At 60.8% G+C, this 224068-nt stretch carries 222 protein-coding genes, 3 tRNA genes, 1 pseudogene and 1 riboswitch (1 of these 227 cut by a window edge); of the genes and pseudogenes, 108 read left to right on the forward strand and 118 right to left on the reverse strand.

The window, feature by feature from the left end; all coding sequences use genetic code 11:
• Together gcvT and ACR0C9_RS07355 are read right to left on the reverse strand one after the other, a co-directional pair.
• Positions 1–125: pseudogene (gcvT, locus tag ACR0C9_RS07350) on the reverse strand (glycine cleavage system aminomethyltransferase GcvT); the annotation flags it as partial.
• Between the two features lie 290 nt (positions 126–415).
• Positions 416–1609: a Zn-dependent hydrolase gene (locus tag ACR0C9_RS07355; protein WP_480780698.1), complete on the reverse strand. Its 1194-nt coding sequence runs from the start codon at positions 1607–1609 to the stop codon at positions 416–418.
• Positions 1610–1744: 135 nt separating this feature from the next.
• Here ACR0C9_RS07355 and ACR0C9_RS07360 point away from each other — a divergent pair, with 135 nt between their 5' ends.
• Genes ACR0C9_RS07360 through ACR0C9_RS07375 form a run of 4 tightly spaced genes read left to right on the forward strand, consistent with a single transcriptional unit; the run spans position 1745 to position 5236 of the window.
• Positions 1745–2395: a histidine phosphatase family protein gene (locus tag ACR0C9_RS07360; RefSeq protein WP_480780699.1), complete on the forward strand. Its 651-nt coding sequence runs from the start codon at positions 1745–1747 to the stop codon at positions 2393–2395.
• Positions 2396–2405: 10 nt separating this feature from the next.
• Positions 2406–3020 carry a glutathione S-transferase family protein gene (locus ACR0C9_RS07365; RefSeq protein WP_170521363.1) on the forward strand — a complete coding sequence of 205 codons (615 nt, stop codon included), beginning with the start codon at positions 2406–2408 and terminating at the stop codon, positions 3018–3020.
• Between the two features lie 14 nt (positions 3021–3034).
• Entirely contained in the window at positions 3035–4090 is a 1056-nt protein-coding gene (locus ACR0C9_RS07370) for a saccharopine dehydrogenase (RefSeq protein WP_480780700.1), read from the forward strand.
• A gap of 3 nt (positions 4091–4093) precedes the next feature.
• Positions 4094–5236 carry a saccharopine dehydrogenase family protein gene (locus tag ACR0C9_RS07375; RefSeq protein WP_480780701.1) on the forward strand — a complete coding sequence of 381 codons (1143 nt, stop codon included), beginning with the start codon at positions 4094–4096 and terminating at the stop codon, positions 5234–5236.
• Between the two features lie 121 nt (positions 5237–5357).
• Here ACR0C9_RS07375 and ACR0C9_RS07380 read toward each other — a convergent pair whose 3' ends face one another.
• The 4 genes from ACR0C9_RS07380 to ACR0C9_RS07395 all read right to left on the reverse strand — a co-directional run bounded on the left by ACR0C9_RS07380 (position 5358) and on the right by ACR0C9_RS07395 (position 7159).
• Positions 5358–5558, reverse strand: a complete 201-nt coding sequence (locus tag ACR0C9_RS07380; RefSeq protein WP_170453662.1) for a YjiS-like domain-containing protein — start codon at positions 5556–5558, stop codon at positions 5358–5360.
• Positions 5559–5607: 49 nt separating this feature from the next.
• The gene (locus ACR0C9_RS07385; protein WP_170521357.1) at positions 5608–5835 is read right to left on the reverse strand and encodes a YjiS-like domain-containing protein; all 228 of its coding nucleotides are present in this window, start codon (positions 5833–5835) and stop codon (positions 5608–5610) included.
• A 148-nt stretch (positions 5836–5983) separates the two neighbouring features.
• Positions 5984–6301: a DUF3775 domain-containing protein gene (locus tag ACR0C9_RS07390; RefSeq protein ID WP_170521355.1), complete on the reverse strand. Its 318-nt coding sequence runs from the start codon at positions 6299–6301 to the stop codon at positions 5984–5986.
• Between the two features lie 87 nt (positions 6302–6388).
• Entirely contained in the window at positions 6389–7159 is a 771-nt protein-coding gene (locus tag ACR0C9_RS07395) for a DUF1365 domain-containing protein (RefSeq protein WP_480780702.1), read from the reverse strand.
• A 148-nt stretch (positions 7160–7307) separates the two neighbouring features.
• Here ACR0C9_RS07395 and ACR0C9_RS07400 point away from each other — a divergent pair, with 148 nt between their 5' ends.
• Genes ACR0C9_RS07400 through ACR0C9_RS07410 form a run of 3 tightly spaced genes read left to right on the forward strand, consistent with a single transcriptional unit; the run spans position 7308 to position 9078 of the window.
• Positions 7308–7964: a sigma-70 family RNA polymerase sigma factor gene (locus ACR0C9_RS07400; RefSeq protein ID WP_170521351.1), complete on the forward strand. Its 657-nt coding sequence runs from the start codon at positions 7308–7310 to the stop codon at positions 7962–7964.
• 10 nt (positions 7965–7974) lie between these two features.
• Complete coding sequence (locus tag ACR0C9_RS07405) at positions 7975–8625, forward strand: ChrR family anti-sigma-E factor (protein WP_480583924.1); 651 nt, start codon at positions 7975–7977, stop codon at positions 8623–8625.
• Positions 8626–8673: 48 nt separating this feature from the next.
• On the forward strand, positions 8674–9078 hold the full coding sequence (locus tag ACR0C9_RS07410; protein WP_480780703.1) for a hypothetical protein: 405 nt from the start codon (positions 8674–8676) through the stop codon (positions 9076–9078).
• Between the two features lie 3 nt (positions 9079–9081).
• Here ACR0C9_RS07410 and ACR0C9_RS07415 read toward each other — a convergent pair whose 3' ends face one another.
• From ACR0C9_RS07415 to ACR0C9_RS07440, 6 genes are all read right to left on the reverse strand, one after another.
• Positions 9082–10311, reverse strand: coding sequence for a DNA recombination protein RmuC (locus ACR0C9_RS07415; RefSeq protein ID WP_480780704.1), 1230 nt, complete (start codon positions 10309–10311; stop codon positions 9082–9084).
• A 57-nt stretch (positions 10312–10368) separates the two neighbouring features.
• The gene (gene mutL, locus ACR0C9_RS07420) at positions 10369–12225 is read right to left on the reverse strand and encodes a DNA mismatch repair endonuclease MutL (protein ID WP_480780705.1); all 1857 of its coding nucleotides are present in this window, start codon (positions 12223–12225) and stop codon (positions 10369–10371) included.
• A gap of 288 nt (positions 12226–12513) precedes the next feature.
• Positions 12514–13443 (reverse strand): metal ABC transporter permease, encoded by a 930-nt coding sequence (locus ACR0C9_RS07425; RefSeq protein WP_170623185.1) that lies wholly within the window; start codon positions 13441–13443, stop codon positions 12514–12516.
• Positions 13440–14645: a metal ABC transporter permease gene (locus ACR0C9_RS07430; protein WP_480780706.1), complete on the reverse strand. Its 1206-nt coding sequence runs from the start codon at positions 14643–14645 to the stop codon at positions 13440–13442. Before ACR0C9_RS07430 ends, ACR0C9_RS07425 begins: the two co-directional genes overlap by 4 nt.
• Before the next feature lie 3 nt (positions 14646–14648).
• The gene (locus ACR0C9_RS07435; protein WP_170631050.1) at positions 14649–15452 is read right to left on the reverse strand and encodes a metal ABC transporter ATP-binding protein; all 804 of its coding nucleotides are present in this window, start codon (positions 15450–15452) and stop codon (positions 14649–14651) included.
• Between the two features lie 3 nt (positions 15453–15455).
• On the reverse strand, positions 15456–16409 hold the full coding sequence (locus ACR0C9_RS07440) for a metal ABC transporter solute-binding protein, Zn/Mn family (protein ID WP_480780707.1): 954 nt from the start codon (positions 16407–16409) through the stop codon (positions 15456–15458).
• A gap of 203 nt (positions 16410–16612) precedes the next feature.
• Here ACR0C9_RS07440 and deoC point away from each other — a divergent pair, with 203 nt between their 5' ends.
• Genes deoC through ACR0C9_RS07455 form a run of 3 tightly spaced genes read left to right on the forward strand, consistent with a single transcriptional unit; the run spans position 16613 to position 20827 of the window.
• Positions 16613–17611, forward strand: a complete 999-nt coding sequence (gene deoC, locus ACR0C9_RS07445; protein WP_480626596.1) for a deoxyribose-phosphate aldolase — start codon at positions 16613–16615, stop codon at positions 17609–17611.
• Between the two features lie 47 nt (positions 17612–17658).
• Positions 17659–19992, forward strand: a complete 2334-nt coding sequence (locus ACR0C9_RS07450) for an aldehyde dehydrogenase family protein (protein ID WP_480780708.1) — start codon at positions 17659–17661, stop codon at positions 19990–19992.
• A 25-nt stretch (positions 19993–20017) separates the two neighbouring features.
• Positions 20018–20827: an SDR family oxidoreductase gene (locus ACR0C9_RS07455; RefSeq protein WP_170623197.1), complete on the forward strand. Its 810-nt coding sequence runs from the start codon at positions 20018–20020 to the stop codon at positions 20825–20827.
• A 105-nt stretch (positions 20828–20932) separates the two neighbouring features.
• Here ACR0C9_RS07455 and ACR0C9_RS07460 read toward each other — a convergent pair whose 3' ends face one another.
• The 8 genes from ACR0C9_RS07460 to ACR0C9_RS07495 all read right to left on the reverse strand — a co-directional run bounded on the left by ACR0C9_RS07460 (position 20933) and on the right by ACR0C9_RS07495 (position 30719).
• Complete coding sequence (locus ACR0C9_RS07460; RefSeq protein WP_480780709.1) at positions 20933–22108, reverse strand: S41 family peptidase; 1176 nt, start codon at positions 22106–22108, stop codon at positions 20933–20935.
• Positions 22109–22254: 146 nt separating this feature from the next.
• Complete coding sequence (locus ACR0C9_RS07465; protein ID WP_170631068.1) at positions 22255–23565, reverse strand: M16 family metallopeptidase; 1311 nt, start codon at positions 23563–23565, stop codon at positions 22255–22257.
• Positions 23562–24899, reverse strand: coding sequence for a M16 family metallopeptidase (locus tag ACR0C9_RS07470; RefSeq protein ID WP_480780710.1), 1338 nt, complete (start codon positions 24897–24899; stop codon positions 23562–23564). The genes ACR0C9_RS07465 and ACR0C9_RS07470 overlap by 4 nt, the downstream gene beginning before the upstream one ends.
• 80 nt (positions 24900–24979) lie before the next feature.
• Positions 24980–25495: a DUF3035 domain-containing protein gene (locus ACR0C9_RS07475; RefSeq protein WP_170453645.1), complete on the reverse strand. Its 516-nt coding sequence runs from the start codon at positions 25493–25495 to the stop codon at positions 24980–24982.
• A 49-nt stretch (positions 25496–25544) separates the two neighbouring features.
• Positions 25545–26021: a signal peptidase II gene (gene lspA, locus ACR0C9_RS07480; RefSeq protein ID WP_170453644.1), complete on the reverse strand. Its 477-nt coding sequence runs from the start codon at positions 26019–26021 to the stop codon at positions 25545–25547.
• On the reverse strand, positions 26021–27610 hold the full coding sequence (gene purH / locus ACR0C9_RS07485; RefSeq protein WP_480780711.1) for a bifunctional phosphoribosylaminoimidazolecarboxamide formyltransferase/IMP cyclohydrolase: 1590 nt from the start codon (positions 27608–27610) through the stop codon (positions 26021–26023). Before purH ends, lspA begins: the two co-directional genes overlap by 1 nt.
• Before the next feature lie 22 nt (positions 27611–27632).
• Positions 27633–29372 carry a heparinase II/III domain-containing protein gene (locus tag ACR0C9_RS07490; protein ID WP_170623209.1) on the reverse strand — a complete coding sequence of 580 codons (1740 nt, stop codon included), beginning with the start codon at positions 29370–29372 and terminating at the stop codon, positions 27633–27635.
• Positions 29373–29462: 90 nt separating this feature from the next.
• Positions 29463–30719: an RsmB/NOP family class I SAM-dependent RNA methyltransferase gene (locus ACR0C9_RS07495; protein ID WP_480780712.1), complete on the reverse strand. Its 1257-nt coding sequence runs from the start codon at positions 30717–30719 to the stop codon at positions 29463–29465.
• Positions 30720–30808: 89 nt separating this feature from the next.
• On the opposite strand from ACR0C9_RS07495, the gene ACR0C9_RS07500 reads away from it, so the two are divergent.
• The gene (locus ACR0C9_RS07500; protein ID WP_170453640.1) at positions 30809–30985 is read left to right on the forward strand and encodes a DUF1674 domain-containing protein; all 177 of its coding nucleotides are present in this window, start codon (positions 30809–30811) and stop codon (positions 30983–30985) included.
• Positions 30986–31003: 18 nt separating this feature from the next.
• Here ACR0C9_RS07500 and ACR0C9_RS07505 read toward each other — a convergent pair whose 3' ends face one another.
• Entirely contained in the window at positions 31004–31858 is an 855-nt protein-coding gene (locus ACR0C9_RS07505; protein ID WP_480780713.1) for a LysR family transcriptional regulator, read from the reverse strand.
• A gap of 97 nt (positions 31859–31955) precedes the next feature.
• On the opposite strand from ACR0C9_RS07505, the gene tmpA reads away from it, so the two are divergent.
• The 3 genes from tmpA to ACR0C9_RS07520 are packed head-to-tail and all read left to right on the forward strand — an operon-like array spanning position 31956 to position 34344.
• Positions 31956–33092: a 2-trimethylaminoethylphosphonate dioxygenase gene (tmpA, locus tag ACR0C9_RS07510; protein WP_480780714.1), complete on the forward strand. Its 1137-nt coding sequence runs from the start codon at positions 31956–31958 to the stop codon at positions 33090–33092.
• A complete protein-coding gene (gene tmpB, locus ACR0C9_RS07515) occupies positions 33089–33679 on the forward strand; it encodes a (R)-1-hydroxy-2-trimethylaminoethylphosphonate oxygenase (protein ID WP_480780715.1) in 591 nt (196 codons plus the stop codon). The genes tmpA and tmpB overlap by 4 nt, the downstream gene beginning before the upstream one ends.
• Positions 33676–34344 (forward strand): ureidoglycolate lyase, encoded by a 669-nt coding sequence (locus ACR0C9_RS07520; RefSeq protein ID WP_480780716.1) that lies wholly within the window; start codon positions 33676–33678, stop codon positions 34342–34344. Before tmpB ends, ACR0C9_RS07520 begins: the two co-directional genes overlap by 4 nt.
• Here the strand turns inward: ACR0C9_RS07520 and ACR0C9_RS07525 are convergent.
• Both ACR0C9_RS07525 and dapB read right to left on the reverse strand, forming a co-directional pair.
• Positions 34331–35014 carry a DUF2306 domain-containing protein gene (locus ACR0C9_RS07525; protein WP_170453635.1) on the reverse strand — a complete coding sequence of 228 codons (684 nt, stop codon included), beginning with the start codon at positions 35012–35014 and terminating at the stop codon, positions 34331–34333. The two genes, ACR0C9_RS07520 and ACR0C9_RS07525, sit on opposite strands and share 14 nt — an antisense overlap.
• 39 nt (positions 35015–35053) lie before the next feature.
• The gene (gene dapB, locus ACR0C9_RS07530) at positions 35054–35863 is read right to left on the reverse strand and encodes a 4-hydroxy-tetrahydrodipicolinate reductase (protein ID WP_170453634.1); all 810 of its coding nucleotides are present in this window, start codon (positions 35861–35863) and stop codon (positions 35054–35056) included.
• A 91-nt stretch (positions 35864–35954) separates the two neighbouring features.
• On the opposite strand from dapB, the gene rbfA reads away from it, so the two are divergent.
• From rbfA to ACR0C9_RS07565, 7 genes are all read left to right on the forward strand, one after another.
• Positions 35955–36350, forward strand: a complete 396-nt coding sequence (gene rbfA, locus ACR0C9_RS07535; protein ID WP_170453633.1) for a 30S ribosome-binding factor RbfA — start codon at positions 35955–35957, stop codon at positions 36348–36350.
• On the forward strand, positions 36347–37090 hold the full coding sequence (locus tag ACR0C9_RS07540; protein WP_480780717.1) for a phosphodiester glycosidase family protein: 744 nt from the start codon (positions 36347–36349) through the stop codon (positions 37088–37090). Before rbfA ends, ACR0C9_RS07540 begins: the two co-directional genes overlap by 4 nt.
• 54 nt (positions 37091–37144) lie before the next feature.
• Positions 37145–38050, forward strand: a complete 906-nt coding sequence (gene truB / locus ACR0C9_RS07545; protein WP_480780718.1) for a tRNA pseudouridine(55) synthase TruB — start codon at positions 37145–37147, stop codon at positions 38048–38050.
• A 21-nt stretch (positions 38051–38071) separates the two neighbouring features.
• Positions 38072–38575: a DUF1643 domain-containing protein gene (locus ACR0C9_RS07550; protein ID WP_170623226.1), complete on the forward strand. Its 504-nt coding sequence runs from the start codon at positions 38072–38074 to the stop codon at positions 38573–38575.
• Positions 38576–38670: 95 nt separating this feature from the next.
• Positions 38671–39693, forward strand: a complete 1023-nt coding sequence (locus ACR0C9_RS07555; protein ID WP_170631117.1) for a calcium-binding protein — start codon at positions 38671–38673, stop codon at positions 39691–39693.
• A 143-nt stretch (positions 39694–39836) separates the two neighbouring features.
• Entirely contained in the window at positions 39837–40106 is a 270-nt protein-coding gene (gene rpsO, locus ACR0C9_RS07560; protein WP_170453629.1) for a 30S ribosomal protein S15, read from the forward strand.
• Positions 40107–40348: 242 nt separating this feature from the next.
• The gene (locus ACR0C9_RS07565) at positions 40349–41440 is read left to right on the forward strand and encodes a Hint domain-containing protein (protein WP_480583815.1); all 1092 of its coding nucleotides are present in this window, start codon (positions 40349–40351) and stop codon (positions 41438–41440) included.
• A gap of 65 nt (positions 41441–41505) precedes the next feature.
• On the opposite strand, the gene ACR0C9_RS07570 is transcribed toward ACR0C9_RS07565, so the two are convergent.
• Together ACR0C9_RS07570 and ACR0C9_RS07575 are read right to left on the reverse strand one after the other, a co-directional pair.
• A complete protein-coding gene (locus ACR0C9_RS07570; protein ID WP_170453627.1) occupies positions 41506–43107 on the reverse strand; it encodes a BCCT family transporter in 1602 nt (533 codons plus the stop codon).
• 202 nt (positions 43108–43309) lie between these two features.
• Positions 43310–44068, reverse strand: a complete 759-nt coding sequence (locus ACR0C9_RS07575) for a DUF3299 domain-containing protein (RefSeq protein ID WP_480780719.1) — start codon at positions 44066–44068, stop codon at positions 43310–43312.
• A 283-nt stretch (positions 44069–44351) separates the two neighbouring features.
• On the opposite strand from ACR0C9_RS07575, the gene pnp reads away from it, so the two are divergent.
• The 6 genes from pnp to ACR0C9_RS07605 all read left to right on the forward strand — a co-directional run bounded on the left by pnp (position 44352) and on the right by ACR0C9_RS07605 (position 50488).
• Positions 44352–46502, forward strand: a complete 2151-nt coding sequence (gene pnp / locus ACR0C9_RS07580; RefSeq protein ID WP_170453626.1) for a polyribonucleotide nucleotidyltransferase — start codon at positions 44352–44354, stop codon at positions 46500–46502.
• Between the two features lie 208 nt (positions 46503–46710).
• Positions 46711–46983 (forward strand): PepSY domain-containing protein, encoded by a 273-nt coding sequence (locus ACR0C9_RS07585; protein ID WP_170453625.1) that lies wholly within the window; start codon positions 46711–46713, stop codon positions 46981–46983.
• Between the two features lie 23 nt (positions 46984–47006).
• Positions 47007–47516: a helix-turn-helix domain-containing protein gene (locus ACR0C9_RS07590; protein ID WP_170453624.1), complete on the forward strand. Its 510-nt coding sequence runs from the start codon at positions 47007–47009 to the stop codon at positions 47514–47516.
• A 153-nt stretch (positions 47517–47669) separates the two neighbouring features.
• Positions 47670–48359, forward strand: a complete 690-nt coding sequence (locus ACR0C9_RS07595; RefSeq protein ID WP_170453623.1) for an outer membrane beta-barrel protein — start codon at positions 47670–47672, stop codon at positions 48357–48359.
• 240 nt (positions 48360–48599) lie between these two features.
• Positions 48600–49613 carry a Hint domain-containing protein gene (locus tag ACR0C9_RS07600; RefSeq protein ID WP_170623236.1) on the forward strand — a complete coding sequence of 338 codons (1014 nt, stop codon included), beginning with the start codon at positions 48600–48602 and terminating at the stop codon, positions 49611–49613.
• 101 nt (positions 49614–49714) lie between these two features.
• Entirely contained in the window at positions 49715–50488 is a 774-nt protein-coding gene (locus ACR0C9_RS07605) for a glycosyltransferase family 25 protein (RefSeq protein WP_480780720.1), read from the forward strand.
• Positions 50489–50528: 40 nt separating this feature from the next.
• On the opposite strand, the gene ACR0C9_RS07610 is transcribed toward ACR0C9_RS07605, so the two are convergent.
• On the reverse strand, positions 50529–51179 hold the full coding sequence (locus ACR0C9_RS07610; RefSeq protein ID WP_480583794.1) for a peroxiredoxin: 651 nt from the start codon (positions 51177–51179) through the stop codon (positions 50529–50531).
• Positions 51180–51390: 211 nt separating this feature from the next.
• Between ACR0C9_RS07610 and ACR0C9_RS07615 the strand changes: the two genes are divergently transcribed.
• The gene (locus ACR0C9_RS07615; protein ID WP_480780721.1) at positions 51391–52830 is read left to right on the forward strand and encodes an aldehyde dehydrogenase family protein; all 1440 of its coding nucleotides are present in this window, start codon (positions 51391–51393) and stop codon (positions 52828–52830) included.
• A gap of 54 nt (positions 52831–52884) precedes the next feature.
• Here ACR0C9_RS07615 and ACR0C9_RS07620 read toward each other — a convergent pair whose 3' ends face one another.
• Positions 52885–53319 (reverse strand): glyoxalase superfamily protein, encoded by a 435-nt coding sequence (locus ACR0C9_RS07620; RefSeq protein ID WP_170631145.1) that lies wholly within the window; start codon positions 53317–53319, stop codon positions 52885–52887.
• Positions 53320–53496: 177 nt separating this feature from the next.
• The gene (locus ACR0C9_RS07625) at positions 53497–54348 is read right to left on the reverse strand and encodes a bifunctional helix-turn-helix domain-containing protein/methylated-DNA--[protein]-cysteine S-methyltransferase (protein ID WP_170453618.1); all 852 of its coding nucleotides are present in this window, start codon (positions 54346–54348) and stop codon (positions 53497–53499) included.
• Positions 54349–54478: 130 nt separating this feature from the next.
• Here ACR0C9_RS07625 and nth point away from each other — a divergent pair, with 130 nt between their 5' ends.
• Together nth and ACR0C9_RS07635 are read left to right on the forward strand one after the other, a co-directional pair.
• On the forward strand, positions 54479–55123 hold the full coding sequence (gene nth / locus ACR0C9_RS07630; protein WP_170453702.1) for an endonuclease III: 645 nt from the start codon (positions 54479–54481) through the stop codon (positions 55121–55123).
• Positions 55120–56109 (forward strand): adenosine kinase, encoded by a 990-nt coding sequence (locus ACR0C9_RS07635; RefSeq protein WP_170453617.1) that lies wholly within the window; start codon positions 55120–55122, stop codon positions 56107–56109. Before nth ends, ACR0C9_RS07635 begins: the two co-directional genes overlap by 4 nt.
• 165 nt (positions 56110–56274) lie before the next feature.
• Here the strand turns inward: ACR0C9_RS07635 and ACR0C9_RS07640 are convergent, their stop codons facing one another.
• The 3 genes from ACR0C9_RS07640 to ACR0C9_RS07650 form a co-directional block, all read right to left on the reverse strand.
• Complete coding sequence (locus tag ACR0C9_RS07640; protein WP_480780722.1) at positions 56275–57114, reverse strand: DUF547 domain-containing protein; 840 nt, start codon at positions 57112–57114, stop codon at positions 56275–56277.
• On the reverse strand, positions 57111–58484 hold the full coding sequence (locus ACR0C9_RS07645; protein WP_170453615.1) for a radical SAM protein: 1374 nt from the start codon (positions 58482–58484) through the stop codon (positions 57111–57113). The genes ACR0C9_RS07640 and ACR0C9_RS07645 overlap by 4 nt, the downstream gene beginning before the upstream one ends.
• Positions 58485–58551: 67 nt before the next feature.
• A complete protein-coding gene (locus tag ACR0C9_RS07650) occupies positions 58552–59037 on the reverse strand; it encodes an RNA pyrophosphohydrolase (protein ID WP_170453614.1) in 486 nt (161 codons plus the stop codon).
• 137 nt (positions 59038–59174) lie between these two features.
• Between ACR0C9_RS07650 and ACR0C9_RS07655 the strand changes: the two genes are divergently transcribed.
• The gene (locus tag ACR0C9_RS07655) at positions 59175–61202 is read left to right on the forward strand and encodes an FAD-dependent oxidoreductase (RefSeq protein ID WP_480780723.1); all 2028 of its coding nucleotides are present in this window, start codon (positions 59175–59177) and stop codon (positions 61200–61202) included.
• A gap of 6 nt (positions 61203–61208) precedes the next feature.
• On the opposite strand, the gene ACR0C9_RS07660 is transcribed toward ACR0C9_RS07655, so the two are convergent.
• Together ACR0C9_RS07660 and ACR0C9_RS07665 are read right to left on the reverse strand one after the other, a co-directional pair.
• Complete coding sequence (locus ACR0C9_RS07660) at positions 61209–61817, reverse strand: LysE family translocator (RefSeq protein ID WP_480780724.1); 609 nt, start codon at positions 61815–61817, stop codon at positions 61209–61211.
• A gap of 69 nt (positions 61818–61886) precedes the next feature.
• Positions 61887–62327, reverse strand: coding sequence for a DUF4399 domain-containing protein (locus ACR0C9_RS07665; protein WP_480780725.1), 441 nt, complete (start codon positions 62325–62327; stop codon positions 61887–61889).
• Positions 62328–62553: 226 nt separating this feature from the next.
• Between ACR0C9_RS07665 and ACR0C9_RS07670 the strand changes: the two genes are divergently transcribed.
• Positions 62554–63459 carry a LysR family transcriptional regulator gene (locus ACR0C9_RS07670; RefSeq protein WP_170453610.1) on the forward strand — a complete coding sequence of 302 codons (906 nt, stop codon included), beginning with the start codon at positions 62554–62556 and terminating at the stop codon, positions 63457–63459.
• A gap of 57 nt (positions 63460–63516) precedes the next feature.
• Here the strand turns inward: ACR0C9_RS07670 and ACR0C9_RS07675 are convergent, their stop codons facing one another.
• The 4 genes from ACR0C9_RS07675 to ACR0C9_RS07690 are packed head-to-tail and all read right to left on the reverse strand — an operon-like array spanning position 63517 to position 66431.
• The gene (locus tag ACR0C9_RS07675; protein WP_170623253.1) at positions 63517–64419 is read right to left on the reverse strand and encodes an OmpA family protein; all 903 of its coding nucleotides are present in this window, start codon (positions 64417–64419) and stop codon (positions 63517–63519) included.
• On the reverse strand, positions 64416–64973 hold the full coding sequence (locus ACR0C9_RS07680) for a peroxidase-related enzyme (RefSeq protein ID WP_480583912.1): 558 nt from the start codon (positions 64971–64973) through the stop codon (positions 64416–64418). The genes ACR0C9_RS07675 and ACR0C9_RS07680 overlap by 4 nt, the downstream gene beginning before the upstream one ends.
• 28 nt (positions 64974–65001) lie before the next feature.
• Positions 65002–65712 (reverse strand): GNAT family N-acetyltransferase, encoded by a 711-nt coding sequence (locus ACR0C9_RS07685; protein WP_480780726.1) that lies wholly within the window; start codon positions 65710–65712, stop codon positions 65002–65004.
• Entirely contained in the window at positions 65709–66431 is a 723-nt protein-coding gene (locus tag ACR0C9_RS07690) for a competence/damage-inducible protein A (RefSeq protein ID WP_480780727.1), read from the reverse strand. The genes ACR0C9_RS07685 and ACR0C9_RS07690 overlap by 4 nt, the downstream gene beginning before the upstream one ends.
• Before the next feature lie 49 nt (positions 66432–66480).
• On the opposite strand from ACR0C9_RS07690, the gene sfsA reads away from it, so the two are divergent.
• The 3 genes from sfsA (at position 66481) to map (ending at position 68946) form a co-directional block, all read left to right on the forward strand.
• The gene (gene sfsA, locus ACR0C9_RS07695; protein WP_480780728.1) at positions 66481–67194 is read left to right on the forward strand and encodes a DNA/RNA nuclease SfsA; all 714 of its coding nucleotides are present in this window, start codon (positions 66481–66483) and stop codon (positions 67192–67194) included.
• Positions 67195–67227: 33 nt separating this feature from the next.
• Entirely contained in the window at positions 67228–68025 is a 798-nt protein-coding gene (locus ACR0C9_RS07700) for a hypothetical protein (RefSeq protein WP_480708408.1), read from the forward strand.
• Between the two features lie 108 nt (positions 68026–68133).
• Complete coding sequence (gene map / locus ACR0C9_RS07705) at positions 68134–68946, forward strand: type I methionyl aminopeptidase (RefSeq protein WP_170521256.1); 813 nt, start codon at positions 68134–68136, stop codon at positions 68944–68946.
• Here the strand turns inward: map and ACR0C9_RS07710 are convergent.
• The 5 genes from ACR0C9_RS07710 to ACR0C9_RS07730 all read right to left on the reverse strand — a co-directional run bounded on the left by ACR0C9_RS07710 (position 68934) and on the right by ACR0C9_RS07730 (position 72191).
• Complete coding sequence (locus tag ACR0C9_RS07710) at positions 68934–69113, reverse strand: hypothetical protein (RefSeq protein ID WP_480780729.1); 180 nt, start codon at positions 69111–69113, stop codon at positions 68934–68936. The genes map and ACR0C9_RS07710 overlap by 13 nt on opposite strands.
• 24 nt (positions 69114–69137) lie before the next feature.
• The gene (locus ACR0C9_RS07715) at positions 69138–69773 is read right to left on the reverse strand and encodes an HAD family hydrolase (protein WP_480780730.1); all 636 of its coding nucleotides are present in this window, start codon (positions 69771–69773) and stop codon (positions 69138–69140) included.
• A gap of 151 nt (positions 69774–69924) precedes the next feature.
• Positions 69925–70272 carry a hypothetical protein gene (locus ACR0C9_RS07720; protein ID WP_480780731.1) on the reverse strand — a complete coding sequence of 116 codons (348 nt, stop codon included), beginning with the start codon at positions 70270–70272 and terminating at the stop codon, positions 69925–69927.
• 150 nt (positions 70273–70422) lie between these two features.
• Entirely contained in the window at positions 70423–70983 is a 561-nt protein-coding gene (gene rsmD / locus ACR0C9_RS07725; protein ID WP_480780732.1) for a 16S rRNA (guanine(966)-N(2))-methyltransferase RsmD, read from the reverse strand.
• The gene (locus ACR0C9_RS07730; protein WP_170453599.1) at positions 70980–72191 is read right to left on the reverse strand and encodes an FAD-dependent oxidoreductase; all 1212 of its coding nucleotides are present in this window, start codon (positions 72189–72191) and stop codon (positions 70980–70982) included. The genes rsmD and ACR0C9_RS07730 overlap by 4 nt, the downstream gene beginning before the upstream one ends.
• Before the next feature lie 100 nt (positions 72192–72291).
• On the opposite strand from ACR0C9_RS07730, the gene ACR0C9_RS07735 reads away from it, so the two are divergent.
• From ACR0C9_RS07735 to ACR0C9_RS07750, 4 genes are all read left to right on the forward strand, one after another.
• On the forward strand, positions 72292–72777 hold the full coding sequence (locus tag ACR0C9_RS07735) for a peroxiredoxin family protein (RefSeq protein ID WP_170623267.1): 486 nt from the start codon (positions 72292–72294) through the stop codon (positions 72775–72777).
• 103 nt (positions 72778–72880) lie between these two features.
• A complete protein-coding gene (locus ACR0C9_RS07740; RefSeq protein ID WP_170735775.1) occupies positions 72881–73126 on the forward strand; it encodes a glycine zipper 2TM domain-containing protein in 246 nt (81 codons plus the stop codon).
• 11 nt (positions 73127–73137) lie between these two features.
• Entirely contained in the window at positions 73138–73482 is a 345-nt protein-coding gene (locus ACR0C9_RS07745) for an EF-hand domain-containing protein (RefSeq protein ID WP_480583755.1), read from the forward strand.
• Between the two features lie 24 nt (positions 73483–73506).
• Complete coding sequence (locus ACR0C9_RS07750) at positions 73507–73818, forward strand: hypothetical protein (RefSeq protein ID WP_170453595.1); 312 nt, start codon at positions 73507–73509, stop codon at positions 73816–73818.
• On the opposite strand, the gene ACR0C9_RS07755 is transcribed toward ACR0C9_RS07750, so the two are convergent.
• From ACR0C9_RS07755 to ACR0C9_RS07770, 4 genes are read right to left on the reverse strand one after another with little or no spacing between them, the layout of a single operon-like run.
• Positions 73815–74108, reverse strand: coding sequence for a 4a-hydroxytetrahydrobiopterin dehydratase (locus ACR0C9_RS07755; protein WP_170453594.1), 294 nt, complete (start codon positions 74106–74108; stop codon positions 73815–73817). The two genes, ACR0C9_RS07750 and ACR0C9_RS07755, sit on opposite strands and share 4 nt — an antisense overlap.
• Positions 74105–75292 carry a GNAT family N-acetyltransferase gene (locus ACR0C9_RS07760; RefSeq protein ID WP_480583750.1) on the reverse strand — a complete coding sequence of 396 codons (1188 nt, stop codon included), beginning with the start codon at positions 75290–75292 and terminating at the stop codon, positions 74105–74107. Before ACR0C9_RS07760 ends, ACR0C9_RS07755 begins: the two co-directional genes overlap by 4 nt.
• Positions 75293–75337: 45 nt before the next feature.
• A complete protein-coding gene (locus ACR0C9_RS07765) occupies positions 75338–76105 on the reverse strand; it encodes a glycerophosphodiester phosphodiesterase family protein (protein WP_170521243.1) in 768 nt (255 codons plus the stop codon).
• Positions 76102–76557, reverse strand: a complete 456-nt coding sequence (locus ACR0C9_RS07770; RefSeq protein ID WP_170521241.1) for a RidA family protein — start codon at positions 76555–76557, stop codon at positions 76102–76104. The genes ACR0C9_RS07765 and ACR0C9_RS07770 overlap by 4 nt, the downstream gene beginning before the upstream one ends.
• A 290-nt stretch (positions 76558–76847) precedes the next feature.
• Here ACR0C9_RS07770 and ACR0C9_RS07775 point away from each other — a divergent pair, with 290 nt between their 5' ends.
• Entirely contained in the window at positions 76848–77663 is an 816-nt protein-coding gene (locus ACR0C9_RS07775) for an MlaA family lipoprotein (RefSeq protein ID WP_480780733.1), read from the forward strand.
• Positions 77653–78261 (forward strand): ABC transporter substrate-binding protein, encoded by a 609-nt coding sequence (locus ACR0C9_RS07780; protein WP_170453589.1) that lies wholly within the window; start codon positions 77653–77655, stop codon positions 78259–78261. Before ACR0C9_RS07775 ends, ACR0C9_RS07780 begins: the two co-directional genes overlap by 11 nt.
• Before the next feature lie 106 nt (positions 78262–78367).
• Here the strand turns inward: ACR0C9_RS07780 and fliP are convergent, their stop codons facing one another.
• The 4 genes from fliP to fliF are packed head-to-tail and all read right to left on the reverse strand — an operon-like array spanning position 78368 to position 81558.
• Entirely contained in the window at positions 78368–79096 is a 729-nt protein-coding gene (fliP, locus tag ACR0C9_RS07785) for a flagellar type III secretion system pore protein FliP (protein ID WP_480780734.1), read from the reverse strand.
• A complete protein-coding gene (locus ACR0C9_RS07790) occupies positions 79096–79383 on the reverse strand; it encodes a FliM/FliN family flagellar motor C-terminal domain-containing protein (RefSeq protein ID WP_170453587.1) in 288 nt (95 codons plus the stop codon). The genes fliP and ACR0C9_RS07790 overlap by 1 nt, the downstream gene beginning before the upstream one ends.
• Entirely contained in the window at positions 79376–79972 is a 597-nt protein-coding gene (locus tag ACR0C9_RS07795) for an ABC transporter ATP-binding protein (RefSeq protein ID WP_170453586.1), read from the reverse strand. The genes ACR0C9_RS07790 and ACR0C9_RS07795 overlap by 8 nt, the downstream gene beginning before the upstream one ends.
• Positions 79972–81558 carry a flagellar basal-body MS-ring/collar protein FliF gene (gene fliF / locus ACR0C9_RS07800; protein ID WP_170623276.1) on the reverse strand — a complete coding sequence of 529 codons (1587 nt, stop codon included), beginning with the start codon at positions 81556–81558 and terminating at the stop codon, positions 79972–79974. The genes ACR0C9_RS07795 and fliF overlap by 1 nt, the downstream gene beginning before the upstream one ends.
• Before the next feature lie 86 nt (positions 81559–81644).
• Between fliF and ACR0C9_RS07805 the strand changes: the two genes are divergently transcribed.
• From ACR0C9_RS07805 to ACR0C9_RS07825, 5 genes are read left to right on the forward strand one after another with little or no spacing between them, the layout of a single operon-like run.
• Positions 81645–82175 carry a flagellar basal body-associated FliL family protein gene (locus ACR0C9_RS07805; protein ID WP_480780735.1) on the forward strand — a complete coding sequence of 177 codons (531 nt, stop codon included), beginning with the start codon at positions 81645–81647 and terminating at the stop codon, positions 82173–82175.
• A gap of 9 nt (positions 82176–82184) precedes the next feature.
• Complete coding sequence (locus ACR0C9_RS07810; RefSeq protein ID WP_170623278.1) at positions 82185–82670, forward strand: DUF6468 domain-containing protein; 486 nt, start codon at positions 82185–82187, stop codon at positions 82668–82670.
• The gene (locus ACR0C9_RS07815) at positions 82670–83254 is read left to right on the forward strand and encodes a MotE family protein (protein ID WP_480626560.1); all 585 of its coding nucleotides are present in this window, start codon (positions 82670–82672) and stop codon (positions 83252–83254) included. The genes ACR0C9_RS07810 and ACR0C9_RS07815 overlap by 1 nt, the downstream gene beginning before the upstream one ends.
• A gap of 47 nt (positions 83255–83301) precedes the next feature.
• Positions 83302–84171 carry a flagellar motor stator protein MotA gene (gene motA / locus ACR0C9_RS07820; RefSeq protein WP_170453583.1) on the forward strand — a complete coding sequence of 290 codons (870 nt, stop codon included), beginning with the start codon at positions 83302–83304 and terminating at the stop codon, positions 84169–84171.
• Entirely contained in the window at positions 84168–86300 is a 2133-nt protein-coding gene (locus ACR0C9_RS07825; RefSeq protein ID WP_480626559.1) for a hypothetical protein, read from the forward strand. The genes motA and ACR0C9_RS07825 overlap by 4 nt, the downstream gene beginning before the upstream one ends.
• A 144-nt stretch (positions 86301–86444) precedes the next feature.
• On the opposite strand, the gene ACR0C9_RS07830 is transcribed toward ACR0C9_RS07825, so the two are convergent.
• The 3 genes from ACR0C9_RS07830 to betB all read right to left on the reverse strand — a co-directional run bounded on the left by ACR0C9_RS07830 (position 86445) and on the right by betB (position 91840).
• Positions 86445–87800: an MmgE/PrpD family protein gene (locus tag ACR0C9_RS07830; RefSeq protein WP_480780736.1), complete on the reverse strand. Its 1356-nt coding sequence runs from the start codon at positions 87798–87800 to the stop codon at positions 86445–86447.
• Positions 87797–90238, reverse strand: coding sequence for a GcvT family protein (locus ACR0C9_RS07835; RefSeq protein WP_480780737.1), 2442 nt, complete (start codon positions 90236–90238; stop codon positions 87797–87799). The genes ACR0C9_RS07830 and ACR0C9_RS07835 overlap by 4 nt, the downstream gene beginning before the upstream one ends.
• Before the next feature lie 147 nt (positions 90239–90385).
• A complete protein-coding gene (gene betB / locus ACR0C9_RS07840; protein WP_170623284.1) occupies positions 90386–91840 on the reverse strand; it encodes a betaine-aldehyde dehydrogenase in 1455 nt (484 codons plus the stop codon).
• A gap of 188 nt (positions 91841–92028) precedes the next feature.
• Between betB and ACR0C9_RS07845 the strand changes: the two genes are divergently transcribed.
• A complete protein-coding gene (locus ACR0C9_RS07845; RefSeq protein WP_170623286.1) occupies positions 92029–92358 on the forward strand; it encodes a hypothetical protein in 330 nt (109 codons plus the stop codon).
• A 3-nt stretch (positions 92359–92361) separates the two neighbouring features.
• Here ACR0C9_RS07845 and ACR0C9_RS07850 read toward each other — a convergent pair whose 3' ends face one another.
• The gene (locus ACR0C9_RS07850) at positions 92362–92874 is read right to left on the reverse strand and encodes a potassium channel family protein (RefSeq protein WP_170623288.1); all 513 of its coding nucleotides are present in this window, start codon (positions 92872–92874) and stop codon (positions 92362–92364) included.
• Positions 92875–92939: 65 nt separating this feature from the next.
• Positions 92940–93845, reverse strand: coding sequence for an oxygen-dependent tRNA uridine(34) hydroxylase TrhO (gene trhO / locus ACR0C9_RS07855; RefSeq protein ID WP_170453576.1), 906 nt, complete (start codon positions 93843–93845; stop codon positions 92940–92942).
• A gap of 92 nt (positions 93846–93937) precedes the next feature.
• Between trhO and pncA the strand changes: the two genes are divergently transcribed.
• On the forward strand, positions 93938–94531 hold the full coding sequence (gene pncA, locus ACR0C9_RS07860) for a bifunctional nicotinamidase/pyrazinamidase (protein WP_170453575.1): 594 nt from the start codon (positions 93938–93940) through the stop codon (positions 94529–94531).
• On the opposite strand, the gene ACR0C9_RS07865 is transcribed toward pncA, so the two are convergent.
• Entirely contained in the window at positions 94528–95058 is a 531-nt protein-coding gene (locus tag ACR0C9_RS07865) for a hypothetical protein (RefSeq protein ID WP_170453574.1), read from the reverse strand. The two genes, pncA and ACR0C9_RS07865, sit on opposite strands and share 4 nt — an antisense overlap.
• 165 nt (positions 95059–95223) lie before the next feature.
• On the opposite strand from ACR0C9_RS07865, the gene pncB reads away from it, so the two are divergent.
• Positions 95224–96516: a nicotinate phosphoribosyltransferase gene (gene pncB / locus ACR0C9_RS07870; RefSeq protein WP_170623290.1), complete on the forward strand. Its 1293-nt coding sequence runs from the start codon at positions 95224–95226 to the stop codon at positions 96514–96516.
• Here pncB and ACR0C9_RS07875 read toward each other — a convergent pair.
• From ACR0C9_RS07875 to ACR0C9_RS07895, 5 genes are all read right to left on the reverse strand, one after another.
• Positions 96513–97964 (reverse strand): aldehyde dehydrogenase family protein, encoded by a 1452-nt coding sequence (locus ACR0C9_RS07875; RefSeq protein ID WP_170623292.1) that lies wholly within the window; start codon positions 97962–97964, stop codon positions 96513–96515. The genes pncB and ACR0C9_RS07875 overlap by 4 nt on opposite strands.
• A 35-nt stretch (positions 97965–97999) precedes the next feature.
• The gene (locus ACR0C9_RS07880; protein ID WP_170453571.1) at positions 98000–99598 is read right to left on the reverse strand and encodes a dipeptide ABC transporter ATP-binding protein; all 1599 of its coding nucleotides are present in this window, start codon (positions 99596–99598) and stop codon (positions 98000–98002) included.
• The gene (locus ACR0C9_RS07885; protein WP_480780738.1) at positions 99595–100410 is read right to left on the reverse strand and encodes an ABC transporter permease; all 816 of its coding nucleotides are present in this window, start codon (positions 100408–100410) and stop codon (positions 99595–99597) included. The genes ACR0C9_RS07880 and ACR0C9_RS07885 overlap by 4 nt, the downstream gene beginning before the upstream one ends.
• Positions 100407–101354 carry an ABC transporter permease gene (locus tag ACR0C9_RS07890; RefSeq protein ID WP_480780739.1) on the reverse strand — a complete coding sequence of 316 codons (948 nt, stop codon included), beginning with the start codon at positions 101352–101354 and terminating at the stop codon, positions 100407–100409. The genes ACR0C9_RS07885 and ACR0C9_RS07890 overlap by 4 nt, the downstream gene beginning before the upstream one ends.
• A 69-nt stretch (positions 101355–101423) precedes the next feature.
• Positions 101424–102911, reverse strand: coding sequence for an ABC transporter substrate-binding protein (locus tag ACR0C9_RS07895; protein WP_480780740.1), 1488 nt, complete (start codon positions 102909–102911; stop codon positions 101424–101426).
• Between the two features lie 171 nt (positions 102912–103082).
• On the opposite strand from ACR0C9_RS07895, the gene panB reads away from it, so the two are divergent.
• The 4 genes from panB to ACR0C9_RS07915 all read left to right on the forward strand — a co-directional run bounded on the left by panB (position 103083) and on the right by ACR0C9_RS07915 (position 107183).
• On the forward strand, positions 103083–103922 hold the full coding sequence (panB, locus tag ACR0C9_RS07900) for a 3-methyl-2-oxobutanoate hydroxymethyltransferase (protein WP_480780741.1): 840 nt from the start codon (positions 103083–103085) through the stop codon (positions 103920–103922).
• Entirely contained in the window at positions 103919–104761 is an 843-nt protein-coding gene (gene panC / locus ACR0C9_RS07905) for a pantoate--beta-alanine ligase (RefSeq protein ID WP_480780742.1), read from the forward strand. The genes panB and panC overlap by 4 nt, the downstream gene beginning before the upstream one ends.
• A gap of 68 nt (positions 104762–104829) precedes the next feature.
• Complete coding sequence (glpK, locus tag ACR0C9_RS07910; protein WP_480780743.1) at positions 104830–106308, forward strand: glycerol kinase GlpK; 1479 nt, start codon at positions 104830–104832, stop codon at positions 106306–106308.
• 110 nt (positions 106309–106418) lie between these two features.
• Positions 106419–107183: a caspase family protein gene (locus ACR0C9_RS07915; protein WP_480780744.1), complete on the forward strand. Its 765-nt coding sequence runs from the start codon at positions 106419–106421 to the stop codon at positions 107181–107183.
• A 48-nt stretch (positions 107184–107231) separates the two neighbouring features.
• Here the strand turns inward: ACR0C9_RS07915 and smpB are convergent, their stop codons facing one another.
• The 10 genes from smpB to ACR0C9_RS07965 form a co-directional block, all read right to left on the reverse strand.
• Complete coding sequence (gene smpB, locus ACR0C9_RS07920; protein ID WP_170453563.1) at positions 107232–107708, reverse strand: SsrA-binding protein SmpB; 477 nt, start codon at positions 107706–107708, stop codon at positions 107232–107234.
• 58 nt (positions 107709–107766) lie between these two features.
• Positions 107767–108309: an isopentenyl-diphosphate Delta-isomerase gene (idi, locus tag ACR0C9_RS07925; RefSeq protein WP_170453562.1), complete on the reverse strand. Its 543-nt coding sequence runs from the start codon at positions 108307–108309 to the stop codon at positions 107767–107769.
• A gap of 202 nt (positions 108310–108511) precedes the next feature.
• The gene (locus ACR0C9_RS07930) at positions 108512–108925 is read right to left on the reverse strand and encodes a c-type cytochrome (protein WP_480583674.1); all 414 of its coding nucleotides are present in this window, start codon (positions 108923–108925) and stop codon (positions 108512–108514) included.
• 114 nt (positions 108926–109039) lie between these two features.
• A complete protein-coding gene (locus tag ACR0C9_RS07935) occupies positions 109040–110053 on the reverse strand; it encodes a P1 family peptidase (RefSeq protein ID WP_170453560.1) in 1014 nt (337 codons plus the stop codon).
• An 81-nt stretch (positions 110054–110134) separates the two neighbouring features.
• Positions 110135–110881, reverse strand: a complete 747-nt coding sequence (locus tag ACR0C9_RS07940) for an SDR family oxidoreductase (RefSeq protein ID WP_170453559.1) — start codon at positions 110879–110881, stop codon at positions 110135–110137.
• 57 nt (positions 110882–110938) lie between these two features.
• Complete coding sequence (gene arfB / locus ACR0C9_RS07945; protein WP_170453558.1) at positions 110939–111358, reverse strand: alternative ribosome rescue aminoacyl-tRNA hydrolase ArfB; 420 nt, start codon at positions 111356–111358, stop codon at positions 110939–110941.
• A gap of 262 nt (positions 111359–111620) precedes the next feature.
• Positions 111621–112265: a queuosine precursor transporter gene (locus tag ACR0C9_RS07950; protein WP_170453557.1), complete on the reverse strand. Its 645-nt coding sequence runs from the start codon at positions 112263–112265 to the stop codon at positions 111621–111623.
• 91 nt (positions 112266–112356) lie between these two features.
• Entirely contained in the window at positions 112357–113241 is an 885-nt protein-coding gene (locus ACR0C9_RS07955; protein WP_170453556.1) for an esterase-like activity of phytase family protein, read from the reverse strand.
• The gene (mepA, locus tag ACR0C9_RS07960) at positions 113214–114077 is read right to left on the reverse strand and encodes a penicillin-insensitive murein endopeptidase (protein ID WP_170453555.1); all 864 of its coding nucleotides are present in this window, start codon (positions 114075–114077) and stop codon (positions 113214–113216) included. Before mepA ends, ACR0C9_RS07955 begins: the two co-directional genes overlap by 28 nt.
• Positions 114074–115441 carry an MFS transporter gene (locus tag ACR0C9_RS07965; RefSeq protein WP_480780745.1) on the reverse strand — a complete coding sequence of 456 codons (1368 nt, stop codon included), beginning with the start codon at positions 115439–115441 and terminating at the stop codon, positions 114074–114076. The genes mepA and ACR0C9_RS07965 overlap by 4 nt, the downstream gene beginning before the upstream one ends.
• A gap of 130 nt (positions 115442–115571) precedes the next feature.
• Between ACR0C9_RS07965 and ACR0C9_RS07970 the strand changes: the two genes are divergently transcribed.
• The 3 genes from ACR0C9_RS07970 (at position 115572) to yaaA (ending at position 118781) form a co-directional block, all read left to right on the forward strand.
• Positions 115572–115859, forward strand: coding sequence for a YggT family protein (locus ACR0C9_RS07970; protein ID WP_170521175.1), 288 nt, complete (start codon positions 115572–115574; stop codon positions 115857–115859).
• 78 nt (positions 115860–115937) lie between these two features.
• Positions 115938–117977 carry a DNA helicase RecQ gene (gene recQ / locus ACR0C9_RS07975; protein ID WP_480780746.1) on the forward strand — a complete coding sequence of 680 codons (2040 nt, stop codon included), beginning with the start codon at positions 115938–115940 and terminating at the stop codon, positions 117975–117977.
• A 33-nt stretch (positions 117978–118010) separates the two neighbouring features.
• A complete protein-coding gene (yaaA, locus tag ACR0C9_RS07980; RefSeq protein ID WP_170623318.1) occupies positions 118011–118781 on the forward strand; it encodes a peroxide stress protein YaaA in 771 nt (256 codons plus the stop codon).
• Positions 118782–118927: 146 nt separating this feature from the next.
• Here the strand turns inward: yaaA and ACR0C9_RS07985 are convergent, their stop codons facing one another.
• The gene (locus tag ACR0C9_RS07985) at positions 118928–121132 is read right to left on the reverse strand and encodes a response regulator (RefSeq protein WP_170623320.1); all 2205 of its coding nucleotides are present in this window, start codon (positions 121130–121132) and stop codon (positions 118928–118930) included.
• Positions 121133–121248: 116 nt separating this feature from the next.
• Here ACR0C9_RS07985 and ACR0C9_RS07990 point away from each other — a divergent pair, with 116 nt between their 5' ends.
• From ACR0C9_RS07990 to ACR0C9_RS08000, 3 genes are read left to right on the forward strand one after another with little or no spacing between them, the layout of a single operon-like run.
• Positions 121249–126672 carry an alpha-2-macroglobulin family protein gene (locus ACR0C9_RS07990; protein WP_480780747.1) on the forward strand — a complete coding sequence of 1808 codons (5424 nt, stop codon included), beginning with the start codon at positions 121249–121251 and terminating at the stop codon, positions 126670–126672.
• Between the two features lie 36 nt (positions 126673–126708).
• Positions 126709–128745 carry a penicillin-binding protein 1C gene (pbpC, locus tag ACR0C9_RS07995; RefSeq protein WP_480780748.1) on the forward strand — a complete coding sequence of 679 codons (2037 nt, stop codon included), beginning with the start codon at positions 126709–126711 and terminating at the stop codon, positions 128743–128745.
• A 12-nt stretch (positions 128746–128757) separates the two neighbouring features.
• Positions 128758–129603, forward strand: a complete 846-nt coding sequence (locus tag ACR0C9_RS08000) for a fumarylacetoacetate hydrolase family protein (protein ID WP_170623326.1) — start codon at positions 128758–128760, stop codon at positions 129601–129603.
• Here the strand turns inward: ACR0C9_RS08000 and ACR0C9_RS08005 are convergent.
• The 4 genes from ACR0C9_RS08005 to ACR0C9_RS08020 are packed head-to-tail and all read right to left on the reverse strand — an operon-like array spanning position 129600 to position 136277.
• On the reverse strand, positions 129600–131642 hold the full coding sequence (locus ACR0C9_RS08005) for a hypothetical protein (RefSeq protein WP_480780749.1): 2043 nt from the start codon (positions 131640–131642) through the stop codon (positions 129600–129602). The two genes, ACR0C9_RS08000 and ACR0C9_RS08005, sit on opposite strands and share 4 nt — an antisense overlap.
• Positions 131639–134401, reverse strand: a complete 2763-nt coding sequence (locus tag ACR0C9_RS08010) for a DUF4159 domain-containing protein (protein ID WP_480780750.1) — start codon at positions 134399–134401, stop codon at positions 131639–131641. The genes ACR0C9_RS08005 and ACR0C9_RS08010 overlap by 4 nt, the downstream gene beginning before the upstream one ends.
• On the reverse strand, positions 134398–135273 hold the full coding sequence (locus ACR0C9_RS08015; RefSeq protein WP_170623331.1) for a DUF58 domain-containing protein: 876 nt from the start codon (positions 135271–135273) through the stop codon (positions 134398–134400). The genes ACR0C9_RS08010 and ACR0C9_RS08015 overlap by 4 nt, the downstream gene beginning before the upstream one ends.
• Positions 135270–136277: an AAA family ATPase gene (locus ACR0C9_RS08020; RefSeq protein WP_170521152.1), complete on the reverse strand. Its 1008-nt coding sequence runs from the start codon at positions 136275–136277 to the stop codon at positions 135270–135272. Before ACR0C9_RS08020 ends, ACR0C9_RS08015 begins: the two co-directional genes overlap by 4 nt.
• A 64-nt stretch (positions 136278–136341) precedes the next feature.
• On the opposite strand from ACR0C9_RS08020, the gene ACR0C9_RS08025 reads away from it, so the two are divergent.
• The gene (locus tag ACR0C9_RS08025; RefSeq protein WP_480780751.1) at positions 136342–136923 is read left to right on the forward strand and encodes a DUF1285 domain-containing protein; all 582 of its coding nucleotides are present in this window, start codon (positions 136342–136344) and stop codon (positions 136921–136923) included.
• Here ACR0C9_RS08025 and ACR0C9_RS08030 read toward each other — a convergent pair.
• The gene (locus tag ACR0C9_RS08030) at positions 136920–137864 is read right to left on the reverse strand and encodes a DMT family transporter (RefSeq protein ID WP_480780752.1); all 945 of its coding nucleotides are present in this window, start codon (positions 137862–137864) and stop codon (positions 136920–136922) included. The genes ACR0C9_RS08025 and ACR0C9_RS08030 overlap by 4 nt on opposite strands.
• 175 nt (positions 137865–138039) lie before the next feature.
• On the opposite strand from ACR0C9_RS08030, the gene ACR0C9_RS08035 reads away from it, so the two are divergent.
• Both ACR0C9_RS08035 and ACR0C9_RS08040 read left to right on the forward strand, forming a co-directional pair.
• Positions 138040–138792 carry a hydroxypyruvate isomerase family protein gene (locus ACR0C9_RS08035; RefSeq protein ID WP_480780753.1) on the forward strand — a complete coding sequence of 251 codons (753 nt, stop codon included), beginning with the start codon at positions 138040–138042 and terminating at the stop codon, positions 138790–138792.
• Between the two features lie 73 nt (positions 138793–138865).
• The gene (locus ACR0C9_RS08040) at positions 138866–139096 is read left to right on the forward strand and encodes a DUF2798 domain-containing protein (protein WP_170453539.1); all 231 of its coding nucleotides are present in this window, start codon (positions 138866–138868) and stop codon (positions 139094–139096) included.
• Between the two features lie 45 nt (positions 139097–139141).
• Here the strand turns inward: ACR0C9_RS08040 and polA are convergent, their stop codons facing one another.
• The 3 genes from polA to ACR0C9_RS08055 form a co-directional block, all read right to left on the reverse strand.
• The gene (gene polA, locus ACR0C9_RS08045; protein ID WP_480780754.1) at positions 139142–141937 is read right to left on the reverse strand and encodes a DNA polymerase I; all 2796 of its coding nucleotides are present in this window, start codon (positions 141935–141937) and stop codon (positions 139142–139144) included.
• A gap of 70 nt (positions 141938–142007) precedes the next feature.
• Positions 142008–142469, reverse strand: coding sequence for a hypothetical protein (locus tag ACR0C9_RS08050; RefSeq protein WP_480780755.1), 462 nt, complete (start codon positions 142467–142469; stop codon positions 142008–142010).
• Positions 142470–142560: 91 nt separating this feature from the next.
• Complete coding sequence (locus tag ACR0C9_RS08055; RefSeq protein ID WP_480583615.1) at positions 142561–142737, reverse strand: zinc-finger domain-containing protein; 177 nt, start codon at positions 142735–142737, stop codon at positions 142561–142563.
• An 87-nt stretch (positions 142738–142824) separates the two neighbouring features.
• Here ACR0C9_RS08055 and ACR0C9_RS08060 point away from each other — a divergent pair, with 87 nt between their 5' ends.
• Positions 142825–143814 carry an ABC transporter ATP-binding protein gene (locus ACR0C9_RS08060; RefSeq protein WP_480780862.1) on the forward strand — a complete coding sequence of 330 codons (990 nt, stop codon included), beginning with the start codon at positions 142825–142827 and terminating at the stop codon, positions 143812–143814.
• A gap of 10 nt (positions 143815–143824) precedes the next feature.
• Here the strand turns inward: ACR0C9_RS08060 and ACR0C9_RS08065 are convergent, their stop codons facing one another.
• Entirely contained in the window at positions 143825–144289 is a 465-nt protein-coding gene (locus ACR0C9_RS08065; RefSeq protein WP_480780756.1) for a DUF1203 domain-containing protein, read from the reverse strand.
• A gap of 109 nt (positions 144290–144398) precedes the next feature.
• Between ACR0C9_RS08065 and ACR0C9_RS08070 the strand changes: the two genes are divergently transcribed.
• The 3 genes from ACR0C9_RS08070 to ACR0C9_RS08080 all read left to right on the forward strand — a co-directional run bounded on the left by ACR0C9_RS08070 (position 144399) and on the right by ACR0C9_RS08080 (position 148862).
• Positions 144399–147317 (forward strand): error-prone DNA polymerase, encoded by a 2919-nt coding sequence (locus ACR0C9_RS08070; protein WP_480780757.1) that lies wholly within the window; start codon positions 144399–144401, stop codon positions 147315–147317.
• 48 nt (positions 147318–147365) lie between these two features.
• A complete protein-coding gene (locus ACR0C9_RS08075; protein WP_170453533.1) occupies positions 147366–147779 on the forward strand; it encodes a group III truncated hemoglobin in 414 nt (137 codons plus the stop codon).
• A gap of 144 nt (positions 147780–147923) precedes the next feature.
• The gene (locus ACR0C9_RS08080; RefSeq protein WP_170453532.1) at positions 147924–148862 is read left to right on the forward strand and encodes a DMT family transporter; all 939 of its coding nucleotides are present in this window, start codon (positions 147924–147926) and stop codon (positions 148860–148862) included.
• A 9-nt stretch (positions 148863–148871) separates the two neighbouring features.
• On the opposite strand, the gene ACR0C9_RS08085 is transcribed toward ACR0C9_RS08080, so the two are convergent.
• Entirely contained in the window at positions 148872–149597 is a 726-nt protein-coding gene (locus ACR0C9_RS08085; protein ID WP_170623347.1) for an NYN domain-containing protein, read from the reverse strand.
• Between the two features lie 93 nt (positions 149598–149690).
• Complete coding sequence (locus ACR0C9_RS08090; protein WP_170453530.1) at positions 149691–150803, reverse strand: S-(hydroxymethyl)glutathione dehydrogenase/class III alcohol dehydrogenase; 1113 nt, start codon at positions 150801–150803, stop codon at positions 149691–149693.
• A gap of 130 nt (positions 150804–150933) precedes the next feature.
• On the opposite strand from ACR0C9_RS08090, the gene ACR0C9_RS08095 reads away from it, so the two are divergent.
• Together ACR0C9_RS08095 and ACR0C9_RS08100 are read left to right on the forward strand one after the other, a co-directional pair.
• Positions 150934–151221 (forward strand): I78 family peptidase inhibitor, encoded by a 288-nt coding sequence (locus tag ACR0C9_RS08095; RefSeq protein ID WP_170453529.1) that lies wholly within the window; start codon positions 150934–150936, stop codon positions 151219–151221.
• A 61-nt stretch (positions 151222–151282) separates the two neighbouring features.
• A complete protein-coding gene (locus ACR0C9_RS08100) occupies positions 151283–152935 on the forward strand; it encodes a Y-family DNA polymerase (protein WP_170453528.1) in 1653 nt (550 codons plus the stop codon).
• Between the two features lie 3 nt (positions 152936–152938).
• Here ACR0C9_RS08100 and ACR0C9_RS08105 read toward each other — a convergent pair whose 3' ends face one another.
• Positions 152939–153664: an SDR family NAD(P)-dependent oxidoreductase gene (locus ACR0C9_RS08105; protein WP_170453527.1), complete on the reverse strand. Its 726-nt coding sequence runs from the start codon at positions 153662–153664 to the stop codon at positions 152939–152941.
• A gap of 185 nt (positions 153665–153849) precedes the next feature.
• Between ACR0C9_RS08105 and ACR0C9_RS08110 the strand changes: the two genes are divergently transcribed.
• The 5 genes from ACR0C9_RS08110 to ACR0C9_RS08130 are packed head-to-tail and all read left to right on the forward strand — an operon-like array spanning position 153850 to position 158059.
• Entirely contained in the window at positions 153850–155184 is a 1335-nt protein-coding gene (locus tag ACR0C9_RS08110) for an FAD-dependent oxidoreductase (protein WP_170453526.1), read from the forward strand.
• Complete coding sequence (locus tag ACR0C9_RS08115) at positions 155135–155683, forward strand: hypothetical protein (protein WP_480626529.1); 549 nt, start codon at positions 155135–155137, stop codon at positions 155681–155683. The genes ACR0C9_RS08110 and ACR0C9_RS08115 overlap by 50 nt, the downstream gene beginning before the upstream one ends.
• Entirely contained in the window at positions 155683–156906 is a 1224-nt protein-coding gene (locus ACR0C9_RS08120) for an MFS transporter (RefSeq protein WP_170453525.1), read from the forward strand. The genes ACR0C9_RS08115 and ACR0C9_RS08120 overlap by 1 nt, the downstream gene beginning before the upstream one ends.
• Complete coding sequence (locus ACR0C9_RS08125) at positions 156903–157520, forward strand: DUF3833 domain-containing protein (protein WP_170453524.1); 618 nt, start codon at positions 156903–156905, stop codon at positions 157518–157520. The genes ACR0C9_RS08120 and ACR0C9_RS08125 overlap by 4 nt, the downstream gene beginning before the upstream one ends.
• Positions 157517–158059: a DUF3833 domain-containing protein gene (locus tag ACR0C9_RS08130; RefSeq protein ID WP_170453523.1), complete on the forward strand. Its 543-nt coding sequence runs from the start codon at positions 157517–157519 to the stop codon at positions 158057–158059. The genes ACR0C9_RS08125 and ACR0C9_RS08130 overlap by 4 nt, the downstream gene beginning before the upstream one ends.
• 128 nt (positions 158060–158187) lie before the next feature.
• Here ACR0C9_RS08130 and ACR0C9_RS08135 read toward each other — a convergent pair.
• Positions 158188–158263 (reverse strand) — tRNA-Lys (locus tag ACR0C9_RS08135).
• A 211-nt stretch (positions 158264–158474) separates the two neighbouring features.
• Between ACR0C9_RS08135 and dapF the strand changes: the two genes are divergently transcribed.
• Positions 158475–159317 (forward strand): diaminopimelate epimerase, encoded by an 843-nt coding sequence (dapF, locus tag ACR0C9_RS08140; RefSeq protein WP_170453479.1) that lies wholly within the window; start codon positions 158475–158477, stop codon positions 159315–159317.
• Positions 159314–160570, forward strand: coding sequence for a tRNA (N(6)-L-threonylcarbamoyladenosine(37)-C(2))-methylthiotransferase MtaB (mtaB, locus tag ACR0C9_RS08145; protein WP_170453478.1), 1257 nt, complete (start codon positions 159314–159316; stop codon positions 160568–160570). The genes dapF and mtaB overlap by 4 nt, the downstream gene beginning before the upstream one ends.
• Positions 160571–160709: 139 nt before the next feature.
• Here mtaB and ACR0C9_RS08150 read toward each other — a convergent pair whose 3' ends face one another.
• From ACR0C9_RS08150 to petA, 3 genes are read right to left on the reverse strand one after another with little or no spacing between them, the layout of a single operon-like run.
• Complete coding sequence (locus tag ACR0C9_RS08150; protein ID WP_170453477.1) at positions 160710–161501, reverse strand: cytochrome c1; 792 nt, start codon at positions 161499–161501, stop codon at positions 160710–160712.
• Between the two features lie 17 nt (positions 161502–161518).
• Positions 161519–162850, reverse strand: a complete 1332-nt coding sequence (gene petB, locus ACR0C9_RS08155) for a cytochrome b (protein ID WP_170453476.1) — start codon at positions 162848–162850, stop codon at positions 161519–161521.
• A 14-nt stretch (positions 162851–162864) separates the two neighbouring features.
• The gene (gene petA / locus ACR0C9_RS08160; RefSeq protein ID WP_170453475.1) at positions 162865–163449 is read right to left on the reverse strand and encodes a ubiquinol-cytochrome c reductase iron-sulfur subunit; all 585 of its coding nucleotides are present in this window, start codon (positions 163447–163449) and stop codon (positions 162865–162867) included.
• Positions 163450–163911: 462 nt separating this feature from the next.
• Here petA and ACR0C9_RS08165 point away from each other — a divergent pair, with 462 nt between their 5' ends.
• Positions 163912–164355 (forward strand): c-type cytochrome, encoded by a 444-nt coding sequence (locus ACR0C9_RS08165; RefSeq protein ID WP_170453474.1) that lies wholly within the window; start codon positions 163912–163914, stop codon positions 164353–164355.
• Between the two features lie 15 nt (positions 164356–164370).
• Here the strand turns inward: ACR0C9_RS08165 and ACR0C9_RS08170 are convergent, their stop codons facing one another.
• Together ACR0C9_RS08170 and ACR0C9_RS08175 are read right to left on the reverse strand one after the other, a co-directional pair.
• Entirely contained in the window at positions 164371–164979 is a 609-nt protein-coding gene (locus tag ACR0C9_RS08170; RefSeq protein WP_170453473.1) for a glutathione S-transferase, read from the reverse strand.
• A 55-nt stretch (positions 164980–165034) separates the two neighbouring features.
• Positions 165035–165661 (reverse strand): FMN-binding negative transcriptional regulator, encoded by a 627-nt coding sequence (locus ACR0C9_RS08175; RefSeq protein ID WP_480780758.1) that lies wholly within the window; start codon positions 165659–165661, stop codon positions 165035–165037.
• 54 nt (positions 165662–165715) lie between these two features.
• Positions 165716–165866, forward strand: a riboswitch (FMN riboswitch).
• A gap of 70 nt (positions 165867–165936) precedes the next feature.
• On the opposite strand from ACR0C9_RS08175, the gene ACR0C9_RS08180 reads away from it, so the two are divergent.
• The 5 genes from ACR0C9_RS08180 to cobO all read left to right on the forward strand — a co-directional run bounded on the left by ACR0C9_RS08180 (position 165937) and on the right by cobO (position 169909).
• Complete coding sequence (locus tag ACR0C9_RS08180; RefSeq protein WP_170453471.1) at positions 165937–166377, forward strand: 6,7-dimethyl-8-ribityllumazine synthase; 441 nt, start codon at positions 165937–165939, stop codon at positions 166375–166377.
• 139 nt (positions 166378–166516) lie between these two features.
• Positions 166517–167617: a chorismate synthase gene (gene aroC / locus ACR0C9_RS08185; RefSeq protein WP_170453470.1), complete on the forward strand. Its 1101-nt coding sequence runs from the start codon at positions 166517–166519 to the stop codon at positions 167615–167617.
• Positions 167601–168263: an HD domain-containing protein gene (locus ACR0C9_RS08190; protein ID WP_480780759.1), complete on the forward strand. Its 663-nt coding sequence runs from the start codon at positions 167601–167603 to the stop codon at positions 168261–168263. The genes aroC and ACR0C9_RS08190 overlap by 17 nt, the downstream gene beginning before the upstream one ends.
• 54 nt (positions 168264–168317) lie before the next feature.
• Positions 168318–169253, forward strand: a complete 936-nt coding sequence (locus tag ACR0C9_RS08195; protein ID WP_480780760.1) for a DMT family transporter — start codon at positions 168318–168320, stop codon at positions 169251–169253.
• A gap of 56 nt (positions 169254–169309) precedes the next feature.
• The gene (cobO, locus tag ACR0C9_RS08200) at positions 169310–169909 is read left to right on the forward strand and encodes a cob(I)yrinic acid a,c-diamide adenosyltransferase (protein WP_480780761.1); all 600 of its coding nucleotides are present in this window, start codon (positions 169310–169312) and stop codon (positions 169907–169909) included.
• A gap of 32 nt (positions 169910–169941) precedes the next feature.
• Here cobO and ACR0C9_RS08205 read toward each other — a convergent pair whose 3' ends face one another.
• The 5 genes from ACR0C9_RS08205 to ACR0C9_RS08225 all read right to left on the reverse strand — a co-directional run bounded on the left by ACR0C9_RS08205 (position 169942) and on the right by ACR0C9_RS08225 (position 174492).
• Positions 169942–170151 carry a hypothetical protein gene (locus tag ACR0C9_RS08205; protein WP_480780762.1) on the reverse strand — a complete coding sequence of 70 codons (210 nt, stop codon included), beginning with the start codon at positions 170149–170151 and terminating at the stop codon, positions 169942–169944.
• Positions 170152–170369: 218 nt separating this feature from the next.
• Positions 170370–171938: an alkaline phosphatase D family protein gene (locus tag ACR0C9_RS08210; RefSeq protein ID WP_480780763.1), complete on the reverse strand. Its 1569-nt coding sequence runs from the start codon at positions 171936–171938 to the stop codon at positions 170370–170372.
• A 135-nt stretch (positions 171939–172073) separates the two neighbouring features.
• Positions 172074–172439: an SPW repeat domain-containing protein gene (locus ACR0C9_RS08215; RefSeq protein ID WP_480780764.1), complete on the reverse strand. Its 366-nt coding sequence runs from the start codon at positions 172437–172439 to the stop codon at positions 172074–172076.
• 110 nt (positions 172440–172549) lie between these two features.
• The gene (locus ACR0C9_RS08220; protein ID WP_170623617.1) at positions 172550–173500 is read right to left on the reverse strand and encodes an AraC family transcriptional regulator; all 951 of its coding nucleotides are present in this window, start codon (positions 173498–173500) and stop codon (positions 172550–172552) included.
• 125 nt (positions 173501–173625) lie between these two features.
• Positions 173626–174492: a branched-chain amino acid aminotransferase gene (locus ACR0C9_RS08225; RefSeq protein WP_480780765.1), complete on the reverse strand. Its 867-nt coding sequence runs from the start codon at positions 174490–174492 to the stop codon at positions 173626–173628.
• 159 nt (positions 174493–174651) lie between these two features.
• On the opposite strand from ACR0C9_RS08225, the gene ACR0C9_RS08230 reads away from it, so the two are divergent.
• The 7 genes from ACR0C9_RS08230 to ACR0C9_RS08260 all read left to right on the forward strand — a co-directional run bounded on the left by ACR0C9_RS08230 (position 174652) and on the right by ACR0C9_RS08260 (position 181630).
• Positions 174652–175164, forward strand: a complete 513-nt coding sequence (locus ACR0C9_RS08230; RefSeq protein ID WP_170623372.1) for a MarR family transcriptional regulator — start codon at positions 174652–174654, stop codon at positions 175162–175164.
• Positions 175161–175862, forward strand: a complete 702-nt coding sequence (locus ACR0C9_RS08235) for a response regulator (RefSeq protein WP_170453461.1) — start codon at positions 175161–175163, stop codon at positions 175860–175862. Before ACR0C9_RS08230 ends, ACR0C9_RS08235 begins: the two co-directional genes overlap by 4 nt.
• Positions 175863–175931: 69 nt before the next feature.
• Positions 175932–176858, forward strand: coding sequence for a histone deacetylase family protein (locus ACR0C9_RS08240; RefSeq protein ID WP_480780766.1), 927 nt, complete (start codon positions 175932–175934; stop codon positions 176856–176858).
• Entirely contained in the window at positions 176855–177097 is a 243-nt protein-coding gene (locus tag ACR0C9_RS08245; protein WP_170521075.1) for an exodeoxyribonuclease VII small subunit, read from the forward strand. The genes ACR0C9_RS08240 and ACR0C9_RS08245 overlap by 4 nt, the downstream gene beginning before the upstream one ends.
• A complete protein-coding gene (locus ACR0C9_RS08250; protein WP_480780767.1) occupies positions 177098–177964 on the forward strand; it encodes a polyprenyl synthetase family protein in 867 nt (288 codons plus the stop codon).
• A gap of 16 nt (positions 177965–177980) precedes the next feature.
• Positions 177981–179909: a 1-deoxy-D-xylulose-5-phosphate synthase gene (gene dxs / locus ACR0C9_RS08255; protein ID WP_480780768.1), complete on the forward strand. Its 1929-nt coding sequence runs from the start codon at positions 177981–177983 to the stop codon at positions 179907–179909.
• 179 nt (positions 179910–180088) lie between these two features.
• Positions 180089–181630 (forward strand): ankyrin repeat domain-containing protein, encoded by a 1542-nt coding sequence (locus ACR0C9_RS08260; protein ID WP_480780769.1) that lies wholly within the window; start codon positions 180089–180091, stop codon positions 181628–181630.
• A 66-nt stretch (positions 181631–181696) separates the two neighbouring features.
• Here ACR0C9_RS08260 and ACR0C9_RS08265 read toward each other — a convergent pair whose 3' ends face one another.
• Positions 181697–183856 carry a hypothetical protein gene (locus ACR0C9_RS08265; RefSeq protein ID WP_170623379.1) on the reverse strand — a complete coding sequence of 720 codons (2160 nt, stop codon included), beginning with the start codon at positions 183854–183856 and terminating at the stop codon, positions 181697–181699.
• Between the two features lie 252 nt (positions 183857–184108).
• Between ACR0C9_RS08265 and ACR0C9_RS08270 the strand changes: the two genes are divergently transcribed.
• The gene (locus ACR0C9_RS08270) at positions 184109–185599 is read left to right on the forward strand and encodes a chymotrypsin family serine protease (RefSeq protein WP_480780770.1); all 1491 of its coding nucleotides are present in this window, start codon (positions 184109–184111) and stop codon (positions 185597–185599) included.
• Between the two features lie 21 nt (positions 185600–185620).
• Here ACR0C9_RS08270 and ACR0C9_RS08275 read toward each other — a convergent pair whose 3' ends face one another.
• The gene (locus ACR0C9_RS08275) at positions 185621–186049 is read right to left on the reverse strand and encodes a hypothetical protein (RefSeq protein ID WP_170623383.1); all 429 of its coding nucleotides are present in this window, start codon (positions 186047–186049) and stop codon (positions 185621–185623) included.
• Between the two features lie 106 nt (positions 186050–186155).
• Here ACR0C9_RS08275 and ACR0C9_RS08280 point away from each other — a divergent pair, with 106 nt between their 5' ends.
• Positions 186156–186920: a helix-turn-helix domain-containing protein gene (locus ACR0C9_RS08280; protein ID WP_480780771.1), complete on the forward strand. Its 765-nt coding sequence runs from the start codon at positions 186156–186158 to the stop codon at positions 186918–186920.
• Between the two features lie 31 nt (positions 186921–186951).
• Here the strand turns inward: ACR0C9_RS08280 and ACR0C9_RS08285 are convergent, their stop codons facing one another.
• Genes ACR0C9_RS08285 through ACR0C9_RS08305 form a run of 5 tightly spaced genes read right to left on the reverse strand, consistent with a single transcriptional unit; the run spans position 186952 to position 193701 of the window.
• A complete protein-coding gene (locus tag ACR0C9_RS08285; protein ID WP_480780772.1) occupies positions 186952–188640 on the reverse strand; it encodes an ABC transporter ATP-binding protein in 1689 nt (562 codons plus the stop codon).
• Positions 188637–189551 (reverse strand): ABC transporter permease, encoded by a 915-nt coding sequence (locus ACR0C9_RS08290; protein WP_170453450.1) that lies wholly within the window; start codon positions 189549–189551, stop codon positions 188637–188639. Before ACR0C9_RS08290 ends, ACR0C9_RS08285 begins: the two co-directional genes overlap by 4 nt.
• The gene (locus ACR0C9_RS08295; protein ID WP_170623388.1) at positions 189548–190516 is read right to left on the reverse strand and encodes an ABC transporter permease; all 969 of its coding nucleotides are present in this window, start codon (positions 190514–190516) and stop codon (positions 189548–189550) included. The genes ACR0C9_RS08290 and ACR0C9_RS08295 overlap by 4 nt, the downstream gene beginning before the upstream one ends.
• A complete protein-coding gene (locus ACR0C9_RS08300) occupies positions 190517–192070 on the reverse strand; it encodes an ABC transporter substrate-binding protein (RefSeq protein ID WP_480780773.1) in 1554 nt (517 codons plus the stop codon).
• Positions 192071–192126: 56 nt separating this feature from the next.
• Positions 192127–193701 (reverse strand): ABC transporter substrate-binding protein, encoded by a 1575-nt coding sequence (locus tag ACR0C9_RS08305; protein WP_480780774.1) that lies wholly within the window; start codon positions 193699–193701, stop codon positions 192127–192129.
• Between the two features lie 278 nt (positions 193702–193979).
• On the opposite strand from ACR0C9_RS08305, the gene ACR0C9_RS08310 reads away from it, so the two are divergent.
• The 3 genes from ACR0C9_RS08310 to ACR0C9_RS08320 all read left to right on the forward strand — a co-directional run bounded on the left by ACR0C9_RS08310 (position 193980) and on the right by ACR0C9_RS08320 (position 195121).
• Positions 193980–194378, forward strand: a complete 399-nt coding sequence (locus ACR0C9_RS08310) for a hypothetical protein (protein ID WP_480780775.1) — start codon at positions 193980–193982, stop codon at positions 194376–194378.
• Between the two features lie 45 nt (positions 194379–194423).
• Positions 194424–194828, forward strand: a complete 405-nt coding sequence (locus tag ACR0C9_RS08315; protein ID WP_480780776.1) for a PaaI family thioesterase — start codon at positions 194424–194426, stop codon at positions 194826–194828.
• Between the two features lie 77 nt (positions 194829–194905).
• Positions 194906–195121, forward strand: a complete 216-nt coding sequence (locus tag ACR0C9_RS08320; protein ID WP_480708436.1) for a hypothetical protein — start codon at positions 194906–194908, stop codon at positions 195119–195121.
• A 306-nt stretch (positions 195122–195427) separates the two neighbouring features.
• Here the strand turns inward: ACR0C9_RS08320 and ACR0C9_RS08325 are convergent.
• A tRNA-Thr gene (locus tag ACR0C9_RS08325) sits at positions 195428–195503 on the reverse strand.
• 187 nt (positions 195504–195690) lie between these two features.
• Between ACR0C9_RS08325 and ACR0C9_RS08330 the strand changes: the two genes are divergently transcribed.
• From ACR0C9_RS08330 to arsB, 4 genes are read left to right on the forward strand one after another with little or no spacing between them, the layout of a single operon-like run.
• Positions 195691–196518 (forward strand): arsenate reductase/protein-tyrosine-phosphatase family protein, encoded by an 828-nt coding sequence (locus ACR0C9_RS08330; protein WP_170735616.1) that lies wholly within the window; start codon positions 195691–195693, stop codon positions 196516–196518.
• A 1-nt stretch (position 196519) separates the two neighbouring features.
• On the forward strand, positions 196520–197518 hold the full coding sequence (locus ACR0C9_RS08335) for an ArsJ-associated glyceraldehyde-3-phosphate dehydrogenase (RefSeq protein WP_480780777.1): 999 nt from the start codon (positions 196520–196522) through the stop codon (positions 197516–197518).
• Positions 197515–198780 carry an organoarsenical effux MFS transporter ArsJ gene (gene arsJ, locus ACR0C9_RS08340; protein ID WP_480780778.1) on the forward strand — a complete coding sequence of 422 codons (1266 nt, stop codon included), beginning with the start codon at positions 197515–197517 and terminating at the stop codon, positions 198778–198780. Before ACR0C9_RS08335 ends, arsJ begins: the two co-directional genes overlap by 4 nt.
• Positions 198777–199799: an ACR3 family arsenite efflux transporter gene (gene arsB / locus ACR0C9_RS08345; protein ID WP_480780779.1), complete on the forward strand. Its 1023-nt coding sequence runs from the start codon at positions 198777–198779 to the stop codon at positions 199797–199799. Before arsJ ends, arsB begins: the two co-directional genes overlap by 4 nt.
• Positions 199800–199801: 2 nt before the next feature.
• On the opposite strand, the gene ACR0C9_RS08350 is transcribed toward arsB, so the two are convergent.
• Positions 199802–199878, reverse strand: a tRNA-Arg gene (locus ACR0C9_RS08350).
• Between the two features lie 138 nt (positions 199879–200016).
• On the opposite strand from ACR0C9_RS08350, the gene ACR0C9_RS08355 reads away from it, so the two are divergent.
• Entirely contained in the window at positions 200017–201042 is a 1026-nt protein-coding gene (locus ACR0C9_RS08355; RefSeq protein ID WP_170453439.1) for a LacI family DNA-binding transcriptional regulator, read from the forward strand.
• A 4-nt stretch (positions 201043–201046) separates the two neighbouring features.
• The gene (locus ACR0C9_RS08360; RefSeq protein ID WP_170453438.1) at positions 201047–202261 is read left to right on the forward strand and encodes a DNA glycosylase AlkZ-like family protein; all 1215 of its coding nucleotides are present in this window, start codon (positions 201047–201049) and stop codon (positions 202259–202261) included.
• 3 nt (positions 202262–202264) lie between these two features.
• On the opposite strand, the gene ACR0C9_RS08365 is transcribed toward ACR0C9_RS08360, so the two are convergent.
• Together ACR0C9_RS08365 and hpaR are read right to left on the reverse strand one after the other, a co-directional pair.
• A complete protein-coding gene (locus ACR0C9_RS08365; protein WP_480780780.1) occupies positions 202265–202963 on the reverse strand; it encodes a fumarylacetoacetate hydrolase family protein in 699 nt (232 codons plus the stop codon).
• A 640-nt stretch (positions 202964–203603) separates the two neighbouring features.
• Entirely contained in the window at positions 203604–204038 is a 435-nt protein-coding gene (hpaR, locus tag ACR0C9_RS08370; protein ID WP_170453436.1) for a homoprotocatechuate degradation operon regulator HpaR, read from the reverse strand.
• A 190-nt stretch (positions 204039–204228) separates the two neighbouring features.
• On the opposite strand from hpaR, the gene ACR0C9_RS08375 reads away from it, so the two are divergent.
• A complete protein-coding gene (locus ACR0C9_RS08375; protein ID WP_480780781.1) occupies positions 204229–204999 on the forward strand; it encodes an aldolase/citrate lyase family protein in 771 nt (256 codons plus the stop codon).
• A gap of 4 nt (positions 205000–205003) precedes the next feature.
• Here ACR0C9_RS08375 and ACR0C9_RS08380 read toward each other — a convergent pair whose 3' ends face one another.
• Complete coding sequence (locus tag ACR0C9_RS08380) at positions 205004–206146, reverse strand: DUF3095 domain-containing protein (protein WP_480780782.1); 1143 nt, start codon at positions 206144–206146, stop codon at positions 205004–205006.
• 137 nt (positions 206147–206283) lie between these two features.
• Here ACR0C9_RS08380 and ACR0C9_RS08385 point away from each other — a divergent pair, with 137 nt between their 5' ends.
• From ACR0C9_RS08385 to ACR0C9_RS08400, 4 genes are all read left to right on the forward strand, one after another.
• Positions 206284–207456, forward strand: coding sequence for an MFS transporter (locus ACR0C9_RS08385; RefSeq protein WP_480780783.1), 1173 nt, complete (start codon positions 206284–206286; stop codon positions 207454–207456).
• A gap of 22 nt (positions 207457–207478) precedes the next feature.
• Complete coding sequence (locus tag ACR0C9_RS08390; RefSeq protein ID WP_480780784.1) at positions 207479–208516, forward strand: glycosyltransferase family 4 protein; 1038 nt, start codon at positions 207479–207481, stop codon at positions 208514–208516.
• Positions 208517–208628: 112 nt separating this feature from the next.
• Positions 208629–209651: an aspartate-semialdehyde dehydrogenase gene (locus ACR0C9_RS08395; RefSeq protein ID WP_170623424.1), complete on the forward strand. Its 1023-nt coding sequence runs from the start codon at positions 208629–208631 to the stop codon at positions 209649–209651.
• Between the two features lie 160 nt (positions 209652–209811).
• A complete protein-coding gene (locus ACR0C9_RS08400) occupies positions 209812–211647 on the forward strand; it encodes an amidohydrolase (RefSeq protein ID WP_480780785.1) in 1836 nt (611 codons plus the stop codon).
• Between the two features lie 25 nt (positions 211648–211672).
• On the opposite strand, the gene ACR0C9_RS08405 is transcribed toward ACR0C9_RS08400, so the two are convergent.
• Together ACR0C9_RS08405 and ACR0C9_RS08410 are read right to left on the reverse strand one after the other, a co-directional pair.
• Positions 211673–212209 carry an SRPBCC family protein gene (locus tag ACR0C9_RS08405; protein WP_480780786.1) on the reverse strand — a complete coding sequence of 179 codons (537 nt, stop codon included), beginning with the start codon at positions 212207–212209 and terminating at the stop codon, positions 211673–211675.
• A gap of 103 nt (positions 212210–212312) precedes the next feature.
• Positions 212313–212963, reverse strand: coding sequence for a carbonic anhydrase (locus tag ACR0C9_RS08410; protein ID WP_170453429.1), 651 nt, complete (start codon positions 212961–212963; stop codon positions 212313–212315).
• Positions 212964–213107: 144 nt separating this feature from the next.
• Here ACR0C9_RS08410 and ACR0C9_RS08415 point away from each other — a divergent pair, with 144 nt between their 5' ends.
• The 3 genes from ACR0C9_RS08415 (at position 213108) to ACR0C9_RS08425 (ending at position 215677) form a co-directional block, all read left to right on the forward strand.
• Positions 213108–213497 carry a hypothetical protein gene (locus ACR0C9_RS08415; RefSeq protein WP_480780787.1) on the forward strand — a complete coding sequence of 130 codons (390 nt, stop codon included), beginning with the start codon at positions 213108–213110 and terminating at the stop codon, positions 213495–213497.
• 63 nt (positions 213498–213560) lie between these two features.
• The gene (locus ACR0C9_RS08420; protein WP_480780788.1) at positions 213561–214943 is read left to right on the forward strand and encodes a leucyl aminopeptidase family protein; all 1383 of its coding nucleotides are present in this window, start codon (positions 213561–213563) and stop codon (positions 214941–214943) included.
• Positions 214940–215677, forward strand: coding sequence for a C40 family peptidase (locus ACR0C9_RS08425; protein WP_480780789.1), 738 nt, complete (start codon positions 214940–214942; stop codon positions 215675–215677). Before ACR0C9_RS08420 ends, ACR0C9_RS08425 begins: the two co-directional genes overlap by 4 nt.
• Here ACR0C9_RS08425 and ACR0C9_RS08430 read toward each other — a convergent pair.
• Both ACR0C9_RS08430 and ACR0C9_RS08435 read right to left on the reverse strand, forming a co-directional pair.
• Positions 215674–216024 (reverse strand): DUF2794 domain-containing protein, encoded by a 351-nt coding sequence (locus ACR0C9_RS08430; RefSeq protein ID WP_170521016.1) that lies wholly within the window; start codon positions 216022–216024, stop codon positions 215674–215676. The two genes, ACR0C9_RS08425 and ACR0C9_RS08430, sit on opposite strands and share 4 nt — an antisense overlap.
• Positions 216025–216097: 73 nt before the next feature.
• Entirely contained in the window at positions 216098–217762 is a 1665-nt protein-coding gene (locus ACR0C9_RS08435; RefSeq protein ID WP_480780790.1) for an ABC transporter permease, read from the reverse strand.
• A gap of 136 nt (positions 217763–217898) precedes the next feature.
• Between ACR0C9_RS08435 and ACR0C9_RS08440 the strand changes: the two genes are divergently transcribed.
• Positions 217899–218423 (forward strand): hypothetical protein, encoded by a 525-nt coding sequence (locus ACR0C9_RS08440; RefSeq protein WP_480780791.1) that lies wholly within the window; start codon positions 217899–217901, stop codon positions 218421–218423.
• Positions 218424–218467: 44 nt separating this feature from the next.
• Here the strand turns inward: ACR0C9_RS08440 and ACR0C9_RS08445 are convergent, their stop codons facing one another.
• The 7 genes from ACR0C9_RS08445 to ACR0C9_RS08475 all read right to left on the reverse strand — a co-directional run.
• Entirely contained in the window at positions 218468–219685 is a 1218-nt protein-coding gene (locus tag ACR0C9_RS08445; protein ID WP_480780792.1) for a phenylacetate--CoA ligase family protein, read from the reverse strand.
• 19 nt (positions 219686–219704) lie between these two features.
• On the reverse strand, positions 219705–220538 hold the full coding sequence (locus ACR0C9_RS08450) for an ABC transporter ATP-binding protein (RefSeq protein ID WP_170453422.1): 834 nt from the start codon (positions 220536–220538) through the stop codon (positions 219705–219707).
• Between the two features lie 110 nt (positions 220539–220648).
• Positions 220649–221932: an ABC transporter substrate-binding protein gene (locus ACR0C9_RS08455; RefSeq protein ID WP_170453421.1), complete on the reverse strand. Its 1284-nt coding sequence runs from the start codon at positions 221930–221932 to the stop codon at positions 220649–220651.
• 74 nt (positions 221933–222006) lie between these two features.
• A complete protein-coding gene (locus ACR0C9_RS08460; protein ID WP_480780793.1) occupies positions 222007–223083 on the reverse strand; it encodes a branched-chain amino acid ABC transporter permease in 1077 nt (358 codons plus the stop codon).
• Between the two features lie 3 nt (positions 223084–223086).
• Positions 223087–223344 (reverse strand): hypothetical protein, encoded by a 258-nt coding sequence (locus ACR0C9_RS08465; protein WP_480514451.1) that lies wholly within the window; start codon positions 223342–223344, stop codon positions 223087–223089.
• Positions 223341–223595, reverse strand: a complete 255-nt coding sequence (locus ACR0C9_RS08470; RefSeq protein ID WP_480780794.1) for a hypothetical protein — start codon at positions 223593–223595, stop codon at positions 223341–223343. The genes ACR0C9_RS08465 and ACR0C9_RS08470 overlap by 4 nt, the downstream gene beginning before the upstream one ends.
• A protein-coding gene (locus ACR0C9_RS08475) for a branched-chain amino acid ABC transporter permease (RefSeq protein ID WP_480780795.1) crosses the window boundary here: on the reverse strand, positions 223596–224068 show its 3' end. Its footprint extends 514 nt past the window's final position; 473 of the gene's 987 nt are visible here — the last part of the coding sequence; the start codon falls outside the window, past its right edge; it ends in the stop codon at positions 223596–223598.

Below are 224068 nucleotides of genomic sequence, written 5' to 3' on the forward strand. Positions count from 1 at the left end.
TGCTTATGTTCCCCCATAATCCCCATCGGATACTGAACAGGCATCTCCCAGCCCGCAAAATCAACCAGCTTACCTCCCAACTCAACGTGCAAGGCGTACAAGGGCGTGCGTTTCGGTGAGGTCATGGCGAAAACCTTCTGTGGTTCAATTTGTCAGAACGCATATCCGCCAGTCTGACCAAAGTTGCATTTTTTGCAACGATTCAGCCCAGGATTTCCGGCCTGTGCCGCCACCGGACCGGCCAGTATACGGGCGCATGCATCCTTGATGTTCCTATAGGAAACTTTTTTCCGTTGCGCAACACTCGCAAAACGATCAGGGTGGCACAGCTTCGTGAAGATCTGCGGCAGAGGCCAAACCTGTATGACATAGCTTAGAATTTTCCGCCATATATCAGTGAATTGGCAACCAAGCGTCAATTCTGACCATTCAATGCGGCGACGGCATGTTCCAGCACCCGGAGACCGGCGATCAGGTCACTCTCAGCCGTGTCTTCGGCAAAATCATGGCTGATTCCGTTGATCGAGGGCACAAACAGCATTGCAACCGGCATCAGGCGTGACACGTTGGTGGCATCGTGCAAGGCCCCCGAGGGCATCTGCTGCCAATTGCCCGGCGCGACCTGCTCGGCCCCCCGCTCTAACGCACTGCGCAATGTCTTATCCATGGCAACAGGCTCGAGCCCCAGCATCGTGCCGAAATGCAGCACCATCCCCAGTTCCACGGCCACGCTTTCGGCAGTTTCCCGGACGATATCTTCCATGCGGACCAGACGATCTGCATCGCCATCGCGCCATTGCATCGAGAATCGCACCCGCCCCGGCACGATGGAGGAGGCATTGGGATGAAGATCCACGCGCCCGATGGTCCAGACGGTTTGCGGCGTCACAACATTCTGAAACCGGTCATTCAGGCGCGCATTGAACAGGGAGAGGGCCTGAAACGCATCGCGGCGCAGATGCATGGGTGTGGTGCCCGCATGGTTCTGCTGACCCTCAAACGTGATCGACATATCGCGAATGCCGACAATATCCGTGACAACGCCGATCTGCTGATCTGAGGCGTCAAGCGCAGGGCCCTGTTCGATATGCATCTCGATGAACCCGCTGAACCGGGAAGGGTCCACAAAGCCTTGTGAAAGGTCGGCCATACCCGATCGCGCCTCAGCAAATCGGACACCGGAACCGTCGGTCAACGCATCCGCCTTCTCCAGCGGCAACCCGCCGGACCAGACCGCGGACCCGGTGGTGACGCCAAAGCGCCCCTCTTCATCCTGAAAACTCACGACCGAGATTGGGCGGTCGCTGGATCGCGCCACTTCAAGCGCAGCGATGACGCCCAGCGCGCCGTCCAGCCAACCGCCTTCGGGCTGGCTGTCGGAATGCGACCCCATCAGCAAAGACGGACGGTCTGCCAACCCGAACAAGTTCCCGACCGGGTCGAAATGCGGTGTCAGGCCAGCCTCGGCCATGCGCCTGGCCAGCCATTTCCGCGCAGCGATATCGGCCTGTGAATAGGCGGGACGGACCACCCCCTTGCCAACACCAGACGCGCCGAATGTGCGCAGCATGTGCAGATCGGACAAGAACCGTTTGTGATCGACTGGCATTGACCCCCTCCTACGCTATCCGCGCCGAACATAGCCACAAATGACCCCGCAGCGAGGATTTTTTCGGGCGGGCGCGAAACCCCTCTGGTCCCTGCATGGAACGTGCCCTAAGACGTCTGCGTAAGAGGGACCGACATGTCACATATCACTTTGGTGCGTCACGGGCAGGCCAACACGGCGGCGCGGGACGAGAAGAACTATGACAAGCTCAGCGATCTGGGGCATCAACAGGCCCGCTGGCTGGGTGCGCATCTGCGGGACACGCGCAGCCATTATACGCGCGTCTATTGCGGCACCCTGACCCGCCACGCCGAAACCGCCTCCAGCATGGGGCTGAATGATCCGATCCGAGACGCGCGGTTGAACGAGATCGAGTATTTCACGATTGCCCAACTGTTCGAGGAGCAGCACGGCGTTGCGGTCCCCACGGATCGCGAAGGCTTTGTCGAGCACCTGCCCAAGACCTTCGCCGCCTGGGCCAAGGGTGACATCGAGAACGCGCCGGAAACTTTCGACCAGTTCGAAACCCGCGTTCGCGATGCCCTGCGCGACATCGGAACCGAGGGAGGGCCAGCCATCGTTGTCACCTCGGGCGGGTTGATCTCGATGGTGGTGCGGCAGGCGATGGGGCTGGACATACCAGCCATGGCACGAGTGGCCTTTGCCATCATGAACACGTCGATGCATCGTCTGCACCCGATTGGCGCGCATCTCAGCCCGGTCCTGTTCAACGCCGTCCCGCATCTGGAGGCCCCCGACCGGCAGTTCGCGCAAACCCATCTGTAAGGAGGCCCCGATGCAGCTTTATTATGCCCCCCGCACCATCTCGGTCGCAGTTGCCATCGCGCTGGAAGAGGCGGGGCTGGACTATGAGGCCATCAGGCTGGACTTCGCCGAGGGGGAGCAGACGAAACCGGCCTACAAGCAGATTAACCCCAAGGGGCGCGTTCCGGCGCTGGTGGTCGATGGCGGTATCCTGACCGAAACCGGTGCGCTGCTGGATTATATCGCAGCCGTTGCCCCCAAGGCGGAGCTGGTGCCCGACGATCCGATCATGGCGGCGCGGATGCGCGAGGTGATGTATTACCTCGCCTCAACAATGCATGTGAACCACGCCCACAAAATTCGCGGGCCGCGTTGGGCTGACAAGAAAGCCAGCTGGAAAGATATGAAGGACAAGGTTCCGCAGACGATGACCGCGTCCTGTGACTATATCTCGTCGAACGGGCTGCGCGGGCCGTTTGTGCTGGGCGATCAGTTCTCGCTGGCGGATGCGTATCTGTATGTCGTTTGCAGCTGGCTTGAGGGCGACGGTGTTGACGTCTCGGCCTTTCCCAAAATTCTGGCCTTCCGCGAGGCGATGGAGGCACGCGCATCGGTACAGGCGGTGCGGGCCGCCGGAATGCTCTGACAAAAGGACAACGCATGACACATCTCTGGGTCCGGGCAGAACAGCGCCCGAACGAGGAACGGGTGGGGCTGACCCCCGAAGGGGCCGCCGCCCTGATCGCGGCTGGTATCCGCGTGACAGTCGAGGAAAGTTCGGTTCGCGCCATTGCGATTGATGGCTACCGGGATGCGGGCTGCGAGATCGCGGCTGAAAATTCCTGGCCCGAAGCGCCGCTGGAAGCGATTATCTTCGGCCTCAAGGAACTGCCCGAGGACGGCACCCCCCTGCCCCATCGCCACATCATGTTCGGCCATGCCTACAAGGGCCAGCATTCGGGCCGCGCATTGCTGGAACGGTTCAAGGCTGGCGGCGGCACGCTTTATGATCTGGAATATCTGGTGGATGAGGATGGCCGCCGTGTCGCCGCCTTTGGCTACTGGGCGGGCTATGCCGGGGCTGCCGTCACGCTGAAAACATGGGCCGCGCAGCAACGCGGACAGCAATGCCCACCGGTTGGCGTCTATCCCGGCAAAGATGCGCTGAATGCCGAACTGCTGGCGGAACTGGACGCCACGGGCGCAAACCGCCCCCGCGCCATCGTCATCGGTGCCCTTGGCCGTGTCGGCACCGGGGCGGCGGATCTGTGCGAGGCGATGGGAGTTTCCGTAACCAAATGGGACATGGCCGAGACCGCCAGCGGCGGGCCGTTCCCCGAAATCCTGAGCCACGACCTGTTCCTGAACTGCATCTTCGCCCGCCCCGGCACACCCGTCTTTGTCCCGCAAGAGGCCTTGACCGCCCCGCGCAATCTGACCGCAATCGGCGACGTCGCCTGCGACCCGGACAGCGATTACAACCCGGTGCCTGTGTACGACCGCGCCACCACATGGGACGCCCCCGCCCTGCGCGTGGCCACCAACCCGGTGATGGACGTGATGGCGATCGACAACCTGCCATCGATGCTGCCGGTCGAAAGCTCGCAAGACTACGCCGCGCAACTGCTGCCTTCTCTGCTGACGCTGACCGATCTGGACAGCGGCGTCTGGGGCCGGGCAGAAGCAACCTACAAAACCCATATCGAAGGGATCTGAACGATGACCATTCACTGGTGTGGCACCGGCCTGTCGGCCATCCCCGGCCTGCGCCGCCTGATCGAAGGCGGGCACAAGGTCACCGTCTGGAACCGGACCGTCGAAAAAGCCCAGGCCGAGGTCGGAGACCTGACCGACGACATCCGCGCCTTTGACATCGACGCCTTGGGCGCGGTTCTGGCAAAAGGCGACGTGATCGTTTCGATGCTGCCGGGCGACTGGCACGTGCCTCTGGCGGAACTGGCGATTTCGAAACAGGCCAACTTCGTCTCGTCGTCCTACATCGCGCCCGAGATGCGCGCGCTGGACGACAAGGCCCGCGAGGCCGGTGTGGCGCTGGTCAACGAGGTCGGGCTGGACCCCGGCATCGACCACCTGATGGCGCACGCGCTGGTCGACGACTACCGCGCCTCGGACGCGTTTGATGCGGAAAACCACCTGAGCTTTATCTCGTATTGCGGTGGCATCCCCAAGCACCCCAACCCGTTCCGCTACAAGTTCAGCTGGTCGCCGCTGGGTGTGCTGAAAGCCCTGCGCTCACCTTCGAAATCGATCCGCGACTACGCCCCGCTGGACGTCGCCCGCCCTTGGGACGCCATCAGCAGCTATGTCGCGCCGCTACCCACGCCGGAAAGCTTTGAGGTCTACCCGAACCGCGACTCCCTCCCCTTCATGGCCCAGTACCATTTCGAGGATCACTGGCCGGTCAAGGAATTCGTCCGCGGCACCCTGCGCCTGAACGGCTGGGCCGATGCGTGGGCGGATGTGTTCACGGAAATCGAGACCCTCTCGGGAGCGCAAGGCGATGCCCGCCTCAAGGAAATGTCGGACCAGTTCTGGACCGAAAACGCCTATGACGAGGGCGAGCCCGACCGCGTGGTCCTCTGCGTCGCCCTGAAGGCCGAGAAAGACGGCATTCCGGTCTGGCACAAAACCTACGTCATGGACGCCTGGGGTGACCAACGCGGCACCGCCATGGCGCGGCTGGTGTCGATCCCGGTCTCACTGGCCATCGAGGCCGTCCTGAACCGCGCCATCCCCGCAGGCGTGCACGCAGCCCCCAGCGATCCGAAACTGGTTCAGGGCTGGATGGCTGAGATCGATAAATTGGCGCAGCATCTGCAAGTTGTGGATCATCTGACCTAAGGCTGGTCACGACACCCGAAACACCAAATAGCCATTCCGTTTCGACTGGTATGGCTATTTGGTTTCAGCGGTCACCAAAGACAACGCAAGCTCTTCGACGTAGTCGCGTCTGACGACCCCTTCAAATATAGCGCTGGATTGTGTCCTCGACATCACTTCGGTTTATGCCAAGCTCCGACAGCTCGTGATCTGACATCCGGTTCAACTCCTGAGCCGCACACACAATATCGGCACTGATCGCGCGTATCTTCATTGCACGATCAAACAGTAATAAGGCGCTTGCCGCAGGCGTCATTTCACTCACAGGGTTTCCGTCAAACATCTTTCAACCTCCCGACATGTTCCAAAACCAATGGTGTTCCGTTGCGCCTTCATCTGCGGAGGCGCGGGCCGTTGTAGGTATTGTCATATGCAATCTGGTTGATCTGACTGCGAGGGACGCCAATGTCCTGCAATTGACGGTCGCTCAGGTTTTCCAATACGCGGGTGGCTTGTGCATATGTCCGACGCCGGTTGAGTTCGATGCGGGCGTCTGCGTAGGTGGACATCAGGGAAGCAAGCAGGCTGTTCTGCGGTCTGGCGGTGTGCAAAAGTTCCATTTCTCTCTCCTCCTTGAACTCGGGGTTTCAGGCCGTCTGAGTTCAAATAAAGGAGCGGGTCATTAACGAAGCTACGCGGCCTCGTTAATGTTCGTTAACTTTTTGAGATGGGGGATCGCACCGTATCAAACCAGGGCGCTGGCCGAGGCTACATCAGATCATTCTCAACATCCTCAGCCGAAATCCCCAGCGCATCCAGCCCGTTCTCCAGGTGATCCGACAGGTGCGGCGTGCCGATCAGGTAATCCGCACAGGGGGTCGAGGCTTCGGATTTGGCCGTTGCGATGGCTTCGGCAAGATCTTCGGCGAAAAAGCTCTCGCGGCCGATCCACATGATGGCCACCAGTTCGGCCTGTTCGTCCTCGCTCATGCGGTCGACAAAGGCGCGCAATTCGCCCTCTGCCCGTTCCAGCTCGCGGCCCATCATGGCCACCTGGGCGACTTTTCTTGCCGAAATTTCCAGCATGTCTTCAGCTCCTCGTGTTCGCGGTTCACGGCCATCTGACCTGTTCGCCACGCCCGAGTCTTTGATCTTACGCAAACAAGGCCCGCGCTAGCGCCGGACCCGCGATACCGGGTGATCGGGCACCGGCGCGGTGCGAAACGGGCGGAAGCGCGCCTTTTTCAGCCACAGCTTCATCGCCTGCCAGACGATCAGCGTGAATGTCCGCCGCGCCCCAAACGGGCGGCGCAGCAGCGACCAAAGGATCGTGCGGTTGGTTAGCGGTTGGCGTGGTCCGGTCAACGTGGCGATCAGGCCACCGCCCTTTCGTCCGTAATCGATCCAGACCCCAACCCGCTCGGGCCGATAGTCAAAGCGGAACGTGTACCTTCCTTCGATGACCTGAAACGGCGAAACATGCATCAGCTTGTCCGCAACCACCCGATCCGACGGGTCGATCGGCACGAAATCCGGCTTGTGACAGACATAGCTGTGGCGGGTGCCATAGGTGTTCGTGACCTCGGCCACCACGGCGTATAGCTGATCCTTGCTGTCGAAGCAGAACCAGAAGCTGACCGGGTTGAACACATGGCCCAGCACGCGTGGCTGAGTCAGCAACATGATTTGCGCGGGCTGCGGCACATCCATCTCATCGAACCGCGCCCGCAGCCATTGTGCGCCGACACCCTGCCCCGGCTCTCCGCCATGGTCTGTGCTGCGCCAGTTGGTAACGTTTGCCCGGTCGATCGAGAACAGGAAAGGTGTCTCGGGGTCGGCCTCGGGGTCCAGCAGGATATAGTCGACCGAGTAGCGAAACGCATTCCGTATCGCGCCTTTGCGTCCGTGATAGGTGTGACCTGCGATATGGTCGATTTTCTTCATTTCGCCGCGTATCCGCTGTGCCTGTAAACTGTTCAAATGGCGCTCTTTTCCGCGAACACCGTTTGTATCCAATACGAAACCTAGCGCAGATTGGATTATTTTGTCGCGCGAAAGTGATCCGTCTTGGGCCACCCACCGTAATGTGGTTATGTTTACCGAGATCAATACCGTGACCTTGGACGAACCCGCGGCCGAACGGGCCGCCCCTCAGCCTTGGCGCGCAAAGAAACGCATCAAGGGTAGACAGGTGAACGGAACGAAAGCCAGTTGCGACACCAGGACCGAGTGGGTGGACCATGTTCGACGCATCCGGGACGCGCAGGATCAGGCGGCTTTTGCCGAACTGTTCCAGCACTTCGCGCCACGCATCAAGGCGTTCCTGATGAAATCAGGATCAGACGCCGCGATGGCCGAAGAATGCGCGCAAGAGGTGATGGCGACCTTGTGGCACAAGGCCCATCTGTTCGATCCGGCACGGGCAACGGTGGCCACCTGGGTGTTCACCATCGCTCGGAACAAGCGCATTGACGTGCTGCGCAAGCAACGCCGCCCCGAACCCGAAGAGCTGGGATGGGGACCCGAGGCCGAGCCGGATCAGGACGATGTCATTGCGTTGCAACAGGAAACCGCGCAACTGCGCAATGCCCTGTCGGCATTGCCAGAGGCGCAGAGACAGTTGATCGAGAAGGCGTATTTTGGCGATCTGAGCCATCGAGAGATTGCATCTGAGACCGGATTGCCGCTGGGCACGATCAAATCACGGATACGGCTGGCGCTGGACCGCTTGCGCCACGCGATGAACTGAGATGAGTAAGATGAGCAACCCGATCAAACATCACCTGACGGACGATCTGCTGATGGCTTATGCCGCCGGCTCTCTGCCCGAAGCGTTCGACCTGATGGTCGCGACGCATCTGTCGCTGTGCGACCATTGCCGCGCACGGGCCGAGAGCTTTGACGCTGTGGGTGGGCATGTTCTGGAAGAGCAATCCGATGCGATGAGCATGAGCGACACGTCTCTGGCTGCCACAATGGCCCTGATCGCCCAAGGCGCACCGACCCCCAAGCCCGCCCGTCCGGACTGCGCCGTCCTGCCGACCCCCCTGCAAGATTATGTCGGCGGAACTGTGGACGACATCAAGTGGAAGCCTATTGGTATGGGCGTCAAACAGGCGATCCTGCCGACCACAAACGAGGCGACCGCGCGGCTGTTGTTCATTCCGGCGGGTGTGGCCGTGCCGGATCACGGGCATAACGGCACCGAACTGACTATGGTTCTACAAGGCGCTTTTTCGGACGAAGTGGATCGCTTTGCCCGCGGCGATGTCGAGATCGCAGATGAGGATCTGGAACATACTCCGGTCGCTGATATGACAGAGGATTGCATCTGTCTGGCCGTGACGGATGCGCCGCTGAAATTCACCAAACTGGTGCCGCGCTTGCTTCAGCCCTTCCTGCGCATCTGAACAACAGATTTCGTTTTCGCGGGAACACGCGACGTAAGGGGAAGGAATGTGATCCCAAGAATCCTGATGACATTGGCGCTTGTTTGTGTTGCCCCCATCGCCTCGGCCCAGATGAAGGCCGAGGTGCAGTTTGAGCCGGGCAATTTCGGCACGATGGTCAGCGGGACTGTCACTGGCGATGAGTATTTCGACTATTCGCTGGATGCGCAGGCCGGGCAAGAGATGTTCGCCGAACTTCAAGTCAGCGACACCAATGGAAATGGAGTGATTTACTTCAACATCCTGCCACCCGGCAGCGATGGCGTGGCGATCTACAACGGGTCAATTGAGGGCAACACGGCCCGGATCACCCTGCCCGCAGATGGAGACTATACAATCCGTGTCTATCTGATGGGCAACGACCGCGATTCCGGAAAGACGGTTGGGTACAATCTGGACCTGTCGATCCAATAGGCCCTAGCCTTCGGTCTTGCCCAACGGAACCACGTTTGTGCGATCGTCGGGGGCCAGTTCCTCGAAATCGAAATTGTCCAGCCGCTGCGCCCTGCGGCCCGCCTTTTCCGCGCTGATCTTGATTTCCGAGATATCCTTGGCCGCCTGTCCGAAATGCCGATCCAGATTGGACACCCGGTCGCCCAGACGTTCCACATCCTTGTGCAGCAGGCCCAGTTCCTTGCGGATTGCCCCTGCCTGTTCCCGCATCCTTGCGTCTTTGAGGATCGCGCGCATGGTGTTCAGTGTCGCCATGCAGGTGGTGGGCGAGACGATCCAGACTCGTTTCGAAAAACTCTCCTGCACCAGTTCCGGGAATTTGGCGTGCAACTCGGCATAAACCGCCTCGGACGGCAGGAACATCAGCGCGCCGTCGGCGGTTTCGCCGTCCAGAATGTATTTCTCGGAAATATCATTGATATGCTTGCGCACCGTACTGCGGAACATCTGCACCGCGGCTTTCAACTCGGCGTCGTTGGTGGACGCGATCAGCGCCTCATACGCCTCGAGCGGGAATTTGCTGTCGATCACAATCGGCCCCGGCGGGTTCGGCAGGTTGATCAAACAATCGGCGCGTCGCCCGTTCGACAGCGTCGCCTGCAACTGGAAACTGTCCGACGGCAGCGCCTTGGAGACGATGTCGTTCAGCTGAATCTCACCAAACGCGCCGCGGGTCTGTTTGTTGGACAGGATATCCTGCAGCGACAGCACATCGCCCGACAGTTTGGTGATATTGTCCTGCGCCTTGTCGATGGCCGCCAGACGTTCCTGCAACTGCGTCAGGGATGTTGCGGTCTGTTTCGATGAGCCGTGCAGCGATTCCTTCATCCGCTCCTGCATCTCGGCCAGCGCGCGCGCTGATTTCATCGCGTTATCGGCCAGCCGGTCATTCATCTGCTGCTGCACCGAGGACAGGCGCGATTCGACTGTCTGGATCACCTGCACCTGCGCGTTGGCCTGCGTGTCCGAGACATGCTGCAACCCGCCGCGCAACTGTTCCTGCCCCTGCCCCAACTGCTGCACATGCTGGCCCAGATGCGCCATCTGCCGCGCCAGCGGTTCCGTCATCCGGGCCGAGCGGTTGGCCGCCCGCAACGACAGGAACAACAGAAGCAGAATCAGCGCGACCACGCCCCCAACAGTCAGGACCACGGGGTCGTTCAGCGCGTATTGGGTGCCTGCAATCTCGATCATGTCGCTCAATATGTTCTCGTTTTGTTTCTATCTTCTTAACGCGTCCGGGGCACCGGATCAACTGCGCCCGAACAGCCGTTCGATATCGCTGAGTTTCAGTTCCACATAGGTCGGCCGCCCGTGGTTGCATTGGCCGGAATGGGGCGTCGCCTCCATCTCGCGCAGCAGGGCGTTCATTTCCTCGGCGCGCATCCGGCGGCCCGAACGGACCGAGCCGTGACAGGCCACCCGGCTCAGGATCGCCTCGATCCGCGCCTGCACCATCTGGCTTTCGCCCTGATCGGACAGTTCATCAAGGATATCCAGGATCATCGCGCTTGCATCGACCTCACCTAGAATGGCCGGGGTTTCGCGCACGGCGACAGCCCCGCCGCCGAAGGGTTCGAGGGTCAGGCCAAGGTTCGACAGGTCATCGGCCACCGCCATCAGACGGGCGCAATCGCCCTCGGACAGTTCCACGATTTCCGGGATCAGCAGCGCCTGCGCCGCGACGCCGTTTTCGGCCATCTGGGTTTTCAGCTTCTCATAGACCAGCCGCTCATGCGCGGCGTGCTGGTCGACGATCACCATGCCATCGGCGGTCTGGGCGATGATGTAGTTCTCATGTACCTGCCCGCGTGCCGCGCCCAAAGGCAGGTCCTGCGCCGGTGGCTCTTCGGCGACCGGCGCGACGGGGCTCGGTTCGACAATGCTGCCGCTGTAATCATTGGCCAATTCGGCAAACCCCGGAGACTGCGCGCGGTACGCGGCCTGCCGTGCTGCAGGAGAGGGCCGGTCCATCTGATAAACCCGCGCGGGCGCAGGTTGCGCCGGTTCCGGACGCATCGCCCCCAAGGTCGCGTTGGCCACGGTCGAGGACGCGCGATGACCGGCCTCGGCCAGGGCGTGCCGCAGGGCGGACACGATCAGCCCCCGCGCCACACCGGGGTCGCGGAACCGGACCTCGGATTTGGCAGGGTGCACGTTCACATCCACAAGTGTCGGATCACAGTCGATGAACAGCGCCGCCGCCGGGTGACGGTCACGGCTGAGGAAATCGAAATAAGCCGCCCGCAGCGCGCCGGTCAGCATCTTGTCACGGACGGGGCGGCCATTGACGAACAGGTACTGCGCCACCGCCGCACCGCGCGAATAGGTGGGCAGGGCGGCATAACCGTACAGACGGATATCCTCGCGCGTGGCGTCGATCCGCAGGGCGTTTTCGGCAAATTCGCGGCCAATGACGCGGGCCAGACGGGCGTGCAGCGCGTCGAACAGATCGCCATTCTCGCGGTCGGCGCGGAAGGTCACCCGCCCCTCGCCCCCGCCCGAGACATCGCGCAGGGTGAAGGTCACAGCCGGTTCCGCCATGGCCAGACGTTTGACGGTATCGGTGATCGCCTGCGCCTCGGCCCGGTCGGTGCGCATGAACTTCAACCGGGCGGGCGTGGCGAAGAACAGATCGCGCAGTTCGACAACGGTTCCTGCGCGCAGAGCGGCGGGTTTGACCGCCTCAGCCTTGCCGCCCGCAACATGGATTTGCGCAGCCTCGGCCCCAGGCACCCGGCTGGTGATCGTCAACCGACCCACGGCGCCCAGCGAGGGCAGCGCCTCACCCCGGAACCCGAACGTGTGAATATTCAGCAAATCCGACCCGTCGATCTTCGAGGTCGCGTGCCGTGATAAGGCCAGCGGCAAATCCGCAGCCGCGATGCCGCAGCCATCATCGGTGACCCGGATCAGGGTCTTGCCGCCATCGGCAATATCAATGGCTATCCGTGTGGCCCCGGCATCGATTGCGTTCTCGACCAGCTCTTTCACGGCCGAGGCCGGACGCTCCACCACCTCGCCCGCTGCGATTCGATTGATCGCAGCCTCGTCGAGTTGCCGGATGACAGGGCGAATGTCGCTGATATTGGGGTTTGATCGCGCCATACCACCACACCTAGCATAGCCGCACGCGATTCTGCCACCGGTTTGAACGGTGATTCAGCATGGACTAGCGTTCAGAGAGGGGGAAGTCCGGGCAATTATCGGCGGGCGCATTCGCTGGCCTCGCACCGCAACTGCCCGGACATGCCGAAGTGAGTGGTAGGTATTCAGCCTTCAATGAACACGATCTAACACGCGCTTGCCTAAAAGGCTTATTAAGACTGTCGCTTTGGCCGTCTTGGCAGAGTTCAGCCGATGACGTGCGGACAGCACTGGCAGGAAAACGCCAATTCACGCAGTCGTGTGCGCCCCGACCCGCGTCCGACATGGACCAAAGATTGCGGTCAGGGCCAGGATCAACCCGGACATCGTGGCGATCATGCCTGCGGCGCTGACAGCATCCGCCGCACCCAGCCAGAGCGGGCCGTAGCCCGCCAACACATAACCCGACACGGCTGAAATTACCGCAAAACCAACGCTCCACGCGATTTGGGTTTCCAGCCGGTTGGTCATCATCCGGGCCGCTGCGGGCGGGCAGATGAACATGGCGATCACGATGATCGACCCGACCGCATCAAACGCGGCGACCGCTGCAATCGCCGCCACGATCACCAGGGCCAAACCCAACGCATTGGTGCGGATGCCCATGGTGCGTGCGAACCCTTCGTCAAAGGTCGAGATTTTCAGCGGACGCCAGAACAGGAAGGTGAACAGCAGAACGCCCAGCAGAGCAATGGCGATCCGGGGCAGTTCGGGCGGCAGGCCCGCCAGCGCCTGCCAATCCCAAAGCGAGGACCAGCCGGTTGCATCCAGCCAGATCAGGCTTTCCAGATTGCCGTAAAGCGCATGTTCCACATCCAGATGCACGGTCGAAGTGTCGGTCTGCTCCAACAACAGCACGCCCGCTGCAAACATGGTGGTAAAGACCACGCCCATGGCGGCCCCCGGTTCGATCTGACCCAGCCGCCGGATCGCCTCGATCAGGATCACGGCCACAATCGCCGCGCCCGCCGCGCCCAGCATCATGGGCCAGGTCGAAATCGCTCCGGTCACCAGAAAGGCCACGACAATGCCGGGCAGGACCACATGGCTGATTGCATCCCCGATCAGGGCCTGTTTGCGCAGCACCAGAAAGTTGCCGGGCAGCGCGCAGGCAATGGCCGCAAAGGTACCGATCAGCAGCGGCGTCAGGGACAGGGGGACAAATTCCTCACCGCTCATGCCGGAACCTCCTGCGGGTTGCCGATCCGGCGGTCGATGTCAGCGATCTGGTCGCGGGTCAGCACGGTTTCAATGTCGCGCAACCCGTCATAGAGCGCCGCCGTCGCCTCATGCGCTTGGTCCGCGCGCACGATCTCCCACCGTTTTTCGTCACGCAGGGCCTTGGCGGCGCGGGCCTTTCCGGCCTCGGTCGCCACCCCGTCGGCGCGGACCAGATCGGCGCGGCGCAGCAGGCGCAGGGTCAGCGGTTCGTAGATCTTTTGACCCTGCGCCAAGGCCAGCAACCCCTGACGGATGTGAACGCGGCGCTGGAAACGCAGGTGACGCAGCACAGCCGCCAACACACCGCGCACCGGCGCAAAGAATAGCGACAGGACAAAGAAGCCGAAACTGACCAGAACGATGATCGGCCCGGTCGGCAGATTTGGTGCGGTCGCCGACAAAGCGGCCCCGATATAGCCCGCCAAACCACCTGCCAGACCGGCCAGCAGCACCACCCGATCCGACCGTTCCGACCAGAACCGGGCCGTGACCGGAGGGATGATCAGCAAGGCCACAATTAGGATCAGGCCGACGATCTTTAGACCAACCACAGTCACGGCCATCACAAGGCCCATCATGGCAAGATCGATGCGATGCACCGGCAGCCCTCGGGCTGCTGCGTATTCGGGATCGAAGGCAACCAGAGTCATAGGGCGGCGCAGGATCAGAACCAGTACCAGCGTCGCCGCGCCACCGATGGCGATGATCAAGGCATCCGCCCATAACATCCCGGCGGTCGAGCCCAGCAGGAACCCCTCAAGCCCCGCCTGACGGCCAACGCCCATGGTTTGAACGACCGTCAGCAGGACGATGCCAAAACCGAAAAACACCGACAGGACCGCGCCAATCGCGGCGTCCTCGGCCAGGCGCGTGTGGCGGGTCAGCCAGTTCATACACAGCAGGCCAATCCAGGCCGAGACCGCAGATCCGGCCAGCAGACCCAGCAGATTGCGCCCATCCCCGCCCAACGCCACCAGCACCATGAAGGCCAGACAGACGCCCGGCAGGGTCGCATGGCTGATCGCATCGCTGACAAGTGCACGTTTGCGCAGAAACAGGAAAGTCCCGGTCACTCCTGCCGAGACGCCCAGCAAACTCGCACCGATGGCAACCAGCGTGGCGTTATAGCCAAGCTGCAGACTCAGAGCATCCCAGAGCATGTGTCACCCCAGCGCGCGCGAAATCTGGTCGATTTGCGCGGTGGCCAGACGGCCCCCATAGGCGGATTGCAGGGTTTCGGCGGTAAACGCCTCGGCTACCGGGCCTTCGGCAACCTTGCGAGTGTTGATCAGGAAGACATGATCGAAATAATCGGTGACGGTGGCCAGATCGTGATGCACGACCACGACGGTCTTGCCCGCCTCTTTCAGCGATTTCAGCACCGCGATGATGGCCTTTTCGGTTGCCGCATCAACCCCGGCAAAGGGTTCGTCCAAAAGATACAGGTCAGCGTCCTGCGCCAGCGCGCGGGCCAGAAACACACGCTGTTGCTGCCCCCCCGAAAGCTGCCCGATCTGACGATCCGCAAAATCGCGCATGCCCACGCGGTTCAGGCAATCCATCGCCGCCGCCTTGTGGCGCGCACGGACCCGGCCCAGCAAGCCCAGCTGCCGTGACAGGCCCATCAGCACCACATCAATCACCCGGGTCGGAAAGTCCCAATCGACACTGGCCCGCTGCGGCACATAAGCGATCCGGGCACGCTGCGCCTCAAGCGGTTCGCCAAACACCGTTACCCGGCCCGACAAAGGGGACACGATCCCAAGCGCTGCTTTCAGCAAGGTCGATTTCCCGGCCCCGTTCGGGCCGATAATGGCTGTCATGGCCCCGGACTGAACGGTCATGTCCACCGAAAAGACGGCAGGTTTCTGCCCGTAGGAAACGGTCAGACCCCGAATGGCCAACGGGCTGTCGCCTATGCTGTGCTCAACGACCGAAACACCCTTATCTGTGGCCAGTTCAAGCATCGCTCAGAACCCCGCCGACAATCTGCCGTTCAAGCCGCGTTCCGGTACATCGGCCCCCAACGCCCCGCCAATCACCGTGATGTTGTGATCCAGCATGCCGACATAGGTGCCCTCATACGTGCCCGGCTCGCCCATTGCATCCGAGTACAATTCGCCACCCACAGTCACCTCATGACCCTTGGCCGCAGCCCCTTCGATCAGCGCGCGCATCGAGCGGTCAGAGACCGAACTTTCCACAAAAACAGCGGTCAACTGGCGATCCACCAACGTATCGACCAGTTCTCCGATCCGGTTCAAACCAGCTTCGGACTGGGTCGAGATGCCCTGAACGCCCATCACCTCGTAACCATAGGCCGCGCCGAAATAGCCAAAGGCATCATGGGCTGTGACCAGCACGCGGTTGTTTTCAGGGACAGCGGTCAAAACCCGATCAGCATAGGCTGTCAAAGCCTCCAGTTCGGCCAAATGCGCGGTTGCGTTAGCGGCGAAAACCTCTGCCGCTTTGGGGCGCGCCTCGGTCAGTGCTGCCTGAACCTCGGTCACGACATCGCCCCAAAGGGTCGGGCTCATCCAGACATGCGGGTCGTATTTGTCGGCGTAATCGTCATGGGCGCGCAGCTTGGTCTTGTCGATGCCTTCGGCCACCGCGATCACGGTCTGTTTGCGTCCGAGATCGCCGAAGAAATCTTCCATCTGCGCTTCGAGGTAGAGACCATGCCACAGCACAAGATCGGCACGGGTCATCGCAACGATGTCACTGCGGGTCTGGCGATAGGCATGCGGGTCGACGCCGTGGCCCATCAGGCCTTTCACCTCGACCTGATCGCCACCCACCTGTCGCACGGCATCCGCGATCATCCCGGTGGTGGCGACAACTTTCAGCGGTGCCTCCGCCCATGCGGCGAACGGCATCGATGCGGCAAAAGCCATGGCAGCAAGAAAACTGCGACGAATCATGTTCAGACCCCAGATTAGGTTCCGTGTTGAGATTGAATATGAGAACCATTCGCAACTAAGTCAACGCAATTGCGAATTATTCGCAACAAAACCTGCGATTATTTTTCCAAATGGTCAAAAAATTTGCACCCAAGCGCACCTGATACCTTCCATTTGCGGGCGTCCCGTGCGATTTTGGCGCAAACCTCCCAAAGGACGTGATGATGGATACGCAGAGCTCAGAAAGCCCCGTGCGCACCGCGCATCTGCCGCAAGTGACCGAACCCAGAAACCCCGGTATGGAGCTTGATCTGGACTGGGTCCGCGCGGTGCAGGCCAATACCTCGGCCATTGAACGGCGCGCGGCGACCCTGCCGGGTCGGCGGTCGGTGAAGAAAGAGTATCAGGCGGCGTGGCTGCTGAGGGCGATCACGATGATCGACCTGACCACCTTGTCGGGCGATGATACGGTCGGCCGCGTGCGCCGCCTGTGCGCCAAGGCGCGGCAGCCGGTTGCGTCGGCCACACTGCAGGCGCTGGACATGCCACCGATCACCACCGGGGCCGTTTGTGTCTATCACGACATGATCGACACGGCGGTTCAGGCGCTGGAAGGCACCGGTATTCCCGTCGCGGCGGTTTCTACCGGCTTTCCCGCCGGATTGTCGCCCTTCCACCTGCGCGTGGCCGAGATCGAGGAAAGCGTCAAAGCCGGGGCCGAAGAGATCGACATCGTCATTTCACGCCGTCAGGTCCTGTCGGGGGACTGGCAGGCATTGTATGATGAGATGAAGGCGTTCCGCGTGGCCTGTGGCGATGCCCATGTCAAAGCCATTCTGGCGACCGGCGAACTTGGGTCGCTGCGCAACGTCGCCCGCGCCTCGCTGGTCTGCATGATGGCGGGGGCGGATTTCATCAAGACCTCGACCGGCAAAGAAAGCGTCAACGCCACCCTGCCCGTGTCGCTGGTGATGATCCGGGCGATCCGGGATTACTATGACCGCACCGGATATCGCGTTGGCTACAAGCCTGCGGGTGGGATTTCCAAGGCCAAGGACGCGCTGGTCTACCTGTCGCTGATCAAGGATGAGCTGGGCGACCGCTGGCTGGAACCCGACCTGTTCCGCTTTGGTGCATCGTCACTGCTGGGCGATATTGAGCGGCAGTTGGAACACTATGTGACCGGGGCTTACTCGGCTGGGTACAGACATTCCATGGGCTGAGCCCGTGGACAGGTCTGGACAGCGAGTATTTGGGAAAAGATGAAGCAATGACAGTCAAAGAGATTTTCGAGACCATGGACTACGGCCCCGCCCCCGAAAGCGCTGCCGAGGCGCTGGCCTGGCTGGTCGATCAGGGCGACACGTTCGGCCACTACATCGATGGGGCCTTCACCAAGACCGGCAAAGGCTTCGACAGCCGCAATCCGGCGACCGGAGAGGTTCTGGCCAAGCTGACGCAAGCCAAACAGGATGACGTGGACGCCGCCGTTGCTGCCGCCCGCAAGGCGCAGCCCAAGTGGGAGAAGCTGGGCGGCGCTGGCCGCGCGCGATACCTCTATGCCATAGCGCGGCTGCTGCAGAAACATTCGCGCCTGTTTGCGGTTCTGGAGAGCATGGATAACGGCAAACCGATCCGTGAATCGCGCGACATCGACATCCCGCTGGCGCAGCGGCATTTCTATTACCACGCAGGCATGGCGCAGTTGATGGAAAGCGAATTGCCCGATGCACAGGCTTTGGGCGTGTGCGGTCAGATCATCCCGTGGAACTTCCCGCTGCTGATGCTGGCATGGAAGATCGCGCCCGCGCTGGCGATGGGGAATACGGTGGTTCTGAAACCGGCCGAATATACCTCGCTGACCGCTTTACTGTTTGCTGACATTTGCTCGCAGGCTGGGCTGCCCAATGGTGTGGTGAATATCGTCACCGGCGATGGGGCTGTGGGTGAGATGATCGTGGCCGCAGACGTGGACAAGATCGCCTTTACCGGATCGACCTCGGTGGGGAGGCGCATTCGCGAGGCGACGGCAGGTTCCGGCAAGGAACTGACGTTGGAGCTGGGCGGCAAGTCGGCTTACGTCGTGTTCGATGACGCCGACATCGATTCCGCCATCGAAGGTCTGGTGGACGCGATCTGGTTCAATCAGGGTCAGGTCTGTTGTGCCGGCTCCCGCCTGCTGGTGCAGGAAGGCATCGCCGACCGTTTCCACGAGAAGCTACGCTCCCGCATGGACGGGTTGCGCATCGGCGATCCGCTGGACAAGTGCATCGACGTCGGCGCGGTTGTGGACCCGGTGCAGTTGCAGACCATCAAGGGCATGGTCGAAAGCAACACGGTGGGCCATGTCCATCAGGCCGCCTGTGACCTGCCCGCAAATGGCTGCTACTACCCGCCGACGCTGATTTCGGGGCTGGAGACCTCCGATCCGCTGATGCAGGAGGAGATTTTTGGCCCGGTGCTGGTGTCCTCGACCTTCCGCACGCCGGAAGAGGCGGTGGAACTGGCCAACAACACCCGCTATGGGCTGGCGGCGACGGTCTGGACCGAGAATGTGAACCTCGCGCTGGATATCGCGCCCAAGCTGGTTGCGGGTGTGGTCTGGGTGAACGCGACCAACCTGTTCGATGCTGCGGCCGGGTTCGGCGGGGTGCGCGAAAGCGGCTTTGGTCGTGAAGGCGGCTGGGAAGGTCTGACGGCCTACACCAAACCCAAGGGCAAGGCCAAACCTTTGGCCAAGGTCGAGGCGGCGACCGGCGAAGGCACTCCGGTCGATCCCATCGACCGCACCGCCAAGATGTATGTGGGTGGCAAGCAGGCGCGGCCCGATGGCGGCTATTCGAAACCTGTCTGGGGCAAATCCGGCCTGCTGGGCCATGTGGGTCTGGCCAATCGCAAGGATGTCCGCAACGCGGTTGAGGCTGCGGCGGGGGCCAAAGGCTGGTCCAAGACCACCGGCCATCTGCGGGCGCAGATCCTGTATTACATCGGCGAGAACCTCTCGGCCCGCGCCGGTGAGTTCGCCGCGCGGATCGACGCCATGACCAGCAAAAAGGACGGCGCGAAAGAGGTCGAAGCCTCGATCCAGCGCCTGTTCACCGCTGCCGCCTGGGCCGACAAATATGACGGTCAGGTGCATGGTGTGCCGATCCGGGGCGTTGCCATTGCGATGAAAGAACCCGTTGGCGTCATCGGTGCGCTGTGCGCGGATGAGGCACCGCTACTGGGTCTGGTCTCGGCCATGGCCCCTGCGATTGCGATGGGCAACCGGGTGGTTCTGGCGGCGTCCGAGCCCTATCCGCTGGCGGCGACGGATTTCTATCAGATCCTCGAAACCTCGGACGTGCCCGCTGGCGTGGTCAACATCCTGACCGGCAGCCATGCGGAACTGGCGAAACCGCTGGCCGCACATCTGAACGTGGATGCGGTCTGGTCCTTCTCATCCACCGATCTGTCGGCGCAGATCGAGGCGGCATCAGCCGGGAACCTGAAACGCACATGGGTCAATAACGCGACGGCAGTCGATTGGGGCGTAGACCATTCCCGCCGCTTCCTGCAAGCTGCGACCGAGGTGAAGAACATCTGGGTGCCCTACGGCGAGTAGGGCTCCCGCATCACGGGAGGCCCATTTGGATTTTTCAGGACAAACCGTCATCGTCATCGGCGGCACCAGCGGCATCAACCGAGGCATTGCCGAGGCGTTTGCCGCCTCGGGGGCCAAGCTGGCCGTCGCCAGCCGGTCTCAGGAGAAGGTGGACGATACTGTTGCCGCATTGAAAGAGGTCGGTGCGGCGGGTGCCATCGGCGCGGCCTTTGACGTGCGCGACCCGGATGCGGTGGCCGAGGGGTTGAAACAGTTCCACGAGGCGTTCGGGGATTTCGACGTTCTGATCTCAGGCGCGGCGGGCAACTTCCCGGCGCTGGCCTCTGAAATGTCGGTCAATGCGTTCAAAACCGTGATCGATATCGACCTGATGGGCACGATCCATGTGATGAAAGGGGCCTATCCCTACCTCAAGCGCCCCGGCGCGAGCATCATCAATATCTCGGCCCCGCAATCCTATCTGCCGTATGAGGGCCAGTCGCATGTTTGCGCCGCCAAGGCAGGGGTCGATCAGATCACCCGCACCTTGTCGATGGAATGGGGGATCGAGGGCATCCGTGTGAACTCGGTCGTACCGGGCTTTATCGAAGGCACCGAAGGCGCCAAACGCCTGACGCCATCGGACGGCGCACATGAAGAGATCCGCAAAGATGTGCCGCTGGGCCGCTGGGGTCAGCCGCAGGATGTGGCCAACGCGTGCCTGTTCCTCAGCTCGGACATGGCCAGCTATATCAGCGGCACGGTTCTGGCCGTTGATGGCGCACTGTATCAGCGCGGCTCGGGCAAGTTCGGGCAGATGATGGGCGACATGCTGCGTAGCATGAAAAAGGGCTGAACCCCTTACAAGACGCGCAGCAACGTCCAAAGTAACCCGAGGCGCAACGCTCTTACAAAACGGAGCAGCCTCGCAGAAATCTGCGGGGGGCTTTCTGCGGTTCGCCTAATTGCTTACGCTTTTGAGAACTTGTTGATGGAACGCGCCTTGTGCATCCACATCAGTAGGTCTTACCACCCATTCCCTATCCAATTTCAGTGCTCCTGCGGGTACGATTTGCCGCGCGATCTCGGGCGGTGTGGTGTCGTCATACGTTCCGTTCTGCCAGTCGTGAAAGGCTGAAGAGTATCGCACGACCGCCTCGCTGGTCGGCAACTCCAGCATCCCGCCCTCGGCAAAGAATACCAACCCATCGCCCATTTCTTCCCCAATGAGTTTGAGCCTGTTTCCCAAACGATGTTTGAGGATGGCAACAAACACGATCGCGGCAGAGAACGTGAATTTGTCGACAAGCACAACGACCTGCTTGCTTGCGCTTTGCGAGATTGCGTCGATCAACGGCATCGTCAGAAGAAAATTGCCGCCAGTGTTTCCGCGAACGTCAATTAAGAGTGTTTTGTTTGAGCAGGCACCTACGCGGTCCGCTGCATCTGAAATGGCTTCAGGCAGATCACGTTCGCCCGGATCAAAGAAACTTGGCAACAGAATTGAAAGCCCAAGTTCGTGCCAGTCCTTTATGTTCACAAAGGTTTCGGGTTCCCATGCCGGATCAGCCCTGCCATGCTCGTTTCTCGGGTAGAGCGTTGATGCAGGAACCCTGGACCCGTTCTCTAGTTTGACATCGGTTATCTGCCCATTCTCGTCCTGCACGCGATACTCGGTCGTATCGTCCTCTGAGGCAAAACCCAAGCGAGCCAGAGCATAAGGCCACGCAAGAAGGATCGATCCGATGACCCGTTTCCTTTGGCGCGTTCCCGCCAGAAAACGTCTTGAGGCGGCTTCGATTTGCCCCAAAGGTGCGCCGTTGACGGCAATCAACTCTCCTCGTGGCGCTGCTATTTCTGGTGTTGCACCAACCAAATGGTAACCCGTCCCGACGCTTACAAACCTCAGCGGAAGCACCGAGATTGCATCGTTTGGAATCAACCGCGTGTGTCCGTTGTCGGGAAGCGCCAAAAGGCGCATCGCGGAAAACAGAAAATCCTCTTTGGACCCCTCGAAAGCGCATCGTCGGGTGTCACTGATACAGTTATCTATTACTGTTTGTTCGATCCGCCGAAAGCTGGGATCGGTCGGCAGGGCAGTTTCCAATATTTGCGCAAAGTCTTGCGTCAGCGACATACGTCACGGTGCGCAGAACTGATGGACGATGTCCAGACTGGGCTCTGCGCTGACACCAAGATCCAGAAGATCTGGCGGACCGCAGAGCCGCTGCCCCTTAAACAGCAACACTTCTGGTAGGAAACCGGGTCCGGGTCATCCCTGACTCAATTTGTGGTATCCAAACCCACTGGTTTTCCCACCACGGTGAAATGCAGGCCCTCGGGGTCCAGCAGTTCGCTGGCGACGCGGTTCACATCCTCAAGCGTCACGGCGTTTACCTTGTCGTTGCGGGTGGCGATGTAGTCGATGGGTAGGCCCTGCATCTGCATCCCGACCATGATCCCGGCGATTTGGCCATTGCCATCAAAGCGCAGCGGATAGGCGCCGGTCAGATAGGTCTTGGCGTCGTCCAGTTCCTTCTGGGTCACGCCCTCGTCCGCGGCGCGGGCCCATTCAGCGCGGATCACCTCGACCGCTTCGGCAATACGGTCATTGGCCGAAGACACCGATCCAAGATAGACCGAGGCCAGATCCTTGGGCACCAGATAGGTTGCCACCCCATAGGTCAGACCCCGCTTTTCACGGACCTCCTGCATCAGGCGGCTTTCGAAGCCGCCGCCGCCCAGAATGTGGTTCAGAATAAAGGCGGGGAAGAAATCCGGGTCGTCGCGATCCATGCCTTCATGGCCAAACAGGGCCACGGATTGCGGCGTGTCGAACTCGACCACGCTGATCCCGCCCTCGATCGTCACATCGGCCTTGCCGGGGATCGGCTTTCCGGTGTCCGGCAGATCGGCCAGCAGATTGTCCAGCAGCGCACCCAATTCCTCGGCTGTGATGTCTCCGACCGCGCCGACATACAGACGGTCCTTGGCGAAGACATTGCCATAGGCCTCGACCACATCATCACGGGTCAGGGCCGAGACGCTTTCGATGGTGCCCTTCCCTTCGGACCCATAGGGATGATCGCCATAGGCCATGGCAGAGAAATTGCGGCCCGCAATGTCATTGGGGTCGGTCGCGTCCGACCGCAGCCCCGACACAATCTGCGCTTTGACCCGATCCACTGCGTCCTGATCAAACCGGGGCTCGTGGATGGTGGTCCGCAACAGATCCGTCACCTCATCCCGGTTTTCGGTCAGAAACCGGGCCGAGATCGAAACGCTGTCATCCGAGGCGTTGTAGCTGAACGATGCGGCCAGAGCCTCCAATTCACGCGCATAGGAGCGCGAATCCATGTCTCCCGCACCTTCTTCAATCAGCCCACTCATCAGGTACACGGCCCCGCGCTTGTCGGGGTCGTCCAGCGATGTCCCGCCGCGAAAGCGCAGTTCCAGCGCTGTAAAGGGGATCGAATGATCCTCGACCAGCCAGGCGGTGATGCCCCCGGGCGAGGTGACCTCTTTGATCTCGATCTCGGCCCAGGCCGGTACAGCGAACAAAAGCGCGATCAGGGGGGCAAAAAACCGTTTCATTGCGTCACCTCATCTTCGCGCATCAGCCAGCCGGTGACCGACGCCTCGCGTTGCAACACGTCGCGCGCGGCGGCGATGATCTCATCGCCCGTCACCGCTTGCAGAATATCAGGCCAGGCCTGCACGTCCTCGACCGTCAGACCACTGGTCAGGGCCCGGCCATAGCGGTTGCCGATGCCGTCCACATTGTCGCGCGCATAGATCTGAGACGCGCGCAGCTGCATCTTGATCCGATCCAGATCCTCTTCGTTCACGCCCTCGGCGATGAAATCGGCCACGGCCTGATCCATGGCATCCTCGGCCTCTTGCAGGGACACGCCTTCGGCTGGAACCACCAGCAGATCAAAGGTCGTGTCATCCAGCGAAACCCCGCGGTAGAAGGACCCGGCATAGACGGCGATCTGCTGATCCAGTTGCAGCTTTTCATTCAAGTAAGAGGTCGTGCTGCCCCCCAAAAGCTCCGCCAGCAGAAACAGGGCCGCCGCCGTTTCCTGTGCGCCCGTATCGCGTTCAGGGGCCAGATAGCTGCGCTGCACATAAGGCTGCGCCACGCGCGGGTCCTTGAAGGTCAGGCGGCGTTCGGCAGTGTGCGGCGGTTCTTGCGACCGCACGCGTTCGGGCAGGTCCGGGTTGGCCGGGATCACGCCATAGTACTTTTCGGCCAGCGCCCGCACCTCATCCGAATCCACATCCCCGGTCACGACCAGAATGGCGTTGTTGGGCGCATAATGGGTTTCGTAGAAGGACAGCGCGTCCTCCATATCCAGCGTCTCCATCTCGTGTTTCCAGCCGATGATCGGTACGCCGTAGCGGTGGTTCAGGTACTGGGCCGCGTTCATCTGCTCGCCGAACAGGGCGCGCGGATTGTTCTCGGTGCGCTGGTTGCGTTCTTCCAAAATCACGTCGCGCTCGGTCAGGATGTCATTTTCCGACAGGCGGATATTGCGCATCCGGTCCGCCTCCATCCGCATCATCAGTTCAAGCCGGTCGGCGGCGACGCGCTGGAAATAGGCGGTATAGTCATACGAGGTGAAGGCGTTGTCATTGCCGCCATTGGCCGCCACGGTGGCCGAAAACTCACCCGGGGCCAGCGTGTCCGTGCCCTTAAACAGCAGATGTTCCAGAAAATGCGCAACACCGGACGAGCCGACGGGTTCATCGGCAGACCCCGCGCGATACCAGACCATATGTTGTACGACCGGGGCGCGGTGATCTTCGATCACCACGACGTCCATGCCGTTGTCCAGCGTGAAGGTTGTAACCGCCTCTTCCTCGTCAGCAAAAAGGGGCGTCGCGGCGATCAGGGCAGCCGACAGGGCAAGGGCCCGAACCATGGGGCATCCTCCGTTTCGTTATCCGACTAAAACTACGGTGGTGCGCGGCAGGTTCAAGGGAGATGACAGAAAGTTAAGAATTATTCATCCGGCGGTGACGACGGTGTCTCAAACCCTGCGCGGCGGGCGGCTTCGGTTTCAGCCTGCGGGTTGATCGACTGCCGCTCATAGACCTGTGCGTAACGATCCACAGGGAACAGGCGCAGGCCGGTCCAACGGCCGCGGCGTTTGCGGAACGCATCATCTTCGGCCTGAACCACCTGACGCGTATCTGGCGGCACACCGTAACGGCCCGATGCAGCCACCAGCGCGGCATCAGACGAAGGAACCGCCCCGTTCGGGTTCAGCGCGCCAGCGTTTCCGCCCAGCGCCGCAACCACATCAGCCTGCGGGTTCGGATCGGTCAGGTTGCCCCCACCCGGAGTGGGCGCAGGCAGGAACGCATAATCCTGTGGCTGTGTCAGCGGTTTGACCGGCAGGACCGAGAATTCATCGGGCCCCTGCCCCGGCGGTTCCAGCGTGCGCAAACCAGAGTTCGAGCACGCCGCAACAGCGACGGCAAAGATCAAAGCAATTGGGGCGCGCGACAACCGCATCAGAGTCTCCAGCCTGTTTGGGCCGTTTTATCGCATATCCTTGGGCGCGTCACGAGGGCTTTTTTCCATCGAACAAAACCAGCCCGATCGCGCCCGCAAAGACGAAAACATCCGCCAGATTAAAGACATAGGGGTTGTTGATGCCGCAACACGACATGTTCAGGAAATCGAGAACAAAGCCATACAGCACCCGATCCACCACATTCCCCAAGGCCCCGCCGATCAACAGACCGCCGCAGATCAGCATCAGTTTCGACGGCGTGGTACGCCGCAGCCAGACAAAAACGGCAACACAAATGGCAATCGAAATGCCGATCAAAACCCAGCGCGCGGCATCGGAATCGCCCTGAAACAGGCCGAAATTGATGCCGCGGTTTTCGCCGTATTTGAACACCACCAAGGGCGGCAGCACATCGATACCGCCGGGCTGTTCCGCCACGCGCATGACACGAACGACCAGAAACTTGCTGATCTGGTCGATCGCGATGGCCAAAAACGCGGCCCAGTAGAACAGCCGATACGACATCAGTGACGGAAGTGACGCATGCCGGTGAAGACCATGGCCAGACCGGCCTCATCCGCCGCCGCGATCACCTCATCATCCCGCATCGAGCCGCCGGGTTGGATGACGCAGGTTGCACCGGCTTGCGCCGCCTCCATCAGACCGTCAGGGAAGGGGAAGAACGCATCTGAGGCCACGGCGGAGCCGATGGTCAGCGGCTGAGGCAGGCCCAGCGCGTCGGCCATGCGCTCGGCCTTCTTGGCCGCAATGAGCGCCGAGTCCACACGGCTCATCTGCCCAGCGCCCACGCCCACGGTCGCGCCGTCTTTGACATAGACGATGGCGTTGGACTTGACGTGTTTCGCCACTTTCCACGCAAACAGCAGGTCGCGCATCTGGTCCGTGGTCGGGGCTTTCTTGGTAACAACCTTCAGGTCATCCATGCCGACAAAGCCGTTGTCCTTGTCCTGCACCAGCAGGCCGCCCGCCACCTGACGCACGGTCTTGCCGCCGGTGGTCACATCCGGCAGCGCCTCGGTCGTCAGCAGGCGCAGGTTTTTCTTGGCGGCAAAGATCGCCTTGGCCTCATCCGAGGCACCGGGGGCGATCACAACCTCGGTGAAGATGCCGGTGATTTCCTGCGCGGTTTCGGCATCCAGCGGCTGGTTCAGCGCCACAATGCCACCAAAGGCCGAGGTGCGGTCGCAGTCGAACGCAGCCTTGTACGCCTCAAGCAGCGTCGCGCCCTTGGCCACGCCGCACGGGTTGGCGTGTTTGATGATGGCGCAGGCGGCACCTTGCGCTGGATCGAACTCGGCCACCAGCTCAAAGGCAGCGTCTGTGTCGTTGATGTTGTTGTAGCTCAGTTCCTTGCCCTGATGCTGCACGGCGGTCGCCACACCGGGGCGGTTCGTACCGTCGGTATAGAACGCCGACTGCTGGTGGCTGTTCTCGCCATAGCGCAGGGTCTGTTTCAGCTCACCGGCAAAGGCGCGGCGGCGCGGAGCCTCGGCCGCCAGCGCATCGGCCATCCAGTTCGACACGGCCGCGTCATAGGCGGCGGTGCGGGCATAGGCCGTCTGCGCCAGATTTTGCCGGAAAGCGTAAGAGGTCTGACCCTCATTCGCCTCCAGCTCGGCCAGCAGGGCGTCATAGTCCTGCACATCCACCACCACATTGACGAAAGCGTGGTTTTTCGACGCCGCGCGGATCATCGCCGGGCCACCGATATCGATATTCTCGATGCAGGTGTCATAGTCGGCACCTTTGGCCACGGTGGCCTCAAACGGGTAGAGGTTCACCACCAGCAGATCGATGGCACCGATACCGTGTTCATCCATCGCGGCGACGTGGCTGTCATTGTCCCGCAGCGCCAGCAGGCCCCCATGCACCATTGGGTGTAGGGTTTTCACCCGGCCATCCATCATCTCGGGGAACCCGGTGATCTCGCTCACGTCCTTCACGTCCAACCCCGCATCGCGCAGCGCCTTGGCGGTGCCGCCGGTCGATAGCAGTTCAACCCCGCGCTCGGCCAGTGCCTTTCCCAGATCAATCAGACCGGTCTTGTCGGATACGGAAAGCAGCGCGCGGCGCACGGGGTGAAGGTCGGTCATGGGTCCAAAGGTCCTTTTGGCGTCAGTCAAACTCGGGCTCGTCCCGGTGAATGTCGCGCACGGCATAGGCAGTATCCTGCGCCTTGCTCAACATCCACTGGATGCGCGTCGCATACTCCATTGCGCGGCCAGATAGAACGATCTGTTTTGTCGCGCGTGGCTTCAGGCGGCCTTTTTCAAGGTAAACGCTTGGCTCGACAGACAATTTTCCAACGCCATCGTGGCGGAACACCCAGATCTCACCGCTTTTGAGCGCCATCGACACCGCCGCACCGCCCAGATCAATGGCCGCATCGACGTCCGGGTGCAGGTGAAAACGGATGTCAAACCCGATACCCGAAAGGCCGGATGCGTCCAGCGCCCTGTCAAACTGCCGCTTGGCTTTGTCGGTTGCGGTCAGCAGAATATCTTCGCCAGTCAGTTCTCGCCCGTCAAAACGCAGCTCGTATGTGCGGGCATGGGTCAGACCGAAGGTTTTGGCATAGCCGTCATGCCCGGCCATAAAGCGAATACCTTCGAATGCGTCTTCGAACTCAACCGGAACCTCGCGTGGGGCGTCCACCAGCGCCTGATGCTCGCTATCTGGTGTCGGCTTGGCCAATCTTGCGCTGGAATAACCGTCCAGACACAGCGTCGAATGGGACGGGGTCGCCCGACCCGCCCGCCGCCAGTCCAGCCCGAAACTGGCCCCGGACCCGCAATTCACGATCAAAGGGCGACGGCCCGAGGTCACCTCAAACGCCAGTGTCGAGGCATGGGCGTTCAGTGACGCGGCCCCTGTCGGCGGAGAGCTTGCATCGACAATCACAGTCGTCCGCGCGGCGGACAGCCTTGCATAGCCCATCGGCAATTCGGTCGCGGCCTTATGCTTGACCCCGCTTTGCGCCAGCGCCTGTTCCAGCCGACCTTCGACCCCACGCCCGCCGCCGTGGAACCGGGCCAGCGCCCCGTCCGCGTGGCGCAAGCTGCGCAGCGTGGGGGCGATCCGCTTGATGGCATTGGCCTGCGCCACCGGCGTGCCCCGCCCCACATCGTTCAGCGCGGCCGAGGTCCAGCTGAGCAGAGTGAACACCTCAAGCAATTCCTCCGGGTTGCGGGTGGGAATGCCGCCCTGGGCGTCCACCTGACGTTCACATTCGCGGGCCAAAGCACGCAGGGCCGGATCGGCCATTGCCTCAAGCCCTTCCAGCGCCAGTCCGGATTGCACCAGACCGGCCAGCGCCTCGAACCGTGGCAGGCCCGGCGTGGCGGCCTGCCAGCGTTTCGACAGGAACCAGGTTTGTTGCGCAAGGGATCGGAAGAACAGCTTGCTGTGCTTGTCATCAACGCCGCGTAACAGAAAGATCGCGTGGTTGATCCAGCGCATGACCCGCCGCCCGGTCAGGTCCGGCACCCATCCCGGACCATGGCCACGCCCATGCGCCTCGATCCAGCCCCAGACCCAGCGCTGCGCCTTTTCCCGCGCCCGCATGTCACCGACAGCAGCCAGATCGTCCAGCCATGCAAAACCGTGGCGCTCATCGTCAAATCCCACGCTGGGGGCTGCGACCTCCCACAAGCCGGTATCCTGTGCCTCGACCAGATAACCGGCGAACAGCAGGTTCCCGGCGACCAGTTGGCGGCCTCGGGCGAAGGACCCGACAGTGCGTGGTTCGGGCTGCGATACAAACCCCGTGACCGCCTTTTGCCGCTGGCTCAGGCGCGCGTAAAAACGGTTCTGAAACCGCATCCACCGGCTGGTCATGGTGTCCGTTTCTGACATGACGCGTGTTTCTCTGCCCCTTGCGCTCTGCTGGCGCTTGAGACCCAACGATAGACCGTGCCGATCGTCAAGTCATCGAAAAGCGTGTGCTCAGGCGGATTTGGTGAGGCAGGCGATATAGAACCCGTCCATACCACCAAGATCAGGCCAGTAATCGGGGCGCAGACGCAGGCCACCTTCTTCGGTGATCCAGTCCGGCTCGACCCCGTCGATGTTCAGCGCGTCGCGGTTTACGGACATGTCCGGGAACATATCCCGCGCCTCTTCGACCTGCACCTCGCCTTCGTCGGGCAGCAGCGAACAGGTGCAATAGACCAGCCGCCCGCCGGGTTTCAGCAGGGTCCAGGCATGAGCCAGCATCCGGGCCTGCAATTCGATCAGCCCTCCGAACTCGGAACCGTCCTTGGCAAAGGGCAGGTCGGGGTGGCGGCGGATGGTGCCGGTGGCGGAGCAGGGCGCGTCCAGCAGGATGGCGTCATATTGCCCCTGATGATCCAGCGCGTCGCCTGCGATGACATTTGCCTTCAGGCCGGTCCGCGCAAGGTTTTCGCGGACGCGTTCCAGCCGTCCTTCCGAGATATCCAGTGCCGTGACCTCGGCCCCTGCAGCGGCCAGTTGCTGCGTCTTGCCGCCCGGTGCGGCGCAGAGGTCCAGAATTTTCTCACCGGCATTGGGTGCCAAAACGAGCACCGGAAGGGCTGCTGCTGCATCCTGAACCCACCAATCGCCCGTGTCGAACCCCGGCAGGGCCGACACCTGCCCCGCATCCCGCACTCGCATCGACCCCGTTGGCAGAGCGTCACCGGGTCCGCTCGCACCGGGTTTCAGCGACAAGTCCAGCGGCGCACCGGCAAAATGGGCCTGTTCCATGCCCGCAACGGCCTCGGCCCCCCAGGCCATAACCAGCGGGTCGCGCAGCCATTCCGGCAAACGCGGCACCCGCATCTTCGGCCAGGCCTCCGGGCCTTCGGCGGCGACTTTGCGCAGCACCGCGTTGACCAGACCCTTGAGGCGCCCATGCTTGCGCGACCGGCCCACAATCTCGACCATGGAATTGACCACGCCATGCGCGGCCTCACCGTGACACAGCTCAACCGCGCCCAAACGCAATGCGTTGTGAACGGTCAGGGCAGGCGTCCGGTTCAGGTGATTGTCCAGCAGCCGGTCCGCACGCTCCAACCCGCGCAGGGTTTCCAGCGTCAGGCGCTGCGCCCGCGCGCGATCCTCGGGGTCCAGCCGGTCCAGCGCACCTGCGGCCAGACATTCGGACAGCAGCCGCCCCTCTCCCAGAATCTGATCCAGCAGATAGATCGCGCTGCGTCGCGCTGCCGTTGCGTTGTCGGACATGAAACCGCCTTTGATGTGACCCTCGCCCGCATTGCCAAGGGCGGACGGGGGCGTATATCAAGCCCCTGCACGGAAAGGAACCCGATGTCATGAGTGACGACCGCAAAGACCTGCCCCCCGCCGCCCAGCGCGCACTGGCCGAGGCCGAGGAACGCCGCAAACAGGCCGAGGCAAAAGAGTTGCCCAAGGAATTGGGCGGGCGCGATGGCCCCGACCCGGCCCGCTATGGCGATTGGGAGAAAAAGGGCATCGCCATAGATTTCTAGAGTCAGGACCCTAGGCGCTCAACCCCGTAGCGCCTGAAGAAAATCACCAATCAGGGCGCGTTGTTTTTTCGATTTGGCCCGGTCCTCGGGCCATGTCAGACAATAGCCATCTTTGGTCTGCAACTCGGGCAAATCCAGCCTGCGCAGCCGACCCGCCTGCAAATCCGCTTGCGCAAGAGGCACCGAGCCCAGCACCACGCCCATCCCCTGACGGGCTGCGGAAAGGGCATGTTCCATCGAATCGAAACTGATCTGTGACGGGGGCAATTCCGCCGGATCCGTCTTCCGCGCCCAGTCGCGCCAACCGGGCCGTTCGCCGCGCAGATCAATCAGCGGTACGCCCCAGCCGATACCGGGCGCGGCCATCGGCACCAGCACCTCAGGCGCGATCAACTCCGCATCCCGCCCCGGCCACGCCCCGCGACCATAGCGGATTTGCAGCCATGTCCGTTCCTCATCCAACGAGGATCGACGCGCCACGGAATCGGTCATCACCCGCACCTTGGGTTGCATATCCTGAAACCGAGGCAGCGCAGGCAGGACCAGCGCATGGATGTTCGAGGCCAGCCCGGCCACCCGCAATTCACGCGGAGATTTGCCGAACAGATCCTCGGTATTGCGTTCCAGCGCCTGCAAACTGTCCTGCACCAACGGCAGATAGCTTTCGCCTTCCACCGTCAGCGACACACCCCTCGCCTCGCGCACGAACAGGGTCCGGCCCAGCCACGCTTCAAGATTGCCGATCCGCTGGCTGACTGCCGCCTGAGTCAGGCCGAACTCTTCCGCCGCTGCCGAGAAGCCGCCCAGCCGCCCGGCGGCCTCGAACACGCGCAGCCAGTCCAGCGGGGGCAATCCGATCTTTTTCTTAGCCATAAGTTTTTCCAAGCCTCAGCCGAAAGAAGGATTAATTGTCGTAATGCCACGAGGCGCGTATTTCCTCAACCAAAGCCGCGCTGAACAGGAGATCCCCATGCTGCGCACCGCCACCCATGACACCTCGGTCGTGACTGTCGCGTTCGACACCGGCACCACGGCCCGTTTCCACGCCATCTGGCTGCGCGACAACGCGCTGGACTCTGAAACCCGCGCGCCGGGCAATGGCCAGCGCCTGATTACCATCGGTGATATTCCCGCCGACATTTCGGTCAGCGCCGCCGAAGTCGCCAATGGCGATCTGACCGTGACGTTCCAGCCCGAAGACAAAACCGTCACCTTCCCCGCCACCTGGCTGGCCGATCACAGCTATGACCGCGCCCATGCGCAAGACATCGGCCGCACCGCCCCCGGCATCACCACCTGGGAACGCGGCATAGCCGCGCCCAGCGGCGATTGGGATCAGGTCCACGCCAACCCCGAAGCCAAGCGCGGCTGGCTGGCCGCCGTCGCGGAATACGGTTTCGCCAAGCTGACCGGCGGCCCGACCCAGCCGGAATCGCTGCTGAAAGTGGCCGATCTTTTCGGCTATGTGCGCGAGACCAACTATGGCCCCTATTTCGAGGTCCGGACTGAGGTGAACCCGACCAACCTCGCCTATACCGGGCTGGGTTTGCAGGCGCATACCGACAACCCATACCGCGACCCGGTGCCGACGCTGCAAATACTCTATTGTCTTGAGAACTCAGCCGAAGGTGGCGATTCCATCGTCGTCGACGGCTTCCGCGCCGCCGAAAAGCTGCGTGAACAGAACCCCGAAGGTTTTGCCCTGCTGGCAGGCTATCCCGCCCGGTTCGAATACAAGGGCTCGGACGGCGTCTGCCTGCGCTCGCGCCGCCCGATGATCGAGTTGTCGCCGGATGGGGAACTGATCGCCATCCGCTTCAACAACCGCTCATCCGCGCCGTTCGTGGACATCCCGTTCGACCAGATGGAGGCCTATTACGCCGCCTATCGCCAATTGGGCGAGATCATCGACGATCCGGCCATGGGCGTGTCGTTCAAGCTGGAACCGGGCGAAAGCTTTATCGTCGATAACACCCGCGTCCTGCACGCGCGTCTGGGCTATTCCGGCACAGGCTCGCGCTGGTTGCAGGGCTGCTACGCCGACAAGGACGGGTTGCTGTCCACACTGGCAGCGATGGAGATGGCACAGCCGGAGGCCGCGGAATGAAACCGGATTTTTCGACCCTGAACCGGGACAATATCGTGGCCTTCATCGGTGACATCTTCGAGCGTCGCGGTGGTGAGGAATATCTGGGCGAACCCGTCACCATGGCCGAACACATGCTGCAAGGTGCCACCATCGCCGAGCAGAACGGCCAGCCCGAGGAAATCATCGTCGGCGCGCTGCTGCATGATATTGGTCATTTCACCTCGGAATTCGGCACCTATCACCCCGACGACACCGAAGACCGCCATCACGAGGACGCGGGGGCCGAGGTGCTGGAGCAGTTCTTCCCCTCGGTCATCACCGATTGCTGTCGCTATCACGTGGCGGCCAAACGCTATCTCTGCGCCACCAAACCCGAATATTTCAACCGCCTGTCTGCCGCCTCGGTCCATACGCTGGAATTGCAGGGCGGCCCGATGAGCGCCGAGGAAGTCGCCGCATTCGAGGCCAACCCGAACCTGAAGGAAATCATTCAGGTGCGCTATCTGGACGAGGTCGGCAAACGCGCCGATATGGAAACGCCCGATTTCGCCCATTTCGCGCCGATGGTGCAGCGCATGGTCGATAAACATCTGGGGTCGGCATGAGTGCGCCGGAATATATATTTGAGGCCAGTTCCAAACCCTCGTTGCCGTGGCATGAGGTTCCGTTGATCCGCGCCACCGATACGTCGGTCAAAGGCTATGGCTGTCTGGTCGATGACCCCGACACATTCGAAATCGAGATAACCCGCTGGCCGCAGCAAGGCTGGCGGCCCATCGACGAGGGCACCGGCGACGAAGGCGGGTGGGTGGAGGGCACGTTCAAATGCGACTGGCAGGGCGATGTGCTTTATGGTGAGAACGAGGCGGTCAAGGGCCACTATGTCCTTGGCTGGTCCGCTGACCCTCTGCAGGCACAGACTGACCGGCAAACCGCGCCCCGCGATCAGGTCTTGCTGTGGCACATGAACTATCATCCCGATGGCGGCCAGATGTTCTGGCCACTGGACAACAAGCCATTCATCGTGCCCGCCGCCCTGCCCGGCGACAACCTAACGCCCGACAAGGTTGTGGCATTCTGGTGCGACGGCTCACGCGGTCTCTATATTCATCCTGGCATTTGGCACGAGGGGATTTTCCCGGTCGAAGACCACCAGCGGTTCCTCGACCGACAGGGACGGGTTCATGCCCGCGTCAGTGCAGATATCGGGAAAGAGTTCGGCGTCTATCTGGCCTGCCCCTTGCGGGCGGGTAAGATCAGGGATGTGTGACCAGCACTCCTTCATGGCCCGAACGCTTACGCATGATCCATATCTGAACGATCAGCAGATAGGGTACAAAGAACGCAAAGTTCTGCACCAGATCGAAAGGGCCCGAGAAATCGGGCTCTGACCCAATCCCTCCGGTCAGCAGATACCAAAGCGTATAATGCACCCGGTAGAGCCACGACCCCAGCGCCAGCCAGAACAGTCGTAATCCCCAGGCCCAATGGCCCGCGCGATCCCGAATGATCGCCATGCGCGCCAACATCAGCGCCGAGGTAAACAGGCACAGGCCGTACAAGAAAAAGCCCGCGGACATATCCGGGCCGCCGATTGTTCCGCGCAAGGGGATATAGGTCATCCCGGCCAGCCCGGTGATCAGAGCCAGCGCAATCAGCATCGTCCCCAATGCACGGTGAAACCCATTGAACCTCTGCCGAAGGGGGCGGATCAATTGCAAGGGCACCAGCGTCACCAACACCGTTCCGGCAAAGATATGCAGAATCATCGCCGCGTTTCCGACGCTCTGACCGTCCGCAAACAAATAGCTTTGCGCGGGCGCATTGTGCGACAGCCCAAGGCCGATCATTCCGAACCCATGCACCACAAACGGCAGCAGCGTCAGATAGAACACTGCCAACAACAATCCGATTGCCAAACGAGATTTCAGGATCCGCATAAGCAGACCTTAGCGCCTTAGGGCGATCCGTCTATGGGCCTACAACCCCAACACATCCACCATGTCATACTGACCCGGCGCTTTGCCCTGCCCCCACAGCGCCGCCTTCAGCGCGCCGCGGGCAAAGATGGCGCGGTCCGAGGCCAGATGGCGCAAGACGATGCGCTCTCCGGGTGCGGCGAACAGGACGTCGTGTTCGCCAACCACATCTCCGCCGCGAATGGCGTGAAAGCCGATATCGCCGCGTTTGCGCGCGCCGGTGATGCCGTCGCGGCCCCGGTCGGACACATCGTTCAGCTTGACGCCGCGCCCCTCGGCGGCGGCCTCGCCTAACATCAGCGCGGTGCCCGAAGGCGCATCGACCTTGTGGTGGTGATGGCCTTCTATGATCTCGATGTCGAAATCCTCATCCAGCGCAGCGGCGACCTTTTTGGTCAGTTGCATCAACAGGTTGACGCCAAGGCTCATGTTGCCCGCCCGCACGATGACCGCATGGCGCGAGGCCGGTTCCAGCGCCGCGATCTGTTCGTCTGTCATGCCGGTGGTGCCGATCACATGCACGCAACGCGCCTGTGCGGCCAGTGCGGCAAAATCCAGCGTCGCCTCGGGCGCGGTGAAATCGATCACGGCCTGCGCCTGCGCGAATGCCTCCAGAGGGTCGTCCGTTACAGTCACGCCCAATGCCTGACCGCCCATCGCTTCACCGACGTCCTGACCGATCCAGTCGTGGCCTTTACGCTCGACCACACCGACCAGACGCGCCTGATCGCTATCAGACACGGTCTTGATCAGCATCTGCCCCATACGGCCCGAAGCCCCTGTGATGACGATCCCCGGAATATGGGTCATTGCGCTGGTCCTTTTCGCTAAGTCGGCTCAAAGCCTCCTACCCCGTTCGCGCCTGCTTGGCAAAGCCCTGCTTTGCGCTTAGATCGGGAATATGGCAAAGAACAAATTCCACGATGGCCCCGGCCCGTCCCAACGGCAACTGCGTGTCGGCGAACTGATCCGCCGCACCCTGTCCGAGGTTCTGGCGCGCGGAGATGTCCACGACCCCGACCTGAACCGCATGTCGATCACAGTGGGTGAGGTGCGCACCTCGCCCGATCTGAAGATCGCCACCGCCTATGTGCTGCCCCTTGGCGGCAAAGGGCAGGAGGACGTGATCGAACTGCTGGCCCGCAACAAGGGTGAGCTGCGGCGCGTGATTGGCAAGAAGCTAAACCTGAAATTCTCGCCCGATCTGCGGTTCCGTCTGGACGACACGTTTGACCGTCTCGACGACACCCGCCGCATGTTCGAACAGGACGCGGTGCGCCGCGATCTGGACGAGTGATCCGCACCCTTGTCACGTTGGGCGCTGTCATGTGGGCGGCGCAGGCGGGCGCGGTGACCTGCGAAAAGCTGACCCATGAGGACAAGCGGTATACCGTCTGCGAAGTGGACACCGCCAATGAAGACCTGCGCCTGTTTCTGAATGATGAAAACGGCGCGGTGCTGGGGCATTTTTCATCCGTGAACGAAGCGCTTGCGCCCAGCGGTAAGCAACTGGCCTTTGCGATGAACGCGGGCATGTACCACGACGACCGCTCGCCCGTCGGGCATTATGTCGAAGAGGGACACGAGCAAATGCGCGTGATCCCGAATGCAGGCCCCGGCAATTTCGGCCTGTTGCCCAACGGCGTATTCTGCATCCGTGACGGTCGCGCCGATGTGTATGAGACATTGACCTATGTCGATCAGGCCCCCGATTGCCGGTTCGCCACCCAGTCCGGCCCGATGCTGGTGATCGACGGAGAACTGCATCCGCGTTTCCTGCCCGATTCGACCTCGCGCTATGTGCGCAACGGGGTGGGCACCAGCGCCGATGGCACCCGGGTGGTGTTTGCGATCTCGGAGGATTACGTGACCTTTCACGAGTTCGGCAGCCTGTTCCGCGATGTGATCGGCACCCCGAATGCGCTGTTCTTCGATGGCAATATCTCTCGCATGTATGACCGGGCGGGCGGGCGCTCGGATCTGGGGTTCTCGCTGGGGCCGATTGTGGGTGTGGTGGAAGATACGCCCGCAAATTGACAGCGGCAATTCGATCCGCTAACCCGCGCGCCTCAGCAAAAGGCAAGGTGCAAGATGGGACGCAAACGCAAGGGCCGCGACATTTCCGGTTGGCTGGTGGTGGACAAGCCTGCGGGCATGACCTCGACATCCGTAGTCAACAAGGTGCGTTGGGCGATGGATGCCAAAAAGGCGGGCCATGCGGGCACGCTGGACCCCGAGGCAACCGGCGTTCTGGCCGTGGCTTTGGGTGAGGCGACCAAGACCGTTCCTTACATCACCGACGCCTTGAAAGCCTACACCTTCACCGTGCGTCTGGGTCAGGCCACCAATACCGACGATGCCGAAGGCGAGGTGATTGCGGAAAGCGATGCACGCCCCTCGGATGACGATATCAAACAGGCGCTGGCTCCGTTTCTGGGCGACATCATGCAGGTGCCGCCCAAGTTCTCAGCCGTGAAGATCGACGGACAGCGCGCCTATAAGCTGGCCCGCGATGGCGAGGATGTGGAACTGTCTGCCCGGCCCCTGTGGGTCGAGGAACTGGTGGTGGTCGACCGCCCCGACGAAGACCACGTGGTGCTTGAGATGACCTGCGGCAAAGGCGGCTATGTCCGCTCGATCGCGCGCGATCTGGGTGCAGCGTTGGGATGTTACGGCCACGTCAAGGAACTGCGCCGCATCTGGTCCGGCCCGTTCGAGGCCGAAGATGGCCTGGCCATCGAACAGATCGACGAGATGGCCAAGACCGAGGCACTGGACGAGTACCTGCATCCGCTGGAAACCGGCCTGTCGGACCTGCCCGAGCTGAAATGCACCCCCGAGGGTGCCACCCGCCTGCGCAACGGCAATCCGGGCATGGTGCTGGCGTCGGACGTGGAATATGGCGACGAAGCCTGGGCCTCGCTCGATGGCAAGGCCGTGGCCGTGGGCATCTACAAATCCGGCGAATTGCATCCCAGCCGGGTGTTCGTCGCCTGAACGCTGTGCTAGCCGAAAGACATGATCACACGCACCCATACCAAGGGCGACGCGCCCTCGACCGCCATCTATTCGGATTGCGAGAAGTATCGCTATAGCCTGACCCGCGTTTGGAATGCGGCGGGGCGCAAGGCGCTGTTTGTGATGCTGAACCCCTCAACCGCGACCGAGGTGCAGAACGACCCAACGGTGGAACGCTGCGAACGCCGCGCGCGGGCGCTGGGGTTCGGGGCGTTTCAGGTGACAAATATCTTTGCCTGGCGCGACACCGACCCGCGCAAGATGCGCGCCGCTGCCGATCCGGTGGGGCCCGAGAATGACGCCGCGATTCTGGACGGCGTACAATGGGCCGATCAGGTGATCGCCGCCTGGGGCACCCATGGCGCGCATCTGGAACGCGGCCCGGCGGTGGAAACCCTATTGCGCGGCTCAGGCCAGCCTCTGTTTCATCTGGGGCTGACAAAGGACGGGCACCCCAAACACCCGCTTTATATCGCATACACCCAGCAGCCCGAGGCGTGGTGACAAAGGGTTAACCACGGACTCAGGCTTGCTTTGACCAAACCGGGAGCCGGATGGGATAGTTCAACCTCGGAGCAGTGTGCTTTCGGAGGGTTCCCATGTTTCTGGCCGGATTGCTTGGATTGGCCGCCGTCGGCGGCGCGGCTTACGCCATGAGCGACGTGTTCGCGACCGAAGAGGAACCCGAAGACGACGAACCGATAAACGACACGCCCGAGGAACCAACCGAAGGCGAATTTCTGGATATTGGCGAGAACGTTGAAGAACCTGAAACACCCGAGGGTCCGGAGATCTCGACCGGCACCGTAATCTCCGAACATCTTGGTGATCTGGTGATCGCAGGCTCTGACGGTACAGATGAAATCACCGGGCAGGAGGGGGACGACCAGATCAACGGCTATGGCGGAGACGACATCATCAATGGCGGTTGCGGCGATGACGTTCTGCACGGGGGCGACGGTCAGGATGTGATGTCCGGCGGGCACGGATCGGACATTCTGCATGGCGAGGCGGACGACGACCTGCTGTCCGGAAATGCAGGAGACGACAAGCTGTATGGCCATTTCGGCGCCGATGAGCTGGACGGCGGCGAGGGCGCGGATGCGCTCTACGGTGGTCAGGGCGACGACAGGCTGGCAGGCGGCGCAGGCGATGACGCGCTGCACGGTGGATATGGCAATGACACACTATCCGGGGGCGAAGGCGAAGATGTGCTGTTTGGTGGTGATGGCGATGACGTGCTGTTTGGCGGCGAAGACGGCAATTCGCCCAGCACCGACTTTCTGAACGGTGGCACCGGCGACGACACGATCCTGGCCCAGGGCGGAGATGTGGCCAATGGCGGCCAGGGGGCCGACCAGATCATCCTCGACACCGAAGGGGATGACGAAGAGGTCACCGTCATGGGTTTCCAGCCCGGTGAGGACAAGTTGCTGATCACATGGGACGCCTCGGACGATCCCGACATTCAGATCCAGCAGGACGAAGAGAACACCAACCTGACCCGCGTTGTCATCGACGGGCAGGAGGTTGCGCATCTTTACGGGGCCGACGGGATGACCAGCGACGACATCCGATTGATTACCGAAGCCCAGCTGGCCAAGTACGGGCAGACGCACTAGCCTCGCAGAATCCCTTTGCCATTGGCAGAAAAAGCGCCTATACGCGCCCATCCGCATCGGAATCGGTGCGGGTTTCTCCATGGGCCTGTGCTGGACGACATCCCGGCCTGCGCCATTAACTCTAACCTTTAAAGGAGACCCCGATGTCGATCACTACTGCTGAAAAAGCACGCGTCATGAAAGAATTCGCAACCAAAGAAGGCGACACCGGTTCGCCTGAAGTTCAGGTTGCGATCCTGACCTCGCGCATCAACACCCTGACCGAGCACTTCAAGACCCACAAGAAAGACAACCACGGTCGTCGCGGTCTGCTGAAAATGGTTGCTCAGCGCCGTAAACTGCTGGACTACCTGAAGGGCAAGGAAGAAGCGCGCTATCAGGACCTGATCAAAAAGCTGGGCATCCGCCGCTAAGCGTTTGCACGTCTCGTCCCGAGCACGAGACCCGGTTCAAGAAAACGCGACGCCCGCCAACAGGTGGGCGTTGGTGCATTTGGGCAACCCTTTGCACACCGCAAATCGTCAAGAAATTGCCGATCAAGCGACAGGCTAATGACACGATCATCATTAGTAGTATTATAAATTTGGCAGTTGCGCTTAACCGGTCCTTAAGCGTGCGACTGCAAGTTGGGTAACAAGTTTTGTGAGTAGGCGCGATGGCGACACTGGATCAGGCCATATGGCTGGATGGTACGGGCACGGCCCAGGATGGCAGCACCGTTGTATCGGACGGGGCAAATTCTACAACGATCACGGCAGATTTCACCGGTGATTGGGTGAGCGACAACCCCGGAAATTCGGGCGCAGACATCAACTCCAACTTTGCGACCACTCCGAACACAGCGGATTTCAGCTTTTCAAACCCCGTAAACAATCTGTCGTTTGATCTTGGGGGGGTAAACGCCAGCGGGTCATTCAACGACGGGTATCAGATTCTGATTCTGGATGAAGACGGAAACCCAATCCCATTGTCCGAAATCACGATCACTCAAAGCGCCGGCGGGACGATCAACATCACCCAGGACGCCGCAGGCAACATTCTGATTGACCCGGATACCGCAATCCCTAACGTCCTGTCGTTTTCGACCGCTGGTCCGGTGTCTCAGGTCATCATTACCTCGACCCCGTCGCCTGATGGCTCATCCACAGGCGGCTCGGGGATTGGCGACTTCTCGTTCGACGTTCCCCCGCCGCCACCCTGTTTTGCGCGTGGTACGATGATCGAAACCCCGGACGGGCCAGTTGCTGTGGAAGATATTCAGGCCGGTGATCTGGTGGTCACCAAGGATAACGGCGCGCAGCCGGTCCGATGGATCGGATCACGCCGCGTTCCCGGCAAGGGCAATCGGGTGCCGGTGGTGTTTCAGGCCGGCACAATCGGCAATGACCGTGACCTGACGGTCTCGCAGAACCATCGCGTTTTGCTGTCCGGCTGGAAGGCCGAGATGTTGTTTGGCGAAACCGAATGTCTGGTTGCGGCGAAAAGCCTGATCAACGGCGAAACGATTTACCAACAGCCTTGCGCCGAGGTCGAATACTTCCACATCCTGTTTGACCGGCACGAGATCATTTTCAGCGACGGGGCCGCAACAGAAAGTTTTCTGCCCGGTACCGTTGGCTTGTGCAGTCTGGATCATGACCTGCGCTCGGAAATTCTGGACCTGTTCCCAGAGTTGGGGACATCAGGCAGCAACTCCTACAGCCCGGCCAGACCCCTGTTGAAGTCTTTTGAGGCGGTTGCCCTCTGATCCGGTTGCGACAGACCAAAAGAAAACGCCCGCCGATTGGCGGGCGTTTCTGTGACTAAAGGTGCTTACATCTTGGCGTGCTCTGATTTCAACGCCAACCACAGGCAGTAGCACATCATCAGCACCACCAGCGTGAATGGAATGCCCGTCGACACTGCCGCCCCTTGCAGCGCGGACAATCCGCCGCCCAGCAACAGTGCAATGGCCACCAGACCTTCCAGCGTGCACCAGAACACGCGCTGAACAACAGGCGCATCCATCTTGCCACCCGCCGTGATCGTGTCGATCACCAGCGATCCCGAGTCGGACGAAGTGACAAAGAACACCACGATCAGGATCAGCGCGATCGGAGCCACGATGCCATAAAGCGGCAGTTCTTTCAGGAAACCGAACAGCGCGCCTTCGGGGGCGTAGCTGTCGATCACTGTGGCGCGGACACCTTCTGCGCCGCCCGCGTTCAGCATGTCGATCGCGGCACCACCAAAGGTCGACATCCACAACGCACAGACGGCCGTTGGGGCCAACAGCGCGCAGAGGATAAACTCACGCACCGTGCGACCCTTGGAGATGCGAGCAATGAACATGCCCACAAAGGGCGACCACGCGATCCACCATGCCCAGTAGAAGGTCGTCCAGCCATGGAAGTAACTGGTATCTTCGCGCCCGAACGGGTTGGACAAGGCCGGAAGGTGCGTCACATAATCCACCATGACGTTGAAATAGCGCGCAATGGCTGTACCAACACCGGTGACGACGATCACGAAGATGAAGAGGCCCACGGCCATGATCATATTGATCTCGCTTAGCCGTTTGACGCCCGCATCCATACCCATCAGGACCGAGCCCAGCGCGATCAGCGTGATACCGATGATCAGCAGAACCGTCACGGTCGGGCTGGGTGTGATGCCGAACACCTCGTTCAGGCCAGCCGCAACCTGTTGCGCCCCAAGACCCAAAGAGGTGGTGAGGCCGAACAACGTGGCAAAAACCGCCAGCGTGTCGATAATGTGGCCCCACCAGCCCCAGACCCGCTCGCCCAGCAACGGATAAAAGGCCGACCGCAGGGTCAGTGGCAGGTCCAGATTGTAGGCAAAAATCGCAAGGCTCAGACCCACAGCGGCGTAAACCGCCCAGCCTTCAAGGCCCCAATGATGGATCGTGCCCACGATGCCTGCGTATTCGTTACCCGGCACGGCAATGTCGATGCCCAGGGGCGCGGCGTTGCCGCCTTCGGCGAAGTTGTAATAAACCGGCTCCATCACGCCAAAGAACAGCAGACCGATGCCAATACCGGCGGCGAACATCATCGCGATCCAACCGGCATAGGAATAATCAGGCTCGGCGTCCTTGCCGCCGATCCTCACCTTGCCGACAGGCAGAACGATCAGCACCAGACAGAACAGGGTGATTGCATCGACCGAGAGTACAAGGAACCAGTCAAACGTGCTGGTCAGCCAGGGCCGAAGCCAGCCAAAGAACGAGGCCGCGGCCTCCTGATTGGCCAATGCGATCAGGACGAACGCAAAGATCAGGATACTCGAGATCAGGAAGACCGGATTGTGTATGTCCAGACCGAATGGCCGGACGTTATCCTGCCCCAGCTCATATTCGGTTTCGAAGTCATAAATCCGGGGATCCGGATCAAGCATTTTCTTGGTTTCAGCCATTCGACTTTCCCTCAGTTTGCTACGTGCAAACGCCAAGGTATTCGGTCGAAGACGGCCTTATTTTTGTAGTCCCTTGGCGCGTTCCCGTCCTTGCGACCGCAGGTCTTGTGGGTCGAGCCTACACCGTCATCATAATATGGCAAAATTATTCTTTTTTCGGAATGTGTTGATCACGGAGTCAAGGCAAAGGGCGCAAACCGGTTCATGGGCCTTCGACAGGCCCGCCGGATTTCTGCTGAAGCGCCGCGCGTAAACGATCATGCACCGTCAGGAACTCCTGAAAATGCTCCTCGCCGCTGCCCAAGGGTTCGGCGTTGTGGACATCCAAACGGAACGTGGCCCGCATCGGAACCTGCCCGTCGATCACAAACATCTCGTACTCCGTCGGCGCAATGGTCAATCGCCCGGTCAGGCGAACACGCTCATAATACAAGGTCGGGGCCCACTGGTCCGAAAGCCGGACACGGATCATCTGATTGGGCGGGGGTGGCGGCAGGTGGCTGCACATACCGGGCTGAGGCACCAGATAGGCCACACCATGCCCCTGTTCATCCGAAGGGGCGGGGATCACATAGCCGGTGATTGTGACAACCTGATCGTTGACCTTGGGGTTCCCGGCGGTATCAGCCATCTCGCGACGCTGAATCACCGCATCACGCTGGGACATGAGCCGGTCGATATCGATCTGATCGGCGGCCAGCGCCTGTTCCGTTTCGGACAAAAGCTCTTGCCATTTGTGTTGTTCGTCCGCGCTGCCGACATCCTGCTGCAAGCGCCCACGCAAGCGCAGCGCAAAGCGCAGGTCATCAAACTGCTCGGCGCTCAGCTCGCGAAACGGGTCTTCAAAGTCCTGCGCGGCAGGGTCCGGCAGATCAGACCACTCGACAGGTTGGGACGCCAGTGCCGCAAAACCCCACAGGGTCAGCAACGCGACGCTCAGCAACCGCAGGCAAAAGGTCATGGCATCCTCGGGTATGTGACATGTGTTACCATGTAAGCAATCCTGCGTGTTTTGCCACACACGGTTGTTCAGCAACGGTCACACTCCGGGCATGGCGGTCCACCGCCGCCTTGTGCGGTTTCGCTTTCCTTCCAACGTTTTCTGCTGTATGCGCGCGGTATCTGAGACGTTGTGCCCTGACCCCGGCACTCGAATGGAAGATAAAGTGGGGTCGGCGGCAATGGGGCCGCCATGCAAACCGGAGACCCGCAGGGGCGGGAGTGCTCCGTTCTAGGATACGCATATGTTTGATGTAACGAAGAAATCGATTCAGTGGGGCGAAGAGACGCTGACACTGGAAACCGGCAAGGTTGCCCGTCAGGCCGACGGCACCGTGATCGCCACGCTGGGCGAAACCAGCGTCATGGCGAACGTGACCTTTGCCAAGCAACAAAAGCCCGGTCAGGACTTTTTCCCGCTGACCGTGCACTATCAGGAAAAATACTATGCCGCCGGTAAAGTTCCGGGTGGCTTCTTCAAGCGCGAGGCGCGCCCGACCGAGAAAGAGACGCTGACCGCGCGTCTTATTGACCGTCCGATCCGCCCGCTGTTCGTTGACGGCTTCAAGAACGAAGTTCTGGTCATGTGCACCGTGCTGAGCCACGATCTGGTCAACGACCCCGACATCGTCGCGATGATTGCCGCTTCGGCTGCCCTGACCATCTCGGGCGCGCCGTTCATGGGCCCGATCGCCGGTGCTCGCGTTGGTTTCGTGGATGGCGAATACGTCCTGAACCCGACCGTGGACGACATGCAGGACCTGCGCCTGAACCCCGAACAGCGTCTGGATCTGGTTGTGGCCGGTACCAAAGACGCCGTGATGATGGTCGAATCGGAAGCGTACGAACTGTCCGAGGCCGAAATGCTGGGCGCCGTGACCTTCGCGCACGAGCAAATTCAGCCGGTCATCGACCTGATCATTTCGCTGGCCGAAGAAACCGCGAAAGAGCCGTTTGACTTCGCCGCCCCCGATTACTCGGAGCTGTACGCCGCTGTTGCCGCTGCCGGTGAAGAGCAGATGCGCGCCGCCTTCGCGATCACCGACAAGCAAGAGCGCACCGCCGCTGTTGCCGCTGCCCGTGAAGCGATCAAGGAAGCATTGACCGAGGAACAGCTGGAAGACGCGAACCTCGGCTCGGCGATGAAAAAGCTGGAAGCTGGCATCCTGCGCGGCGACGTCGTCAAAGGCGGCAAGCGCATCGACGGTCGTTCGACCACCGACATCCGTGGGATCGAAGCCGAAACCTCGATGCTGCCCCGAACGCACGGTTCCGCCCTGTTCACCCGTGGTGAAACACAGGCGCTGGCCGTGACCACGCTGGGCACCGGCGATGATGAACAGTTCATCGACGCGCTGCATGGCAACTTCAAATCGAACTTCCTGCTGCACTACAACTTCCCCCCCTATTCGGTTGGTGAAGTTGGCCGCGTGGGTGGCCCGGGCCGTCGTGAGATCGGTCATGGCAAGCTGGCATGGCGCGCCCTACAGGCGGTTCTGCCTGCGGCAACCGACTTCCCCTACACGATCCGCATCGTGTCGGAAATCACCGAATCCAACGGCTCCAGCTCGATGGCGTCGGTCTGCGGCGGCTCGCTGTCGATGATGGATGCGGGCGTTCCGCTGAAAGCACCGGTTGCCGGTGTGGCCATGGGTCTGATCCTGGAAGATGACGGCAACTATGCCATCCTGTCGGACATTCTGGGTGACGAAGACCACCTGGGCGACATGGACTTCAAAGTGGCTGGTACCGAAAACGGCATCACCTCGCTGCAGATGGACATCAAGGTCGCAGGCATAACGCCCGAGATCATGGAGAAAGCCCTGGCGCAAGCCAAGGACGGCCGGATGCACATTCTGGGTGAGATGGGCAAGGCGCTCTCCGAGACCAACGAGTTTTCGGTCCACGCTCCGCGCATCGAGACCATGAACATCCCGACCGACAAGATCCGTGAAGTGATCGGCTCGGGCGGCAAGGTCATCCGCGAAATCGTCGAGACCTCGGGTGCCAAGGTCGACATCAACGACGACGGCGTCATCAAGATCGCCTCGCCCGATGGGGAGTCGATCAAAAAGGCCTATGACATGATCTATTCAATCGTGGCCGAGCCGGAAGAGGGTCAGATCTACACCGGTAAAGTGGTCAAGATCGTCGACTTCGGTGCCTTCGTGAACTTCTTTGGCAAGCGCGACGGCCTGGTCCACGTGTCCCAGATCGAAAACCGCCGCCTGAACCATCCGTCGGATGTTCTGAAGGAAGGCCAGGAAGTAAAGGTCAAGCTGTTGGGCTTTGACGATCGCGGCAAGGTCCGCCTGTCGATGAAAGTGGTCGATCAGGAAACCGGCGAAGAGATCGTGCCCGAAAAGAAAGAAAAGAAAGAGGAAGGTGCAGAGTAAATCTGCTTCCCTATTCTAATGATGAAGGCCCCGGTGATCCACCGGGGCCTTTTTTATGCCACTCTGCCGCCCGTGGGCTTTGATATAGCCTGATCGAACGCATAAACCTTGGTCCAATTGCATCCAATTCAACCAAAGCCCAATCGAAACGATCCGGGCACCCTCCCAACTCCATTGCGTTGAAACGCGCAAAAACAGGAGATGCGATATGGAAAACCTGAAAATTCTGACCCTTGCCGGTTTGATTGCAGCAGCCCCCGCGCTGGCCCTGGCCAATGTGGGGCTGGGCGAAAAACTGGGGACGGATGAGGCTGACATCCGTGCGGCGCTGGAGGCGCAGGGCTATGTGGTCGAAGAGATCGAATTCGAAGACGGCGAGATCGAGGTTGAACTCAGCAAGGATGGCGTGGAAACTGAACTGGTCCTGAACAAAGTCGATGGCACCGTAACCGCCATCGAACTTGAAGAGGATGACGACTGACCGCGCGACCCTGAAGGAGCATCATGAAGATATCGCAAACGTCTTTGTTGTGGCTCCTTTTGGTGGTGCAGGCCCTCTGCGCCACCTTTTTCCTGACCGATGCACTGCTGGATTGGACCGGGGGCGAAAGCGCCGGCTTCCGGTACTTGCACAGTTTTGAACTTTTGATCTCAATAGCGCTTTTGGGTGGATTGGCGGCAGCGATTGCGCTGATCCGCGCCCAGAACCGGCGCGTTCGGGATATACAACGGCAGCTTGGCGTGGCCCAAGGCGCGTTCGCACAGGTTATCGGCACCCAGTTTGACGAATGGCGGCTAAGCAAAGCCGAACGCGATGTTGCGCTGCTCTCGCTCAAGGGCCTGTCGATTGCCCAAATCGCGGAACTTCGGCAGACCAAAGAAGGTACGATCAAGGCCCAAAGTGCTGCAGTATACCGCAAAGCTGGCGTGTCCGGCCGCTTGCAACTGCTCAGCTTCTTTGTCGAGGAACTGCTGTCAGAACCCCTCATGGAACGACCAACATCCCGAGGGTAAGCCCGCCCTGCGACTGCAATTGTTCAATGGGCTACTTATTCACTCACCCACACCCAAAATCCCGTGACGCGAAGTGATGGTCGCGCGCCTTCCTTTTGACCTCCGATTGCCCACATCAGCGCCATGGACCATTCGGAACAAAGGACATGGATTATGGTTTCTCGACTTCTTCTTACCTCGGCGGCGCTGATTTTGGGTGTGACCGCCGCGTCAGCGCAAAGCCTGACGGACGGCACCTATATCCACGGCTTCCTGGGCTATAGCGACCTTCAGGATACCGACTTCAGCGGCAGCATCGGCGGCGCTTCCGAATCCGTCGACACCGATTTCGATGGCGGTGTCGGTCTGGGGATCGCAATCGGTAAAGAGATCCCTCAATGGTCCAATGACGCCATTGGCACGCGGATCGAGCTGGAGCTGTCCTATCGCGACAACAACGTGGACGGCGTCAACTTCTCCGGAAATGGCCCGGGGGCCGAGGGTAATATCTCGGGCGATGTGACCCAAACCTCGCTCTTTGCCAATGTGCTGTTCGACTTCAAGGGTAACAGCGCCTTCACCCCCTATGCCGGTTTCGGTCTGGGTGCGACCTATTCTGATATCGATTTCGCCTACGGCCCCGGCGTCACGCTGGATGACAGCGGCACCGATTTCGCGGCACAGCTGATCGCCGGTGTCGCCTATGACATCAACGAAGACACCGCCTTTACCGTTGATGCGCGCTATACCCGTGCCTTCGACGTCTCATCCGCGCGTCTGGCCCCCACCGGCGCTTCGACGGGAACGGTCGAGGATGACTTGGACACGTTCAGCATCAATTTCGGCCTGCGCTACGGGTTCTGAGCCCCACCAAGGGCGGTGTTCGTCTCCGGTTTCGCCGCCCCTGGCGTGCCTCCGCCCAAGTGGCGGGGGCATGTATTTTCAAAACTCCTGTTATCCGTGAAAGCCCGGTTCTCGGGATTCACCCCATCCCATATCCATGAGGTCGCGCGCTCGGTTTAGTAAACCATATGTTAACACTTATAAGTTGAATTAGCCCAAACTTAAGGAAAACTTTTGTAAATTCTGGGAAGACGTTCCGCCGTGGCCTCCATCACCATCTACGAACTCAGCGCGGACCCCTTCAGCACCAATAGCGTTTCAATCGAAGCCGCATATAGCGCGGACATCATCGATGATGACACGTTTCTGCAAAGCTCGGATTCCAGCACTCAACTGGATCTCAGCGGTGTCCCGAACTTCCACAACTCTTCCTCCAGCTTTCAGGTGTTCGAAACCTATCAGGGCGAAATCAACGGGCAGGCTGTGTCCTTTGTCCAATTGCAGTTCACCTCTCCGATCTATGTGGTTGTCACATCGGGTCAGGCCAACGTCGGGGACACGATTGCAGTCACCAGCAGGCCCTCATCAACACCCCCAACCGAATACAGCACACTACCGTCCTTTGTCTGCTTCACCTCCGGATCGATGATCCTGACACCAACAGGCCGCCGCCGGGTCGAGGCTTTGCGCCCCGGAGATCCCGTCATCGTTGCCGGAGGTCAGGTTCGGCCCGTCCGCTGGATCGGCAAACGCAGGCTGTCCCGGCAAGACCTGCGCCAATCCCCGCATCTCTGTCCGATCCGGGTCAGGTCGGACCATTTTTCAACCACCTGCACCAATCGCGATCTGGTGGTTTCACCGCAACATCGGATCGCGGTTTCCTCCCCAAAAATGGAGCTTTTTTGTTCCGCCCCAATGATGCTGGCCCCGGCCAAAAATCTGGTTGATGGCAAATCTGTCCGCCAGTTGCCACCAGATGAAGGCGTCGACTACATCCATATCCTGTTCGATCAGCATGAACTGGTGAATGTCGATGGCATCTGGTCTGAATCCCTTTATCCGGGCGACACGACGCTTAGCGCGATGACCGCCGAGACCCGAAAGGAACTGCTAAACCTATTCCCGACGCTCAGGCAGGGCGCAAAAGGATACGGCCCCACCGTCCTGCCCGTCCTGAAACCCTTCGAAATACGCCTGCTGCGGCACACGCTTATATTAAACTGCGGGCTGGAAAATCCCTGGTCGATAACCCGCCCCGCCGCCCACGCAGCTTGAACCCCTGGAAAACGGCCATTATCTGCCAAATGGAACATTTCAAACAGTCACGGCTCTGTGTTTCGCCATCACCACCCTTCCCCAACACGCCGGGGTGCTCTATGCACATGCCAATGCGCTCGTTCGTCATTCATATGTCTTCCAGCACCGCCCGGCGGGAAAACGCCGAAAGGCTTTGCGCGGACCTGCCCAACGCCAAATTGTTCGAGGCCGTGAACGGGCGCGACCCGGAACAAATTTCGGATGTCTGCCTGCATCCCGGCAATCTGCATCGGCCCCACTACCCTTTTGCGCTGCGGCCCACCGAGATCGGCGTGTTCCAAAGCCACCGCCGCATCTGGCAGAAAATGGTGGACGAAAACATCGATCTGGCACTCATCACCGAAGATGATCTGCGTATCGACCCTGCCCAATTGCAGCAGATCCTGGCGCTTTTGAATCGCGAGGCGACCCCGGATCACTACATCCGCATACCGGTCAAACAACGCGAGATTCCGGCACAAACCATTGCCGAGGAAAACGGGCTGCGCCTGGTTCTACCTTGGGTGGTCGGGTTGCAATGTGTCTGCCAGATGGTGGGACGTCGCGCCGCCGCGCGCATGTTGGCCGCCACGGATCAGATCGACCGCCCGGTCGATACGTTTCTGCAAATGCACTGGCTGACCGGCCAACCGATCCACACCCTGCTCGGCAGCGGCAACCGGGAAATCGCCGGTGAAATCGGCGGCTCGACAATCCAGAAAAGCCCGCCGTTCAGCGACAAGCTGACCCGCGAATTCAAGCGCGCGGCCTACAGGGCAAAACTCTACAGCTACCCACAGCGCCCGCCTGCTTCATCTGGCCATAAATATCCTCGGGGGGAGTCGCGCCTCTAGGCGCGGCGGGGGGCAGACAGCCCCCCTGACCCGGTCCGTCTTAAGACGGCGCCTTGGTCTTACGCAGATAAGGAAAGATCGTCTCGAACTCGCCAAATTTCTCTTTGGCATCTTCATTCGACACGGCAGGTGGAATGATCACATCCTCGCCCGGCACCCAGTTCGCAGGCGTCGCAACACCTTTGGCGGACATCTGCAACCCGTCCAGCGCGCGCAGGATCTCGGCAAAGTTCCGGCCCACGGTCATCGGATAGGTCATCGACAGTTTCAACTGCTTGTCCGGCCCAATGATAAAGACCGACCGCACGGTGGCGCTGTCGGCGGGGGTGCGCCCGTCGGGCAGGTAGGCTTCGGCAGGCAGCATGTCAAACGCTTTGGACACGGCCAACCCATCATCGGCGATGATCGGAAAACCGGGATTGGCGTTCCCATAAGCCTCAATGTCTTTCTTCCACTTCTTGTGATCTTCCACGCCATCGACCGATACGCCGATCACCTTGGTGTTGCGGGCCGCCCATTCGTTATTCAACTGGGCCACAGCCGAAAATTCGGTGGTGCAAACCGGGGTGAAGTCTTTCGGGTGCGAGAACAGGATCGCCCAGCTGTCACCGATCCAGTCGTGAAACTGAACGGTGCCCTGATCCGTTTCTGCGGTGAAATTGGGAACCGTGTCATTGATGCGCAAACCCATGGTGCATCTCCTTTCCTGTGAAAAACCCGAGTCGGTTGCCGTAAACCTAAACACTCTGCGTCAGAGTTAAACCATTGGCCCGCGCAAGGATACGCCATTCCCGCTGCAAGCGGTAAGAGATTTGATCAAAACACCCTCTTGCCCCGCTATGCCGCCAGTGCCAGAGTGCCCCGAAACCGGCCCCAATGCCGTCTGATCAGGAGGGAGAGCCATGATCGAAAAGCGTGAATTCTACATCAACGGCCAATGGGTTACCCCATCCGCGCCCAATGACTTCGACGTCATCAACCCATCGACAGAAGAGCCCTGCGCAGTGATCTCACTGGGCGGGCAGGCTGATACCGATGCCGCCGTTGCTGCCGCCAGGGCGGCCCTGCCCGGCTGGATGGCCACCCCGGTTGCCGAGCGGATTGCACTGGTCGAGAAACTGGCCGGGATCTACCAGACCCGCAACGAGGATCTGGCACAGGCTATGTCGCTGGAAATGGGAGCCCCGATCGATTTGGCGCGGGCGGCTCAGGCAGGGGCGGGCATGTACCACCTGAACACCTTCATCCGCGCAGCCAAGGCCTTTCCCTTCGAACATCCGCTGGGCGATCATGCCCCAAACGACCGCATCATCCACGAGGCCGTCGGCGTTGCCGGTCTGATCACGCCCTGGAACTGGCCGATGAACCAGATCACGCTCAAAGTTGGGGCCGCCGCGATTGCCGGATGCACGATGGTTCTGAAACCGTCCGAGCAAAGCCCGCTGAACGCGATGATCTTTGCCGAGTTGATGGACGCCGCCGGTTTTCCGCCCGGCGTGTTCAATCTGGTGAATGGCGACGGGGTTGGCGTCGGTTCGCAATTGTCCAGCCATCCGGATGTGGACATGATCAGCTTTACCGGCTCGACCCGTGCGGGAACCGCAATTTCCAAGGCAGCTGCGGAAACATTGAAGAAAGTACATCTGGAACTGGGCGGCAAAGGCGCGAATGTGGTCTTTGCCGATGCGGATGCCAGCGCGGTGAAGCGCGGTGTCTTGCATATGATGAACAACACCGGCCAAAGCTGTAACGCCCCCAGCCGGATGTTGGTCCAGCGCCCGATCTACGATCAGGCCGTCGAAACCGCCGCCGAGGTGGCCAACATGGTCAAGGTTGGCCCCGCTGCCGAGGAAGGCCGCCATATCGGCCCTGTGGTGAACGAGGCGCAGTGGAGCAAAATTCAGGACCTGATCCAGAAAGGCATCGACGAAGGCGCGCGTCTGGTCGCAGGCGGCACCGGACGGCCTGAGGGTCTGAACAAGGGCTACTACGTGCGACCCACGGTCTTTGCCGATGCCAATAACCAGATGACCATCGCGCGCGAGGAAATCTTTGGCCCCGTCCTGACCATGATCCCCTTCGACACCGAGGAAGAGGCAATCGAGATCGCCAATGACACGCCATATGGCCTGACCAACTATGTCCAGACACAGGATGGCGAGCGCGCCAATCGCATGGCGCGGGCATTGCGCTCGGGCATGGTCGAGATGAACGGCAAATCGCGCAGCGCGGGGTCTCCGTTCGGGGGCATGAAGCAATCCGGCAACGGGCGCGAAGGTGGCATTTGGGGGCTTGAGGATTTTCTGGAAGTCAAAGCCGTCGGTGGCTGGGCCGCCGAGTAACGCCTGTTTTCTACGATCAAAATGTGAGGCACCCCAGGGTGCCTCGCTTTATTTTCAGGCTGGTTGGACGACAAGCTGCGGCTCTCCGTCCGATGTATGACGGGTAGACCGCCCGTCCCAACCGATCTCGCCGGTCACGCGCTGCCGGAAGGCCGAGAAGCTGTCAAACCGCACCACGTCCACGGGCGCGTCGAATTGCAGCGTCACACGGCGGTGCCCGCCATCACCCAACATCGTCAAACCGCGAATGACCGCATTGAACGGCTGACCCAGATAGCGTCCTTTGACCCGGTCACCGACCCTGAGATGCAGCCGGTTGCCAGCCATCGCACGCAGCGTGTTCCAGTCTTTGGCCCCTTGTTGATGGGCCACCAGCTCTAGGGCCTCGCTATGCGACAGGATCACATCCGCGCTGCGCAGCCTCTCGCGCAGTCGCTTTGCCTGCGCCTTCAGCTCCGAAACCGGAGCGATGTCTTGATCAATAGTCATGTCTTGCCTCGCTTCCTTATAGGGGCGCGAAATCAGGACGGTGTTCGCATTGCCATCCGTGCGCCAGGAAAGGGCAACAGATATGCATTCAACCGGGTTTCACCAAAGCCAAAGGCCGCGAACGGCAGGGGACCCGTACCTGGCGCGCCATATGACAGCGCCGGGACGTTCTGTCAATCAGGCATCCGCCTGCGCGGCTTCATAGGCCAGCATCGCGCGTTTGACGGGCAGGCCCCAGTGATAGCCGCCAAGCCCGCCCGATTTGCGCAGCGCCCGGTGGCAGGGGATCAGCCAACTGACCGGGTTGCGCCCGACCGCCGTTCCGACTGCACGAACGGCCTGTGGCGAGCCCACCCGCTGCGCGATCTCGGAATAGGTGGTGACTTGACCCGAGGGGATGTGCATCAGCGCCTCCCACACCTTGATCTGCAGGGGTGAGCCGATCAGGTACAAAGGCGTCGGCTGCAAACGGTCGCTGACAGACCCGAAGGCGCTCAGCACCCAGGGCCGCAGGTGCATCGGGTCCTCAACGAACTCGGCCAAGGGCCAGCGCGACAGCATATCCTCCATCGCCTCTTCCTCGCCGGTCTCGGCCCCGAAGGCCATACCGCAAATGCCCTTGTCGGTGCCCATCACCAGCGCGGGGCCAAAGGGGCTTTCGAACCAGCCCCAATAGATCGTCAGACCTGCGCCTTTGCGGGCGTATTCGCCGGGGCTCATGGACTCCCATTTCAGAAACAGATCATGCAAGCGGCCACTGCCGGACAGGCCCACGTTATGGGCGGTTTCCAGCGTCGTGAACCGCTCGCGCAGCAGCGCTTTGGCATGGCCCAGCGTCAGGTATTGCTGGTAGCGTTTCGGTGATACGCCGGTCCAGCGCGAGAACAGTCGCTGGAAATGGGCCGGGCTCATATCCATCTGCTGCGCCAGTTCCTCAAGACTGAGGCCCTCGCCGCCCTGATCGATCAGCTCGATCGCGCGGCGCATGACGTTGTAGTGGTATCCGCTTTCCGGGGTCTGGACGTTCATGGCAGTCACCTCATCTGATGCCAAAACCATAGCGCGCGGGTCACGCCCCTGCGACCCGGAACTTGCGCATTGGCTTTGGGCCAGAACCAAGGGGTTGTGTCATGGCCTTGCGGGCGGCATTAAGGCGCGGATGGCAAAGCAACTCGATTACCACACGATCCGCGAGATCTTTACGCGTTTTCAGGCAGCCGACCCCGAACCCAAGGGCGAGTTGGAGCATGTGAACGTCTACACTCTGGTCGTCGCCGTGGCGCTGTCGGCGCAGGCGACCGATGCGGGCGTCAACAAGGCCACGCGCGAATTGTTCAAAATCGCCGACACGCCGCAAAAGATGCTGGATCTGGGCGAAGAAGGTCTGACCCAGCATATCAAGACCATCGGCCTGTTCCGCCAGAAGGCCAAGAATGTCATCAAGCTGAGCCGTATTCTGGTCGACGATTATGGCGGCGAAGTTCCCAATTCCCGTGCCGCGTTGCAATCCCTGCCCGGTGTCGGGCGCAAGACCGCCAATGTGGTGCTGAACATGTGGTGGCGGCAACCGGCGCAGGCGGTGGATACGCATATCTTCCGCGTCGGCAACCGCACGGGTATCTGCCCCGGCAAGGATGTGGACGCGGTCGAGCGCGCCATCGAAGACAACATTCCTGCCGACTTCCAACTCCATGCGCATCACTGGCTGATCCTGCATGGCCGGTACCATTGCAAGGCGCGCAAGCCGCAATGCCCGACCTGCATCATCCGTGATCTCTGTCAATTCGAGGACAAAACCCTATGAAGACCTACCAACTGACCGGCATCGGAAATGCCGTTGTGGACGTGATTTCCCAGGCCGATGACAGTTTCCTGGAACTAATGGGCATCGAAAAAGGCATCATGCAACTGATCGAGCAGGAGCGTGGCGAGGTGCTGTATGCTTCGATGGAAGGCCGGGTGCAGACACCGGGCGGCTCGGTCGCCAATACGATTGCCGGTGCCGGGGCTCTGGGGCTGGACGCCGCCTTTATCGGGCGCGTGCATGATGACGCCTTGGGTCGGTTCTATGCGGATGCGATGAACGAAGACGGCGTCGATTTCGTGAACCCGCCGGTGCCGGGGGGTGAGTTGCCGACCTCACGCTCGATGATCTTTGTCTCGCCGGATGGTGAGCGGTCGATGAACACCTATCTGGGGATTTCCTCGGAATTATCGTCCGAGGATGTCTCGGCCGATGTGGCCAATAACAGCCAGATCATGTTCCTTGAGGGCTACCTGTTCGACAAGGAAAAAGGCAAGGCGGCATTCCTTGAGGCCGCGCGCACTTGCCATAAGGGTGGCGGCAAGGCCGGGATCGCGATTTCCGATCCGTTCTGCGTCGAACGGCATCGCGTCGATTTCCTGCTGCTGATCGAGAACGAACTGGATTTCGTGATCGGCAATGAGGCCGAAATCAAATCGCTGTTCGAAACCGATGATCTGGAAGAGGCGCTGGCAAAAACCGCCGGTATCTGCCCTTTGGTCGTGTGCACCCGGTCCGGCGATGGCGTGACTGTTCTGCATGATGGCCAGCGCGTCGATGTGCGGGTCGATAAGGTAGTGCCGGTGGATGCAACCGGGGCCGGAGATCAGTTCGCCGCAGGCTTCCTGTTTGGCATGGCCACGGGCCGCGATTACGAGACCTGCGCCCGCATCGGCAATGTCTGCGCCCGCGAAGTGATCAGCCATATCGGTCCGCGTCCCGAGGCCAACATGCAGGACTTGCTGCGCAGCGAGGGGTTGCTATAGGCGCGCCAGCGCCGACCTGCGGGGTGGCGCTTGTACCAATTGAACCTCGCACTTAATGGTGCAACCAACTGCGCGGGTAAAACAGAGATTGACGGTGCAAAAGCGCCGCCCCGTGGGGGCGGGTCGGCGCTGGCGCGGCGGCCTTTCGGCCTTGATCCCGCGCCTTTATGACCCCGCCGCCGCGCCGTTCAGCGCCCAGTCGTATCTATAAGCCTTAACGCGCCGGACTTCTTGCAATCTGGCGCGCAATTCAGGGGCGGCTGCGGTCTGGATATAGGTCAGCACGTCCTGCTCATTCGCTCCGAAATCCTCGCGGAACCAGATATAGATCTTGGACAGGATCAGCCCCCCGCGATCATCAAAACGCACGCCGCGCGGGTCGTTGATATAGGCCCGCTCGGCTGCGGCGAGGTCTTGTTTCAGAGTTCCGGCCTCCCACGCCCGATCCATCAGGTTCGGGCAGCCCACGGCGGCGCAGTTCAGAGCGTAATGGATGCGCGGCTCATCAAATCCGGGGCGGATGATCCGGTGTTCGATATCGTTGAGCGTCAAACTCTGCCCTGCGACCGTGGCCAGGGGGCGATCCCATGGGCCAAAGGAAAGCGGCCCGTCGGTGATGTCGCGGATCGAGTCGACCGGATAAGCCTCAAGGACGACATCCACGGTCAGCGCGTTGTAGAGGTTGATCCAATAGGCCAGTTGCTGATCGCGTGTCAGGCGTGCCGGGTCAACGGATTGCAATTGCCCCAGATACTTATCCAAACGATCACGATCAGACGCGGTGACGCTGGCATAGGCCACGCGGTTCACCCCCTGCGCATCGGGCGCGACATAGCGGGACAGAAACGCGCTCCAATCGCTGTGATTCACGCGCTGCCCGGGCGGCGGGGCACTGCGGGTCAGGGCGTTGCCCGGCAAGGCCTCGGCAGGTGGCAGGGCCAGCCGTTCGACACTGGCGCAGGCCGCCAGCAAAGGCAGCAGCAAGACGATCAGCAGCTTTTTCACGAGGCATCCTTTCGGTCCCGGCGGGTCAGACGCATCTGCCCCTTCAATCGCTTCAGCGGCGCATGGGCCGGGTCGCCCAGCGCAGGAATTTCCGGCCGCGACGACAACCCTCGCATCGCCGCGTTCCACCAATAGGTTCCCATCGGGCTATCGATCCGATCCGGAGCGGCCAGATGCTGATCGCGCTGGGCATTGTGGACGCACATGGACAAGGGTCCGTTCCCGGTCGCCACCATGAACACGCATGAGGCGCAGCGATCCGCCTCTAACGCATCTGCCGCCATGAAGTTGTGGATGAACACCGCCTGCCGCCGCACCCGACCGCGGAGCAAGCCCGGGCCAAGTCGGGCGACCGAGGCCACCAAATGCGCCACCGCCCACACCGCCAAAACCGGATGCCGCAGCACCAACCGACGGACCGTGGACCGGATCACAAGATGCGCCTCGCGCCCCGTGTCCAACCGCTCCAACGCGGCGATCACCTGCTGCACCAGCTTGGCGTTCGACAGCAAGGAGACCGCTCGCCCCCCGGCGGTCAGGACGCTGGCGTAGCGGTTGCAGGCAGAATGACCGACGGAAGCCGCATCAAAATCCAGTGTCGTGCCATATCCACGCTCGATCGCGCGCATCACACTGTCCTGCGTGATGGCATCCGGGCGGGCGCGCAGCACGCCGCGCCCTGTATCGGCCTGCATCTGGAACGAGACAAAGGCAACCTCGGGCTGGTCCCGGAAGAACCGCGCCAGATCGGGCAGATCGCCAAAGTTGCCGCCAAACACCGTCGTGTTGAACAGGACCCGCACACCCAAGCCACGGGCGCGGGCAAGGTATTTTTCGCGCACAGTGTTCAGTTCAGCCTCTGATCCGAACCCGTTGCGGTCCTGAGTCATATCGACATGGAACGCGACATCATCCAGACCGGCCGCCGCCAGACGGGTCAGAAACGCCCGGCTGGCGCGGATGCCGTTTGTCATCAGGCAGGACCGCATGCCCAACCGCTTGATCTCGCGGCACAGCGCCTCAAGGTCTTCGGTTTTGCGCAGGGTCGGGTCGCCGCCGGTCAGCTGTACCGATGCACCACGGCCATAGTGGCTGTTGATTGTCGCAATCCGCGCAAACAGGACCGACAGCGGCGGATCATAGGTCATCTCGGCCCGGTCCGAGAGGTAACACAGCGTGCAGTCCAGATTGCAGCGCTGCGTCACCTCAAGCGCAACGCAGGCCATCGGGTAGAACCGGCCTGCTGTTTGAGTGGCCCCAAACTCACCGCACCCTTTCAAACCGTCGCGCAAGGGCGCGCGTCGGTCTGGGCCTTCAAATCGGCGTCCGGCGGGTTTGGCTGTGATCGGTTCGGGTAAGGTGTCTTTCATGGACCCCAAGCTAAAGGGGGTCTCAGGACGCGACTACGCCCCCTCACGCCAACGTGCGGGGCGGTGATCAGCCCAGATGTTCGGAAAACGCAGCCACCACCTGTTCATAGACGTCACGCTTGAAAGGCACAATTTCTTCAATCAGCCGATCCGGGTCCTGCCATTTCCACTTGGTGAACTCAGGATGTTCGGTTTCGATGTTGATCTGATCGTCGCGGCCCGTGAAGCGCAGCAGGAACCATTTCTGCTCTTGCCCGCGATAGCGGCCTTTCCAGATCTTGGGCACGATGTCATGCGGCAGATCATAGGGCAGCCAGCCATCGGTTGCGGCCACAACCTCGACCAGATCAGAGGTGACGCCGGTTTCCTCCCACAGCTCGCGTAGCGCCGCATCGCGGGGGTCTTCGCCCTTGTCCACACCCCCCTGCGGCATCTGCCAGGCGTCCTTGTGGCGATCGTTGCGCTGACCGACAAAGATCTGCCCATCGGCGTTCATCAGCATCAGACCAACGCAGGGGCGATAGGGCAGTTTGGCGATCTGATCAGGGGTCATGCACGGCCTCGCAAGGTTGTTTTGCCCACCTCTAACAAGCGCCGCCACGGTAGCATAGGGGGTGACGTTAGGTTTCGCGTGACAAAGTTGACGTGAACGTCAATTTAAAACGCGGAGACGGGAGGGAGAGTTTCACCATGACTGCGTACCCAAACATGCTGGCCCCGCTGGATCTGGGCTTTACCACGCTGAAAAACCGCGTGCTGATGGGCTCGATGCACACTGGACTGGAAGAGACCGGCGACTGGAACCGGGTGGCCGAGTTTTATGCCGACCGGGCGCGCGGTGGCGTGGCGCTGATGGTGACGGGCGGGATCGGTCCGAATCTGGAAGGCTCGGTTTTGCCGGGGGCGTCGATGATGACCAACGACAAAGAGGTGGCAAACCATTCCATCGTGACCGAACGTGTGCATCAGGCGGGCGGCAAGATCGCCATGCAGATCCTGCACGCGGGCCGCTATGCCTATGGCCCGAAATGCGTGGCCCCCAGCCCGGTGAAATCCCCAATCTCGCCCTTCCCGCCGCATGAGCTGGACGAAGAGGGTATCGAGAAACAGATCAGCGACATCGTGAATGCGGCCCGAATGGCCCAGAAGGCAGGCTATGACGGGGTCGAGATCATGGGGTCCGAGGGCTATTTCCTGAACCAGTTCCTTGTGACCCACACCAACAAGCGCACCGACCGCTGGGGTGGCTCGTATGAGAACCGGATGCGCCTGCCTATTGAGGTCGTGCGCCGCACGCGCGAGGCGGTCGGAACCGATTTCATCATCATCTACCGCCTGTCGATGATCGATTTGGTCCCCAACGGCTCGACCCATGACGAGGTTGTGCAACTGGCGCAAGAGATCGAGAAAGCGGGCGCGACGATCCTGAACACCGGTATCGGCTGGCATGAGGCGCGCATTCCGACCATTGCCACCAGCGTTCCCCGCGCGGCCTTTGCCTGGGTGACGAAAAAGCTGATGGGCAAGGTGTCGATCCCAGTTATCACCTCGAACCGGATCAACACGCCGGAAGTGGCGGAAGAAGTCCTGTCGACCGGCTGCGCTGATATGGTCTCGCTGGCGCGGCCGATGCTGGCGGATGCGGAATTCGTGAACAAGGCCATTGCCGGTCAGTCCGCGCAGATCGCGCCGTGCATCGCCTGCAATCAGGCCTGTCTGGACCACACGTTCAGCGGCAAGCTGACCACCTGTCTGGTCAACCCGCGCGCCTGTAACGAAACCGAACTGGTGATTGCTGCGGCTGATACCGTGAAAAAGGTCGCCATCGTCGGCGCGGGTCCGGCTGGCCTGTCCACCGCAATGACCGCTGCCCAGCGTGGCCATGACGTGACACTGTTCGACCGCGCGTCCGAGATCGGCGGGCAGTTGAACATGGCCAAACAGGTGCCGGGGAAAGAGGAGTTCTGGGGCCTCGTCGACTGGTACCGCACCATGATGGACGATCTGGGCGTGAACGTGGAACTGAACCGCGAGGTTGATGCCGACGACCTGACCGGCTTTGACGAGGTGGTCATCGCAACCGGCGTCACTCCGCGTGATCCGCAGATTCCGGGACAGGATGGGGACAATGTCCTCAGCTATATCGACGTGCTGCGCGGCAAGGCCGAGGTTGGCAAATCCGTCGCCGTTGTCGGCGCGGGCGGCATCGGCTTCGACGTTTCGGAGTTTCTGCTGGAAGACGGCCATAGCGCCACCACCGATCTGCCGCTGTGGATGAAGGAATGGGGCGTGACAGACCCGGAAGACCACCGCGCTGGCCTTGCGCCCGAAGGCCCGCAGCCCGCGGCCCCAGCGCGTCAGGTCACCTTGTTGCAGCGCAAGAAACAGGCGCACGGCAAGGGGCTGGGCAAGACGACCGGCTGGATTCACCGCGCGACGCTGAAGATGAAAGATGTCAATTTCGTCGGCGGCGTGAATTACGAACGCATTGACGAAGACGGCCTGCATGTCAGCTTTGGCGAGGAACGCGCGGACCCGACCTTGATCGCAGCCGACAACATCGTGCTGTGTGCCGGTCAGGTCTCCGAGCGCAGTCTGGCAGACGCGCTGATCGAACGCGGCATCACTCCGCACGTGATCGGCGGCGCAGATGTCGCGGCGGAACTGGACGCCAAGCGGGCAATCAATCAGGGCACACGTCTGGCGGCCGGGCTTTAGGCCCGGTCAGTCAGACAGTGCAAGCTTCACCCCAAGCGCGCCAAAAGCCGTTGCAAAGCAGCGTTTGATCCAAGCCATCACAGATGGGCGATGAATGATGTAATCCCGCGCCAGCGCCGCGCAGGCCCCGTAAGCGATGAACACAACAAAGGTCATCGCCATAAAGGCAAGCGCCAGTTGCACCAGCGCCAGACCGGCATGCGCCGTGTCCGTGGGCAGGAATTGCGGCAGGAAGGCAAGGAAGAACAGCGACAGTTTGGGGTTCAGCACGTTGATCAGCGTGCCGGTCGTTGCAATTTTAAGGTAGCTCTTGGTCGTTTTCTCGGCACTAACTTCCATCGCGCCGCCCTCGCGGACGATGCCCCAGGCCATATAGAACAGATAAAGCACACCAAGGTATTTGAGCACCAGAAACGCCAGCGCACTGGTGTGCAGCAGCGCGGCCAGCCCGATAATGCTGGCCACAGCGGCGGGCACGATCCCAAGCGTGCAGCCTGCCGCCGCCGCAACGCTGGCGCGAAACCCCCGGCCAAGCCCGATGGCCAGCGTGTAGATCACGCCCGTACCCGGCAACAGCACGACGATCAGCGATGTAAGAAGAAACTCAAGCGACATGGAACCCTCCGATCACACGTCGGAGAGTTCCTTACATCAGCGTGAAAGTAAACAGGCGTATCTGGGCGTCTACTCGACCGTAATCGTAATCACCTCGGACACAATCGGCGGGTTGTGCGGTACATGACCCGCATCGCCCAGCACCAATTGCAGAGTGTGCTGGCCTGCGGGCAGGTCCAGCGTCACCTCGGTCTGGCCGCCGCCGAAATGCATATGATTGTCGTCGGCGGGCAGGCCATAGGCCAGCTCATCCGCGCCGTCCTCGCCTTCGCCAATCGGCGGGCGGTTGATCAGCAGATGGTGATGGCCGGTATTCTCGGCCTCGGTCCCGGCTGGCGCGACGCCCATACCGCTCAGGCCAAAGACCACCGTCACCGGCGATTGAACCGTGTCCCCATCCGCAAGGTTCACGAAATAGACCTTGGCGTCAGGGCTGGATTGGGTCTGCGCTTGGGCCAGAGCCAGACCAGCGGACAGACAAAACGCGACAATGGCAAATAGTGATTTCATGATCTCCTCCCAGGACACAAAAATGCCATTCTCAGCATAGCACAAATGAAAAAATGTCCAGAAATCACCGTTTGACCGGGGTGTTATTGGATCGGAAACCATTGTTTCAACGTTTCTGAACTGCAAACGATCCGATTCAAAACCCTGATATTATCCCATGTCTGCCCCGTTTCCGCCCAGATTGAGCGTCAAAACTGACGTCGAACGTAAGACCTGGGGAACGAGTATGGATCGATTGACCGAAATGGAAGCCTTCGCCAACGTGGTGGACCAGGGTGGCTTCACCGATGCGGCCAAGAAGATGGGCATCTCCAAATCGGCCGTGTCCAAGCACGTCTCGAGCCTTGAGGCGCGTCTGGGTGCGCGGCTGCTGAACCGCACAACGCGCCGGGTGTCCCCAACTGAAATCGGATTGGCCTATTACGACCGCGCGCGCCGCGTCCTGAATGACGCGGGCGAGGCGGATGCACTGGTTACCTCGATGCAATCGGCCCCGTCAGGCCTGTTGCGGATCAGCGTCGCGACGGATTTCGGGGTCAATCACCTGTCCCCCGTTCTGTCCGAGTTCCTGTCCGCTTACCCGGATATCACCGTCAACATGGTGCTGAACAACCGCTATGTTGAGTTGATTTCCGAAGGGTTTGACGTGGCCGTGCGCATTGGTGAGCTGGAGGACAGCACCCTGCGCGCGCGCAAACTCACGGAAACCGTCAAACGCATGGTTGCGGCCCCCAGCTATATCGAGAAATTCGGACGTCCGCAGAAGATCGACGACCTGAACGAACACAAGCTGCTGCATTATTCCAGCCAGTCTTCGGGCAATGTCTGGAAACTGACCGCGCCATCGGGCGAAAAGCGTCAGGTGCGCACCGCCGGTTGGCTCAGCGTCAATGACGGGCAATCCCTGCTGAATGCTGCGATCTCGGGCCTCGGGATCGCTTATCTGCCCAGCTATCTGTACGCGGATGCGTTGAAATCCGGCCAGGTGCTGGACGCGATGCCGTCGCTGCCGGATGAAGTTCAGGGCGTTTACGCCGTCTACCCGCCCGGGCGTTTCACCCAGCCGAAAGTGCGGGCTTTCATTGATTTTCTGGTCGAGTCCTTCAACGAAAAGGGCCCGATGGATTGGTAAATTCTCCCGGTGAACTTTAGCGGCCCGCGCTTTCTGGTGCGGGTCTTTTTTTATGCGTCAGTTGACCAGCAATACAGCCTCGACCCGGCGATTGACATCGCGGCCCTCGGCGGTGGCGTTTGAGGTGATGGGGGCCAGATAGCCGACGCCCTGCGCCTCGATCCGGTCGGCGGCCACGCCATGCGCCTCGATCAGACGGGTTCGAACGGCCTCGGCCCGGCGCTTGCTGACTGCGATATTGGCCTGCAAGGCGCCGGTATCGTCGGTATGCCCCACAAGCGCCAGCCGCGTGTCCGGCTTATCCGTCAGGAACCCGGCCAGCAACGCGAGCGAGGCAAAGGGGCCTTCGCCCAGCGCAACCTCGCCGGTGCGAAAGTGCAGGTCGTCCAGAATGACATGACCGGTTTGCTGGAATTCAGCCAGCAAACCGCCGGCCCCATCCACACTCTGATCGATCACGACAGGTGCCGGGGCCGGCGCATCAACCGGAGTTACCCGGATCATCTGCACATAGCCATCCGGCGGATTCCGGCTGACCAGCAGGCTCAGCACCTCGGATCCCTTCTGCGCGGACAGAAACCGATAGTCCTGAATGGCGACATACATATCCGGCGTTGGCACCACTTCGGTGCCGAACCTAAAATCGAAGCCGCCGCAAATGCGGGCCTCGCATTCGTACAGAATGTCATACCCCTGCGCTTCGATCTGGTCGCGCAACGGGGCAAGCAATTGCAGCGTCGTGCTGGACCCGGCCTGCAACCGCCATGTGACCCTTTCAACCTGCCCCTCGACCGTTCGGGCCGGAACCGCTCCATCTGCGAATGGCCCGGTTGGCAGATCATAGCTGTCCAGCGGTGAAATCCGCTGACTGATCTGCTGTGCGGATTGCGGCAGCGTCAGTTCCTGCGCAACCAGCGGGCTGGCCAGGATCACGGTCAAAAGGCTTAGCGTTCGGATCATCTGTACTGTGCGTGATACTCGGGGTTTGGAACCATAGCCGTGGCGCTGGCCACGCGATTGGACATGTTGAAGAACCCGGTCACGTTGGCAATGTCCCAGATATCCCGGTCAGAGAACCCGACATCGCGCAGACGCTGGCGGTCGGGCTCTTCAATTTCGGTACTGGCTTTGGTCATCCGGGCAGCGAAATCCAGCATGGCGCGTTGGCGGTCGTCCAGCGGCGCGACGCGGTAATTCATCACCAGCATCTCACCCAGCTTTGGGTCGCCCGACAACTGCCGCACGGCAGCCCCGTGGGCCACAAGGCAATAGAAGCACTTGTTGATGGATGAGACGACCACCGCAATCATCTCGCGTTCCAGCTTTGACAACCCGCTATCTGCCAGCATCAGGTCGTTATACATGGTGGTAAAGGCGTTCAGCTTGTCGATGTCAAAGGCATAAGCCTTCAGCACATTTGGCACCATGCCCAGTTTCTCGACGCAGATATCAAAGTATTTCTGCGTCTCGGGCGGCAGCGGGTCGACCATGGGCAGGTCCAGCGCGGTGGGCATGTCTTGATGTGTCACGAAAACCTCTGTGTTAGATAAGCTGACGGTAATGGTATTCGCCCGCGATCTCCATCCCGAGCGCTTGGTACAGGCCATTTGCCCCGTCGTTCACCTTGGTGCAGATCACGCTGAAGGTTTCGGCACCATGGTCGCGCGCCCAGATCGCGGCACCCCGCACCGCCCACTGGCCCATGCCCTGACGGCGGTGATCGGGCAGAATTTCCAGCGCATGAAGCATGGCAACACCTTCATGTATCGCAACAAAAGTAACCCCGCAGGGCTGATCGCGATGGCGCAGCAGCAAGCCGATCTTGGGGCCTTTGGCACGCTCCATCACGGCGATGCGTTCCGGCCCGATGCCCCCAGTTGCCCAAAGATCCCGCATGATCGCAAGCGGCTCCCATACGGTGAACACCATGACACGCGGGATCGGCAGATCGGTTAGCCGGGATACCGGACAGGAATAGATGTTGACCGGATCCAGCACCTCGTACCCCCGTGCGGCAAGCTGCGCGTCAAGCGCCTCGTCCCCCGGACGCAGGCAAAAGATGCGCTTTTGCCCCATCGCCAGCATCGCCTGTTCGGCTGCTTCAATATCCGTGTCGTTGACAGGGCCAAGCGCATTGGCCGCCGACACCCGCGAGCCACCGCCCTGCCCTTCGCGCAATTGAAACGGGCCAAGCTGTTCATAGCGGGCCGCGGGCCAGGTGCCGTCGACAATGTCGGCCCAGTTGACGCTCACAACTCCAGCTCTTTCGCCAGTTGGGTCATGGCGGCGTCGATCCGGGTGCCCTCGGTACCGCGAATGACGACATTTGCGCCAAAGACACCGTTGATCTGGAACGGGTAGCACCCGATGGTCAGGTCATCATAGGTTTCGGCCAGCGCAGAGAGGGTCGCTGCGATATCGCCCTCGCCCCGATCCACCCGCAGGGTCTGCGACAATAACGGGCTGCCGCCGGTCAGTTTGGGCAAAACGCTGGCCACCATGGCCTGAAACACCGAAGGCACCCCAGCCATCACATGCACGTTTTCGATGGTAAAGCCCGGCGCGGTCGAGACCGGGTTGTCGATCAAAACCGCCCCGTCCGGGATGCGCGCCATGCGCAGGCGGGCCTCGTTCAGTTCGAGGCCGGATTTGTCGTAATGCGCCTGCAACAGCGCCCGCGCATCATCGCGAATGTCGATATGCGCCCCAAAGGCCCGCGCGATGCAATCGGCGGTAATGTCGTCATGGGTCGGGCCAATGCCGCCGCTGCTGAACACATGATCGTACCGGTCGGACAGCGCCTTTGCGGCCCCTTCGATCTCGGGCGCGTCATCGCTGACAATACGAACCTCTTTCAGGTCGATGCCCTGTTTCGTCAACTCTCCGGCGAGATAATGCATATTCGCATCGCGGGTCCGGCCCGAGAGAATCTCATCCCCGATCACCAGCATTGCGGCGGTTGGATTGGCCATGGCGCTCTTCCTCTTGATCGACCCCTGGGGCAGGTATAGGCCGTGGGGCATGCGATTTGAAACCCCTCTTGTCCCCGCCCGCCTGATCCGCCGCTACAAACGCTTTCTGGCCGATTGCACGCTTGAAGACGGGCGCGAGGTTACAGCCCATTGCGCCAATCCCGGCTCGATGATGGGGCTGGCCGAATCCGGGCAGAAAATCTGGCTGGAGCCAAATAACGATCCGAAGAAAAAGCTGAAATATGGCTGGCGACTGGTCGATCACGAAAACGGTCATTTCACCGGGGTCGATACATCGGTCCCGAACAAGGCCTTGCGTGCGGCGTTGGAGGCGCGTGAAATCCCCGAACTGGCCGCCTATGAAACCGTCCGCGCCGAGGTAAAATACGGCGAAAACAGCCGCATCGACTTTCTGCTAAGCGCACCGGGCCTGCCCGACGCCTATGTCGAGGTCAAAAGCGTCACCCTGTCCCGCCAACCCGGTCTGGCCGAGTTCCCCGACAGCGTAACCGCGCGCGGCACCAAGCATCTGGGCGAACTTGCCGCGATGGCCGCGCAGGGGCACCGGGCGATCATGCTGTATCTGGTGCAACGCACCGATTGCGACCGGTTTGCACTGGCCGGGGATATTGACCCGGCTTACGCGGCGGCGTTTGAGGCGGCACAGGCGCATGGAGTTGAGCGGTTGGTCTATGGGACACGGATTACGCCGGAAGGTGTTTGGGTAGTTGCCAACAAACACCTAACTGCTCCATCCAATTAAATGAGATCAAACAGCGTACAAAGGTAATTGAAGATGAAAATTTGGACGATTAGCTATTTGTTTTTCAACGTATTATTGGCAACCGAGCTTTCTGCTGATAGTGCCGCACCTTCTTCGATTTTGGACGATCCGATTGCACGGTATACAAAGGAAAACTTGGAAGTTGATCAGTTGAGTTTCTGGTCGGAGGAAATTGTCATGCAAATTGCAGGGCAAGTTTCTCCAGATACGGCATTCTACTCAGCCTCTTTGGCTAAGATACTTGCTGACAATGCCGGTAGCGATCTGCGAATGATGGGAGACCCTGATACATGGTTTCTTTCCCAAAACTCACTGAGTGGAGGATCGAACCTGATTTTGATATTCCAAAACCTCGAAACCGAAAATCGCGAGGTGAAGGATACACTATTCCCGCAAGACATTGATGTAGATTTTACCAACTCCGCGCTTCAGGTTCGTCGTGCAGTCGGCAACGGTCTGAAGATGAGTAGACCTGGTTGCTATGGGAATTGGTCAACCAGTAGCAGCAACGTCATTGAAGCAACTGTGCAAGTCATCGATGTCAATTTATCAAACGATGAACAGAAACGGTGTGCAAATACTCTTATGCACGCGTCTTTTGGAGTCGCACCGACTTTTACAACACTTACATTTTCGGATATTCCCGGTATCGACAGCGACAAGGTTTTTGTAGACTCTACTGAACCAACATTATTGTTGAGGATGTTGACGTTTTGTCGGGAAGAATTGAACACCACAACAATTCAGTGTCCAAAGGACATATTGGAAAACCTGTATATGGTGCATGCGAAACGCTTGGCCAATCAATAGCGCTTCAGTTTGATCCGTAAACTCTTCCCGCGACCCCGCACCCTCTGGAACTTTCTGCGCAAGCAGCGTAAGTAAGGGGCTGCGCGAAACACTTGGAGCTTAGCGTCGATGAAAGACCATCGTGGCCGTCTGACAAAAGACGGTATCCGCATCTACGAACAGGGTGACTTTGCCGGCATGCATGCGGCAGGGGCCTTGGCTGCGCGGATACTCGACGATATTGCCCAGCATGTGTTTCCCGGTCAGACGACCGGCGCGATTGATGGACTGATTACCCAAATGGTCGAAGATGCGGGCGCGACCTCGGCGACCATCGGCTACAAGGGCTATCAGCACGCAAGCTGCATCAGCGTGAACCACGTGGTCTGTCACGGCATTCCGGGTGAGAAAAAGCTGAAAGATGGCGACATCCTGAATATCGACGTGACCGTCATCGTTGACGGCTGGTTCGGTGACACCTCGCGCATGTATGTGGCGGGCAAGTTGCCGCGCAAGGCTGAACGTCTGATCCAGGTCACTCATGATGCGCTGTTCAAGGGTATCGAGATGGTCAAGCCGGGCAACACCTTCGGCGATATCGGCCACGCGATTCAGGCTTATGTCGAAGCGCACCGGATGAGCGTTGTTCGCGATTTCTGCGGTCACGGGCTGGGCCGGGTGTTCCACGCGCCGCCCAACGTCCTGCACTATGGCCGCCCGGGCACCGGGGCCGTGCTGGAAGAGGGTATGTTCTTCACCATCGAGCCGATGGTCAATCTGGGCCGCCCCGAGACCAAGACGCTGGCCGATGACTGGACCGCCGTGACCCGCGACAAGTCGCTGTCGGCGCAGTTCGAGCATTCGGTGGGTGTAACGGCGGATGGGGTCGAGATCTTTACCCTGTCGCCGGGCGGCAAATTCCACCCGACCTATTCCTCCTGATCGGCGGCCTGGTCGCGTATCAGTTTCAGCAGCAGGGTTTCGTGACCCCATGGCGTCAGTGCGTCATTGATGAAAACCGGCGCGCGCATTGGCTTGCGCTCGGGGGCCGGTGTGGCCTCAGCCTCTTGTGAGAATGACCAAATCGGTGGTGTCAGTGCGCGGTCCATGACCAAGACACTAGCACGGAAGGGTCAAATTCCCAAAAGGCGCGGCACTTCGGCCATGTCGGTGAAGACCTCTGCGCCAATCTCTGACAGTTTGGCACCACCCCCTTCGGGCGCAAAGCCAAGACACCGCATGCCCGCGCGCATCGCGGCTGTGACGCCGTTATGGCTGTCTTCGATTACAACCGGGGCGGATGCGCCAAAATGCTGCGCGGCCAGCAGAAACATCTCGGGGTCCGGTTTTGCGGTTCCCAGTTGGTGGGCCGAGAACATGGCACCCTGAAACCGATCCCAAAGCCCGTTCTGGCCCAGCGTGATCGCCATTTTGTCCGGGCTGCCATTCGAGGCCACGCAGAACGGAATCCCGTGCTTATCGAGCCGATCCAGCAGGTCCCGAATACCCGGCATCAATGCCACACCCTGACGCAAACGCTCGTAGGTTTCCGCATAGACCTCATTGATCCAGTCATCCGGCAAATCGGCCCCCAACGCACGCGCATTGTCCCGCACGCCAGCCATTGTCCCGCCGAGGAAAAACCCGACGCTGTCTTCCAGTGTCAGGTCCAGGCCGTACCGGGCCAGATTGTCCACCAGAACCTGATTGGACAGCGGTTCGCTATCGACCAGAACGCCGTCGCAATCGAAGATGACCAGATCGTGCATGAAGCCTCCGCGGATTTTGCGCCCGGCTTAGCCCAGTGCAGGCCCCTGCGCAATTCCACGCTCAGCAGCAATCCGCGCGCGCCGTTTCAATCTGAAACAGTTCGCCTTGTCAGAGTGTTGGGTCAAGTGCACCGAACCGGTCACAACCCGTTCAGGATGCCGAGCATGTGCCCCTGTCAAATTGCTGCCCCGCCCCCTTGACCATCATGTCATATTCCATGCTGTGATAATCGACGACAAAGGTGATCACTCCGGTATCCTGCATCAGCAGGAATGTCATGCTGTCCAGGCCGGGGTAAATATCCGCCTCGCCCTGCACGTCAGTTGTCATGATGTAGCCTTTGTCGGATCCACCGGAACGCACCAGCGTCACACCCTCGCTGTTGACGTCTGAGATGCAGTTGACGAAGAAATCATCCATGTCGATCTGGGTTTCGGCCACACTGGCCGAGGCGGCGGCACAGCCGATCAGCAGGGCTGGAAGGGTCTTGGAAAACATTCAGGTACTCACTGTCCGGGTTGCTAAACTCAATTTCGGCTACCGGCGATTCTGGCCCAAAATGTGTCCCCAACCTCCGCAAAATAGGGCATTAACCATTCGGCAGGGTCGATCACGGGAATGTGGATCCAGCCTTGCTGCGGATCAGCGTCAGTTTTCCGGGCTGCGCCACATCAGCGAGATATGCGTGTCGCCATACTTGCGGGCGCTGTGCAGATCGAACCCGTCCGGCGCGGCCATGGGGGCGTTTTCCTCCCACACGATCAGCGCGTCCGGGGCGATCCAATTGCCCTCGACCGCCCTGGCGAGGGCCTTTTGACCCATGCCCTTGCCGTATGGCGGGTCCAGAAAGATCAGATCGTAAGGGGTATCCGGGTTGTCGCCCAGCCGCGTTGCATCGCGGCGGATCAGATCGGTACGGTCCGTGCTGCGGGTCAGGTCGATATTCTTGCGGATCAATCCCTGCGCCACCCGCCCGTCATCGACAAAGCTGACATGGGCCGCTCCGCGCGACAGCGCCTCAAGCCCCAGCGCGCCGGTGCCTGCGAACAGGTCCAGCACGCGCAGGCCGTCGAAATCGATCTGATGGGTCAGGACGTTGAACAGGCTCTCGCGCACCCTGTCCGTGGTGGGACGCAGATGCGCGCCTGCGTCCCCCTTGCCGACCGAGGCCAAAGCCCGGCCCCGGAATTCTCCGGCAATGATCCTCACGCCTTGAGCAGCGGTTTCAGGTTCGCATCCGGGTCGGCCACAATGGCCGGATCGGCGGTTTTTCCCATTTCGATCAGCCGTTTGGCGACCATATAGGCGCGCGGATCGTTCATCGCGTCCACGGCAATCAACCGGTCTCCGTCATAATACCAGAAGGACACACTCTGGCCTTCGCCCTGCCGGGTCACCACGCGGTCATAGCCGGTGTTCAGGCCCGCGATCTGCAGTTTGACGTCGAATTGATCCGACCAGAACCACGGTGTTGCCACATAATCCCTGGCCGCGCCCATCATGTTCTGGGCTACGATCTCGGCCTGATCGATCGCGTTGGGCACGCTTTCCAGACGGATACGCGTGTCGCCATGCGGGAAGGACGCGCAATCCCCGGCGGCCCAGATCGACGGGTCCGAGGTGCGGCCATGGGCATCGGTCTTGATCCCGTTGTCCAGCTCCAGCCCTGCCATCTCGGCCAGTTGGGTCGAGGGGGCGATACCAACGCCCACCACCACAAAATCCACCTCAAGCTCGGTTCCGTCGGTCAGAACAGCGCCAACCACCTTGCCATTGTCACCAACCAGACGATCCAGCCCGACGCCTTCGCGGATATCGGCACCGTATTCCGTATGCAGCGCGCGGAAATAATCGCTGGTCTCGGGGGCTGCGACCCGTTGCAGGATGCGGTCGGCCATTTCGACCAGAGTCACTTTCACGCCGCGCTTGGCGCAGACGGCTGCGGCCTCAAGCCCGATATAACCGCCGCCCACGATCAGGGCACGCGCACCGTCCGTGACGCGAGGCTCCATCTCATCGATATGGGCCAGATCGCGCACCACATGAACGCCCTGCAAGTCGCCACCGATGGCAGCCGGCAGGCGACGCGGGTCCGATCCGGTGGTCAGCGCCAGTTCGTCATACGAGATGACATCATCGCCCACGGTCACCGTTTTGGCCTGCGGATCAATCGCCGTCACAGGCTGGCCCAGACGCAGGGTGATGTTGTTGTCTGCATAGAAGCTTTCGGGCCGCAGGAACAGACGCTCCAGCTCCATCTCACCCAGCAGATAGGCCTTGGACAAGGGCGGGCGCTGATAGGGCAGATGCGGCTCGGCCCCGATCAGGGTGATGTCCCCGTCAAACCCATCATTGCGCAAACGCGCAACCAAAGATGCCCCGGCCTGCCCGGCACCGATCACGACAATATGGCTCATGTTCCTCCCACCCTGTCGAATTCCCGTGGTCTCATCCACGTGGTCACCTATATTGCGGCTGAACCCGACTCTGCAAATCCAATCAACAGGAGTGCTATAAATGATTTCGACAGGTGACCAGCTACCAGATGCGACTCTCACTCAACTGGGTGCGAACGGCCCGGAAGAGGTGCGGATTTCAGACAAGACCAAAGGCCGCAAAGTTGTGATCTTTGCCGTGCCCGGCGCGTTCACACCGACATGCCATTCAGCGCATGTGCCCAGCTTCATGCGCACCAAGGACCAGTTCGACGCCAAGGGCGTGGATGAGATCATCTGCGTGTCCGTCAACGACCCCTTCGTGATGAAAGCCTGGGGCGAAGCCACCGGCGCGACCGAGGCGGGCCTGACCCTGCTGGGCGACGCAGCGTCCGAGTTCACCAAGGCGATCGGGATGGATTTCGACGCCCCGCCTGCCGGGCTGATCGCACGCTCCAAACGCTATGCCATGCTGGTCGAAGACGGCACCGTCACAGCCCTGAACCTGGAAGAAAACCCCGGCGCGTGCGAGGTTTCCGCGGGCGAGGGGCTGCTGGACGTGATCTGAACCCTGACGGCCCCGGCATCGTCGGGGCCAGATGAACCCAAATTAACTTGATACAACGCCCCGTTGCGCGAATACTTGGCGCATAGAACACGGGAGTTGATTTATGTGCCTCAGATTTATTTCCCTAATTGCCGTCAGCGCAGGCGTTTTGGCCGCCTGCGGTCCGGCCCCCACCCCGCAACAACAAGCCGCGCGCCAGCACGAGATTGCCTGCCTCAGTGGCACGTTGGGCGGCGCGTTGATCGGCGGCGCAATCGGCAACCAGTTCGGCGGCGGGTCTGGCAAGACAATCTTGACGGCGGCGGGCGCTGCTGCGGGCGGTTTTGAAGGCCAGAGATTCGCATGTTGAGGGGATTGAGAATGAAACCACTTATTCTTGCCGCGACTGTCGCCCTGACGGGTGCAGCCAGCGCGGAAACCGTGGCCGAGTTGCACGAAAAAGAACTGAACAACATTGACGCCAACAATGACGGGTTTCTGTCCAAGGACGAGTTCAACGCCTTTTCCGATTACGCCTTTCAAACGATGGACGAGGACAAGAACGGCACGCTGGGTCTGGACGAAGCCAAACCGTTTCTGGACATCAATCAGATCCGGGACGTTGACCACAACGGCGACGGCTTTATCTCAAGATCAGAATACGACGCGCAGATGGGTCGCGATTTCACCTCTGCCGATCAGGACGGAAACGAACGACTGGACTAGGCCAACTCTGAACAGGAGCGTGGGATGAACAAATGGATCGCCTTTGGGGCGCTTGTTGCACTTGCGGCCTGTGATGTACCGCAAGCCCCTGTTGTCACGGGGCCGGACGGACAGCCCCGCATTCAGATCAATCTCAGCGGGCTGACCTGCTACAATACCAAATGCCTTGATATTAATCCGGCTGCACGCAGCGTGCGGCAGGTGGGCAACCGCACAACCCGCATCCCCGGAAATATCAATGTCAGCGACGGCACTGTCACCCCGGCCGAGTTCCAGCAGATGGGCGTTGCAGCCTCATTGGCCGGCGGAATGGGATCGCGCGGGGATCGGGGCTAGATCAGGCTGTCCATCTTGCGCGCCAGTTTGGCGTCCAGCGCGGACAACCCGCCGACGTCATGGGTGGACAGCGTCACCTCGACCGTGCGGTAGACGTTGGACCATTCGGGGTGGTGATTCCATTTCTCGGCCCAGATCGCCACCTGTGTCATCCAGCCAAAGGCGGCAACAAAATTGTCGAAAATGAAGGTCTTGGTGATCGCGTCCCGGCCTTCGACCATGGTCCAGCCATTGTTGAACAGCGGGTCCAGAAGGGGGCCACGGGTCTCGGTCGACAAAAGCTCGGTCATTGCTGTTCCTCCGGGTTCGATTTTCTGAACGGGCCGTAATCCGTCAGAATCTCAATCTCTTCTCCCACCGCGCGGCCTTCGGCGTCCAGATATTTTTTGACGGCATCGGCAAATCCCGGATCGCCGACCCAATGCAGGCTGTAGGTGCGCGTCGGAAGATACCCGCGCGCCAGCTTGTGTTCCCCCTGCGCGCCCGCCTCGACCCGCTTCAAGCCCTGAGCGATGGCAAAGTCGATGGCCCTATAATAGCACAGTTCGAAATGCAGGCAGGCGTGATGTTCGACACAGCCCCAGTAACGACCGAACAGCGTTTCGCGCCCGATAAAGTTCAACGCCCCTGCAATCTGATACCCGCCCCGCTCAGCCAGCACCAAAGCCATATCATCGGCCATTGTATCCTGAGCGATATCGAAGAATTGCCGCGTCAGGTAGGGTGAGCCCCATTTCCGCGCACCGGTGTCCTGATAGAATCGCCAGAACGCATCCCAATGCTCGGGGCGCAGATCATCGCCGGTCAGCGTGCGTATCTCACCGCCAAACCCGTTTGCCTGCGCCCGTTCCTTGCGGATATTCTTGCGCTTGCGCGAGGACAGGGCGTTCAGAAACCCGTCGAAATCGGCATAAGTGTCGTTCAACCAGTGGAACTGTTGCGATTGGCGCAACATCAGGCCCATCTGTTCGCCCGCCAACGCCTCATCCTCGGTACAAAAAGTCGCGTGGATTGACGAGACCCGATTGTCTGCCGCCAGTTGCACCGCACCCTGCACCAGCGCCGACATGCCAATCGCTTCATAGCCCGGACGCACCAGAAACCGCCGCCCGGTTGCGGGGGTAAAGGGCACGGCAATCTGCAACTTGGGATAATAGCGCCCGCCCGCGTTTTCATAGGCATGTGCCCAGCTATGGTCGAAGATATATTCGCCCTGACTGTGCGACTTGGCATACATCGGTGCCGCCGCAATCAGCATCCCGTCCAGATAGCAGGTCAGATATTGCGGCTGCCAGCCAGTGCCCCGCCCGACCGAGCCGCTGTTTTCCAGCGCCAGCAGAAACCGATGGGTGGTGAACGGGTCCAGCGGGCGCCCGCCATCGGCAGCTTCGGGACACGCGCAGGCATCCCACTCGACCGCAGAAATCTGCGAAAGCGTGCCTACGACCTGAACCTCGATTTGCGCCTGATCCATGTGCCCTCCGCGTCTGACCTTTATCTGTGACGGTCGGGGGTGGGTTCAACCCGGATGCGGGGCCAAATACCCTTCGAAAGTCACATTGTCGGCAACCGCGCGGGCCTGTGCCTCTTGCTCGGGCGAGCGCACGGTCCAGCACAGAATAGGAACGCCCTGAGCTTTCAACTCGGCGACGCGTTGACGGTCCAGATCCGTGACCTCATGACTGATGAAACTGGCACTGACCCTGTCGAAATCCGGAATGCCGCGCAGGTGGTCGCAGATTTCGTCAGACAGCGGCCAGTCCTGTGGATCATAGCTGCTGGTTACAATCCCGCGCGGCAGATGCGGGGCCAACCGGGCCAGTTCGGCCACGCTGTTTGGGTTGAAGGACATCAGCGCCACCGGACCTTCGTAACCTTGCAAGGCCCGCACGGCATCCGCCTCAAGCGGGCCGACATCGGTGCCCATCGCGCCATCCTGATCCTTGAACTCGATCAGCAGCGGCACTTTTCCAGCGACCATCGCAAGCACCTCGTCCAGTGCGGGGATACCGTCATCGCCGTGCAGCAATGGGGTCTGTGCCGCCTGCGCCGAGGTGATCCGCCGGATTGGGCCGGGCTGGCCGGTCAGACGCTCCATGTCATAGTCGTGAAAGACCATCGCACGATTGTCCGCGGTCAATTGCAGATCGATCTCGATCCCGTAACCGGCATCAATCGCCGCCTGAATCGCCGCCCGGCTATTTTCCGGGCGGTTGTCCGACGTGTCATGCAGGGCCCGATGCGCAATCGGGACCTGCAGGAATTCCGGTGGCAGTCTGGGGGTCATTGGACCTCGAAAATTCCTTCGATCTCAACCGCGACACCCAGCGGCAGGGATGCGGCACTGACGGCTGATCGTGAATGACGCCCGGCATCGCCCAGCGCCTCGACCAGAAAATCGGACGCGCCGTTGATCACCTGCGGCTGGGCGGTAAAATCAGCGGTCGAGTTCACAAAACCGGTCAGCTTGATCACGCGCACCAGCTTTTCGATATCGCCGCCACAGGCCGCTTTGACTTGTGCCAACAGGTTGATGGCGCAGACCTTTGCCGCCGCTGCACCGGCCTCGACATCCATGTCGTCGCCCAGCTTGCCGGTGATCAGATCATCCGCCTTCGAAATCTGGCCCGACACGTAAACAATGTTGCCCATACGCACGAACGGCACATAGTTTGCCGCAGGCGCGGGGGCGTCGGGCAGGCTGACGCCCAGACTTTCCAGTTTTGCTGTGATACTCATGGGATCGTCCTCACCAATTGTCGACTCGGCCGGACGCTACCCGGTCAAGCGCGGCGGGGAAAGCGATAAACCGGCATTTTGCCGATCGGCTGCGATCTGGGCGTAACTTCTCTTATTCCGAAGTGTTGAAGCTATGTCACTTTACCGCGCAGTAGCAGACGCGCTAAACGCTAGATGTTTCATTTGAGACGCGAAACAACTATGTGACAACGACTTGTGCCAACGCGGCACTATATTATCGATTGAAAGCCCGACCCGCCGGGTCAGGTCACTTTGGAGTAGCTAAGACCGTGTTGAGCAGATTGCGCCTGAAACACCTTATTGTGCTGTCCCTGTTGCCGATCCTGTCGGCCTGCGCCACCCAGCCGCCCGAGCAGGCCGCCCGGGGTGAGGTGTTTGACCCCTACGAAAACACCAACCGCGGCATCCACAGATTCAATCTGGGCGTTGACCGGTTCCTGTTCCGCCCAGCCTCGAAAGGGTACGTGAAGATCGTGCCCGATCCGATGGTGACCAGTTTCAGCACCTTTGCCGAAAACATCTCGTTGCCCGGACAGGCGGTCGACTACCTTTTGCAGGGCAACCCCAAGCAGATGGGCAACGCGTTGCTGCGCTTTGCGGTCAACATGACCGTCGGCGGGTTTGGCCTGTCGGCCCCTGCGGACGAACTGAATCTGCCGCCGGTCGATACGGATTTCGGCGAAACACTGCATGTCTGGGGATTTGGTGAGGGGGCTTATGTCGAACTGCCCTTCTACGGCCCCTCGACAACGCGCGACGCGGTCGGCGTTGTGGTCAACCTGTTCTCGAACCCGATCAATTTCACTCCGACCCGGCCCGCCGACAACCTTGGCGTCTATGCCGAGGTTGTGCGCCGCATGGGCGACCGGGGACGATTTTCGGACACGGTTGACTCGATCCTCTATGAAAGCGCCGACAGCTATGCCCAGGCCCGCCTGATCTATCTGCAAAATCGCCGGTTCGAACTGGCGCGCGATGATGAGGACGCCTATCTGGACCTGTACTCCGATCCCTACGCCGAAATCGGAACCGACCCTGTCAGGGACCCCTACCTAGACCCTTACGAGGACCCCTATGCCGAGTAATTCTTTGAACCGTCGTCATTTTCTTTCTGCCGGTCTGGCCGGATTGGCACTGACCGCCCTGCCTTTGCCCGCGCTGGCCCAGACCGAAGCCAGCGCCAAAGCGCTGGTGAACAGCGTCGTGGCCGAGATCAACCGCGTCATCGCCTCGGGCAAGTCCGAGAACGCCATGCTGCGCGATTTCGAGAAGATCTTTGTGCAATACGCCGATGTGCCGATCATGGCGCGCTATGCGTTGGGGGCCGATGCCCGCTCGGCCAGCCCGGCACAGTTGAGGCAGTTTACCAAGGCCTTCCAACACTACATCTCGCGCAAATATGGCCGCCGCTTCCGCGAGTTTATCGGCGGTGAGGTCAACGTACGTAACGCCCGCAAAATCCGCGCCGGTTTTGAGGTCCGGACCATGGTCAAACTGCAGGGCTCATCCCCGTTCGAAGTGACGTTTCTGGTCTCTGACAAATCTGGGCGCGACAAGTTTTACAACATGTTCATCGAAGGCGTGAACCTTCTGTTGACCGAACGCACCGAGATCGGAGCGATGCTGGACGCCCGTGGCGGCGACCTGAACCGGTTGATCAAGGATCTGAACCGCACAGCCTGACCGGCTATTCAGAAACATCTGGGCCGCGTTGTCGAACACAACGCGGCCCTTTTCGTTCAGACAAGCGCTTTGAAGCCGTGATTGACTGTCTGAAAGAGGGGCAGCCCTAAGGCAAGTAACTGCGCACCAACGCACTGGCGATCAGGGCCCAGCCATCGGCGATGACGAAAAACGCCAGCTTGAAGGGCAAAGACACAATTGCAGGCGGCACCATCATCATGCCCATCGACATCAGCACCGCCGCGACCACCAGATCGATGATCAGAAACGGCAAGAAGATCAGAAACCCGATCTGAAACGCGCGCGCGATCTCGGACAACATGAAAGACGGCATCAGAACGGACAGCGGGGCATCTGGCGACAGTTCCATCGCCTCCCCCCCCGGGCGCAGTGCGGCCATGGCCTGAAACGTATCGCCATCCAACCGCGCAGCCATAAAGGCGCGAAACGGCTGCAGCGCGCGCTCCAGCGCTGGTTCCACCTCCATCGTTTCGTCGATCATCGGGCGGATTCCGGTCGTCCAGGCCTCTGTAAAGACCGGGTCCATGATGAAATAGGTCAGAAACAGTGCCAGGCTGACGATCAGCATATTCGGCGGCGATTGCTGCAGCCCGATCCCTTGACGCAGGATCGACAGAACCGTGATCAGGAACGGAAAACAGGTGATCATGATCGCCAGCCCCGGCGCGAGGCTGAGGACCGTGATCAGAAGGATCAACTGGATCGTACGCGCCGAGAGTGATCCACCCTCACCCAAAGACAGCGAGACCTCCTGCGCGGCCACAAGCGACGGCATCAGAACCGCCGCCAAGACCAGCCCGATCAGCAGGCGCATCAACCAATCCCGTTTTGCAGATCGGCAATTTCCGTCAGTCGGACCGCCAGTTGACCCGCCCGGTCGCCCTCCATCTCCTCCAGCAGGCCGCGGGCAACCAACTGATCCCCGACATACAGATCCACCGGGTCTTCGATCCTTTTGTCCAACGTCAGCACAGCGTTTTCGCCCATGTTCAGCAAATCCCGGATCAGGGGGCGCGCGCGACCGACGGATACGGTCACTTCGATGGGCACCGCGTCAAAAGGGTTCGGTTTTTCAGAGTTTTGGGTCTGGGGGTCACTCATTTGACAATGCCTCTTTTGCCTCAAAAACATATGCGTCGAAGGCCCGCGTGACCGAGTCCAGCAGCGCGCTGCAATCCACCTCGCTGCGGGCTATGCCGACCTGCAACCGGGCCTGTCCCTGCTCGAGCGCGGGGTCTTCGATCACTTTCGGCCTCGGTGACAGGGTCGCGGGGATCAGGGCGTCCACCTCGGCCATACATCCGACCGGCACGATGACCTGCATCGGCTGCCCGATCTGTTCACGCGCCATCTCGGACAGGTGTTCGACCAGTTGCGCGGCAAAGCCCCGGTCGATCATGTCCGGTAAGACCAGATTGGTCAGGCTCTGGAACATCGGCTCCAGCGACAGCGACATGCGGGTGATCGCCTCGGTATAGGTAAAGGACATATCCTCAAGCGATTTACCCAACTCGGACGAGATTTGCCCCCGGCTTTGTTCCTGCGCCTGCAAGGCGTCTTCCCACCCCGCCCCATAGCCTTGTTCAAAGGCGGCCAGGCGCTGTTCCTCCAGTGCGTCTTCGTCCAGCAGATGAACCTGCCCGCCGTTGGCCTGAACGGTGAAATCTTCAAGAAGATGAGCAATTGTCATCACACGCGCTCCTCACCTTCTTCCAGCCAACTGCGCAGGATTTCGACCGTCTCCTCCTGTTTGTCGCCAATCATCGCGCGCAACCGGTCAACCGGATCCTGCGACGGGGCCACACCAAGCGCGGGCACTTCGGCCTGCGCGGCCAGCGGCGCGAAGTCCGAACTGCCATCCGGTGCGATTTCGCCGGTCAGCACAGGTGCGCCTTCGGTGACATCCCCGGCGCTTGCGGGCAGCAAGGCCGGTGCCGTCGCGGGTTTCATCAGGATCGGGCGGATGACGAACATGGCCAGAACCAGCGAGACCGCCGCCAATACAGCCATCTGGATCAGCGACATCGCGTCCAGATGAATGGACTGCCACATCGATGCCGACACCAACGTCCCCTGCGGGTCAACCGGCGGCAAATCCAGCGATTTCAGGGTGATCACATCCCCGCGGTCCGCGTCAAATCCAACGGCCGAGGCAACCAGCTCCTCTAATGCATCCAATTCGGTCTGCGGCAAAGGCGCGAAACTTTCGGCCTCACTGGCGTCAACCGTGCGCGTTCCATTGACCAGAACTGCAACGGTCAGACGTTTGATGGCACCCGGCGCTGTGTGAACCTCCAACTCGGTCTCGGAGACTTCGTAATTTATCCGTTCGCGCGTCTGCGTTGCGGTCGAATTCGATTCGTCGCCCCCTGCCCCGTCGCCATCGGGCAGGTTCGAGGCGACCGTCACATCCGCAGATTGGTTGCGGGCGCTGTCCGAACGCTCTTCGACATCGGTACTGATCGCGACGCGTCCTTTGGGATCAAAACGCCGCTCGCGGATCGATTCGGTTTTGGTCACCGTGTCCACGCTGACCTCGACCACAGCGTTGCCGGCCCCAACACGCGCCTCGACCAGACGCAGAACACGCTCGCGCAGCTGTCGGGATTTGTCATCCGCCGTCTCGGCCGCAACCGCAGTGTCCTGCACGCCAATCACGGCCCCGTTCGAATCGACAACCGTTACATTTTCCGGCGCCAGGCCACTGACAGCCGAGGCGACCAGAAACCGGATCGCCTTGGCCTGATCGCCGGTCACATCCGCGCCGGACGGCACCAGATAAACCGAGGCCGTGGGCGCCACGCTGCGCTGAAACGGATTGGCCGATCCATTTGCGATATGCACCCTCGCCTGACTGACATGAGGGCTGCCGACGATCGTCCGGGCAAGCTCGCCTTCTTTCGCGCGCCAATAGGCGGCATCGAACATCTGAGATGTGGTGCCAAACCCGCTGAGGGAATCCAGCAGCTCGTACCCGCGATTGCCGTTCGCGGGCAGGCCTTCGCTGGCCAGCGTCATCCGCAGCTCATCCCGCTGCCCGCCGGGCACATAAATCGATCCGCCCCTGATTTCGTAGGGCACACCGCGCTGATCCAGTGAACGGACGATGTCACCAGCGGCACCGCTTTCCAGCCCCGCATACAGCAAGGTCATCGACGGCGCGGTCGCCAGCCGCGACATGCCAAGGATCCCGAGAAACACCAGCACAACCGCACCGGCAACGATGATTTGTTTTCGCCTGTCCAAACTTGCCCAGACAGTTCCGATCTGCTGCACGCTCACCTCCGACTCGCCGACATTCTGCCCGGCGCATCCCCTGTTTGGACGATTGCCCTTAACAATCGGTTAGTCTCTGAGGGGATATGACGGATTCACAGCAGATGGATGAGGACGTCATGGCCGACGCAACAGCAGAACAGGCGGAAACCCCTGAGAAAAAAGGGAAAAAAGGTTTGATGGTCGGGTTGATTCTGGCCGTGGCCGGGGCGGCAGGCGGCTATTTTCTGACGACAACAGGTCTGTTGCCGATTGGCGGCGGGGCTGAAAAATCGGCAACAGATGGCCAAACGAAAGAGAGCAAGGCCAAACCCCTTGCGGATGTTGGATTCGTCGATTTGCCGCCGGTGATCATTTCTCTGATCGAAGGCCAGTCGCGCCATCTGAAATTTCACGCACAGCTCGAAGTTAACGCTCCGTACATCGCTGATGTGGAAAAAATACAACCGCGAATCATGGATGTGCTGAACGGCTATCTGCGGGCGGTCGAGGTGTCAGATCTGGAAGACCCGCTGGCATTGACGCGGATCCGGGGACATCTGCTGCGGCGGATCGGGATTGTTACGGGCGAAGGCCGGGTGCGCGACGTGCTGGTCATGGAATTTGTACTGAATTAGGAGGCGGGATTGGAGCTTATTGCGGATATTTTGCTGGTTGCGGGCGCTTTGGGCGCGGGTCTGTATTGCTTTGTCCTGTCGCGCAGGTTGCGGCGATTCACCGACCTTGAAAAAGGTGTGGGCGGCGCGGTGGCTGTGTTGTCGTCACAAGCGGATGAGCTGAAAAAGTCCCTCGACAACGCGCGCGCTGCCTCGGATCAGTCGGGCGATGTGTTGAAAGAGCTGACGCAACGCGCAGAAAGCGTGGCACAGCGGTTGGAATTGATGATGGCGTCCATGCATGACGTGATTCCAGCCGAAGAAGAAAAGGTTGAAAAAGCGGGTCCTAAGGCACCAAAGGTCGAGGCTTCAGAATCACCTGAGGCCGCGGATGAGACCACGCCTGAAGAGCAGCCGAACCAAGACTCCGAAGATATGGCGGAGGAGACCACGGCCAAGGCCCCGGAAGGCCTGATGTTCTTTCGGCACGGCCGCAAGATGAATGAGGCCACCTGATGGGCATCCGACGGGCGACCAAAAGACGAGACCGCCCTCGCGCCGGGGTGCTGACGGTGATCTCACTTCTGATGATCGGGTCTGCGGCCATCCGCGTCGGGTTAGAGGCGGGGCCTGCCCTTGCCAAATCTGCCGAGCCTGAACAGGCCAAAGCCACCCAAACCCCAACCGATACGCGCGACGTTCAGGTCGTTCTGACGGAACTGCTGCGCCGCGAAAAGCGGGTGAAACAGCGTGAAGATGTGGTGTTGGACAAGGAAAAGGCGCTCCAGATCGCAAGCGAGGCCATCGAAACCCGCTTGGCGGCGTTGCAGGAGGCTGAAGAGTCTCTGCGTGCGACCCTGGCGGTTGCGGACAAGGCGGCAGAGACCGACCTGACGCAGCTGACGGATGTCTACCAGAACATGAAACCCAAAGACGCAGCCGCCTTGTTCGAAACCATGGACCCGACATTTGCATCCGGATTTCTGTCCCGCATGCCGCCGGAAGTCGCCGCGAACATCCTGGCCGGTCTCAGCCCCGATGCGGCCTATACGGTCAGCGTCGTCATGGCGGGCCGTAACGCCACCGCACCGCAAGAGTAGACGGCCATGCAAACCAAACCTGTCCTGAACACATCTGGGGATCGCAAATGATTGGAATTGTTGGAATTGTCGTCATTTTCGTGATGGTGTTCGGCGGCTATCTGGCCGCCGGGGGCAAGATGACCATCATCCTGAAATCGCTCCCGTTCGAGATGATGATGATCGGCGGTGCGGCGGTTGGGGCCTTTCTGATCAGCAACGATATCGGCGGTGTCAAACACACGATCAAAGACATGGGAAAGGTCTTCAAGGGACCGAAATGGAAGCCCGAAGACTATCGCGATCTTTTGTGCCTGCTGTTCTCGCTGATCCGCATCGCGCGGGCCAATCCGGTCGAGGTTGAACAACATATCGAAGACCCCGAAAACTCCAGCCTGTTTTCCGCCTATCCCAAGATTCAGTCCGACAAAGAAGCCGTCGATCTGATCTGCGACACGATGCGTTCAGCCGCAATGAACTATGACGACCCACATCAGGTCGAGGAGGTGTTGGAAAAACGGATGGAGGCGAATTTCCATCACGCCATGCACTCGAGCCACGCGTTGCAAACCGTCGCGGACGGGCTTCCGGCACTTGGGATTGTTGCTGCCGTTCTGGGTGTGATCAAAACCATGGGCTCGATCGACCAGCCGCCCGAGGTGTTGGGCAAGCTGATCGGCGGGGCGTTGGTGGGGACATTTCTGGGTGTTTTTCTGGCCTACGGGCTGGTCGGCCCCTTCGCGGGTAAGCTCAAGACCGTTGTGGAAGAGGACAACCATTTCTATCAACTCATAAAAGAGGTGCTGGTCGCCAACCTGCACAACCATAACGCGGCCATGTGCATCGAAGTCGGCCGCCAAAACACCCCTACGCATAACCGCCCCGGTTTTTCCGAACTTGAAGAGGCGTTGAAAGAGCTCAAGCAGGCGGCGGCATGACCCGACTTTTAAAGCTGATTGCTGCCCTGATCGCGCTTGCGTCACCTGCATTCGCGCAAGAGGTGACGGTTCGGTCGGGTGAACACGCGGGCTTCACACGACTGGTGTTCAACGTGCCGCCCGACACGGGTTGGGTTTTGACCCATCGCAAGAACGGGGCGCGATTGTCGGTCGATCTGGAGGCTGCGACCTTCCAAACCAACGCGGTCTTTGGACGGTTGACCACAAATCGTCTGGCCGCAGTGTCGCAAAAGAAACCCGGGGACGGGCTGGATCTGGAATTCGGCTGCGACTGTGTTGCCTCGGCTTTCCTGTATCGGAAGTCGATGATTGTTCTGGACATCGCGCCGGGTACAGCGTTGCCTTCTTTGTTGGCCGATATCCCCCCGCCCCGGCCTGAACCACAGAAGAAACGCGCACGTCAAGACCCCGTGACATCGTTCGAATTGCCTTTACTGTCGATGAGCGGTCAAGCGTTCAAAGATCAGTTGTCGACCAGACTATTGCAGGGCGCGGACCGAGAGGTGCTGGACCTGAACCTGGCCGGAATCCGCCCAAGGCGGTCCTCCGATTTACCGGCTTTGCCCATGATCGACGGCTTGCAGTCGAATGTGCAGCTGTCGACCGTTCTGGACGACCTGAATGCCATTCTTGGTGCTGAATTCCCGCAAATCGATGCAAAACCGGCGTGTTTCACGACGGTCGAGCTTGGGTTTGAAACATGGTCGGATTCGCGACCGTTTCAGGAGCAGGTCGCGCAGCTGCGCGCTGGCTTGTTCAAAGAGTTTGATGATCTGGATGAGGACCGGGCAATGGCTTTGGCCAGGCTGTATGCGTTCCATGGTTTCGGTGCTGAGGCGGTTCAAATGCTAAAAATGCTGGCGGATCAAAACTCTGACGCGGACCGTGTCCAGGCAATCGCCCATATCGTGGACAATCGGCCGCTGTCGGCAACATCTCCGTTTCAAGGGCTGCAACGCTGCGACAGCGATGCGGCCCTGTGGGCGGCGTTGGCTGAACAGGAATTGGCGCCGGAGGCAAGGGTTGAGGCGATCGAGCAGGGCTTTGCGCGGCTGCCTGATCACCTGAGACGCAGTCTCGGGCCTCGGTTGTCTTCGATTTTGGTCAACGCAGAAGAATTGGAAGCCGCCCGGCGGATCTTGCGGTCGGTGGACCGGGTTGAGGATGCAACCACCCCGGCACTCTCACACGCCAGGGCAAAAGTCGCCGAAGCCGAAGGCGATATGGCGGCTGAGGAGGAACATCTGTCCCAGGTCATCACCGCACCGGACGCGCCGGATGAGGCCGCATTGGCTCTGGCCCGGCTGGTCGAGAAGCGATGGACCGACCGGGGGGCCGTTTCCCCGCAGGAACTGGAATTGGCGGCGGCTTATGCGACGGAACTCCGCCAGTCAGAGATGGGGCCGATGATGACCAGAACGCATGCGGTTGCTTTGGCACTGACCCAGGAATTCGACGCTGCGTTTGACCTGATCGATACGCTGCCGGACGGTTCTGACGCGCCTGCGGTTTTGGACCGGCATCTGCAATTGCTGGCTGAGCGTGCTGATGACGTCACCTTTTTGCGGCAGGTTTTGACTTTGTCGGGTGATCAAGCCGACGGTGTATCAACGCCGACGGCGATAGCTCTGTCTGAACGGTTGATGGGGCTTGGCTTTAGGTCCCGGGCTTTTGCATTTGCCAACCGGGACCAAGACCGCGCACGACGATCCGAACGGGCGCGGTTGCGGGCGCGGGCAGTGTTACAGAATAACCGCCCACATCAGGCGATGCTGGAGCTTGCGGATGACTCCTCGGACGAGGCCAGTGCTTTGAGGGCCCGCGCGCTGGAGGCCAGCCAAGAATTCGCAAAGGCCGCAGAAGTGTTGAGCGAACTGGGTGATCTACAAGCGGCCAATAGGTATTTCTGGCTCGCGGACCTGCTGGAGAAGACAGACGCGAACGCAGTAGGTAAATACGTAAAGCTGAGCGAAACCACGCAAGCCTTGAGAAACCCGCCCGAGAGGTTGGCGGATAAACCCCTTGCGGATGCGGCCAACCTGTTGAACGACAGCATCGAAGCGCGGCAGCAGATCAGCACGTTATTAAACGCCGTTGAGTCTGAGTGATCCAGTGCCGATCCACGCATCCTTGATCTGAGTGTCGCAGCCTATCGCTTTTTGGGCCTGATCCGTTCGTGACAAGGAACTGGTTCGAACAGCAAGGGGTCAGTATTCAGTGAATAAATTGTGCCCCGAGCAGGCCAACCTGCCTTATCCTCCGAGCGGTGGCTGATACAGCAACTCGGCCAGATCCGCGTAGCGAGAATGTGGATTGGTCCAGCCCAGTATTGCCGTGCGGATTTGCTCGGCGCGGGTTGGGCCGATGACCGGAGCGGCAAATTGCGTGTACTTCTCGATCACCTCTTGCCGCGAGATTGGCGATTCCGGCCCGCCTCGGGCATGGGTGTCTCCGGAGTGCAGAACGCGCCCGTCGGTGGTTTCGATCTCGACATCCGCCCAGCGCCCTTCGGGAAAACGGGCAGAATGCCGATTACGTTCCGTGACCTTTATGCGCGACATGAACCGAGCGACGACCGGGTCAGACAGTCCGGTGCCCGAGATATGTTCGACGCCGATACGGCCATAAATCGCGTGAACAGCCGCCGCAAATGGCAGAGAGTATTGGGCTTGCGACGTTGTTTGCGGGACACCTGCAAACAGGCAGGCCGCCTGATGGAAACTGTTGATCTGCACCGATTTGATCTGATCAGGGGTCAAATCGTGGTCGATCATGACAGCCCTAAGCGCGTCGATAGCAGCATGCGCCCACCGACAAATCGGATAGGGTTTCACATATTGATGCTCGACCTGCCAGAACCTGCCCAAATCGTCCCAATGCGGGGCCGCACTGTCCGCCTCAATCGTGATCGCGGGGGCCCCGGTAAATCCACGCTCGGCCAGAACAGCGGCTGAAACACCGACCATTGCCCCCCAGCCCGAGCCGTCATGCAGCATGGTAGGGTTCGCAATCTCGCGCATCATCTGGCTGCGCGGCCCGTGGTATTCGGCAATGCCCAGCGCCTGCCGCAACTGGTCGTCATCATGCCCGCGCAAACGTGCGGCCATGGCGACCACACCCAAGGCATTCCAGGCGCCGGACGTGTGGTAATCACTGACGCTGTCATGCAGCGAAAGCCCCGCGCGGCCTGCGATTTCGTAACCGGTGATCACCGCAGCCAGGGCCTCGGGGCCCGTTAGATTGGGGCAATGTTCAGCCAAAGCCGCCAGCGCGGGCAGAACCACAACACCGATATGCCCCTTGGTCGGGTTATAGCCGTCATGCCCGTCCAGATTGTCGGTCTGCGTTGCCGCCGCATAAGCCGCGCCCGCCATGCTGACCGAACGGCCATCGAACATCATGCGCGCGCTGAAGGACGGATCGGAACTGGCATACAGCAGCGCTGCGGTGTCGCGCGCGATCACGCCCGCCTCCATCGGTCCCGCGGCGATCAGGATGCCCATCGTGTCCAGCATCATCAGCGCCGCAGCCTCCTGCGCGCTGGTCGGCATGTCGGCAGCCGCCCGCGTCAGCGCAAAATCGGCAACACGGGCGAAGCTGTTGGTCACGCCGCGCCCTCCATCACCGGTTTCACGTCACGCAAACGGTGGCCTGCCGGATCGAACGGGGGGTCTGGCAGGATCTTGGCCTTGTGGGGTTTGCCAAGAATGTAAATCTCGACCGTATCGCCGGGTTTGGCCACCTTAGGGTCGGCATAGCCGATGGCCAGCGATTTTCCGACCGAATAGCCGTATGCGCCCGAGGTCACGCGGCCCACCGGCGTGCCATCCGGGGCAAAGATCGGCTCACCCCCGCTGGCGTCGGCATCTGCGGCGTCAACCTCGAAGTTCGACAGGACCTCACGCGCGGCATTGTCCTTGATGGACAGATACGCGTCTTTGTGCAGGAAGTCCTTGTCCAGTTTGATCAGGCCCGCAAGGCCAACCTCTTGCGGCCAGTATTCCTGAGAATATTCGCGCCCCCAGGAACCATAGCCCTTTTCGATCCGCAGCGACCCCAGCGCGCGGCCGCCAACCGGGCCGCCGCCATGGTCCTTCGCGGCCTCCAAAAGCGCTGAATAGAGCCTGATTTGGTCGGATTCAGCACAATGCAGCTCCCACCCCAGATCGCCCGTAAAGCTGACACGGATCGCCAGGCAGGTAACGCCTGCGACTTCGATGGTTTGCGAGCGCATGAAGCGGAACGCCTCGTTCGACAGGTCCGCGTTGGTCAGGCGTTGCAGGACATCGCGGGATTTCGGACCGGCCACGTTGAATCCGGCGATCCGGTCGGTCGCGACGTCCAGCGTGGTACCGTCGGGCAGGTCGACCATGTTGAAGAAACGCTGGTGATAGCGCTCGGCCATGCCCGAGCCGATCATCATATATTCGTCTTCGGCAACCTTGGTGATGGTGAAATCCCCGGCCACACCACCGCGCACCGAGATCAAAGGGGTCAGGCAGGACCGCCCGACCTCGGTCGGGACACGATTGGCGACCAGACGATCCAGCCAATCATAGGCGCCGGGGCCCTTGATCACGTAATTGGCAAAGTTCGAGATATCGATCACGCCGACCGCGTCCCGCAACATCTGAACTTCACGCCCGACCGGCTCCCACCAGTTCTGGCGGGTGAAGCCGTTGGTTTCGACCGTGCCGGGCTGGTCGGCAAACCACAGCGGATGTTCCCAGCCGCAGTTCAGGCCGAACACGCAGCCCATATCCTTTTGCATCTCATAGGCCGGGCGCACGCGGGCGGGGCGACCGGCGCTGCGTTCCTCGTTCGGGAAGTGGATGGCGAAGCGATGCGAATACTGATCTTCGACCCGCGCCCTGGTGAATTTTTTGTCGGCCCAATCACCAAAGCGGGCCAGATCCCAGGCGAACATGTCGTATTGCGGCTCGCCCTCGATCATCCATTGCGCCGCCAACAGGCCCAGCCCGCCGGATTGCGAAAAGCCTGGGATGATACCGGTGCAGCAGAAATAGTTCTGTAGCTCGGGCACCGGGCCCCAGATCGCGTTGGAATCCGGCGACCAGATCATCGGGCCGTTGATGACGCGTTTGACGCCCGCGGTGGCGGCAACCGGAACACGTTCGGTGGCGCGGATCACGTTTTCCATGATCCGATCCAGATCGTCGGGGAACAGATCATGCGCGAAATCCAGCGGCGTGCCGTTTTCAGCCCAGAACCGCATGTCTTTCTCATAGGCCCCGATCAGCAGGCCGTTGCCTTCCTGACGGAAGTAATACTCGCCATCTCGATCCGCGATCGACGGCAGACGGCGGCCCATATTGGCCACTTCATCGATGGCCTCGGTCACGAAATACTGATGCTCTGTCGGTTGCAGTGGTAATTCGATCCCGGCCAGCGCCGCAACCTCGCGCCCCCAGAGGCCCCCGGCATTGACGACCCATTGCGCGTGGATGTCACCCTTTTCAGTCCGCACGATCCACGAGCCGTCTGACTGTTGTTCAGTCCCTATTACAGGGCAAAACCGCTCAATCGTGGCACCCATGGCCCGTGCGCCTGCGGCATAGGCCATGGTCACACCGGACGGATCGACATTGCCACCATCGGGTTCGTACATGATGCAACGGATATCATCGAACTGCGCCAGCGGGTGCAATTCCTTGGCCTGCTCGCGGCTGATCTCATAGAAGTTCAGGCCGTAGAACCGCGCCTTGGCCTCCTGCAACCGCAACTGATGCTCGCGGTCTTCGGTTTGAGCCAGATAAAGCGAGCCCGGCTGGAACACGCCGCAGCCCTGACCGGTTTCCTTTTCCAGCTCTTTATACAGGTTCATCGTATAGTGCTGGATCCGCGTGACATTGTTGTTGTCATGCAGCCCGTGGATGTTGGCCGCCGCGTGCCAGGTCGAGCCTGACGTCAGTTCATCCCGTTCCAGCAGAACAACGTCAGTCCAACCGAGCTTGGCCAGATGGTAAAGGATTGAACAACCAACAAGGCCCCCTCCGATAACGACGGCCTGTGCGTGGGTTTTCATGGGGTCTCTCCTGTAAAGCGGTCGCGGTCAGAGCGGCACGGTTACAGGTAAGTCAGCCATAGGTTGGAAATGGCATGTGTTCTGTTCCCGACGCGAAATGTCGGGAACAGAACTTATTGGCATGAGCCTATCTCATGCGAAACTCACTTAGTACGGAGCCTCAACGTCGTTCATGGACACGTAGACCGTCTTCATTTCGCTGAAATGGTTGATCGCCAGCTTTGAATTCTCGCGCCCGACACCTGACATTTTTGATCCGCCAAAGGGCGCTTCGACCGGGGCCAGGTTATATGTATTAATGTAGCAGGTCCCCGCCTCGAACCCGGCGACGATGCGGTGGGCGCGGGTCAGGTCATTGGTAAAGACCCCGGCGGCCAGACCAAACTCGGTGTCATTGGCGCGGGCCAGAACCTCGGCCTCGGTGTCGAAATCCAGAACCGACATGACCGGGCCAAAGATCTCCTCGCGCGCGATGGTCATGTCGTCGGTGACGTCGGCGAAAACGGTGGGCTGCATGTAGAACCCGTCGCCCTCGATCCGCTTGCCGCCATAAACCAGACGCGCGCTTTCGGCCTTGCCCTTTTCGACATAGCCTAGCGCGATGTTCATCTGGTTTTCGCTGACCATGGGGCCGAAATTGACCTCTTCGTCCAGCGGGTCGCCGATTTTGGCAGTGGCCAGACGTTCGGACAGGCGGGTCAGGAACGCCTCTTTGATGCCCTTTTGCACAAACACACGGGTGCCGTTGGAACAGACCTGCCCCGAGGAATAGAAGTTGCCCAGAATCGCGCCCGAGACAGCGTTTTCGATATCGGCGTCGTCGAACACGATCATCGGGGATTTGCCGCCCAACTCCATGGTCACGTGCTTCATCCCATCTGCCGCAGCGGCATAGACCTTACGGCCCGTCGGCACCGACCCGGTCAGCGAGACCTTGGCCACGCGCGGATCGGTCACCAGCGAGGCACCCACATCGCCATAGCCCTGCACCACGTTGTAGACCCCCTTGGGCGCGCCCGCTTCGATCAGAATCTCGGCCACTTGCAGCGCCGACAGGGGCGTGGTTTCCGAGGGTTTGAAGATCATCGTATTGCCGCAGGCCAGCGCCGGGGCCCCTTTCCAGCAGGCGATCTGGGTCGGATAGTTCCACGCACCGATGCCAACGCAAACGCCCAGCGCCTCGCGGATGGTGTAGACGAAATCGCCGCCGCCCAACGGGATATGCTCACCGGTCAAAGACGCAGCCAGACCTCCGAAGTATTCCAATGCGTCGGCACCGCTGGTTGCATCGGCCACCAGCGTTTCCTGCAGGGGCTTGCCGGTGTCATGGGTTTCAAGGATCGACAATTCGCGATTGCACTCGCGCATGATATCGGCGGCCCGGCGCAGTACCCGGCCGCGCTCGGTTCCCGACATCGCCGCCCATTCCGCCTGAGCCGTTTTTGCGCTATTTAGAGCCATATTTACAATATCTGGCGTGGCCGAGTGCAGGCGTGCGATGACCTCTCCGGTCGCCGGGTAGATGACGTCAATCGGCGCGCCGTTGGTGTCTTCGACATAGACACCGTTGATGAAATGACTGGCCTTGGGTTGAAACTTCATACCGGGTTCCTCTTGGTCTGATGCGCCAATGCACGGCGCGAGGGGCAGTTTATCCCGGCCTATCGGTTGTTGATTGACCAGTCAATAAAAACCGCACAACGGCAAGATGACGCCTGCGCGCCAAGGGCTACCCTTGAAAATCTTGGTTAATGTTCTATTTATGTTCTACATAGTCAGAGGATCGACCGATGACCCAGAACACGCGAAATTCAGCCCTTGGAGGCTCGAGCAACGACTACCACCTGCTTCCGGTCACGGACCGGCAAATGCGCTATGCCCAAGCGATTGCTGAACGGTCGGCATTGGAAATCCCAGTCGACGTGCAGCGTGACCGAAAAATGCTGTCAGACTGGATATCGGCGCACAAACCCCGTGCGACCTCGCAATTCGACAACTACCCGACCGGCAAACAGGTCGCCTTTGCCGAGCGTATTTCGCGCAGCAAGCGACGCCCGATCCCGTCTGAGTGCTTTCGTGACAAGCGAATGATGTCGCGTTGGATTGATCAGAACAAATAGGCTCTAATTCGGGTCATTTTGACCGTGATTGCGCGCGTAAAGCGCAACCGCAGCAGCAACGAACATTCCCAGCAGAATGTATCCAGTCACCGCTTCGGCCACGGCAAGACCACGGCACAACCCCGTCGGGGACATGTCACCGTATCCGACGGTGGTGAAGGTCACGTAGGAGAAATACAGAATATCCGCCGGACCCTGCGCGCCAATCACGCAGTTGTCGTTGTATCCAAACGCACCATACACAGCGGCGAACAAGAACGGCACGACCTGAATGAACGAAACGCCCATCAGGAACAGCAGCCGACGCGGCGATTTCACCTGTGTCATGTAGTACCAGGATTGCGAAACGATCCAGAGCAGCAGACCGACCGAGGCAATCGAGCCGATGGTATCCCCGGCTGTTGCTTCACTCAGGCGCGACAACCCGAACCAGGCCAGAAAGCTAGCCAGCACCAGCCCCAGCGCGGCCAGAAGGGTGGATTTCCATTCAGCAAGGGTTGTGGGTTCGCGGTGCATGGACACTCCGTCAGGCTGGTCTGCCTGCGATCATCCGGTCTAAGCCGCGGGCCTGCAAGCCGAATTTAATCGGAACCCAAGTGTTCAACACCACGTTTGCGCGCCAGCAGGATCTGCTTTTGCCGTTCGCGAAAGCGCGCCTTGTCGGCCTCTGAAGTCTCATCGATACAGCGATGACAGGTCACGCCGTGTTCGTATTCGGGTCGCTTCATATCTTCGGGCAGGATCGGGCGGCGGCAGCCATGGCACAGCTTATGAGGGCCTTCGACCAGCCCATGCCCCACCGAGACGCGATTGTCGAACACAAAGCATTCACCCTGCCAGGTGCTGTCCTGCTTTGGCATCTCTTCCAAATAGCGCAGGATGCCGCCTTTCAGGTGATAGACATCCTCGACCCCCTGCCCCAGCAGGTAGTTGGTCGATTTCTCGCAGCGGATACCGCCGGTGCAGAACATGGCAACGCGCTTGTTGTGGAAGCGGTCCTTGTTTTCTTCCCACCAGGCGGGAAATTCGCGGAAACTGGCGGTTTCAGGGTCTATAGCGCCCTCAAACGTGCCAATCGCCACCTCGTAATCGTTACGCGTGTCGATCACCACCACATCGTCGGACCGGATCAGGTCGTTCCAGTCCTCCGGCTCGACATAGTTGCCGACGCGCGCGCGCGGATCGACATCTGGCTGGCCCATGGTCACGATCTCTTTTTTCAGGCGCACTTTCATCTTGCCGAATGGCGGATGGTCTGCGGTCGCCTCTTTCCACTCAAGGTCCGCACATCCGGGCAGTGCCTTGATATGCGCCAGCACAGCATCGATCCCGGCGCGCGGGCCTGCGATGGTGCCGTTGATCCCCTCTTGCGCCAGCAGCAAGGTGCCTTTGACCGACTGGGCGCGGCAAAGCTCCAACAGCGGGTCGCGCAGGGCGGCATGATCCGAAAAGCGGGTGAAGTGATAGAGGGCAGCGATCGTATACATGCGCGCGGTCTAAACCCGCGCGCGCAGAGTCGCAAGTGACCGGATTGACGCCCCCCGCGGCACGCCGTACCGATAGATCAAAGGAGACCGCGATGACCCACGCCCTGATCGTAATCGACGTCCAGAACGATTTCTGCCCCGGTGGCGCGCTGGCCGTCGCAGGCGGGGATGAGGTCGTGGCCCCGATCAACGCCATGATGGGTGATTTCGACGCCGTCATCCTGACGCAGGACTGGCATCCGGCGGGTCATTCCAGCTTTGCCAGCTCACACACCGGCAAATCCCCGTTCGAGGTGATCGAAATGCCCTATGGCCCGCAGGTCCTATGGCCCGATCACTGTGTTCAGGGCAGTCAGGGGGCCGAATTTCACCCCGACCTGCGGACCGATGCGGACCTGATCATCCGCAAAGGGTTTCGCAGTGCCATCGACAGCTATTCAGCCTTTTTTGAAAACGATCAGACAACGCCAACGGGCCTGAAAGGGTATCTGGAAACGCGGGGCTTGTCGCGCGTGACTCTGGTTGGGTTGGCCACGGATTTCTGCGTGCATTACTCGGCAGTGGATGCGGCGCGACTGGGTCTGGATGTCACCGTCCGGCTGGATGCCTGCCGGGGCATCGATATGGACGGGTCGATGGCGGCAGCCGAACAGGCGATGCGTCAGGCCGGGGTCAAACTGGTTTAACTCCCGGCACCCGCCGCTTCGAGGAATTTGAACAGCACAAACAGGATTACGGCCAAACCAAGGGCGAAGCCGATCCGCCCCGGAACCGCGCGCCGTTTGGACCGGCTGACCGGGGTTGGCATCGGAGGCTGAACAACAGGCTCGGATCGCATAACGCCCTGCACCGGGCGCGCCCGCTGGACGTGATCCAGAAACTGCATGAAATCGAACTCGCCACTGTATTCGCCCTGAACGCCCTGACTTTTGATACTGGCGAACAGCGCCGACAGGATGCGTTCGCGCTCGGGCTGGTCCGCAGGTGGGTAGACGTCAGGCGCAATTCCACTGTCATGCGCCGCCAGCCCGAAGCCCGCATCCTGAAACATCTTGCGGATCTTGGGCGACGCCCCGCGCAGCGCATCAGACGTCTTAACATCCCGAAACAGCGCAATCACCTGACCCCCGTCCGGACCAGAGGTCGGCGGCGCGTCAGGCGTTTGTTCGTCCAGTGCTTTCCTTACAATATCAAAGTCGTACCGAAGACTCATACACCACTAACAGCCTTATTCTTCCATCCCACACCCTCACTAATCGGTGATAAGACCAAACAATATGCCCGCTTTGTGACGTCAAGCGGGCATTGTCACCAGATCAGCGACTCTTGCCATTCCCCGTGCTGATTGATCTAACAACGGAAATCGCAGGAGTTCCCCATGGTCGATATCGCGACCCGTGTCTACAACCACAAATGGAAGATCGACCCGATTGTTCGGTCTTTGATCGACACAGATTTCTACAAACTGCTGATGTGCCAGTCAGTGTTTCGAAATAAGCCTCAAACAAATGTGGAATTTTCACTGATCAACCGGTCGAATCACGTGCCTTTGGCCAATTTGATCGACGAAGGAGAGTTGCGGGAACAACTGGATCACATCCGTTCGCTCAGCCTCAGCCGTGGGGAAAGTACCTGGCTGCGGGGCAATATGTTCTACGGCAAACGGCAGATGTTCCGGTCAGATTTCATGGAGTGGTTCGAGAACACACGCCTGCCGCCCTATCATCTTGAGCGGAAGGGTGATCAGTATGAGCTGACGTTTGAGGGCAAATGGCACGAGGTCATGTTGTGGGAAATCCCCGCTTTGGCCGTATTGATGGAACTGCGCTCGCGCGCCGTGCTGAACCAGATGCGCCGGTTTGAATTGCAGGTGCTCTACGCTCAGGCCATGACGCGGTTGTGGGAGAAGATCGCGCAGCTTGGCTCGATCGAAGGGCTGGGGATTGCGGATTTCGGGACAAGGCGGCGGCATTCCTTCCTGTGGCAGGATTGGTGCGTTCAGGCGATGATCGAAGGCCTGGGGTCATCCTTCACCGGCACTTCGAATTGCCTGATCGCCATGCGGCGCGAGGTTGAGGCCATTGGCACCAACGCCCACGAACTGCCCATGGTTTATTCCGCGCTGGCCGACACGGATGAGGAATTGGCGCAGGCCCCCTACGATGTCCTCAGCGACTGGCATGATGAGCATGACGGCAATCTGAGGATTATCCTGCCCGACACCTACGGCACCAAAGGGTTTCTGGATCGCGCACCCGATTGGCTGGCCGGCTGGACCGGGATCCGGGTCGACAGCGGCGATCCCGCTGCCGGGGCCGAAGTGGCCATCGACTGGTGGAAATCCCGCGGTGAGGATCCGACGCAAAAGCGGATCATCTTTTCGGACGGATTGGACGTGGACAAGATCAAGGAATTGCACGGCCAGTTTGCGGACCGCGCCAATATCTCCTTCGGTTGGGGCACTCTGCTGACAAATGACTTTCGCGGTCTGGTACCGGGCGACGCGCTTGCGCCGTTTTCACTGGTGTGCAAGGCGATCTCGGCCAACGGGCGACCGACGGTCAAATTGTCGGACAACCCGGAAAAGGCGATGGGACCGGCGGATCAGATCGACCGTTACAAACGGGTGTTTGGGGTTGGCGCGCAGAAGGCAATCGAGGTGATCGTCTAGCCGTGATAGGCCGCAACGGTCTTGAGTTGCGAAAAGCCATAGAGCGCCTCGAACCCTTTTTCGCGACCGTGACCGGATTTACCGACCCCACCAAATGGCAATTCGACGCCGCCCCCGGCACCATAGTTGTTGATAAACACCTGACCCGAGCGCAGACGTTTTGCCAACCGCATCTGCCGCGCGCCATCGCGTGTCCAGATACTGGCGACAAGGCCGTAGTCGGTGCTGTTGGCAATGGTTAGAGCCTCATCTTCCGTGTCGAACGGGATCAGAACCTGAACCGGGCCGAATATCTCATCCTGCGCCAAAACGTGATCGGGGGGCACGTCCGCGAACAGGGTTGGTCGGACATAGGCCCCGGCCGCTGGCGCGTTGGCGGTGATCTGCCCCTGCGCGGCGATGGTCAGATCCCCGCCTTTCGCCAGAAACCCCGAGACGATGGTCTTTTGCCGGTCCGAGATCAGCGGGCCGACCCGAAGGTCATCCATAGCGCGACCGACATTCAATTGATCATAGGCCTCGGCCATACGCGCCCTGACCTGATCATAGACACCACGCTGCACCAGAATGCGGGACGAGGCCGAACAGGTCTGCCCGGCGTTCTGAATGCCTGCATTGACCAGAAACGGCAGGGCCGCGTCCAGATCGGCATCATCAAAGACCAGTTGCGGTGATTTCCCGCCCAGTTCCAGCGTCACGGGGATCACATTTCGCCCCGCCGCCTGCTGCACCAAAGCACCCGTCGCAACCGAGCCCGTGAACGAGATATGGTCAACGCCCGGATGCCCGGATAGCGCGGCCCCAGCCTCGGCCCCCAATCCGGGCACAACATTCAGCGCCCCGGCAGGCAGCCCGGCCTCGGTCGCCAGATGGGCAAAGGCCAGTGCGGTCAGGCAGGCCTCTTCCGCCGGTTTCAGGACACAGGCATTGCCCATGGCCAGCGCCGCCCCGACCGAGCGGCCTATGATTTGCATCGGATAGTTCCAGGGCACGATATGACCCGTCACGCCATGCGGTTCGCGCAGAGTGTAAACCGTGTAGCCGTCCAGATACGGGATCGTCTCGCCCATCACCTTATCCGCTGCACCGCCATAAAACTCGCAATAGCGCGCCAGGGCGACAGCATCCGCCCGCGCCTGAGTCAGCGGTTTACCAACATCCATCGCCTCCAAGGCAGCCAGATCCTCGACCCGTTCCTGAACCAACCGCCCCAGGCGGCTCAGGATGCGCCCCCGCTCGAACGCGGGCATTTGGCCCCAGTCGCCGTCCAATGCAGATCGGGCCGCCGTGACTGCCGCATCCATATCTGCGGCACCGCCCCGCGCGATGCGGCAAATCTCCGATCCATCGGACGGGTTGACCAAGGGCAGCGATTGTCCCCCGTCCGGCGACTGCCATATACCTCCGATCAGACAGAGGCTGGGATCAAACCAAATCGGGTCGGTCATCGAAAGCTCCTATTTCGGCTCTAATACGGGAAAACTCATGCGGCACCCTTCCCGATCTCAGGCAATTGCGGCGCGGCCGAGATCAGTTTTTGGGTGTAGGGATGGCGCGGGTGGGTGAAGACCTGCTCGGTCTCGCCCTGTTCAACGATCTTCCCGGCCTGCATGACCATCACCCTGTCCGTAATTGTGCGCACGACGCTCAGGTCGTGACTGATGAACAGGTAGGTCAAATCATAGGCCGAGCAAAGTTCGGCCAGCAGGTCCAGAATCTGCGCCCGGACCGAAACGTCCAAGGCCGAAACCGCCTCATCAAACAGGATCAGTTCTGGGCGGATGATCAGTGCACGGGCGATGGCAACCCGCTGCCGCTGCCCACCCGAGAATTCGTGGATGTACTTGTCGGCGTCCTCAGGACGCAGCCCCACGGCGGTCAGCATTTCGGCAATCCGATCCTGCCGCTCTGCCCCTTTGGGAGGGGTTTCGAGCAGGTGAAAAGGTTCCGTAATCAGCCGCGCAACGCGGTGGCGCGGGTTGAAACTGCCATAGGGGTCCTGAAACACCACCTGCATCTTGCGGCGCACCGCCGGGTTGGGTTTGTGGCCTGAAAAAACCGGCTGACCGTCCAGCCGGATGTCACCGGATTGAACCTCTTCCAACCCCAAAATAGCCCGTGTTAGGGTCGATTTCCCGCATCCGGACTCTCCGACCAGCCCCAGTCGCTCGCCCCGGTTGAGGGTGAAGCTGACGCCATCCACAGCGCGGGTATGGCCCGGCGCGTCGAACAGGCCTTTGCGGGGCAGGCGATAGTCGCGGATCACCTGCGTGACCTCCAGCAGCGGCTGCGGCTGCTGGGCGTCGGGCAGTGTCACCTGATGGTTCGACGCCTCGAACAGCATCCGCGTATACGGGTGCTGCATATTGCGCAGCAGATGATCCGTCGCACCGCTTTCGACCACCGCGCCATGGCGCATGACCACGATCTGATCCGCCATATCGGCGACAACGGCCAGATCATGGGTGATCATCAGCAGGCCCATACCGTATTCGGTCACCAACCCCTTGAGCAGCTCCAGAATTTGGGCCTGAGTGGTCACATCCAGCGCCGTTGTCGGCTCATCCGCGATCAGCAGTTTGGGACGCAGGGCTATGGCCATGGCGATCACCACACGCTGACGCTGCCCGCCCGACAACTCGTGCGGGTAGCGGGACAAGGGGAAGCGATCCGGCGGCAGGCCGACGCGCGTCAGCACTTCCTCCGCCCGCTCCCGCGCTTGCGCGGGGGGCATCGCTTTGTGGATCAGAATGGTCTCCATCACCTGATCACCAATGGTCTTGACCGGGTTCAGCGCGGTCATCGGTTCCTGAAACACCATCCCGATCGAGGCGCCGCGCAAGGCACACATCTCGGCCTCGGGCCGGTTCAGGATTTCCTGCCCGTCCAGTAGGATAGAACCGTCACCGTCCGCCCCGTTTGGCAACAACTGCATCACGGCCAGCGCCGTCATCGACTTGCCCGAGCCGCTTTCCCCAGTCACCGCCACAATCTGACCGGGCGCAATCATCAGGCCGACCTGTTTCAGAATCTCGACCCCGTGGATACCAAGGGACAGGTTTTCGATCCGTAACAAACTCATGCCCGCGCCACCCGGATTCTGGGGTCCAGCCAGTCCCGCAGCCCGTCCCCCAGCAGGTTCAGCCCCAGCACGGTGACGATGATCGCGAGGCCCGGAATCAGAGCCAAATGCGGGGCGAAACTGACCATTGTCTGCGCGTCGGCCAGCATCCGACCCCAGCTTGGCGTCGGTGGTTGAGCGCCCAGACCGACGTAACTCAGCCCAGCTTCGGCCAGAATGCCAAGGCTGAACTGAATCGTGCCCTGCACGATCAGCAGATTGGCGACGTTAGGCAGGATATGCTCCACCGATATCCGCGCCGCGCCCTTGCCCGAGACACGGGCGGCGAGGATGAACTCGCGCTCCCACAGCGACAGCGCGGCCCCTCGGGTGATGCGCGCGAAAACCGGGATGTTGAAGATGCCGATGGCGATGATCGCGTTGATGGCTCCGGCCCCGAAAACGGCCGTGATCAGGATTGCTATGACGAGCGAGGGGAAGGCAAAGACCAGATCATTGCTGCGCATAATGACCTCATCCAGCCACGACCCTTTGCGTGCCGCCGCTGTCAGACCCAGCGGCACGCCCAAGCCGATGCCAATCCCAACTGCGACCAGTGCCACCGCAATCGACGTCCGCGCGCCGACCATGATCATCGAGAACATGTCGCGCCCGAAATGATCGGTGCCGAACCAGTGCTGCGCGCTGGGCGGCTGCAATTTCTGCGGAATGTTCAGAGCCGCAAAATCATACGGCGTCCAGACAAAAGACACCAACGCCGCCAGCAGGACCAGCAAGGACAGCGCCGCGCCAAGGATCAGGTTGCGGCTCATGTCCGGCTCCTTAGCCTTGGGTCAACGGCGGCATAGGCCAGATCGACCAGAAAGTTCACGGTGATGACGGCGAAGACCAGCAGCATGACCACCGATTCCACCACGATCAGGTCACGGGCCGAGATTGCCTGGAACACCAGCCGCCCGAGGCCGGGCAGGTAGAAGACCTGTTCGATGATGATCGACCCGGCCAGCAGGAACGAGAACTGAAGGCCAATAATGGTCAGCACCGGGATCAGCGCATTTCGAACCCCATGACGCCACAGCGCCTGACGGCGGGACAGACCTTTGGCGCGGGCGGTGCGCATGAAATCCTCGCCCAGAATGTCCAGCAAGGACGACCGCATCACACGCGCCAGAATGGCCGCCTGCGGCAGGGCCAGGGCAATCGCGGGCAGGGTCAGGGAATGCATACCGGTCCAGAACCCTTTGTCCCAGCCTGCAAACCCGCCCGCATTGAACCAGCGCAGGTTGATGGCAAAGATCAGGACCAGCATCATCGCGAACCAGAAGTTCGGCACGGCGATGCCCAGTTGCGTGGCTCCCATCACCGTCAGATCGCCGGGTTTGCCCCGGCGCGCGGCAGCGTAGATGCCTGCCGGAAAGGCGATCAGGGTCGACAGGGTCAGCGCATACAAAGCCAGTGGCAAGGAGACCCAAAGCCGATCCGCAATCATCTGCGAGACCGGCGTGCGGTAGGTGTAAGAGGTGCCGAAATCCCCCACCAGCATCCCACCGACCCAGCTGAAATACCGCTGTACTTTGGACCCGTCCAAGCCCAACTCGGCCCGCAGCGCAGCCAGCGTATCGTCTTGCGCGTTCACACCCAGCATGAACGAGGCCGGATCGCCCGGCGCGATCTCGATCACGGCAAAGATCACCACCGAGGCGACAGCAAGGCTGATCATCAAAGAGATCAGTCGTTTGAGAGCGTATCCGAGCATTTCCGGTCTGTATTAAGGTCATATGTCTGGCAGGCCGATACGATGAGCCTGCCAGTCAGAAACACCAGTTTACTCGGCCCAACTGATCGCCGTCAGATCAATCGCCGCCGTGGGCGCGTTCTGCCACAGCCCCTGCACGCCAGCCTTGGCCACGCCCAGTTTGGCCAGTTGGAACAGGTATCCGTTGACATAGTCGCTGGCGATCAGGCGTTGTGCCTCGCCCATCAACCGGGTGCGTTCGTCCGGGTCGGTTGTGGTGTTCAGCAGATCCATCAGCGCCTGAAAATCGGTGCTGTCATATTGGAAATAATAGTCAGGCCGCGCATAGATACCGATATCCATCGGCTCGGTATGGCTGACGATGGTCAGGCCGAAATCCTTGCCTTTGAACACCGATTCCAGCCATTGCGCCCATTCGACATTGATGATCTCGGCGGTAATCCCAACCTCGGCCAGTTGTGCTGCGATGATCTCTCCACCCCGACGGGCGTATGACGGAGGCGGCAGGTGCAAAGTGGTCTCGAACCCCTCCGCATATCCGGCCTCGGCCAGCATCGCTTTGGCCTTTTCCGGGTCATAGGCCGACTGACCCGTCAGATCGACATAGGCCGGGTGATGTGGCGCGAAATGAGTACCGATGGGCGTGCCATAGCCAAACATCGCCCCGTCGATGATGGCCTGACGGTCAATTGCATGGGCCAGCGCCTGTCGGACAAGAATATCGTCAAACGGCGCCTGCTTGTTGTTGGTGGACAGGATCGTTTCCCCCTCGGTCGAGCCGACAAGGACCTGAAAGCGCGGATCAGCCTCGAACTGAGGCAGATTCTCGGGCGCGGGGAAATTGTCGAACACATCCACATCCTCGGCCATCATGGCGGCAAAGGCAGCGGTCGGGTCCGAGATGAACTTGAAGGTAGCAGTCTCCAACGCGGGCTGATCGCCCCAATAATCGGGATTGCGGTTCAGTGTGATACTGTCGCCCTGCACCCATTCGCCAAAGGTAAAGGCTCCGGTGCCGACGGGGTTGGTCTTGATGTCCTCGATGCTTTCGGATGCGACGATCACCGCATCGCCCCAGGCCATGTTGAACAGGAAATTGCCGTTTGGCTCGGACAGCGTGACCTTGACGGTGAGCGGGTCCACGGCTTCGACGCTTTCGATCCCGGCAAATAGGGCTTTCTGCGCGTTGGCGCTGTCATCGGCATTGGCGCGGTCCAGACTGAACTTGACGTCTTCGGCATCCATCGTGCTGCCGTCATGGAAGGTCACACCCTCACGCAGCTTGAACGTATAGACCGTACCGTCATCCGAGATTTCCCAGCTTTCCGCCAGCCCCGGCACGACCGAGCCGTCACCCATGAACCGGGTCAGCCCTTCGAAGATATTGGTGTAAACCACCGAATCGATTGCCTGCGCAGCAGCACTGGTTGGATCCAGATGCGGCGGTTCCAACTGCATCGCAATCGTAATGTCGGACTTGGCCATCGCGCCCGTTGCCAGCAATCCGGCGCTCAGCGCAAGCACCGAGCCAAAGGTTCGAAACACCTGCTTTGTCATGAAAATCTCTCCCCGTTGAAGTCAACGTAACCGCGTTTGTGCGGGTTATTCCTGGGCCAGTGTTCCTTTAAACCTTGGGTCATTCAAGGAAATGTTCGCGCAACCGGGGTTTCTATGGCCCTGCCTGATCTGTTATGCCGCGCTGCAACATGAACCCCGCGAGGAGCGAGCATGAGCGCCACCGCCCGCAAGAAAGCCCCGAACGCCCAGGATATTCGCGCCCGAAAAGGCGGAGAGCCCCTGGTCAGCCTGACCGCCTATACCACGCCAATGGCCCGGCTGATGGACGCTCATTGCGACTTTGTTCTGGTCGGTGACAGCGTCGGCATGGTGCTGCACGGGTTGGAATCGACCCTTGGCGTGACGATGGAGATGATGATCCTGCACGGTCAGGCCGTCGCGCGCGGCTTGAACAGCGCGATGATGGTCATCGACATGCCCTTTGGCAGCTACGAGGAAAGCCCGGCGCAGGCGTTCCGCAACGCCGCCCGCCTGATGGCGGAAACCGGCGCGGGTGCGGTCAAGCTGGAAGGCGGCGTTGAAATGGCCGAAACCATCCGCTTTCTTGTCAAGCGCGGTATCCCGGTGATGGCGCATATCGGCCTGACGCCGCAGTCGATCAATACGCTGGGCGGCTACAAGGTGCAGGGCCGGGATGAGCAGGCACAGGCGGTTTTGGCCGATGCCCATGCGGTGACCAACGCGGGCGCATTTTCCGTCGTGTTAGAGAAGGTGCCGCAAGGTCTGGCCGATCAGATCACGGCCGAGGTCGCGATCCCGACCATCGGCATCGGTGCATCCGCCGGGTGTGACGGGCAGATTCTGGTGGTGGATGACATGGTGGGCTTTTTCACAGCGTTCAAACCGAAATTCGTCAAACGCTATGCCGAGCTTGGTCCACTGGCCGAGGCTGCAATCTCCGAATACGCCGCCGAGGTCCGCGCGCGCAGCTTTCCGGCAGCCGAGCATGTCTTTGCCGATCAGGCCCCCGCCAAGGGCACCAAATCATGACCGCACCGATCCTGCGCCGTCTGGCTGACCTGCGCGCGCTGACCACCGAATGGCACCGCAAGGGCGAAACCATCGGCGTTGTGCCCACCATGGGCGCGCTGCATCAGGGCCACCTGTCGCTGGCCGAGGCCGCGCGGGAAGGCACCGACCGGGTGATCGTCACCATCTTTGTGAACCCCAAACAGTTCAACAACCCCGAGGATTTGGCCAATTACCCGCGTACCGAACTTGAGGACGCGGAAAAGCTGGCCCCCTACGGCGTCGATGCAATCTATGTGCCCGAGCCCGACGAGATCTATCCGCAAGGCTTTGCCACCAATGTCTCGGTCACCGGCCTGACCGACGTGCTTGAGGGCGAATTCCGCCCCGGCCACTTTGACGGCGTCGCCACCGTGGTCGCCAAGCTGTTCCTGCAAACGCAGGCAGATCGGGCGTATTTCGGGGAAAAAGATTATCAGCAATTGCTGGTCGTACGCCGGATGGCGCGCGATCTGGACATTCCGATCGAAGTGATCGGCTGCCCCACGGTGCGCGAGCCTTCGGGGCTGGCCATGTCCTCGCGCAACCTGCGCCTGTCGCCCGAGGCGCTTGAGGTGGCCGCGCATCTGAACAGGGCTATGAGGGACGTGGCGGCGGCGGTCAAAACCGGCGCAGAGTTTGATCCGCTGGTGAAACAGGCGCAGGCCGATCTGCTGGCTTCGGGGTTTGCGCAGGTCGAGTACCTCAAGCTGCATTGCGCCGAAACGCTTGAGCCTTTGCCCCATCCGGATCGCCCTGCCCGGCTGCTGGCTGCCGCCTGGCTGAACGGAATCCGCCTGATCGACAATATTCCCGTCTGAACGCTCTGGTCCGAGCGTCATTGTTTGCGCTAAAGTCCCGCAAAACGGTTTGGGAGAGGCGCGCAGGCATGACCTATATTCTGGCAATCGATCAGGGCACCACGTCCTCACGCGCGATATTGTTTGACGCGCAGATGAACCGTGTCGGCACGGCGCAGCGCGAATTTCCACAGCATTTCCCGCAAGAAGGCTGGGTCGAGCATGATGTCGAGGATATTTGGGACAGCGTCCTGACCGTCTGCCGCGAGGTGATGGAGGCCAGCAAGGTCTCAGCCGACCAGATCGCCGGGATCGGCATCACCAACCAGCGCGAAACCACCGTGGTCTGGGACAAGACCACCGGCAAGGCGATCCACAACGCCATCGTCTGGCAAGACCGTCGCACCGCCGAGATCTGCGCCCGCTACAAACAGGCCGGGTGCGAAGATGACGTGACCGCCCAGACCGGCCTGCTGCTGGATCCTTATTTCTCGGGCACTAAGGTCAAATGGCTGCTGGACACCGTCGATGGCGCGCGCGCGCGGGCCGACGCCGGAGAGCTGCTGTTCGGCACCATCGACAGCTTTCTGATCTGGCGTCTGACCGATGGGCACAGTCACGTGACCGACGCCACAAACGCCGCCCGCACCCTTTTGTTCGACATTCACAAGGGCGCATGGAGTGCAGAAATTTGTGAGCTTCTGGATGTGCCGTTGGCGATGCTGCCTCAGGTGCTGGATTGCGCGGCGGAATTCGGCAGCACGTCCCTGCTGGGTGGCAATATCCCGATCCTCGGGGTTGCCGGGGACCAGCAGGCCGCTACCATCGGGCAGGCCTGTTTCCAGCCCGGCATGATGAAATCGACCTATGGAACGGGATGTTTCGCGCTGCTGAATACTGGCACGCAGCCGGTTGCGTCGAAAAACCGCCTGCTGACCACCATTGGCTATCAGTTGGACGGGCAAAAGACCTATGCGCTGGAAGGCTCGATTTTCATCGCCGGTGCCGCCGTGCAATGGTTGCGGGACGCGCTGAAAATCATAGATGCCGCCCCACAAAGCGGCGATCTGGCAGCGCAGGCCGATCCGACTCAGCATGTGGTGCTGGTACCCGCCTTCACCGGACTGGGCGCGCCCTATTGGAAACCCGACTGCCGGGGCGCGATGTTCGGACTGACCCGCAACTCGGGCCGGGCCGAAATTGCCCGCGCCACACTGGACAGCATCGCCTTTCAAACTCGCGACCTGTGGCATGCCATGCAGGGCGACTGGGGGGCCGAGGCCGATGTGATCCTGCGCGTCGATGGCGGGATGAGCGCATCGGACTGGACCATGCAAGGGCTGTCAAACTGTCTGGGCGCGCCGGTGGACCGTCCGGTGATGCAGGAAACAACCGCTCTGGGCGCGGCCTGGCTGGCCGGGATGAGAGCAGGTGTTTACCCCGATCAGGCCGGGTTTGCCGAGACATGGCAACTGGACAAACGCTTTGAACCGGAGATGGCGCAAGAAGCCCGCGACGCCGCCTATGCCCGCTGGCAACGCGCGGTACAGGCAGCGATGGCATTTTAATGGGATGAGCAAGGGTGGCGGTTGGTTTCTGCGGCTCTATCCTTGTGCTTCGGGCGATACCGGTGAAGCAAAACCTGAATGACGTTTACCCATAAAACCTGGAGGCCGAATTGACGCGTATTTTTGCAGCATTTTATATCGTGACCGCCCTGTTAGCAGGGCCGTCAGCGGCGCATGAACGGTTTGCTTTGGTGATTGGGAATGCCGGATACACAAATGTCCCGGCGCTCGACAACCCCGTGAACGACGCGCAATTGATGAGCGATGAACTGCGCGACGCCGGTTTCTCGGTCACAACGCTGACAGATGCGAACCGCGCAGAGATGATGCGCGAAGTCGAAACCTTTGCCAGCAAAGTACGCGCGGCGGGGTCCGAGGCGCTGGCCGTTTTCTATTTCGCGGGGCACGGGGTGCGCAGTGATGGTTTTAACTATCTTCTTCCGCTGGGTGTGAACATTCAGTCCGAGGCTGACATAGCGGGCGAAGCCGTCCCGGCAGAATGGGTTTTGGATCGCTTTCACTCGCCACAGGCTGTAAGCGTTATGATCCTTGACGCCTGCCGCGACAATCCGTTCAGCAGCCAATCGGACGTGGTCCTGGATGTGGGCGACGGGCTGGCGCGCATGACCGCACGCACGAACAACCTGATCGCCTATGCCACAGGACCCGGTGACGTTGCACTTGATGGGACCGGAACCAACAGCCCTTATACAGCAGCGATTGCGCGCGGGATCAGGACCTCGGGCCTGTCGCTTGATCAGATGTTTGATCAGGTGCGCTCGGACGTTATCAGCGAAACGGATGGCGTCCAGTCCCCCTGGGCGCGGTCGTCGCTGAACCTTAGGATCGGTATGAGAGACCCGACGTCCAACTGATTTAGGCTTTCAGACCAAGGCTTCGCAGTGGTCGGGGTGTTCCCCACCCTAGCTGTGATCTTTCATCAAACGCTGCTTTTGCCGTGACCAGTCGCGCTTGGCCTGGGTTTCGCGCTTGTCGTGCAGCTTTTTACCCTTGGCGATGCCGATCTTCAGCTTGGCCCGGCCCTTATGGTTGAAATACAGAACCAGCGGCACCAGCGTCATGCCTTTGCGTTGGGTCGCGTTCCACAGGTTCGACAATTCCTTGCGCGAGACCAGCAGTTTGCGGCGGCGGCGTTCTTCGTGTTTGAACACCTTGGCTTGTTCATAAGGTGCGATGTAGCTGTTGATCAGCCACAGCTCTCCGTCATCGACCGAGGCATAGCTTTCGGCAATGTTCGAACCACCGGCCCGCAGGGATTTGACCTCGGAGCCTTCCAGCACGATGCCGCACTCGATATCCTCTTCGATTGCGTAATCGAAGCGGGCGCGCCGGTTTTCGGCGATCACTTTGTAATTAGGGTCGGTCTTCTGCTTGGCCATGACGCGTTGATTTAGGCCGCTTGCAGCAGCCATGCAAGACAAGGATATGCCCTGCGCCTCAGGATTTTGCGGAAATGATCAGGTCGGGGCCAAAAATCGTGTCGGCATGGTTGTGCAGATAGATCTTCAGCCAGGGCGTGAACCGGTCCGGGTGGCGCTGCACCTCGGCCAGCAGGTCGTGATAGTCGATCCAGCGGATCTCCATCACCTCGTCCGGGTTCGGCTCGATCTTCAGCGGGCCGCGCACATGGGCCAGAAAGACATCCACCACCTCATGCTCGACCATGTCGTTGCCGACATCGGCGTGATATTCCAGCCGGTGGCGGTATTCCGGGTAAAGACCGGTGATCCCAAGCTCTTCCCGCAAGCGGCGCACGGCACACGTCGAGGCGTTTTCGCCCCAGTCGGGATGGGTGCAGCAGGTATTCGCCCACAGGCCGGGCGTGTGATATTTGCCCAGCGCGCGCCGCTGCAGCAAAATCTCGGTCCCGCGAATAACGAAAACCGACACCGCCTTGTGCCTGAGGCCTTTCTGATGTGCCTCCAGCTTGTCTACTGGGGTCAGTTCGCCATCAACCCAGGCCGGGATCATGATTCCCATCGGTCGTCTCCTGCTGCCGATCCGTAGGACGGGGGAAGTAAAAAGAAAAGCTAAGGCCGGATCGGCTTGGCGTCGCGGCCCCGTCGGAGTGTTGTTTCGCCACGTGAGGTCAAACTGGCAACGTTAAGGCCAGTTATCAAGCGCACGAAAGGCCGCAGGGGCTGCGGCCTTTCGTCATGTCACCTGTCATGAACGTGTGAATTTATTCGCCAGAGACGCTGACGATATAGGCAAAAACGTCCTCGGCCCCGGATTTCAGCTTGAAGGTCATTTTCGACTTGGCCGCGGTGTCATCCAGATAGCCTTTCAGGAACGCCTTGGGGTCCTGCGAGTAGGCGACAAAGGTTTCCTCGTCCCAGACCAGCCCGTTTTCACCGGCGGCGACGATGCTGTCGCCATATTTGAACCCTTCATAGGTGCCAGCGGTCCGGCCTGCGACGCCGTAGAGGTTGGGTCCGGTCTTGCCGCCTTTCACGATCACTTCGCCGGCAGGGTCAGCGATCAGGTGGCAGGATTTACACTTGTTGAAGGCTTTCTTGCCGGCCTCGGCATCACCTTCTGCATACGCTGGCAGGGCCAGCAGGCCGACAATTGCGGTAGCGAGGATACGATTCATTGTCTTAGCTCCGATACGAAATTGGCTGCACCGAATGGACCGTCGGTACAAAAAAGAGTCAACCGGCAGATTGCCGCGTGACGACACTCTGCCACTGCGACATAGAGGCTGTCCTTAACTTAAGTCATGTAACACGGACCAACAGGGCAACAGATCGCCTTGTGCCGGGGTCGCCAGATAAACCGCGCGCGCAATGGCACGTGCAAGGCAGATCGAAGCCGCGTGGCCGATCATCCCAAGCTCGGCGTCAGAGGACAGTGTCCTTGCCCCGGTGCCGACCCCAAAGACCAGATCCCCGTCGCCCGGCGTATGCGCCGGCAGCACAGCGCGGGCGATGCCGTCATGGGCCGCCACGGCAACGCGCTGGCACTGAGGTTTCGACAAAGCGGCATCGGTGGCGACAATCGCGATCGTGGTGTTTGTTTTCTCGGGATCGCCGCGCATCGCCTGTGCCTTGCGACTGGGGGGCGGACGGCCCAGACCGGCATTGGGATCAGGGCCTAAACCGCCGTATTCATCCCCGATTTCAAACGGCGCCGCCCAGAAATGACGCTCACCCGGTGTGGTGACGCTGCCCAGCGGGTTGGCCGCAACCAGCGCGCCAACGGTGATACCGCTTTCCAGCACCAGCGAGGCGGAGCCCAGCCCGCCCTTGTGCATCGCCGCCAGAGCACCCGTGCCTGCGCCCGCCGTACCCAGCGCGAAGTCTTCGCTGGCGTTTTCGAACGCGCTGCGCCCCAATGCGCGATAGGGGTTTTCCTCCCACTCCTTGTCGCCGCCATTCAGCAGATCGAACAGGATCGCGCCCGGCACGATCGGAACCACAGTGTCCCCGACCGGAAACCCCCGGCCCTGCGCCCGCAGCGCATCGGAGACGCCCGAACACGCATCCAGCCCGAAGGCCGAACCACCGGACAGCGCAATCGCATCAACCCGTGTAACCGATTTGTCCGGCGCAAGCAGATCGGTTTCGCGCGTTCCCGGCGCGCCGCCCATCACATGGACCGAAGCTGTGAAGGCCGCATCCGCCGTCAGGACGGTTGTGCCGGATTTCAGCGTGCCATCCTGCGCGTTGCCGACCCGCAGGCCAGGGACATCGGTGATCAGATTTCTGGGTCCAGGGGTCATTGATTTTGTCGAGGTTGGGGCCGGGAAGCGCGCAGGCGCGCTGCCTCCGGCGGGGATATTTTTAGCCAGATGAAGAGCGGATCAGATGCAACGGCCACCGTCGACCTCCAATGCGGTTCCGGTGATCATGCTGGCTTCGTCCGAGCACAAGAACAGGGCGGCGTTGGCCATGTCCTCGGGGGTCGAGAAGCGGCCGAGCGGGATTGTTGAGAGAAACTTGGCGCGAATCTCGGGCGTGTCTTCGCCCATGAAGGATTTCAATAGCGGGGTTTCACCCGCCACCGGGCAGATCGCGTTCACCCGCACACCAGAGGGGGCGAGTTCAACGGCCATGGTCTTGGTTGCGGTGATCATCCAGCCCTTGGAGGCGTTATACCAGTTCAGGTTAGGGCGCGGCGACAGGCCTGCTGTGGAGGCGACGTTGAGGATAGCCCCCGCGCCGCGGGCCTTCATCGCGGGGACAAAGGCGCGGGCGGTCAGGTAGACGGATTTCATGTTCACATTGAAGACGCGTTCAAAGTCATCCTCGCTGACATCTTCCAGCGGTGTGGGCAGATGCGTGACGCCCGCATTGTTGACCAGAATGTCGAGATGTTCGTATGTGGCATAGGCTGCATCGGCCATGGCCTGGACCGAGACACGGTCACCCACATCCACCTGCTGCGCCAAGGCGTTTGGTCCAAGTTGCGCGGCCATGTCCTGCGCTGCGTCGCCGTTTATATCGGCGATCATCACACGGGCCCCTTCGGCCAGAAACTTCTGTGCGATCCCTGCCCCGAACCCGGACGCCGCGCCGGTCACGATTGCGGTTTTTCCGTCCAGCCTCATGATGTTGCCCTCCTGCCTGTCAGGGGCAGAGTAGCAACGCATCGCAAAGATGCCAGATCATTCTTCCGACACTTTGCCACGCAGCGCCTTGACGTCACCACGCGCCTTTTTCGCTGCCAACCGCCGTTTGACCGACCCATAGGTCGGTTTCGTCGCGACCCGCCGTTTGGGTTTGACCAGCGCGCGGGCGATCAGTTCGGCCAGTCGGGCGCGGGCAAGTTCGCGGTTGCGGGCCTGAGATCGGGTTTCTTCGCATTGGATGATGATCGCGCCATCCTTGGTCCAGCGCCGCCCGGCCAGCCGTTTCAGCCTGTTCTTCACCGGGTCGGGCAGTGAAGGCGAGCGCGCGGCTTCGAACCGCAACTCGACGGCGGTGGACACCTTGTTGACGTTCTGCCCGCCGGGGCCAGAGGACCGCACGAAGCTTTCCGTCATTTCCCAGTCCTGCAGGGTGATCTCGTCGGTGATGCGCAACATGAGGCGGACCTTACAGGGACCACACAGAAACAGAAAGGGCCGCCCCGGCGGGACGGCCCTTCGAAAGTTCAGGAGGTCGGGTCGGTTAGATCAATCGACCAGCCGGAGCGAGCGCTCCGCCAAGGGCTGCCCTAGCAGGCGATCCCCCCGGTTGTTCCGACACCTCTCTCCAATCTCTTTCTCGACACTGGATCACCTCCTTTTCTATCTGTTGCGGTTGAAAAGGATGGTGGCACAAGTTGTGCCATTCTCCAAACGTTTTTTACGCGGGCTGCGCAGTCAGGCGGGAAACAATCACCTTGAACGGAATCAGCGCGATCAGCGCCAGGGACAGTTTCACCAGCCAATCGGCAAAGGCCAGTGTGACCCACAGGGGGGCCATCGGGCCGGACAGCATGAAGGGCACAGGCTCCCACGCCCAGCTGATGGCTGCGTCTGCGCCAGCACCGAAGACCGTAACCGAGGCCGAGAAGGCGAGGGTAAAGAAGATCGCAGTGTCCAAAGCCGAGCCCACAAGGGTTGAGACTAGCGGCGCGCGCCACCAGCGACCGCCGCGCATCGCATTGAAGATGGTCACATCGGTCAGCTGTGCGATCAGGAAGGCGGTACCCGACGCGACTGCGATCCGCAGCGGTACGGCGGTATAGGTGAAGCCGTCCCCTTGCAGCACGATCTGGCTGCCGATCAGCGAGCAGATGATACCGGTGACAAACCCGGCAAACACGACCTTGCGGGCCGGGCCCACGCCATAGACGCGGTTCATGATGTCAGTGACCAGAAAGGCCAGCGGATAGGTGAAGGCACCCCAGGTCAACAGCCCGTCAAGGATCAGGAACTGGACCAGGATGTTCGAGGCCACGACAATGGCGGCCATGGCAAGAATGCCGGGAATAAAGCTGCGTTGCATATTTTGATGCCCGTTTTGACAAGGTAGCGGCGACTTGGCCAAGGGCTCATCCCAAGGCAAGCCGTGCGTTTAGACCTTTGCCTGCGGCCTGTCAATCGGGCAGCAGGTATTCCACCAACTCGGTCCGTTGCAGCGCCAGAAAGTTGTCATCCGAGATCATGGTGGCGCGCAATCGGCCCTGTTCATCGCGCCAGACCGACAGCCCTTCGAGGTTGTCATGCGCGCCTTTGCCTGTCTCAATCAGGGTTTCTTCGGCCTTTGGCGTGTCATCAGAGACATCCCACCGCCGCAGGCGCGACCGAAAGCCGGTTATGGAAGCGGTGCGTTCCAACACATAAAACCGCCCATCCGGGCCGAAATCGCCAGCCACAGGCCGGAAATCCCCGCGTTGCAGCAGGACAAAGGGCGTAGACCACGCGCGCCCATTCCAGCGATAGACAGGGATGTCCCCCTGCGCCGTGCGGCTTTTCTCGGTCAGGGTATAAAGGCGACCCTGATCGTCGATTGCCAGCCCTTCGAACGAGCCGTTGCGATCCAGACCGTCAAACGCCTTGGGCCGGGGCAAGACCTGGGCCCTTGTTCCCGGCGCCGGGTAATAGGCCACGCGATGCACGCCTTCGAACGAAATATAGAACCCGCCATCCGGCGCCATTGCGATGCCTTCGGAATCCCCCGCATAGCCCAGCATGATGCGGCCCGCGCTGGACAGAACAGGCCATTGGCCCAGAATTCGGATGTCGGTGATCTGATCCCCGTCACGGGCGATGCGGGCCGTGACCAGCGTTGCCCGGTCGCTGAGCACCGTGATGTGAGTGCCGTTTTCCGACATATGGATGGCCGAAAACCCGCCGAACCATTCGGCGTTATGCCTCCAGACATAGCTGCCAAGTTGCGTGGCGGTTTTGACCTCAACGGCCCCGACCGATCCCGCAATAGCCGCCGCTGCTATCAGTTGGACGACAAAACGGCGGCGCATTGCTGGGGTAAATCAGCCAGAACATACTCCCGGCGTTTCTTGGGGGCTGGGGCGTTCGGGTCGGGTGGCGGAGGGTTGAGGATGTTGTTCACCCATTCCTGCGCCTGAGCGCACCCGTCGCCCCGGGGCGGCGGATCCTGATTGACGCAACCACGCGATCCGCGCGGGCATTTCAGACGGACGTGGAAGTGATAGTGATGCCCCCACCACGGCCTGATCTTGCGCAGATAGGCGCGGTTGCCTGTCTCGTTGTTGCACATCTGAACCTTGGCACCGGGAAAGACAAAGATCCGCGCCACGCGTTTGTCTTTGGCAGCTTCACGCAGGATCGCGTGGTGCTGAGGGGTCCAGTTGCCGTTCACAAAGGCCCCGCCAGAGCGGCGTAGGGAGATGGAAGAAAGGTTCTCGCGCGCAGTGCGGCTAAGGCGCATATCACCGCCGGGCAGCATCCAGATATCGATGTCCAACCCAAGTTGATGCGAGCGATGGCCCGAGGTCATCGGCCCGCCCCTCGGCTGGCTGATATCCCCGATATAAAGGCCGTTCCACCCCGGTTGTTTGGCGGCAAAACGGCTGAGGTCCTGCACGTAGTCGATTGCCTCTGGATGGCCCCAGTTTCGGTTCCGCGACAGCCGCATCGCCTGCCATGTGGGCCCGGTTTCCGGCAACTGCACTGAACCGGCAGCGCAGCCGCGCGAATAACTGCCGAAAGCGGCCGGTTTTTGCTGTGAACTGGCCCTCTGCGCGCCAAATAACTGTTTGGCCAAAGGCTCGGCCGTTGCTGTACTTGCCAGGGTAAGCGCGGCCAAAACTATCAAAAAACGTCGTAAAATCATCTGCTCTGATCCCCTTCCGGTTTCACCCAGCGCATTAGGAACAGCCCCAGAATAAACAACAGGACGATGGGTGACACCCCCAGTCGCGCGCTGCCAGTCACGGTTGTGGCAATCCCGATCAGCAGCGGCGCGGCAAAGGCTGTGGCGCGACCCGACAGACCATAAAGCCCAAAGCTTTCAACCGGGGTGGCGGGATCCGTGTGGCGCACCATCATCGAGCGGCTGGCCGATTGCAGAATCCCCCCCATGCCGCCGATCAGAACGCCGCAGCCAAAGAACACCAGATCCGGCAGGTTGGACCCTTCGGGCAGGCTGATGCCATAAATCTGCGTCCGGTCCATCATCACCACGGTGGCGCAGACAAAGATCAGCACCCAGATCGCGGTCAAAATCACCGGTTTAGGGCCGTATTTCCGATCCATCTTGCCGCCGATCCAAGCAAAGATGGCCGAGGCCAGAACGCTGACGATCCCGAACACGCCGATCTTGATCAGATCCCATTCCAGCACCAGCCGTGCGTAAACGCCGCCAAAGCTGTAAAGCCCGTTCAGCGCGTCGCGGTAGAACATGGACGAACCCAGATAGGCCGCCAGACTGCCCCGATGACGCAAGGCGGCGATCGACTTGCCCAAAAGGCGCAACGCCTCTCCGACGCTGCCCTTCTTTTCGGTTTGCGGATCATCGCGCACCCACAGGAAATAGGGCACCATGAACAGAACGAACCACCCGGCGGTGAACGGACCGACAAAACGCGTGCCCTCTCGCGCGGCGGCGTCCAGCCCGAACAATGGCTCCATTCCGATCAGGGTCTTGCCATTGGGCTGTTCCACAAACAGCGCCAGCATGATCGCGAGCGAGATCAGACCGCCGAAATACCCGAACGCAAAGCCCGAGCCTGAAATCTCGCCCACCTCATCGTCGTCCCCCAGATCGGGCAACTGCGAGTTGATGAAGATCAGCGCATATTCTGCGCCCACAAAGCCCAGACCAAAGGCCGACAGCATCAGCCACATGTTCGAGCCATCGGGCATCGTGTACCACAGCGCGGCCGAGCCCACCGCGTACATCACCGAAAAGGCGAAAATCCACGGGATACGCCGCCCCGACACATCCGCCATCGCCCCCAACAGGGGCGCTCCAAACGCAATGATCAGCCCGGTGATGGTCAGGCAATTCGCCCAAACCGTCTGCGCCTGCGCGGCGGCGGCCTCGGTTTCCAGCCCGGTATTGGCGTAATACCCGGCGGCGACCCCTGCGAAATAAGGGCCGAACACAAATGTCACCAGCAAAGTGTGATATGGCTGGCTGGCCCAGTCGAAAAACCACCATCCCCAGATGCGCTTGCGCTTGGAAATCTCTGCCATGACTGCCCCTGTTCTTCTTTGTCTTCATAAGACGGGGCTTTGTCCCAATTCGCAAGCTTTCAGTTGGGCCGGACTTGCTCTTTGCGACAGGGGCGCTTAGGTCTCTGTTCGGTGAAAGAACGGAGTGCCCATGCTGTCGCTGATCCAAATCCTGCTGCTGATCCTGGACATTGTCTGGTTCATCATCCTTGCCCATGTGATCATGAGCTGGCTGATCAACTTTCAGGTGCTCAACCTGCATCAACAACTGGTCGCGCAAATCTGGTACGGCCTGAACCGTTTGTTAGAGCCTATATATGGCCCGATCCGCCGTGTTCTGCCCAATATGGGCGGGCTGGACCTGACACCTTTGGTGGTGCTGATCGGGGTCTATGCGCTGCGGATCATCCTGATCAACAATATGGGCTATTTTGTCTGAGGCCTTGTTCACCGAATCTTAGTATGTGATTGTCCTGTCTTAAGAGCAGACAAACCTTAAAACAGGGCACCCCCGCAGATGTTCGACTCCGCGCCTTTGCTGCGAGATGTCTTTGGATTCGACGCCTTCCGCCCCGGGCAGGAAGAGATTGTCGATGCCGTGACCGCTGGCGAAAACGTGCTGGCGATCATGCCCACGGGGGGCGGTAAATCCCTTTGTTTCCAACTGCCTGCCCTGCTGCGCGACGGGGTGACGGTGGTGATCTCTCCGCTCATCGCCCTGATGCGCGATCAGGTTCGCGGCTTGCAGGAAGCGGGCGTTGAGGCCGGGGCGCTAACATCCGGCAATACACAGGAAGAAACCGATGCGGTGTGGGAGGCGCTGGAGGCCGGACGGCTGAAGCTGCTCTATATGGCCCCCGAACGTCTGGCCGCCGGGTCGGCGCTGGGGATGCTGCGTCGGATCAATGTCAGCCTGATAGCCGTGGACGAGGCGCATTGCGTCAGCCAATGGGGCCATGATTTCCGCCCCGATTACCTGCGGATCGGAGAGCTGCGCCGCGCATTAAACGTGCCGCTGGCCGCCTTCACCGCCACGGCGGATGCGGAAACGCAGGACGAAATTGTCGAGAAACTGTTCGACGGCACGGCCCCGCGCAAGTTCCTGCGCGGGTTCGACCGGCCCAATATCCATCTGGCCTTTGCCGCCAAGGATGGGCCGCGCAAGCAGGTCCTCGACTTTGCCGGTGCCCGCAAGGGCCAGTCGGGCATTGTCTATTGCGGCACCCGCAACAAGACCGAGGTGCTGGCGCAGGCGCTGCGGGCCGAGGGTCATTCGGCCTGTCATTACCACGGCGGGATGGAGGCCGAGGACCGCCGCATCGTCGAAACTCGGTTCGCCCGCGAAGATGGGCTGATCGTCGTCGCCACGGTCGCCTTTGGCATGGGCATCGACAAACCCGATATCCGCTGGGTCGCCCATGCGGACCTGCCCAAATCCATCGAGGCCTATTATCAGGAAATCGGCCGCGCCGGACGCGATGGTGGCCCTGCCGAGACGCTGACCCTGTTTGGGCCGGATGACATCCGTCTGCGTCGATCCCAGATCGACGAAGGCCTGGCCCCACCTGAACGGCGCATGGCCGATCATGCGCGGCTGAACGCCTTGCTGGGGCTGGCCGAGGCGCTGGTTTGCCGCCGTCAGACCCTGCTGGGCTATTTCGGGGAACAGGCTGAACCCTGCGGCAAATGCGACCTGTGCGATACTCCGCCCGAGGTCTTCGACGGCACAACCCCTGTCCGCATGGCCCTGTCGGCGACCCTGCGGACCGAGGAATGGTTCGGCGCGGGCCATCTGATCGACATTCTACTGGGCAATGAGACCGACAAGATCCGCGCCCGCCGTCACGATGACCTGCCCACCTATGGCATCGGCAAGGATTGGTCGCGGCCCCAATGGCAGGCGATTTTCCGGCAGATGATGGGCCACGATCTGGTCCGCCCCGACCCGGACCGCCACGGCGCGCTGCGCATGACTGAGGCCGCCAAGCCGATCCTCAAGGGCGAGGCGCAGATCAACCTGCGCAAGGACACGATCCGCAAGGCCACCCGGCGACCAGCGGTCAAGGCGATGGTGTCCGAAGAAGATGCACCGCTGCTATCGGCGCTCAAGGCCAAGCGCCGCGCCTTGGCCGAATCCGCGCGGGTTCCGGCCTATGTCATCTTCCCCGACCGCACCCTAATCCAAATGGCCGAGACCCGCCCCGCGACCCTGGACGACATGGCCCGGATCGGCGGGGTCGGCGCGAAGAAGCTGGAACGCTACGGCGATACGTTTCTGGAGGTGATTGCGGGCGCGGTCGAGGCCGTTCACCCGGCGCGCCGCAAACTGGCAGGGCGCGATCAGGGCGAGATTTATGACCGTTTGCTTGAGGTGCAGTCTCAGCTGTCGCGTGGCCCGGACGGGATCGACAAGCCGCTGACCTGCTCCGCATCGCAATTGGCCAAGGTGGCACAACTGCGCGCCGACGACCCACGCGGGATCGAGATGGTGCTGGGCGACCGCCGTCACGAAAGGTTTGGCGCGGCCTTTCTGGACGTGCTGCGGGATGCGGGCTAAATACCCGGCATCAGGCAAGGAACGAGGGCGGATATGCTGGTAGTGATTTCCCCGGCCAAACGGCTGGACTGGGCAGAGCGGGATATTGAGGTCACAGCACCCGATTTTCAGGACGACGCGATCCGCCTGTCGAAAACCGCCCGCAACCTGACGCTGGGCGATCTGAAAAAGCTGATGGACCTGAGCGACGATCTGGCCCGCCTGAACCGCGACCGCTATCGCGCCTTTGCCGACGCGCCTGAGGCTGACACCACCCGCCCCGCCGCGCTGGCCTTTGCCGGGGATACCTATCAGGGGCTCGAGGCAGCCTCGCTGGACGCGGACGAGATGGCCTGGGCGCAGGATCATCTGCGCATTCTGTCGGGTCTTTACGGTGTCCTGCGCCCGCTGGATGCGATTCAGCCCTATCGGTTGGAGATGGGCAGCAAACTGAAGACCCGCCGCGGCAAGAACCTTTATGAATACTGGCGCGACCAGTTGAGCAAGGCGCTGAACGCGCAGGCCGAAGAGATTGGCGGCGATGTTCTGGTGAACTGCGCCAGTCAGGAATATTTCGGTGCGGTCGACCTGAAGGCGCTGAAACTGCGGGTGATCACGCCCGTGTTCATGGAAGACAAAGGCGGCACACCCAAGATCGTCAGCTTCTTTGCCAAGAAAGCGCGCGGCGCGATGGCGCGCTATATCATTCAGCATCGGTTGACCGATCCCAAAGGGCTGCTCGATTTCGACAGCGGAGGTTACGAATACCGCCCGGAACTGTCTGAGGAAAACAAGCCGGTTTTCCTGCGCCCTTATCAGGCGTGAACCTTACGCATGAAACCGGCCTGTGGTCCTGGTTGTTGATGGCGGAGCGAGGGGCGCTGCCCCTCGCGCTCCCCGAGATATTTTTGGCCAGATGAAGGGGATCCGGTTGCGCGGTTTGAAGCGTGGCGTGTGTGGGGCGAGCGGCGCTAGCCTGTCGGTGCCGGGCTGTCCGAGACCGGTTGGGCTTCATCCGGGCGGTGATCCAGAATCATCTGGTGGATCAGCTTCTTGTGCAGCGGTTTGGTCAGGTAGTGATCAAGCCCGGCGGACAGGATGCCCTGATCGTCACCCGCCATGGCATGCGCGGTCAGGGCAACAATGGGGACATGGCCGCCCGTTTCAATCTCATGCCGCCGGATTTCGGCGGTCGCCTGCTTGCCGTCCATTTTAGGCATGGAAATGTCCATGAAAATCAGGTCAGGGGCGAATTCCTGATAGGTTTCAACCGCCTCTAGCCCATTGCCTGCAAACTGAAGATCGATGTTCAGGTCTTTCACCATCTTCTTCAGGATCAGTTGGTTGGTGCGATTGTCCTCGGCCGCAAGGACTCGCATCCGCCTTTGGCGTTCTGGTTTCTGCGCAGAGCCAGCTTCGGCCACTTCCGGGGGGTCGGGTTTCAACGCGGCGTTGCCCAGCGCCATGAGGCGGCTGTAAAGCTCGGATCGCGGGATTGGCTTTTGCAGAACGCCTTCGATCAGGTGCCGGGCGGGATCGGCGTAGATGACGCCCGGATTTGCCGACATGATCACCACCGGCAGCTCTGACCAGCCGCGATCTTTCACAGTTGTCGCAAGTTCCAGCCCGTCCATATCCGGCAGGTCGTGGTCACACAGGACCAGATCGACGGTTGCATCCAGCTTTGCCAAAGCCTCACCCCCCGAGGCGCACATCGTGACGTCTGCGCCAAGGCGGCCGAGTTGCTTGGCAAGGATGGCGCGGTTCACGGCCATATCTTCGACCACCATCACATGTTTCAGGCGACCATCCAGATCAGGCGGCGCGGGCTGAGGACCTTCGGCGGTGGGCAGCGACACCCGGAACCCAAAGCAAGAGCCCTGCCCCACCTCGCTTTCGACCCAGACTGTGCCGCCCATCATGGTGATCAGGCGCTTGGTGATCGCAAGACCCAGCCCGGTGCCTTCGAATTGGCGATTACGCTCATCCTCGACCTGATTGAACTCGCCAAAGATGTGACTGATCTTGTCCGGCGCGATCCCGATGCCGGTGTCTTCGATAGCGATATGGATGTCGCATTCCTGCGTGTCCGGATGCGGCACACCAGTGACCCGGATCAGGACGTGACCGTCACTGGTGAATTTGACGGCGTTGCCCACCAAGTTGGTCAGCACCTGCCGCACCCGACCCGGATCGCCCACAAACAGCGTCGGCAGGAACAGGTCGTAATCCACCAGCAGCGTCAGCCCCTTGTCCCGCACGCTGGGCTGCAACAGCATCGCCACTTCCAGAATGCAGCGTTCCAGATCGAACTGTTCGGGATGCAGGATCAGCTTGTCGGCTTCGATCTTCGAATAATCCAGCACGTCATTGATGATAACCAGCAGCGCCTCGCCCGAGTTACGGATGGTGTTGACGTAAAGGCGTTGTTCCTCGTCCATCGGGGTTTCGGACAGCAACTCGGTCATGCCGACGATGCCGTTCATCGGTGTGCGAATTTCGTGGCTCATATTCGCGAGGAAAGCCGACTTGGCGCGGTTGGCGGCCTCGGCCCGGTCGCGGGCGGCCTGCAATTCAGCCTCGTGCCGGACCGAGGCGGTAATGTTCAGCGCCAGGCTGACCACATCGCCGCCATTGCCGCGTTGATCGATCAGACGGATGTATTCGCCGTTCCACAATTGAATTACCTCGGACGGCGGATTTGCCAATGCCCATCGATCCTGCATCCGGGCGCGCCATGCGGCGGCTTTCTCATCGCCGATATCCACGATCCCCTCGGTCGTCAGCAGGTCGAGAATCCGGGTGTATGAGATACCCGGCGCGACCTCATCCAACCCCTCAAACACGCTCAGATAAGCGGTGTTGGCGCTGATCAGGCGGCTTTCACCGTCAAAAAATGCGAACCCGTCCTGAATCGTCTGGATCGAATGCCACAGGCGGCGTTCTGCAACCTCGACCTTGGCATGCGCCACTGTCAGATCGGATTTGACCTTTTCGTTTTCATCCCGGACCGTCTCAACCTCGGCCTGAGTCTCACCGATGCGCTTGGTCAGGGCCATGGCGTGGCGACCCAGCTTGCGATTGGCCGCGTAAAGCTCGGCCTGTTTCATTTCCAGCATCCGCTCGGCCGCGAGACGCGCGCGCCGTTCCTGTGCCAGTTTCTGTGCAAGGCTCATGATGTTCAATTCCGGTCTGATCCGCACCCAGCATCCGGCCAACCGATGAAAAAGTGTTTAAGCCGTTGCGTGACCCGCGGGCCGCATGCGAGATTGATGGGGAATAGGAGGTCCCGATGCACCGCTTTGTTTTTATTTCAATTGCTTACATCTTTTCTTTGCTGATCCTGCCCATGGCGTCAGTGGCACAGACAGCGGTGCCGGAATTCCGCTATATCACCACGCGGGATGCGGATTTTTATGGCTCGGATCTGGACGCGCTGTTCGACACGGATCTGCAATCCTGCATTCGGGCGTGCTCGGCCAATCAGCAATGCACAGCGTTCACCTACAACACCCGATCCGATGCCTGTTTTCCCAAAAGCGGCGTGAACCGGCAGGAGCCCTATCAGGGCGCAGTGTCGGCGCAGAAGGTGGCGACGCCGGAACAGACCCTAACACTGGCGAAAACGCGCGCGGAGGCAATGACCTTCATCCGTCAGAAAGACCTCAACGCGGCCGCACGGCAAGCGCGCGACCTTGGGTTTTTGCACAATGCCGGGGATCGTGATCTGCAGACTTTGCTGGAGGCGGCGCGGAACGCGGATACCGACAGGTTGGCAATGCTCTGGACCGGGGCGGCTGTGACCCTGAGCGACGCGCCAGAATTGTGGGCGGAATATGCAAGGCTGTTGCTGGGCCTGGACCCCAATGGCTATCGCGAAGGGCGTGAGTTGCGCGAACGTGCCCTGAACGCAGCCGTCAACGGGTATCTACGTTCGGATGCGCCGGGGACTCAGATCGCGGCTTTGATGATCCTGGCGGACGCGCTGGAAGCGGCGGATCGCGGGCGGGACATGGTGTCTGCCCTGCGTCTGGCGGAACAGGTTCAGCCGCGTGCGGATGTGCTGGCCGCGTTGGATGAGGCAATCGGGAAATATGGCTTCCGCGTCATCGACAGCACCGTTGAAAGCAACGCCGCCGCGCCGCGTATCTGTGTTGAGTTCTCGGAACCGCTGGTCAAGGCCGGGGTCGACTATGACCCCTATGTGCAGCGCAGCACCGAGGGGTTGGTGGTGCAGGTTGAAGGCAAAAACCTCTGCGTTGATGGCGTGGCGCACGGCCAACGCTATCGTCTGAGCTTGCGTGAGGGGCTTCCAGCCGCATCGGGCGAGGCTTTGAACCGCACGGTGGAATTGACGCATTACGTGCGGGATCGCGCGCCGTCGGTCCGCTTTCCCGGACGCAGCTATGTGCTGCCGAAATCGGCGGATGCCGCCCTGCCGGTCGAAACGGTAAATACCGCATCTCTGGACCTGACCCTGCGGCGTGTCAGTGACCGCAACCTGATCCGCGCGGTGCAGCAGGATTTCTTTGGCCGCCCGCTAAGCGATTGGCAGGAAGAGACGTTCTCGGAAGAGATCGCCGAGGATATCTGGACCGGCACAGCTGATATTTCGAACGAGTTGAACCAAACCATGACCGCCCGTCTGCCGATGGCCGAGGCGATTGCCGAGCAGCCCGCAGGCATCTACGCGCTGACGGCGCGTGTTCCGGGCGTCGATCCCTATGACGATCCGGGTGCGACGCAATGGTTTGTCCTGACCGATCTGGGGATCAGCACGGCTTTGGGCACTGACGGTCTGCATGTGACCGTGCGTGGGCTTCATGATGCCGCGCCTCGGGCGGGGATCGACGTCTCGCTAGTGTCCAACGCCAATGCCGTGATTGCCCAGGCGCAGACCGATGACAGTGGCTACGTGCGGTTTGAACCCGGTTTGACTCGCGGCACGGGCGCAAGCGCGCCTGCTTTGGTGATGGTATCCGACGGGGATACAGATTTCAGCTTTCTGTCTCTGACCGACCCGGCCTTTGACCTTTCGGATCGCGGGGTCGAAGGGCGCGCGCCTGCCGGGCCGGTGGATGTGTTCCTGACCACCGACCGGGGGGCCTATCGCGCGGGCGAGGTGATCCATGTCACCGCGTTGACGCGCGATAGCACAGCGCAGGCGATTGACGGCCTGCCGCTGACGGCCATTCTTTCGCGCCCGGATGGGGTGGAGTACCGCCGCGCAATCTCGGATGGTGGGGTCGCCGGGGGGCATGTCTTTGCTTTGCCCGTCGCGGCCGATGTGCCGCGCGGGGCGTGGAAGATCGAAATCAAGTCCGATCCCAAGGGCGCGGCGCTGGCCCGCCAAACCGTTCTGATCGAGGATTTCCTGCCCGAACGCATCGACTTTGACCTGACCCTGCCGGACGCCCCGCTGCGCCCCGGCGACACGCCGCCCTTGCAGATCGACGCGCGTTATCTGTTCGGCGCGCCGGGGTCGGATCTGGGCATCGACGGTCAGGTCATCGCCCGCCCTGCGGACACCGTTCCCGGCTATGAAACCTATCGCTTTGGCCGGTACGACGCCGAAACCTCGACCAAAAGCACTTATTTCGGTGACGCCCGCACGGATGCCGCCGGGCAAGTCACAATTGCCGTGGAAATCCCTGTGTTAGAGACCGATGGCGCTCCGGTCGAAGCGGTTGTCATCGCCCGTCTGTCCGATGGATCAGGTCGTCCGGTGGAGCGTCGGCTGACAGCCCCAGTCAGATCTGCGCAAGCGATGATCGGTGTCCGGCCCTTGTTCGACGATGTGATCCCCGAGGGGACCGAGGCCGCCTTTCAGATCGTCGGCCTGTCGCCCGACCTGACCCCGGAACCCATGCGCCTGCGCTGGACGCTGAACAAGGTGGAAACCCGCTATCAGTGGTACCAGCTATACGGCGACTGGAATTGGGAGCCGACCACCCGCCGCACCCGCATTGCCACGGGTGAGGTCGAAACGACCACAGACCCGCTGACCCTGACGCAGCCCGTAGATTGGGGGCAGTATGAACTGGTCGTTCAACGCCTTGATGGCGCTTACGCCGAGACGGCGGTTGAGTTCTCGGCAGGTTGGTATCAGGCGGCAGATGCATCCACCTCGCCCGACCGGTTGGAGATGTCGCTGGACCGCGACAGCTATCGCCCCGGCGACACCGCGCAATTGCGGATCGTCCCACGTATGGCCGGTATGGCACAGATCGAAGTGCTATCGAACCGCCTGATCCACCGCCAGATGGTCGAGGTGCCCGAAGGCGAATCCGTGATCCCCATCGAAATCACCGAAGACTGGGGCGCGGGCGCCTATGTCACCGCCACGGTGATCCGCCCGATGGACGTCGCCGCAGGCCAGAACCCGGCGCGGGCCATGGGTGTGGCCCATGCGACGGTCGAACCGGTGGGGCGCATGCTGGATGTGGCCATCGACGTGCCCCAGGTGACCGCGCCGCGGCAAACACAAAAAGCCCGTATCAGGGTCGAAAATGCGCGCGAAGGCGACCCGGTCTGGCTGACCTTGGCGGCTGTGGATGTGGGCATCCTCAACCTGACCGGATTCGAAACCCCGGACCCGCAGGGATATTTCTTTGGCCAGCGTCGTCTGGGCGTGGACCTGCGCGATGTCTATGGGCGTCTGATCGATGGCATGAACGGTGCGATGGGAACGATCCGCTCGGGCGGTGACAACGCTGGCACACGCCGACAATCTCCGCCACCAACGCAGGACCTGATGGCCGTTTTCAGCGGACCGGTTCAGGTCGATGCAAATGGCGAGGTCGAGATTGACATCCCCCTGCCCGCCTTCAACGGAACCGTGCGCCTGATGGCTGTGGCGTGGTCAAACGCTGCCGTCGGTCAGGCCGAGGCCGAAATGATCGTCCGCGACCCGGTGGTCGTCACCGCCAGCCTGCCACGCTTTCTAGCCCCCGGCGATCAAAGCCGAATGCTGTTGGAAATCGTCCATGCCGACGGGCCAAGCGGGGAAATGGCACTGGGGCTGACATCCTCATCCACGCTGCAACTGGGCTCAGCGCCCAGCAGTTTCGTGCTGGAAGACGGCGGCAAAACCACGTTCGAGATCCCGGTCAGCGCTCTTGCGGTTGGCGATCCTGAAATCAGCGTTGCGATCACCACTCCGGATGGCCGCGATCTATCGCAGACCCTGAGATTGCCTATCCGTGCAAATGACCCTGCTGTGGCTCGAACACGGCGGTTTTCGCTGGGCGAAGGCGATAGTTTCCTGCTTACACAGGATGTGTTTGACGGGTTCCAGCCCGGTTCGGCCAAGGCCATCCTGTCCGCCGGAGCGCTGGCGAAATTCGACACGCCCGGCTTGCTGGACCAACTGAACCGCTACCCCTATGGCTGCACCGAACAGATCACCAGCAAGGCGCTGCCCCTGCTCTATCTGTCATCGGTCGCGCAAGCCTCGGGGCTGGGGGATGGCCCGGCGGTGGATCAGCGCATCACCGACTCGATCCGCAGCATCCTGACCCGGCAGGCCCCGAACGGCGCCTTTGGCCTGTGGCGCGCGGGCAGCGGGGATTTCTGGCTGGACGCATATGTCACCGACTTCCTGTCGCGCGCCCGTGCGCAGGGGCACCCGGTGTCCGACCGCGCCTTTGCCCAAGCCATGGACAACCTGCGCAACCGCATCAACTATGCGCCCGACTTCGACAAGGGGGGTCAGGACATTGCCTATGCCCTGATGGTGCTGGCGCGCGAAGGGGCGGCCTCGATGGGCGATCTGCGATACTACGCAGACGCCAAGGGCGACGCGTTCGACACTCCGCTGGCTGCGGCTCAATTGGGGGCGGCGCTGGCCTCTTATGGGGATCAGACCCGCGCTGACGCCATGTTCGCCCGTGCCGCCCAAATGCTGCAACGCCGCCCCGCGCAAGAGAAATACCTGTGGCGTGCAGATTACGGCACCGATCTGCGCGACGCCGCCGGTCTGCTGACACTGGCCGTGGGTGCGGGCAGTCAGGCCGTGGACCGCGACGCCCTGATCCAGCGCGTCAGCGCCGGTCGCGGGTATCTGTCGACGCAAGAGGCCTCGTGGTCCCTGCTGGCAGCTCACGCGCTGGTGTCGGACCCGTCCGGGTCGGGGCTGATGGTGAACGGCGCACCGGTCTCTGGGCCCTTCGTTCAGGTGCTGGAAAGCGGATTGACGGATGAGTTAAACATCACCACCACAGACGCAAACCCAACCGACATCACGCTGACCGTCACCGGCATCCCGACCACACCGCCCGAGGCAGGCGGCACCGGCTATGCAATCGAGCGCAGCTATTACTCGATGGATGGTGAGCCGCTGGACCCGACCAACTTCGCCACCGGCGACCGGTTTGTCACGGTCCTGACGGTCACACCCTTTGAGCGCGGGGGCGCGCGGCTGATGGTGGATGATCCTCTGGCAGCGGGGATCGAGATCGACAATCCGAACCTGCTGCGCTCGGGCGATGTGCGCGCGCTGGACTGGCTGGACCTGTCCGAGGCGACGCATACCGAGTTCCGCTCGGACCGGTTTCTGGCCGCGGTTGATCTGTCCGGCGGTGAGACCGTGACGCTGGCCTATGTGGCCCGCGCGGTCACGCCGGGCACGTTCCACCACCCGGCGGCCTCGGTCGAGGATATGTACCGCCCGCAAAACCGCGCCCGGACCGGAACCGGGCAGATCGAGGTTCGGTGATCGGTCGCCCGACATATCAACTGGCAGAGCGTCGGGATGCCTAGAAGCTCCGCGATATTGATGGCGCTGGCCGGTGTGCTCTATCTGACCGCCTTTGCGCGGGACCGGGCGGCGGAGTGGGTGGATGCAACCGTCCTGCCCCCGGTTCTGGCGGAAACCTCGGTCGAGATGCGGGACCGGAACGGCACGTTGTTGCGCACCTTCCCGGTCGAAGACGGGATCTGGCGACTGCGCCCCGGCGCGGTCGATCCCGCCTTTACCGACATGCTGATCCGCTACGAGGATAAACGGTTCTGGTCCCATTCCGGCGTTGATCCAATGGCGATGATCCGAGCGGCCGGGCAGGCGCTGTGGAACGGGCGCACCGTTTCGGGCGGATCGACCCTGACCATGCAGGTCGCGCGGCTGATCGAGGACGGCCCCACCGGGCGCTGGAGCGGCAAGATCCGCCAAGTTAGGGTCGCTTTGGCGCTGGAACGACGCCTGAGCAAACATCAGATTCTGGGCCTGTATCTGACCCATGCACCCTATGGCGGCAATCTGGAAGGCATCCGGGCGGGCACCCGCGCCTGGTTCGGCAAAGACCCGGTTCGCCTGACGCCTGCACAGGCTGCGTTGCTGGTCGCCCTGCCCCAATCCCCCGAAACGCGGCGACCCGACCGCGCCGCCGAGGTCGCCCGGATTTCGCGCGACCGGGTTCTGCGACGGATGCAGCGGCATGGGGTGCTGTCTGACGCCCAGATGCTCAGCGCGCTGACCGAAACGGTTCCCACGCAGATGAAGGCCTTCCCGCGCCTCGCACCTCATCTGACCGACCGGGCCCAGCGCGCAAACCCCGAGACCGAGGCGCTGGATTTGACATTGGACGCCGGGTTGCAGGCCCGGCTGGAATCGCTGGTGGCTCAGGCCGCCGATCAGGCGGGGCCGCGCATCTCCGGTGCCCTGATCGTGGCGGATCACCGTAGTGGTGAGATTCTAGCTTCGGTCGGATCGGCGGGCTATCAGGACGACCGGCAGGGCTTTGTCGACATGACCCGCGCATTGCGGTCGCCGGGGTCTACGCTGAAGCCCATGATCTATGGGCTGGCCTTCGATCAGGGGCTGGCCCATCCCGAAACCCTGATCAGCGACAGCCCGGTGATGTTCGGGCGCTATGCGCCGCGCAATTTCGATGGTGTCTTTCGGGGGGACATCCGGGTGCGTGACGCGCTGCAATTGTCACTGAACATCCCGGTGGTGCGCCTGACCGACGCGCTTGGTCCCGCGCGGGTGATGGCCGCGCTGCAACAGGCCGGAAGTGATCCGCAACTTGGCGGCGGGACACCGGGCCTTGCCATCTCGCTGGGTGGTGTGGGGCTTAGCCTGCACGATCTGGTGCAACTCTACGCCACGCTTGCGGCAGGCGGGCAAGGGCCGGTTCTGCATCATGACGCACTGGCCGAGCGGACCGAAACCGCCCGCGCCCTGTCGGACGTCGCCGCGTGGCAGGTGAGCGACGTACTGGCTGGACTCGCCCCGCCACCGGGGGCCGCCGCGCAGGGGTTGGCCTACAAGACCGGCACATCCTACGGGCATCGGGATGCCTGGGCCATTGGCTTTGACGGCCAGCATGTGATCGGTGTCTGGCTGGGCCGTGCCGACGGAACGCCGGTGCCCGGCGCGTTTGGCGGCGAACTGGCTGCGCCCCTGCTGTTCGAGGCGTTTGGGCATCTGAAACCCATCCCCGTTCCGCTGCGCCCGCCTCCCCCATCCACCCTGATTGTCGGAGCCGCCGAATTGCCGCAACCCCTGCAACGGTTTCAGCCGCGCGGGGCTGCGTTTGAAGATGACCCAAGCGCCCCTGACGTGATCTTCCCGCCAAACAATGCCGTGTTAGAGACCGACGGAGCCCCTTTGACGGTCAAGCTGCGCGGCGGGGTCGGGCCGTTTTCCCTGCTGGCCGACGGGGTTCCGGTTTTGACCGGACAGCGGCACCGTGAGTTCGAAATACCCAACCCGGGGCCGGGGTTTTCCGCGCTGGTGGTGGTTGACGCCCATGGCGCGTCTGACCGGGTTTCGGTCAGGATCGACTGAAAGGAGATCGATATGCGGACGTGGATAACCCTGGCGCTCGCGATGACGGCCTCTCAGGCAGTTGCGGACTGCGCCTCTGACGCGCAGATCGAGACCTTTGTGCGCGACTATCTCTCCAATACTGCAACCGCCGCCCTGTCGCCGGATGGAACGATGGAGGATGCGCTGTGTACCCAGGCCAAGCTGGCCGAGGTCATGGAACCGCATCTGGGCCCGGTCATCGGCTACAAAGCGGGCCTGACCAGCGCACCGGCGCAGGAACGGTTCGGGGCGTCCGAACCGGTTCAGGGTCTTCTGTATCGCGACATGATGCGGGACGATGGGGCCACGGTTCCGGCGAATTGGGGGGCCCGACCCGTATTCGAGGCCGACCTGATCCTTGTCGTCGGCGACCCCGCGATCAATCAGGCCACAACGCCCGAGGAGGTCATCCGCAACGTCTCGGCCATTCGCCCGTTCATCGAACTGCCCGATCTGACACTGGCCGAGGGGCAACCCATCACGCCTGTGACCCTTACGGCCATCGGTGTGGGGCCGAAACTGGGCGTGTTAGGCTCGGAAATCGCCGTAACGGACCCATTGGCCATGACAACGGCGCTGGGTGACATGACGGTCACGCTCAGCGCAGCAGATGGCGAAATACTGGCGCAAGCGCCGGGGCGGGCAGTTCTGGGGCATCCGGCCAATGCCGTGATTTGGCTGACCTCCAAAGGCATCACCTTTAAGCCCGGCGACATGGTTTCAGTCGGTTCTTTTGGTCCGCTGTTTCCGCCGGCCAAAGGCAAAGGCGGCGCGTCCGTCAGCTATGAGGGTCTGCCGGGGAACCCATCGGTCAGCGTTATTTTCAGCGAAGACTAACGACGGCCTTCGCGCAGCCAACCACCCAGCAGGAACCCACCCGCCAGCAACAGAACCAGCCAAGGCGGCAGCAACCCGGCCTGCGTGACATCGCGAGTCTCATAAGCCTCGCGCGGGGTCAAACCGATCCAGCCGCGTCCCGCCGCAGGACGCCCGGCCCGGACATTGCGGATCGAGGGCAAGCCATCTTCCAGCCGGATCACCCCGCCACGCATCTGCGCGATTACAGGATCAAGCACATCGCCGGTGGCGATGGTGCGTTCAAATTCCTTGGGTGCAGCGGGGCCAAGGCCGATCACCGCCATCAACTCGCCTTCCTGCAAGCGGTAGAGGCCGATCTCAGGCCCGAAATACTGCGCTTCGAACCGGCCCGGAGTGACCTCGTCCAGCGTGATCTCAAGCGTCTCGCCATTGGGGCGGGTGATTGTGACCGGCCCGACCTCATCCTCAAGCGTCTGACGGATGATGCGCATGGATTGACCATTGGCCTCGGCCCATAGCGCCTCTTCCTCAAGCTCGGGCTCTTTCATCATCCAATGGGCCAACCGGCGCAGCAGTTCTAGCTGCGGCCCGCCACCCTCGTAACCCCTGCTCCACAGCCAGGCATGGTCCGAGGCCAGCATCGCCACGCGCCCCTCGCCCACGCGGTCCAGTACCAGCAGCGGGCGTTCGTCCAGACCGGTCATCAGAACCTGACCCGAGCGCTGGTTCACATCGATCTGACGCAGCCATGCGCCCCAATCCTCGGAATCGCCCAGATTGGTGGTCACCGGATGCCGATGCCCCAGATCGCTGACCATGGGCACATAGCGTTCCTCGATCACCCGCGCCGTGGGTTGCGCGGGCAGGATGGGCGCAAGCGGTGAGCGGAAGATACTGTCTGCACTGGCGAAATCGGGACCCGCCGCGATCAGCACAGCACCGCCGCCGTTGATGTAATCGGTCACGTTATCCAGATAGATCGCGGGCAGGATGCCGCGACGTTTGTAGCGGTCAAAGATAATCAGATCGAAATCGTTGATCTTTTCCAGAAACAGCTCGCGCGTCGGGAAGGCGATCAGTGACAGTTCATCGACCGGGACGCCATCCTGCTTTTCCGGCGGGCGCAGAATGGTGAAATGCACCAGATCAACGGAACTGTCTGATTTCAAAAGGTTCCGCCATGTACGGCCACCGGGATGCGGCTCGCCCGAAACCAGCAGAACGCGCAGCCGGTCGCGCACGCCGTTCATCTGGATCAGCGCAGTGTTGTTGCGGTCGGTCAATTCGCCTTCGGCCTGCGGGACCGAGAACTGGATCACGTTGCGCCCGCCATGGGGCAGCGTGATCGGCAGTTCCACATCCACACCGATCGGAATGCGGAACTCTTCCGCCTCTCCACCGTCGACCGAGATCTGAAGCGGCGCGTTGGGCGCGCCGCCCGGCGCGGCACCGCTGTCCTCGACACGCAGGGTCAGGGTCACAGGCTCACCGATAATGGCAAAGGCGGGTGCGTTGCGGACGATCAGCCTGCGGTCCCAGTCGTTTTCGCGCCCGGTTTGCAGCAGATGCAGGGGCGCAGGCAGGTCCGGGGCCTGATCGACATCGTGCACGATCCCGTCCGAGACGACCAGAACGCCCGCAATCCGTGCGCGCGGTTCCTCGGCCAAAGCGGCGTTGACGGCGGCCATCACCTGCGTACCCTCATCACCGTCCCCGTCGCCAACGCGAATGCGGCGCAGCTCGGTGTTGTCGCGGGATTCGATCTCGGCGGCCAGCGCCTCGGCGGCCTCGGCAGTTTGATCCGCGCGGTCGGAAAGCGTCTGACTGGCGCTTTCATCCTTGATCATCAGAACAATGTCGGTCAGCGGCGCGCGGTCTTCGATCTGATACACAGGACCGGCCAGCGCGGCGATCAACACCAAAGCCGCCAGGCCCCGCAGCGCCCAGCCGGACAGGCCGCGCCAGACGGCCAGAATCACCCCGCCAACCGCAAGCGCGGCGACAATGGCCAGAACGGGCCATGGGATCAGCGGATCGAATATGACGGTTCCGGTCATTGTCCCAACCTGTCCAGCAGAGCAGGCACATGCACCTGATCGGATTTGTAATTCCCGGTCAGCACATGCATCACCAGATTGACGCCAAAGCGGCTGGCCAGTTCGCGCTGACGCTCACCCGCATAGCCGCGACCCACCGGCAGCAGGGCCTGCCCGTTGCGGTCCACCGCCCAGGCCCCGGCCCAGTCATTGCCGCCGATCACCACCGGCGTCACATTGTCGTTGAGGTTACGGAAGGGCATCCCCTCGATCTGTTCCGCATCCAACGGCGCGGCTTCGACCCAGACCTCGGTGCCTGAATAACGGCCCGGGAAGTCCTGCAGCAGATAGAAGGTCCGCGTCAGGACATGGTCTCGGGGAATCGGCTCTAACGCGGGAATATTCAGCGGCCCGGCCAGTTGTTGCAGCTTGCGCCCATTGGGGCTTGAGGCCCCGAACCCTGCGATATCGGCGTCCCGCGTGTCGAACAGGATCATCCCGCCCGAGCGCAGATAGGCGTTCAGCTTGGCATAAGCCTCGGCTGAGGGCTGCGACTGATCAGGCGTGATCGGCCAATAGAGCAGCGGGAAAAAGGCAAGCTCATCGCGTTCCAGATCCACGCCGATGGGTTCCGCCGGTTCCACGGATGTGCGGTAGAACAGCGTTTGCGCCAGCCCGCGCAGGCCCGCCTGCGCGATATCGTCCACCTGAGGATCCCCGGTCAGGACGTGGGCCAGAACCAATTCATGGGTGGCGGCCAGGGCGAAATCTGTCTCATCCGGCGTTTGCGCCTGTGCCTCGGGCACCAGCAGCATGGCCGCAAGGGCCGCTGCGGTCGCCTTGGCCAGACCCAACCGACCCGACAGCGCGAGTGAGGCGATCACGTCGATGGTCAACAGGATCAGCGCAAGGCTGAGCAGCAGGCCGCCCAACGGCGTCTCGGTCGTGACCTCCTGCCCCCGGATCGGCACGTCCGAGGGCCAGACCACCGGGCTCAGCACCGACTCCTCGGACAGAACGTTGCGCGCCAGCTTCTGCTTGCCGCTTTCATATAGGCCCGGGCGAATGTCGGGGCCGATCTGACCCGAGACAAGTTCCACCCCGTCCACACCGGCCAATGTGCCCGCGTCGGACAGCACGCCAAAGCCGTCCATGATCTGAACCGGCTCCCACGTGGTGCCTTGCAACTGTTCCACTTGCCGGGATTTGGCCGCCGAGGCGACAGCCAGACGGTCCAGCATTTCCACGAACAGGCCCGACAACGGCAGGCTGGACCATTCCGCATCCGCCGTCACGTGGAACAGCACGACCTGCCCCAAACCCAGCGCCTTGCGCGTAACCAGTGGTGTTCCGTCCGACAGCGACGCAATCACCCGATCCGCCAGATTAGGGTCTGGTTGCGCCATGACCTGCGTTGAAACCACAACATCACCCGGAATCTGCAACCCGTAGAAGGGCGAGTCTTCGGGGAACGGGGCCAGCGTCTTGGCCTCACCCCAACTCATCGCGCCGCCGACGGTGCGACCGCCGCTGCGCAGCCTTACCGGCAACAGCGTATCTTCCTCATCGCGGCCCAGATCGCTGGCGGCCATACGTGGCCCGGCAAAGCGCAGCAGCAGCCCGCCCTGTTCGACCCATGCGGTAAGATCAGCCTCTTCCATGGCCGACATCTGGGCGACATCCGACAGAACGATGACATCCGGATTCGCAGGCAAAACCTCAAGCAACCCGCCTTCGACAAAATCCGCTGTGGGGACCAGCACCTGAGTCAGGTAGTGCAAGGGTGATAGCAACTCCAACCCTTCGCGGTTGATCGATCCGGCAATCAGCGCGACCTCGCGCCGACGCAGGCTGTCATCGGTCAGGGTGACGGCCCCGGCGGAACGCTGGCCCTGAAGCTCGAACCGGGTGATCCGGGCGCGTAGTTCAGAAGGCAAAGCCAGTTCGATCCGCGCGTCGGTTGCGCCATTCTCAAAGGTCATTTCTGCGGATTGCAGAACGCGCGCTGTCCCCGCCGGGTCGCGACCCTGTGCCAGAACGGTGACGCGCTGTTCCGATCCGGGTTCGGCCCGCAGCGCGGTCAGTTGGATCACCCCGTCCTGATAGGCCGCGGGCAACAAAGCAACTGCGCCAAAATTGGGCTGATACACCGTGACCTCGCCACGGGATTGCAGATCAGACACTAAATCGGCGTGACCCTCATAGCTCAGCCGGTCGCTGAACCAATGGGTGTCAAAACCGCCTTCGACCTGCTCTAGCGCCGCAAAGACCTGTGCGATCTGCGTTGCGGTCGGTTGCCACGGGTTCGGTGCCAGCCCCGGCAAACGGTTCCGCCATGCCTCAGCCGCCTGAAACACCGGCGTTTCCGGCTCGGTCAGGCGCAGGATCGAGACAGGACGCCCTGCACGCCCGGCCTCGGTCAGTTGCGCATCGATCTGGTCCAGCGTCGCCGACCAGCGCGTCGCCCCGGCCCAGCTTGCATCCAGCACCAGCAGCAACGGCCCGGTGCCCGTCTGATCGCGTGAAGGGTTCAGGACCGGCCCCGCCAGCCCAATGATGATCGCCGCCGCCGCCAGCATGCGCAGCATGAGCAGCCACCACGGGGTGCGATCCGAGACGCTTTCGTCATCCTTCAACCCCAGCAGCAAAGTTACCGCCGGGAACAAGCGCCGGATCGGCGCGGGCGGCACGGCGCGCAGGATCAGCCACAGGATTGGCAGGGTCAGCAGACCCAACAGCACCCATGGGGCGGTAAAGCCGATGCCCGCCAGAACCGTCATCGCATGCCCCCGTCCAGCGCCCGGTAGAGCCATAACAGAGCCGCTTGTGCGCTGTCTCCGGTGTGGTGCAGGCCCAGTTGCCAGCCAGTTGCGCGGCACAGTTGGGTCAGCGCGTCCTTACGCTGTGCCAACCGGTCCAGATATCGATCACGCAGGTCTCCGGCCTTCAGCGTCTCGTGCCGGGTCGTGCCGCCGACACTTTCAAAGATGGTGCGGCCGCGATAGGGGAAGCTCTCTTCGCTTGGGTCCAACACCTGCAGGATCACACCCCGCACGCCCCGGTCGGCGGCCTTGGTCAAGGCCAGTTCGACCTCATCCATCGGGCCGAGGAAATCGGAGATGAAAACAGCCCGCGCATGCGGGATCATCGCCCGGTGTTCGGGCGGGGCATAGTCAGGTTCGGCATCCTCGGACCACGCCTGCGCCAGCCGGATGATCTGCGCATTGCCGCGCCGGGGCGGCAGGGTGGTCCCGGTCAGGCCCACACGCTCGCCCCCGCGCACCAATAGGATCGAGGTTGCCAATCCCAGCAAACGCGCCCGGTCGGCCTTGGTCGGCAACTCTTTGTTCGACGCAAAGCGCATCGAGGCACCCTGATCGACCCACAGCATCACCGATTGCGCAATCTGCCATTCGCGTTCGCGCACAAATTGCTGATCACCGCGCGCTGATCGCCTGTGATCGATCATCCGCCGACTGTCACCGATCTGTGCCGGGCGGTACTGCCAGAAATCATCGCCCAACCCCGAGCGTCGCCGCCCGTGGTCACCCAGCAGGACGGTCCCGGCCAGATGTTCGGCACGCGCCAACAGGGGCGGCAGCCGGGACGCCTCGGCCTCGGATCTTTCGCGAAGGGTCAGCGCGGCATTCACGCCGCGGCCTCGGTCCGGATCAGACCGGCGGCGGTGGATTCGATCAGTTCAGACAAGCTGTCGCCGCGTGCCCGCGCCGCAAAGTTCAGCGCCATACGGTGGCTCAGGACCGGGCGGGCCATATCCAGCACATCCTCGGCATTCGGGGCCAGCCGCCCTTGCAGCATCGCGCGCGCTCGCACGGTCATCATCAATGCCTGCGCCGCACGCGGGCCGGGGCCCCAGGCGACGGTTTCGGCGACACGTTCCGAGGCTCCGGGCTCATCAGGGCGGAAGGCGCGGACCAGATCGAGGATCAATTCGACGACCGAGTCCCCAACCGGCATCCGACGCAGCAGGACCTGCGCGGCCAGCAACTCTTCCTTGGTGAAAATCTGATGCGCCGCGTCCTCTTCGACGCCTGTTGTCGCCAACAGAATATCCCGCTCGGTCTGGCGATCCGGGTATTCGACGTCGATCTGAACAAGGAACCGGTCCAGTTGCGCCTCGGGCAGCGGATAGGTGCCCTCTTGCTCAATCGGGTTCTGCGTGGCCAAAACGTGGAAGGGCACACCTAACGAGCGATCCTCGCCCGCCACGGTCACCGTGCGTTCCTGCATCGCCTGCAGCAGCGCCGACTGGGTGCGTGGGCTGGCGCGGTTGATCTCATCCGCCATCAGCAACTGGCAAAAGATCGGACCCGAGATAAAGCGGAAATGACGGGTGCCGTCATCGGCGGTGTCCAGAACCTCGGAACCCAGAATATCGGCGGGCATCAGGTCGGGCGTGAACTGGATACGGTTGCCATGCAGGCCCATCACGGTCGACAGCGTCTCGACCAAACGTGTCTTGCCCAGACCGGGCAAACCGATCAACAGCGCATGCCCACCGCACAGAAGCGCGGTCAGGGTCAGCTCCACGACCCGTTCCTGCCCGATGAAGCGGCGAGTGATCGAGGACTTGGCCTCTTGCAGTTTTGTTTCCAGCGCTTCGATCTCGGACACGAGGTCGGCAGGTTCGGTCATGACTTTCCCTTCCGTGGACTATTATAAATGAAGTGTATCGCGCTAAGAGGAAATGGCAAAAGCAATGAGCGGACAAAAACCTGTGAAACCTTCGCCGGATGGTCTGGCTGCATCAGTCAAAGCGGCCAAAACCAAGGGTTTACCGCCCGTTCACCTGTGGAATCCTCCGTTTTGCGGCGATCTGGACATCCGGATCGCACGGGATGGTACCTGGAGTTACTTAGGGTCGCCGATCAACCGGTTCGAGTTGGTAAAGCTATTTTCCTCAATTCTTAAGAAAGATGGCGACAGATACTACCTCGTCACCCCGGTCGAAAAGGTGGGAATCACTGTCGAGGACGCGCCGTTTGTCGCCGTGGACTTTGACCAAACAGGCGACGGCGCGGCGCAAGAGCTGACATTCACAACCCATGTGGGCGATACGGCAGTGGCCGGGCCGGACCACCCCATCCGCATTGTCACCGATCCCGAAACAGAGGAACCCGCACCCTATATATTGATCCGCGCCAACCTTGAGGCGCGCATCGACCGCAAAAGTTTTTACCGGCTGGTCGATATCGGGACCGAGCACGAGGGGTGGTTCGGTGTCTGGTCCGGCGGGCAGTTTTTCCCGTTGATTGCGGCAGAGGCACTGACCGACGTTTAGGCCGGGCGCGGGAACCTGCGGTCCTGCGCGACCACCACCGCCAAAGCAACGATCCCCGCGCCCAGCGCGCGTGTCCAGTCCCATGCCTCGCCCAGCACCAGCATGATGATCATGACGTAGAAGGGCGCGACATTGATGTGGAACGAGGTCAGCGCGACGCCCATTTTGCCAACAGCGGCAATGAAGAACACCTGGCTGATGCCCATTGAGACCAGCGCGTAAAGCACCAGCATCCCGCCTTGGGCAAAATCAACGGGCCGTGAGGGGCGCAGATCAAACCCAAGCAGATACGCCCCCAACAGCAGCACTGCCGCCATCATCAACGCGCCGACGAAGGTGATCGTCGATCGGCCCATCTGACTGAGTTCAGGGAAGTCGCGCGCTGTGGCCATGCTGCCCCAGCAGAACAGAAACGTGGATACAACCGCGCAGGCCGCCCCCAGACCCAGTTGTGCCGGTGCCAGCGCACTGGTGGCGATGATCCCTCCGATGATCGAGACCAGGACGCCGAGGGCAAAGTTCCATCGCAGGCGTCGCGTGCCGGTTGCCATTTCAAGCAAAGTGGCGGCCAAAGGCGCGCAAGATGCGATGATCGCCACCGTCACCGGATCGGTCAGCTTTTGCGCCAGCAGGATCAGGAACATGCCGCCGCCGAACCCCACCGCTCCGACATACAGCGCCCGGCCCCAGCGGGCGTTCAGCACCCGCGCCGGACCGTCAAGCCAGATCCAGATCGGAACCATAACGGCCAAAGCCAACGCCATCCGCGCCGCAAACAGCGCAATCGGAGGCCAGCTGTGCAACAGGACCTCTGCCGCTGGAAACCCCGCTGCCCATGTCAGCATCGACGCGACCGCCAACCCGTTGCCGGACAGCGCAGCATTGCGGTCAGCGGGCAAAGATAATGCGGTCCCGCGCGCGGGGTCAGGGCTGTAAGCCATAAAGATCGGGCCTTTTTTGTCAAAGCGGCGTCGGAAATGATTCGCCACATTAAGGCGGATGGTCCCTCAGACCCGATCCTCGATCTGGTCGATTTTCGACAATCTGTCGTTTTCAGTCACTTTCCTGAAAACCGCCCGCCCGCTAAGGTCCGGGAACCAAACACCTGAACCGCTCATGCCCAGATTTGCCGCCAATCTCTCGCTGCTCTTTGCCGAGCTGCCCTACCTGGATCGCTTTGCCGCCGCAGCCGAGGCCGGGTTCATGGCGGTCGAGATTCTGTTCCCCTATGATCTGGCCGCGAAAGAGACCCGCCGCGCCCTGCTGGCCAATGGGCTGGAACTGGTTCTGATCAACGCCCCACCGCCCAACTACACCGGCGGGCAGCCCGGTTACGCAGCACTGCCCGGCGGCGAGGCGCGGTTTCAATCCGATATCCGCCGGGTTCTGCGCTACGCCGACGCGCTGCGCCCGAAGATCATCCATATCATGTCCGGCTATGCGTCCGGGCCACAGGCGATGGCCAGCTTCGTGCAAAACCTGCAATGGGCGGCCGAGATCGCGCCCACCCAGCAGTTCACCATCGAGCCGCTGAACCCGGTGTCCCAACCGGGCTACTTCCTGAACGACTACGCGCTGGCGGCCGAGGTTCTGGACCAGGTGGATCGCCGCAATATCGGTCTGCAATATGACAGCTTTCACGCCGATATGATCCATGGCGACGCGTTGGCCGTCTGGGATCAATACCATGACCGCGTGGTGCACGCTCAGATCGGGGCCGCGCCGGGTCGGTCGGAACCCGGCAGCGGACACACGGATTTCGACAGGCTTTTCAGTGCGATGGACAATAGCGGCTATGCTGGGTGGGTCAGCGCGGAATACACGCCTTCAACGCGCCGGACCGAGGAGTCGCTGGGCTGGATGCGGTAGTCTGACAGCAACCACTGGCATTTGCGGCCAAAATACCCCACATGTTGCCAAGGCCAATGAACGGATGATGCCCATGACCGCCGCCCGCTTATCGCATGTCGTGTTTTGCCTGATCATGTCAGGGCTGATGTCCTGCATCGTAACCGGTATTGCGACGGTCAAGGCCGTGGGGCTGGGGCCCACCACCGTCTCGGACTGGATGGCCTCGTGGATGTTCTGCTGGCCCATCGCCTTCGCGGTCATTGTGGTTCTTGGGCCTGCAGTGAAACGGCTGGTGGACCGACTGGTCAGGCCCAAAGCCTGACCCGCTGCGAAGAGGGCCCGCCGGGCCTGATGAGCAGCGCTTTCCTTAATGCGCTTCGGCCCAGTTGGCCCCCTGCCCGGCATCCACCTCCAGCTTCACATCCAGCTTGACGGCCGGGTCCGATGCACCCTCCATCACGTCGCGCGCCACACCGATCACCTGATCCACCGCATCTTCGGCCACTTCAAACAGCAATTCGTCATGCACCTGCAACAGCATCCTGGCAGGCAGCCCGTTGATCGCATCCGGCATCCGCACCATCGCGCGCCGGATCACATCCGCCGCCGTCCCCTGAATCGGCGCGTTGATCGCCGCCCGGCGCGAAAACCCGGCATGTGGCCCCTTGGCATTGATCTCGGGCGTATGGATTTTCCGCCCGAACAGGGTCTGCACGTAGCCATGTTCCTTGGCAAAGGCGACCGTATCGTCCATGTACTGGCGAATGCCCGGGAAGCGCTCGAAATACCGGTCAATGAACCCCTGCGCCTCGGCCCGGGGGATGCGCAGGTTGCGCGCCAGACCAAAGCCCGAGATACCATAGATCACACCAAAGTTGATCGCCTTGGCCTGACGGCGGATATCCGGCGTCATCTCGTCCAGCGGCACGTCAAACATCTCAGACGCGGTCATGGCGTGAATGTCCAACCCATCCGAGAATGCCTGTTTCAGCGCATCAATCCCGGCGATATGCGCCAATATCCGTAGTTCGATCTGGCTGTAGTCGAGGCTGACCAGCACATTGCCCGGCTCGGCAATAAACGCCTCGCGAATGCGCCGCCCCTCTTCAGTGCGCACGGGGATATTCTGCAGGTTCGGATCGGTCGAGGCCAGACGCCCCGTGCTGGCCCCGGTGATCGAATAAGACGTATGCACCCGCCCGGTATCGGGGTTGATATGGGTCTGCAAAGCATCCGTGTAGGTCGATTTCAGCTTGGACAGTTGCCGCCAGTCCAGCACCCGGCGCGGCAATTCATGCTCGGTCGCCAGATCCTCAAGCACATCCGCCCCGGTCGAGTATTTCCCGGTTTTCCCCTTCTTGCCGCCTTCCAGCCCCATTTTGTCGAACAGGATCTCACCCAGCTGCGCGGGTGAGCCGACGTTGAAATTCTCACCGGCCAATTCGTGGATTTCAGCCTCTAACCCGGCCATTTTCTGGGCAAATGCGTTGGACATGCGGCTGAGAACATCGCGGTCAACCTTGATGCCATGCATCTCCATCTCGGCCAGCACCGGCACCAGCGGGCGCTCGAGGGTTTCATACACCGTCGTCACCTGCACCTGATGCAGTTGCGGCTTGAACAGCTTCCACAGCCGCAGGGTGATATCGGCATCCTCGGCGGCATAGGCCGTAGCCTCTTCAATCGGCACCTTGTCGAAGGTAATCGCCGATTTGCCCGAACCCAGCAGCGGTTTGATCGGGATCGGCGTGTGGCTCAGATACCGTTCGGACAGCGTGTCCATGCCATGCCCATGCTCACCGCCATGCATCGCGTAAGACATCAGCATCGTGTCATCGATGGGGGCCACGTCGATGCCGTAGCGCGCGAAAATCTTGGTATCATACTTCATATTCTGCCCGATTTTCAAGATCGACGGGTCTTCGAATACCGGTTTCAGCAGGGTTAGAGCCTCATCCAGCGGCATCTGTCCCTCGGCCAGCGCGTCCGAGCCAAACAGATCATCGGTCGCGCTTTGCCGGTGGATCAACGGGATGTAACAAGCCTCGCCCGGCTCAATGCACAGCGAAATGCCGACCAGATCGGCGATCATCTCATTCAACCCGGTGGTCTCGGTGTCCACCGCAACCCAGCCGCGCTCATAGGCCTGATCGATCCATTTTTGCAGCGCCCCGGCATCGCGCACGCATTCGTATTTCGAGGCATCAAACGGGATAACCTCGGCTTCAACTTCTTCGACCGGCGCAGGCGCGTCGGCAATCACCGGAGCCTCAGCCCCCAACTTATCCGCGATGCGCTTGGTGAGGGTGCGGAACTCCATCTCGGCCAGAAACGCCAGCAACTTCTCCGGCTCGGGGTCTTTCACCTCAAGATCGTCCAAGGTGAAATCCAGAGGCGTCTGCTCATCCAGTTGCACCAGCTTCTTCGACAATTCGATCTGGTCGCGCTTTTCGATCAGGGTCTGGCGGCGCTTGGGCTGCTTGATCTCTTCGGCGCGGTCCAGCAGGGTTTCCAGATCACCATATTCATTGATCAACAACGCCGCCGTCTTGATCCCGATCCCCGGCGCGCCCGGCACGTTATCCACCGAATCCCCGGCCAGCGCCTGCACATCGACCACCCGTTCCGGCCCGACGCCGAATTTCTCGAGCACCCCGTCCCGGTCGATGCGCTTGTTCTTCATCGCATCCAGCATTTCCACGCCGTCGCCGACCAGTTGCATCAGATCCTTGTCGGAACTGACGATGGTCACACGACCCCCGGCCTCACGCGCCTGAACGGCCAGCGTGGCGATGATGTCGTCGGCCTCATAGCCCTCAAGCTCCTTGCAGGCGATGTTGAACGCTTTCGTCGCCTCGCGGGTCAGGGGCATCTGCGGGCGCAGATCCTCGGGCATCGCCTCGCGGTTGGCTTTGTAGAGATCGTACAGATCATTGCGGAACGTGTGCGAGCCCTTGTCGAAAATCACCGCCACATGGGTCGGCGCATCTGGCCCGGCGTTCCCTTCGACATATTTCTGCAGCATGTTGCAGAACCCCGAAACCGCCCCGATCGGCAGCCCATCGGATTTGCGCGTCAGCGGAGGCAGCGCGTGATAGGCCCTGAAAATAAAGGCCGATCCGTCGATCAGATGCAGGTGACACCCTTTTCCGAAATTGCTCATGCGCGCTCTCCCTGTCGGTCAGGGATGGTTCTGCCACAGGGGCAGGCGACTGACCAGTCAGGAACGTGGGTTAACCACCAAAGAGGCCGCTGAAAACGTCCGAGAAGCTGTTCAGAAGCGCCATGATCACCAGCACGCCAAGGAAGGCGAAAAAGGCAAAGGCGAAGAACTGGAACAGGATCGCACCGATGCCAACGCAGACACCCGCGATAGCAGGGCGCATCCGTTCGTGGCGCAGAATGCCAATTACCGAGACAACAATCGCCAGCCCGCCCAGCATGGCCACGCCGATTTGCAGGAAATCGTCCAGATCGCGGGTTTGGGCGACCGGTTCAGGCTGTTCCAGCCCAGCGGCAGCGCGGAGGGTCGATTTTCCAATCTCGGCGGCCAGTTCCCCCAGCGACACGCCGGTTGATTGCTGCGGCGCAAACGGCCCGGCCCAGAACACAAACAGCGCGGCAAACAACGCCATCGCCGCCAGGCAAAACCCGATCCAGCCAAAAACCGGGCTGGCGTTCTGTTTAGCAGTCATGTCGGTCATCGCACTCACCCGCGTTGGTCCCACCAAAGAGTTACCATGAGAAACGCGGCAAGATTTCGGCAGCGACCGAAGCAGCGGACGATCAGCCTTGCTCTGTGCCCCTCAGAACATATTTGCAGTCGCAATAGGGGCATTCGACCCAGCCGGTATCCTCGGGGATCTGCAACCAGACGCGCGGATGACCCAATGCGCCCTCACCCCCGTCACAGGCGACACGGGTGGTTTCGACGATCCTGGTTTCCGGGGCTTCGATGGTCACGGCTGGCGATCCTTCTGCGGTTGTCGGCCTCGCGGGCATGTACTAGGTGCGTTTATGAGCGATGAGCAAACCGGGGGCAAGAGCCACATGGCCGATGCGGCAATCAGGATCGAAGGGCTGCGCAAGACCTATCGCGGCGGCAAGGGCCAGCCCGAGAAACAGGCGCTGAAAGGTATTGATCTGACCATCCCGCGCGGGTCGGTCTTTGGGCTTCTGGGGCCAAACGGGGCCGGGAAATCGACGCTGATCAATATTCTGGCGGGGCTGGTGGTGAAATCCTCGGGCAATGTGTCGATCTGGGGCTTCGATCAGGATCAGAACCCGCGCCAATCCCGCGCCGCCATCGGCGTGATGCCGCAGGAACTGAACCTCGACCCGTTCTTCACCCCACGCGGCGCGCTAGAGGTTCAGGCCGGGCTGTATGGCGTGCCCAAAGCGCAACGCCGCAGCGATGAGATCCTCGAACTGGTCGGCCTCAGCGACAAAGCCGAGGCCTATGCCCGCACCCTGTCGGGCGGGATGCGCAGGCGGTTGCTGTTGGCCAAGGCGCTGGTGCATCATCCCAAAGTGCTGGTGCTGGACGAACCCACGGCGGGCGTGGATATCGAGCTGCGCCAGATGCTGTGGGCCAATGTGCGCAAGCTGAACGAACAGGGCATGACCATCATCCTGACCACGCACTATCTGGAAGAGGCGCAGGAGATGTGCGACCAGATCGCCATCATCAACCACGGTGAAAAGATCGCGCAGGACAGCACCGCAAACCTGCTGGGCCGCATGGACAGCCGCACCATGGTGATTGTCCCCGACCGTCCTGTCACCGATTTGCCCGCAACCGAGGGCGTCGAAGCCACCCTGCGCGACGATGGCAATCTGGTGTTGAACTACCGCAGCGCCCAAACCAGCGCCGAGCAGGTTCTGGAATCCGTCCGCGCCGCAGGTATTCGCATTCGCGATGTCCGGACCGAAGAGGCCGACCTCGAGGATGTCTTCCTTGCTCTGACATCTTCGCGCGCCAATGAACCGGCCGAGGATCAAGACCAGCCGCGCCGGGGGATGCACCGGGTCAGGCTCTAGGGTCCTGACCCTAGGCCCGGTCGATCCGCGCCTGATAGCAGTTGTTGCGGGCAGAGCGGACGTGGATATAGGCAATCTCTGGTCGGGCAAAGATATCCCGGACCTTTGCGCCAATCTGATCCGTAGGCGTGATCGCCCCGGTGCCATAAACGATCCGGTTGTCCGCACCATACCCCTTGATCAGATAGTCCGGCGAGGTGGTCAGGATCTCTGGCAGTTCCGCTCCCTCGTACCGCTCGCACGGGGCGGCGCACAGGAATATCGGGCCGGTTTCTGCATAGGGATGTGTCTCTAAAAAGGGTCTATGCGCCAGGATCAGCATCTCTTCGCCTTCCGGAATGTTGCGCAGGCAATGGCGGCAGGGATTGCCGGCGCCGGTCGAAACGGCCCGCTCGGGCGGGACACCATAGGCATCCGGGCCGCCTGCCTGAAGGGCGCGGACATCGTCGGTGGATAATGCGGTGATCTTGAACATATCGGGCCTCCTTTTTCCTGACCCTGCCCGCCTCATCGGCCTCAATCGACCCGTTTCCTGCGCAAAGGACTCGAAAAAGAACAAAACGTGAATATAATGTGGAATCGTCATGTATGCCGAGCTGTCGATCACGTCGAACTTCACCTTCCTCACCGGGGCCTCTCACCCCGAGGAGTATATGGAGCGTGCCGTCACCCTGAACCTGCCCGCCATCGCCATTGCCGATGACAACTCGGTCGCCGGAATCGTGCGCGCCCATACCCAAGGGCGCGAGATCGCCCGCAAGGTCCGCGAGCGGCTGGAGTGGGAGGCGCAGAACACCTCCATCGGCCCGCCCTGCCCGGACCATATCCCCAAACCGCCCTCTTACCCCATCCATGCGGTGCCCCGCCTGATCCCAGCCGCGCGACTGATCTTTACCGATGCACCTACTGTCACCGCCCTGCCCTTGAACCGGCAGGGCTGGGGCAACCTGTGCCGTATCCTGTCGGCGGGCCGCCTGCGCGCCGAGAAAGGCGATTGCATCCTGCACCTGTCCGATCTTTTGGAGTTTTCCGACGGTCTCCACCTGCTGCTCTGGCCACAGGCGGATCGACCCCCGGGCGGCGCGAGCCCTTGGCGGACACAGGCGCAGCAGCTGACGCGCCGCTTTGCCGGGCGGATGCATCTGTTGATGCACCCCCGGTATGATGGCGCAGACAGCATCTATTTCTCTTTATTAGAGACTGAATCCAAACATCTCGGCATCCCCACCCTCGCCAGCGCCACGCCGATGATGCATCACGGAGCCCGCCGCAAACTGGGCGATGTGCTGACCGCCATCCGCCTGCGCCGCAAGGTGGATGATCTGGGCCGGGACGCACTGGCCAATGGCGAACAGCGCCTGCGATCCGAGGCTGAGATGCTGCGCATCTTCAAGGGGCATGAAGGGGCTGTCGCCCGCGCCCATGACCTCAGCGAACGGCTTACCTTCTCGCTGGATGAATTGCGCTATGAATACCCCAGCGAGGGCAGCGCGCAGGAAACCCCAACCGAACGCCTGCACCGTCTGGCCCATGAGGGGCTGAAATGGCGCTACCCGGCGGGCGCATCCGAGAAGGCCAGGAAGATGCTGGCCCATGAGCTCACCCTGATCGGCAAGCTGAAATACGAACCCTACTTTCTGACCGTCCGGGACATCGTCAAATTCGCGCGGTCCCGCGATATCCTGTGTCAGGGGCGCGGCTCGGCGGCCAATTCGGTGGTCTGCTACTGCCTTGGCATCACCGAGGTCAGCCCCGAACTGGGCACGATGGTGTTCGAACGCTTTGTCTCTGAGGCCCGCGACGAACCGCCCGATATCGACGTGGATTTCGAACACGAACGCCGCGAGGAGGTGATTCAGCACATCTACGACCGCTATGGCCGGGACCGCGCGGGCCTCTGCGCCACGGTGGTGCATTACCGTGGTAAACGCGCCATTCGCGAGGTTGGGCGGGCCATGGGTCTGACCGAAGACACGATCTCGGCGCTGTCCTCACAGTTATGGGGTTTCTTCTCAACCGTCGGGCTCGAGGCGCACCGGATGCGCGAGATTGGCCTCGACCCCGAAGATCGCCGCCTGAAACAGACCCTGTCTTTGGTCTATGAGATCGATGGCTTCCCCCGTCACCTGTCCCAACATGTCGGCGGGTTCATCATCACCGAGGGGCGTTTGGACGAACTTGTCCCCATCGAAAATGCCACGATGGAGGACCGCACCGTCATTTGCTGGGACAAGGATGATATCGACTCGCTTGGCATCCTCAAGGTCGATGTGCTGAGCCTTGGTATGCTGACCTGCATTCGCAAGGCGTTCGACCTGATTGGCCAGCACCACCAGACCAGCTACACGCTGGCCACCCTGCCGCCCGAAGATCCCCAAGTATACGATATGCTGTGCAAAGCGGATTCGGTTGGCGTGTTTCAGGTGGAATCACGGGCACAGATGAATTTCCTGCCCCGCATGCGGCCGCGCAATTTCTATGATCTGGTGATCGAGGTCGCCATCATCCGCCCCGGACCCATTCAGGGCGACATGGTCCACCCCTATATCCGCCGCCGGAATGGCGAGGAAGAGGTCAGCTTCCCCTCGGACGAACTGGGCGAGGTGCTGGGTAAAACGCTGGGCGTACCGTTGTTTCAGGAACAAGCGATGCAGATCGCAATTGTCGGCGCGGGGTTCACCCCGGAACAGGCCGACCGGCTGCGGCGGTCTCTGGCAACCTTCAAGAAGCATGGCAATGTCAGCGAGTTTCGCGCGCTGTTCCTGCGCGGGATGAAGCGCAACGGGTATGAACAGGATTTTGCGGAACGCTGTTTCTCACAGATCGAAGGGTTCGGGTCCTATGGCTTCCCTGAAAGCCACGCGGCCAGCTTTGCGCTGCTGGTCTATGCCTCAGCCTGGATCAAATGCCACCACCCCGGCATCTTCGCCTGTGCGCTGCTGAATTCGCAGCCGATGGGCTTCTATGCCCCCGCCCAGATCGTGCGGGATGCGCGCGAACACGGGGTGCCGGTGCGCCCGGTCTGTATCAATGCCAGCTTCTGGGACAACGTGATGGAGCCGGATGGCCAGGGCGGCTTGGCCCTGCGTCTGGGGTTCCGTCAGATCAAGGGCCTCAGCGAGGAAGACGCCAGTTGGCTGACCGCCGCGCGCGGCAATGGCTACCATCAGGTCGATGACGTCTGGCGCCGGGCGGGGTTGGGCCCGTCGGTGATCGAGCGGCTGGCCGAAGCCGACGCCTTCGCCGCCTGCGATCTGACCCGGCGCGAGGCGCTGTGGCAGGCCAAGGCGATTGCCACCGCCAAACCCTTGCCCCTGTTTTCGCAGGATCTGGAGGGCGAGGCGCTGGATGAGCCCGAAGCCTATCTGCCGCAGATGACGTTGGGCGAGCAGGTGGTCGAAGATTACGTCGCCACCCGCCTCAGCCTGCGGGCGCATCCGGTCGCCCTGCTGCGGCATCTGCTGACGCCGGATCAGCGCGACAAAACCACGCCTGTCGCGTGACGACAGAACGGGATATTGGCCCGGAACAGAGTCGAAACCGGTGCCCTCATGACCAGACCCGCCCTGCCGCCGCGCTTTCCGGCAACGCCCGATCAGATCAACACTCAGGTCCGCGCCTTCTATGCCCGCGTGCGCGAGGATGCTGTGCTGGGTCCGGTCTTTGGCAACCATGTCACCGACTGGCCCAGCCATGAGGAAAAGATCGCCGCCTTCTGGCGCAACGCCATCCTGTTCGAGCGCTGCTATGACGGCAATCCCCAACGCGTCCATATCGAGCGGCCCGACGTGAAGCCCGAGATGTTCGCCCATTGGCTGGACCTCTTCGAAGAGGTCGCCACCCAGACATTGCCCCCGGAAACCGCAACCCCATGGGTCGCGCTGGCCCGGCGTATTGGGGTCGGGATGAAGGCTGGTGTGCAATCGGCACGCCAACCCAAGGACGCCCCGCCGATCCTGCGTTGATCCCTGAACATGGCGGCTTTGCGATGTTAGCGGTAAAATAGGGGCTATGCGCCCCGGTAAAATCGGTTTACTCAGGGGCAAGACAGCCTTTTTGCGCTGCGACGGCACAGTGCCACCACACCGACATCACCCGAGGCCATATCGATGAGCACTCAAAACACCACCCTTCGGGGACTTGGTTTCGCGTTTGCGGGATTCGCGGTCTTTGCCAGCCATGACGCGCTGATCAAAGTGCTGGGCGGGACCTATTCGGTTATGCAGATCATCTTCTTCGCCACGCTGTTTTCCTTTGTCCCCATGGCAGTCACAATCCTGACCGACCGGACAACGGGCAACTTCCTGCCGCATCACCCGTGGCTGGTGCTGCTGCGCTCGGCGCTGATGGTCACGGCAATGTCCTGCGCCTTTTACGCCTTCTCGGTCCTGCCGCTGGCCGAGGTCTATTCGCTGCTGTTTTCCTTCCCGCTGATCGTCACGGTCCTGTCGATTCCGATTCTGGGGGAAGTTGTCCGCGCCCAGCGCTGGGCCGCCGTTGGCGTCGGCCTGATCGGCGTTCTGATCGTGCTGCGCCCCGGTTCAACGGATATCACTTTGGGCCACCTCGCCGCCCTGACGGCCGCGTTTTGCAGCGCCTTTGCATCCGTTCTGGTGCGCAAAATCGGGAACGAGGAACGCTCGGCCGTTCTGATCCTCTACCCCATGCTACTGGCGATTGTGGTCATGAGCTTGCTGCAACCCGCCGTCTACCAGCCGCCCTCGCTGCTGCATCTGGCGATGATGGCGCTGGTCGGCGTGTTCTCGGTCATAGCGCAACACCTGATCATCCTGGCCTACCGCGCCGCGCCCGCCGGTGTTGTCGCCCCCAGCCAATACAGCCAGATCATCTGGGCAACGCTGTTTGGAATGATCTTCTTTGGCGAGCGACCGGACGGCTGGGTCGCCGTCGGGGCAAGCGTCATCATCGCGTCTGGTGTATTCGTGGTCTGGCGCGAGAGCCGGTCGAATACCACCTCAACCAACACCCCGGTTTTGCGGGTGCGCTCACCGCGCTCGGATACAGGGGCGTCGCGGCCGGGGGATTGAATCAAGGCTTTAGGTGTCACTGCACCTGATCTTGAGTCCTCCATTTATGTTACCTTCTTCAAAGCGGCCAATGGCTCTAACCAAATCGCTCAGCCTTTTGTGACCGTAAGTACGGGAGTCGAAGTCCGGATACATCTTACCTAATTGACTACCGACAAAAGCGAGACTGGCCCATCCATCCGCCTCGTTCGTGTTCAGCACAACGTTTCGGATCAATTGGTAAGCATGGTTCAACTCATGCTTCGCCTTTGGTGTCTCTGCACTCTTCGCGCGTGATGCAATGGGTTCGGATTTTTCAATATTCTCTATGTAAATGAAACGATTGCACGCATTGACGAACGCTTTGGGTGCTTTTCGCTCGCCGATTCCATATACATCCAATCCCTGTTCGCGAATGCGGCTTGCCATGCGGGTGAAGTCGCTGTCTGACGACACCAGTACAAACCCGCCGAAGCGCTCAGAATGCAGGATGTCCATGGCATCAATTACCAAGGCAATATCGCTGGAATTCTTCCCAGATGTATTGGCGAACTGCTGATGGGGAACGATGGCAAATTCAGCCAGCAATGCGGCATCCCATCCTTGGGGTGCGCCGTTGGAAAAGTCTCCGTAAATCCGCCTGAGACCGGCTTCGCCCAATGTCGCAATTTCTTCGAATATCTCTTTGGCATGTTTCGCGGGCACATTGTCCGCATCTATCAATACTGCCAATCGGTAGGATTTTCCTGTTGTCACTTCAAATCCTCAATTCAAAATAATTCTATCATCAAAAATTAGGTACGAAAAAAGGGCGAGCTAAAGCCCGCCCTTCAAGAACATTTCATTGTATCAGTAAACCACAACCGACCGAATGCTCTCACCTTTATGCATCAGGTCGAAGCCGTGGTTGATGTCGTCCAGACCCATAGTGTGGGTGATCATCGGGTCGATCTCGATCTTGCCGTCCATGTACCAGTCGACGATCTTGGGAACGTCGGTCCGGCCCCGCGCACCGCCAAAGGCGGTACCGCGCCAGGATCGGCCGGTGACCAGCTGGAACGGACGGGTCGAGATTTCGGCACCCGCAGGGGCCACGCCGATGATGATCGACTCACCCCAGCCCTTGTGGGCCGATTCCAGTGCGTCGCGCATGACGCCGACATTGCCGGTGGCGTCGAACGTATAGTCCGCGCCGCCCTTGGTGAGGTTGACCAGATAGGGAACCAGATCGCCTTCGACCTCTTTGGGGTTCACAAAATCGGTCATGCCGAATTTCGTCGCCATTTCCACCTTGGCAGGGTTCAGGTCAACGCCCACGATCTGATCGGCCCCGGCCAGACGCAGGCCCTGAATGACGTTCAGGCCGATACCACCCAGACCAAAGACGATGGCCCGGCTACCGATCTCGACCTTGGCGGTGTTGATGACGGCTCCGATACCGGTGGTCACGCCGCAGCCGATATAGCAGATCTTGTCGAACGGCGCGTCCTCGCGCACCTTGGCCAGCGCAATCTCGGGCAGGACCGTGTGGTTCGAAAAGGTCGAGCAGCCCATGTAGTGCAGGATCGGATCACCATCCAGCGTCGAAAAGCGCGAGGTGCCGTCGGGCATCAGGCCTTTACCTTGCGTTTCGCGGATCGCCTGACACAGGTTGGTCTTGGGGTGCAGACAGTATTCACACTCACGACATTCGGGGGTGTAGAGCGGGATCACATGGTCGCCGGGCTTCAGGCTGGTGACACCGGGGCCGACCTCGACCACGACGCCTGCGCCTTCGTGGCCCAGAATGGCGGGAAACAGGCCCTCGGGGTCGGCACCCGACAGGGTGAATTCGTCGGTGTGACAAATGCCGGTCGCTTTGATTTCAACCAGAACCTCGCCCGCTTTGGGGCCTTCCAGGTTCACGTCCATCACTTCCAAAGGTTTGCCCGCCTGAACGGCGACGGCGGCACGGGTGCGCATTGTGCTTGTCTCCCTGTCTTGTTTGCCCCGACCCTGCGCCAATTGCAGGGTGTTTTCAACTGTGCTTTGATGACAGGCAGGTTAAACGCTTGATATTGCAGAAACGACATTGCCGGAATGAGGAGCGCCAATGCACCGATTTATCCCGATCCTGATCCTTCTTGCGGCCTGCGCCGAACCTCCTGCCCCGGAAGAGGCGCGGACCGAGCCCGAAGCCGCGCCGGTCGATCTGGCCTTTTGTCAGGGCGATCCGTTTGCTGACTCGGTCGGTCAGCCCGTGTCTTCCATTCAGGCCGATCTGCCCGAACGGGCGCGGGTTCTGGGACCAAACGACATTGCGACGCAGGATTATCGCATCGACCGGCTGAATGTCTTCGTGAACGGTGCGGGCGTCATTCAGCGTCTGACCTGCGGGTAGGCGTGGACTCGGGCGCTGATTCTCAGGTAAGAACAAAATAAGAACATTTTGATGTCTGCCGATGCCAAAACGCCGAATACTTTCACTGTGGTTTCCCCGTCTGGGGGCTGAACGGCTGATCCGCGCCGCGCGGGGGCTGCATAGCGGACCTTTGGCTGTCGTGGCCGAACAGTCGAACATGCAGGTCGTGACCTCTCTGAACGCCGAAGCTCAGGCTGCCGGGCTGCGCGTGGGTCAGCCGGTGCGCGATGCCCATGCCATGTGTGCCTCGCTGATCACCAGACACCGCAACGCCCCGGCCGAGGCTGCGTTTCTGACCGCGCTGCGCCGCTGGGCGGGCAAGTTCAGCCCGTGGGTGGCCGAGGAAGCGCCGGACGGGCTGATCGTCGATCTGTCGGGCTGCGCCCATCTGTTCGGCGGGGAAGAGGCATTGCTGAGCGTGCTTGAAACCGACTGCGCCGATATGGGCCTCAGCGTGCAGATGGGGATCGCGGATACGCTGGGCGCGGCCTGGGCGCTGGCACGCTATGCAGGGCAAGAGGCCACATCCGACCGCAATGGCGACGCCATCAGTCAGGAGGCCCGTGCCACCCGCGCGCGGGCGGGCAAGCGGCGGCACTGGACCAGAGGCGGGGCCGCGCCGCAGGTGATGGCGCTGGGCGGCGGGGCCCGGATCGCCGCGCCAGGGCAATCCTACGGCGCGCTCAGCCCGCTGCCCATCGCGGCGCTGCGGCTTGAGGATCAGGTGGTCGCACAGCTCAACCGTCTGGGCCTGCGCCGGATCGGCGATCTGCTGGGGCAACCACGCGCCAGTTTGGCGCGGCGGTTCGGACGCGGGCTGGTGCTGCGGCTGGATCAGGCCATGGGCAGCGCGCCCGAGCCCGTCTCGCCCGCCCGCCCGCCACATCAGTTTGCGGTGCGGATGACCCTGCCCAACCCGATCGGGTTGATCGAGGACGTGATGGCTGCTGTTGATCGCGTTCTGCCGACGCTTTGTACCAAGCTGGAAGAGAAAGGGCGCGGCGTCCGGACCCTGCGGTTAGAAGCCCACCGCGCCGATCAGGCGGCTGAGATCATCGAGGTCGGTCTGGCCCGTCCGACCTATGACAAACACCGCATTCGCCCCTTGTTAGAGATGAAAATCGATAAGATCGACGCTGGCTATGGCATCGACATGCTGCGGCTTGAGGCGATCCAGACCGAACCTATCCACGCCCGAACGATGGCAGGACATGCCGAAGCCAGACAGGTGGCCCGCAACCGGCTTGAAGGGAATACAGCCGTGGATGACCTGATCGGCAAGCTGGGCGCGCGGGTCGGGCTTGAGGCGATCACACGGCGACATCCCGCCGCCTCGCACATCCCCGAGAAGACGGCGCAGGTGCTGGCGGCGGCGTGGTCGGAACCGGCTCGCGATTGGCCTGCGCCGGCACGTCCGCGCCCCTTGCAGATGTGGCAGCCCGAGCCGGTGATGGCCCCGGAAACCCCGGATGTGCCCGGCAGCTTTCGCTGGCGCGGGCGCGACTGGCAATTGGCACAGGCCACCGGCCCGGAACGGATCGCGCCCGAATGGTGGCTGGACGATCCCAACTGGCGCAGCGGCGTGCGCGATTACTGGGTGGTGGTGACGGAACAGGGGGAACGGCTGTGGCTGTTCTACGGCCATGGCGGCACCATGTCAGCGGGCTGGTTCTGTCAGGGGCAGTTTGGTTAGGGTCTATTTTCCACGATACACCAGCCAATCCGGCAGGTAATCTACCAACCGGACCACCCAGGAAAACGGTGCAGGAAAATCGGTGCGAAAACGACGGCGCGACATCGCTTTGATGACACGCTCTGCCGCGTCCTCAGGCGTCATCAGCATCGGCATCTTGAAGTCATTCTTCTCGGTCAGGCGGGTCTTGATGAAACCCGGATTGACGATCCGAACCGTGACCCCCGTGCCCGCCAGATCGAACCGCATCGTCTCGGCCAGCGACACCAACGCCGCCTTGCTGGCCGCATAACCCACCGCCGCAGGCAGGCCACGATAGCCGGACAAAGAGCCGATCAGAGTAATGTCCCCCCGACCTGCGCGCATGAAGCCCGGCACCGTCTCACCCAGTACCCGCAACGCGCCAGTGTAGTTCACGTCGGTCATGGCCAGAACCGCCTCGGTGTCCCAATCGGCCGAGCGCATCGGCTCATAGGCTCCGGCGTTGTAGACCAGCCCGTCGATCTCTCCGGTCTCGGCCACGGCGCGGCGTACGGCGTCCAGATCGGTCACGTCGAAGGGCACCGACCGCGCATTGGGCAGCTTGGCGCAGATTTCGGCCAGGCGGTCGGCATTGCGCGCCGACAGGATCAGATGCGCACCGTCGCGGGCCAGCCCCTCGGCCACGGCCCGGCCCAGCCCTTCGCTGGCGCCTACGATCCAATAGGTTTTTCCGTGAAAACTGCTCATCCCCGGGCCATATCTGTTGTGCTGTATCTTCTACGGTTGGGCCAAAGGGCTGGATCACGCAACCACACAGGAAACTCAGCCCAGACGTCACAGTCTAGAGCACGTGGCAAATTAATCTAATCTGATTGATCCGGCGTGAACCCTGCTACGTATCCCTTTGTAAAATGTCGCACTAAGGGGATCACATGTTCGACGAAACACGGGGCGTACGTAAGAAAATCGCAATCGTAGGTGCAGGCATTTCAGGTCTATCCGCAGCTTACTACCTTTCAGAAGACCACGACATCACAGTTTACGAGGCCGAACCCCGACTGGGGGGGCATGCCCGCACGGTCATGGCGGGAAAGAAAGGTGATCAACCGGTGGATACCGGGTTCATCGTGTTCAACTACGCGACCTATCCTTACCTGACCAAACTGTTCGACGAATTGAACGTGCCGGTCACCAAATCCGAGATGAGCTTTGGCGCAACCATCGACAACGGTCGGATCGAGTATGGGCTGAACAACCTGCGCACCCTGACCGCACAGAAACGCAATCTGGCGCGGCCGTCTTATTACAAGATGATCGCCGACATCCTGCGCTTCAGCAAAGAAGCGCCCGAGGCCGCTAAGGACGACGACACCACGATCGGAGAGCTGGTGGATCAGATGCGTCTGGGTCACTGGTTCCGCCACAACTATCTGATGCCGATGTGCGGCGCGATCTGGTCGACGCCAGTTGAATTCGTGGATCAGTTCCCAGCGCGCTCGCTGGTGCAGTTCTTCCGCAATCACGCCTTGCTGGCCAGCGGCCGCGCCAACCAGCACCAGTGGTACACGGTCAAAGGCGGCAGTATCGAGTATGTGCGTCGCATCGACGCCGCCCTGCGCGAACGGGGATGTGACATCCGTCTGGGTGCTCCGGTCGATCATGTTCAGCGTGACGACATGGGCGTTTCGGTTACAAGTCAGGGCCACACCGACCGGTTTGATGAAATCATTCTGGCCACCCATTCCGATCAGTCCCGCGCCATTCTGGGCGACAATGCCACCGCCGCCGAAGCTGCAGCATTGGAAGCGATCCGCTATCAGCCCAACAGCGCCATCCTGCATTGCGACCCCGGCCAGATGCCCAAGCGTCGTGCTTGCTGGTCCAGTTGGACCTATCGCTCGCAAGCCGGGAATGTCGGCGTCACCTATTGGATGAACCGTTTGCAGAACATTCCAGACAGCGATCCGCTGTTCGTGACGCTGAACGCGTCGTCAGAAATTCCCGCGGACAATATCTATGATCAGGTCGAGTTCGCCCATCCGGTGTTCGACAAGGCCGCCCTGAAAGCACAAGGGCAAATCCGCGAGATGCAGGGACAGAACCGGACCTGGTTCGCCGGAGCGTATAACCGGCACGGGTTTCACGAAGACGGGATTGCCAGCGCGATGCATGTCGTGGATCGCATCAAGGGCACCCCGCAAACGATCGGAGCTGACCATGGCACTTTGGAACAAGACCCGGCCATCCCTGCTGTTGCGGCTGAATAGGCGCCTCTGGCGCGCCGGGCTTTTGTCTTTGACGCTGCTGGCCCCGGTTGGGCTGGCAGCGGATCCGCTGTCGCGCGAATTGAAAGACCCCAAGCAGATCGGCAGCGGGACCTTTCGGTTTCTGGGTCTGCCGCTTTACGACGCGAAACTCTACACCCCCGGCGGGGCCGCGTTTAACTGGGCCGAGGATTTTGGCCTGCAACTGACCTACCGCAAGAACCTAAAACAAAAGGCACTTGTGGAATCGACGCTGGAAGAGATGGCCCGTCAGGGCAACCCACAGCCCACACAGGCACAGCTTGAAGCCTGTTTTCAGGCCGTCAGCAAAGGTGACAACTATCTGGCGATCTCGGAAGGGCCCAACAAGGTCGGGTTCTGGCGCAATGGTACCCAAACCTGCACGCTGGCGAGTACCGACATCAAGAAATCCTTCATGTCGATCTTTCTGGGCGACAACACCCGGTCGGCCAGCTTTACGCAGAGTTTGAAGGGTCGGTGATGCTGTACCCCCGTGTCAGCCTCTATGCGCTGATGCTCGCTGCGGCGGGTATTCCGCTTTATATTCACCTGCCGCGCTTTGCGGCGGTGAATCTGGGCATTGGCCTTGGGGTGATCGGTACGGTCTTGCTGGTGATCCGACTGGTCGATCTGGTGCAGGACCCGCTGATCGGCTGGGCCATCGACCGCTGGCCGGGGGGGCAGCTTTTGTTCGCAGCTTTGGCCGCGTTGGGATTGGCCATCGGCTTTCCCTTGCTGTTTGGCCTGCCCGAAGGCGCAAGCGTCACAGCCCTGATCACGGTTCTGATCCTGCTGTTTTCGGCCTACAGCCTGGGCACAATCCTTCTATACGGCCGCAGCGCGACGCTTGCGAAAAAGGCTGACGCGAAAGAACTGATGACACTCGCCGCCTACCGCGAAGGCGGGCAACTGACGGGCGTGGTCATCGCGGCCAGCGCGCCAGCCCTGTTCGTGGCCTTGGGTGCATCAGCGCAAGGTTACCCCGCTTTCGGGCTGTTTCTCGGCCTGTTGGCGCTGTTGACCCTGGTTCTGACAATACCGATCTGGCGGCGCACGCCGATCACCGGTCAGGGCCTGTCCTTCGCCGGTCTTGGGCAGGCCGGAGCGCTGAGACTGCTGGCATTGGCACTGGTCAACAGCCTTCCGGTCGCCATCACCTCAACGCTGTTCCTGTTCTTTGTCGAAGATCGCCTGCAACTGGCCGGCAAGGCGGGGCCGCTGCTGATCCTGTTCTTCCTCAGCGCGGGCGCAAGCGTGCCGCTTTGGGCCAAGCTCAGCAACCGGATCGGCCCGAAAAAGACCCTGATCATCGCCATGCCGCTCTCGATCGCGGGCTTCATCGGTGCCGCAACGCTATCCGCCGGAGACCTCACCGGTTTCGCCATCATCTGCATCGCATCCGGCGCGGCGCTTGGGGCGGATATGGTGGTGCTGCCCGCCATGTTCTCGGTCGTGCTGACGCGCGCGGGGCTGAACGCCTCGGCCGCGTTTGGCATCTGGTCATTCGCTGGCAAGCTGGGCCTTGCGCTCGCTGCCTTTTTCACTCTGCCGCTTCTGGAACGCAGCGGCTTTACACCCGGTCAAACCAACAGTGCCGAGGCGTTGAACACGCTCAACCTCGCCTACGCCGTGCTGCCCTGCATCCTAAAGCTTGGGGCGTTCGGGATGGTTCTGACCCTTCCTACGGAGGTTACAGCCAAATGAATACGCTTATCGTGTTTCTGCTCGCCATCCTCGCTGTTCTTGCGGCCCGGGGCCGGTTTCTGAGCTTTCGGTCCCAATCGCCTGCCGATTACACGGGCACCGGCCCGGATTTCTCGCTGAAGAAACACCTCAATGGCGAGATCCTGTCCGAAGGCTTGATCTATGGCCCCAATGGCAAGATGTCGAACAGCTTCGTGGCGCGCATGGTCGGCGAATGGGACGGCAACTCAGGCACATTGGCGGAATGGTTCACCTATTCCAACGGCAAGCAGATGACCCGCAAATGGTATCTGACTATGGGCACCGGCAACACTTTCATCGCCACGGCAGATGACATTGTGGGGGAAGGAAAAGGTGAAATCTCGGGCTCAACCGTCAAGCTGACCTACAGGATCATCCTGCCCGAAGATGCGGGCGGTCACACGCTGGATGTGACCGACTGGATGTATCTGACCGAAAATGGCGCGATCATGAACCGATCCGAAATGCGCAAATTCGGCATCAAAGTGGCCGAGCTGGTCGCGACCATGCGCCCTGCACCCGAGATCAAGACCACGCATCTGTCCGGCACAAACGGCTATGATGCCGACGCGGACGGCAGGCTGTTGCAATGATCCGTATCCGCGCGCTCATATCCATTGCCGCGATCGCCTGTCTGTTGGTGCTGGCGGCGTGCTCGGCCAAACCGAGGGTTCCCAAATCCTTCCTGTCGGATCGCGAGTTGAACCTTGAGGAGTTTTTCGAAGGCAAAACCGTTGCCTACGGTCAGTTTCAGGACATCCTCGGCAACGTCCCGCGCCGCTTTACCGTTGATATCGACGGCACCTGGGACGGAGAAACGCTCACCTTGGTCGAAGATTTCGTCTATGATGACGGCGCGACCGAGCAGCGTATCTGGACCCTGACCAAAACCGGCGCCGATACCTGGACCGGCACCGCCCCCGGCGTGCTTGGCACCGCTGAAGGGATCGAGCGCGGTGACACCTTCAACTGGAAATACAAGATCGACCTGCCGATCAAGGACGGCTCCATGCGCGTGAAGTTCGACGACTGGATGTGGCTGCTGGAAGATGACCGCCTGCTGAACCGCGCCTATGTCTCACGCTTCGGGATCCGCATCGGAGAGGTCATCCTGTTCTTCGAAAAGAAGTAGTTCGAGGGTTGGGATGCGCCTACATCCGACCCCAACGGTCTTTTGCATATTTCTATGCGGTTCCATACCGCTTGATTGCAGCTGACGCGGGAAAATCCCGCCTGTTCAAGCTTGCCTTGCGGAAAAAGTGGTGAGCCGTGCAGGATTCGAACCTGCGACCCACTGATTAAAAGTCAGTTGCTCTACCAACTGAGCTAACGGCCCACTCTTTCGTTGGATCTTGACGATCCGTGGCGCTCTGTAAGGCAATTACCCGACCGGGTTCAAGCCCTTATTTTGCGCCTCGTTTCGCCGGTTTAATCAGTGTTTCCCGCGACCCGATAGGCGGCCTAATTAGGCAGGTGGCGCGGGGGGGTCAACCCCTTTTTTCAGGAATCTGCGCGACAGGGTGGATTCATGTTCAGAGCAACGTTATATGCCCGCCATGCAACAGATAAGCGATACCGGTTTGCCCTTTATGAAGATGCACGGGCTGGGCAATGACTTTGTCATTGTGGATGCGCGCGCGCATGCCGTTCCGATCAGCGCGGAATTGGCCAGGGGAATCGGGCATCGTCAGTTTGGCGTCGGATTCGACCAGTTGGCCGTGATCGAAACCGGCCCAGCCGACGCACATCTGGTATTTTACAACGCGGACGGCTCGACCTCGGCCGCCTGTGGGAACGCCACCCGCTGTATCGCCCGGTTTCTGATGGAGGAAAGCGGGAAATCCGATCTGACGCTGACGACTGAACGGGGCACATTGTTGGCCAAAGAGGCCGGGAACGGCCTGACCTCGGTCAATATGGGGCAACCTCAGCTGGAGTGGCACGACGTCCCGCTGGCGGAAGAGATGGACACTCTGGAACTGCCCATAGAAGGCGCGCCAACGGCGACCGGCATGGGCAACCCGCACTGCACGTTTTTCGTGGATGACGCCGAAGCGATTCCCTTGACCGAGTTCGGGTCGCGCTACGAACACCACCCTCTCTACCCCGAACGCACCAATGTTCAGGTTGCTCAGGTGATCGGGCCGGATCATATCCGGATGCGCGTCTGGGAACGCGGTGTGGGCATCACTCTGGCCTCTGGCTCGTCCTCTTGCGCCACAGCGGTTGCGGCTGCTCGGCGGGGCCTGACCGGGCGCAAGGTGCAGATCGAACTGGACGGCGGCACCATCTGGATCGACTGGCGCGACGATGGTGTCTGGATGACCGGACCAACAGCCCATGTATTCTCGGGCACCCTGACGCCCGAATTCATAAGGTCGCTGGGATGAGCGCCCCAAAATTCACCACTCTGGGATGTCGCCTGAACGCCTATGAAACCGAGGCGATGAAAGAGCTGTCGCAACAGGCGGGGTTGACCGATGCGGTGGTCGTGAACACCTGTGCCGTGACGGCTGAGGCGGTGCGCAAGGCGCGGCAAGAGATTCGCAAGCTGCGCCGGGAAAACCCAAACGCCCGCCTGATCGTCACCGGTTGCGCGGCACAGACCGAGCCTGAGACCTTTGCCCAAATGGAAGAGGTCGACGCAGTCATCGGCAATACCGAGAAAATGCGGCCCGATACCTGGAAGGGTATGGCGGCCGATTTCATTGGCGAAACCGAAACAGTGCAGGTCGATGACATCATGTCGGTCACTGAAACCGCTGGCCACCTGATCGACGGTTTCGGAACCCGATCCCGCGCTTATGTGCAGGTCCAGAACGGATGCGACCATCGCTGCACCTTCTGCATTATCCCCTATGGCCGCGGAAACTCGCGCAGTGTCCCTGCGGGCGTGGTTGTCGATCAGATCAAGCGGCTGGTGGACAAAGGCTATAATGAGGTCGTCCTGACAGGCGTAGACCTCACCTCGTGGGGGGCCGACCTGCCGGCGCAGCCCAGGCTGGGCGATCTGGTGATGCGCATCCTCAAGCTGGTGCCAGACCTGCCCCGCTTGCGGATCAGTTCGATCGATTCCATCGAAGTGGACGAGAACCTGATGCAGGCCATCGCGACCGAGCCGCGCCTGATGCCGCATCTGCATCTGTCGCTGCAACATGGCGACGATCTGATCCTGAAACGCATGAAACGCCGCCACCTGCGCGACGACGCCATCCGCTTCACCGAAGAGGCCCGCAAGCTGCGCCCGCAGATGACCTTTGGCGCAGACATCATCGCAGGTTTCCCGACCGAGTCAGAGGCGCATTTCGAGAACTCGCTGAAACTGGTCGCTGATTGCGATCTGACCTGGCTGCACGTCTTCCCCTACTCCAAACGCGACGGCACCCCGGCGGCCCGCATCCCGCAGCAGGTCAACGGCAACATCATCAAAGACCGCGCCGCCCGCCTGCGCGCCGCAGGTGATGCGCAGGTCACCCGGCACCTGTCAGACCAGATCGGCAAAACCCATCACATCCTGATGGAAAACCCCCATATGGGTCGGACCGAACAATTCACCGAGGTCGCCTTCAACGCGCCTCAGCCCGAAGGCCAGATCGTGACGGCAACAATCACCGGGCAGACCTCGGGCCAACTCACGGTCTGATCCCCCCTTCTTCTGTTCGAAAATACCTCGGGGTGAATTGGCCGCGGGCCAAGAGGGGCTGGCCCCTTCTGGCGACCTCAAAAAGAAACCCCCGCAACCTTAGGGCGCGGGGGTTCTTGTGTCAGTATTCCGAAAAGGATCAGTCCTCGTTGCGAAGCTTACCCTTGTGCGGCGCCCACAGACGCTTGTTCACCAGGTACAGCAGCACCGACAGAACGGTCAGGAAGATCACGCCGACAAAACCGGCATTCTTGCGATCCATCATCTTGGGCTCGGCGGCCCACATCAGGAAGGCGGCAACGTCCTCGGACATGGCTTCGACAGTGGCCGGGTGGCCGTCGGCAAACTCAACCTGATCTTCCGAAATCGGCGGGGCCATCGAAATCCAGCCGCCGGGGAAGGCCTTGTTTTCGTACAGGATGGTGCCTGCCTCTTCCTTCTCTTCGCCAGTATAGCCATCCAGCAGCGAGGCGATGTATTCCGCGCCGCCCATACCTTTGACCAGCTGGTTGATGCCCAGGCCATAAGGACCATGGAAGCCCGCACGCGCCTTGGCCATCAGGCTCAGGTCGGGTGCGCCAACCGCGTCATTGACCGGGAAATGGTCGGTCGGGATCGCCGGGCGGAAATCGTCCAGCTCGGGGTCGAAGACCTCGAAATTGTCGGCCGCGTAGGTGATGACCTGCTCTTCCGAATAACCCAGCGCTTCCAGATCGCGCAGGGGCACATATCTCAGCCCGTGACAGGCTGCGCAAACCTCGGTGTAGACCTGAAGGCCGCGCTGCAGCTGGTTCTGATCCCAGGTTCCGAACGGACCCTCGAACGAGAAGTCGAAATCCTCGATATGCTGCTCGCCGCCACCTGCCGCAAAGGATGCAGCAGGGGTCAGAGCGAGGGCAAACGCGGCGCCGATTGCAAGTTTCTTGAACATGTTTCCGGTCCCTCTTCTTACTCGGCCGGCGTGGCTTCGGCGTCAGCCTTGCCATAATGCGCGTTGAAGTCTTCTTCGATGGTCTCGGGCTGCGGCAGCGGCTTCTCGATCACCCCAAGGATTGGCAGGATCACGAAGAAATAAGCGAACCAGTAGGCCGATGCGATCAGCGAGAAGGTTGCATAGGGCTCTTCCGCGGGCATCGCACCCAGCCACATCAGGGCGAAGAAGTCGATGATCAGCAGGTAGAACCACCATTTGAACATCGGACGGTATTTGCCCGAACGCACGGTCGAGGTGTCCAGCCAGGGTGCCAGAGCCATCGCCAGGATCGCACCGAACATCGCGACCACACCAAAGAACTTGGCGTCGACGATGCCGCCGGTGATGAAGCTGGCGAATTGCACAACCCAGACCTCGCCGGTGAAGGCCCGCAGGATCGCGTAGAACGGCAGGAAGTACCATTCGGGCACGATATGCGCAGGTGTCACCAGCGGGTTGGCTTCGATGTAGTTATCCGGGTGGCCCAGGTAGTTCGGCATAAAGCCGACAATGGCCCAGAACACGACCAGAATAACCGCCAGCGCAAACAGGTCCTTGATCACGAAGTAAGGCCAGAAGGGCAGCGTGTCCTTGTCGGCCTCGGCTTTCGAGCCACGACGCACTTCAACACCTGTGGGGTTGTTGTTGCCGGTGGTGTGGAACGCCCAGATATGCACGATGACCAGCGCCGCGATGATGAACGGCAGCAGATAGTGCAGCGAGAAGAAGCGGTTCAGCGTGGCGTTGTCCACCGCCGGTCCGCCCAGCAGCCAGGTTTGCAGCGCATCACCGACAAACGGGATGGCGCCAAACAGGCCGGTAATCACGGTCGCACCCCAGAAGGACATCTGACCCCAGGGCAGAACGTAGCCCATGAAGGCGGTGCCCATCATCATCAGATAGATCAGCATCCCGATGATCCACGTGATCTCACGCGGGGCTTTGTACGAGCCGTAGAACAGGCCGCGGAACATGTGAATATAGACCGCAACAAAGAACAGCGACGCGCCGTTCATGTGCAGGTAGCGGATGAAGTAGCCGCCATTCACGTTACGCATGATGTGCTCGACACTGGCAAAGGCCAAATCGACATGCGGGGTGTAGTGCATCACCAGAATGATGCCGGTGACGATTTGCAGCGCCAGGCAGAACGCCAGAACGATGCCCCAGATCCACCACCAGTTCAGGTTCTTGGGGGTGGGAATCATCAGGGTGTCATACAAAAGGCCGACGATGGGCAGGCGGCTGTGCAGCCACTTTTCGCCGTTTGACTTCGGCTCGTAATGATCGTGGGGAATTCCGGACATAAGTTGGGTCTCCCTTAGCCGAGTTTGAGGGTTGATGCGTCCACCCATTCAACGGGTGGAATCGGCAGGTTCTCAGGCGCGGGGCCTTTGCGGATCCGGCCAGCCAGATCGTAGTGCGAGCCGTGGCAGGGGCAGAACCATCCGCCGAAATCACCGGCGTCGCCCAGCGGAACACAGCCCAGGTGGGTGCAAACGCCCATCTGCACGATCCAGGCACCCGCTGCTTCGCCTTCGGGCGAGGGCAGCACGCGGTTGGCGTCGGTTGCGGGCGCGTCCGCGTTCAGGTTGAAGTTCCGGGCCAGCGGGTCGGGCAGGTTGCCAACCGCTTCCTCATCCTGTTGCTGCGCTTCGGCAATCTCGGCACCGGTGCGGTGGCGGATGAACACGGGTTTACCCAGCCATTTCACGGTCAACTGTGTGCCCGGCTCAACCCCGCTGACATCTGTACGGATCGAGGACAGGGCCTGCACATCCGCCGACGGGTTCATCTGGTTGATCAGGGGCCATACGGCTGCACCTGTCGCAACGACTCCTGCGCCGCCAGCGACGTAATAGAGGAAATCTCTGCGGGTGCCTTCGTGGTCTTCTGCGTGGGACACGAGGTTATCTCCGGTTTTCTGGCGCCCGCGGACGGGCAAATAGCTCGCGCACCGCACGAATGCGGTGTCTTAACCGCGCTGTCTATCGACGCAAATAGCGTTCGTCCAGCGGTCATAAACGCGCAATACGCCGCATCTGTGCTATTTGTCACAATGCATCGGGTATTTTTGGTGATTCAAGCCCACATCTTTTCCGATCATCCCGAATCGGCGGGGTTTGATTCGATGGTCAGGGACACATCCCCGCTATGCCTGACCCAAGCGGATTCGGGGCACATCTTCCGGCAGAAGATTGATGCCATGTCATGCAATATCCGCGACGGCAGAGCCGCATTGTTCCGCGACAAATGACACCTCTGAAATAGACCATTTGTTCAGTGAGATAGCGGTCTTTTTGCTGTTGAATCCTGTGCCTGAATGCCGGACATCCCGGTCTGCGCGAACGCCGATCAGGAGACCCCGATGTCAAAAACCCCCTTGGCCGCCGTTCTGTTAACGATTGCACTGTCCACCCAAACCGCCGCCGCTGGCGATCCCGCCAAAGGCAAGCAGCTTTATAACCGCTGTTCTTCGTGCCACGCGATCATCAAAGATGGCGAGGTTCTGGAGAAAGGCGGCATTACCGGACCGAATCTCTATGGCGTCGTGGGCCGCGTCGCCGGGTCCGAGACCGATTATCTGAATGGCAGCGAGCGCCTGCCCATCGGCATGTTCACCGACGATATGATCCGGGCGGGCGAACAGGGGCTTGTCTGGACCGAGGAAAACATCGCGGTCTATTCAAAGGACCCGATTGGTTTCATTCAGGAGTTTCTGCAGGACGAAACCGCCCGCCCCAACATGAGCGTCAAGCTCAGGAAAGGGGCCGAAGACATCGCCGCCTATCTGGCAACCTTCAGCGACTAGGGGCGCGGGTCGCCCTCAGCCTTGCGGGCGGGTGGCGACCATACTGGGCCGCTCGCCAAACTCGGCAAACCAAGCCGCAAGCGCATCATTGCCCTTGCGCCAGCCGCGCTCATCGTGGCGCAAATCAAGATAGCCCAGCGCACAGCCGACAGCCACTTGCCCCATATCCAGCGGGCCGGACAGATGCGCCATCCAGCGCTGGTTCAGGGCGGCACAGGCCCGGTCGATCTTGACCCATTGCGACTCGGTCCAGTCGTCCCATTGCTTGTCTTCGGGGCGCAACCGGTCTTCGTAGGTCATCGACAGGGCCGCATCCAGAATACCATCTGCCAGCGCCTCAAGCGTCAGTACATCCCAGCGGCGCGCGCCATCGGGATAAAGCCGCCCTCCGGCGCGGGCATCCAGAAACGCGCAGATCACCCGACTGTCGAACAGGGTTGGCCCATCCGGGCGTTCCAACGCCGGAACCTTGGTCAGAGGGGCCTTGCTGATCAAAGATGCCGCCGGTGAAATCGGCGTACTGGCCACCGTCTCAAGCTCGACATCCTCCAGCTGATCCGTTTCGTGCAGCAGCACCATGACTTTGCGCACATAAGGCGAGGTCAGACTGTGATAGAGTTTCATTCGCACGCTCCCTGATTGCGCCGACCTTACAACAAGGGCGAAAAAACAAAAGCGGTCAGTCGTCTGACGGCTTGGCCCCGCGCATCAGCGTCTGCAGCACCTGCAACTCGGACCCAATCCCCGACGCGATGTGATCGGACGCCTGCATCCGCACATCATCGGATTTGTTCTGGTTCAGCTTCCAGGTACCCTGAATGTCATCGATCCGCATCCGACAGGGCACAATCATCCGCATCATGCGATCCAGCGCCTCATCGGTCATCTTGTCGGTACGCCACGGCGGCTTCGGACGCAGCCGATCTTCGTAGAACGCCGACTGCCGGTCCAACAGATCGCGCAATTCCTGCGGCGGGCGCATCTCAAGAACGCCGGTCAGATGGGCGGCCACATAATTCCAGGTCGGCACCTGATCCGCGATCCCGTACCAGTCGGGTGACACATACCCATCCGGCCCCGATACCGCGATTCGCGCCGTCACAGGCTGCTTCAACACCCGCACAATCGGGTTCGAGCGGACTAGATGCAGCTCGGCCACCGCCCCGTCTTCGGACAGCAAAAACGGAACATGGCTTACAATCGGCGCGCCATCGGTCGAGATTGCCAACACGCCAAAGGCCCTATCACGGGCAAACGCAATATGACGCGCGCGGTCCTCGGCGCGGAAGGCGGGGTTCGGGTGCATGGCATTCCTCCTGCCAAATCTCTTGCAGAAGGGGCCCGATCTATGCAAGGTCCGTCTCGTTCTCAGGGCGGGGTGAAATTCCCCACCGGCGGTATGCGGGCAATGACCCGTAAGCCCGCGAGCGGCTTCGGATCATCCGGGGTGACAAGCAGATCTGGTGAGAGGCCAGAGCCGACGGTTAAAGTCCGGATGAAAGAGAACGTGCAGCGTGCCGCCTCGGCGCGTCTGCTCGTGATCGCCTTGGGTGACGTGTCTGTCTACTTAAGGAGGTCCAAATGACACACACCCGCTATGCTTTCATCAAAGCCAATTGGCATTCCGATATCGTCGACCGCGCGCTTGACGGCTTCTTTGAGCTCATCCCAGCCGAACAGGTCGACGTCTACGACGCCCCCGGCGCGTTCGAAATGCCCCTGCTGGCGCGCGATCTGGCCCAAACCGGCCAATATGCCGCGATCGCCTGCGCCGCCTTTGTCGTCGATGGCGGCATCTACCGGCATGATTTCGTGGCACAAGCCGTGGTGGACGGCCTGATGCGCGCAGGCCTGGATACCGGCGTCCCGATCCTGTCGGTCTCACTCACCCCGCACCAATATCAGGAAACCGACCACCACAACGCCATCTACCGCGCGCATTTCGTCGAAAAAGGCCGCGAAGCCGCACAAGCCGCGCTCAAGATAACCGCGACGCGCGCGACCATCGCAAAAGCCGCCTGATCCTTCTTCTGTTCAAAAATACCTCGGGGGAGTCGCGCTTGCGCGACTGGGGCAGAGCCCCCTCCCCGACCCCAAGAAGCAAATCCGCTTGAGGCCAAAGGCCCACAAGGCTAATCACTTCGCTCAAAGGAGCACGCCCATGTCGATGAACAGCTTTGGACACCTCTTCCGCGTCACCACCTGGGGTGAAAGCCACGGCCCCGCTTTGGGCGCCACTGTTGACGGCTGCCCGCCAGGCGTCACAATCGATGAGGGCATGATTCAGCACTGGCTGGACAAGCGCAAACCGGGGCAGAACAAATTCACCACCCAACGGCGCGAGCCCGATCAGGTGAAAATCCTCTCCGGCGTGTTCGAAGGCCAGACCACCGGCACCCCTGTCCAGCTGATGATCGAGAACACCGATCAACGCTCGAAAGACTACGGCGACATCATGGACAAGTTCCGTCCGGGCCATGCCGATATCACCTATTGGCAGAAATACGGCATCCGCGATTATCGCGGTGGCGGGCGCAGCTCAGCCCGCGAAACCGCGTCGCGTGTTGCCGCCGGTGGCTTGGCACGAGAGGCCATCAAACAGATCGCGCCCAATGTGCAGATCACCGGCTACATGACCCAGATCGGCCCGCACAAGATCGACCGCGCCAATTTCGACTGGTCGCAGATCGAACAGAACCCGTTCTGGACGCCCGACGCCCAAGCGGCCGGGGACTGGGCCGCCTATCTGGACGACCTGCGCAAATCCGGCAACTCGGTCGGTGCGGTGGTCGAGGTTATGGCGCGCGGCGTTCCCGCCGGGCTGGGCGCACCGATTTACGCCAAGTTAGACACTGATCTGGCCGCTGCAATGATGTCGATCAACGCCGTCAAGGGCGTCGAGATCGGTGAAGGCATGGCCGCCGCTGAACTGACCGGCGAGGCCAACGCGGACGAGATCTTCATGGGCCAGAACGGCCCGCAATACAGCTCAAACCACGCGGGCGGCATTCTGGGCGGTATCTCGACCGGGCAGGACATTGTGGTGCGGTTTGCGGTCAAACCGACCTCGTCGATCCTGACCACCCGCAAGACCATTACCAAATCCGGTGAGGAGACCGAGATCATCACCAAAGGCCGCCACGACCCCTGCGTCGGTATCCGCGCGGTTCCCGTGGGTGAGGCGATGATGGCCTGCGTCATCCTCGACCACTTGCTGCTGCATCGGGGTCAGATCGGCGAGAATCGTGGACATATCGGCTGATCTGTGCGCCCGTCTGCGGGGCATCGTCGCGCAGCGCATGCAGGCCGACCCGGCGCATGATCTGGCGCATCTGGATCGCGTCTGGAGCAATGCGCGGGCCATCGCCGATGAACAGACAGACATGCAGGTCCTTCTGGCCGCCTGCTATCTGCACGATCTAGTCAACCTGCCCAAGAACGATCCGAACCGGCACCTCGCCTCTCGTCTGTCCGCGCAGGAATCAGAGCCTATTTTGGGTGATCTGGGCTTTGATGCCGCGTCGATCCGCGCCACCCAGCACGCGATTGAGGCCCACAGTTTCTCGGCCAACATCCCCCCGCGCACTGCCGAGGCCCGCATCCTGCGCGACGCAGACCGGCTGGACGCACTGGGCGCGATTGGCATCGCCCGCACCTTTGTTGTTGCTGGCGCGCTGGGCCGCGACCTTTATGATCCCGATGATCCCTTTGCCGAAGCGCGCGCGCTGGACGATCTGAAATTCTCGCTCGACCACTGGAAAGTCAAACTGCTGACCCTGCCTGCCGATATGCTGACCCCTGCCGGGCGGGCGCTTGCACAGGAACGGGTGTCACAGATGCTTGAGTTTCTGGATGCCTTCGCGGATGAAATCGGCCACCCCGTTCCCGATCACTGGAAATCCACCTGATTGGTACAATCCCGTCGTTGATCTTTCGCCGCCAAAGGCGCAGGGTCCCGGCCAATGGCACAATCCTTAACATCGCATCGACCCATGCTTGCCGTGGGTTTGAAACTGGCTGCGCTGATGCTGTTCACCTCGATGTCGGCACTGGTCAAAGCCCTGTCCGAGGATTTCCCGCCCGGTGAGCTGGTCTTTTTCCGCTCGCTCTTTGCCATTCCGGTCATCATCATCTGGCTGATCTGGCGGGGCGAACTGGCGCAAGGTTTTGTCGTCAAGAAACCCATGGGCCATTTCTGGCGCGGCGTTCTGGGCACCAGCGCCATGGGACTGACCTTTACCGGCCTCAGCCTTCTGCCCCTGCCTGAGGTCACGGCCATCGGCTATGCCACCCCGATCTTCACCCTGATTCTGGCCGCGCTGATGCTGGGCGAGCGTATCCGCATGATCCGAATCGGGGCGGTCGCTCTGGGCTTGCTGGGGGTTCTGATCATGATCTGGCCCCGGCTGGGCAGCACTCAGATGGAGATGGCAGCAACCATCGGCGCGCTGTGCGTGCTGGGGGCAACCATCGCCCGCGCCTTTGTTCAGATCCATATCCGGCAATTGGTCAAGGTCGATCACCCAGCCGCCATCGTGTTCTACTTTTCCATGACCGCCACGCTGCTGTCGGCGCTGACCGCGTTCTGGGGCTGGACGATGCCAACGCTGAATCAGGCTCTGATACTGGTCACTATGGGCCTGATCGGCGGGGTTGCGCAGATTCTGGTGACCTCATCCTATCGGTTCGGGCAGGCCTCGATGCTGGCGCCATACGATTATTCGACCATGCTGTTTGCGATTTTCATCGGCTATGTCTGGTTCGATGAGTTGCCAACAGTCGCCATCCTGATCGGCGCAGCGCTGGTGATCGCAGGCAATGTCGTCGTGATCTGGCGCGAGCATCAGTTGGGGCTAGAGCGCAGCAAGGCGCGATCCGTCACCGACCCCAAAGCGTGACTTTACCTTTCGCAAACTTCGCCTAGGTTGGGCGCGACAGTCAAAGAGGGTTCCCCATGAGCGACGCACAGGATCACAAGGAAAAGATGCAGCAGGTGCAGGCCAAGCACCGCAAGAAAGTGTCCGAGGCGGTTGATCCGGGGCGCGGGCTGGTGCTGATCAACACCGGCAAGGGCAAGGGCAAATCCTCGGCCGCGTTTGGTGTGGTGATCCGGGCGCTGGGCTGGGGTCAGACAGTCGCGGTGGTGCAATTCATCAAGGGTAAGTGGAAGACCGGTGAACGCCGGTTTTTTGAAGACCGCGATCTGGTCACATGGCACACGATGGGCGAAGGTTTCACCTGGGATACGCAGGACCGCGAGCGTGACATTGCCGCCGCCACTGCCGCCTTTGACAAGGCCTGCGCTCTGATGGCCAGCGGCGAATATGATCTGGTCGTGCTGGACGAGATCAACATCGCCCTGCGCTATGAATACCTGTCGGTTGAGCGTGTGATCGAGGGGCTGAAGGCACGGTCCGACAAGACCAGCGTCTTCCTGACCGGTCGCGACGCCCCGCAAGCGCTGCGCGACTATGCCGATCTGGTCACCGAAATGACCGAAGAAAAACACCCGTTTCAGGCTGGTATCAAAGCCCAGCGCGGCGTGGACTTTTAGGAATGGTCAAGGTGGGCGTGGCCTTGCCCACCTTACCCCGCGCGCTTGCCTGACAGGTTTTCAAATACGTACCGCACAGACTTGCGGCGGCTTGAGGCGCTCTCTGGAAGAGTGTCACCTTTTCCCGCCGCATCGCGGGCAGCCTTGCGGTTCTTTTGGTCCACGTAAGCCGCGTAATCGGTGTCGCAGCAGCTGCACCCACAGGCAGTGGCGGCATCGTGCCGGGCAATGATCTCGTCCATCCTTTCGCGCATACCGAAGCCCTGCGATTGTCTCGTTTCCGAGGCGGCGGCAGGCCCTCACTGTGTCTCGCGCTAAGCCCGCAAACCGCCCCGAAACCCTGTGCTGGATAATACATCATCTGGCGTTGATTAATATCTGATTATTTTAGTCGGACAATTCAAGCCAAAAAAATGCGCCCACGAATTTCTTCGGGGCGCAAGTTACGGGGAAGATAGGATCAGATGGCCCGGTCACGCGGATCCAGCGTTACCGACCAAAGCTCGGTATCCGCGCGGTCCATCAGGCGAACGGTCATTTGTTGCGTTGAACCGTCGATATCCACGAGGCCAAAGAACTGCAGACCTGCACTGGGGGGCAGGTTCACCCCTTGATCTTCGGTCGGAGCTTTGACGAATTTCACCTCGGGCCCGAAGGTTCCGTCCAACGCGTTCGGACCAAATGTACCGGCGTGCAGGGGCCCCGAAACAAACTCCCAAAACGGTTCAAAATCCTGAAATTGGGCTTTGTTAGGGTCGTAGAAGTGCGCCGCAGTATAGTGAACATCTGCTGTAAACCAGACCGTGTTCGTGATGCCCGCCGTCTTGATAAAACGCAGCAGATCGGCGATCTCCAACTCGCGACCCTTGGCCGGCCCACTGTCACCGTTTGAGATCGCCTCCGCTCCGGCCTGTTCCTTCCAGTTGTCCCACACGATCAACCCGATCGGCATGTCCGAGGCAATAACCTTCCAGGTGGCTTGCGAGGCTGCAAGTTCGCGTTTCAGCCAGGCCAGTTGCGCGGCACCCAGAATGCGGGACTGATCAGTAATTTCTTCCTCCATCGCGGGCCCGTTGGGGCCGCGATAGCTGCGCAGATCCAGGAAAAACACATCCAGCATCGGACCGTATGAGATCTTGCGATAGACGCGACCGGGCTCAGCCGGGGTTATGCGCAGCGGTGTCATCTCGTGAAACGCCCGTCCGGCGCGGGCTTGCAGCACATGCACCGATTTCTCGGAATACCGATCATCCGAGATCAGGTCCTTGGCGTCCGACCAGTTGTTGACAACCTCGTGGTCATCCCACTGGAAGAAGGTGGGGCAGACGGCGTTCATGGCGCGCACGTGCTCGTCCATCATGTTGTATTTCCACTGGGCGCGGAATTCGTCCAGCGTCTCGGCAACCTTGCGCTTTTCGTCGATCAGAGTGGCGTTCTTCCAGATCACCTGCCCGTCCTTTTCGACCTCGTCCTGCATCGGGCCGTCGGCATAGACCGTATCGCCGGAATGGATGAAAAAGTCAGGCCGGTGCTGCGCCATGGTCGCATAGGTGCGCATCCCGTCATCATCAATCCCCCAACCCTGACCTGCGGTGTCGCCGGACCAGGCAAAACGAATATTCCGGCGCGCGGACGGAGCGGTGCGGAATTGCCCAATAACAGGCTCTGATACGGTATTGATGTCACTTAGATCGGCGGCGACAAAGCGATAGAAGATATCCTGATCCGCTGGTAGCCCGTCGATCAGGCGTTTGACCGCGAAGTCACCGTTCGGGATTGCATCCATTGGCGGCAACCGGCGGGCATCGGCAAAGCTCTCGGAGGTCGAGACCTCCATCATCACGCGCGCAGGCCGGTCGGTACGGGTCCAGATCATGCCCGAGCTTGCATCCACGTCGCCTGACTGAACACCATGTGTGAAAACGGGTCGCGACGCGGCACGGCTGATGGCAGGCATGGCCAGCGACGCAGCAAATGCAGTGCTGCCAGCCAGAAACGTGCGGCGGGTCGGGCGAATAATCTTGGTCATCTCGGGGCTCTCCTGTCTGGTGATCGTCTCAAAGATCACGCGATTGGTGAACCGATAAGAACCGCCCGTTTGTAAAACGCGCGGCTCAGTTTCTTGACAGTATCACGATGATACTGTGACAGCTGTGGATAATTCTCAGGCGGCAACACCCTGTTCAGGCGCGCTGAGCGAGATCACCAGCACCACCGCAGCACCGTTCAGCCAGTAAAAGACGGCATCCAGACCCGAAAACCCGAAAAGGCTGGGGGCGAACAGGAAGGTGATGCCGACGATCAGATCCACGGCCAGATGGAACTTATAGCTCAGGACACGCCAGATCCCCAGGCGATGGTCGGTAAGCACGGTCAGGACAAAGGCCGCAACCCCGGTGATAACCGACAGCCATAAGGCCATGGGGTTGGACTGACCCAGCCCCAGAACAAAGGGCAGCACGATCAGCGCTAGCGCGACAGGGTAGTCCAGATAGGCGTGAATGTTACGAGTTACAAAACGAAGAGACATCGGAAGATCCTTTTCTTGCTTGGGATAATCCGAAGATAAGGTAGTGAACGCGGACGCATCAGTTCGGTTCGTTCAGGTCTCGTTGCAGATCGTTCAGAAGTTAGGGCCTATCAGTGCATCGCCCGATAAGCCGCCGGGGATACGCCGACCTGCTTTTTGAACACCCGCGAAAAAGCCGCCTCGGACGCGTAACCGACCTCGGCCGCCGCATCCGCCACGTTCCAGCGGCTTTCCGTCAACCCGTGGCAGGCGATCTGCATCCGCCACGAGGTCAGGTATTGCATCGGGGTCGTTTCCATCTTCTCGGCAAATAACTGGGCAAAGGCGGTGCGTGACATCCCAGCTTCGCGGGCCAGAGTCTCGACACTCCATTCCTGTGCGGGGCCGTGGTGAAAGGCGGTCAGCGCGCGGGATATGCGGGGGTCGGCAAATCCGGCAAGCGCCGCGCCGGTCGGGCTTTGGCATTCCAGATAGGCCCGGATTGCCTGGGCAAACAGGACCTCGGACAGTTTCAGCGCGATCAGGTCACCGCCGATCCGCGCGCCGCCCACTTCGGACCCGATCATGCGCAGCGTGGCCTCGATCCAGGCCCCGGCTTCTTCGCCATAATTCTCGATCAGGATGTAGGGCGGCAGCCGGTCGATCAGCATATGCCCGGTGCCGCGTCGCCCCGGCGGACCGGTGAACGAGAAATGGCCGCAGATCAATTGCGTATCGCGGCTTTTGTCCTCGCCACCATAAACCAGAACGCCGTCGCCCTGATACCCGGCGTCCTCCAGCACCTGCTCCAGCGGCAGGGCGTCCAGCGGATTGACCTCATTGCACAGCAGCGCATGGGCCGCGCCGTGCGGGATCAGAATCAGATCGCCTTGCTTCAAACGCAGGGTTTCGCCTGTGTTAGAGACAAAAACCTTCAACTCCCCACGCTGCACAAAGTGAAACCGGGCCACGTTTTCGAACGCGGGCACCTGAATACCGAAAGGCGGTGTGAAGGAGGTGCGGAAATAGAATGTTCCCCGCAGGGACAGACGGGTGAGGATATCACTGAGCAGGTCCAACATGTGGGTAACGTAACCCCACCTGCGCGTTCGTCCAGCCATCTGAACGATCTGCACAATGTCTTGAACGGCAGGCAAAGAAAAACCCCTGCGCAAGGCAGGGGTTTGGAGTTCAGGATCTGCGCAGATCAGGCGCGGACAAGCTTTTCGTAGTCTTCGGCAATCTCGCGGGTCAGATCGCCCACTTTGAACGTATAGTCACCGATCTGCCCGACCGGAGTGACCTCGGCAGCCGTACCGGTCAGCCAGCATTGTTCGAAATCAGCCATTTCCTCGGGCTTGATGCGGCGTTCGTGGACGGTGATGCCCTTGTCTTTCAGCATCTGGATCACGGTCTGGCGGGTGATGCCGTTCAGGAAGCAGTCGGCCTGCGGGGTGTGCACCTCTCCGTCCTTGACGAAGAACACATTCGCGCCGGTCGCTTCGGCCACGTAGCCGCGCCAATCCATGAACAACGCGTCCGAACAGCCCTTTGCCTCGGCCTTGTGCTTGGAGATGGTGCAGATCATGTAAAGACCCGCCGCCTTGGCGTGAACCGGGATGGTTTCCGGGCTGGGGCGTTTCCATTCCGCGATGTCCAGCTTGGCACCCTGCATCTTGGCATCGCCGTAATAGGCACCCCAGGGCCAGACCGCGACGGCCATGCGAACCGGGTTCCGGGCCGAAGCCACGCCCATATCCTCGCCCGAGCCGCGCCAGACCAGCGCGCGGACATAGGCGTCCTGCAAGCCGCTGGCTTTCAGCGCCTCGTCCTTGGCGGCCTCGATCTGATCGACGTCATAGGGCATCGGCATATCCAGCGCCTCGGCCGAGGCGATCAGACGCTCGGAATGTTCGCGGCTTTTGAAGATCTTGCCGTTATAGGCGCGCTCGCCCTCGAACACGGATGAGGCATAGTGCATCGCGTGGGTCAGCAGGTGCACATTGGCCTCGCGCCAGGGCACCAGTTCACCATCCATCCAGATGACACCGTCACGATCATCGTACCCCGCCATGCGAAACCTCCTGAACCGGGTTGAATTTTCGATTGTTGCGCTATTTAGGTCCGGAGCGGACACATTCTTGCGCAAAAACTGCGATTCGATACCTGTCCGCCCTTGGAATGTCAATAAGGCTGACATAAACTGAGCATTGTGTAACGAATGAGGCAAGATATGTCCGAAATCCGCCCCGCCCCGATGTTTGGGGGCGAAAGCCTGTTGTTTCTTACGGATGAGCAGTTGCGACAGGGGATCGAGGCCATGTTTTTCGCCTATCGCGGCTTTACCGCCGATCCTGACCGCATCCTGTCCGAGATGTCTTATGGCCGTGCGCACCACCGAGCGATTCACTTTGTCAATCGCGCGCCGGGGACCACGGTGAACAACCTGCTGGCCATTCTGGGGGTGACAAAACAATCCCTGAACCGGGTGCTGCGGACGCTGATCGAGGATGGAATGGTCGAAAGCCGGGTGGGTACCGCCGACAAGCGCGAGCGGCACCTGTTTCTGACCGAAAAGGGCCGCGCGCTGGAGGCCACGCTGTCCGACGCCCAGCGCGCCCGGATGCGTGCGGCATATAAGGACGCAGGCCCCGAAGCCGTGGCCGGTTTTCGTAAAGTGCTTGAAGCGATGATGGATGCTGATATGCGTCATGCGTATACGAAGCTGCGGGATACGACCTCATGAGCGATATGGACGCCCATCTGCTGATCGTCGACGATGACGAACGCATTCGCGATCTGTTGAAGAAGTTCCTGATGCGGAACGGGTTTCTGGTAACCGCCGCCCGCGACGCAGCCCATGCGCGCCGGGTGCTGTCGGGGCTGGATTTCGACATGATCGTGCTGGACGTGATGATGCCGGGCGAGGATGGCGTGAGCCTGACAAAGGCGCTGCGCGAAACGCATGCGACTCCGATCCTGCTGCTGACCGCGCGGGGCGAAACCGAACACCGGATTGCCGGGCTTGAGGCCGGGGCGGATGATTATCTGGCCAAACCGTTCGAGCCGAAAGAGCTGTTGCTGCGCATCAACGCCATTCTGCGGCGGATGCCGGAAACGCCAGCCCAAGATACCGCGGCAAAGATCCTGACGCTGGGCCCGATCCGCTATGACATCGAACGTGGTGAGATGTGGCAGGGCGAAGACCCGGTGCGTCTGACCGCAACGGAAAGCCAGTTGATGAAGATCTTCTCGGCCCAGCCGGGCGAGCCAATCAGCCGTGCGAAACTGGTCGAGGATCTGGGCCGCGACAAGGGGCAGGCGCAGGAACGCGCGGTGGACGTGCAGATCACCCGGTTGCGTCGGAAGATCGAACAGGATCCGAAGCAGCCCAGATACCTGCAGACGGTTCGGGGTGCTGGTTACATGCTGGCGCCGGATTGATTTAGCCGCTGCGCGGCGATTTTATGCCTTCGGCGAGGATATTTTTAGCCAGATGAAGAAGGGATCCCGATGAAGACTGCCTTGTTGACCCATGCCGATTGTCTGGGGCACGTGACGCCGGACGGGCATCCTGAGCGGGTGGCGCGGTTGGAGCATATTCTTCATGCGCTGGAGGCTTTGGATCTGGATCGCAGGACGGCCCCGATGGCGGCGGATGATGATTTGCTGCGAGTCCATCCCGAAGATTACATCCGGGATATTCGGGCCACGCGGCCTGCGGATGGATTTTCGCAGATCGATGGAGATACGTTTATGTCTCCGGGCTCTGTCGATGCCGCCTATCGCGCGGCGGGGGCCGTGGTGCGGGCAGTGGATCTGGTGCTGGGCGGTGAGGCTGCGAATGCGTTCTGTGCGATCCGACCGCCGGGGCATCATGCGGAAACGGACAAGGCGATGGGGTTCTGCCTGTTCGGCAATGCGGCTTTGGCGGCGAAACATGCGCTGGATCATCATGGGCTAAGCAAGGTCGCTGTCGTTGACTTTGACGTCCATCACGGCAATGGCACGCAGGATTTGCTGTGGGACGAAAAGCGCGCGCTGGTGATTACCAGCCAGCAGATGCCCTTGTGGCCCGGATCGGGACGCCCGGATGAGACCGGCGCTTATGAGACCGTATTGAACATACCTCTGGCCCCCGGCACAGGCGGGACCGAGATGCGGGCAGCTTATGAATCGCAGGCTTTCCCGCGTTTGCGGGCGTTCAGGCCCGAATTGATCATCATCTCAGCCGGCTTTGACGCCCATCAGGACGATCCGCTGGCCAATCTGAACTGGTCCACGGGTGATTTTGCCTGGATCACCGCTGAGCTGTGCAGGATCGCGGATGAGGTTTGTGAGGGCCGTATCGTCTCGACTCTGGAGGGCGGGTATGATCTGAACGCACTGGCCGGGGCGACACGCGCCCATGTGGAAGAACTGATGAAGGCAGCACGATGACCGATACCCCCGTTGATCAGATGACGTTCGAACAGGCGATGAAAGAGCTTGAGGCCGTGGTCGGCCAGCTGGAACGCGGCGATGTGGCGCTGGATCAGTCGATTGCGCTGTATGAACGCGGGGCAGCGTTGAAGAAACGTTGCGAGGATGAGTTGAAGCGGGCCGAAGAAAAGGTCGCCGCGATCACCTTGGATGCTGGCGGCCAGCCGACCGGGACGACGCCTGTTGAAGGTCAGTAAATGTTTCGCGACCAGTTGGCGCGGGATGCGTCCCGGATTCAGGCGCAGTTTGACCATGTCCTGAGCGCCTTTGACGATTTCGATGTGACGCAGGCGATGGGTTATGCCACCGAAGGCGGCAAGCGGTTGCGCGGGTTTCTGGTGTTGGAAAGCGCCCGTCTGCATGACGTGACCGAGGCGCGCGCGATCTGGCCCGCCACGGCGATCGAAGCGCTGCATGCCTATTCTCTGGTCCATGACGATCTGCCTTGCATGGATGACGACGATTTGCGGCGCGGTCGCCCCACGACCCATGTGAAATGGGATGAGGGCACGGCGGTGCTGGCCGGGGATGCCTTGCACACGCTGGCCTTTGAGCTTTGCGCACGCCCCGAGGTTGGCGACGCAGAAATCCGCGCCGATTTGACCCTGACACTGGCCAAAGCCAGCGGGGCGCAGGGCATGGTCATGGGACAGGCGCTGGATATCGCGGCTGAGTCGGCGACCGAGCCCTTGTCGCTGGAGGCGATTACGCATTTGCAGGCCGGAAAGACAGGCGCTTTGATCGAATGGTCCGCCTGTGCTGGTGCCCGATTGGCACAGGCCGATCCCGCCCCGCTGCGCCAATACGCCCAGGCGCTTGGGCTTGCTTTTCAGATTGCCGATGACATCTTGGATGTGGAAGGCGATGCCGAAAAGGCTGGAAAACGCCTGCAAAAGGATGCGGATGCGGGGAAAGCCACATTTGTCTCTCTGCTGGGGCTGGGCCCGGCCAAGGCCCGCGCGGCGGAACTTGTCGATCAGGCCTGCGCCGCTTTGGACGGGTACGGCCCAAGGGCGGAAACCTTGAAGGACGCCGCCCGCTTCGTTATTGCCCGGGACAGCTAAGTCAGGAACGCGCTACATGTCTGATCGCCCGAATACGCCCCTGCTGGACCTTGTGAACCGTCCTGCCGATCTAAAGCAATTTTCGGACGCACAATTGCATCAGCTGGCGCAGGAATTGCGGACCGAGACCATTTCTGCCGTTTCTGTCACCGGCGGACATCTGGGTGCGGGTCTGGGTGTTGTGGAACTGACCACCGCCCTGCATGCCGTGTTCGACACGCCGCGCGACAAAATCATCTGGGACGTGGGCCATCAGTGCTATCCACATAAAATCCTGACCGAACGGCGTGATCGCATTCGGACGCTGCGGATGAAGGATGGGCTCAGCGGCTTCACCAAGCGCAGCGAAAGCCCGTATGACCCGTTTGGGGCGGCGCACAGCTCGACCTCGATCAGTGCCGCGCTGGGTTTTGCGGTAGCGCGCGATCTGGGGGGCGTCACGCCCGAAGGACTGGGCGATGCGATTGCGGTGATTGGCGATGGCTCGATGTCTGCGGGCATGGCCTTTGAGGCGATGAACAACGCAGGCCACCTGAAGAAGCGCCTGATCGTGATCCTGAACGACAATGAGATGAGCATTGCGCCCCCGGTGGGCGCGCTGTCCAACTACCTGTCGCGCATCTATGCCGAGGAACCGTTCCACGACCTGAAAGCCGCCGCCAAGGGCGCGGTGTCGCTGCTGCCTGAGCCGTTCCGCGAAGGGGCCAAACGCGCCAAAGAGATGCTGAAAGGCATGGCCGTCGGCGGCACGTTGTTCGAAGAACTGGGCTTTTCTTATGTTGGCCCCATCGACGGGCATGATCTGGACCAGTTGCTGCCGGTACTGCGCACGGTCAAGGCCCGCGCAACCGGGCCGATCCTGATCCATGTACTGACCAAGAAGGGCAAGGGCTACGCCCCGGCTGAACAGGCCCGCGACAAGGGCCACGCCACCGCCAAGTTCGATGTGGTGACGGGCGAGCAGAAAAAGACACCTTCGAACGCGCCGTCCTATACCTCGGTCTTTGGCAAGACGCTGGTGGATGAGGCTGCGCGCGATGACAAGATCGTGGCCGTCACGGCGGCAATGCCGGATGGAACCGGGCTGAACCTGTTTGCTGAACGCTACCCGTCGCGCTGTTTCGACGTTGCGATTGCGGAACAGCATGGGGTGACTTTCTCGGCCGCGTTGGCGGCGGGCGGGATGAAGCCATTCTGCGCGATCTATTCGACGTTCTTACAGCGCGGCTACGATCAGGTGGTGCATGATGTTGCGATCCAGCGCCTGCCGGTCCGCTTTGCCATCGACCGTGCGGGACTGGTCGGGGCCGATGGCGCGACCCATGCCGGATCCTTTGACATTGCCTACCTGTCGAACCTGCCAGGTATGGTTGTCATGGCCGCCGCCGACGAAGCCGAGCTGATGCATATGATCGCCACAGCCGTTGCCCATGATGACGGCCCCATCGCCTTCCGCTATCCGCGTGGCGAAGGCGTCGGCGTCGACCTGCCCGAACGTGGCGAAGTGCTTGAAATCGGCAAGGGCCGTATGATCCAAAAAGGCGCGCGTGTGGCATTGCTGTCCTTTGGTACACGACTGGCCGAGGTGCAAAAGGCGGCTGAGGCGCTTAGTGCGCGCGGGATCGCCCCGACCATCGCCGATGCCCGCTTTGCCAAACCACTGGATCGCGACCTGATCCTGACCCTGGCCGACGACCATGAGGCGCTGATCACCATCGAAGAAGGCGCTGTGGGCGGCTTTGGCAGCCATGTGGCGCAGCTTTTGGCAGACGAAGGCGTGTTTGATCGCGGTCTCAAATACCGCTCGATGGTATTGCCGGACATCTTCATCGATCAGGCCAGCCCGGCGGATATGTACGCGGTCGCCGGTATGAATGCCGAACAGATCGAGGCCAAGGTTCTGGATGTTCTGGGCGTTGCCTCGATCGGCGAAAAACGCGCCTAAGGCCGGGCGGTCATGCGGCTTGCAACCCTGATGGGCGAAAGTTAGGCTCGGGTCAGGCTGTTTGAGGCAGCCACCCGGTCCGCGGAAAGCTGTCATCGGCACCTCAGTAAGACGACTTGTAAACCAAATCGGTTTCTCAGCCCGGATCAGCGGACCATCGGGCAGCGGAGGGAAGACCGATGACCAAATCACTCGACCAACTGCGCCGTGACGCGAAGGCCTTGGGCAAAGCTCTGACTGCGGGCGACAAGGGCGCGATGTTGCGCGTCCATGGCATTGTCAAAACGCCCAGAAACGGGGTCTACAAACATGCCGACTGCCTGCATGTGATCGCCCGCGAAACGGGGTATGCCACATGGCCCGCGTTGAAACTGGCCGTCGAAACGCAAGGCATGGACCGGGCGCAGAAACAAGGGCGGCTGCGCTGGGCGCTTTATAACGGCTCGGCGGAAACGGTGGCGTATCTGCTGGCGCAGGAGCCCGACCTGGCCGAGGATCAGGTGCCGCTGTTGGTTGCGCTATACGACGTGAACGCGATGCGCAGGGTTCTGGCGCAGGATCCGGGCGCCGCAACGCGCGAATACCCTCCCCGGCGTCCCATGTGCCATCTGGCGTTTTCGCGGCACATCAAGACCGCCCCCGAGAAAGAGGGCGACATGCTGGCCATGGCGGATCTGCTATTGGCCCACGGTGCGGATGTGAATGACAGCTTTGCCTTCGATCCGGCGTCAGACCATCGCCTGTCCGCGCTTTATGGCGCTGTCGGCCATGCGGACAACATGCCCCTGGCCGAATGGCTTTTGGACCACGGCGCGGACCCCAATGACAACGAATCCCTCTACCATTCCACCGAGCTTGGCCATACCGACGGGCTGCAGATGTTGCTGAACCATGGGGCCGATCCCAAGGGCACAAACGCGCTGCCAAGGGCCATTGATTTCAACAGCACCGAAGCGGTGCGCCTGTTGCTGGACCATGGCGCGGACCCCAACGAAGGCATCGCGCCACATCCGTCAGGCGAGCCATCGCTGGTGATACCCGCCTTGCACCAGACCGCACGGCGTTTGGCGTCGGGTGAGATCGCCCGGCTCCTGCTGGATCACGGTGCTGACCCAAATGCCGTCAGTCGCGGCCATACGCCCTATGCCTTTGCCCGCGTCTTCGGGAACCGGGATGTGGCGGATGTGCTGGAGCAGGCGGGGGTATCCACGCAGCTATCAGAGACCGAGGCACTTTTGGCGCGTGCAGCGGATGGAGTGCCAAGGCCCGGCGACCGGATCGATATGACTGCCCTATCGGAAGAATTGACCTATCTTCTGGGTCGTCTGGTGTGGCGAGAAGGCAGCCTGCCCCATATGCAGCGCCTTGTGGAGATGGGCTTTGACGCCAACCTGCCGGATGAGATGGGGATGCCGCCGCTGCATCTTGCCGGGTGGGAAGGGATGGCCGATGTCACGGCCTTTTTTCTGCACCAGAACCCGGACCTTGACCACACCAACGCTTATGGGGGCACATTGCTGTCGACGATCATTCACGGGTCAGAAAACTGCCCGCAACGCGCGCATCGCGACCATATCGACTGCGCCCGGATGGCGTTAGAGCGGGGCGTACCATTGCCCCGAAAAGCCCCGCAATTTGCAACCCGGCCCGAGATGTCCGAATTTCTTGCCGATTGGGCGGAGGCGCATCCGGATCAGGTTGCGGAACACGGGGTGATTTGACACGCACCGACGAAAGAAAAGCGGCGGCGCAATTCAAGCGCCGCCGCCCGGCTTGCACTACTGGCGTCAGCCGTCCAGGCAGAAGCCTTCGATGTCGCCATTTGTCCAGTTGTTCGGACCACTGTTCAGAATGGTGCGGTCGCTTACATGGATGCGGATGTTGTAGCCGCAGGGATCCATGCCGGTGGTATCAAGCTCCCAATTGCCAGACGCGCCATCGGTACTCAGCGATCCAGCCGCGTAGCTGATCGTGACCGACGAACTGCCGCCCACAAACGGGGGCAGAACCGTCGCCGCAGGTGCGGCGGAAGTGATGACCATGGTGCCGCCCGCAGCCTCGGGCAGCGGGGTCACATGGATGCGCAGGCTTCCGCAGTGATTGCCCGTCATCGAATACGTGCCCGAGATCACTTCGCCAATGCCGAACTTGCCACAATTCCCTGCGCCGCTTGTGATTTCGACATCTGCGCCGGGCCGGGTGTTGTCGACCATAAAGACCGTCGATACGGTTGTGCCCAGAACCGGACCTGCCGGTTGCCGGAACTCGATGAAGACCGAGTGCAACCCGTTCTCCAGCCCCGTCAATGCGCCCAACAGATCGTCGGCGACCGAGACCAGCGGCGAGGCGGCCAGATAGGGGAACCAATCCCCAACCGCGTTGACCGTCTGCTTGACCGAAAACGGGCTTGGGAAGGTGGTAACATCGGCCTCGAACGGGTTTGTGTAGGCCCGTGGTGCGATATCGGAAGGTCCCTGGATCATGATCCGGTACTCCATCGCGCCTGCCGGGATGTTGAAGGCCCGGCCCTTCAGCAGCGTCCGCCCGCCAAACGGCGCATCGTCGGCATTGGGGATGATACCGCCCACGCCCGCGCCATTGGCATATCCCATGGCGTTGATCTGCGGGATCGGCATGTTTCCGATGGATTCCAGGAAGGGCAGGAACTGTCCGGGCACGCCGCCTTTCGGAAGATGTTCGACCTCGATCGTGCAATCGGCCCGGTCGCCCCAATGGGGCACGAAATCCGGATCATTCGGCGCGGGCGGGACGGCCCAGGACAGGATACCGCGAATCCGCGCCTGCCCGGTCTTGCACCATTCTTTGCGATGATCATCCAGATCCACCGGCAGCGAGGCCTGATACCACAGCCCGTCATCCGGGATCTGATCGATATTGTGCACATCGACCCAGGTGATGCCCTGGAATTCCCAGCCCGATCCGAAATCAAGGTAGAAGGCGACATATTCCCGCGACCCTTGCGAACACAGATCGCCCGAATAGCCACTGGCGCGCTTGATCTCGATCACGCCATGCAGGTGCGAGGTGTCGCGATCCAGACCAACGCAGTGAAGCTCTTCATATGTCGTGTTGAAGTCGGGCTTCATGATGAAGTCATCGAAATCCGAAAGGTCGATGTCAAAATCCGGTATCTGGAAGGCCGCCATCGTCTGGCTTGCGGCGATATCCGTGCTGTCGGCCGCAAGTTTGACCATGGTGGGAAAGACATTACGCAGAACCTGCATCTTGTCCGCCCGGTCGGTCTTTTTCATCAACTGCGCCAGCGAGGCCGCCGGTTTGTTCGCAACCAACTGGGTTTCCAGCAGCGATGTCGCCTGCTGCAGCACTTTCGGATCGATCTGTTGAATGCCGATATCGGTGATATGATCGATCAGGTTGCATAGGAACGGGCTTCTGGGGTTGATCTGAATGTCGCGCTCCAGCCTGTTGCCCCAGATCGGCAGCCAGTTCGGCATGTTGGCCGGCGGGACCACGTTCCAGGACAGAACGGCCCGAACGGTCGGCAAAACCGGGTCGCGGTCGCAACATGTCCGTTTCTTGGGATCGACCTTGATCGACACCGCGTAACACAGGTCATCCTTGAACCCAAGGTCATGGATGTTGAAGCTGTTCACCCCGCTGTCGACCCACACGCCGTCACCGTAATCGAGGTAAAAGCGCACATATTCCTGCGACCCGTCGGTGCAGGGCCCGCCGCCATAGCCATCGGCCTGCTTGATCCGCACAATCGCGGTCAGGATGCTGCTGTCGGGGTTGTAGCCGATGCAGGTCAGTTCTTCGAACGCGACGTCCTGAATCTTTTTCAGAACCGGCTTTTGCAGCCCTTTCAGGTCCAGTTGGGACAGGTTGCCAAAATAGTTCGGGTTCTGAAGCAGCCTGAAATTGGCAGAGGTTCGAAGTTCAATTTCCTTGCTGACATCCGTCATGGGAATTCTCCAATAAATGCTTAAAATAAATAAAAAACATGCAGTCAAAAATACCTGCACAGGTTGTATTATACACGATTTTGGCTGATTCCGCGACTGCCCGTTGGGGCTTGGCTGCAAATGGCCGATGCCAGCGCGGCACAACCTGGCGGTGATGCAGGCCTGGCCAATCTGTGCTAGTCTATGGGTAAGCCAAGCGCACGAACACTCCTGATAGTTGCTGACTTTTTTCATGCCGTAGGAGGGCTTTTGATGGTTACCCCGAACGCCGAAGGCGATCTTTATCCGCTGCTCAGGGCCTACAAGAAACAGCATTTGGGCAAGGGTGCGTTTCGACGATATGACGCCCATGCGATTGGGATCGGGCAGAAAATCGTATCGGGCAAACCAACCGATACGCTGTGCCTGCGGTTCTATGTCAGCTGCAAGCACCCGACAGACCGAATAGCGCCGGATCGCCGGGTGCCCGCCGCATTCCGAACTTGGTCGCAGCGCGACGGGCGCGAGGTCGAATTGCCGACCGATGTGATCGAGCAGCCCCCGATGCGCTTTACCGCCGACCCGACAGACAGGTTCCGCCCTGTTCCGGGCGGGGTCAGCGGCGGCTCGGTCTTTACCGGCACAATCGGCGGCTGGGCGTGGGACCGGACCGATGCAAGCTTTGTGATGCTGACGGCATGCCACGTCGTAGGTTTTTTTGACGTCGTGGTCCTGTTGAACGGACCGATGCTGCAGCCGGGCTTGTCGGATGGCGGCGATGTGACGGACGACCGGGTGGGAACCGTCAAGCGGCTGATCGAGTTGCAGGCAGGCGAAACCAGAACCGTCGACGCAGCCATTGCCGAACCCACTAACACCGACATGGTGCAAACGGTTGTGCTGGACGTCGGCTCGGCGATCTATGCGGTGGACACGCCCACGCTGGGCATGGCTGTGCAGAAGTCGGGCAAATCCAGCGGGTTGACCCAGGGCCAGGTTGTCGATGCGGATGTGGACACTGCCGTGTTTCTGGCCGACGACATTTTCTTTTTCGAGGATGCCGTGCAGATTCAGGCCTCTGACGGCGGTGTTTGGGCGGAACCGGGCGACTCGGGCTCTGTCGTTTTTTCGCAGGCGGGGTTGCCCACGTCCTCGGCCATCCATCCGGCTGTGGGGCTGCATTTCGCCAGTTCCACGGATGCGGACGGGCTGGCCTGCAAGATGCGAAATGTTTTCGAGCAGCTTGATCTGGCACCGATTTGCGATGGCCTGTTTGCCGACTTTGTCGAAGAGATGGCGGTTGCGCCGGGCTTCACCTCGCCCGATGCGGATGTGTCACCGGCTGCGAGGCTGCATCCGTTCACACCGCGCGAAAGACGCTGGGCAAGGGCCGGGTCGCCGGTCCGTGGTCTTGGGCGCGACCTGCAGGCCCGTCTGGACGGATCGGGCAGCGGGCGTCAGCTGAACACTCTGGTAAGCGCGCACCGCGCAGCCCTGACCGAGTTGATGATCCGAAATGGCGATGTGCGCCGCGCCGCGGTTGCCGCCATAGGCCCGATCCTGTCCGGGGCGGTCACCACAAGTGACGTGCTGTCCCGACGTATCTGTGCCCAGGATGTCAAGCGGCTGCAAAAACTGATCCATGAGATCGAACGATCCGGCGATGAAAAGCTGGTGGCGTCGGTGCAGGCCATGGCCAAAATGCTGGAGGTGGTCGAGGGCAAGTCCCTGTCCGACCTGTTCGAACAGGGTGCCGCTTATTGAACGGTTGGGCCGAACTCAGGATCAGGTTGCGACAGGATTGCCGTCTGGCTGCGTTCGGCAGGACCACAGGATCAGCAGCAGGAAGGACAGGTTCAGCACAACGTTGAACGGCGCGCCCACAAGGATGGACCCCGCGCTATCGGTGCAGAACCATGTCCACGCAGCAATCTTTGCAACCTTCGCGGCCACCGTCGCCGACAAAGGCGCAACATGGGTACCCAACGCCCATTGCATAGCGCCCAGCCCGGCTGTCAGACCGCCCGTGATCGCCAGCAACAATGTGGTCGGAGCGGATATATCCGAAGGAACTGTTTGGAACGGCCAATACGCGACCGTCAGAAATATATGCGCAAGACCGTGCAAAGCCGGAAGCGCGGTAAGCGCGAATAGAACGCCGGTCACGATCAGAATAATGCCGGACAAGCGCATTGCGGAATGTTGTCGGGTCATGGTCCCCTCCTGTTCAAGACCCGTCCTTGATGCGCCATGGCTCGAGCGCAAAGCAATTACGTCAGAGGTAAGTGATTTCTGCACCCGCGCTTGCTAGGCTTGCGTCATGACCCCGTATCCCAGATTGCTGAAAGAGTGGCGCAAGCGGCGCAGGATGAGCCAGCTTGATCTGGCGGTTGAGGCTGATGTCAGCGCCCGCCATATCTCGTTCCTAGAAACCGGCAGGTCCCGGCCCAGCCCGGACATGATCCTGCACCTGTCCGAGGTCATGGATGTGCCGGTCGATGCGCGCAATCAGATGATGCGGGCCGAGGGGTTCGCCGCTCGATTTGCGGCGACGCCCTTCGATGATGCCGCCATGGCCCCCATCCGCAGCGCCGTGGACTGGACGCTGAAACAGCATGAACCTTACCCGGCAATGGTGCTGGACCGGCTGTGGCACCTTGTTCGGCTGAACAAACCCGCCGAAATGCTGTTTGCACCGCTTGGGATCGCGCAAGGTCAAAGCCTTCTGACGCTGATCACCAGCCCACTGATGGCCGAGCTTGTCGAGAACTGGCCCGAGGTGGCCCATCACACAATGCTGCGTCTGCGGTCCGAAAGCGCCAATGCCGGTGGCCTGCCGGAACTGGACGCCGCCGCGCGGGCTCTGGCGGAACAGGCGCAGATTGGCAGTGACGCCGCCTTTGGACCAACCATTCCGACGATCTATCGGTTTGGCGGCCAGCGCGTTTCGATGTTCGGCACCATCGCGCAGCTCAGCACCGTTACGGATGTGACGCTGGACGATCTGAAGATCGAACTGTTCTTTCCATCCGATGATGCCAGCGCGGATTTCCTGAAAGCTCTGCCCCGTTCGGCGCAGCATTGAGGGCGCCCTGAGCAGCAATTGACCAGTGCCACTACGCCAGTTGTTTCAACCGGGGCATCAAATCCAGCAGCTCTTTTGTGTAGGCATGCTGAGGGGCCGAGAACAGGGCATCGGTATCCTGAACCTCGACCAGTTTGCCCTGTCGCATGACGCCCACCCGATCACACATCTGCCGCACGACGGGCAGATCGTGGCTGATGAACAGCATGGTCAGGCCAAGGTGATCCTGTAGATCCTTCAGGATGTTCAGGATCTGTGCCTGAATCGAGACATCCAGCGCGCTTGTCGGCTCATCGCAGATCAGGAACCGGGGCTGCGTGGCCAGCGCGCGGGCGATGCAGATGCGCTGGCGCTGCCCGCCCGAGAATTCATGCGGGTATTTGCGCCATGCATCCTTGGCCAGACCGACCCAGTCCAGCAACTCGCGCACGCGCGGCTCAACGGCGGGTTTTGGCAGGATTTTGTGGTGAAGGATCGGCTCGGCCACAAGATCCCCGACCCTCATGCGAGGGTTGAGGCTTGAGAACGGGTCCTGAAAAATCATCTGGATCTGGCGGCGATAGGCTTGCAGTGCGTCCGCCCCCATGGCGGTCACATCCTGCCCGTCAAAGATCACTTGGCCACCGTCCACCGGATAGAGCGTGCCGATCATCCGTGCGACGGTGGATTTGCCCGAACCACTTTCGCCAACAAGGCCGAACACCTCACCATCGCGAATGTCGAAACTGACCTGACCGACGGCGGTGAAATATTTCCGCTGCGACGGCAGCAGACCGCCCTTTTGCAGGAAGGTCTTGGTGATGTTGTCGACCTCAAGCAGCTTACCCGATTTGGACAGATCGGTCTTGTCCCAATGGGCTGCCAGATCGTCGATCTTGAAGGTTCTCTCCCGCTCGCCATAGCTGACCACCGGAAAACGCTCGACTTTGGTATGCGGGCGCGGCACAGCGGCAATCAGGGATTTGGTGTATTCGTGCGTGGGTGCGCCGAGGATCTGATCAGTCGTGCCGCTTTCAACCACATGGCCGGAATACATCACCGTCACTGTGTCTGTGGTATCGGCAATGACGCCCATATCATGGGTCACGAGGATCACGCCGACCTGACGTTCCTTGGCCAGTTCCTTGATCAGGTCCAGCACTTGTGCCTGCACCGACACGTCCAAAGCGGTCGTCGGTTCATCTGCGATCAACACGCTGGGTTCGGTACACAGCGCCAGCGCGATCACGACCCGCTGACGCATGCCGCCGGAAAACTGGTGCGGGTATTGATTGAACCGATCCGCCGGGTCGGGGATCGAGACGCGATCCAGCAGGGCTATTGCGCGCTTTTTCGCGTCAGACGCGGACAGGCCAAGATGCAGCTGGATCGTCTCGACCAATTGTTCGCCCACCGTAAACAGCGGGTTCAGCGAGGTCAGCGGGTCCTGAAAGATCATCCCGATCTCTTTGCCCCGGATCCTGCGCTTGTCCTCGGCGTCCAACTCGTCAATCCGGCGACCGTTCAGCCAGACCTCGCCCTCGGAGACATGGGCCGGAGGGTCTAGCAGGCCGATCACAGCGTTGCCGGTCATGGACTTTCCTGCACCGCTCTCGCCGACAACGCCCCGGATTTCACCGGGATGCAGGTCATAGGTCACATGCTCGACCGGCTTGAAGATGCCGTGGCGGGTGGGGATTTCCACCGTCAGGTTGCGGATCGAAAGAACGGGGTCGGTCATTTCAGCCTCGGGTTCAGGACATCGCGCAGCCAGTCGCCCAGCAGGTTCACACTCAGCGCCAGCGCCAGCAGGGTGCAGGCCGGGAAGAACAGGATCCACCACTCACCCGAGAACAGGAACCCCTGCCCGATACGGATCAGCGTGCCCAGCGAGGGCTGCGTGGGCGGTGCACCAACGCCAAGGAAACTGAGCGTCGCCTCGGCAATGATCGCCAGCGCCAGCGAGATGGTGGCAATCACCAGCACCGGAGACAGCACGTTGGGCAGGATGTGCCGCAACATGATGGTAAGCGGGCTTTGCCCGATGATGCGCGCGGCGGCGACGTAATCCTTGTTCTTTTCAACCAGCGTGGCACCCCGGACGACGCGCGCGAACTGCACCCAGTCGGACAGGCCAATGGCAAGGATCAGCACCCAGATCGCCATCTGATCTCGGTATTCAATGGGCGTGATGCCCTTGGCGATGCCAAAGATCAGCATGGCCAGAAGGATTGATGGGAAGGTCAGCTGCACATCCGCCGTACGCATGATGATGGTTTCGGTCCAGCCGCCGAAATAGCCGGACAGCAGGCCCAGAATGATCCCCAGAACCATGGCAAACAGAACAGCCGCCACGCCCACAAACAGCGAGATTCGCATCCCGTAGAGGATCGTGGAAAACACATCCCGGCCCTGATCATCCGTGCCCATCAGGAAGCTTTCGCCGGTAAAGGCGTTTGGCTCCATCGGCGGGGTGAAGCCATTCATCAGGTTCAGGCTGGCCGGATCAAACGGGTTCGTCGGCGCAATCAGCGGTGCAAGGATGGTGGCAAGGATCAGGACCAAAGCCACCGTCGCAGAGACTATGGCCACGGGCGAGCGGCGAAAGGCGTAGAACTGGTCGCTGTCCAGAATGCGTTTCACACGGCTCATGCGCTGACCCTCAGGCGCGGGTCGATGAAGGCGTAAAGGATGTCGACCGCAAGGTTGATGGTGACGAAGATGACCGAGATCATCATCAGGTAAGCTGCCATGACAGGGATATCCACGAACTGGATTGCGTTGATGAACAAAAGGCCAAGGCCTGGCCACTGGAACACCGTTTCGGTGATGATGGCGAAGGCGATGATGGCCCCCAATTGCAGGCCGATGATGGTGATCACCGGGACCATGGTGTTTTTTAGCGCGTGGCGGAAGTTTATGGTCCGGTCGCTCAGTCCACGGGCGCGGGCAAAGCGGATGTAGTCCTGCCGCAGCACCTCGAGCATTTCGGACCGCACCAGCCGCATGATCAGGGTCATTTGGTACAATCCCAGCGTGATCGCGGGCAGGATCAACGCCTTGAGGCCACTGGCGGTCAGGAACCCGGTGTTCCACCAGCCAAGGTCAACGACCTCACCGCGCCCGAAGCTGGGCAGCCAGCCCAGTTCGACCGAGAAGACGTAGATCAACAGAATACCGATCAGGAAGGTGGGCAGGGATACCCCGATCAGCGAGGCCGACATGATGAAATTCGCCGCAAACCCGTCCCGCCGGATCGCGGTAAAGACGCCCAGCGCAATGCCCAGAACGATTGCAAACACGGCCGACACCATCGCCAGTTCCAGCGTGGCAGGGGCGCGTTCGGCCAAAATCTCGGCCACCGGGCGACCCTGACGGAAGCTGACGCCGAAATTGCCCTGCACCGCCTCTTGCAGGAACTTCACATATTGCACCGGAAACGGCTGATCGAGGCCCAACTGGGTACGCAGACGTTCCACATCTTCCATGGTCCGTTCCTGCCCCAGCATGTTGTCGATCGGATCGCCGACAAAGCGGAACATGGAAAAGGCGACAAGGCCCACGACGAACAGAACCAGCGCCGACTGGGCCACGCGCCTGATGATGTATGACAGCATTTAGTTGACCGTGACCCAGCGCAGAAGGAAGAAGTTGTCGGGCCGTTGAGTCAGCTCGATATTGCTGCGGGCACCCCAGACCAAAGGCTGAACGTAAAGCGGCACGTAAGCTACCTCGTCCTGCAGGATGCCTGCGACCTCATCCAGCATGGCCTGACGCGTTGGTTCGTCAATCTCGGACTGGATCAGCGGCAGCAATTCATCCACACGCGCGTTGGAATAACCGCCAAAGTTCCACGAGCCCAGTTTCTTTTCCTCATTCGGAGTCGAGGCCAGGAAGCGCACGGGATGTTCAGCGTCAAAGGTTCCTGGCGACCAGCCCAGCAGGTACATGTCGAAATTGTCGGCGCGCAGCTCCGGCCAGTAGTTCTGCACTGGCATCGCATCCAGCGTCACATTCAGCCCGGCCTGAGTCAGCATGGCGGTGATCGCCTGACAAACCGCTTCATCATTCAGATAGCGATTGTTGGAGCATTTGAAGCTGACCTCGACCCCCTCTGCCCCCGCTTCGGCAAGCAGCGCCTTGGCCCCGTCGGGGTCATAGGCGTAGGGGTCTGCATTGGCCGCTGAATAACCGCGCATCGCGGGGCTGACCAACTGGCTGGCCACCTCGGCATTACCGCGCATGATGGTCTGAAGGATGGCCGGAACGTTGACCGCCTTGGCCACCGCCTCGCGGGTTCGCGGATCAAGGAACAGGTCAGAATTACCCTGCCCGGCCTCGCTTGCGCCTTCCTGCTGGTCAAAGCCCAGCATAATCACGCGCGCTTCGATCCCCTGAATGACCTTTACATCCGGGTTGCCCTGCAAACGGGCGACGTCCTGAATCGGGACCGGGTTGATGAAATCCACATCGCCAGACAGCAGAGCCGCCAGAGCGGTCGCCGGGTTCTGGATCGGCACAAGTTCGGCGCGGGTCAGGTTGTGCTCTGCCTCGTCCCACCAGCCCTCGAAAGGCTCAAGGACAGTACGCAGCCCCGGTTCGCGTGCAGTGACGCGAAAGGCACCGGTTCCGTTGGCGTTGAGCGTCGCATGGTTCCCGGCCTCTTTGTCGGGAAGGGCGGCGTCGTTGGCCTCGGCCCAGCCGCTGTCCATGATCATCCAGTTGGCGATGCTGTCAGGAAAGATCGGATTTGGCGCGGTGGTCATCACATCGACGGTGTAATCGTTAACTTTCACCACCTCACTGACCGGCGCGAACCAACTACGGGTGTCTGAATTTTCATCGGACGCGCGCTGATACGAGAAAATCACATCATCGGCATTGAATTCGGACCCATCATGAAATGTCACGCCCTCGCGCAGCTTGAACCGCCAGCCTGCACCGTCGCCGATGGTTTCCCAACTGGTGGCCAGCGCCGGTTCGATGGTCATATCCTTGCCCCGACGCACCAGCCCTTCGTAGACATTGTTCAGGAACCCCAGAACAGGGGCGGAATTCACCGCATGAGGATCCATCGTTTGCGGATCGGTGGTGACGGCAAAGGTGAACTCTTCGGCCGCAACCGGCATGGCAAGCGCGCCCAAAAGCGCGGCAGTGGTCAGACGTTTCATGATAGCTCCCACTTTTTTGGTGCCGGGCCCCGTATCCCGAGGCCCGGCGACACGGGTTAGTTCAGGCCGAAATGTTTCACCATCGGCTGATCTTCGGGATCGACGTTGATGTCCAGATTCTCGGCCATGCCCCAGTTCAGCACCTGATGGTGGATCGGGATATACAGCTGTTCATCCTGCACCACGCGCCAGATCTCGGCGATAGCCTGATCGCGCGCAACGAGGTCCGTGTTCGAGGCCAGAGACTTGATCTTGGCGTCCAGCTCGTCATTGTCAAAGCCGGTTCCGTTCCACGTGCCAATGTCGCTTTCACGACCGTGAACCAGGAAGTTGAAGATGTATTCCGAGTCATAGGTCGGAACGCCCCAACCCAGCATGTAGAAATCGGTCTTTCCATCCGTGATCAGCGGGAAGTGCTGCGCCTTGGGCTTGGTATCCAGATTCACGGTGATGCCGATCTGACCCAGCATCCCGACAGCGGCCTGACAGATGCCTTCATCGTTGATGTAACGGTCGTTCGGGCAATCCAGCCGGATCGAGAATCCGTCAGGATAGCCCGCCTCGGCCAGCAGGGCCTTGGCGCCTTCGACATCCGTGCTGCTTTCACCGTCCATCTCGGCCGTCCAGCCATTTACGAAGGGCGGCGCGATCATCCCGGCAGGTTGCGACTGACCGCGCATGACCACCTGCTTGATAGCGTCGCGGTTGATGGCCTTGGACATGGCCTGACGCACGCGCACATCGGCCAAAGGATTCTTGCCATCAACGTTATCCGCTTCGATGTCATCCCCGCCCTGGTTCATGCCAAAAAAGATCACCCGGTTCTGAGGTGCCTGTTTGACAACCAGACCGTCCACGGCATTGACCCGGTCGAGATCCTGTACCGGCATATCCTGAAGGAAATTCACCTCACCCGACAGCATCGCCGCCACGCGGGTCGCGTCGTTCTGGATCGGCGTATAGATGATTTCGCTGATCGCCATCGGGAACTGATCACGGCCCCAGTAATCCTCGTTCCGCTGCATCACGGTTTTCACGTCCGGCTCGCGGCTGACCAGTTTGTACGGCCCGGTACCGTTTACGTTGGTGGTGGCAAAGGTGATCTCTCCGCCTTCGAAATCCTGCACATCGACCGTGTTGTTCGCCTCGGTCCAGCCCTGATCCATGATGAACAGGTCCGTCAGGTTCGCCGGCAGGATCGGGTTCGGCCCGTCGGTCACAATCTCGACCGTGTGGTCATCGACAGCGCGCACTTCAACGATCGAGTTGATCAGTTCCTTCATGTCCGAGTTCGGCTGTTTGGCGCGGTTGATGCTGAACACCACGTCTTCCGCCGTGAAATCGGCCCCATCATGGAACTTCACGCCCTGACGCAGGTTGAACACCCATACATTGGGATCACTCTCACTGGGGGCCCAATCCGTGGCAAGTGCAGGCTCAAAAGCGCCGGATGTATCGCGGATAATCAGCGGTTCATACATCTGATGGCGCACGGTATGCGTGGGCCCTTCGTTTTGCGAATGCGGATCCAGCGTCAGCGCATCGCCCGAGCGCGCCCAGCGCAGGGTTTCCGCACTGGCCAACGTCGTCGACGTCATCAGCACCGCAAGTGCAAGCATTGGTTTGTTCATAATTTCCTCCCTTTTTGCAGTCATTTAGCTGCACCGAATTCACGATGCAGTGCCGCAAAATTCTGTGATTGTTATGGGAGTGGATAGCATACCAACTGCGAGAGCATGTCAATCATTCTGGGTCGGTAGCCCTGAAACGGTCTGGACCTTGGGTCAAGAGGGCTGGTGTTCGCTCGGATACGCCGACGCGTTCCATCCCTGTTTTGAAGGTGTTCCGCAGTTGATGGTTATGTCGCATAGTTTATGACAACTATTGCGCTGATGATAAAGTAGGGCGCATGCGTGCCTTCGAAATTCTCTGGATCGTTCTGTTTCGCTTCAAGCCAATTGCCAGAACTTGGGCCATCTGCCTGATACTTGTGAATCTGGCCTCTCTGCTCTTTCTCGATTCCTATTATGCTTGGTTCAACCTTGTCGCGGTCGGAGTCGGTATTTCGCTGATGATCGTGATTTACTTCAGATTGGGTTTTGTCAGGCTGCTTGGCGCAGGCCACTTTCTATGGGTCCCAATGATCGCCTACTTCATTTTAAATTTGCCGGACAAAGACACGGACCCTGCGCTTTTTTGGTGGGTTTGTGTTCTTTCAGGCTTCAACAGTGTTTCATTGGTCATTGACGCAATTGATGTTGCGCGGTTTTTGAAAGGCGAACGCAATCCGCATTACGTATGGCAATAGAATAAGCCAATGACTGAAGTCAGATCATCAAAGAACCAAACACAGATGCCGCACAAAGATACTCAGGACTGGCTGCCGCCCTATTCTCAATCATTGGGGCTAGAGCTGAAATCGGTTGAGCCAGAAAAAGTCATTGCCACTTTGCGTGTCAGACCGGACATGGGCAACCGGAACGGCGTCATGCACGGTGGGGCGATCATGGGGGCAGCGGACTCGATTGGCGGTGTTGCGGCGGCTCTGAACCTCGAAAAAGGGGCCAGCACCACGACACTGGAAAGCAAAACCAACTTTATTCGGCCAATTCGGATCGAAGACCAGATCACACTGACCTGCATTCCGTTGCACCGAGGTCGGAAGACGATGATATGGCAAACCACTGTCGCGCTGCCGGATGGCCGCCCGGCTGCCATTGTGACGCAGACGCAGTTGACGCTGACCTGGTCAGATTGACGGTGCTAAGTCGACTTTGACTGTGCTTTTTTCTTTCGGCGTTTTGGCAAATCGCGGTCCATCTCGACAAACGCGACATGAAAGAGATCCCGCAGCTCGTCCTTCTTCAGTCCGGGAGATCCCTGTTCCTCATCCAATACTATGACGCACCGGTGATCGTGATGATTCACGTCAGCGTTCTCGCTCGTGTGAGCCTTGCGAAGAACAGACAAGACATACGGTATCAAATTCTCTCCTCCCACTTATTTGCCCAAGCTTTGCCGCTGCGGGCCACATCCGAGCGCAACTGGTGAGGCAGGCTCTAGGATCCCCTTCCGTGAGTGCTTCCCGCAGCGACACGGCGGATGTAGGGGTTTCGTTTTGAGACGTAAGGGGGAAGGAATCGACGATTTGCATCAGTTTTTGACCGCGTAGTCAAAATAACCAGCGATAGTTGACGCTTACGTCAACTTGTTAAGGAAAGTGTCAACCAAAGCGACGTTACGTCGTTTTTTCGGGCGTCTCAGATTCAATGCTGAATGATAGGTCCAATTCCGACCATCCAACGGTCATCCGAAGCGATTGAGTCCAAAATCGACGGGTTTTTTACTGAGAAGAACTGGTGCCGCTGAAGGGACTCGAACCCCCGACCCCATCATTACGAATGACGTGCTCTACCAGCTGAGCTACAGCGGCACCCTGGGCCACCCGGACCCGGGTGTGAAGGCTCGTTTAAACCGTCGCTCTGGCGCCTGCAAGTCCAGATGCGCGGGAACCGGGCATTGATCAAGCCGCGCAGCGGTGACATCCCGGTTTGTGAAATTTTTGTAACGGCACCAGTCGCGAATTGATCTGCAACTCTTATTTCGATATTTCATGAAATATGATAGAAAGAATCACTGACCAACTGGCCATCCTGGGCCACCCGCAGCGTATCACCGTGTTTCGCATGTTAATGCGACGGTTTCCTGACAGCGTGCCTGCGGGCGAGCTTGCGGGGGAACTGGGCATCAAACCCAGCACCATGTCGAACTACCTGAACGCACTGCAACGGTCGGGGCTGGTCACTCAGGAACGATCCGGAACTTCGCTGCGCTACTCGGTCGACATGAAGAATGTGCAGGGGATGCTGGATTTTCTGATTGTCGATTGCTGCCGGGGCCGCCCGGACATCTGCATGCCTTTCACAAAAGGAAATGACACTATGACAGATCGCAAGTTCAACGTCCTGTTTCTGTGTGTTGGTAACTCTGCCCGCTCGATCTTTGCCGAATCCCTGCTGCGTCAACTCGGTGGGGATCGGTTCAATGTGCACTCCGCCGGAACCCAGCCCGCGTCCGAACTGAACCCGTTCGCCGTTCAAGTGTTGAAGGACAAAGGGCATGACACCTCGGTACTGCGATCAAAGCATATGTCCGAATTCGCAACCGAGGACGCACCGGAAATGGATTTCGTCTTTACCGTCTGCAATCAGGCCGCCAACGAAGAATGCCCGGCCTGGGAAGGTCAGCCCATCAGCGGCCATTGGGGCATGGAAGATCCGGTCAAAGCCACCGGAACCGATGCCGAGAAAAGTCTGGCATTCCAAAGCGCCTATGGCGCGCTGAAGCACCGGATCGAAGCCTTCACATCACTGCCGGTCGAAAGCCTTGACCGGATCGCGCTGCAATCTGCTGTCGATGACATCGGCAGAAACTCGGTCGGGGAATAATATGACCACATATGCTGTAAACGGCCTTGGCCGAATTGGAAAACTGGCGCTGAAGCCGTTGCTGGAGAAAGGTGCAAAGATCGCCTGGATCAATGACGCGGTCGGCGACCCCGAGATGCACGCGCATCTGCTGGAGTTCGACACCGTGCACGGCCGCTGGGATGCAACATTCGATCATGACGCCGACAGCGTCACCATCAACGGCACCCGTCTACCCTTTATCGGCACCAAGGACCTGAACTCGCTGCCATTGGACGGTGTCGATGTGGTGATCGACTGCACCGGCGTCTTCAAGACCGAAGCGAAGCTTGCCCCCTATTTCGACGCGGGCGTGAAGAAGGTTGTCGTCTCGGCCCCGGTGAAGGACGGACCGACCGCCAACATCGTTTTCGGGGTCAATGATGCGATCTACGATCCTGCCGCTCATCAGATCGTGACGGCGGCCTCTTGTACGACCAACTGCCTCGCCCCGGTGGTCAAGGTGATCCACGAGAATCTGGGCATCCGACACGGCTCGATAACGACGATCCATGACGTGACCAATACGCAGACCATCGTGGACCGCCCCGCCAAGGACCTGCGCCGCGCGCGGTCTGCGCTGAACTCGCTGATCCCGACCACAACCGGGTCAGCCACCGCGATCACACTGATCTATCCAGAGCTCAAAGGACACCTGAACGGCCATGCAGTGCGGGTGCCGCTGTTGAACGCCTCGCTGACCGATTGCGTGTTCGAGGTCGAGCGCGAGACCACCGTCGAAGAGGTCAACGCCCTGTTCAAAACCGCCGCCGAAGGCGAATTGAAGGGTGTTCTGGGCTATGAAACCCGGCCTTTGGTCTCGACCGATTATACCAATGACGAACGCTCCTCGATCGTCGATGCACCGTCGACCATGGTGGTGAACGGCACGCAGGTGAAAATCTACGCCTGGTACGACAACGAAATGGGCTATGCCCACCGTCTGGTCGATGTGGCGCTGATGGTCGGGGCCTCGCTGTGACCAACCGGCCCGAGGGACTGTCGGCCTATATCGCGGTCACGGCGGCCTATTGGGCCTTTATGCTGACCGACGGGGCCTTGCGAATGCTGGTGCTGTTGCACTTTCATACGTTGGGTTTCTCGCCGGTGCAGTTGGCGTATCTGTTTGTTCTTTATGAAATCGCCGGGATGGTGACAAATCTGGCCGCGGGCTGGATTGCGGCGCGGTTCGGGTTGACCTCGACCCTTTATGCCGGGCTGGGGCTACAGGTCGCGGCGCTGCTGACAATGACTCAGCTGGACCCGCACTGGACCGTCGCCACATCGGTTGCCTTTGTCATGGTTGTGCAAGGGGCCAGCGGGGTGGCCAAGGATCTGGCGAAGATGTCCTCGAAATCAGCCGTCAAACTGCTGGCCCCGGCCGAGGGCGGCGGGCTGTTTCGCTGGGTTGCCGTGCTGACCGGGTCAAAGAACGCAGTCAAAGGTCTGGGCTTTCTGCTGGGTGCTGCGATGCTGGCAACGCTGGGCTTCATGACCGCCATCGTGGTCATGGCTGTTGTTCTGGCAGTGATCCTGTTCGCCGTCATCCGGTTCATGCCGCCGGGGCTGCCCAAAGGGCGCAAAGGCGCGAAATTCTCCGAGGTGTTCTCGAAATCCGCCAACGTGAACTGGCTGTCAGCGGCCCGCGTCTTTCTGTTCGGCGCGCGGGATGTCTGGTTCGTGGTCGGCATCCCGATCTATTTCTACGCGGTCCTCTCCGACGGCACCGAGGATGGCAATCGCGCCGCGTTCTTCATGATCGGCACGTTCATGGCGATATGGGTCATCCTCTACGGCGCGGTACAGGCCAGCGCCCCCAAGATCCTGCGCGCCTCGGACCGCAGCGAGGGTGACCTGATCCGCGCCGCCCGCAGCTGGGCGGCAGGTTTGTTCTGCATTCCTGCGGCTCTAACACTGGCTGTTTTGCTGTCCTCGGGGCCCGAGACGTGGCTAACGATCACGTTGGTCATCGGCCTGCTGGTGTTCGGAGCGATCTTCGCCGTCAACTCATCCCTGCATTCCTACCTGATCCTCGCCTTCACCAAATCCGAGCGGGTCACGATGGATGTAGGCTTTTATTACATGGCCAACGCAACGGGCCGGTTGGTCGGCACCGTCCTGTCCGGCCTCACCTATCAGATCGGCGGGCTGTCCCTTGTGCTGGGCACGGCGGCGGTGATGGTTGCGCTGGCTGCGCTGACATCGGGCAAACTGACAGACCAAACATCCGAGGCATATTCATGAGCATCTTCGAACGCTACCTGACCATCTGGGTTGCCCTCGCCATGGTCGCGGGCGTGGTGATCGGGTTGGCCGCGCCCGGCCTCGTCGGGATGGTCGCCTCGGCTGAGGTCGCCAGCGTGAACCTTGTGGTCGCCATCCTGATCTGGGCCATGGTCTATCCGATGATGGTTGGCGTCGATTTCGGGGCGGTCGCGGGCGTGGCGCGCCAACCAAAGGGGCTGATCGTGACGCTGGTCGTCAACTGGCTGATCAAACCGTTCACCATGGCGCTGCTGGCCGTACTGTTCTTCGACTATGTCTTCGCCCCGTGGATCAAACCCGAGGATGCGGCCCAATACACCGCCGGCCTGATCCTGCTGGGCGCGGCCCCTTGCACGGCGATGGTCTTCGTCTGGTCCCAGCTGACCAAGGGGGATGCGACCTATACGCTGGTGCAGGTTTCGGTCAACGACCTGATCATGGTTGTGGCTTTTGCGCCCATCGTGGCGTTTCTGCTCGGTGTCACCGACATCTCGGTTCCGTGGCAGACCTTGGTGCTTGCTACCGTTCTCTATGTCGTCCTTCCCCTGATCGCCGGGCTGATCACGCGACGCAAGCTGGGCTCGCAACAGGCCATCGATGCCTTCTCGGCCCGGGTCAAGCCATGGTCCATCATGGGCCTGATCGCAACGGTTGTGATCCTGTTCGGCCTTCAGGGGCAGACGATCCTGTCGAAACCGATGGTCATCGTCCTGATCGCCGTGCCGATCCTGATCCAAAGCTATGGCATCTTTGCCCTGGCCTACGGAACCGCCTACGCCCTGAAAGTCCCCCACCGCATCGCCGCCCCCTGCGCGATGATCGGCACATCGAACTTTTTCGAACTGGCCGTGGCAGTCGCCATCAGCCTGTTCGGCCTGAACTCGGGCGCGGCGCTGGCAACGGTCGTGGGCGTTCTGGTCGAGGTTCCGGTCATGCTGTCGCTTGTCGCCTTCGCCAACCGCACCCGCGCGCGGTTCCCAGAGCCAGTAACACCCTAAGCTGGCGACCCCGGCAGGATTCGAACCTGCAACCTGCCCCTTAGGAGGGGGCTGCTCTATCCAGTTGAGCCACGGGGCCGCGCAAGGGTCTCTGTACCTGTGTTTTTTCGGCTTGTCATGGGGTTTACGGCGGGTTTACGGCGGGTTCGTAGAACAGTTGTAAACTGCGCCCTGTTCACGCTACCATCGGGCAAAACAACAACGCAGGTGCCCTCTCGTGAATACTGAAACTAAACGCCCGCTTACCCTTCGCGATGTATCCGAGGCTTCGGGGGTCTCCGAGATGACCGTCAGCCGGGTCCTGCGCAACCGGGGCGACGTGTCAGACGCCACCCGCACCCGCGTTCTGGCTGCAGCCAAAGAACTGGGCTATGTCCCCAACAAGATCGCCGGTGCGCTGGCGTCCAGCCGGGTCAATCTGGTCGCGGTGATCATCCCGTCGCTGTCGAACATGGTTTTCCCCGAGGTTCTGACCGGCATCAATCAGGTGCTGGAAGACACCGAGTTGCAGCCGGTGGTGGGCGTCACCGATTATTTGCCTGAAAAGGAAGAGAAGGTGCTGTACGAGATGCTCTCGTGGCGGCCCTCGGGCGTGATCATTGCGGGGCTGGAACATACCGAGGCTGCGCGGGCCATGCTGGATTCGGCGGGCATTCCGGTGGTCGAGATCATGGATACCGACGGCAAGCCGGTGGACGCAATGGTGGGCATTTCCCACCGTCGCGCGGGTCGTGAGATGGCGCAGGCGATCCTTAAAGCGGGCTATGAACATATCGGGTTCATGGGCACCAAGATGCCTTTGGATCACCGGGCACGGAAGCGGTTCGAAGGGTTTACCGAGGTGCTGGGCAAGCACGGGATCGAGATCGAGGATCGTGAGTTCTATTCCGGCGGCTCCGCTCTGGCCAAGGGCCGTGAGATGACGCAGACCATGCTGGAACGCTCACCCGAGTTAAATTTTCTGTATTATTCCAACGACATGATCGGTGCGGGCGGGCTGTTGTATCTGCTGGAGCAGGGCATCGACATTCCCGGACAAATCGGTCTGGCCGGGTTCAACAACGTGGAATTGCTGCAGGGCCTGCCGCGGAAATTGGCGACGATGGATGCCTGCCGGTTGGAGATTGGTCGCCAGGCGGCCGAGATCATTGCCGAACGGCTTAAAGATCCGAATTCCGAGATCGAAACCCGTGTGACCCTGACCCCCAAGATCAGCTATGGCGATACGCTGAAGCGGCGGTGACCCAATGGCGCTGCGACGGTTAGACAACCGGACGGCGCGGGCGCTGTTTATGGATCGCCACGCGCTGGCCGAGCCACCTGCGGGCGGTGCAAAAGGCGCGGAGTTGCTGGATCTGATCCAGCGGCTGGGTTTTGTACAACTGGACAGCATTAACACCGTCGCCCGCGCCCATGACATGATCCTGTTCTCGCGCAGGCCCAGCTATCGCAGCGGCAACCTCAAACGTCTGTACGAGCGGGATCGGGCGCTGTTCGAACACTGGACCCATGATGCCGCCGTCATTCCGATGGACTACTATCGCCATTGGCATCTGCGATTTCAGCGCGATGCAGCGTTGCTTAAGTCGCGCTGGAAGAACTGGCGCCGGGACGGGTTCGAACAGCAGTTCCAGATCGTTTTGGATCATATCCGCGACCATGGGCCGGTGTCGTCTTCGGATGTCGGGAAGGACGAAAAGAAGGGCTCTGGCGGCTGGTGGGATTGGCACCCGTCCAAGACCGCGCTTGAGTTTCTGTGGCGGTCGGGGGCTTTGACCGTTGTGGGGCGCGACGGATTTCAGAAACGCTATGACCTGACCGAGCGGGTGATCGAAACACATCTGTGCCCCGGACAGCGACCTTGTGACGAAGCGGCGACGGTCGATTGGCTATGCAACGCGGCACTGGACCGGCTTGGCTTTGCAACCTCGGGCGAGTTGGCCGCATTCTGGGATACGGTCAGCCCGGCAGAGGCGAAGAATTGGTGCGCCAGGGGGCTGAAATCAGGTGCTCTGGAAGAGATTGAGATCACCTGTGTGGACGGGCGCGCGCGCAAGCTGTTCGCGCGACCCGACCTGATCGACGCTTCGTATGACCTGCCGCAGCCCACGGGCCGCATCCGGGTGCTCAGCCCGTTTGACCCGATGTTGCGCGACCGAAACCGGGCCGAGCGGTTGTTCGGCTTCTACTATCGGATCGAGGTTTTTGTGCCCGAGGCGAAACGGACCTATGGCTACTACGTATTCCCCCTGCTTGAGGGCGACAAGCTGATCGGGCGGATCGACATGAAAGCCCATCGGGATGCGGGCGTTTTGCGGGTCAAAGCCATGTGGCCCGAGCGCAAGGTCCGGTGGTCGGACGCCCGCACCCGTCGATTGGACGCGGAACTGGATCGGGTCCGCCGCTTTGCCGGTCTGGATAGGGTCGAGTTTGCGCAGGATTGGCTGAAAGACCCTAAATAGGGTCTATTCTGCGTCTGTCAGTGTCAGGCGAATGGGCTCTAACCCGTCAATCCCGCCTTCGATTTTGTCCCCTGCAACCACTGGCCCGACTCCGGCAGGTGTACCGGTCAGGATCAGATCGCCGGGGCGCAGGTGATAGAAACCGGACAGGTGGCAGATGATCTCATCGATCTTCCAGATCAGCTCTTGCAGGGTCGCGTCCTGACGGACTTCGGAATTGACGCTCAGGTGGATGCGCTTGTCATCATCGGGCGACCAAGCGGCGGCAGGGGTCATCGGCGCAAAGACCGCACCGTTTTCGACGTCTTTGCCCAGATCCCAAGGTCGTTGCTTGTTACGTTCGCGGATTTGCAGGTCACGACGGGTCATATCCAGCGCGCAGCCATAGGCGTAGACCGCCTCCCAGGCCTGCGCACGGGAGGCCTTGAATACCGGTTTGCCAATGGCAACCGCAAGCTCCATCTCGTGGTGGTAATTCCCTGTGCCGGGCGGATAGGGCACTGTCGCATCCGTCAAAACGGCATTGGCGGCGGATTTGGTGAAGTAAAAAGGCTCCTCGCGATCAACCTCATGCCCCATTTCGGCGGCATGGGCGGCATAGTTTCGACCGACGCAAAAGATGCGACCGACCGGATAAAGGTCCCTTTCCCCGACAACGGGAAGGCCGAGCGTGTCCGGAACCGGAAACAAATAGTGTTGCATGATGACCCCTAATTGCGTGTTCAGACGCATCTTAGTTAAGACCGCGCCATCGGCAACCGGCGGAAACACGCCTGTTTTTACCAACGCCTTTAGATTGTTTCGGCATGGAACTGCTCAATTCCGGCACACAACCACAGATATGTTCCCTGAATCTGATCAACCCGGTTTGATCAAGTCCAGAGCGTCTGTGCTTTTTGACCCCCGGCGCAGATCGTTCAAAGGCATGTGTTGCAGGACCACATGCCTGAATTGAAGAATATAGCTTGGAAACCGCGGCTTTCGCACTAGAACACGTGGTATCGAAGCAAAAAAGACATTTGCCGCACGGCACCTGTCGTCGAGACAGGGAAAGACACACATCCGGTCCTATAGAAGACCGGAACAACAGCACGACCAAACTGACTCGAAGAAACCTCTTGCGGACAACCCCACAAGTCTGCAATTGGACGCGACTGTTTCGGAAGGAGCAAGGGCCAAAGGTCTACCCCCTAGACCCCAAACCCCGGTACTGAGCCATTTTCGGTTCTGCACTTTCTGAAACACGGGCCAGGCACAATTCCAGTCCGGGTCTGGCCACCCCGCCGGAGATTTCCCCCTACCATCTCCGGCGGGGTTTTAATGCAAATCGCGAATTTGCCCCTTAGCTTTCCAGATCTTTCAGCTCGTTCAACAGATCCAGCAGCATCTCATGCTTGTCCGGGCCAAGCTGGGTGCGAATGCGTTCGGCCTGTTCAACGCTGACGGCCAGATTGGCATGGATCACCTGAATACCGTCGGCACTAATCTCGACGATCTGGCGGCGTCGGTCCTGAGGGTGGCTGCGCCGGACAATCAGCTTCTTCTGTTCCAGCTTTTGCAGAATCCGTGTGAGGCTGGGCAACAGAAGACAGGCGCGTTCGGCAATATGGGTGGGTTCTTGCGGGCCTTCTTCGTTCAGCACCCGCAGGACCCGCCATTGCTGTTCGGTGACACCAGCGTCCACCAGCAATTTCCGAATGGGTCCCATAACCTTTTCCCGCGCCCGCAACAAAGCAATGGGCAAAGATCGCGACGTTAGGGGAAGTTCGTCGGTCATACTGAATCCTCACCTAAATCCAGAAATTGCGCAAGTTTTTGCAGTTGAAATTCGTGATACCAATCGATCTGGCATTGTTTTGTTTAATGGGATGAGGCGGCTAATTCGCGGGGAAAAGAAGTAGAACTTGACCCCGGCCAATTGGCGGAATTCACTGACACCGCAAGAGCCTGAAACAGGAGTGTTCCCAATGCCCGCCCCACATAACCCGTTCAAACAGGCTCTGACACAGGGCAAACGGCAGATCGGCTGCTGGATGAGCTTTGCCGAACCGATCACCGCCGAGATCATGGGAACCGCGGGTTTCGATTGGCTGGTCATCGATGGAGAACACGCGCCAAATGACATCCGCTCGATCCGGGATCAGTTGGTGGCTTTGGCGAACAGCCCCTCGCATCCGGTGGTGCGTGTGCCCGTGGGGGAAACCTGGCGGATCAAGATGGTGCTGGATGCAGGCGCGCAGACTATTCTTGTGCCCATCGTGGAAAGCGCTGAACAGGCCCGCGCGCTTGTCCGCGCCTGCACCTATCCGCCCGAAGGGGTGCGCGGTGTCGGGGCAACCTCGGCGCGGGCGACGATGTATGGGTCCGTCAAAGACTATATCCAAACCGCCGATCAGGAAATCTGCCTGCTGGTGCAGGTGGAAAACCGCGCCGGGATCGCGGCGCTGGACGAGATTTTGCAGGTCGAGGGTATCGACGGGGTGTTCATCGGCCCCGCCGATCTGTCCACGGATATGGGCCACCAAGGCAACAGCGCCGCGCCCGAGGTTCGCGCGGTGATCGCAGACGCAATGAAACGGATCAGGGCTGCCGGCAAGGCTCCGGGTATTCTGGGTACGAATGACGAGGCGACCTCGGCCTATCTTGAGATGGATCCGGCGTTTCTGGCCGTGGGCATTGACGTGATGCTGTTGGCGCAATCCGCCCGTGCACTGGCGGCACAGTGGAAGCCGGAATAATCGCTTAGCCGCGCATGACCGCTGCGGCCTGCGCATATCCACCGGATGCACCGTCGACAAAATGCACATGGTCGTCGCGCGTGGCTGCAGGGACAAAGCAGGTCATCATCGCCTCATCCTGCGCGTGCAGGCCGTACCTGATCTTGCCGCGCCCGCGCGCCTCTTCCAGCATGTGTTCGATCTGGGCCAACGTCGCCGGGTCGCAATCCAGCGTCATTTTCAGCCCGTCATCGAATTTGCGGAAATCGGCGTTGCGGCTGACCATATGCCTGTAATGCCCGGGTTCGAACTGGCCCATGCGTTTGCCGGTCCAGAACAGCATCGCGATCAGCAGGTTCTGCCCCAGCAGCATCAGCTTTTGCACCAACAGGTTCCGCCCGGCGCGGGACACATGAGCATCCAAGCCCACATCCGGGGGCGGCCAGGTCATGGGCGGGCCGGTCTCGGGCACCGGATGGCCTGCACGGTCCAACCCGTCCGAGGCGCGCAGAACCGATTGAGCCAGATCGGCAAAGTCGCTTTCGGTGGCGCTTGCCGTCGGCTGCACCACGACCGACACGATACGCCCATGTTGCGCCGGACTGTTGGACCAGCGGCAGGACAGGCCGGTCAGATCCGGTTGGCTGCCCGGCTCGGCCATCGGCACTTCATGCACACCTGCTTTCATCTGCGCCTCGGCCCAGGCCAGACCGCCGCCCGTGAACATGGCATAGTCCACCCCGTTCGAGGGCGCATAGCGTGCCACGCGCAAATCCTTGCCCGCCTTGCGCAACTCGGCCACCGGCACCAAGGCGGCGCGCAAGGGCATCGAGAATTCCTCCTGCGCCCAGCGCCGCAGGTCAGACAGTGTAGTGCGCGCGGTGTCCGCTGCGCTGGGTGGCACCGCAAACCCGGCCCCGTCGCCGCCAAAGACATAAGGAAACAGCTTGCCGTCCATGGCGTTGATCATGCCCGAGATTACCGCCGCGCCGACCATGTTGACCGTCTTGCAGCGCCCGCGCGCGATCTCTCCGGTCGAATCGACAATATCGGCGACGCCCAGAATCCAGTCATCGGGAACAGGTGAAAAAGTCGACGGGTCTGCCAGCCGGTTAAAATCCCGCAGCAGCGGAAGGTTTTCATAAAACGCAGAATGGAGGTCTTTCATTGTCCCCCTCAAATTGGCTTGACCCAAGAGCTAGCTCAAACGTGATCGAAGTCCGCCCTCTGCAACATTCTACACGCGCTTGTGCGTTTTGCCATGACGTGCCAAGGATTGGTGCCAAGATGTGAAGGGGACGTTACATGAAGTCAGGGCTGGTTGTACTGTGTCTGGCTTACGTCCTCAGCCAGTTCTTTCGTGCGTTTCTGGCCGTGCTCAGCCTGGATCTTGAGAAGGATATCGGTGCCACGCCCGAGGATCTGGCCTTTGCCTCGGGCCTTTGGTTTCTGGTCTTTGCCGCCATGCAATTGCCCGTAGGCTGGGCGCTGGATCGGGTTGGGCCGCGCCTGACCGCCGCCGCGCTGCTGCTGGTGGGCGGTGCCGGCGGGGCGGCTGTGTTTGCCACCGCATCCTCGGCCTTTCATGTCAGCGTTGCGATGGCGCTGATCGGGGTCGGATGCTCTCCGGTCCTGATGGCATCTTACTTCATCTTTGCGCGCGAATACCCGCCTGCCCGGTTTGCAACCCTTGCGGCGGTGATGCTGGGCGTGGGGTCGGTGGGCAATCTGGTCGCCTCTTACCCCACCGCGCTGGCGGTCGAGTTGATGGGCTGGCGCGCCACCCTGCTTGGGCTGGCGGTGATTTCCGCCGTGATCGCCCTTGGCATATGGGTCAGCGTCCGCGACCCCGCCAAGGTCGAGACCGAGCATAAGGGATCAGTTCTGGACCTGCTGAAACAGCCAGCCCTGTGGCTGATCCTGCCCCTGATGCTGGTGGCCTATGCGCCCTCTGCCGCGCTGCGGGGATTGTGGGCCGGACCGTATCTGAATGACGTCTTCGGGCTCAGCACCACTCAGATCGGTACTGCGACGCTGATCATGGGGTCGGCAATGATCGCCGGGACCTTTGCCTACGGGCCGCTGGATCGCATTCTGGGCACGCGGAAATGGGTGATCTTCGGCGGCAACGCGCTGGGCGCTGTGGCACTGGGCCTGCTGTGCCTGTGGATCGACAGCGCGATCTGGGTCTCGGTCCTGCTGCTGGCGGTCATTGGCTTTCTGGGGGCCAGCTTTCCGGTGATCATGGCCCATGGTCGCGCCTTTGTGCCGCCACATCTGGTCGGGCGCGGGGTCACGTTGCTGAACCTGTTTGGGATCGGCGGGGTCGGCATCGCGCAATTCGTGACCGGTCGCATCCATGCGGCCAATACCGCCGCCGGAGCCGCCGCGCCTTATCTGGCCATCTTCGGCTTTTTCGCCGTGACCCTTGCCATTGGCTGCGTGATCTATCTATTCAGCCGGGACAACGTGGATTGATTTAGAACCGGAGGGACGGCCCGTGCAGGATATCGAGGTGATCGCACCCAACCTGAAACACAGCCTGTCCGGGGTCACAACCACGGTCATCCGCCTGCTGCCGATCCAGAAAGAGATGATCGGGATCGTCGCCACCGGCCCCGGCCTGCCGGATGACCTGCCGCATATCCGCCTGATCAAGGTTCCGTTCCTGTCCAACCGCACCCGCCGGGTCTGGCACGCGCGGCGCAATACGGAAATGCTGATGGGCCTGTTTCTGCGCAAGGTCCTGCGGCGCAATCTGAAACTTCTGTTCACCTCTGCGGCGCAACGGGATCATTCCGGGTTTACCAAGAAGCTGATCTCGCAAATGGATGCCTTGATCGCGACAACGCCGCAGGCAGCCTCGTTCCTGCAGCACCCTTCGACGGTGATCATGCATGGCGTGAACACCGAACTGTTCCACCCGGCGACCGACAAACAAGCCCTGCGCGACAAGCTGGGCCTGCCCAGCGGTACGCTGATCGGCTGTTTCGGACGCATCAGGCCACAAAAAGGCGTCGATCTGCTGGTCGACGCCGCGCTCAGCGTTCTGCCCAACCATCCCAACGCCCACATCATCTTCACCGGTCGCGCCACCAGCGAATTCGAAGCCTTTCAGGCCGAGCAGGAAGCCAAGCTGCAAGCCGCTGGCTTGTGCGACCGTGTCCATTTTCTTGGCGAACGCCCGTGGGAGGAAATAGTCGAGACCTATCGTGCCCTCGATCTGTTCGTCGCCCCCGCCCGCCACGAAGGGTTTGGTCTGACCCCGCTTGAGGCGATGGCCTCGGGCGTGCCCGCCATCGCCTGCCATGGTGTGGGCGCGTTCAGTGCCCAGATCAAGGACACTGAGACCGGACGGCTGGTTGAAAAAGACAACGCCCCGGCATTGTCCGAGGCGCTGGATCAGATGCTGTCCGACCCGGCCCAACTGGCCACCGCCGGACAGGCCGCACGCGCCCATGTGGAACAGAATTTTCGAATCGAAGGCGAGGCCGAAGCCATCGTAAAGGTCTACCGCTCTCTGCTGGATGCGGAATAAGCGCAGCGAACCGCCTCAAATCCGCGTCAATCGGTGAAATACCCTGCGAAAGCCCTTTTTTCTTCGCTGCAACGCGGCTATGAACGCGCGTCCTTAACTTTGGAGACATGAAATGGGCTATCGCGTCGTCGTCGTCGGCGCCACGGGTAACGTGGGCCGCGAAATGCTGAACATCCTGGCGGAACGCCAGTTCCCCGTGGACGAACTTGCCGCTCTGGCAAGCCGCCGTTCGCTGGGCACTGAGGTGACTTTTGGCGACAAGACACTCACGACCAAAGACCTGGACACCTTTGATTTCACCGGCTGGGACATCGCCCTGTTTGCCGTAGGCTCTGCCCCGACCAAGGATTATGCGCCCAAAGCCGCTGCGGCGGGCTGCGTGGTGATCGACAACTCGTCGCTCTATCGCTACGACCCGGACATTCCGCTGATCGTGCCGGAATGTAACCCGCAGGCGATCCACGACTACAAGAACAAGAACATCATCGCGAACCCCAACTGCTCGACCGCGCAGATGGTTGTCGCGCTGAAGCCGCTGCATGACCGCGCCAAGATCAAGCGCGTTGTCGTCTCAACCTATCAGTCGGTATCCGGTGCGGGCAAAGAGGGTATGGACGAGCTGTGGGACCAGACCAAAGCCGTCTACAACCCGATCAACGAGGTTGAGCCGAAGAAGTTCCAGAAGCAGATCGCCTTCAACGTCATCCCGCAGATCGACGTCTTCATGGAAGACGGCTCGACCAAGGAAGAGTGGAAGATGGTTGTCGAGACCAAAAAGATCGTCGATCCGTCGATCAAGGTCACAGCCACCTGCGTCCGCGTGCCTGTGTTCGTTGGCCACTCTGAAGCCGTGAACATCGAATTCGAGGAATTCCTGGACGAAGACGAAGCCCGCGACATCCTGCGCGAAGCACCGGGCATCATGGTGATCGACAAGCGCGAGGCCGGCGGCTACGTCTCGCCCGCCGAATGCGTCGGCGATTTCGCCACCTTCATCAGCCGCATCCGTCAGGACTCGACCGTCGAGAACGGCATCAACCTGTGGTGCGTCTCGGACAATCTACGCAAGGGTGCTGCGCTGAACGCGGTGCAAATCGCGGAACTGCTGGGCCGTGAGGTTCTGAAAAAGGGCTGATCCCCAGGTCTTTCAAGACCACTAAAGAAATAAGAGCCCCGTCGTTCTTTCGGCGGGGTTTTTTGCTGATGGTGCTGCCCAATTAACAAGAAGGACAGGCACCCAAATCCATGCTAATTTGTGAATATAGCCTGAAGAAACTCATCTGAAGGATTTCACAATGCGTATTTTATCCCTTCCAGCATTGATCTTAGCCGTGTTTGGGTTTTCACAATCCGCAACCGCGCAAGACATTGCAGATACGATTTATTCCGGCGGTCCTATTCTGACGATCGACGACGATCAGCCGACCGCCGAGGCAGTTGCTGTCAAGGATGGTCGGATACTTGCAGTGGGTTCACTAGAAGATGTGGCCCCGCATCGCGACGAAACGACCGAAGCGTTCGACCTTGCAGGCCGCGCCATGTTACCTGGCTTTGTAGATAGTCATGGCCATGTCGTCATGGGTGGATTGCAAGCGCTTTCGGCCAATCTTCTGGCCCCGCCAGATGGTGAAGTCACGAATATCGCAAGCTTGCAGGCAACGCTATCAGACTGGGCCTCGGTGAATTCCGAGGCTGTAGAACAGGTGAAAATGATCATCGGATTTGGCTATGACAATGCCCAGTTGGCGGAACTTCGACACCCGACTCGTCAGGAGCTTGATGAGGTTTCAACAGACTTACCCGTCGTCATTATCCATCAATCCGGTCATCTGGGTGTGGCGAACTCCAAAGCGCTGGAACTGGCTGGAATAACCGCCGAGACAGAAGCCCCACCCGGCGGTGTCATTCAGCGAGATGAGGCTGGGGAGCCCAATGGCGTTCTGGAAGAATATGCGTTTTTCTCTGTTTTAGTGCCACTTCTGAGTAATCTGGGCGAAGAAGGCCTGACCGAATTTGCTCGTGCAGGCAGCCAACTCTGGGCCTCATTCGGGTACACAACCGGACAAGAAGGCCGATCATCCGGAGAAATCGTTGAAGTCTTGAAAATGGTCGGTGCAGAGGACGGGCTGCCCATTGATGTTGTTGCGTTCCCAGACGTGCTCGAGTCGCAGGACTATGTCGAGGCGAATGTCTCAAAAGACTATGCAGATCGCGTGCGCGTCGGCGGATGCAAGCTGACCATCGATGGCTCACCGCAAGGCTTCACCGCGTTGCGGGATCGGCCCTACTACGATCCGGTCGGCAATTACCCCGCAGGATATACGGGCTATTCCGCGATCACAATGGAGCAGCTGCAAAACGCAGTGAACTGGTGCTACGAAAATGGCATCCAAATACTTGTGCACTCGAACGGTGAAGGCGCATCAGATATGCTGATCGCGGCCCTGGAAGAAGCCCAAATGAAATACGGCGACCCCGGAAACCGCCCGGTTCTGATCCATGGCCAATTTCTGCGCGAGGATCAGGTGGTCAGCTTCAAACGCTTGGGCGTGTTTCCGTCGGTTTTCCCAATGCACACCTTCTATTGGGGTGACTGGCATCGCGATCATACGGTTGGCCCGATCAACGGTGAGAATATCTCACCCACGGGATGGATAAACGAACGCGGCATGATGTTCGGCACCCATCACGACGCGCCGGTCGCCCTGCCCGACAGTATGCGCGTGCTTGCCGCCACCGTGACCCGACGCACCCGATCTGGGGACATTCTGGGACCGCATCAGCGTGTCGATGTGATGACTGCGCTCAAGGCGATGACGATTTGGCCCGCATGGCAACATTTCGAAGAGGATCAGAAGGGTTCGATCGAAGTTGGGAAAGTCGCCGATTTCGTGATCCTGTCGGACGACCCAACTGCGGTGAACCCTGAAACTCTGGCCGAGCTACAAGTCCTAACAACAGTGAAAGGTGATGTCGTCGTCTATGAAGCCGAAATCGGCGTCAAGGAAGGGCACCTCAACATCTCTCCATTTTCGAATGACCCGGTTGTCGCGCACAGGTTTCTGCACGCGATCTATCAGGGCATGGAGGTTGAACGACCTTGGTTGACTTTGGGTTCAGCGCAGAACTGAGTGACAAATAACCAAAGGACAGGTCTCACCCCTGCCCCTCAACCAACGCCTTCAGGTTGGTCAATCCACGCTCGTAGTCGCCACCAACCCAAGAATCCATCATCAGCCCCATCCAGCGCGTCATCGGATTGAGGCCAAGATCGGATGTAAAGCCCCAGGTCACCTCGGTCCCCGACCCTTCGGGCTGCAGGACGAACGAGGCCGAGGCGGTACCCATCGGGCCAAAATCCAGCGCTGTCTGGACACTTTGGTTCTCGACGCTCTCAACGATCTCCTGCGAGCCGGTGCCAACCTGAGGATGGTCGGAAGCCCAGTTCAGCGTGTTACCGACACCCGCGTCTGGCCCGGAATAGGTCAGTTGAGTGTTGGGGTCGCGGTGCAGCCAGGGCGACCATTGCTCGGTCTCCTGCATGGAGTTCACGTAAGGAAAGATCGCCTCGGGCGGTGCATCGATTGTGATACTGCGGGACACTTCGGCCTTGCCGGGCAGCAGGTAAGAGACACCGACAAGCGCCAGAACAAGCACGATCAGGCTGAGAACAATGCGTTTAATCCATTTCATAATATGCTCCGGAGATTGCGATCAATGACCTGAGCATACCGGAATGCAACTGAAAACCAGACCCTGAACTGCACCTGTGGCCTGCGCTGGCGGTTCGTCGCTGTCAGACCGGCACGAACCTCTTCTGGTGCGGATCGAAACACTCCAGCCCGCCCGCACCGATATCCGTCCAAAGCCCGTGCAGGCTGAGCGTGTCGTCTTCGACTGCCGACGCCACAAATGGGAAGGTCATCAGGTTCTCCAGCGACGCCACAACCGCCTGCCGCTCGAACTGGCGGGCCTGATCGGCGCTGTCTTCGATATCTGCGACCAGATCATATTTGGGCTTCAGGATGTCCATCCAGCGGCCGACAAAGCTTTCCTTGGCCTCAAGTTGCGGGGCCTGCCCCTTGCACATGTCGATACAGCCCTGCACACCGCCACATTGCGAATGCCCCAACACGATCAAATGCGCCACTTTCAGGGCCGTCACGGCGTATTCGATGGCAGCACTAGTACCATGATGGTCGCCATCGGGCGCGTAAGGCGGGACAAGATTGGCGATATTGCGGTGAATGAAGAACTCACCCTGATCCGCCCCGAAGATCGAAGTCACATGCACCCGGCTGTCGCAGCAGGAAATCACCATGGCGCGGGGGCGCTGCCCCTCATCCGCCAGACGCCGATACCAGACCTGATTTTCGGAATATGTCGTCGCCTTCCAGCCGTGATACCGTTTCACCAGATAGGTTGGCAAAGGTTTGGCTATATCCATTTCGGTGTTCCTGTCTTCAATTGCTTAGGCCGCTGTAAACTGAATTCAAGGAAAATTCGAGCCATTATCCGAACTCGGCGCAAGGATTTGCAAAGAATTTCCCGCCAAACATCAGGCCTACGCCGTGGGGGCGTCTGAACTAGGGTGAATGTGGTGGATAAGATACTCACACTTGAACATAAGGAAACCGTGCGACTGGACCCGGATCGCCTCAGCGGGCTGTACCGGCAACTGGGCGACAAGAACGCGTTGGATGTGCTGTGCCGCACGGTCGAGGAACTGGCCGTGCGCCTGTCGAATTGCGAACGGTTCTGGCGGCAGCGCGATTGGGAGAACCTGCGCAAATGCTCGAAATCGCTGGTGGCGATCGCCGATCAGGTCGGGATGACCGCACTGGCGCGGATTGCGGGCAACGTGGCAGGCGCGGTCGATGCCGGGGATGCGGTGGCGGCGGGTGCAACGCTGGGGCGGCTGATCCGCGTGGGTGAGCGGTCGTTGACCGCCGTTTGGGATCAGCAGGACCTTTCCGTCTGACGGGGGTTGCGGGCGGGTCGCAGGTGGCTAGTCTGGGCGCAAATTCAATCAGCCGAGACGCCCATGACCCTAAGCTTTGCCCCGCCCTCTGACGCTTCTGTTCTGCTGCATGTGCTTGGTCAATCCGATCTGGACGGATGGCTTCAGGACCAGCCGGATCATGTTCGTGATTGGGTGGAGGTGAACGGGTTCACCGGTGCAATAGGTCAGGCGCTTTTGGTGCCGGGCAAGGATGGCCGGGCCGGGTTTGCGCTGGCGGGCTATGGAACGCAGGCCAAACGCGCCCGCAAACGCTTCCCTCTGGCCGCCGCTGCCGAGGCGCTGCCCGAAGGCACGTATCACCTCGGGTCCGATGTCCCGCCCGATCAGTTGGAGATGGAGTGTCTGGGCTGGCTGCTGACCGGCTATGCGTTTGACCGCTACGCCAGCCAATCCCCGGCCAAGGCGCGTCTGGTCGCGCCGGATACTGTAGATGCCGCGCGGCTTGAGGCGATGGCCAATGCCGAGGCGCTGACCCGCGATCTGGTCAACACTCCGGCCTCGGACATGGGGCCCGGCCAGTTGCAACAGGCGGCGGAAGCGCTGGCGCAGGAATTCGGGGCGACATGCAGCACCATCACCGGTGATGCGCTGCTGGAGCAGAATTTTCCGATGATCCATGCAGTTGGCCGCGCAGCAGATCAGGCCCCGCGTCTGATCGAGATAATCTGGGGCAACAAAGGGCCTAAGCTGACGCTGGTCGGCAAGGGTGTGTGTTTCGATACGGGTGGTCTGAACCTGAAACCCGGCGCGTCCATGGGTCTGATGAAGAAGGATATGGGCGGCGCGGCGAATGTGCTGGGGCTGGCCCGGATGATCATGGAGCTGAATCTGCCGCTGCAACTGCGGGTGCTGATCCCGGCGGTTGAAAATGCGGTGGCAGGCAACGCCTTCCGCCCCGGTGACATCCTGACCTCGCGCAAGGGTCTGACGGTCGAGATCAACAATACCGATGCCGAGGGGCGGTTGGTGCTGGCCGACGCGCTTGCGCTGGCGGATGAGGGGCAGCCGGATCTGGTGATCTCGATGGCAACCCTGACAGGGGCCGCGCGCGTGGCCGTCGGCCCGGATCTGGCCCCGTTCTATACGGATGACGATCAGGCGGCGGCGGCACTGACGCAGGCCGCGCAACGCTCGGCCGATCCGGTCTGGCGGATGCCGTTCCATACACCCTACGAGGCGATGATCGAGCCGGGGATTGCCGATCTGGACAACGCCCCCTCGGGCGGGTTCGCGGGATCCATCACCGCCGCCCTGTTCCTGCGCCGCTTTGTCGAAAACAGCGCCTATATGCATTTCGATATCTATGCGTGGCAGCCCAGCAAGTCACCAGGACGCAGCAAAGGCGGTTTGGGCCAAGGCCCGCGCGCCGTCCTGAACGCCCTGCCCGAGATTTTGGGCCTGTGACCCGCCTGCGCGTCATCCAGCCCGTCATTGACCTGCTGCGCAGTCCCGATGGTGCGCGTGACCGGCAATTGCTGTTCGGGGACACCGTGCAGGTTGCCATAGAACAAGACGGGTGGAGCCAGATTACCGCAGACAAGGACACCTATTCCGGCTGGGTTTGTTCAGCCCAATTGGGCCCCGAGGTGCCGCAAACCCACAGGATCACCGCCCCCGCAACCCACGCCTATGAACAGGCGGATATGAAAACCCGCGATCTGGCTTCGCTGAGTTTCGGCAGCACGGTGCAGGCCCTGTCGCAGACCGACGGGTTTCTGGAAACCGAATTGGGGTTCATTCCTGCGGTCCACACCGCGCCGGTTTCGGACAGTCAATCTGACCCGGTGACAGTGGCCGAGCTGTTTCTGGGCACGCCCTATCTGTGGGGCGGCAACAGCCGGTTCGGGATCGACTGTTCCGGGCTGGTTCAGGCCGGGTTGCTGGCTTGCGGTGTCGCGTGTCCGGGTGACAGTGGTGATCAGGAGCAGGCAGTTGGCACTGCGCTACCTGAGGGCACACCGCCCAAACGCGGCGACCTGCTGTTCTGGAAGGGCCATGTGGCATGGGTTTCAGGGCCGAACATGCTGTTGCATGCGAACGCGTATCAAATGGCAGTGGCCTATGAGCCTATGGATCAGGCAATCGCCCGCATTCTGGCCCAAGGCGACGGGCCTGTGACAGCCCATAAAAGGCTCTAATCCGGGCTGACAGAGCGGATCAGCTTACGCTCCAGCACCCTCAGCACCGTGCGCAGATCATGGCCGCGTTTCAGGATACGTCCGTCCATACCGACAACCGAATACATCCCCTGTTTCTGCCGCAGGCGTGGGTGCTTTTCGATGCGATAGATCGGATGTTCCGCCGTGCGCCGGAAAATCGAGAAAATCGCCATGTCGCACAGGTTGGAAATTCCGTAATCGCGCCATTCTCCGGCGGCGACCATCCGGCCGTATACGGACAGGATATGGGACATCTCGCGCCGGTCGAACGCGACGGGCATCTGGGCCGAGTTTGCAGAAAACCGGCTGGGAGGCTGCATGTTCATACCCCAAGCCTTGCCGGAAATTGCGCCCGAATCAAGCCTGTTGCGCCGCTATGCTTCAATTCGTCAAAAGGTGTTACCGGCGTCCGACCTGTCGGCAAATCAGGATCACGGGCAGCAATCCGACGGCCAGAATGACCAATGAGGGCACCGCCGCGCCCTCAAGCCGCTCGTCCGACGCCAACCGGTACGCCTGCACTGCCAGCGTATCAAAGTTGAATGGCCGCATGATCAGTGTCGCGGGCAGTTCCTTCATCACATCGACAAAGACGATCAGCAATGCGGTCAGCAGCGAGGGCGTCAGAATGGGCAGATGCACCCGCCGCAGCGTGCCCAAGGGCGTTTGCCCCAGGGATCGCGCGGCAGCGTCCATATTGGCGTGAACCGTGCTCTGCCCGCCTTCATACGCGCTCAGAGCCGCTGCCAGAAACCGCACCATATAGGCTGCAACCAGCAACCAGATCGAGCCGGTGACCAGCAGACCGGTTGAGATATCAAACGTCTGGCGCATCCACGCATCCAGCGCGTTGTCGAAGGCAGCAAAGGGGACGATCAGCCCGACCGCGATCACCCCGCCCGGAACCGCGTAACCCAAACGCGAGATATAAGCCGCAACTGACGAGGCGCGACCGGGGCGAAGGCGCTGAAAAAACCCGACGCTGATGGCGGCAGACACGGTGACAACCGCTGCGGTCCCCGCAAGGATCAGTGAGTTGCGGATGAACCCGAGATAACGCTCCGACAGCAGGTTCTGCTCGGATTCCATTCCCATCTCAACCAGAATAATCACCGGCAGCAGAAACCCGAACAGCACCGGGACAGCGCATAGAACAAAGGCACCGACAGCGCGCCAGCCGGTCAGATGTGCGGCGGGCTGCGCTGCGTGCTGCTTGCCCGCCTGATAGTATTTTGCCTTGCCCCGCTGCGTGCGTTCAGCCACTGCCATGACCAAAGCAAAGGTCAAAAGGCATAAGGCCAGTTGCGCGGCACCCGCGCGATCGGCCAGCGAAAACCAACTGGTATAGATACCCGTCGCAAAGGTCTGGACACCGAAATAGGACACGGTGCCAAAATCCGCGATGGTCTCCATCACCGCCAACAGCACGCCGCCCGCAATCGCCGGGCGCGCCATCGGCAGAGACACGCGCCGAAACGCGAGCCATGGGTTGTTGCCCAACGCACGCGCCGCCAGAAAGGCGGTTGCGCTTTGCTGCAAAAAGGCCGCGCGGGCCAGCAGGTAGACATACGGATACAGCACAAGGATCAGCATCGCCGCCGCACCCTCGGTCGAGCGGATCTCGGGGAACCAGTAATCGCGCGGGCCCCACCCCGTTACATCGCGCAGGGTGGATTGCACGATCCCCGGATGATCCAGAATAAAGGTATAGGCATAGGCCAGCACATATGCCGGAAAGGCCAGCGGCAGAACCAGCGCAATCTCAAGCAAGCGTACGCCGGGAAACCGGGTCATCGTGACCAGCCACGCGGCCCCGGTGCCAATGCTGAACGTACCCGCAGCGACCAAAACAACCAGGATGAGCGTGGTCACCGTGTACCGGGGCAGCACCGTCTCGGCCAGATGCGCAATCGTGTCGGTCCCGCCGGTCAGCGCCGCCAGAACAACGGCCACCATCGGCAACAGGCAGGCCGCTGCAACCACATAGGCCAGCCCGGCCAAAAGCCGGGTGCCGCGTACGCCGCGGTTCCGCGATCCGTTTTCAGAATAGTCGATCTGGGTCATCCGGCGTCTTCAGAATGCTCTGAGTGTCCTTTTCGACTAAAATCGTCGGGATTGCCAGCACCAATACAGCTAACTACCGCTCCCGAGTTTGCTCAATCCCCCATTCGTGACTTGTACGTGATAAGGGATTCCAGACTTGCTGCCGGACAACGCTTCTGTTCGGCTGAGGCATTACGCCAAGATTGGATATGCAATGCCCTGCCGAGTTTTTCTGACCATGTCGATATTAGCGCTGGCGGGCTTTCCAGTGCGGGCAGAAACAATCGTCGACACCGAATTCGCGAAAGCATGCTTGGTAGCAGAGGATGAGACTTTGGAAAATTCGACCCTAAACTGGCAAAAGATCAGATTTCTGGAAGAATTGGACTATTGCTTGATCGCCGTCGCCCAGCACCTGTCGAGCCCAAACAAACTGATCAGTTGGATGAAGGCCAGCGGCTTCCATGTGTCCAATCCTATTGCCTATTCGCGAAAAATTATGTGGGCATCATATAAGTACGACGGAGAGGGAGTTTTGATCAACGGTCGCATTCCAAAGAGGGAATTTCAGTGGAGCATTCACCCTTTGAGAACTTTCGGCTCCTACAGCCTACATTCCGGGATATTGCTTAGGAACAATGGCCATCCGGAATTGGTAACCAGCGTTCTGAACACCAAATGAGTTCGTCAAACGTAAGGCGAAGAAAACCTCGCCTTACGCGGGTGTCATTCATAAACCCGCTGATCCTCGATCACCAAACCGTCTTTCGGCAGCGATCCGGGGGCGACAACCTCGATGGCGCCTTTCAGTTTCAGCACCTCGGCGACCGATTTGGCATAGGCCGTGTCATCCCCGCCCGGGCTTTCGATCTGGACGGTCATGGTGTCCATCTCGCCCTGACGCGCGGCGATCACGCGAGCTTTGACGATCTCGTCGTGTTTTTCGACCAGAGCCGCCACCTGTTCGGGCCGCACGAACATGCCCTTGATCTTGGTGGTCTGATCGGCACGGCCCATCCAGCCCTTGATCCGCATATTGGTCCGACCGCAGGGTGAGACGCCGGGCATCAGCGCCGACAGGTCTCCGGTCGCAAACCGGATCAGGGGGTAGTCGGGGTTCAGCGAGGTCACGACAACCTCACCCACTTCACCAATGGCCACAGGAATGCCGGTTCCGGGGGTCACGATCTCGACGATGACATGCTCGTCAATGATCATTCCTTCCATCGCAGCGCTTTCATAGGCGACATTGCCCAGATCAGCCGTGGCATAGCATTGCAGGCAGGAAATCCCGCGATCCGCATATTCCTGCCGCAGTGACGGGAACAGCGCACCGCCGCCCACCGCCGCCTTCGAGAAGTTCAGCGCAACGCCCATCGCGTCCGCCTTGTCCAGAATGACCTTCAGATAGTCCGGCGTGCCGGCATAAGCGGTGCATCCGACATCACGCGCCGCTGTGACCTGCAATTCGGTCTGGCCGGTTCCGGCGGGCAGAACCGCAGCGCCAACCGCGCGTGCGCCGTTTTCAAAGATCATGCCCGCAGGTGTCAGGTGATAGCCGAAACAGTTCTGAACGATATCGCCAGCCCCAACACCCACTGCGTTCAGGAACCGCCCCATGCGCCACCAATCGTGATCGGTGCTGCCCGGCTCGTAAATCGGGCCGGGGGATTGGAACACCTGATGAAAGTGCCGCGCCGGTTTCACCGTGAAGCCGCCAAAAGGCGGACGACTGGCTTGCGCGCGCGTCAGGTCCGATTTGCGCAGCACTGGCAACATGGGCAGATCATCCGCCGAATCCACCTTATTAGTGTCTTTTCCCGCCAGATGCGCCGTAAAGCCCGGAGAAGATTTCGCCCGTTCCAGCTGCGCGCGCAAAGCGGCGGCCTGATCCGAGGCGCGTTCGTCGGCTGAGCGCGTTTCGAGTGTGTCGAAATAGGTCATCGCCATATCCTCCATCAGATCACAACCACCGCTTGCGGCGACGGTACGAGCGGACGTCGCGAAAGCTCTTGCGGCCTTCCTCGGACATGCCAAGGTAGAATTCTTTCACATCCGGGTTTTCGCGCAGCTCGGCGGCGGGCCCGTCCATCACCACGCGGCCCGATTCCAGAATGTAGCCGTAGTGCGCAAAGCGCAGCGCCACATTGGTGTTCTGTTCGGCCAGCAGGAAAGACACGCCCTCTTTTTCGTTCAAATCCTTCACGATGCCGAAAATCTCTTCGACCAGCTGCGGCGCAAGACCCATCGAGGGTTCGTCCAGAAGGATCGTCTCGGGCCGTGACATTAGCGCCCGGCCCATCGCCACCATCTGCTGTTCCCCACCCGAGGTATAACCGGCCTGAGATTTGCGACGTTCTTTCAGACGGGGGAAATAACTATAGACCAGTTCCAGATCCTGTTGGATCGCGGCATTGCCATCTTTACGGGTATAGGCGCCGGTCAGCAGGTTTTCCTCGACCGTCAGGTGTTCGAAACAGTGGCGGCCTTCCATCACCTGGATGACGCCCTTTTCCACCAGATCGGCGGGATCGCTTTCATGCACGCTTTGGCCGCGATATTTGATCGAGCCCTTGGTGACTTCGCCCCGTTCCGAATGCAGCAGGTTCGATACGGCTTTCAGCGTTGTTGTCTTACCCGCACCATTGCCACCCAGCAAAGCCGTGATACCGCCCTTGGGTACGGTCAGGCTGACGCCTTTCAGCACAAGGATCACATGGTTGTAGATCACCTCGATATTGTTGACCTCAAGCAGGGTTTCTGCCTGCACTTCGGTGGTGTGTGCCGCATCAAGCATCAGCGCGTGTCCTCGTGCCTGCCCCCGAAGGAGCTGTTCGTGAGGAGCGGCAGTGCAACCGCCGCTCCGGATTTTCAGCGCCCCGGATCAGGACCGGGACAGGGGGTCGCTTATTCGCAGCGCCCTTCGATGTTGTTTTCGGCGGCATAAGCGGCCGAGTCTTCCTCGATCAGCGCGTTGATGACCTCGACATCGGTTGGCTTGAAGTCCTGAACCGAATTCCAGGTACCTGCGGCGGCATCCCACTGCACGACGCCGACCAGGCCGGGGCCACCATGGTTGTCACAGCTGACCGAGAATTCAGGCCCAAAGCCCGACATGCCCAAGCCTTCCATCTTGGCGCTGGTGATTTCCAGTGCCTCCATGCCATCGCGCATCATCGACGCGTCGATTTCAGCAGTTCCGTGCATGTCCTGCGCAGTCTTCACCGCCTCGGCAGCCAGCATCGCAGCATAGAGACCACGGTTGTACTGAACCGTACCAAGCTGATCACCTGCACCTGCGGCTTTGCCCGCATCGACGACATATTTCTGCAGGTCGTCATAGACCGGATAGTCCATGCCGAGACCGGTGAAGGTCAGCGCCTTGTAGCCGGTGGCTTTGTCGCCCGCAGGTTCCACGTCGAATTCAGCGCCAGACCACCAGACGCCGATGAAGTTTTCCATCGGGAAGCGGATATTGGCGGCCTCTTGTACGGCAACCTGGTTCATCACGCCCCAGCCCCACATGATCACATAATCGGGCTTTTCACGGCGGATCTGCAGCCACTGCGACTTTTGCTCTTGCCCCGGATGATCCACGGGCAGCAGGGTCAGGTCATAGCCATGCTTTTCGGCCAGTGTTTCCAGCGTGCGGATCGGTTCCTTGCCGTAAGCCGAGTTGTGGTAGACCAGCGCGATTTTCTTGCCGTTCAGGTCGCCGCCATTCTCGTCCAGCAGATAGTTGATCGCGCCCGACGCACCGTTCCAGTAGTTGGCCGGATAGTTGAACACATGGCTGAACACCTTGCCGTTCGCAGCCGAGGTCCGACCGTAGCCCATCGTGTGCAGCGGAATGCCATCTGCGGTCACTTTGGGGATCAGCTGATAGGTAATCCCGGTCGACAGCGGCTGATAGACCAGCGCGCCTTCGCCCTTGGTAGACTCATAGCATTCCACACCTTTTTCGGTGTTATAGCCGGTTTCGCATTCGATCACGCGGGCTGGGACACCTCCGATGCCACCATCGCGCTCGTTCAGCAGGGTGAAATAGTCGGCATAGCCGTCCGCAAACGGAATACCGCCTGCCGCATAAGGTCCGGTCCGATAGCTGAGCGACGGGAACACAAGGTCGGCCATGACCGGACCTGCGGCCATCACAGCGCCCAGCGCCAGGGTTGCCAGTTTCTTGTTCATCGGGTGTCTCCTCCCTTGGTTGATCCGATGTTGGTTTCGGGCTTTCCGCCCGTCTTTTTGATTGGGCCAGCCCCTTAGTGCGGGAACGGCCAGAGTCTGAGTTTCTCTTTCGCCACGCGCCACAGTTGTGCCAGCCCGTGCGGTTCAAGGATCAGGAACATGATGATCAGCGCACCCACGATCACAAGGTTCAGGTGCGCCACGATATCGGTGGGCCAACCTAGCACATCGACGCCGACCACCTTCAGCACCACAGGCAGCAGCACAAGGAAGGCCGCCCCGGCGAAGGACCCGAAAATAGACCCTAACCCGCCGATAATCACCATGAACAGCACCAGGAATGACTTCTGGATGCCGAACACTTCGCCCACTTCGACAGCGCCCAGATAAACCGCAAAGAACAGCGCACCCGCGATGCCGACAAAGAAAGAGCTGACGGCAAAGGCGCTGATCTTGGCCTTGAGCGGGTTCACCCCGATGATCTCGGCCGCGATGTCCATGTCGCGGATCGCCATCCAGGTGCGCCCCGTGGTGCCGCGCGTCAGGTTGCGGGCGATGATCGCGGACACAGTCAGGAAGATCAGGCAGAACAGATAGGTGGCCCAGGCCGGAGCATTGGGTCCGGTGATGATGATCCCGAACACGTCCCGCTCGGGCGCGTTGATCTGGCCCGAGGCCGAGTAGTTGTAGAACCACGGCACCCGGTTGAACAGCCACACCAGAAAGAACTGCGCCGCCAGTGTGGCCACCGCCAGATAGAACCCCTTGATCCGCAAGCTTGGAAGGCCGAACAGCACGCCGACAATGGCGGTGATCCCGCCCGCAAGCAGCACATGGATGAACATGCTGACATCGGGAAAGGCGGTCATCAGCTTGTAACAGGCATAAGCGCCCACAGCCATGAACCCGCCGGTGCCCAATGACACCTGCCCGCAATAGCCCACCAGAATGTTCAGCCCGATGGCCGCGATGGCATAGATCAGGAACGGCAGCAGCAGCGCGTTGGCCCAGTAATCGTTGATAATGAACGGAATGATCCCGAACGCCACCGCCAGCACGACATAGTACCGGTACCGGTCGAATTTGATCGGAAAGGTTTGGCTGTCATCAATGTACGAGGTTTTGAAATCCCCGGCCTCACGATAGAACATATCTTACTTTCCCCATTCTTCCTGCGCCCGGTTCCGGGCCGCAGCGTCCAGTTGGTTGGACCCTTTGGCATATCCGCTCGCCTCTGACGCGCGCACGAGTTTCAGGTAGGCCAGAACACCCATGATCAGCCCCGCAAAAGCCAGGATCGCCGCAATGGTCAGTTGGCTGTCGGTCAGGTCGTCCGAGGTCAGAGCGATATACCCAAACGCCCAAAACCCGGCCCATGCGATGACGTTGATGATGGCGAGGAGTTTTGTCATGCCAACGCACTCCTGCTTCTTACATTTAGCCAGTGCACAACCGCAGCAAACGCCGCGTAGAAGAACAACGAGTCCAAGGCCCTCAGGTATCCGACGTAAAGAAGCATTCTCATCTCCCACTCCGTATCGCCAGCGATCGCCATGCTTGACCCTGAAAAGCTCAGCTCAAAAAGATCGCCCAGCGACCGAGCGAACCCATAGACCAGCAAGGCAATAGGCAGCGATTTGAACAGGGGTTCCAACTTATCCATCTAAACTCTCTCGATAATTTTCTCACCGAAGAGACCTTGGGGCCGGAACACGAGGAAGATCAAGGCCAGCACATAGGCAAACCAGTTCTCGGTCGCGCCACCCAGAGCCGGACCCAGAGCGAATTCGAACAGCTTCTCGCCCACACCGATGATCAACCCGCCGACAATGGCGCCGGGGATCGAGGTGAACCCGCCCAGCATCAGCACCGGCAGCGCCTTGAGCGCGATCAGCGACAGCGAGAACTGCACGCCCGACTTGGTACCCCACATGATGCCTGCGACCAGAGCGACAAACCCGGCCACCGACCAGACCATGATCCAGATGAAGTTGAGCGAAATCCCCACCGACAGCGCCGCCTGATGGTCATCCGCCACCGCGCGCATCGCCCGGCCCTGCTTGGTGTACTGGCTGAACGCGACCAGAGCCGCTACCAGCAACGCCGCAATCACCGTCGCTACGATGTCCAGATTGT

It is taken from the genome of Ruegeria sp. C12 (assembly GCF_056537745.1).

What these genes read in the sequence shown, in the direction of transcription:
- ACR0C9_RS07355 (WP_480780698.1), bottom strand. Translation starts at nt 1,609, where the DNA reads ATGCCAGTCGATCACAAACGGTTCTTGTCCGATCTGCACATGCTGCGC.
- ACR0C9_RS07360 (WP_480780699.1), top strand. Translation starts at nt 1,745, where the DNA reads ATGTCACATATCACTTTGGTGCGTCACGGGCAGGCCAACACGGCGGCG.
- ACR0C9_RS07365 (WP_170521363.1), top strand. Translation starts at nt 2,406, where the DNA reads ATGCAGCTTTATTATGCCCCCCGCACCATCTCGGTCGCAGTTGCCATC.
- ACR0C9_RS07370 (WP_480780700.1), top strand. Translation starts at nt 3,035, where the DNA reads ATGACACATCTCTGGGTCCGGGCAGAACAGCGCCCGAACGAGGAACGG.
- ACR0C9_RS07375 (WP_480780701.1), top strand. Translation starts at nt 4,094, where the DNA reads ATGACCATTCACTGGTGTGGCACCGGCCTGTCGGCCATCCCCGGCCTG.
- ACR0C9_RS07380 (WP_170453662.1), bottom strand. Translation starts at nt 5,558, where the DNA reads ATGTTTGACGGAAACCCTGTGAGTGAAATGACGCCTGCGGCAAGCGCC.
- ACR0C9_RS07385 (WP_170521357.1), bottom strand. Translation starts at nt 5,835, where the DNA reads ATGGAACTTTTGCACACCGCCAGACCGCAGAACAGCCTGCTTGCTTCC.
- ACR0C9_RS07390 (WP_170521355.1), bottom strand. Translation starts at nt 6,301, where the DNA reads ATGCTGGAAATTTCGGCAAGAAAAGTCGCCCAGGTGGCCATGATGGGC.
- ACR0C9_RS07395 (WP_480780702.1), bottom strand. Translation starts at nt 7,159, where the DNA reads ATGAAGAAAATCGACCATATCGCAGGTCACACCTATCACGGACGCAAA.
- ACR0C9_RS07400 (WP_170521351.1), top strand. Translation starts at nt 7,308, where the DNA reads ATGTTTACCGAGATCAATACCGTGACCTTGGACGAACCCGCGGCCGAA.
- ACR0C9_RS07405 (WP_480583924.1), top strand. Translation starts at nt 7,975, where the DNA reads ATGAGCAACCCGATCAAACATCACCTGACGGACGATCTGCTGATGGCT.
- ACR0C9_RS07415 (WP_480780704.1), bottom strand. Translation starts at nt 10,311, where the DNA reads ATGATCGAGATTGCAGGCACCCAATACGCGCTGAACGACCCCGTGGTC.
- mutL (WP_480780705.1), bottom strand. Translation starts at nt 12,225, where the DNA reads ATGGCGCGATCAAACCCCAATATCAGCGACATTCGCCCTGTCATCCGG.
- ACR0C9_RS07425 (WP_170623185.1), bottom strand. Translation starts at nt 13,443, where the DNA reads ATGAGCGGTGAGGAATTTGTCCCCCTGTCCCTGACGCCGCTGCTGATC.
- ACR0C9_RS07430 (WP_480780706.1), bottom strand. Translation starts at nt 14,645, where the DNA reads ATGCTCTGGGATGCTCTGAGTCTGCAGCTTGGCTATAACGCCACGCTG.
- ACR0C9_RS07435 (WP_170631050.1), bottom strand. Translation starts at nt 15,452, where the DNA reads ATGCTTGAACTGGCCACAGATAAGGGTGTTTCGGTCGTTGAGCACAGC.
- ACR0C9_RS07440 (WP_480780707.1), bottom strand. Translation starts at nt 16,409, where the DNA reads ATGATTCGTCGCAGTTTTCTTGCTGCCATGGCTTTTGCCGCATCGATG.
- deoC (WP_480626596.1), top strand. Translation starts at nt 16,613, where the DNA reads ATGGATACGCAGAGCTCAGAAAGCCCCGTGCGCACCGCGCATCTGCCG.
- ACR0C9_RS07450 (WP_480780708.1), top strand. Translation starts at nt 17,659, where the DNA reads ATGACAGTCAAAGAGATTTTCGAGACCATGGACTACGGCCCCGCCCCC.
- ACR0C9_RS07460 (WP_480780709.1), bottom strand. Translation starts at nt 22,108, where the DNA reads ATGTCGCTGACGCAAGACTTTGCGCAAATATTGGAAACTGCCCTGCCG.
- ACR0C9_RS07465 (WP_170631068.1), bottom strand. Translation starts at nt 23,565, where the DNA reads ATGAAACGGTTTTTTGCCCCCCTGATCGCGCTTTTGTTCGCTGTACCG.
- ACR0C9_RS07470 (WP_480780710.1), bottom strand. Translation starts at nt 24,899, where the DNA reads ATGGTTCGGGCCCTTGCCCTGTCGGCTGCCCTGATCGCCGCGACGCCC.
- ACR0C9_RS07475 (WP_170453645.1), bottom strand. Translation starts at nt 25,495, where the DNA reads ATGCGGTTGTCGCGCGCCCCAATTGCTTTGATCTTTGCCGTCGCTGTT.
- lspA (WP_170453644.1), bottom strand. Translation starts at nt 26,021, where the DNA reads ATGTCGTATCGGCTGTTCTACTGGGCCGCGTTTTTGGCCATCGCGATC.
- purH (WP_480780711.1), bottom strand. Translation starts at nt 27,610, where the DNA reads ATGACCGACCTTCACCCCGTGCGCCGCGCGCTGCTTTCCGTATCCGAC.
- ACR0C9_RS07490 (WP_170623209.1), bottom strand. Translation starts at nt 29,372, where the DNA reads ATGTCAGAAACGGACACCATGACCAGCCGGTGGATGCGGTTTCAGAAC.
- ACR0C9_RS07495 (WP_480780712.1), bottom strand. Translation starts at nt 30,719, where the DNA reads ATGTCCGACAACGCAACGGCAGCGCGACGCAGCGCGATCTATCTGCTG.
- ACR0C9_RS07500 (WP_170453640.1), top strand. Translation starts at nt 30,809, where the DNA reads ATGAGTGACGACCGCAAAGACCTGCCCCCCGCCGCCCAGCGCGCACTG.
- ACR0C9_RS07505 (WP_480780713.1), bottom strand. Translation starts at nt 31,858, where the DNA reads ATGGCTAAGAAAAAGATCGGATTGCCCCCGCTGGACTGGCTGCGCGTG.
- tmpA (WP_480780714.1), top strand. Translation starts at nt 31,956, where the DNA reads ATGCTGCGCACCGCCACCCATGACACCTCGGTCGTGACTGTCGCGTTC.
- tmpB (WP_480780715.1), top strand. Translation starts at nt 33,089, where the DNA reads ATGAAACCGGATTTTTCGACCCTGAACCGGGACAATATCGTGGCCTTC.
- ACR0C9_RS07520 (WP_480780716.1), top strand. Translation starts at nt 33,676, where the DNA reads ATGAGTGCGCCGGAATATATATTTGAGGCCAGTTCCAAACCCTCGTTG.
- ACR0C9_RS07525 (WP_170453635.1), bottom strand. Translation starts at nt 35,014, where the DNA reads ATGCGGATCCTGAAATCTCGTTTGGCAATCGGATTGTTGTTGGCAGTG.
- dapB (WP_170453634.1), bottom strand. Translation starts at nt 35,863, where the DNA reads ATGACCCATATTCCGGGGATCGTCATCACAGGGGCTTCGGGCCGTATG.
- rbfA (WP_170453633.1), top strand. Translation starts at nt 35,955, where the DNA reads ATGGCAAAGAACAAATTCCACGATGGCCCCGGCCCGTCCCAACGGCAA.
- truB (WP_480780718.1), top strand. Translation starts at nt 37,145, where the DNA reads ATGGGACGCAAACGCAAGGGCCGCGACATTTCCGGTTGGCTGGTGGTG.
- ACR0C9_RS07550 (WP_170623226.1), top strand. Translation starts at nt 38,072, where the DNA reads ATGATCACACGCACCCATACCAAGGGCGACGCGCCCTCGACCGCCATC.
- ACR0C9_RS07555 (WP_170631117.1), top strand. Translation starts at nt 38,671, where the DNA reads ATGTTTCTGGCCGGATTGCTTGGATTGGCCGCCGTCGGCGGCGCGGCT.
- rpsO (WP_170453629.1), top strand. Translation starts at nt 39,837, where the DNA reads ATGTCGATCACTACTGCTGAAAAAGCACGCGTCATGAAAGAATTCGCA.
- ACR0C9_RS07565 (WP_480583815.1), top strand. Translation starts at nt 40,349, where the DNA reads ATGGCGACACTGGATCAGGCCATATGGCTGGATGGTACGGGCACGGCC.
- ACR0C9_RS07570 (WP_170453627.1), bottom strand. Translation starts at nt 43,107, where the DNA reads ATGGCTGAAACCAAGAAAATGCTTGATCCGGATCCCCGGATTTATGAC.
- ACR0C9_RS07575 (WP_480780719.1), bottom strand. Translation starts at nt 44,068, where the DNA reads ATGACCTTTTGCCTGCGGTTGCTGAGCGTCGCGTTGCTGACCCTGTGG.
- pnp (WP_170453626.1), top strand. Translation starts at nt 44,352, where the DNA reads ATGTTTGATGTAACGAAGAAATCGATTCAGTGGGGCGAAGAGACGCTG.
- ACR0C9_RS07585 (WP_170453625.1), top strand. Translation starts at nt 46,711, where the DNA reads ATGGAAAACCTGAAAATTCTGACCCTTGCCGGTTTGATTGCAGCAGCC.
- ACR0C9_RS07590 (WP_170453624.1), top strand. Translation starts at nt 47,007, where the DNA reads ATGAAGATATCGCAAACGTCTTTGTTGTGGCTCCTTTTGGTGGTGCAG.
- ACR0C9_RS07595 (WP_170453623.1), top strand. Translation starts at nt 47,670, where the DNA reads ATGGTTTCTCGACTTCTTCTTACCTCGGCGGCGCTGATTTTGGGTGTG.
- ACR0C9_RS07605 (WP_480780720.1), top strand. Translation starts at nt 49,715, where the DNA reads ATGCACATGCCAATGCGCTCGTTCGTCATTCATATGTCTTCCAGCACC.
- ACR0C9_RS07610 (WP_480583794.1), bottom strand. Translation starts at nt 51,179, where the DNA reads ATGGGTTTGCGCATCAATGACACGGTTCCCAATTTCACCGCAGAAACG.
- ACR0C9_RS07615 (WP_480780721.1), top strand. Translation starts at nt 51,391, where the DNA reads ATGATCGAAAAGCGTGAATTCTACATCAACGGCCAATGGGTTACCCCA.
- ACR0C9_RS07620 (WP_170631145.1), bottom strand. Translation starts at nt 53,319, where the DNA reads ATGACTATTGATCAAGACATCGCTCCGGTTTCGGAGCTGAAGGCGCAG.
- ACR0C9_RS07625 (WP_170453618.1), bottom strand. Translation starts at nt 54,348, where the DNA reads ATGAACGTCCAGACCCCGGAAAGCGGATACCACTACAACGTCATGCGC.
- nth (WP_170453702.1), top strand. Translation starts at nt 54,479, where the DNA reads ATGGCAAAGCAACTCGATTACCACACGATCCGCGAGATCTTTACGCGT.
- ACR0C9_RS07635 (WP_170453617.1), top strand. Translation starts at nt 55,120, where the DNA reads ATGAAGACCTACCAACTGACCGGCATCGGAAATGCCGTTGTGGACGTG.
- ACR0C9_RS07645 (WP_170453615.1), bottom strand. Translation starts at nt 58,484, where the DNA reads ATGAAAGACACCTTACCCGAACCGATCACAGCCAAACCCGCCGGACGC.
- ACR0C9_RS07650 (WP_170453614.1), bottom strand. Translation starts at nt 59,037, where the DNA reads ATGACCCCTGATCAGATCGCCAAACTGCCCTATCGCCCCTGCGTTGGT.
- ACR0C9_RS07655 (WP_480780723.1), top strand. Translation starts at nt 59,175, where the DNA reads ATGACTGCGTACCCAAACATGCTGGCCCCGCTGGATCTGGGCTTTACC.
- ACR0C9_RS07660 (WP_480780724.1), bottom strand. Translation starts at nt 61,817, where the DNA reads ATGTCGCTTGAGTTTCTTCTTACATCGCTGATCGTCGTGCTGTTGCCG.
- ACR0C9_RS07665 (WP_480780725.1), bottom strand. Translation starts at nt 62,327, where the DNA reads ATGAAATCACTATTTGCCATTGTCGCGTTTTGTCTGTCCGCTGGTCTG.
- ACR0C9_RS07670 (WP_170453610.1), top strand. Translation starts at nt 62,554, where the DNA reads ATGGATCGATTGACCGAAATGGAAGCCTTCGCCAACGTGGTGGACCAG.
- ACR0C9_RS07675 (WP_170623253.1), bottom strand. Translation starts at nt 64,419, where the DNA reads ATGATCCGAACGCTAAGCCTTTTGACCGTGATCCTGGCCAGCCCGCTG.
- ACR0C9_RS07680 (WP_480583912.1), bottom strand. Translation starts at nt 64,973, where the DNA reads ATGCCCACCGCGCTGGACCTGCCCATGGTCGACCCGCTGCCGCCCGAG.
- ACR0C9_RS07690 (WP_480780727.1), bottom strand. Translation starts at nt 66,431, where the DNA reads ATGGCCAATCCAACCGCCGCAATGCTGGTGATCGGGGATGAGATTCTC.
- sfsA (WP_480780728.1), top strand. Translation starts at nt 66,481, where the DNA reads ATGCGATTTGAAACCCCTCTTGTCCCCGCCCGCCTGATCCGCCGCTAC.
- ACR0C9_RS07700 (WP_480708408.1), top strand. Translation starts at nt 67,228, where the DNA reads ATGAAAATTTGGACGATTAGCTATTTGTTTTTCAACGTATTATTGGCA.
- map (WP_170521256.1), top strand. Translation starts at nt 68,134, where the DNA reads ATGAAAGACCATCGTGGCCGTCTGACAAAAGACGGTATCCGCATCTAC.
- ACR0C9_RS07710 (WP_480780729.1), bottom strand. Translation starts at nt 69,113, where the DNA reads ATGGACCGCGCACTGACACCACCGATTTGGTCATTCTCACAAGAGGCT.
- ACR0C9_RS07715 (WP_480780730.1), bottom strand. Translation starts at nt 69,773, where the DNA reads ATGCACGATCTGGTCATCTTCGATTGCGACGGCGTTCTGGTCGATAGC.
- ACR0C9_RS07720 (WP_480780731.1), bottom strand. Translation starts at nt 70,272, where the DNA reads ATGTTTTCCAAGACCCTTCCAGCCCTGCTGATCGGCTGTGCCGCCGCC.
- ACR0C9_RS07730 (WP_170453599.1), bottom strand. Translation starts at nt 72,191, where the DNA reads ATGAGCCATATTGTCGTGATCGGTGCCGGGCAGGCCGGGGCATCTTTG.
- ACR0C9_RS07735 (WP_170623267.1), top strand. Translation starts at nt 72,292, where the DNA reads ATGATTTCGACAGGTGACCAGCTACCAGATGCGACTCTCACTCAACTG.
- ACR0C9_RS07740 (WP_170735775.1), top strand. Translation starts at nt 72,881, where the DNA reads ATGTGCCTCAGATTTATTTCCCTAATTGCCGTCAGCGCAGGCGTTTTG.
- ACR0C9_RS07745 (WP_480583755.1), top strand. Translation starts at nt 73,138, where the DNA reads ATGAAACCACTTATTCTTGCCGCGACTGTCGCCCTGACGGGTGCAGCC.
- ACR0C9_RS07750 (WP_170453595.1), top strand. Translation starts at nt 73,507, where the DNA reads ATGAACAAATGGATCGCCTTTGGGGCGCTTGTTGCACTTGCGGCCTGT.
- ACR0C9_RS07755 (WP_170453594.1), bottom strand. Translation starts at nt 74,108, where the DNA reads ATGACCGAGCTTTTGTCGACCGAGACCCGTGGCCCCCTTCTGGACCCG.
- ACR0C9_RS07760 (WP_480583750.1), bottom strand. Translation starts at nt 75,292, where the DNA reads ATGGATCAGGCGCAAATCGAGGTTCAGGTCGTAGGCACGCTTTCGCAG.
- ACR0C9_RS07765 (WP_170521243.1), bottom strand. Translation starts at nt 76,105, where the DNA reads ATGACCCCCAGACTGCCACCGGAATTCCTGCAGGTCCCGATTGCGCAT.
- ACR0C9_RS07770 (WP_170521241.1), bottom strand. Translation starts at nt 76,557, where the DNA reads ATGAGTATCACAGCAAAACTGGAAAGTCTGGGCGTCAGCCTGCCCGAC.
- ACR0C9_RS07780 (WP_170453589.1), top strand. Translation starts at nt 77,653, where the DNA reads ATGCCGAGTAATTCTTTGAACCGTCGTCATTTTCTTTCTGCCGGTCTG.
- fliP (WP_480780734.1), bottom strand. Translation starts at nt 79,096, where the DNA reads ATGCGCCTGCTGATCGGGCTGGTCTTGGCGGCGGTTCTGATGCCGTCG.
- ACR0C9_RS07790 (WP_170453587.1), bottom strand. Translation starts at nt 79,383, where the DNA reads ATGAGTGACCCCCAGACCCAAAACTCTGAAAAACCGAACCCTTTTGAC.
- ACR0C9_RS07795 (WP_170453586.1), bottom strand. Translation starts at nt 79,972, where the DNA reads ATGACAATTGCTCATCTTCTTGAAGATTTCACCGTTCAGGCCAACGGC.
- ACR0C9_RS07805 (WP_480780735.1), top strand. Translation starts at nt 81,645, where the DNA reads ATGACGGATTCACAGCAGATGGATGAGGACGTCATGGCCGACGCAACA.
- ACR0C9_RS07815 (WP_480626560.1), top strand. Translation starts at nt 82,670, where the DNA reads ATGGGCATCCGACGGGCGACCAAAAGACGAGACCGCCCTCGCGCCGGG.
- motA (WP_170453583.1), top strand. Translation starts at nt 83,302, where the DNA reads ATGATTGGAATTGTTGGAATTGTCGTCATTTTCGTGATGGTGTTCGGC.
- ACR0C9_RS07825 (WP_480626559.1), top strand. Translation starts at nt 84,168, where the DNA reads ATGACCCGACTTTTAAAGCTGATTGCTGCCCTGATCGCGCTTGCGTCA.
- ACR0C9_RS07835 (WP_480780737.1), bottom strand. Translation starts at nt 90,238, where the DNA reads ATGAAAACCCACGCACAGGCCGTCGTTATCGGAGGGGGCCTTGTTGGT.
- betB (WP_170623284.1), bottom strand. Translation starts at nt 91,840, where the DNA reads ATGAAGTTTCAACCCAAGGCCAGTCATTTCATCAACGGTGTCTATGTC.
- ACR0C9_RS07845 (WP_170623286.1), top strand. Translation starts at nt 92,029, where the DNA reads ATGACCCAGAACACGCGAAATTCAGCCCTTGGAGGCTCGAGCAACGAC.
- ACR0C9_RS07850 (WP_170623288.1), bottom strand. Translation starts at nt 92,874, where the DNA reads ATGCACCGCGAACCCACAACCCTTGCTGAATGGAAATCCACCCTTCTG.
- trhO (WP_170453576.1), bottom strand. Translation starts at nt 93,845, where the DNA reads ATGTATACGATCGCTGCCCTCTATCACTTCACCCGCTTTTCGGATCAT.
- pncA (WP_170453575.1), top strand. Translation starts at nt 93,938, where the DNA reads ATGACCCACGCCCTGATCGTAATCGACGTCCAGAACGATTTCTGCCCC.
- ACR0C9_RS07865 (WP_170453574.1), bottom strand. Translation starts at nt 95,058, where the DNA reads ATGAGTCTTCGGTACGACTTTGATATTGTAAGGAAAGCACTGGACGAA.
- pncB (WP_170623290.1), top strand. Translation starts at nt 95,224, where the DNA reads ATGGTCGATATCGCGACCCGTGTCTACAACCACAAATGGAAGATCGAC.
- ACR0C9_RS07875 (WP_170623292.1), bottom strand. Translation starts at nt 97,964, where the DNA reads ATGACCGACCCGATTTGGTTTGATCCCAGCCTCTGTCTGATCGGAGGT.
- ACR0C9_RS07880 (WP_170453571.1), bottom strand. Translation starts at nt 99,598, where the DNA reads ATGAGTTTGTTACGGATCGAAAACCTGTCCCTTGGTATCCACGGGGTC.
- ACR0C9_RS07885 (WP_480780738.1), bottom strand. Translation starts at nt 100,410, where the DNA reads ATGAGCCGCAACCTGATCCTTGGCGCGGCGCTGTCCTTGCTGGTCCTG.
- ACR0C9_RS07890 (WP_480780739.1), bottom strand. Translation starts at nt 101,354, where the DNA reads ATGCTCGGATACGCTCTCAAACGACTGATCTCTTTGATGATCAGCCTT.
- ACR0C9_RS07895 (WP_480780740.1), bottom strand. Translation starts at nt 102,911, where the DNA reads ATGACAAAGCAGGTGTTTCGAACCTTTGGCTCGGTGCTTGCGCTGAGC.
- panB (WP_480780741.1), top strand. Translation starts at nt 103,083, where the DNA reads ATGAGCGCCACCGCCCGCAAGAAAGCCCCGAACGCCCAGGATATTCGC.
- panC (WP_480780742.1), top strand. Translation starts at nt 103,919, where the DNA reads ATGACCGCACCGATCCTGCGCCGTCTGGCTGACCTGCGCGCGCTGACC.
- glpK (WP_480780743.1), top strand. Translation starts at nt 104,830, where the DNA reads ATGACCTATATTCTGGCAATCGATCAGGGCACCACGTCCTCACGCGCG.
- smpB (WP_170453563.1), bottom strand. Translation starts at nt 107,708, where the DNA reads ATGGCCAAGCAGAAGACCGACCCTAATTACAAAGTGATCGCCGAAAAC.
- idi (WP_170453562.1), bottom strand. Translation starts at nt 108,309, where the DNA reads ATGGGAATCATGATCCCGGCCTGGGTTGATGGCGAACTGACCCCAGTA.
- ACR0C9_RS07930 (WP_480583674.1), bottom strand. Translation starts at nt 108,925, where the DNA reads ATGAATCGTATCCTCGCTACCGCAATTGTCGGCCTGCTGGCCCTGCCA.
- ACR0C9_RS07935 (WP_170453560.1), bottom strand. Translation starts at nt 110,053, where the DNA reads ATGACCCCTGGACCCAGAAATCTGATCACCGATGTCCCTGGCCTGCGG.
- ACR0C9_RS07940 (WP_170453559.1), bottom strand. Translation starts at nt 110,881, where the DNA reads ATGAGGCTGGACGGAAAAACCGCAATCGTGACCGGCGCGGCGTCCGGG.
- arfB (WP_170453558.1), bottom strand. Translation starts at nt 111,358, where the DNA reads ATGTTGCGCATCACCGACGAGATCACCCTGCAGGACTGGGAAATGACG.
- ACR0C9_RS07950 (WP_170453557.1), bottom strand. Translation starts at nt 112,265, where the DNA reads ATGCAACGCAGCTTTATTCCCGGCATTCTTGCCATGGCCGCCATTGTC.
- ACR0C9_RS07955 (WP_170453556.1), bottom strand. Translation starts at nt 113,241, where the DNA reads ATGCGCCGCCGTTTTGTCGTCCAACTGATAGCAGCGGCGGCTATTGCG.
- mepA (WP_170453555.1), bottom strand. Translation starts at nt 114,077, where the DNA reads ATGATTTTACGACGTTTTTTGATAGTTTTGGCCGCGCTTACCCTGGCA.
- ACR0C9_RS07965 (WP_480780745.1), bottom strand. Translation starts at nt 115,441, where the DNA reads ATGGCAGAGATTTCCAAGCGCAAGCGCATCTGGGGATGGTGGTTTTTC.
- ACR0C9_RS07970 (WP_170521175.1), top strand. Translation starts at nt 115,572, where the DNA reads ATGCTGTCGCTGATCCAAATCCTGCTGCTGATCCTGGACATTGTCTGG.
- recQ (WP_480780746.1), top strand. Translation starts at nt 115,938, where the DNA reads ATGTTCGACTCCGCGCCTTTGCTGCGAGATGTCTTTGGATTCGACGCC.
- yaaA (WP_170623318.1), top strand. Translation starts at nt 118,011, where the DNA reads ATGCTGGTAGTGATTTCCCCGGCCAAACGGCTGGACTGGGCAGAGCGG.
- ACR0C9_RS07985 (WP_170623320.1), bottom strand. Translation starts at nt 121,132, where the DNA reads ATGAGCCTTGCACAGAAACTGGCACAGGAACGGCGCGCGCGTCTCGCG.
- ACR0C9_RS07990 (WP_480780747.1), top strand. Translation starts at nt 121,249, where the DNA reads ATGCACCGCTTTGTTTTTATTTCAATTGCTTACATCTTTTCTTTGCTG.
- pbpC (WP_480780748.1), top strand. Translation starts at nt 126,709, where the DNA reads ATGCCTAGAAGCTCCGCGATATTGATGGCGCTGGCCGGTGTGCTCTAT.
- ACR0C9_RS08000 (WP_170623326.1), top strand. Translation starts at nt 128,758, where the DNA reads ATGCGGACGTGGATAACCCTGGCGCTCGCGATGACGGCCTCTCAGGCA.
- ACR0C9_RS08005 (WP_480780749.1), bottom strand. Translation starts at nt 131,642, where the DNA reads ATGACCGGAACCGTCATATTCGATCCGCTGATCCCATGGCCCGTTCTG.
- ACR0C9_RS08010 (WP_480780750.1), bottom strand. Translation starts at nt 134,401, where the DNA reads ATGACGGTTCTGGCGGGCATCGGCTTTACCGCCCCATGGGTGCTGTTG.
- ACR0C9_RS08020 (WP_170521152.1), bottom strand. Translation starts at nt 136,277, where the DNA reads ATGACCGAACCTGCCGACCTCGTGTCCGAGATCGAAGCGCTGGAAACA.
- ACR0C9_RS08025 (WP_480780751.1), top strand. Translation starts at nt 136,342, where the DNA reads ATGAGCGGACAAAAACCTGTGAAACCTTCGCCGGATGGTCTGGCTGCA.
- ACR0C9_RS08030 (WP_480780752.1), bottom strand. Translation starts at nt 137,864, where the DNA reads ATGGCTTACAGCCCTGACCCCGCGCGCGGGACCGCATTATCTTTGCCC.
- ACR0C9_RS08035 (WP_480780753.1), top strand. Translation starts at nt 138,040, where the DNA reads ATGCCCAGATTTGCCGCCAATCTCTCGCTGCTCTTTGCCGAGCTGCCC.
- ACR0C9_RS08040 (WP_170453539.1), top strand. Translation starts at nt 138,866, where the DNA reads ATGACCGCCGCCCGCTTATCGCATGTCGTGTTTTGCCTGATCATGTCA.
- polA (WP_480780754.1), bottom strand. Translation starts at nt 141,937, where the DNA reads ATGAGCAATTTCGGAAAAGGGTGTCACCTGCATCTGATCGACGGATCG.
- ACR0C9_RS08050 (WP_480780755.1), bottom strand. Translation starts at nt 142,469, where the DNA reads ATGACTGCTAAACAGAACGCCAGCCCGGTTTTTGGCTGGATCGGGTTT.
- ACR0C9_RS08060 (WP_480780862.1), top strand. Translation starts at nt 142,825, where the DNA reads ATGGCCGATGCGGCAATCAGGATCGAAGGGCTGCGCAAGACCTATCGC.
- ACR0C9_RS08065 (WP_480780756.1), bottom strand. Translation starts at nt 144,289, where the DNA reads ATGTTCAAGATCACCGCATTATCCACCGACGATGTCCGCGCCCTTCAG.
- ACR0C9_RS08070 (WP_480780757.1), top strand. Translation starts at nt 144,399, where the DNA reads ATGTATGCCGAGCTGTCGATCACGTCGAACTTCACCTTCCTCACCGGG.
- ACR0C9_RS08075 (WP_170453533.1), top strand. Translation starts at nt 147,366, where the DNA reads ATGACCAGACCCGCCCTGCCGCCGCGCTTTCCGGCAACGCCCGATCAG.
- ACR0C9_RS08080 (WP_170453532.1), top strand. Translation starts at nt 147,924, where the DNA reads ATGAGCACTCAAAACACCACCCTTCGGGGACTTGGTTTCGCGTTTGCG.
- ACR0C9_RS08090 (WP_170453530.1), bottom strand. Translation starts at nt 150,803, where the DNA reads ATGCGCACCCGTGCCGCCGTCGCCGTTCAGGCGGGCAAACCTTTGGAA.
- ACR0C9_RS08095 (WP_170453529.1), top strand. Translation starts at nt 150,934, where the DNA reads ATGCACCGATTTATCCCGATCCTGATCCTTCTTGCGGCCTGCGCCGAA.
- ACR0C9_RS08100 (WP_170453528.1), top strand. Translation starts at nt 151,283, where the DNA reads ATGCCAAAACGCCGAATACTTTCACTGTGGTTTCCCCGTCTGGGGGCT.
- ACR0C9_RS08105 (WP_170453527.1), bottom strand. Translation starts at nt 153,664, where the DNA reads ATGAGCAGTTTTCACGGAAAAACCTATTGGATCGTAGGCGCCAGCGAA.
- ACR0C9_RS08110 (WP_170453526.1), top strand. Translation starts at nt 153,850, where the DNA reads ATGTTCGACGAAACACGGGGCGTACGTAAGAAAATCGCAATCGTAGGT.
- ACR0C9_RS08115 (WP_480626529.1), top strand. Translation starts at nt 155,135, where the DNA reads ATGGCACTTTGGAACAAGACCCGGCCATCCCTGCTGTTGCGGCTGAAT.
- ACR0C9_RS08120 (WP_170453525.1), top strand. Translation starts at nt 155,683, where the DNA reads ATGCTGTACCCCCGTGTCAGCCTCTATGCGCTGATGCTCGCTGCGGCG.
- ACR0C9_RS08125 (WP_170453524.1), top strand. Translation starts at nt 156,903, where the DNA reads ATGAATACGCTTATCGTGTTTCTGCTCGCCATCCTCGCTGTTCTTGCG.
- ACR0C9_RS08130 (WP_170453523.1), top strand. Translation starts at nt 157,517, where the DNA reads ATGATCCGTATCCGCGCGCTCATATCCATTGCCGCGATCGCCTGTCTG.
- dapF (WP_170453479.1), top strand. Translation starts at nt 158,475, where the DNA reads ATGCCCGCCATGCAACAGATAAGCGATACCGGTTTGCCCTTTATGAAG.
- mtaB (WP_170453478.1), top strand. Translation starts at nt 159,314, where the DNA reads ATGAGCGCCCCAAAATTCACCACTCTGGGATGTCGCCTGAACGCCTAT.
- ACR0C9_RS08150 (WP_170453477.1), bottom strand. Translation starts at nt 161,501, where the DNA reads ATGTTCAAGAAACTTGCAATCGGCGCCGCGTTTGCCCTCGCTCTGACC.
- petB (WP_170453476.1), bottom strand. Translation starts at nt 162,850, where the DNA reads ATGTCCGGAATTCCCCACGATCATTACGAGCCGAAGTCAAACGGCGAA.
- ACR0C9_RS08165 (WP_170453474.1), top strand. Translation starts at nt 163,912, where the DNA reads ATGTCAAAAACCCCCTTGGCCGCCGTTCTGTTAACGATTGCACTGTCC.
- ACR0C9_RS08170 (WP_170453473.1), bottom strand. Translation starts at nt 164,979, where the DNA reads ATGAAACTCTATCACAGTCTGACCTCGCCTTATGTGCGCAAAGTCATG.
- ACR0C9_RS08175 (WP_480780758.1), bottom strand. Translation starts at nt 165,661, where the DNA reads ATGCACCCGAACCCCGCCTTCCGCGCCGAGGACCGCGCGCGTCATATT.
- ACR0C9_RS08180 (WP_170453471.1), top strand. Translation starts at nt 165,937, where the DNA reads ATGACACACACCCGCTATGCTTTCATCAAAGCCAATTGGCATTCCGAT.
- aroC (WP_170453470.1), top strand. Translation starts at nt 166,517, where the DNA reads ATGTCGATGAACAGCTTTGGACACCTCTTCCGCGTCACCACCTGGGGT.
- ACR0C9_RS08195 (WP_480780760.1), top strand. Translation starts at nt 168,318, where the DNA reads ATGGCACAATCCTTAACATCGCATCGACCCATGCTTGCCGTGGGTTTG.
- cobO (WP_480780761.1), top strand. Translation starts at nt 169,310, where the DNA reads ATGAGCGACGCACAGGATCACAAGGAAAAGATGCAGCAGGTGCAGGCC.
- ACR0C9_RS08205 (WP_480780762.1), bottom strand. Translation starts at nt 170,151, where the DNA reads ATGGACGAGATCATTGCCCGGCACGATGCCGCCACTGCCTGTGGGTGC.
- ACR0C9_RS08210 (WP_480780763.1), bottom strand. Translation starts at nt 171,938, where the DNA reads ATGACCAAGATTATTCGCCCGACCCGCCGCACGTTTCTGGCTGGCAGC.
- ACR0C9_RS08215 (WP_480780764.1), bottom strand. Translation starts at nt 172,439, where the DNA reads ATGTCTCTTCGTTTTGTAACTCGTAACATTCACGCCTATCTGGACTAC.
- ACR0C9_RS08220 (WP_170623617.1), bottom strand. Translation starts at nt 173,500, where the DNA reads ATGTTGGACCTGCTCAGTGATATCCTCACCCGTCTGTCCCTGCGGGGA.
- ACR0C9_RS08225 (WP_480780765.1), bottom strand. Translation starts at nt 174,492, where the DNA reads ATGGCGGGGTACGATGATCGTGACGGTGTCATCTGGATGGATGGTGAA.
- ACR0C9_RS08230 (WP_170623372.1), top strand. Translation starts at nt 174,652, where the DNA reads ATGTCCGAAATCCGCCCCGCCCCGATGTTTGGGGGCGAAAGCCTGTTG.
- ACR0C9_RS08235 (WP_170453461.1), top strand. Translation starts at nt 175,161, where the DNA reads ATGAGCGATATGGACGCCCATCTGCTGATCGTCGACGATGACGAACGC.
- ACR0C9_RS08240 (WP_480780766.1), top strand. Translation starts at nt 175,932, where the DNA reads ATGAAGACTGCCTTGTTGACCCATGCCGATTGTCTGGGGCACGTGACG.
- ACR0C9_RS08245 (WP_170521075.1), top strand. Translation starts at nt 176,855, where the DNA reads ATGACCGATACCCCCGTTGATCAGATGACGTTCGAACAGGCGATGAAA.
- ACR0C9_RS08250 (WP_480780767.1), top strand. Translation starts at nt 177,098, where the DNA reads ATGTTTCGCGACCAGTTGGCGCGGGATGCGTCCCGGATTCAGGCGCAG.
- dxs (WP_480780768.1), top strand. Translation starts at nt 177,981, where the DNA reads ATGTCTGATCGCCCGAATACGCCCCTGCTGGACCTTGTGAACCGTCCT.
- ACR0C9_RS08260 (WP_480780769.1), top strand. Translation starts at nt 180,089, where the DNA reads ATGACCAAATCACTCGACCAACTGCGCCGTGACGCGAAGGCCTTGGGC.
- ACR0C9_RS08265 (WP_170623379.1), bottom strand. Translation starts at nt 183,856, where the DNA reads ATGACGGATGTCAGCAAGGAAATTGAACTTCGAACCTCTGCCAATTTC.
- ACR0C9_RS08270 (WP_480780770.1), top strand. Translation starts at nt 184,109, where the DNA reads ATGGTTACCCCGAACGCCGAAGGCGATCTTTATCCGCTGCTCAGGGCC.
- ACR0C9_RS08275 (WP_170623383.1), bottom strand. Translation starts at nt 186,049, where the DNA reads ATGACCCGACAACATTCCGCAATGCGCTTGTCCGGCATTATTCTGATC.
- ACR0C9_RS08280 (WP_480780771.1), top strand. Translation starts at nt 186,156, where the DNA reads ATGACCCCGTATCCCAGATTGCTGAAAGAGTGGCGCAAGCGGCGCAGG.
- ACR0C9_RS08285 (WP_480780772.1), bottom strand. Translation starts at nt 188,640, where the DNA reads ATGACCGACCCCGTTCTTTCGATCCGCAACCTGACGGTGGAAATCCCC.
- ACR0C9_RS08290 (WP_170453450.1), bottom strand. Translation starts at nt 189,551, where the DNA reads ATGAGCCGTGTGAAACGCATTCTGGACAGCGACCAGTTCTACGCCTTT.
- ACR0C9_RS08295 (WP_170623388.1), bottom strand. Translation starts at nt 190,516, where the DNA reads ATGCTGTCATACATCATCAGGCGCGTGGCCCAGTCGGCGCTGGTTCTG.
- ACR0C9_RS08300 (WP_480780773.1), bottom strand. Translation starts at nt 192,070, where the DNA reads ATGAAACGTCTGACCACTGCCGCGCTTTTGGGCGCGCTTGCCATGCCG.
- ACR0C9_RS08305 (WP_480780774.1), bottom strand. Translation starts at nt 193,701, where the DNA reads ATGAACAAACCAATGCTTGCACTTGCGGTGCTGATGACGTCGACGACG.
- ACR0C9_RS08310 (WP_480780775.1), top strand. Translation starts at nt 193,980, where the DNA reads ATGCGTGCCTTCGAAATTCTCTGGATCGTTCTGTTTCGCTTCAAGCCA.
- ACR0C9_RS08315 (WP_480780776.1), top strand. Translation starts at nt 194,424, where the DNA reads ATGCCGCACAAAGATACTCAGGACTGGCTGCCGCCCTATTCTCAATCA.
- ACR0C9_RS08320 (WP_480708436.1), top strand. Translation starts at nt 194,906, where the DNA reads ATGAAAGAGATCCCGCAGCTCGTCCTTCTTCAGTCCGGGAGATCCCTG.
- ACR0C9_RS08330 (WP_170735616.1), top strand. Translation starts at nt 195,691, where the DNA reads ATGATAGAAAGAATCACTGACCAACTGGCCATCCTGGGCCACCCGCAG.
- ACR0C9_RS08335 (WP_480780777.1), top strand. Translation starts at nt 196,520, where the DNA reads ATGACCACATATGCTGTAAACGGCCTTGGCCGAATTGGAAAACTGGCG.
- arsB (WP_480780779.1), top strand. Translation starts at nt 198,777, where the DNA reads ATGAGCATCTTCGAACGCTACCTGACCATCTGGGTTGCCCTCGCCATG.
- ACR0C9_RS08360 (WP_170453438.1), top strand. Translation starts at nt 201,047, where the DNA reads ATGGCGCTGCGACGGTTAGACAACCGGACGGCGCGGGCGCTGTTTATG.
- ACR0C9_RS08365 (WP_480780780.1), bottom strand. Translation starts at nt 202,963, where the DNA reads ATGCAACACTATTTGTTTCCGGTTCCGGACACGCTCGGCCTTCCCGTT.
- hpaR (WP_170453436.1), bottom strand. Translation starts at nt 204,038, where the DNA reads ATGACCGACGAACTTCCCCTAACGTCGCGATCTTTGCCCATTGCTTTG.
- ACR0C9_RS08375 (WP_480780781.1), top strand. Translation starts at nt 204,229, where the DNA reads ATGCCCGCCCCACATAACCCGTTCAAACAGGCTCTGACACAGGGCAAA.
- ACR0C9_RS08380 (WP_480780782.1), bottom strand. Translation starts at nt 206,146, where the DNA reads ATGAAAGACCTCCATTCTGCGTTTTATGAAAACCTTCCGCTGCTGCGG.
- ACR0C9_RS08385 (WP_480780783.1), top strand. Translation starts at nt 206,284, where the DNA reads ATGAAGTCAGGGCTGGTTGTACTGTGTCTGGCTTACGTCCTCAGCCAG.
- ACR0C9_RS08395 (WP_170623424.1), top strand. Translation starts at nt 208,629, where the DNA reads ATGGGCTATCGCGTCGTCGTCGTCGGCGCCACGGGTAACGTGGGCCGC.
- ACR0C9_RS08400 (WP_480780785.1), top strand. Translation starts at nt 209,812, where the DNA reads ATGCGTATTTTATCCCTTCCAGCATTGATCTTAGCCGTGTTTGGGTTT.
- ACR0C9_RS08405 (WP_480780786.1), bottom strand. Translation starts at nt 212,209, where the DNA reads ATGAAATGGATTAAACGCATTGTTCTCAGCCTGATCGTGCTTGTTCTG.
- ACR0C9_RS08410 (WP_170453429.1), bottom strand. Translation starts at nt 212,963, where the DNA reads ATGGATATAGCCAAACCTTTGCCAACCTATCTGGTGAAACGGTATCAC.
- ACR0C9_RS08420 (WP_480780788.1), top strand. Translation starts at nt 213,561, where the DNA reads ATGACCCTAAGCTTTGCCCCGCCCTCTGACGCTTCTGTTCTGCTGCAT.
- ACR0C9_RS08430 (WP_170521016.1), bottom strand. Translation starts at nt 216,024, where the DNA reads ATGAACATGCAGCCTCCCAGCCGGTTTTCTGCAAACTCGGCCCAGATG.
- ACR0C9_RS08435 (WP_480780790.1), bottom strand. Translation starts at nt 217,762, where the DNA reads ATGACCCAGATCGACTATTCTGAAAACGGATCGCGGAACCGCGGCGTA.
- ACR0C9_RS08445 (WP_480780792.1), bottom strand. Translation starts at nt 219,685, where the DNA reads ATGACCTATTTCGACACACTCGAAACGCGCTCAGCCGACGAACGCGCC.
- ACR0C9_RS08450 (WP_170453422.1), bottom strand. Translation starts at nt 220,538, where the DNA reads ATGCTTGATGCGGCACACACCACCGAAGTGCAGGCAGAAACCCTGCTT.
- ACR0C9_RS08455 (WP_170453421.1), bottom strand. Translation starts at nt 221,932, where the DNA reads ATGAACAAGAAACTGGCAACCCTGGCGCTGGGCGCTGTGATGGCCGCA.
- ACR0C9_RS08460 (WP_480780793.1), bottom strand. Translation starts at nt 223,083, where the DNA reads ATGTTCTATCGTGAGGCCGGGGATTTCAAAACCTCGTACATTGATGAC.
- ACR0C9_RS08465 (WP_480514451.1), bottom strand. Translation starts at nt 223,344, where the DNA reads ATGACAAAACTCCTCGCCATCATCAACGTCATCGCATGGGCCGGGTTT.
- ACR0C9_RS08470 (WP_480780794.1), bottom strand. Translation starts at nt 223,595, where the DNA reads ATGGATAAGTTGGAACCCCTGTTCAAATCGCTGCCTATTGCCTTGCTG.